Here is a 230,686-nt window from a genome sequence, read left to right as displayed (position 1 = left end):
GAAGGCCCTCAGGAGGGCGAAGGGGCTGGTGCCGAGGTCCGCGGCGAGCCGCTCCAGGCTGGGCGGGTCGGCCATCCGCTCCTGGAGCACCGCACGCGCGCGTGCCGCTGCCGAGGCACCGGCGGCTTTGGCGGTACGGCGGAGCAGCGGGCCTCCGTTGAGGCGCAGCAGCCGGGTCACGGCGACACGGAGCAGGGTGTCGGCGGCGAGCGCGTTGCCCTCGTCGGCCGCCCTCAGCACCTGGTGGACCAGGCCGACGGCGTAGGGATCGAAGAGCACGGGGCTCGTGAAGCCGGGGGTGCCGCGGATCATGGTGGTCTCGGCGGCTATCTCGGCCACGACGTCGGGCGACGGGTAGACCGCGCCGTACCGCCAGCCCTCGGGGCCGCCGGCGCGGCCCGTGTGCGGGGTGTCGGGGTTGACCAGGGCCAGCGTGCCCGGGCCCGCGTACTGGTCGACACCGCCGTGGTGGAAGACCTCGACGCCGTCGGCGATGGCGGCGATCACGAAGTTCTCGTGGGTGTGCCGGACGAACCTCTTCCGCACGTACCTGGCCCGCAGCAGGTCGACACCGGGCAGTTCCTCGTACTGCCAGTGCCGTGCCCGCTCCGTCGAACCCGCCATGCCCCCATTCTGCGTCCTGCGACGACCGCCCCCGTCGGCATGTGCAGGTCAGATGGCACATGGCCGGCCGGGGGCCCGGCCGGCACGGATCCGCCCGTCCCTCCCGGGCTCCCTCGCCCGCTCTCCCCCGCCCCGGCCGACACCGCTGGCCCGGCCCCGCCGGGGCGTCGTCTCCGCAGGTCACGGCCGTTGTCAGTGGGCGGGTGCAGGATGGGTGCATGGTCAGCTCCGCAGATCGAGCCCTCGACGGCTTCTCCCCCGCGACCCGCGGCTGGTTCACGGGGGCCTTCTCCGCGCCCACCGCGGCCCAGACCGGGGCGTGGCGGGCGATCGGCGAGGGCTCGGACGTGCTGGTGGTGGCCCCGACCGGCTCCGGCAAGACCCTGGCCGCGTTCCTCGCCGCGCTGGACCAGCTGACGTCGACCCCGCCCCCGGCGGACCCGAGGAAGCGCTGCCGGGTGCTGTACGTGTCACCGCTGAAGGCCCTCGCGGTGGACGTGGAGCGGAACCTGCGCAGTCCGCTGACCGGAATCCGCCAGGAGTCCGTCCGCCTGGGCCTGCCCGAGCCCGAGGTGAGGGTGGGCATCCGCTCCGGTGACACCCCGGCCGCCGAGCGCCGTGCCCTGGCCACACGGCCGCCCGACATCCTCATCACCACCCCGGAGTCGCTGTTCCTGATGCTGACGTCGGCCACGCGTGACGCGCTGACGGGCGTGGAGACCGTGATCCTCGACGAGGTGCACGCGGTCGCGGGCACCAAGCGTGGCGCGCATCTCGCGCTCTCCCTGGAGCGCCTCGACGAGCTGCTGCCGAAGCCCGCCCGCCGCATCGGCCTGTCCGCCACCGTGCGTCCCGTCGACGAGGTGGCGCGCTATCTCTCCCCGCGCCGCAGGGTGGAGATCGTCCAGCCCTCGTCGGGCAAGGAGTTCGACCTCTCCGTGGTCGTCCCGGTGGAGGATCTGGGCGAGCTGGGCGGCTCCCCGGTCGCCGACGGCGACGAGGGAGCGGAGCGCCCGTCCATCTGGCCCCATGTCGAGGAGCGGATCGCCGACCTCGTCCAGGCGCACCGCTCCACGATCGTGTTCGCCAACTCCCGCCGCCTCGCGGAGCGCTTGTGCAACCGGCTGAACGAGATCGCGTACGAGCGGGCCACCGGCGAGCCCTTGGACGAACACCACTCGCCAGCCGAGTTGATGGGCGGCTCGGGCCCGGCGCAGGGAGCGCCCCCGGTCCTCGCCCGCGCCCACCACGGCTCGGTCTCCAAGGAGCAGCGTGCCCTGGTCGAGGAGGACCTCAAGGCGGGCCGGCTGCCCGCCGTGGTGGCCACGTCCAGTCTCGAACTGGGCATCGACATGGGGGCCGTGGACCTCGTGGTCCAGGTGGAGTCGCCGCCGTCGGTCGCCTCGGGGCTGCAGCGCGTGGGGCGCGCGGGTCACCAGGTGGGAGCGGTCTCCACCGGCGTGGTCTTCCCGAAGTACCGCGGTGACCTGGTACAGGCGGCCGTGGTCACGGAGCGGATGCGCACCGGCTCCATCGAGTCCCTGAGGATTCCCGGCAATCCCCTGGACGTGCTGGCCCAGCAGCTCGTCGCCATGACGTCGATGGACACCTGGCAGGTCGACGACCTGCTCGCCATGGTCCGGCGGGCCGCGCCCTTCGCCTCGCTCCCGGAATCGGCGTTCACGGCGGTCCTCGACATGCTCGCCGGTCGCTATCCGTCCGACGCCTTCGCGGAGCTGCGCCCGCGTGTGGTGTGGGACCGGGTCACCGGTACCGTCACCGGCCGCCCCGGCGCGCAGCGCCTCGCGGTCACCTCGGGGGGCACCATCCCGGACCGCGGCCTCTTCGGGGTCTTCCTCGCGGGCTCCGACCCCAAGAAGGGCGGCGGCCGGGTCGGGGAGCTGGACGAGGAGATGGTGTACGAGTCGCGCGTCGGGGACGTGTTCACGCTGGGCACCAGCTCGTGGCGTATCGAGGACATCACGCGCGACCGGGTCCTGGTCTCCCCCGCGCCGGGCGTTCCGGGACGCCTGCCGTTCTGGAAGGGCGACCAGCTCGGCCGCCCGCTCGAACTGGGCCGCGCGGTGGGGGCGTTCCTGCGCGAGGTGGGCTCCCTGTCCCAGGAGGACGCCCGCCTGCGCATGCTGGCCGCGGGCCTCGACGCCTGGGCCGCGGACAACGTCCTGTCCTACCTCGCCGAACAGCGCGAGGCCTGCGGCCACGTCCCGGACGACCGCACGATCGTCGTCGAGCGCTTCCGGGACGAGCTGGGCGACTGGCGGGTCGTCGTCCACTCGCCCTTCGGAGCCCAGGTCCACGCCCCGTGGGCGCTCGCCCTCGGGGCCCGCCTGTCCGAGCGGTACGGCATGGACGCACAGGTCATGCACGCCGACGACGGCATCGTGCTGCGACTGCCGGACGCCGACCTCATGAGCCTGGACCTCCTCGACATGGAGCCGACGAAGGCCGGCACGGAGTACGACGCGGAGCAGGCGCCGGTCGGCGCGGCGGACGTCGCCTTCGACAAGGGCGAGGTCGACCAGATCGTCACCGACCAGGTGGGCGGCTCGGCGCTGTTCGCGTCCCGCTTCCGCGAGTGCGCCGCCCGCGCGCTCCTGCTGCCCCGCCGCAACCCCGGCAGGCGCACCCCGCTGTGGCAGCAGCGGCAGCGGGCGGCCCAGCTGCTTCAGGTGGCGAGCGAGTTCGGGTCGTTCCCGATCGTCCTGGAAGCGGTGCGCGAATGCCTCCAGGACGTCTTCGACGTACCCGGCCTCGCCGAGCTGATGGGCGACATCGAGTCCCGCAAGGTCCGCCTCGTCGAGGTCACCACCCCGGAGCCGTCGCCGTTCGCCCGCTCGCTCCTCTTCGGCTACGTCGCCCAGTTCCTCTACGAGGGCGACTCACCGCTCGCCGAACGCCGCGCCGCGGCCCTGTCGCTGGACTCGCGTCTCCTGGCGGAGCTGCTGGGCCAGGCGGAGCTCCGCGAACTGCTCGACGCCGAGGTGCTGGCCGAGCTGGAGCAGGAGCTGCAGTGGCTCACGGAGGATCGGCGGGTCAAGGACGCCGAGGGCGTCGCGGACCTGCTCCGCCTGCTCGGGCCGCTCCAGGACGCCGAGTTGACGGAGCGGGGCGCCGAGCCGCAGTGGGCGCGCGAGCTGGCCGGGGCCCGGCGCGCCATCCGGGTCCGTATCGCGGGCACCGACCACTGGGCGGCGATCGAGGACGCCGGCCGCCTGCGGGACGCCCTCGGCACGGCTCTGCCCGTCGGGGTGCCGGAGGCGTTCACCGAACCGGTCAAGGACCCGCTCGGCGACCTCCTCGCCCGCTACGCGCGCACCCACGGCCCGTTCACATCGGCCACGGCGGCCGCCCGTTTCGGGCTCGGTGTCGCCGTCACCGAGGGTGCCCTGCACCGGCTCGCCGCGAACGGCCGGGTCGTGCAGGGCGAGTTCCACCCGGCGGGCATCGGCCAGGAGTGGTGCGACGCGGCCGTGCTGCGCCGACTGCGCCGCCGTTCCCTCGCCGCGCTGCGGCACGAACTGGAGCCGGTGCCGCCCGCGGCGCTCGCCCAGTTCCTGCCCCAGTGGCAGCACGTGGGCGGCGGTCACGGACTGCGCGGCATCGACGGTCTGGTGAGGGCGGTCGAGCAGCTGCAGGGGGCCTCCGTGCCCGCGTCCGCCTTGGAGAAGCTGGTCCTGCCGTCCCGCGTCGCCCACTACGCCCCCGCGATGCTCGACGAGCTGACGGCCGCCGGAGAAGTCGTGTGGGCGGGCGCCGGTGCCCTCCCCGGCAAGGACGGCTGGGTGTCGCTGTACCTGGCGGACAGCGCCCCGCTGCTCCTCCCGTCCCCGCACCCGCTGGAGCTGACGGCACTCCACCAGTCCGTCCTGGACGCCCTGTCCGGCGGCTACGGCCTGTTCTTCCGTCAGATCGCCGATCAGGTCCGCGCCACGACCCATCCCGACGCCACCGATCCCCAACTGGCCGACGCGATCTGGGACCTGGCCTGGTCGGGCCGCCTCACCAACGACACGCTCGCCCCCCTGCGCTCCCTGCTCGGCTCGGGCCGCACGGCGGGATCCACGGCCCACCGCGCCAAGCGCACCGTCCCGCGCGGCCGTTACGGCTCCCTGACCGCCGCGGCACGCGCCCAGTCCCGTTCGGGGCCGCCGACGGTCGCGGGCCGCTGGTCCCTGCTCCCCGCCCACGAACCCGATGCCACCGTCCGCGCGCACGCCGTCGCCCGCACCCTGCTCGACCGGCACGGCGTGGTGACCCGGGGTGCCGTCTCCGCCGAGGGCGTCGAGGGCGGCTTCTCGGCGGCGTACCGCGTCCTGTCCGTGTTCGAGGAGAGTGGCCAGGCCCGCCGCGGCTATGTGGTCGAAGGGCTCGGCGCGGCCCAGTTCGCCATGGACGGCGCGGTGGACCGCCTGCGCGCGGTGGCCAACGCCCGCGAGAGGGGCGAGTCCGTCCCGGGCCCAGGCCCGAACGGCCGCGGCCCTGACTGGTCCCCTGCCCCGACGCCCGGCTCCCCCAGCGCCGCGGGCGACCTGGACCTCCCCGACTGGCTCACCGACGACACCTTCCCGACCACGGACGACGCGCTCGGGGGGACCGCGACGCGCCCCACCGGGACGGCTCCCCCCGAGTCCGCCCCGCGCCCGCACGCGGCCCCCGGTCTCCCGTGGTCCGGCGGTGATGACGGCTACGCCGGCGGGAGAGGCTACGGCGGCTACGCCGTCCCAGGACGTCCGGGCACCCCGGGCACCCCGGGCCGGAACGGCCCACCGAACCGCACCCGCACCGCGGCCCCCTCTAACCGTGCCGTCGTCCTGGCCGCCGCCGACCCCGCCAACGCCTACGGAGCCGCCCTCTCCTGGCCCGACCCGCCCACCGACGCGGGGCACAAACCGGGCCGCAAGGCGGGCTCACTGGTCGTCCTCGTCGACGGCGAGCTCACCCTCTACATGGAACGCGGCGGCAAGACCCTCCTGGCCTGGCCCGCCGACCCGGACGCCAGACCCCAGGACGACCCCCGCCTGCGCCCGGCAGCCGAGGCCCTGGCCGCCACCGCCCGCGCCGGCTCCCTCGGCACGGTCACCGTGGAACGCGTGAACGGCGTCTCCGCCCTCACCTCCCCCCACGGCACGCTCCTGGAAGCAGCAGGCTTCATCGCGACCCCCCGCGGCCTACGCATCCGCGCCTGAACCGCCCCACCCCCGCAACCGCCCGCCCTCCGGAACCGACGCCCACTCCCCCTCACACCCACACCCCCCACCTCTCCCCATGCCACCCTTGACCCATGCCCGAAGGTGACACCGTCTGGCAGACGGCGAAACGGCTGCACACCGCCCTCGCCGGCAAGGTGCTGCACCGCTCCGACCTGCGCGTGCCGAAGTACGCGACGGCCGACCTCACCGGCCGCACCGTCCTCGACGTCACCCCACGGGGCAAGCATCTGCTGACCCGTATCGAGGGCGGCCTCACGCTGCACTCGCACCTGCGGATGGACGGCTCCTGGAAGGTGTACCGAAACGCCGAACGCTGGACGGGAGGCCCGGCGCACCAGATCCGCGCGATCCTCGGCACCCTCGACCGCACAGCCGTCGGCTACCGCCTCCCCGTCCTGGAACTCCTGCGCACCGCGGACGAACACCGAGCCGTCGGCCACCTGGGCCCCGATCTGCTCGGCCCCGACTGGGACCCGGACCTGGCCCTCGCCAACCTCCGGAGCGACCCCGCGCGGCCCCTCGGCGAGGCCCTCCTCGACCAGCGCAACCTCGCCGGCATCGGCAACGTGTACAAGAGCGAGCTCTGCTTCCTGCTCCGCGTCACCCCGTGGCTGCCCGTCGGCGCACTCCCGCAGGACCGCGCCGCCCTGCTTCCGGCTCTCGCCCAGAAGCTCCTCGAAGCCAACCGTGACCGTCCGGTCCGCAACACCACGGGCCTGCGCCCCCACGACCTGTTCGTGTACGGCCGCGCCCCGCGCCCCTGCCTGCGCTGCACCACCCCCGTCCGGGCCGGTGACCAGGGCGACGGCTCCCGCGAACGCCCCACCTACTGGTGCCCCACCTGCCAGCAGGGCCCGGCCCCGGACCCGGGCACCCCCCGGGCGACCCGCCCGCGCCCCCGGCGCCGTACCTCCGACTGACCACGCGTCCTCTCCCGCTCTCCGGCTCCGACACCGACACCGACACCGACACCGACACCGACACCAACTAATTGACGGCCTGTCAGAAACGCTCGTACGGTCACTGCATGCCCATCAAGGCGTACGACCTCACCGGCCGCACCGCGTTCGTCACGGGCGCCGCCGGCGGCATCGGCCGCGCTTCCGCCCTCCTGCTCGCCCAGGCAGGAGCGGCCGTGCACTGCGCGGACCTCGACGCGCAGGGCCTGCACGAGACGGCCACGTTGATCAAGGAGGCGGGCGGCACCGCCCACAGCCACCCCGTCGACGTCACCGACCGGGCCCGGCTCAAGCAGGCGGTGGCCGCCTGCGACAGCCTCCACGTGATGGCGGCGATCGCCGGAATCATGCACAGCAGCCCCGTACTGGAGACACGGGACGAAGACCTCGACCGGGTGTGGAACGTCAACTTCAAGGGCGTGCTGTACGCCTGCCAGGAGGCGGCCCGCCACATGGTCGCGAGCGGGACGCGGGGCAGCATCGTCACGATGGCCTCCGGAGCGGTGGACACCGGCGGCCCGGGGCTTCTCTGCTACGGCGTGACCAAGGCCGCCGTGGTGCAGCTGACGAAGACGCTGGCCACCGAGGTCGGGCCGCACGGCATCCGTGTCAACGCGGTGGCGCCCGGGTGGACCCGCACCCCCATGACCGACCGCCACGACAGCGAGGCACAGACGCGGACCGAGTCCTTCATGGCCCGTCTGTCACCGCTGGGCCGGGTCGGCGAGCCCGACGACATCGCGCACGCCGTCCTGCACCTCGCCTCCGACGCCTCGTCCTTCACCACGGGTCAGATCATCCGCCCGAACGGCGGCGTCGCCATGCCGTGGTGACCCCGAGCAGCAGGCCGCCACCCCGCTTCTCACCCCGTCCGCCCCGCCGCTCTCCTCTCCTCCCGTACCCCTTCGGCACGCAATGCACGGGCAGGAGACTCAACCCCCACCCCCCGGCCACGACAGCCCCCTCCACCGCGCCGGCGTCCGGCGCGACAGCCAGTCGCAGCACTCCCCACCACCACAGCGCACCGAGCCCCAGAGACGCCCCCCAGCGCACTATCCGCATAGCCGCCACCTCCAGGCCTTCGGGCCTCACCAGAACGACGCTAGACGCCCTGGACGCGGCCGGGGAGGGCGCACCACCGGCACAGGGACGCACGACTCACTCACGGGGACGCCATCCACAGCGCGCCCGACGCGCCCCGCAGCCCCGCACCGCTCCGGAACACGCACCCGGCGCACCCACCTACCGCGCCGGAGCGCACCGCCCCGCCACGAGCGCCCGACCCAGCCACGGCCGCAGCCATGACGACGGCCACAGCCACAGCCACAGCCACAGCCACAGCCACAGCCACAGCCACAGCCACAGCCACAGCCACAGCCACAGCCACAGCCACAGCCACAGCCAGGTGCTATCCGTTCTCCGCCTGGAACATCCAGTGGTGCTTCTCGAGATCCGCCGTGATCTCGATGAAGATGTCCTGACTCACCGGATCCGCCTCCGCGGTGCTCTCCACCCGCGCCCGCATCCTGGTGATCACCGCACCGAGCGCGTCCACCAGCGTCCCCACGGCGTCGGTGTCCTTGACCCAGCCGTCGGGCACCTTGCCGATGCCGCTGCTGCCGGCCACCGTCGCGGCCCGCCCGTCCGGCGACACACCCAGCGTGGCCGCTCGCTCGGCGACCGTGTCGGAGTGCAGTCGCGCGGTGTCCACGACCTCGTCGAGCTGCAGATGGACGGTACGGAAGCGGGGTCCCACCACGTTCCAGTGGATCTGCTTGGCCACGAGGGACAGGTCCACGAGGTCGACCAGGGCGCCTTGCAGCGCCTCGGAGACGGTCTTGAGGTCGGCGTCGGACAGGGGACTCTTCACGACGTACATCGGCGCGCTCCGGTTCTCGATGGGACGTGACGGGCGTACGGCCTGGCCGGCCCCACGCCCCTGACGACGGTGTGCGGGCGCGCGACCTTCTCGCGCGCACGCCCCCGAGCCCGCCCCTCCACCATGACCGCACACCCCCACCCCGGCAAACGGGGACCCCCACCGCCCCTTCCCGTCCGCCCCGCGCTCACCTTGCTGCCGCCCACCCCACGAGAAACGCTCACCCCACGCGAAAGCCCCGGACGGAGCCCCAGGTTTCCCTGGAGGCCCCGCCCGGGGCTGTGCTTGCACTTCTCTTTCAGCGGCGCGCGCCGAACCTCACGCGTACACGTGCGGCTGTCACGCCGCCACGACGTCCACCGCTTCGGTGGGCGCCTTGATCGTGACCCGCTCCGGTGGCACACCGGCCACCGACACGGAGTTGAGCATGGGTCGACGCACTGGTGCTGGCACCGGCTCGGTGGCCGCTGCGGACTGGGCCAGCTCGGCAAGGGCGAGCTCGTCACTCACTTCCCGCATGAGCTCGGACATCCGTACGTCCAGCGCGTCGCAAATGGCGGAGAGCAGCTCGGAGGAAGCCTCCTTCTGCCCCCGCTCCACCTCGGAGAGATAGCCGAGTGAGACTCGGGCGGACGAGGAGACTTCGCGCAGAGTACGGCCCTGGCGCTGGCGCTGCCGACGCAGCACGTCACCCAGCAGGCGACGGAGCAGAATCATCGGTGGCTCCCTCCTCGGACCGTGTAGCCGCATCCTTCACGCCCCACCGTACCGCCTTGCGCTGCGGCCGTGCGGGGAGCGCTGTTGTGTTCACTCAGGGCTGCAAACATCAAGTCCCCCCGTTCTGTTCCGTATCCTGTGCCCGCTCGTTCCCGGTCTGTTCGCCCGCGAGCTCCTCCAGGAGGAGTGCGAGTACGCTCCGTACACTCTCCATACGAATTTCCGCCCGGCCGCCGTTCAACCTCAACGACGCCACTTTCCCGCCACTCGATGCGCCCGAGTCCGTGCCGGAGGGGCCGGCGACGGCCACGTGGACCGTGCCGACGGGCTGCCCGTCCTGGGGTGCGGGGCCCGCGACCCCGGTGGTCGAAATTCCCCAGTCCGCGCCGAGCGCTCTGCGGACCCCGTCCGCCATCTGGGCCGCGACCTGCGGATCCACCGCTCCGCGCCGGTCCAGCAGGGTGGCGTCGACGCCCAGCAACCGGTGTTTCACCTCGGTCGCGTACGCGGTGACCGAGCCCCGGAACGCCTGGGAGGCGCCGGGTACGTCCGTGAGCGCGGCCGCGACCAGACCGCCGGTGAGCGACTCGGCGACGGCGAGCGTCTCGCCTCTCACCCTCAGTAGTCGCAGCACGTCAGCGGCCGTGGACGTCACCGTTCCGCTCCCTCCGTCGCGGCCTGGCGCGCGGCGATTCCGTGCCGACGCAGCACAATGGCCTGTCTCACGTAGTCGAGTCCGGTGACGACGGTGAGAACGACCGCCACGGCCATCACCCAGAACCTCAGGGTGGCCAGGGGTCCCTCCAGGACCAGGACGTACATCCCGACGGCGGTGCCCTGGGCCAGGGTCTTCAGCTTGCCGCCGCGGCTCGCCGGGATCACTCCGTACCGGATGACGACGAAACGCAGCAGGGTGATGCCGAGCTCCCTGCCGAGGATGACGGCCGTCACCCACCAGGGCAGATCACCGAGGTACGACAGGCAGATCAGCGCCGCGCCCATGATCGCCTTGTCGGCGATGGGATCGGCGATCTTCCCGAAGTCGGTGACGAGGTTGTAGGTGCGGGCCAGATGGCCGTCGAAGATGTCGGTGATCATGGCGACGGCGAAGGCGGCCCAGGCCCAGGCACGCCACGCGGGGTCGTACCCGCCGTCCATGAGCATCAGCACCACGAAGCCCGGTACGAGGACCAGGCGGACCATCGTCAGGATGTTCGCGATGTTCCAGAGGCTGGCCTGGTTGACCGCGGCAGCGCCGAGCTTCCCGCCACGCACGGGCCTGGCGTCTCCGGGAGCGCTCGGGGCACCGGGGGTGCCCTGGGCACTCGTGGCGCTCTTGGCGCCGGGGGAGCCGCCCGCCGCGGATGCCGGGACACCCGTCATCTGGCCGCCTCCTCAGCACGCGCGAGGGAGCCCGGAAGCACCTCGGCCACCAGGTCGACGCCTTCGGTGCCGACCACCTTCGCGTCGACCATAAGGCCGACCGTCACGTTCTCGCCGTTCGTGAACAGCACCTGGCCGTCCGTCTCGGGCGCCTGGTGCGCGGCGCGGCCGTAGGCGCCCTCGTCGCCGTCGACCGACTCGACGAGGACGCGGACCGTCTGCCCGACGCGCTCCTCGGCGCGCTGCGAGACCAGTTCCTCGGCCAGCCGGGAGACGCGCGCGAGGCGCTCGGCGACCACGTCCTCGTCGAGCTTGTTGTCGTAGGTGGCCGCCTCGGTGCCTTCCTCGTCGGAGTAGCCGAAGACACCGATGGCGTCCAGGCGCGCGCCGTTCAGGAAGCGCTCCAGCTCCGCGAGGTCGGCCTCGGTCTCGCCGGGGAAGCCGACGATGAAGTTGGACCGGACCCCGGCCTCGGGGGCCTTGCCGCGGATGGTGTCGAGCAGTTCCAGGAAGCGGTCGGTGTCACCGAAACGGCGCATCGAGCGCAGCACGGCGGGCGCGGAGTGCTGGAAGGAGAGGTCGAAGTAGGGCGCGACCTTGGGGGTGGAGGTGAGCACGTCGATGAGGCCGGGCCGCATCTCGGCGGGCTGGAGGTAGCTCACGCGCACCCGCTCGATGCCGGCGACGTCGGCGAGCTCGGGCAGCAGCGACTCCAGCAGGCGGATGTCGCCGAGGTCCTTGCCGTACGAGGTGTTGTTCTCGGAGACCAGCATGATCTCCTTGACGCCCTGCTCGGCGAGCCAGCGGGTCTCGTTGAGGACGTCCGAGGGGCGGCGGGAGATGAAGGAGCCGCGGAAGGACGGGATGGCGCAGAAGGAGCAGCGGCGGTCGCAGCCGGAGGCGAGCTTCACGGAGGCCACGGGCGAGCCGTCGAGCCGGCGGCGCAGCGGTGCGCGCGGGCCGGAGGCCGGGGCGAGGCCCTCCGGAAGGTCGGCGGGGGCGTGCCCGGGGAGCGCGACCTCGGTTGCCGAATCCTGGCGCTCGGCCGGGCTGATCGGCAGCAGCTTGCGGCGGTCGCGCGGGGTGTGCGAGGCGTGGACGCCGCCGCTCAGGATGGTCTGGAGGCGGTCGGAGATGTTCGCGTAGTCGTCGAAGCCGAGCACGCCGTCGGCCTCGGGCAGCGCCTCCGCCAGCTCCTTGCCGTAGCGCTCGGCCATGCAGCCCACCGCCACGACGGCCTGGGTTCTGCCGTGACCCTTGAGGTCGTTGGCCTCCAGGAGCGCGTCGACGGAGTCCTTCTTGGCGGCCTCGACGAAGCCGCAGGTGTTGACGACCGCGACGTCCGCGTCCTCGGCGTCCTCGACGAGCTCCCAGCCGTCCGCCTCCAAACGGCCTGCGAGCTCCTCCGAGTCCACCTCGTTGCGGGCGCAGCCAAGAGTGACGAGTGCGACGGTACGGCGTTCAGGCATGGGCTCAAGACTACTTCGTCCCACTGACGGCCCACGTCGACGGGGTTGGCCGATCGCGGCCAACCCCGTTCGTGCGTTTCCCTGTGCGCCGTCTGTGCGGACCGGCCGGTCTCCTGCCGGGGGCCTCACGGGTTCCGCGTGCCGCTCGGCCCCGTGCGGCGGGCCCTTCCGGTCAGCCGACCTCCGGGTCGCCCTTGGTATAGGTCAGGCGTTCGACCTGGCCGGGACGGAACTCGTCCTTGATCTTCTTGCCGTTGACGTAGAGCTGGACGGCCCCGGCGTCACCGAGGACGAGATCGATCTTGGAGCTGTCCTGGAAGGTCTTCGACTGGCCCTGCTGGAGGAGGCCGTCCCACAGCAGCTGGCCGTTGTGGTCCTTGGCGGAGATCCAGCTGCGGCCGTTGGAGGCCGTGACCCGGACGGTGACCTTGTCGCGGGGCGCGGCCGCGATGGCGCTGTCGGACGGCTCCGGCTTGGGGTCGGCCTCGGGCTTGTCGGCCTTGGGCGTGGGCGAGGGGGACGTGCCGGCGGTCGGCGTGGAGCCCTCGACGGCCTGGCTGGGGGCGTCGTCGTCCTGCCCGCTGTCGAACGCGGTGAAGCCGACGAAGCCGATCACCGCGACGATCGCGGCGACCATGGCGGCGGTCCAGTTGGGGCCGCGGCGCTCGGGGCGGATGCGTTCCGCCTCGAACAGGGGGGCCGCCGGGGTCGGCGCGGGACGCCCGCCGTGCGCCTCGTCGTACTGGGCGAGCAGCGGGGCGGGGTCGATGCGCACCGCGCGCGCGACGGAGCGGATGTGACCGCGCGCGTAGACATCGCCGCCGCAGGGGGCGAAGTCGTCCCGCTCGATCGCGTGCACGATGGCGATGCGGACCCGGGTGGCGTTACTGACGTCGTCGACGGTCAGCCCGGCGTCGATGCGCGCCTGCCGCAGGGCATGGCCGATCGAGGGGCGTTCCGCCACGCGTTCGTCTCGGTCGTCTTCGAACGGACGCTCGTCTTCGGGGAAGTTGCCGTCAGGGGAGTTGCCGATGGACACGGGGCGCCTTTCGAGCGTGTAGCCACCTGTGCTGGAAGTTCAGTCTAGGGGGGGTGAGAAAGGGTGGGGCAACCGGGCGGTGGGTCTTTGTACGCCATCAGAAGGGCCGGTCATCCTGCTGGTGGTGAGGATGGGGCACGGGGCTTTCCCTTCCTCCAACTTGACGTACGCCGAAGGGAAACGGTTGCTCACCATTTCCTTACGGATGGGTCACGTTCGAATACCCGGATGCCGTGGGTCCACCCGTACTCCCGACGTGTTCCACCCGCTCGGCGGCTTTCCCGTGCGTCCCTCTACTCCCCGGTTTCCCCCCTGATCACGGCCAGCACTCCGTCCAGCTCGTCCGGTTTCACGAGGACGTCGCGCGCCTTGGAGCCCTCGCTCGGTCCGACGACACCCCGCGACTCCATGAGGTCCATCAGCCGCCCGGCCTTGGCGAAGCCGACGCGCAGCTTGCGCTGGAGCATGGACGTCGAGCCGAACTGCGTGGAGACGACGAGTTCGGCCGCCTGGCACAGCAGGTCCAGGTCGTCGCCGATCTCCTCGTCGATCTCCTTCTTCTGCTTGGTGCCCACGGTGACGTCGTCGCGGAAGACGGGCGCCATCTGGTCCTTGCAGTGCTGGACGACCGCCGCGACCTCGTCCTCGGTCACGAACGCGCCCTGCATGCGGGTGGGTTTGTTCGCCCCCATCGGGAGGAACAACCCGTCACCCTTGCCGATGAGCTTCTCGGCGCCCGGCTGGTCGAGGATGACGCGCGAGTCGGCGAGCGAGGAGGTGGCGAAGGCGAGCCGCGAGGGCACGTTGGCCTTGATGAGACCGGTGACCACATCGACCGACGGCCGCTGAGTGGCGAGCACCAGATGGATGCCGGCCGCGCGGGCCAGCTGGGTGATGCGGACGATCGCGTCCTCGACGTCCCGGGGCGCGACCATCATCAGGTCGGCCAGCTCGTCGACGATGACCAGCAGGTACGGGTACGGCTGGAGCTCGCGCTCACTGCCCTCCGGCAGCTTGACCTTGCCGTTCCTGATGGCCTCGTTGAAGTCGTCGATGTGCCGGTAGCCGAACGCCGCCAGGTCGTCGTAGCGCAGGTCCATCTCGCGCACGACCCACTGGAGGGCCTCGGCGGCCCGCTTGGGATTGGTGATGATCGGCGTGATGAGGTGCGGGATGCCCTCGTACGCGGTCAGCTCGACGCGCTTGGGGTCGACGAGGACCATGCGCACGTCCTCGGGGGTCGCGCGGACCATGATCGACGTGATCAGGCAGTTGATGCACGACGACTTGCCCGAGCCGGTCGCGCCCGCGACGAGCACGTGCGGCATCTTCGCCAGGTTGGCCATCACATAGCCGCCCTCGACGTCCTTGCCGAGCGCCACCAGCATCGGGTGGTCGTCCTCGGCCGCGTCCGCGAGGCGCAGGACGTCGCCGAGGTTGACCATCTCGCGGTCGGTGTTGGGGATCTCGATGCCGACCGCCGACTTTCCGGGGATCGGGCTGATGATCCGTACGTCCGGGCTGGCGACGGCGTAGGCGATGTTCTTCGTCAGCGCGGTGATCCGCTCGACCTTCACGGCGGGGCCCAGCTCGACCTCGTAGCGCGTGACCGTGGGGCCGCGGGTGAACCCGGTGACGGAGGCGTCCACCTTGAACTCGGTGAAGACGTTGGTGAGCGAGGCGACGACGGCGTCGTTGGCGGCGCTGCGGGTCTTGCCGGGGCCGCCTCGCTCCAGCAGGTCGAGTGAGGGCAGCGCGTAGGTGATGTCGCCGGAGAGCTGGAGCTGCTCGGCGCGGGCCGGCAGGTCACGCGGCTCGTCGGGGGCCTTCTTGGTGAGGTCCGGCACCAGGGTTCCCTGCTGCGGGGCCTTGGGCGTACGGCCGGCCGGGGCGTCCTGCTGGGGCGTCCTGGTGCGTGCGGCGGGCACGGGCGTGGTGTCCTCACGGTCACCGGCGCTCACACCGTGGGTGAGGTCGGCGACCAGTGGCGAGGGCGGCATCCCGTGGAGCACGGCCCCGTCGAGGGCGGCGGCTGCCGCGGCGGCGACGTCCACGGCGTCCAGCGGCCGGTCGGGGTCGGGCTGGCGCACGGCGGAACGCCGGGGGCGGCGCCTGGAGAGGGCCTCCTGCTCGGCGCCGTCCGGGTCGTACTCCTGAGGGGCGGATCCCCCGCGGCGGGGGCGCGCGGGGAGCGCGTCACGCCACTGCTCGTCATAGCGCGTGTCGTCGTCGCCGTACGCCTCCTCCACGTCGGCCGCGACGATGCCCAGCTTCTGCCCGAGGAGCCGCAGCCGCTGCGGGATCGCGTTGACCGGTGTGGCGGTGACGACGAGGAGCCCGAAGACGGTGAGCAGCACGAGCATGGCCACGGCGAGCGCCTCGCCCATGGTGTACGTCAGCGGGGTGGCCGTGCCCCAGCCGATGAGCCCGCCGGCGTCCCTTATCGGCTGCATGCCGGCGCTGCGGGCGGGCGACCCGCAGGCGATGTGGACCTGTCCGAGCACACCGATGACGAGCGCGGACAGGCCGATGACGATGCGGCCGTTGGCATCGGGCTTCTCGGGGTGTCGGATGAACCGTACGGCGATGATCGTGAGCAGTATCGGCACGAGCAGGTCGAGCCGGCCGAAGGCCCCGGTGACGAGCATCTCGACGAGGTCACCGACGGGGCCGCGCAGATGGGACCAGGTGCCGGCGGCGACGATCAGGGCGAGGGCGAGCAGCAGCAGCGCGACGCCGTCCTTGCGGTGCGCCGGATCGAGGTTCTTCGCGCCCTGCCCTATGCCGCGGAAGACGGCGCCGACGGCGTGCGCGGCACCGAGCCAGACGGCGCGTACGAGCTTGTACACGCCCCCGGTGGGACTGGGCGCCGGCTTCGGAGGGGCCGTCTTCTTCGCCGCCGCCTTCTTGGCGGGTGCCTTCCTGGCGGCGGCTTTCTTCGCGGGGGCCTTCTTCGCCGGAGCCTTCGTCGGAGCGGCCGCCTTCTTCGCGGGCGACTTCTTCGCAGCGGACTGACGTGAGGCCATGGGTGTGAGGTTACCGGTGGAGACCACAGCGGACACGTGTGCCTCCTGCTTCACCCGTTCGTGTCGCATGTCCCGTACCCCGAAGCTGACGGTCCCTGACGGCCTCTCAGCAGCGGCCCCGCAGGGCCATGGAGGGCACGGCTGCCGCAGCCGTCAGAGGAACGCCGTCGCTGTCGTCGGACACGGCTCTGACGCCGTCAGGTCACAACTCGAGCCGGGCCCCGGCCACTTACGCGCCATGGACCCGTGCACCGCGCCGACGGGGCTCCGCTCAGTTCTGCGAGGGCAGCGAGGCGGGCCCGCCCGCGCCCGGCTCCAGCGCGTCGAGCGCCCTGCGCAGCCCGGTGAGCTTGCGTTCGAGGTGGGCGGCGGTGGCCACCGCCGCCGCGTCCGCCGAGTCGTCGTCGAGCTGTTTGGACAGGGCCTCCGCCTGCTCCTCCACGGCCGCCAGGCGCGCGGAGAGTTCGGCGAGGATGCCGCCGGAGGGCTCCTTCGAGCCGCCCGACGCGCCCTTGCCGCCGCCCTCCAACTGGATTCGCAGCAGCGCCGCCTGCTCCCTGAGCTGGCAGTTCTTCATGTACAGCTCGACGAAGACGGACACCTTCGCACGCAGCACCCACGGGTCGAACGGCTTGGAGATGTAGTCGACCGCGCCCGCCGCGTACCCCCGGAAAGTGTGGTGCGGGCCGTGGTTGATGGCGGTGAGGAAGATGATCGGGATGTCCCGCGTCCGCTCACGCCGCTTGATGTGCGCGGCCGTCTCGAATCCGTCCATGCCCGGCATCTGGACGTCCAGCAGAATGACCGCGAAGTCGTCCGTCAGCAGCGCCTTGAGCGCTTCCTCCCCGGACGATGCCCGCACCAGCGTCTGATCGAGCGCGGAGAGGATGGCCTCCAGCGCCAACAGATTCTCCGGCCGGTCATCGACCAGGAGGATCTTGGCCTTCTGCACCATGGCCCGCCCTCCTCGCCCCGGCTTGGGGCCTCCCCTGTCCTCAGGATCCGGGGTGACACCGCCGGGCGTCACCCCAGAGGACGACTCCCTTGCGCCGCCCGTCCTTGTGCCGGTCATCGTAGCCGCACCCCACCCGTCGCCACACCCTGTCACCGTTATGTCACTGTGCTCATAGCAGGAACGCGGCAGGGGACCAGAAGGTTCCCCGAATCCCGCGTTTCTACACGGCCTCGGCCACACTCAGTCAGCAACGGGGCCTCCCGCACGCCCGGTTGTGACCGCGCGTCATCCGTCCCGTCACTCGCTCCGCATCCACTGCTCCATCACCGCCAGCAGGTGATCCGGGTCCACCGGCTTGGTCACGTAGTCGGATGCTCCCGAGTCGATCGCCTTCTCGCGGTCGCCCTTCATCGCCTTGGCCGTCAGCGCGATGATCGGCAGCCCGGCGAACTGGGGCATCCGGCGGATCGCCGTGGTCGTCGCGTACCCGTCCATCTCGGGCATCATGATGTCCATCAGGACGACGGTCACGTCGTCGTGCTGCTCCAGGACCTCGATGCCCTCACGGCCGTTCTCCGCGTACAGCACGGACAGACCGTGCTGCTCCAGCACGCTGGTCAGCGCGAAGACGTTGCGGATGTCGTCGTCGACGATCAGGACCTTCTCGCCGTCGAACCGGGCCGTCCGGCGCAGCTGCGGCGCCGCCTCCTGCGCCCAGTGCTCCTGCACCTGCCCGTTGCCCTCGCCGGGCGCCCCCGACCCGGACGACGGGGCGGCCGGCACGGCCCTGCGGCGGCGCCGGAACAGCGCGGCGGCCCCGTTCTGCGTCTCCTGGTACGACTTCACCTCGGCCGGCGTCTCCGCGGGCTCGCCCAGTTCCGCCTCGGAGGCCAGCAGCTCCCCGGCCTCCAGCGAGGACGGGCTGTTGCCCGCGTACCCCTGCGGAGGCAGCTCGCTCGGGTGCAACGGCAGGTAGAGGGTGAAGGTGGAGCCCCGTCCGGGCTCGCTCTGGGCGTAGATCTCACCGCCCAGGAGCCGGGCGATCTCCCGCGAGATCGACAGCCCCAGACCCGTACCTCCGTACTTGCGGCTCGTGGTGCCGTCGGCCTGCTTGAACGCCTCGAAGATCACCCTCATCTTGCTGGCCGCGATACCGATCCCGGTGTCGGTCACCGAGAACGCGATCATGTCGGCGTCCGGGTCGCTGAGCGAGCCGGCCTCCAGCAGCTGCTCCCTGATCGCGACCGGCACATCCGCCCCGGCCGGCCGGATGACCAGTTCCACGGCCCCGGAGTCGGTGAACTTCACCGCGTTCGACAGCAGGTTCCGCAGCACCTGCAGCAGCCGCTGTTCGTCCGTGTGCAGCGTGGCCGGCAGCTCCGGCGAGACGCGTACGGAGAAGTCCAGGCCCTTCTCGGCGGTCAGCGGCCGGAACGTGGCCTCCACGTAGTCGACGAGCTGGACGAGCGCGATCCGGGTCGGCGAGACGTCCATCTTGCCCGCCTCGACCTTCGACAGGTCCAGGATGTCGTTGATCAGCTGGAGCAGGTCGGAGCCAGCCCCGTGGATCGTCTCGGCGAACTCGACCTGCTTGGGCGTCAGGTTCGACTCGGCGTTGTCGGCGAGCAGCTTGGCCAGGATCAGCAGCGAGTTGAGCGGAGTGCGCAGCTCGTGCGACATGTTCGCCAGGAACTCGCTCTTGTAGCGCATCGAGACGGCGAGTTGCTCGGCGCGCTCCTCCAGGACCTGCCGCGCCTCCTCGATCTCGGTGTTCTTGACCTCGATGTCACGGTTCTGCCGGGCCAGCAGCTCGGCCTTCTCCTCCAGTTCGGCGTTGGACGCCTGGAGGGCCTTCTGCCGGTTCTCCAACTCGTCGGAACGCTCCCGCAGTTGCTCGGTCAGCTCCTGCGACTGCTTCAGCAGCACCTCCGTCTTGGTGTTGACGGAGATGGTGTTGACGCTCGTCGCGATCATCTCGGCGATCTGGTTGAGGAAGTCCTTCTGGATCTGCGTGAACGGCGTGAACGACGCCAGCTCGATCACCCCGAGCACAGTCCCCTCGAAGAGCACCGGAAGCACGATGACCTGGGCCGGGGGCGCCTCACCGAGCCCGGAAGAGATCTTGAGATAGCCGCTCGGCGCGTTCTCCACCAAGATGGTGCGCTTCTCCTGCGCGGCCGTCCCGACCAACGCCTCCCCCGGCCGGAACGACGTCGGCATGGAGCCCATCGAGTAGCCGTACGAGCCGAGCATCCGCAGCTCGTACTGGTCCTCGTTGTCCGGCCCCAGGTCCTTGCCGTCCACCAGCGGCATCGCCAGGAAGAACGCGCCGTGCTGCGCCGAGACCACCGGGGTCAGCTCGCTCATGATCAGCGACGCCACGTCGGCCAGGTCCCGGCGGCCCTGCATCAGGGCGGAGATGCGGGCCAGGTTGCCCTTGAGCCAGTCCTGCTCCTGGTTGGCGATCGTGGTGTCGCGCAGGTTGGCGATCATCTTGTTGATGTAGTCCTGCAGTTCCTTGATCTCGCCCGACGCGTCCACGTCGATCTTGAGATTCAGGTCGCCGCGGGTCACCGCGGTGGCCACGCGCGCGATGGCGCGCACCTGCCGGGTGAGGTTCCCGGCCATCTCGTTCACCGACTCGGTGAGGTCACGCCAGGTGCCGTCGACGTCCCGCACCCGCGCCAGACCGCCCAGCTGTCCCTCGGTGCCCACCTCGCGGGCCACCCGGGTGACCTCCTCGGCGAAGGACGACAGCTGGTCGACCATCGTGTTGATGGTGGTCTTCAGCTCCAGGATCTCGCCGCGCGCGTCGATGTCGATCTTCTTGGTGAGATCGCCCTTGGCGATGGCGGTCGTGACCATCGCGATGTTGCGGACCTGCCCGGTCAGGTTGGACGCCATCGAGTTCACCGACTCGGTGAGGTCCTTCCACGTACCCGCCACACCCGGCACGTGCGCCTGGCCGCCCAGGATGCCGTCCGTGCCCACCTCGCGGGCCACCTTGGTGACCTGGTCCGCGAAGGAGCTCAGTGTCTTGACCATGCTGTTGAAGGTGTCGGCGAGCTGCGCGACCTCGCCGCGCGCCTCGATGGTAACCGTGCGGGTGAGGTCGCCGTTGGCGACGGCCGCGGCCACCTGGGAGATGTTCCGCACCTGCATGGTCAGGTTCTTGGCCATCAGGTTCACATTGCCGCTGAGGTCCTTCCAGATGCCGGTGACGCCCGGTACGTGCGCCTGGCCGCCGAGGATGCCCTCGGTGCCCACCTCTCGGGCCACCCGGGTCACCTGCTCGGCGAAGGACGACAGCTGGTCCACCATCGTGTTCACCGTGGTGACCAGTTCGAGGATCTCGCCCTTGGCGTCCACGGTGATCTTCTTCGACAGGTCGCCCTTGGCGACCGCGGTCGTGACCTCGGCGATCTGGCGTACCTGGATGGTCAGGTTGTTCGCCATGAAGTTCACCGACTGGGTGAGGTCCTTCCAGGTGCCGGAGACGCCCTGCACCTCGGCCTGACCGCCGAGCTGGCCCTCCGTGCCCACCTCGCGGGCGACCCTGGTGACCTCCTCCGCGAACGACGACAGCTGGTCCACCATCGTGTTCAGCGTGTTCTTCAGCTCCAGGATCTCGCCGCGCGCGTCCACGGTGATCTTCTGGGAGAGGTCACCGCGGGCGACCGCCGTGGCGACCTGCGCGATGTTGCGGACCTGTCCGGTCAGGTTGCCGGCCATGCCGTTCACGGACTCGGTGAGGTCGCGCCACACACCGGCGACACCGGGCACGTGCGCCTGACCCCCGAGGCGGCCCTCGGTGCCCACGTCACGGGCCACCCGGGTCACCTGGTCCGCGAAGGACGACAGCTGGTCGACCATCGTGTTGATGGTGTTCTTCAGCTCCAGGATCTCGCCGCGCGCGTCGACGTCGATCTTCTGCGAGAGGTCACCGCGGGCGACGGCCGTGGTCACCTGCGCGATGTTGCGCACCTGGGAGGTGAGGTTGCCGGCCATCGAGTTGACGGAGTCGGTGAGCTCCTTCCAGGTGCCCGACACCCCGTCCACGCGCGCCTGGCCGCCGAGGCGTCCCTCCGTGCCCACGTCACGCGCCATGCGGGTCACCTGGTCCGCGAACGACGACAGCTGGTCCACCATCGTGTTCACGGTGTTCTTCAGTTCGAGCATCTCGCCCGCGACATCGACGGTGACCTTCTGTGACAGGTCGCCGTTGGCCACGGCCGTGGTGACCGCCGCGATGTTCCTCACCTGTCCGGTGAGATTCCGGAACGCCGTGTTGACGGAGTCCGTGAGGTCCTTCCAGGTACCGGCCGCGCCCGGCACCTTCGCCTGGCCGCCCAGACGCCCCTCGGCCCCCACCTCGTTGGCCACGCGGGTGACCTCGGCACCGAAGTAGGAGAGCTGGTCGACCATCCCGTTGACGGTGTTCTTCAGCTCCAGCATCTCGCCGGCCACGTCGACGGTGACCTTCTGCGAGAGGTCGCCGTTGGCCACGGCGGTCGTGACGGCCGCGATGTCCCGCACCTGGATCGTCAGGTTCCGGAAGACCGTGTTCACCGAATCGGTGAGGTCCTTCCACGTGCCCGCCGCACCCGGCACCTGCGCCTGGCCGCCCAGACGCCCCTCGGCCCCCACCTCGTTCGCCACCCGGGTGACCTCGTCGGCGAAGATCCGCAGCGTCTCGGTCATCTGGTTGATCGTCTCGGCGAGCTTGGCGACCTCGCCGCGCGCCGGGACCGTCACCTTCTGCGACAGGTCGCCGTTGGCGACGGCGGTGGTGACCTGGGCGATGCCCCGCACCTGCGCCGTCAGGTTGCCGGCCATGGTGTTCACCGAATCGGTGAGCTCCTTCCACACCCCGGCCACCCCCGGCACCTCGGCCTGGCCGCCGAGCTGCCCCTCGGTGCCCACCTCACGGGCGACCCGCGTCACCTCGGAGGAGAACGCGGAGAGCTGGTCGACCATCGTGTTGACGGTCTCCTTCAGCTCCAGCATCTCGCCGGCGACGTGGACGGTGACCTTCCGGGAGAGATCACCCTTGGCGACCGCGGTCGTCACCAGCGCGATGTCCCTCACCTGTGCGGTGAGCCGGTACGCCATGGTGTTGACGGACTCGGTCAGGTCCTTCCACGAACCGGACATACCGCGCACCCGGGCCTGCCCGCCCAGCTTGCCCTCGGTGCCCACCTCGCTGGCCACACGCGTGACCTCGTCGGTGAACGTCGACAACTGGTCGACCAGGTTGTTGACGGTCCGCCCGACCTTCAGGAACTCCCCGCGCAGCGGATGCCCGCTCCCGTCCGGGGCGTGCGTGCGCAGCTCCATCCGCGGCGACAGGTCACCCTCGGCGACGGCCGACAGCACCCGGCTGACCTCGGAGACCGGCCGTACGAGCTCGTCGACCAGGGCGTTCGACGCGTCGATCGCGGCCGCCCAGGACCCCTCGGTCGCGCCCGTCTCCAGCCGCTCGGTGAGTTTCCCCTCGCGCCCCACCATCCGCCGCACCCGGGACAGCTCGCCGGTGAGATGCAGATTACGGTCCGCCACCTCGTTGAACACGGCGGCGATCTCGGCCATGACACCGTCACCCGAGACGGTGAGCCGCTTGCGGAAGTTGCCGTCCCGCATGGCCTCCAGCGCCGTCAACAGCCGATCCAGGGCAGCCGTGTCCACAGTGGTGGTCCCGCCTCGCGGTTTGCGCTGCTTGTTCAGGGGCCGTCCGCCTTTCGCGCGCGCCTCAGTGCCTCGCGTCGCTCCGCCAGACTCCACTGTGTCCCTCCCGCAAGGGTCGACCGTTCCTGCTGGACGTACTGCGCCCCACCGGGCCGCATCGCACTGCTCGTACCACCCGTACTATTTCGTACGCGGATACGTCTGCTCGGTGGGCCGGACACCACTCTCCGGTACAGCTGGCGGAACGCGGTCCGACCCGGCCTTCTCCTGGATTCCTGCCCAGTGTTTCACCCTGGCCGAACCAGGCCATAACAGTTCGGCAGCTTCGCACACGGTCCGCACACCTCCGGGCGGAAACACAGACGACCGGCATCCGCATGGACGGCGAAGGTAAGTAACCTTGCATGCGGCTGTCCAGCCATGCCGGTCCTGTCCGGCCTGGGCGGTGGCGCACGAGCACGAGCGGGCAGGCATCGGAGGGGCGGCCGCACCATGACCACCGGACTGCATCCTGGGGAGGCCCCCCAGGACCCCGGGCCGAAGGATGATCAGCCTCTGCCTCGGCAGGAGGTCGGTCGTGGGTCCTCGCACGACGAGAACCGGACAAGGAGTTCTGTGATCACCGCGCGCGCGGCCGCCAGTTTCGAGCCCGTCTCGCGATCCGTCGCGACGGCCCGCTCGTTCGTCCGCGACACCCTCCAGGGCTGGGGCTTCGCCGACATCGTCGACGACGCCGTGGTCCTCACCAGCGAACTGGTCACCAACGCGGTGGTCCACGCGGGCACCTCGGCCGACGTGCTGTGTCTGCGCGCGGAGGACGGGGTACGCATCGAGGTCGCCGACAGGTACCCCGAGCGCGAGATCCCCCTCCAGTCCAGCCCCGTCAACATGGGCAGCCCGGACCGCGAGGGGGGTCGCGGTCTCCAGTTGTGCGCGGCGATGGCCGGCCGGTGGGGCGTCGAGTACACCCCCACCCACAAGCAGGTCTGGTTCCAACTCGACCTACCCGACCGCCCCGTGGGCACCCGCACCGCAGGCCCGTCGCTCCCTGCCGACCTGCTCCCCCTCGCCGACGGCCGGGTCCGCGTCGCCGTCGTCCAGATCGACCGCGCGGGCGCGATCAACGCGTGGAACGAGGACGCGGAGGAACTCTTCGGCTACGCCGCGGACCAGGTCATCGGCAAGCCGCTCACCGACCTCGCCGCCTGGCCGCACACCCCCGGCACCAGCACGGGGGTCGCGGAGGCCCTCCAACTCTCCCGCTGGGAGGGCAGTTACGGCATCCGCGGCGCCAACGGCCGGGTGACCCCGGTGTACGCCTCCCACCTCCGGGTGCGTGACGCCGCGGGCGAACCGTCCACGGTCTGCCTTCTCGTACGGGACCACGAGCGGGCCGTCCTGCAGACCCCGAACCGCGTCCCGACCGGCGATTCGGGCGGCTCCGGCGAGGGCGGCCAGGCCACGGACCCGTTCGAGGTCTTCATCGGTTCCCCCGCCCCGGACGACCTGGACGGCCTCCTCCAGCGCACGGTGGAGCGCGCCCGCGACATGCTCGACGGCGACTCCGCGTTCCTGCTGCTCGCGACCGACGACGAGACCGAGCTGGAGGTACGTGCCTCCACCGGTCTTCCCTCGGCCCGTCAGCGCTTCGCACGCGTCCCCGTGGAGGCCGGCCCCGGCCGCTACGGCTCGGCCCGCATGCCGGCCGTCCATGACGATCTCGCGGCCGTCCCCGGCGCGGTCCCCCTGCTCAACGGCACGGGCATGCGGTCGGTCGTCACGGTCCCGCTGAAGGTCGAGGGCCGCCTCACCGGTTCCCTCGGCGTCGCCGCGGAGGCCGCGAGCCGCTATTCCAACGAGGAGGCCCTGCGCCTGCAGTTCGCCGCCGACCGTATCGCTCTCGCCGTCGAGTCGGCCCGCCTGGGTGAGCTGGAGCGTCTGCGCCGCGGTTCCCTGTCGTTCCTCGTCGAGGCCTCCGACCTTCTCGCGGGCACCCTGGACCGCGACCAGACACTGGCCCTGATGGCCCAGATGACGATTCCGACGCTCGCGACCTGGTGCGCGGTGTACACGATCGCCGACCAGGCGTCCGACCCGTACCTCTCGTACGTGCTCCACGAGGACGAGGACCTCATCGACGGTCTCAAGGCCCTCCTGTCGAAGATCCCGCCGCCCGAGCCGATCCCGACGCCGGGTGCCCGTGTGTGGACGGCCCCCGCGGAGGCGGGCCACCGTGCGGCTCTGCACACCTCGATGCGCAGCCTGGGTCTGGGCGAGCCGGCCACGGTCAGCTCGGGCATCGGCACGACCCTGGCGACGGCCTCGGCGGTGGGCGGGGAGACGGTCGTCCTGCCTCTGGTGGCCCGCAACCGCGTCATCGGCATGCTCACGCTCGGCAAGCCGACGGACGAGCACTTCCGCCAGGAGATCCTGGAGCTCGCTGAGGACCTGTCCCGCAGGGCCGCCCTGGCTCTGGACAACGCCCGCCTGTACTCGGAGCGCGTGGCCATCAGCCAGTCCCTCCAGCGGAGTCTGCTCCCGCCGGAGCTTCCGGACATCGACGGTGTCGAGGTCGAGGTCATCTACCGCGCGGCCGGCGAGGGCAACGAGGTGGGCGGCGACTTCTACGACCTCTTCCCGATCCGTGACGGTGCGTACGGCTTCGCCATCGGCGACGTCTGCGGTACGGGCCCGGAGGCCGCCGCGGTCACCGGCCTGGCCCGTCATGCCCTGCGCCTGCTGGCCCGCGAGGGGTACGGCGGCCCGGCCGTCCTGGAGCGCCTGAATTCCGCCATCATCGACGAGGGTGCCCGCAGCCGCTTCCTGACCCTGCTGTACGGCGAGTTGTGGCCTCAGGAGGACGGCAGTGCCGTCCTGAAGGTCGTCTGCGCCGGGCATCCGCTGCCGCTCCGTCTCCGCCAGGACGGCACGGTGGAGCCCGCCGCCGAACCGCAGCCCCTCCTCGGTGTCATGGAGGACCTGGAGCTGTACGAGCAGACGGTCACCCTGGATCCCGGTGACGTCCTGCTCTGTGTCACGGACGGCGTCACCGAACGCCGTGAGGGCACCCGCATGTTGGGCGACGACGGCCTCACGGAGGTCCTCACGACCTGTACGGGTCTGACGGCCGGTGCTGTCGCGGCCCGGGTGATGCGCGCGGTCGAACGCTTCGCTTCGGACGCCCCGTCGGACGACATGGCGATCCTGGCGATGCGTGTTCCGGGCCTGCAGCGGGACTGAGCGGGCGGGGACCGGAAACCGGCATGAGAAAGGCCCCGCCCGGATGGGCGGGGCCTCTTGGCTGAGCCCCCAAACGGAATCGAACCGTTGACCTTCTCCTTACCATGGAGACGCTCTGCCGACTGAGCTATAGGGGCTTGTCGCTTTTCGAGGTTTCCCCCGCGGCAACGGAATAGATCATACCCCGAACAGAGCTGTGCTCCCAAACCAAGCCGGTGCGCCGGGCGACCGCTCTCAGAACGCCGGCTGCAGCAGTCCGCCGAGCGCGTTGCAGGCGGACACCAGCCGGTGCAGCTCACGCCGCGACATGTTCCCGCCGATGGACAGCGCGAGCGTCTCGTCGGCGGCCCGCTCGGTCTCGGGCAGGCGTATGTCGCGCCGGAACTCCGGCATGCGGTGCACGGGGGTCTTCACCGGCACGCTGCACTCAACTCCTTTGGCCTTGACGGCCCGTGCGAACGCGTCCCGGTCCGGCCGCCCGTTGCCCGGCACTCGGACGACGTACTGCTGGAAGGTGTGCCCGTCGCATCCGATCGGGGTCCGCACGCCTTTCAGCTTCGTACTGAGGTACGCGGCGCGCTCCCGGCGCACCCCGACCTCGCTGTACGGAGCCTCGGACTCGCCTTGTTCCAGCACCAACAGGCTGTGTCGCTGGCCCACTTGGTGCAGTGCGACGATGTCCGCCGACCGGCCGAAGCGGTGCACGGCAACGACTGCCACGGTCCGCGAGGTCACCGCGGCCTCGACGGCCGCCGCGTCCAGGCAGTACGACAGCGGATCTATGTCCGCGAAGACCGGCACTGCCCCTGTCAGGCTCACTGCCTGGGCGACCTCGGGGTTCCCGAACGCCGGCACGACCACCTCGTCACCGGCGCCGACACCTGCGGCCTTGAGCATTCCAACGGTACCCATGGCGCGGATCCTCGTCGCGCAACGTGAACGCCAAGTGACGCACAACAAAAAAGAGCTGGTCCCCGAACCGAAATTCGGGGACCAGCTCTATCAACAATTGTTCGGCGGCGTCCTACTCTCCCACAGGGTCCCCCCTGCAGTACCATCGGCGCTGTGAGGCTTAGCTTCCGGGTTCGGAATGTAACCGGGCGTTTCCCTCACGCTATGACCACCGAAACACTATGAAACAATCAACCGCACCACGCTCTGTGACAAACGCGGGGTTGTTCGTGGTTTCAGAACCAACACAGTGGACGCGAGCAACTGAGGACAAGCCCTCGGCCTATTAGTACCGGTCACCTCCACACGTTACCGTGCTTCCAGATCCGGCCTATCAACCCAGTCGTCTACTGGGAGCCTTACCCCATCAAGTGGGTGGGAGTCCTCATCTCGAAGCAGGCTTCCCGCTTAGATGCTTTCAGCGGTTATCCCTCCCGAACGTAGCCAACCAGCCATGCCCTTGGCAGAACAACTGGCACACCAGAGGTTCGTCCGTCCCGGTCCTCTCGTACTAGGGACAGCCCTTCTCAAGACTCCTACGCGCACAGCGGATAGGGACCGAACTGTCTCACGACGTTCTAAACCCAGCTCGCGTACCGCTTTAATGGGCGAACAGCCCAACCCTTGGGACCGACTCCAGCCCCAGGATGCGACGAGCCGACATCGAGGTGCCAAACCATCCCGTCGATATGGACTCTTGGGGAAGATCAGCCTGTTATCCCCGGGGTACCTTTTATCCGTTGAGCGACGGCGCTTCCACAAGCCACCGCCGGATCACTAGTCCCGACTTTCGTCCCTGCTCGACCCGTCGGTCTCACAGTCAAGCTCCCTTGTGCACTTACACTCACCACCTGATTGCCAACCAGGCTGAGGGAACCTTTGGGCGCCTCCGTTACCCTTTAGGAGGCAACCGCCCCAGTTAAACTACCCATCAGACACTGTCCCCGATCCGGATCACGGACCCGGGTTAGACATCCAGCACGACCAGACTGGTATTTCAACGACGACTCCCCCTGAACTGGCGTCCAGAGTTCACAGTCTCCCAGCTATCCTACACAAGCCGAACCGAACACCAATATCAAACTGTAGTAAAGGTCCCGGGGTCTTTCCGTCCTGCTGCGCGAAACGAGCATCTTTACTCGTAGTGCAATTTCACCGGGCCTATGGTTGAGACAGTCGAGAAGTCGTTACGCCATTCGTGCAGGTCGGAACTTACCCGACAAGGAATTTCGCTACCTTAGGATGGTTATAGTTACCACCGCCGTTTACTGGCGCTTAAGTTCTCAGCTTCGCCCACCCGAAAGTGAGCTAACCGGTCCCCTTAACGTTCCAGCACCGGGCAGGCGTCAGTCCGTATACATCGCCTTACGGCTTCGCACGGACCTGTGTTTTTAGTAAACAGTCGCTTCTCGCTGGTCTCTGCGGCCACCCCCAGCTCAAGCAGCACGTGCTCTCACCAGGCGTGGCCCCCCTTCTCCCGAAGTTACGGGGGCATTTTGCCGAGTTCCTTAACCATAGTTCACCCGAACGCCTCGGTATTCTCTACCAGACCACCTGAGTCGGTTTAGGGTACGGGCCGCCATGAAACTCGCTAGAGGCTTTTCTCGACAGCATAGGATCATCCACTTCACCACAATCGGCTCGGCATCAGGTCTCAGACTGCATGCCAGGCGGATTTACCTACCCGACGTCCTACACCCTTACCCCGGGACAACCACCGCCCGGGATGGACTACCTTCCTGCGTCACCCCATCACTCACCTACTACAAGTCTGGTTCGTCGGCTCCACCACTCCCCTTCACCCGAAGGCTCCGGGGCGGCTTCACGGACTTAGCATCGCCTGGTTCGATGTTTGACGCTTCACAGCGGGTACCGGAATATCAACCGGTTATCCATCGACTACGCCTGTCGGCCTCGCCTTAGGTCCCGACTTACCCTGGGCAGATCAGCTTGACCCAGGAACCCTTGGTCAATCGGCGCAAACGTTTCTCACGTTTGTATCGCTACTCATGCCTGCATTCTCACTCGTCAACCGTCCACAACTCGCTTACACGGCTGCTTCACCCGGCAGACGACGCTCCCCTACCCATCACGATCCCCGTTGGGGGTACATATCGCAATGACACGACTTCGGCGGTACGCTTGAGCCCCGCTACATTGTCGGCGCGGAATCACTAGACCAGTGAGCTATTACGCACTCTTTCAAGGGTGGCTGCTTCTAAGCCAACCTCCTGGTTGTCTCTGCGACTCCACATCCTTTCCCACTTAGCGTACGCTTAGGGGCCTTAGTCGATGCTCTGGGCTGTTTCCCTCTCGACCATGGAGCTTATCCCCCACAGTCTCACTGCCGCGCTCTCACTTACCGGCATTCGGAGTTTGGCTAAGGTCAGTAACCCGGTAGGGCCCATCGCCTATCCAGTGCTCTACCTCCGGCAAGAAACACACGACGCTGCACCTAAATGCATTTCGGGGAGAACCAGCTATCACGGAGTTTGATTGGCCTTTCACCCCTAACCACAGGTCATCCCCCAGGTTTTCAACCCTGGTGGGTTCGGTCCTCCACGAAGTCTTACCTCCGCTTCAACCTGCCCATGGCTAGATCACTCCGCTTCGGGTCTTGAGCGTGCTACTCAAACGCCCTGTTCGGACTCGCTTTCGCTACGGCTACCCCACCCGGGTTAACCTCGCAACACACCGCAAACTCGCAGGCTCATTCTTCAAAAGGCACGCAGTCACGACGTTGAGTGCAAGCACTCAACGCGACGCTCCCACGGCTTGTAGGCACACGGTTTCAGGTACTATTTCACTCCCCTCCCGGGGTACTTTTCACCATTCCCTCACGGTACTATCCGCTATCGGTCACCAGGGAATATTTAGGCTTAGCGGGTGGTCCCGCCAGATTCACACGGGATTTCTCGGGCCCCGTGCTACTTGGGTGTCTCTCAAACGAGCCGCTGATGTTTCAGCTACGGGGGTCTTACCCTCTACGCCGGACCTTTCGCATGTCCTTCGCCTACATCAACGGTTTCTGACTCGCCTCACAGCCGGCAGACTGTGAAAGAGAGATCCCACAACCCCGTATACGCAACCCCTGCCGGGTCTCACACGCATACGGTTTGGCCTCATCCAGTTTCGCTCGCCACTACTCCCGGAATCACGGTTGTTTTCTCTTCCTGCGGGTACTGAGATGTTTCACTTCCCCGCGTTCCCTCCACTTGCCCTATGTGTTCAGGCAAGGGTGACAGCCCATGACGACTGCCGGGTTTCCCCATTCGGACACCCCCGGATCAAAGCCTGGTTGACGACTCCCCGGGGCCTATCGTGGCCTCCCACGTCCTTCATCGGTTCCTGGTGCCAAGGCATCCACCGTGCGCCCTTAAAAACTTGGCCACAGATGCTCGCGTCCACTGTGCAGTTCTCAAACAACGACCAACCACCCACCACCCCGAACCACCCGGTTCGAGTTCACTGGGGCCGGCACCGAAGGACGAGCAACGCTCGCACCCTCAGACACCCAACAGCGTGCCCGACACGATCAACCGATGAGCTTCGCGTTCCACGCCGAAGCAGTACTAGCGCTCTCATCCATCCCGACCGTGCCGAATAATCAACGTTCCACCCATGAGCGACCAGCATCAGACATTCGCTGATGTTCTGGCGTCTGGACCCCCCGAAAGAGGCCAGGTGCTCCTTAGAAAGGAGGTGATCCAGCCGCACCTTCCGGTACGGCTACCTTGTTACGACTTCGTCCCAATCGCCAGTCCCACCTTCGACAGCTCCCTCCCACAAGGGGTTGGGCCACCGGCTTCGGGTGTTACCGACTTTCGTGACGTGACGGGCGGTGTGTACAAGGCCCGGGAACGTATTCACCGCAGCACTGCTGATCTGCGATTACTAGCAACTCCGACTTCATGGGGTCGAGTTGCAGACCCCAATCCGAACTGAGACAGGCTTTTTGAGATTCGCTCCGCCTCACGGCTTCGCAGCTCATTGTACCTGCCATTGTAGCACGTGTGCAGCCCAAGACATAAGGGGCATGATGACTTGACGTCGTCCCCACCTTCCTCCGAGTTGACCCCGGCAGTCTCCTGTGAGTCCCCATCACCCCGAAAGGCATGCTGGCAACACAGAACAAGGGTTGCGCTCGTTGCGGGACTTAACCCAACATCTCACGACACGAGCTGACGACAGCCATGCACCACCTGTACACCGACCACAAGGGGGCACCCATCTCTGGATGTTTCCGGTGTATGTCAAGCCTTGGTAAGGTTCTTCGCGTTGCGTCGAATTAAGCCACATGCTCCGCTGCTTGTGCGGGCCCCCGTCAATTCCTTTGAGTTTTAGCCTTGCGGCCGTACTCCCCAGGCGGGGAACTTAATGCGTTAGCTGCGGCACCGACGACGTGGAATGTCGCCAACACCTAGTTCCCACCGTTTACGGCGTGGACTACCAGGGTATCTAATCCTGTTCGCTCCCCACGCTTTCGCTCCTCAGCGTCAGTAATGGCCCAGAGATCCGCCTTCGCCACCGGTGTTCCTCCTGATATCTGCGCATTTCACCGCTACACCAGGAATTCCGATCTCCCCTACCACACTCTAGTCTGCCCGTATCGAATGCAGACCCGGGGTTAAGCCCCGGGCTTTCACATCCGACGCGACAGACCGCCTACGAGCTCTTTACGCCCAATAATTCCGGACAACGCTCGCGCCCTACGTATTACCGCGGCTGCTGGCACGTAGTTAGCCGGCGCTTCTTCTGCAGGTACCGTCACTCTCGCTTCTTCCCTGCTGAAAGAGGTTTACAACCCGAAGGCCGTCATCCCTCACGCGGCGTCGCTGCATCAGGCTTTCGCCCATTGTGCAATATTCCCCACTGCTGCCTCCCGTAGGAGTCTGGGCCGTGTCTCAGTCCCAGTGTGGCCGGTCGCCCTCTCAGGCCGGCTACCCGTCGTCGCCTTGGTGAGCCGTTACCTCACCAACAAGCTGATAGGCCGCGGGCTCATCCTTCACCGCCGGAGCTTTCCACGCACATCGGATGCCCGAGCGCGTCGTATCCGGTATTAGACCCCGTTTCCAGGGCTTGTCCCAGAGTGAAGGGCAGATTGCCCACGTGTTACTCACCCGTTCGCCACTAATCCACCCCGAAGGGCTTCATCGTTCGACTTGCATGTGTTAAGCACGCCGCCAGCGTTCGTCCTGAGCCAGGATCAAACTCTCCGTGAATGTTTACCGGTCATCCGGTGCACACACACGAGAGCGGAACCACCGGAGGAATGATCCGATGGTTCACAGCGTCCTCGCTGTGTTTATTTCAAAGGAACCTCGCCTCGACCAACCGGCCGGAGACGGGGTATCAACATATCTGGCGTTGATTTTTGGCACGCTGTTGAGTTCTCAAGGAACGGACGCTTCCTTTGTACTCACCCGAGCAACTTCTCGGGCTTTCCTCCGGGCGCTTCCCTTCGGTCTTGCGTTTCCGACTCTATCAGATCCTTTTCCGATCCGATTTCCTCGGTGCTTTCCAGGTTCCCACTTTCGCGTTTCCCTTTCCGGCGATTCCGACTTTATCAGAGGTTCTGAGTCGGAATTCCCGCCCGGTCCGGGTGGCTCCTGACGCACAGTTGCGTCGGGTCCCCCCCTGGGCGGAGCCGTAAACCTACTGGAGCGGGGCGCCCCGATGCAAATCGAGGGGCCCCGCTCCCGGTCAGACGCTGACGGAGGGTCAGACCTCAACCACCACAGGCAGGATCATCGGCCTGCGTCGGTACGTGTCCGAGACCCACTTGCCCAGGGTCCGTCGGATGAGTTGCTGCAGCTGGTGGGGCTCGACGACCCCGTCCTGCGCCGAACGCTCCAGGACCTCGGTGATCCTCGGGATGACGTCACCGAAGGCGGAGTCCTCGATACCGGAGCCGCGGGCCTGGATGTGCGGGCCGCCGGTGATCTTGCCGGTGGAGGCGTCCACCACCACGAAGACGGAGATGATGCCCTCGTCGCCGAGGATCTTGCGGTCCTTCAGGGCCGGCTCCCCGACATCGCCGACCGAGAGGCCGTCGACGTAGACGTAACCCGCCTGGACCTTGCCGGAGATCCTGGCCTTGCCCTCGATGAGGTCGACGGCGACGCCGTCCTCGGCGATGACGATGCGGTCGTGCGGGACGCCGGTCATGGCGCCCAGTTCGGCGTTGGCCCGCAGATGGCGCCATTCGCCGTGGACCGGCATCAGGTTCTTCGGGCGGCAGATGTTGTAGAAGTACAGCAGCTCTCCGGCCGAGGCGTGTCCGGAGACATGGACCTTGGCGTTGCCCTTGTGGACGACGTTCGCGCCCCAGCGGGTCAGCCCGTTGATGACGCGGTAGACCGCGTTCTCGTTGCCCGGGATCAGGGACGAGGCCAGGATCACCGTGTCGCCCTGGACGATGCGGATCTGGTGGTCCCGGTTGGCCATGCGGGACAGGGCCGCCATCGGCTCACCCTGGGAACCCGTGCAGACCAGGACGACCTCGTGGTCGGGCAGGTCGTCGAGCGTCTTCACGTCCACGACAAGACCCGGCGGGACCCTCAGATAGCCCAGGTCCCTCGCGATGCCCATGTTGCGGACCATCGACCGGCCCACGAAGGCGACCCGGCGGCCGTACTCGTGGGCCGCGTCCAGGATCTGCTGGATGCGGTGGATGTGGCTGGCGAAGCTGGCCACGATGATGCGCTTGCGGGCGCCCGCGAAGACCTGGCGCAGGACGTTGGAGATGTCCCGCTCGTGCGCGGTGAACCCCGGGACCTCGGCGTTGGTCGAGTCGGAGAGCAGGAGGTCGATGCCCTCCTCGCTCAGCCGGGCGAACGCGTGGAGGTCGGTCAGACGGTTGTCCAGCGGCAGCTGGTCCATCTTGAAGTCGCCGGTGTGGACGACCATGCCCGCGGGAGTGCGGATCGCCACGGCCAGGGCGTCGGGGATGGAGTGGTTGACCGCGACGAACTCGCAGTCGAAGGGACCGATGCGCTCGCGGTTCCCCTCCGCCACCTCAAGGGTGTACGGGCGGATGCGGTGCTCCTGGAGCTTGGCCTCGATGAGGGCGAGGGTCAGCTTGGAGCCGATCAGCGGGATGTCGGGCTTCTCGCGCAGCAGATACGGGACACCACCGATGTGGTCCTCGTGGCCGTGCGTGAGGACGATGCCCTCGATGTCGTCGAGACGGTCCCGGATGGACGAGAAGTCCGGCAGGATGAGATCGATTCCGGGCTGCTCCTCCTCGGGGAAGAGCACTCCGCAGTCGACGATCAGCAGTCGGCCGCCGTACTCGAAGACGGTCATGTTCCGGCCGATTTCGCCGAGGCCGCCGAGCGGGGTGACCCGCAGGCCACCCTCGGGAAGGGGCGGGGGCGAGCCCAGTTCAGGATGCGGATGACTCAAAAGACTCTCCTCACCACGCGCGCCACGTGCCTCCGTGGCACGTGGCGCGCGTGACGTTCGTGCATGAGCAGTTGTGTAGGGGGATGCAGGCACTCGCGTCCTGCGTATTCAGTTGTGAAGTCGTGTGCCGCGCTGTGCGATGTCGGGCTCGCGTCGCGCGAAGTCCGGTGTCAGAGCTGTACCCCGCCGGCAGCAAGATCGATCTTGAGCTGGGCGGTCTCCTCGGGCGAGAGCTCGACCATGGGGGCGCGCAGCGGTCCGGCGGGCAGTCCCTGGAGGGCGAGCGCCGCCTTGGTGGTCATCACACCCTGGGTGCGGAACATGCCCGTGAAGACCGGGAGCAGCTTCTGGTGGATCTCGGTGGCCTTCTGGACGTCGCCGGAGACGTACGCCTCGACGAGGGTGCGCAGCTCCGGGGTGACGACGTGGCCCACGACGGAGACGAAGCCGACAGCGCCCACGGAGAGCAGCGGCAGGTTCAGCATGTCGTCACCGGAGTACCAGGCGAGGCCCGAGCGGGCGATGGCCCAGCTGGCGCGGCCGAGGTCGCCCTTGGCGTCCTTGTTGGCGACGATCCGCGGGTGCTCGGCGAGGCGGACGATCGTCTCGGTGTCGATGGGGACACCGCTGCGGCCCGGGATGTCGTAGAGCATCACCGGGAGGTCGGCGGCGTCGGCGATGGCCCGGAAGTGGCGGTACAGGCCCTCCTGCGGGGGCTTGTTGTAGTACGGCGTGACGACGAGGAGGCCGTGCGCGCCGATCCCCTCGGCGGCGCGGGCCAGCTCGATGCTGTGGTGGGTGTCGTTCGTGCCGACGCCGGCGATGATGTGGGCGCGGTCGCCGACGGCCTCCAGGACGGCGCGTACCAGGTCCGATTTCTCCGCGTCGCTGGTGGTGGGGGACTCGCCGGTGGTCCCGTTGATCACCAGGCCGTCGTTGCCTGCGTCCACCAGGTGGGTGGCGAGCCGCTGCGCGCCGTCGAGGTCGAGTGCGCCGTCCGCCGTGAAGGGCGTGACCATGGCGGTGAGGACCCGCCCGAAGGGGGTCTGCGGAGTCGAGGTCGGAGCCATGGGTAACACGCTACTCGTTGCTCAGGGCGCGGTCTGCCCTCGGGGGACGGGAAAAGTCAGGACAAATGCGGAGCCCGGCACTGCCTGCTCGGGGGTTCAAGCAGTGCCGGGTCCGTTTGATCAGGCTAGATGAACTTCGCGAAATGCCGCAATACGGACACTTCGCTCGGCTGACCCGCACATCTGTGCCTGGCCGAAACCCGTCTGTCGATCAGGGAGCCACGCGACCGTTGGCATTGAACGCGGCATGGGTCAGCGGCATGAGCTCGGCCCACGCGGCCTCCATCTTCTCGCCGACCATCTCGATCTCCCGCTGCGGGAAGGACGGCACCTTCGCCAGCTCGTGCTGGGTGCGCAGGCCGAGGAAGTGCATCAGTGAGCGGGCGTTGCACGTGGCGTACATCGAGGAGTAGAGACCGACCGGGAGGACCGTACGGGCGACCTCGCGGGCCACGCCGGCGCCGAGCATCTCCTGGTACGCCTCGTAGGCGTGGACGTACGCGTCCTCCGTGATCCGGCCCACCAGCTCGTGCTGGGCCTGCGTGCCCTCGACGAAGACGTACTTGCCGGGGCGGCCCTCCTGGACGAGCTTGCGGGACTCGTCGGGGACGTAGAAAACGGGCTGGAGCTCCCTGTAGCGGCCGCTCTCCTCGTTGTAACTCCAGCCCACCCGGTGGCGCATGAACTCGCGGAAGACGAAGATCGGGGCGCTGATGAAGAAGGTCATCGAGTTGTGCTCGAACGGGCTGCCGTGCCGGTCCCGCATGAGGTAGTTGATGAGGCCCTTGGAGCGTTCCGGGTCCTTCTCCAGCTCGTCCAGCGACTGCTCGCCGGCGGTGGAGACGCGGGCGGCCCACAGCACGTCGGAGTCGGACGCGCTGTGCTTGACCAGCTCGACGGTGACATCGCTGCGGAAGCTGGGCTTGAGATCGTCGGCGGGGGTGTCGGTCACGGCTCGGAAGGTCCTTCCCATGGCTGCTCTCGGGCGGCGCCCACTCTACGGGCCGCCACCGACGGGAGGCCGTATGGCCTGAGTCGTCCCGCCTTGTGCCCACCGTCGGCCCCCGAGAGTGGTGGGCCCCGGTCCGGCTCGGTAGCCTCACCCGGCACAACCTGTGCGTGGATTGAGTGAGGATCAGCCGTGCCCCTGCCCTTCCTGACCGCCGACCGCGCCTTCGACCAGGCGGTGGACGAGGCGCTGCCGTTCGACGACCGCGACCGCTGGCGGCGGCCCTACCGTCCCGGCCCGTGGCGGGTCGGCACGGCCGCGCTCCTGCTGCTGCTCGCCTCGTACGTGCTGGTCGCGGCGGTCGTCATCGCGGCGGCCGAGACGCCGCAGGCGGGCGCGCTGTGCTTCGGGGCGGCGCTGCTGATCATCGCCTGCACCCTGCGGCTGCTGCGGGTCGGCGTCTGGGTGAGCGCGCGGGGCGTGCGTCAGGTGAGCTTCTTCCGGACGCGGACGGCGTCCTGGGACCCGGCCGTCTCGGTGCGCACGGTGCAGCAGCCGGTGCGATGGCTCGGGCTGCCGCGGTCCGTGCAGGGGCAGGCGCTGCTCCTCGTCCGCAGGGACCGTGTCCAGGAGTATGTGACGCCGCTGATGACCAGCCACAACGCCGACTTCCTGGCGCGTACGGAGGCCTTCGACCGGGCGGCCGACACGATCGAGGCGTGGGCGGCCGAGTACGGGCGGGCCGTGTAGTCGACCGAACGGGTGAGGGGCCGGTCCGCGTGCGGGGCGGCCCCTCACCCGTGTGCGGGATGTCAGGCGGTCGGGAGCGGCTTGCCGTCGTGGAGCGCGATCGCGCGCTGCATCGCCTTGCGTGCCCGCGGGGTGTCGCGGGCGTCGTGGTAGGCGACGGCGAGTACGGGCGGGCCGTGTAGTCGACCGAACGGGTGAGGGGCCGGTCCGCGTGCGGGGCGGCCCCTCACCCGTGTGCGGGATGTCAGGCGGTCGGGAGCGGCTTGCCGTCGTGGAGCGCGATCGCGCGCTGCATCGCCTTGCGTGCCCGCGGGGTGTCGCGGGCGTCGTGGTAGGCGACGGCGAGGCGGAACCAGGTGCGCCAGTCGTCCGGGGCGTCCTCGGTCTCCGCCTTGCGCCGCGCGAAGACCTCGTCGGCCGAGGCGCGGTCGATGCGGCCGCTCGGGGTGCGCTTCAACTCGTCGACGGGCAGGCCGCCTTCGGCGTCGAGCTCGGCGGCGAGCTGGTTGGCCCTGCGGACGAACTGGGTGTTCTTCCACAGGAACCAGATGCCGATCGCGGGCAGGACGAGGACGGCGACGCCGAAGGCGATCGTGACCGGGGTGCCGGTCTCGATGAGCATGACCCCGCGGCTGCCGACCAGGACGAAGTAGACGACCAGGACGGCCGCCGTGACGGCGTAGGTGATCTTCGCGCGCATGATGGGTGCCGGCCGTTCAGCCCAGGTCGAGGAAGTGTTCGAGGCCGAGGGTGAGGCCCGGGGTCCGCACCACACGGCGGGCGCCGAGCAGGATGCCCGGCATGAAGCTGCTGTGGTGCAGGGAGTCATGACGGATCGTCAGGGTCTCGCCCTCGCCGCCGAGCAGGACCTCCTGGTGGGCGAGGAGGCCACGCAGGCGCACGGCGTGGACGGGGACGCCGTCGACGTCGGCGCCCCGCGCGCCGTCCAGGGCCGTGGCCGTGGCGTCCGGCGCCGGGGCCGTGCCGGCGGCGCGGCGGGCCTCGGCGATGAGCTGGGCGGTGCGGGTGGCGGTGCCGCTGGGGGCGTCGACCTTGTTCGGGTGGTGCAGCTCGACGACCTCGACGGACTCGAAGTAGGGCGCGGCGATCTGCGCGAACTTCATGGTGAGGACGGCTCCGATGGAGAAGTTGGGCGCGATGAGCACGCCGGTCTCCGGGGAGCCGTCCAGCCAGGTGGTCAGCTGCGCGAGGCGCTCGTCGGTCCAGCCCGTGGTCCCGACGACCGCGTGGATGCCGTGGCGGACGCAGAAGTCGAGGTTGTCCATGACCGAGGCGGGCGTGGTCAGTTCGACGGCGACCTGGGCGCCCTGCTCGGTGAGGGTCTCCAGCTTGTCGCCCCGGCTCAGGGCGGCGACCAGTTCCATGTCCTCGGCGGCCTCGACGGCCCTGACCGCCTCGGAGCCGATGCGGCCCTGGGCACCGAGGACCGCCACGCGCAGCTTGCTCATCTGTCTTGCTTCCTTCTGGGCCTTGTGGGAGGGGTCAGGCGACGGTGTCGTGGAGTCGGGACGCCTGTTTGTCCTTGAGCGGGCCGATCACCGACAGCGAGGGGCGCCGGCCCAGGACGTCGCGGGCCACGGCACGGACGTCGTCCGGGGTCACCATCCCGATCCGGGTCAGCATCTCGTCGACGGACATCTGCTCGCCCCAGCACAGCTCGCTCTTGCCGATGCGGTTCATGAGGGCGCCGGTGTCCTCCAGGCCGAGGACGGTGGAGCCCTTCAGCTGGCCGATGGCCCGGTCGATCTCCTCGTCGGGCAGTCCGTGCTCGGCGACCTGGTCCAGTTCGTCGCGGCAGATCTTGAGCACGTCGTGGACCTGGGAGGGGCGGCAGCCCGCGTAGACGCCGAAGAGGCCGCAGTCGGCGAAGCCGGAGGTGTACGAGTACACGCTGTAGGCGAGGCCGCGCTTCTCCCGGACCTCCTGGAAGAGGCGGGAGGACATGCCGCCGCCGAGCGCGGTGTTGAGGACGCCGAGGGCCCAGCGACGCTCGTCGGTGCGGGCGAGGCCGGGCATGCCGAGGACGACGTGGGCCTGCTCGGTCCTGCGGCCGATCAGCTCGACGCGGCCGGCCGTGCGGAGGCTGCGGTGGCCCTCGCGCGGGGCGATCGGGGTGGCGTCGGTGCGGGTGAGGGCGCCCGCCTTCTCGAAGGCGGCGCGGACCAGGCGTACGACCTTGTTGTGGTCGACGTTGCCGGCGCAGGCGACCACGAGGTGGGTGGGGTCGTAGTGCTTCTTGTAGAAGCGGCGGATGCGGTCGGCGGTGAGGGCGTTGACCGTGTCGACCGTGCCGAGGACGGGGCGGCCGAGCGGGGTGTCGCCGAACATGGTGTGCGCGAACAGGTCGTGCACGCAGTCGCCCGGGTCGTCCTCGGTCATCGCGATCTCTTCGAGGATGGCGCCGCGTTCGACGTCGACGTCCTCCTCACGGATCAGCGAACCGGTGAGCATGTCGCAGACGACGTCGATGGCGAGGGGCAGGTCGGAGTCGAGCACGCGCGCGTAGTAGCACGTGTACTCCTTCGCGGTGAACGCGTTCATCTCGCCGCCGACCGCGTCGATCGCGGACGATATGTCGAGCGCGCTCCGGCGGGTGGTGCCCTTGAAGAGCAGGTGCTCCAGGTAGTGCGTGGCGCCGTTCAGCGCGGGTGTCTCGTCGCGGGAGCCGACGTGGGCCCAGATGCCGAAGGTGGCGGAGCGCACGGACGGCAGGGTCTCGGTGACGATGCGCAGGCCGCCCGGGAGGGTGGTCCTGCGGACCGTGCCGATGCCGCCGGCGCCCTTGATCAGGGTTTGGGTACGGGCGACGGCCCGCGCCTCCGTGGAGGTGCGGGCCGTCGCCTTGGAGCTACGGGACGTCACTTGTCGCCGTCGTCCTTCTTCTCGTCCGAGCCTTCCTCGCCCTCGATCACGGGGATGAGGGAGAGCTTGCCGCGGGAGTCGATCTCGGCGATCTCGACCTGGACCTTCTGGCCCACACCGAGGACGTCCTCGACGTTCTCCACGCGCTTGCCGCCGGCGAGCTTGCGGATCTGCGAGATGTGCAGCAGACCGTCCTTGCCCGGGAGCAGCGACACGAACGCGCCGAAGGTCGTCGTCTTCACGACGGTGCCCAGGTAACGCTCGCCGACCTCCGGCATGGTCGGGTTGGCGATGCCGTTGATCGTGGCGCGGGCGGCCTCGGCGGCCGGGCCGTCGGCGGCACCGATGTAGATGGTGCCGTCGTCCTCGATCGTGATCTCGGCGCCGGTGTCCTCCTGGATCTGGTTGATCATCTTGCCCTTGGGGCCGATGACCTCGCCGATCTTGTCCACGGGGATCTTGACGGTGATGATCCGCGGGGCGTTGGGGGACATCTCGTCCGGGGTGTCGATCGCTTCCATCATCACGTCGAGGATGTGGAGGCGGGCGTCACGGGCCTGCTTGAGGGCGGCGGCCAGGACGGAGGCCGGGATGCCGTCCAGCTTGGTGTCGAGCTGGAGGGCGGTGACGAACTCCTTGGTGCCGGCGACCTTGAAGTCCATGTCGCCGAAGGCGTCCTCCGCACCGAGGATGTCGGTGAGGGTGACGTAGTGCGTCTCGCCGTCGATCTCCTGGGAGATCAGGCCCATGGCGATGCCGGCGACGGGGGCCTTCAGCGGCACACCGGCGTTCAGCAGCGACATGGTGGAGGCGCAGACCGAGCCCATGGACGTCGAGCCGTTGGAGCCGAGGGCCTCGGACACCTGGCGGATCGCGTAGGGGAACTCCTCGCGGGTCGGCAGGACCGGGATCAGGGCGCGCTCGGCGAGGGCGCCGTGGCCGATCTCGCGGCGCTTCGGGGAGCCGACGCGGCCGGTCTCGCCGGTGGAGTACGGCGGGAAGTTGTAGTTGTGCATGTAGCGCTTGCGCGTCACCGGGGAGAGGGTGTCGAGCTGCTGCTCCATGCGGAGCATGTTGAGGGTGGTGACGCCCAGGATCTGGGTCTCGCCACGCTCGAACAGCGCGGAGCCGTGCACGCGCGGGATGGCCTCGACCTCGGCGGCGAGCGTACGGATGTCCGTGACGCCGCGGCCGTCGATGCGCTTCTTCTCCTTGATGACGCGCTCACGGACCAGGGACTTGGTCAGCGAGCGGTACGCGGCGGAGATCTCCTTCTCGCGGCCCTCGAACTGCGGGAGCAGCTTCTCGGCGGCGAGCGCCTTGACGCGGTCCAGCTCGGTCTCGCGCTCCTGCTTGCCGGCGATGGTGAGCGCCTGGGCGAGCTCGTCCTTGACGGCGGCCGTGAGGGCCTCCAGGACGTCGTCCTGGTAGTCGAGGAAGATCGGGAACTCGCCGGTCGGCTTGGCGGCCTTGGCGGCGAGGTCGGACTGGGCCTTGCAGAGGACCTTGATGAAGGGCTTCGCGGCGTCCAGACCGGCGGCGACGACCTCCTCGGTCGGCGCCTCGGCACCGCCCTGGACCAGCTTGATGGTCTCCTCGGTGGCCTCGGCCTCGACCATCATGATCGCGACGTCGCCGTCCTCCAGGACACGGCCGGCGACGACCATGTCGAAGACCGCGGACTCCAGCTCGGTGTGGGTCGGGAAGGCGACCCACTGGCCGTTGATCAGCGCGACGCGGACGCCGCCGATCGGGCCGGAGAAGGGCAGGCCGGCCAGCTGCGTGGACGCGGACGCGGCGTTGATCGCGACGACGTCGTACAGGTGGTCGGGGTTGAGGGCCATGATCGTGGCGACGACCTGGATCTCGTTGCGCAGGCCCTTCTTGAAGGACGGGCGCAGCGGGCGGTCGATCAGGCGGCAGGTGAGGATGGCGTCCTCGGAGGGGCGGCCCTCGCGGCGGAAGAAGCTGCCGGGGATCTTGCCGGCGGCGTACATCCGCTCCTCGACGTCCACCGTGAGGGGGAAGAAGTCGAGCTGGTCCTTGGGGTTCTTGGAGGCGGTGGTGGCCGACAGCACCATGGTGTCGTCGTCCAGGTAGGCCACGGCGGAGCCGGCGGCCTGGCGGGCCAGGCGGCCCGTCTCGAAGCGGATGGTGCGGGTGCCGAAGGAGCCGTTGTCGATGACGGCCTCGGCGTAGTGGGTCTCGTTCTCCACTAGCGATCTCTCCGTTACTTTGTCGTCTTTTGTCCCGCGCTGTCCGTGTGACAGGGGGACGGTGGCGGAGAAGCGCTCCGTGCGGTGCGGGCCGGTCTTCGATCGAAGCACCCGGGGTTCGCTGCCCCGGGGGCCACTACCGAGGACCGGCGGCGGCTTGGCGCGCTTCTCCTCGTTCGGTCACGTGCGGTCACCCGTCGCGGGTGTCCTCACGCTGTGTCGTCCATATGGCGTTGTGCTACCACACTACAAAGGGGTGGTGACACTCCGCACGTTTCCGCACGTACGGCAAGGTCCCGTATGTACGGCAAAGGGAGCGGCCCCCGATCGTTTCGGGAACCGCTCCCTTCACGGCGTCCTACTTGGCGCCGGCCGCACCGCGGCGGATGCCGAGGCGGTCGACCAGCGTACGGAAGCGCTGGATGTCCTTCTTGGCCAGGTACTGCAGCAGACGGCGGCGCTGACCGACCAGGATCAGCAGACCACGACGGGAGTGGTGGTCGTGCTTGTGGGTCTTGAGGTGCTCGGTCAGGTCCGAGATGCGGCGCGAGAGCATCGCGACCTGGACCTCGGGGGAGCCGGTGTCGCCCTCCTTGGTACCGAACTCGGCGATGATCTGCTTCTTCGTAGCGGCGTCGAGCGACACGCGATACTCCTTCTGAGTCTCTTCGATGCCACCGAGCGCCCCTGGTCTTCGTCTCAGGGGGACTTCTGTGACTCGGGTGGCGGGATCCGTCGGCGCTGCCTCGCGGGGTCCCTGGAGGGAGTCCGCGGGATGCGTACACAGACGGCCGTCACACAGCGTACCAGTACGGAAGGACGGTCCTCCCCGGGGTCCGGCCCGCCCCCCGGGGAGCCGCGCCGGACGCCCCGTGGCGGGCGGCGCCGGTGCCGTCGGCGTGGTCGCGGTCAGCCCGTCATGGCGCGGGCGGCCGTGTAGACGTCGAAGACGGCCAGGGCCAGCGGGACGAGGGTGAGCAGGACGAAACCCTCGAAGATCTCCAGGAAGCGGCCCCAGAAGGGGGTGAGGCCGCTGCGGGGCACGATCAGGCCGATCGCGGTGATCAGCGCGGACAGCGCGGCGATGACGACGACGAGCCAGACGGTGCGGATCTCCAGGGCCGTGCGGTCCCCGGACAGGGCCTCGCGGATCACCGGGTGCGGAGGGTCGAGGGCCAGCCCGAGGCCCAGCAGGACGAGGCTGCCGAGCCCCGCGGCGAGGCAGGCGCCCACCTGGGCGGTGTAGCGGAAGAGCTGCGCGCGCATCAGGAGGGCGGCGCCGGTCGCGAACGCCAGCAGCTGCGCCCAGACGTCGCCGGAGAAACCGAGGACGGCGGCGGAGGCGACGGCGAGCAGGGCGCAGCCGCCGACGAGCCCGACCAGCAGTTCGTGGCCGCGCCGTGCCCGCGCCTCGATCCGGGCCAGGTCCACCGGTTCCTGCGGGGCGGGGTCGGCGCCGTACGCGGCGCGGCCGGTGCTCGGGGGGTCGTAGCCGATGGGGAGGCGGGCGAAGCGCATGGACATGCCGGGCAGGAAGGCCAAGGTCATGACGGCGAGGGGGGCGCACAGGGCGGCGATCTCGGTGGGTGTCCAGCTCAGCAGGATCGCGACGAACACCGTGACCATGGCGACGGCCGAGGCAAGGACGCAGGCGACGAACGGGCCGTCGCCGCGCGGGGAGCAGACGGTCAGGACGACGGAGGCCACCAGTACCGCCGCGCAGCCGAGCAGGAACTGCAGTCTGCCGACGCCCTGACCGTCCGCGAGCGGGAGGAGCCCGGAGCCACCGACGCCCGCGTTGGCCAGGGCGCCGAGCCCGAGGGCGACGGCGGAGGCACGGTCGTCGTAGACGCGGGCACGGACGGCGGCGAGAGCGAGGAGGACGACACCGGCCACGGCCGCGAGGACGCCGATCCGGCTGTGCATGTCGTGCCGCGGGTCGGCGGTCCAGACGACGAAGGCGAGCAGGACGGGCAGGACGCCGCCGCCGACGAGGCCGGCGACGCGCGTCAGATCGCCGCTCCACAGCCGGTGGTCGCGGGTCACGGCGGAGGCCACCGCTTCGGAGACGTCGTCGAAGACGGCCGGGGGCAGCGAGTCGGCGAACGGCCGCAGGGTGAGAAGTTCGCCGTCGAGAATGCGCTGTGCGGCGAAGGAGCGCGCGCTGTCGAGGACCGTGCCGTCGCGGCGCACGAGGTGGTAGCCGACCGGGGCGCCCTCGGCGGAGCTCTGCCGGGACAGCCGGAGGATCTCCGGGCAGAGGTCGGCGACCGGCACGTCGTCCGGCAGGGCCACGTCGATCCGGCTGTCGGGCGCGACGATCGTGACCCGGCAGAAGCCCAGTCCCGCGCCCGCCCCGGCCGGGGCTGACCGGCCGGGCCCGCCCGCTCCGGCTGCCGTCGCGGAGGCCGTCATGCTCACCTGCTGCTCCCCCTCGGTGTTGGTTCCGCGTCCGCGGTGTGAAGGTCCTGCGCCCCTTCCTCCGGGTCGTCCCGCGGGTGGTCCGGCGGGGCGTGGGGCAGGGGTCCGTGCGGTCGGCCGCCGGTGTCCGGGCGGTCGCGCATCGCGCGGATTGCCCTGTTTCGCCGACCGGATTCGCGTGTGCTCACGCGAATCCACCGGCACCCTACCGCCCGTCGGCGGGCGCCCGGGTCAGTAGGATCACGCGGCGGCCCGCGTCCGCCCGACACGGGGCGGCGGACGGAACTCCGGGTCCGGCAAGGGAATTGGTGAGCGGTGAGCCAGATCGTTGTGAAGCGTCCACCGAGGGCGCTGCCGTCCGAGGTGCCGACGCACGAGGTCGTCCTGCAGCCTCCGCCGGAGTTGCCGCGCGGCCAACAGGAGAGCGTGCTGCTGCAGTTGCTGCCGACGCTCGGCATGGGCGGCTCGGTGGTCTTCTTCTTCACGAGCGGCCATCCGTTCATGAAGGTGATGGGCATGGTGATGATCGCGTCGACGATCGCCATGTCCGTCGCGATGGTGGTCCGCTACCGCCGCGGTTCCCAGACGCAGTTGGCGGACATCCGCCGCGACTACCTGCTGTACCTGTCGCAGGCCCGGCGCTCCGCCGTCGAGACCGCCGCCAGGCAGCGCGACGCGCAGTACTACCTGCACCCCTCCCCCGACCAGTTGTGGGCGCTGGTCGCCGAGGGCAGCCGGCTGTGGGAACGGCGGCCGGGTGACGAGGACTTCGCGCAGGTGCGCATCGGCCTCGGCCCGCAGGCCCTCGCCACCCCGCTGATCGCCCCGGAGACCGCGCCGGTGGAGCAGCTGGAGCCGCTGGCCGCGGGCGCCATGCAGCGTTTCCTCGCCACCCACGACACCCTCGACGACCTGCCGATGGCGGTGTCGCTGCGTGCCTTCTCCCGTGTCACCGTGGGCGGCGAGGAGGAGTCCGTGCGGGCGTCGGTGCGTGCCCTGACCGGCTCGCTGGCCGCGCTGCACTCACCGGCGGACCTGGTGATCGCGGTCATGGCGGGGCGGGAGGCGCTGGCGCACTGGGAGTGGGCCAAGTGGCTGCCGCACGTGCAGGCGCCCGGTGCCGCGGACGGCGCCGGCAGCCGCCGTCTCATCGGCGGCGACCCCCGCGACCTGGAGGACCTGCTGGCCCACCGCCTCACCGGCCGCCCCCGCTTCCACCCCGGCGCGGCGCCGCTCCCCGACGAGCCGCACGTCGTGGTCGTGCTCGACGGGGTGTCGCTGCCGCCGGACTCCGTCCTCGCCTCCGCAGAGGGCCTCCAGGGCGTGACCGTCGTCGAGATCGTGCCCGGTGAGCCGGGCGGTTCCCGCGGCGACCTCTCCGTGCTCGTGCACCCCGGGTCGCTGCGCCTGGAGTCGGGGCACGGGCTGGTCTACGAGGGGGTGCCGGACGCGTTGTCGTACCCGGCGGCGGAGGCGCTGGCGCGGCAGTTGGCGCCGCTGCGCATGGCGTCGGGCGGGGACGACGACGAACCGCTGCTCGCCAACCTGGAGTTCACGGATCTGCTGGGCCTCGGGGACGCGGCGTCGGTGGACCCGAACCGGACCTGGCGGCCGCGTGCGCTCGCCGAGCGGCTGCGGGTGCCGATCGGTGTGGGCGAGGACGGGCGGCCCGTGATGCTCGACCTGAAGGAGGCAGCGCAGGAGGGCATGGGGCCGCACGGTCTGTGCGTGGGCGCCACGGGCTCCGGCAAGTCGGAGCTGCTGCGCACGCTCGTGCTCGGCCTAGCGGTCACGCACTCCTCGGAGACCCTGAACTTCGTCCTCGCGGACTTCAAGGGCGGCGCGACCTTCGCCGGTATGGCGCGGATGCCGCACGTCGCCGCCGTGATCACCAACCTGGCCGACGACCTCACCCTGGTCGACCGCATGGGCGACTCGATCCGGGGCGAACTCAACCGCCGCCAGGAGTTGCTGCGCGACGCGGGCAACTACGCCAACATCCACGACTACGAGAAGGCGCGCGCGGCGGGCGCCCCGCTCCAGCCGATCCCCTCGCTGGTGCTGGTGATCGACGAGTTCAGCGAACTGCTCACCGCGAAGCCGGACTTCATCGAGATGTTCGTGCAGATCGGCCGGATCGGGCGGTCGCTGGGCGTGCATCTGCTGCTCGCGTCGCAGCGCCTGGAGGAGGGGCGGCTGCGCGGGCTGGAGACGTACCTGTCGTACCGCGTCGGTCTGCGGACCTTCTCGGCCGCCGAGTCGCGGGCCGCGCTGGGTGTGCCGGACGCGTACGAGCTGCCGAACGTGCCGGGTTCCGGGTTCCTGAAGTTCGGCACGGACGAGATGGTGCGCTTCAAGGCGGCGTACGTGTCCGGGGTGTACCGCTCGGGCGCCGCGGACGCGGGCGCGGCCGGCGGGCCCCGGCCGGTGGACCGGCGGCCGGTGCTGTTCACGGCGACGGAGGTGCCGGTGCGGTACGCGGCGGTGCCCCCGCCCCGTACGGAGCCCGGGTCCGACACGGACGACGCGCTCGCCGACACGGTGCTGGACGTGATCGTGCGGCGGTTGGAGGCGCAGGGCCCGGCGGCGCACCAGGTGTGGCTGCCGCCGCTGGACAGCCCGCCGTCGCTGGACGGGCTGCTGCCCGGTCTGACGGCGGTGGAGGGCCGGGGGCTGACCCGGCCTGGGTACGAGGGCGCGGGACGGCTGGTCGTCCCGGTCGGCATCGTCGACAAGCCGTTCGAGCAGCGGCGTGATCCGCTGTGGGTGGACTTCTCCGGGGCGGCGGGCCACATGCAGATCATCGGCGGCCCGCAGTCCGGCAAGTCGACACTGCTGCGCACGCTGATCTCGTCGTTCGCGCTCACGCACACACCGCACGAGGTGCAGTTCTACGGGCTGGACTTCGGCGGTGGCGGCATGTCGGCAGTGGCCGGGCTGCCGCATGTCGGCGGGGTGGCGTCGCGGCTGGACCCGGAGAAGGTGCGGCGCACGGTGGCGGAGGTGTACGGCGTGATGACGCGCCGGGAGGAGTACTTCCGGGCGGAGGGCATCTCGTCGATCGCGGAGTTCCGGGCGCGGCGCGCCCGCGGCGACATCGCGGTCGCGGACCAGCCGTGGGGGGACGTCTTCCTCGTCATCGACGGGTGGGGGTCCTTCCGCACGGACTACGAGGGGCTGGACTCGGTGGTCCTCGACATGGCGGCGCGGGGTCTCGGGTACGGCATCCATCTGGTGCTGGCCGTGTCCCGTTCGATGGAGGTCCGTTCGAACCTCAAGGACCACATCATGAACCGCCTGGAGCTGCGGCTCGGCGACCCGATGGACTCCGAGATCGACCGCAAGGTCGCGGTGAACGTGCCGACGGGGGTGCCGGGGCGGGGTCTGTCGCCGCAGAAGCTGCACTTCATGGCGGCGGTGCCGCGGATCGACGGGCTGACCTCCGACACGGATCTGGCGGACGCGACGACCGCGCTGGCCGGCGAGGTCGCGCGGCACTGGGAGGGGCCGGGCGCCCCTCAGGTGCGGTTGCTGCCGCGGCGGGTACCGGTGGAGCAGTTGCCGCCGGGTGATCGCCTCCCGCGGCAGGGTGTCGCGTTCGGGCTCGACGAGGACCACCTGGAGCCGGTCTTCGTGGACTTCGAGCAGGACCCGTTCTTCCTGGTCTTCGGGGAGAGCGAGTCGGGGAAGTCGAATCTGCTGCGGCTGCTGGTCAAGCAGCTCACCGCGCGCTACTCGGGTGACGTCTGCAAGCTGTTCGTGGTGGACAACCGCCGGTCCCTGCTGGATGTCACACCGGCGTCCCACCTGGCCGAGTACATCCCGATGTCCAACGCCATGGACCACCACATGACGGCCCTCGCGGACCTGATGAAGCGGCGCACGCCCACCGCCGACGTGACCGCGCAGCAGTTGCGGGACCGCAGTTGGTGGCGCGGGCCGACGGTGTACGTGGTCATCGACGACTACGACCTGGTGTCCACGTCGAGCGGGAACCCGTTGAGTGGTCTCACCGAGCTGCTGCCGTTCGCCCGTGACGTCGGGGTGCGGTTCATCATCGCCCGTTCCACGGCGGGCGCGGGGCGGGCGTCGTACGAGCCGTTCATGCAGCGGATGAAGGAACTCGGCGCACAGGGTGTCGTCCTTGCGGGTGATCCCGGCGAGGGCGATCTCCTCGGGGGTGTGCGGCCCCGTCCGATGCCCGCGGGCCGGGGGATCTTCGTGTCGCGGCGGCGCGGCAAGCCGCTGGTGCAGACGGGCCTGGTCCCGGAGGAGACCCTGTGACGGGGTGTCGGCGGCGTCCTGAGCCGTGCCCGGGTCCGGTGCAACGGCCCGGCGTCCACCGGCGGGACGAGGCGGGTGGAACCGGTCGGGAAGGGCTCGGGCGTGGCGTGGGACGAGGGGGGCGGCTGAGGTCGCGGGCGGCGGCGCGGCCGGGAACGCCGCCGTCTTCGCTCATCCGAAGGCCCGCTGCGACAGCGGGGCAGTAGGGTGACTCGCACGGTTCGTTCGCACGTCAGGAAGGTTTTCATCAGGATGACCGACGCACCGGACACCGAGGTCGGCACTCAGGCCGAGGACGTGAAGGCACGCAAGGAGCGGGAGAAGAACGAGCTGTACGCCCTCGACATCTCCGGGGTGGAGTGGCACTCCGCGCCCGGTACGGAGGAGCACGAGGAGCGGGTGGAGATCGCGTATCTGCCGGGCGGCGCCGTCGCGATGCGTTCCTCGCTCGATCCCGGGACGGTGCTGCGGTACACCGAGGCCGAGTGGCGGGCGTTCGTGCTCGGGGCGCGGGACGGGGAGTTCGACCTGGAGCCGGCACCGCACAACGGCGGGCTCGCCGTGGACTCGGCCGAGTAGGGCCGCGTGGGCTGCTGACGGGCCACCGTGGCGGACCACAGCAGCGGGTGGACGTGCTGGACGTGCCCACCCGCTCGCTGGGTCAGGTCACAGGAAGTAGCTCGCGCCCTTGAGGTCGCCGCCGCGGTAGTCACCGCCGGCGTCGCCGATCCGGTGGCCGATGGCCATGAGGGCGTCGCGGATGCCGTTGGCATGGGTGTCCCAGTCCTTGTGCTGGGTCTTGAAGGCCTCGTGGGCCTCACCGCCCCAGCCTTCGGCGATCTTCTCGACGTCGGCCTTCAGGGCCTGGATCTGGTTCTCGAAGTCGCGTGCCAGGTTGCCGAGTTCGGTGGTGAGGGCGTCGAGCGTGCCGTACCTGACGGCAAGGTCCTGGTAGTCGCCGTTGACGTTCGTCATGACTGCCTTGTCTCCTTGGTGGTGGCTGCCGCCGGGAACTAGTAGCTGCTGAGGGCCGAGGACTTGCCGCCGAGGTCCTGGACGTCGATCTGGGTGATCCGCTGGTGGAGTTCTTCCTCCAGCTTGTCCTTGTCCTTGCGGTTGAGGTTGACGCCTTCGAGTACCTTCTCCAGCATGCGGCCGAGGGCCACCACGTGGTCGTTGATCTCGGTCTGCTTCTTGTCGAAGGCCATCGCGCCCTGACCCGTCCAGTTCTTCTCGATCATGTCGATCGTTCCCTGGAGGCGGCCGAGGAGCTTCTTGATGTCGTCGTAGCGGTCGATGATCCCCTTCTCCAGCAGCCAGACGCTCTCACTGTTGAGCTTCCGCCCGTCCGTCATGTCTCGCACTCCCTTTCCCGAACTGTGGTCGTGGCCTTCACACCGGTGCATTCCCCATTCGGTGGACCACTGTAGTCACTGTGCAAATCGCATCCAACTGGAGTTTTTGAGCGGTCAGTTGCCAATGGGGCACGGTGCCGGCAGGTGGCCGCGCGGACCCTTTGCTACTCGAATGCGGAGCCTTTGCTCCGGGCGGCGCGACGGCGTGCGTCGCGCACCACCACGGCGGTCCCGGCGATGAGCGCGGCCAGGACTGCCGTCGCGCCGAGGGCGTAGGTGGCGTACCGCTCGTTGCGTTCCTGCGGCGTCTCGCCCAGGTGGAGTTCGGCGGCGGTCGGCGCCTCCGCCTCGCTGAGGCCCTCCCTCGGGTCGGGGGACCGGATCCGCCGGTCGTCGTCCGTGAGGGCGCGGACCGGGTCGACGACGCCCCAGCCGACCCGCTGGTCGTGGCCCGCGAAGGAGCGTTCGGCGGTCTGCTCGATCTGAGCGACGATCTCGGGGCCGGTCCATTCGGGGTGCTTGGCCTTGATGAGGGCGGCGACCCCGGCGACGTACGGCGCGGAGAAGCTGGTGCCGTTGTCGGAGCAGTGTCCGCCCTGGGGGACCGTGGAGACGATGTCGACGCCGGGCGCGGCGACGTCGACGAAGTCGCCGGACTGGGAGAAGGAGGCCCGTTCGTTGTTGCGGTCCGAGGCGGCGACCGCGAGGACGCCCTCGTACGACGCGGGGTAGGTCTTCTTGTCGTCGCCGCCGAGGCCGTCGTTGCCCGCCGACGCCACGACCACGATGTCCTGCCGCAGGGCACTGTCGATCGCCCGTTTCAGCGACTCGTCGGGCTCGACGGCGTTCGCGGTGTCCTGGGAGATGTTGATGACGTCCGCCTTCTGCGCCACGGCGTGGTCGATGGCCCGGACCAGTGTCTTCGTGGTGCCGTGGCCCTCCGCGTCGTTCTGCTTGACGGGGATGACGGTCGCCTCGGGCGCCAGGCCGACGAATCCCGTGCCCTTCGCGGGGCGGGCCGCGATGATCCCGGCGACCTTGGTGCCGTGGCCGACCGTGTCCGTGGTGCCGTCGTCCTTGCCGCGGTCGAGGGGCCGGCCCTCGTCGTCCTTGGCGGGAAGGTAGTTGGCGCCGCTGGAGACGTCGACGGCGTCCTCGAGCTGCTCGTGGCGGACGTCGACGCCGGTGTCGATCACCGCGACCCTTACGTCTCGGCCCTTCGACTGGCTCCACAGTTCGTCGAGGAGGACACGCTGGAGGGACCAGGGGCGGCCCTCGTACGTCGTCCTGCCGAAGACGCACTCGTCCGGGGAGGCCGCCGCCGCGGGCGTCACCGTGGCGGTGCCGGTGACGACGAACGCGGCGGCCGTCGCGGCGGCCACGCGGGCGGGTCGGCGGCGTGCACCTCGGCGGCGCGCGGAGGAGAAGGGCGGCGCCGGAGGGAACGGCGACGCGGGGGGCATGGGCGGCACGGGGCGGCTTTCCTGTCGCATCAACGGGTCCCCTGTCACGATCCCTGCGGCTGGCGCGCGTCCGCCGTCGACAGGCGGGGGCCCGTCGGCAGGAAGGCGGACCACTCGGCGGGGATCACGGCCGGGTCCAGGTCTCCGTAGCCGAGGCGGATCTGGGCGAGCCGCGCCTCGTTCCGGAGCCGCTCGCGTTCCTCCTTCGTGATGCCGATGCCCGCGTCGTCCCCGGCGCCGTCCGCGTTGGACTGCAGGGCGTAGCGCAGGCCGGTGTCGGTCACCAGGAAGACGGCGCCCGCCTTCGTCTCCTCGCCCTTGAACTGGCGGTAGAGCTGACCGGAGCCGGGGGTGACGTAGGCGCTGGAGGAGCCGGTGGCCAGCGGCGCGGGGAAGTCAGCGCCCGCCCAGGTGCTCAGGGTGGTGGTGCCGTTCCTCCCGTCGACGTCCCGCAGGACGGCGCAGACCGTGTCACGGTCCCGGCCGCCCTTGGACGCGCCGTTGACGGCCTCCGGCTCCAGGGTGGGCCAGTCCCGGTCCTCCCCGAACGGCTCACCGGGAACGATCTGACCGGGGCTGACTCGGCGTTCCTCGGCCCTCTGCCCGACGGGCACCAGTTCCCTGCTGATCAGGAGCAGCTCGGCGACGAACGCGGAGACGGGCGCGACCCGGTCGGGCAGCACCACGTAGTGCTGCTCCTCGGTCCCGTCCTTGGCCTTCAGGACCATGCCGACCTTCTTGTCCTCGTCCTTCAGCGGGCCGGGAACGTCCGCCGGGGCGCCCGGCCTGCCCTCGATCTTCGGGAACGTGATCGGGTCACCCTCGTGGAGGGTGTCGAGCCACTGCCGGCTCACCCGATGCGGTGTGCTGGCGGACCCGACGACGGCCCGCACCAGCAACTCGTCGTCGCCGACCAGCTCGTACGCGGTGCCGCCCGCGTCCACGACGTATCGGGTGCCGTCCGGGTCGATGACGTCGAGGAGTTGACCGCCGCGCAGCTTGTTCCGGCCCTCGGTGCGGTTCGTGTCGCGGGAGGCGAGGACGAACGCCGCCTTCTGGATGGCCCTGCCGCCGGGGCCCTGCCGTTCGCAGACCGCCCAGCGCTTCTTCGCCCCCGCCTCCTCGGCCGAGGGCAGCCGGTCGGGGGCGTACGGGATGCCGATCGTCACGCCGTGCGGGATGTCGCCCTTGTCGAGGACGGACTCGTCGACGGTGACGACCTCGCCCTTGCCGGTGGCGAGCAGCAGCTTGGCGGAGGCCATGTTGAGGACGGGGTGGAGCTGGGTCTTGCTGCCGGTCCCGCTCTCCGTCTCCAGGACGACGTACCGGGTCGTGGACTCGCTGGCGACGATCACCTTCTCGCCTGGCTTGTCCCAGTCCTTCGGTGCCGTCGGCTTGAACATCCCCCACGCCCCGAAGGCCGCGACGATGACGACTCCCACGATCGTGCCCGGCAGGACGGCCCGCAGCGGGCGCGGCGCCCCTTCGTCGGAACCGTCGGGGGACGACTGGAGGAAGGACGCGAGCATGCGGCGCTTCGCGAAGGTGTAGGCGTTGAGCTGGTCCCGCCGAGATGCCATGTGTGCGTGAATCTCCCCGTGTCTCGCCCTGATCGGCGCTCGGGGGTCACCGTCCCCCGCCCTCCGTCGTCAGACCGGCCCCCTACTATGCCCGGTACGGGGACGGCTCTGTGGAGCGGGTAGGGTACCTGGATCTTCCGGGGGCCCGTGGGCCTGGGAAATTCCGGCGAGTTGTGGACAGAACGGGGGGACGGAGTGAGGGTTTCCGGAGCGTTGACCCGGTCGCGCGAGCGGTCGCGGACACCAGGCTCCCCGGCCCCCGCGCCGCATCCTGCGGGACGGCCGTCCGCTCCCGGTGCGGCGCCCGCCGCTGCGGGTGCGGTGCAACCGCGGTCCCGGCCGGGGCGTTCCGGTTCGTTCCGGTTGCAACGGATCGTTCTGCTGGAGATCGCCGTGGCGGTCCTGCTCGTCGGCTGGGCGGTGGGCCCGCTGGCGCTGATCCCCGCGGCCGTCGTCGCCGTCCTGCTGGTCCTCCTCGCCCTCGTACGGCGCCGGGGCCGCTCGCTGCCCGAATGGCTGGCCACGGCACGGGCGTTGAAGGTGCGGCAGAAGAGGGCGGCGGCCTCCGCGATCCGCCCGGGGACCGAGCCGGGTCTCGCGCCGGCCGTCGAGTGCGACCCGAGTCTGCGGACGTACGCGTACGGCGGCCGGGAGCGCCGGCCCGTCGGCATCATCGGGGACGGCACCTTCGTGACGGCCGTCCTCCAGGTCGAGGCGGACGTGACGGCACTGCGCGCCGAACGGAGCCGACGGCCGCTGCCGTTGGGGCTGGTGCGGGACGCGCTGGAGGTCGACGGCATCCGGCTGGAGGCGGCGCAGGTCGTGCTGCACACCCAGCCGGCGCCCGCGATCCACCTGCCGCAGCAGTCGGTGGCCGTCAGCAACTACGCCCCGCTGCAGGCCCGGACGGGCGCGCCCGCGGTCCGTATCACCTGGATCGCCCTCAAGCTCGACCCGGAACTGTGCCTGGAGGCCGTCGCCATGCGCGGAGGCGGGCTCGTGGGCGCCCAGAAGTGCGTCGTCCGGGTCGCCGACCACCTGGCCAGCCGGCTGACCGGCGCCGGGTTCCGGGCGACCGTGCTCGACGAGGAGGAGTTGATCGCCGCCATCGCCACGTCCTCCTGCGCCAATCCGCTGGTGACGGCGGAGGCCGGGCGTACGGACACACCGCAGCGGCGGACCGAGGAGTCCGGGCGGAGCTGGCGCTGCGACAACCGGCGGCACACCACCTACTGGGTGCGGCGCTGGCCGCAGCTGGGCGGGCCGGGGTCCTCGCTCCCCCGGCTCGTGGGCGCGCTGACGGCCGTGCCCGCTCTCGCCACCACCTTCAGCCTGACCCTGGCCCGCGGGGAGCGGCAGGACGTGACACTCACCGGGCACCTTCGGGTGACCGGACGCAGCGACGACGAACTCGTCGCGGCCCGCCGCGCCTTGGAGCACACCGCCCGCGGGACGGGCACCGGACTCGCCCGCCTCGACCGCGAGCAACTGCCGGGTGTGCTCGCCACGCTGCCCCTCGGGGGTGCCCGATGACGATGACGACCGGGGCGGGTTCGCAGCCGCAGGGGACACAACCGCCGGGCGGGTACGTGTCGGGTTCGCCGGGCGGTTCCGCGGCGGGCGGGGCCTCGACCGGGGCGTCCGTCGGGGAGCGGGTGCGTGAGCGGGTGCGCTCCGGGCTCGGGCTCATCGGACCCCGGCACGGGCGGCACGCGCTCTCCGCCGAGCAACTCGACGCACTGGCGCTGCCCATCGGCGACGACGGGGTCGTCATAGGGGTGGACGCCGAGGGCCAGCCCGCCGTGCTGGGCGTCAACCGGCCCACTCCGTACGACGTCGTCCTCATCGGTGGTCTGTGGACGGCCCAGGTCCTCGCCCTGCGCGCGGCGGCGACGGGGGCGCGGGTCGCCGTGGAGACCGGGCGGGCCCAGTTGTGGATGCAGATGGTGCACGCCATGGGCGGCGGGCAGAACGGCATGACCGTGTACGACGTGGGCCGCGTGCCGCCGCAGGGCGCGTCGGCGGGCAACCCGGTGCTGGTGGTGCGTGACTGCGGTATGCGTCCGCCGCGCGGCCGGGTGGTCTCCGGGCCCTGGCAGTCGGTGCTGACGCTGCTGCCGTATCTCAGCCCGGTGGCGCCGCGGCTCATCCGTCAGGCGCGGCTCGTCGGCGTGCAACGGGTCTCGCCGGACGAGGCGGCCGAGTTGGGGCGCACGATGGCGCTGCCGCGGGCGGACGTGGAGTCGCTGCCGACGCTCGCCGACGGCGTCACGCTGTGGTGCGCCGACCGCGACCGGCAGTACGTGATGACCCAGCCGACCGACGCGGAGACGGGGTTGCTGGGGACGCCCCGACGGATGGACTGAGGGTGCGCGCACCGTCAGGGGCGCGCCCTCGCGAGCATCCGCCGGGCGGCGTGCGCCTGCGCGTGAGCGGCCTTCGCATCGCCTGTCCCGACCACCGCTCCGCGGTTTCCCCTCTCGGGGCCTCTCCCCACCGTCCGTCTCCGGGTGTCTCGTTCTGCTTGCATCGCGGTAAGGACCGGATGGGGCAGTCCCGTTGAGGATGCGGGCCCCGCCTCCGGGCAGGGTGTGACGGAACGGGCGGGCGCGGAGGGGCGGGCGGGCCTGCCGTCGTCACGCGCGTGGTGATTAGGCTGGGTGCGGGGGCGCACACCACGACGTTCAGGACGACACGGCTCGAACGACGAGAACGGTCGGCCCCGGTACGACTTTGAGGGTGCTCGACCACACCAGGAGGAACTGTGAACAGCGATCGGGACGGGATGCGCGGGGGCTGGGCCACGCCCGGCGATGACCAGTCCGACGCGGAGTCCGCCATCGAGACGACGGGCGAGTTCACCATCGACTACGCACCGCCTGCCTGGTACACCCAGAACGCCTCGCCGCAAGGGGCGGGTTCGCATCCGGAGTCGGGGACGGGGCCGAGCGGGGACGCCGGTTCGAGTGCCGCTGCGGGTGCTGGTGCTGGTGCGAGCGCGGGAGGTGCCGCTCCGGCGGCCGGGCCCGTGCCACCTCCGCAGGCCCCGCCGGGCGCCACCCCTCCCCCGCCGTGGCCCCCGGTGGCCGCCGCTCCCACACCGGGACCTGCCCCCGCCCAGGCGCCCACTGCTGTTCCGGCGCCCGCTCCCGCCCCGGCCGACGTCGGCAGCGGTGACATCGAGAGCGGCGCGACCATGCGGATCTCCGCCGCCGCGCTGAAGCGTGACATCGCGCAGGTGGCCGCGCCCGGCGCGCAGGCTGACACGAACGCGGACGTCGACGGGGCTGCGGGCGCCGGTGGTGAGGCGTCGGCCGGGGACGCGGGTACGGGTGCGGGTGCCGAGGCACCGGAGGCCGGGCCTGAGGCGGAGGGCGTGACGGTCGTCGGCGAGGACGGTGACCGTGCCGCCGAGGGGATCGCGGAGAACGGCACGGCGACCGGCGGATCCGTCGAGAGCCCGGTTCAGGGCCACGGCCGGAGCCACGAGGGCGCGCCCGAGGAAGCCGCGGCCGGCGCCGAACCGACCGACGCCGTGGAGGGCCGGTCCGAGCAGGGCGATGTGACCGCCGAGGGCTCGGCGGGTGCCGACACGTCCGGCGAGGCCGACCCGGCCGGGGTGAACGGCGGGAGCGCGACGGCCGCTGAGGTGTCCGGCGACGCCGGGGGCGCGGAGGGCGAGCAGCCCGATGGCGCCGTCACCCCGGACGCCGCCTCCGGAGAAGCCCAGCCGACGGATGCCGCCGCATCTCAGAACGCCGCACCTCAGGACACCGCACCTCAGGACCCCGCTCCCCGGGAAGCCGTCCCGCAGGTACCGGGCGCGGGCGCCGACGTGCCCGCCGCCACCACCCCCGCCACCCTGAACGCCGAGGGCGAGGCTCCGCAGGACGCACCGCCCGTGCCCGTCTCGCCGGACGCCTCCGGTGCCGTACCGCAGACTCCTCCCGCGTGGACTCCCCCACCGGCCCCGCAGGGCGGGCTGCCGCCGCTGCCGCCCGCGTACCAGCCCGCCGCGCCCGCACCGGCCGCGCAGTGGCCGGCGTCCGCGCCGCCGGCCCCGGCCGCGCAGGCGTCCCCCACGGCCCCGGACCCCGCACACCCGGCGGCCCCACAGCAGCCGGTCCACCCGCAGGCCCCGCCGGAGGCGCCCGCCGGCCCCGGTACTCCGGGCGCTCCCGCTCCCGACGCCCAGGGCACCCCCAGCGCTCCGGGCACCCCTGGCACACCACCACCCCCGCTGTCCCCGAACGACGTGCCGCCCCCGGCGGGCTACGGCTTCCCGCACCCCCCGGCGCAGCCCGCCACCCCGAACGCCCCCGGTGCCCCCGGCGCTTCGGGCCACCCCGGTCACCCCGGCCACCCCGGCCACCCCGGTCACCCGGCCCACCCCGGACAACCCGGCACCCCCGCACCCACCGCACCCCCGTTGCAGCCCACCCCCGGCTACGGCTTCCCGCCCGCCGCCTCCGTGCCCCCGCAGGCGGGCTACGGCTTCCCCCAGCCGCCGCAGGCCCAGCCCGGCACTCCCCACACCCCCGACGGTGCCGGCGCGCCGGACACCCCGGCGGCCGCACCGACCCCCACCACCCCGCAGCCCCCGGCCCCGCCCTCGGGCTACGGCTTCCCTCACCCCGGTGCGCCCCAGGCTCCGGGCACCCCTGGCGGCCTCCACAGCGGGTACGGGTTCCCCCAGCCCGGCGGGCCCGCCCAGCCGCACGCTCCGATCCCCGGCCAGCCCGGCCCGACGGGCTACGGCTTCCCCCAACCCCCGGCACAGCCCGGCACCCCGAACGCCCCCGGCACTCCGGGCCACCCCGCTCACCCGCCCCAGCCCGGACAGTTCGGCGCTCCCGTAGCCCCCGCCCAGCCCGCACCCCCTCCCCACCCCGGCGCCCCCGCCCACCCCCAGGCCCCCGCGGGCAGCCCCGTCGACCCGGCCGACGCGGCCGCGTCCCACACCCCCCTCACCCCCACCGCCCCCGTCGACCCCCGTACCGGTGCCGCCTGGCCGCAGGCGGTGCAGCACGATCAGCGGCAGCCGACCCACCCCGGTGTGGCGCCGCTCGGTTACACGGCGGCCGTGGAGCTGTCCTCCGACCGACTGCTCAACAGCAAGAAGCAGAAGGCGAAGAGCAGCCGGCCGACGTCCGGCGGCGGACGGTTCAAGCTCGGCGGCAAGAAGGAGGAGGCCGAGCGGCAGCGGAAGCTGCAGCTGATCAGGACCCCCGTCCTGTCCTGCTACCGCATCGCGGTCATCAGCCTCAAGGGCGGCGTCGGCAAGACCACGACGACCACCGCCCTCGGCTCCACGCTGGCCAGCGAACGGCAGGACAAGATCCTGGCGATCGACGCCAACCCGGACGCGGGCACGCTCGGCCGCCGGGTCCGCCGCGAGACCGGTGCCACCATCCGCGACCTGGTCCAGGCGATCCCGTACCTCAACTCGTACATGGACATCCGGCGGTTCACCTCACAGGCCCCGTCGGGTCTGGAGATCATCGCCAACGACGTCGACCCGGCCGTCTCCACCACGTTCAACGACGAGGACTACCGGCGTGCGATCGACGTGCTCGGCAAGCAGTACCCGATCATCCTGACCGACTCGGGTACCGGACTCCTCTACAGCGCGATGCGCGGGGTGCTGGACCTCGCCGACCAGCTGATCATCATCTCGACGCCGTCCGTGGACGGCGCGAGCAGCGCCAGTACGACCCTGGACTGGCTCTCCGCGCACGGGTACCAGGACCTGGTGGCGCGGTCCATCACGGTCATCTCGGGGGTGCGCGAGACAGGCAAAATGATCAAGGTGGAGGACATCGTCCACCACTTCGAGACCCGCTGCCGCGGCGTCGTGGTCGTGCCGTTCGACGAACACCTCGCGGCCGGCGCCGAGTTGGACCTCGACATGATGCGGCCGAAGGTGCGGGAGGCGTACTTCACGCTCGCCGCGATGGTCGCCGAGGACATCGCACGGCACCAGCAGTCGCACGGCCTGTGGACGTCTGACGGCAACCCGCCCCCGGTGGCCGCCCCGCCGCTGCCCGGCCAGCCCCTGCCGGGCCGGCAGCCGTACCCGCCCCAGCAGGGCCAGCCGTACCCCGGCCGGCCCTATCCGGGTCAGCCGTATCCGGGTCAGCCCGCCCAGCCCGGCCAAGCCCCTCAGCCGTACCCCGGCCACCCGGCTCCGGGCGGGCCGTACCCGCCCCCGCAGGGCCAGACCCCGCCGCCCGCGGCGCCCCCGCAGCAGTAGCGGGAGCAGTCCGGCCCTGCATACGGAAGGGCCCGTACCGTCGACAACGCGGTACGGGCCCTTCCGTACTGTTCGCCGGGTCCGGCGCCCGAGGGGATCGGGGAGCGGGTCACTCCCCCTCGTACGCCGCGATCAGCTCACGGCACGTCTTCACGTCCTCCGCCATCGCCACGAGCAGCGCCTCCAGCGAGTCGAACTTCGCCTGCCCCCGCACGAACGCGAGGAAGTCGACCGCCACATGGAGCCCGTACAGATCGAGGCCGACACGGTCGATCGCGTACGCCTCGACCGTGCGCTCGGTTCCGTCGAACTGCGGGTTCGTGCCGACGGAGATCGCGGCCGGCATGGCCTCGCCCTCGACGTGCAGCCAGCCGGCGTAGACGCCGTCGGCGGGGATCGCGGTGTGCGGGAGGGTCTCGACGTTGGCCGTGGGGAAGCCGAGCTCTCGGCCGCGCTGCGCACCGCGTACGACGACGCCCTCGACACGGTGGGGGCGCCCGAGGATCTCGCGGGCGCCCTGGACGTCGCCCTCGGCGATCAGCCGCCGGGTCAGCGTGGAGGAGAAGGGCTCGCCGCCGCCCGCGTCACCGGTGACGTACAGGTCGACGACCTCGACGTCGAAGTCGTACGTCTTGCCCTGCTCGGTGAGGAACAGCACGTCCCCGGCGGCCTTGTGGCCGAAGCGGAAGTTGGGGCCCTCGACGACGGCCTTGGCGTGCAACTTGTCGACCAGGACCTTCACCACGAAGTCGGCCGGCGAGAGCCGCGAGAACTCCGTCGTGAAGGGGAGGACCAGGACCGCGTCCACACCCAGCTCGGCCATCAGCTCGGCACGGCGGTGGTGCGGGGCGAGCAGCGGCGGATGCGTGCCGGGGCGCACCACCTCGCTGGGGTGCGGGTCGAAGGTGACCACGACGGAGGGGACACCCAGCTCGCGGGCGCGCTCCACGGCGTGCCGGAGGATCAGCTGGTGCCCGCGGTGCACCCCGTCGTAGGAACCGATGGTGACGACGCTGCGCCCCCAGTCCTCGGGGATGTCCTCCAAGCCACGCCAGCGCTGCACTGTGACCGCTCCTAGTCGAACCCGTGTCCGTGGTTGCCTCTACGCAGGTCTAAGGGTGCCATGCCCGGGGGCGTCGACCCGCATCGGCGTCCGGCCTGTGACCGGGAGCACGGTGGAGGCCCTCTCTCAGGCGGGTACCCGGACACCCTGTCGCCCCGCCAGGTTCTCGATCATCCGGCGGGTGCTCGGCGCCACCGTCGCGGCCCATTCCTGCGGTGTGCCGCCGAGCCAGCCCGCCGCCAGCTCCGCGAAGCCGGGGACGTGGCGGGCGAGGTCGACGAGCGCCCAGTCGAAACGGGTGGCCCCTTCGGGCGTACGGACGAGGAGCAGGCCGACCCGGTGCACCAGCTCCCTGGTGTCGGCGGCGTCCGCCGCGGTGGCACGGCCGGTGGGGACGCGGGAGGCGGCCACGGCCCGCAGCAGCGTGTCCAGGACGGACGGGTCCCGCTCGGTCGCCATCAGCAGGTCGAGGAACTCGCGGCGCAGCGGCCCGCAGGCGGCGGTGCCCGGCTCGGCGAACACGGCCGCGAGGGCCGCCCGCAGCTGCACGGGCCCGTCGACGATGAGCCCGCCGATCAGCGGGAACAGTGCGGCACGCGTCCCCGGACCCTGCTGCAGCCGCCGCTCGACGTACGCGGCGGCGTGCCCGGCCGTCTCCGGGCGCAGCTCCACGATCTCCCGGACGAGGCCGCTGACCCGCCGGGCGAGCGCGGGAGTGGTGATCTCGGCCAGGGTGCGCAGGGCCCCGCCGTCGGCGCCGGGGGTCCGCAGCCGGGTGCGGAAGGCGTCCAGCACGAGGTCGGGGTGGCTGGGCAGGGCGGCGAGCAGGGCGTCGGCGGGCAGCTGGGAGTCGCCCGCCGCGAACCGTTCCAGCGCCTGCGGGAGGTGGCGGGCCCTGGTCACCGGGTCGCGGACGAGCAGCGCGAGCGCCCCGCCGTGCAGGGTGGGGTCGGCGGGACGGGCCAGCAGGCTGAGGGCGGCGTGGCGGAGCAGCGCGCGGTCGGCGTCCGTGCGGGTGTGGGGCGCCGTCCGCAGCGCGTACACCAGGGCCGCGCCCCGGCGCGCGGGGCGCTCGTCGTGCGCCCAGCGGTCCACGGCCCGGCAGACCGCCGACGGCTCCTCCTCGGCCAGTACGGCGAGCAGTTCGTCCGCGCGCCGGTGCGCGCTGTCGGCGAGCGCCTCCGTCAGCTCGTCGAGGGCGCTCCGCCGGTGGGTGTGCAGCAGCGCCTGCGCGGCTGTGGCCACGGTCGCGTCGGGTGTGGCGACCAGCGGGGTGTCGTCGTGGAACCAGCGGGTCAGCTGCGGGGGCACGCCGACGGGGTCGGCGGCGAGGAGGCGGGAGACCGCGTCCAGGTAGCGCGGGCCCTCACCGGTGGGCGGGTCGGCGACGACGAGGTGGCGCAGCAGGTCGAACCGTTCCGGTTCGGGCAGCGGCAGCGCCTCCCAGAAGCCGGGCCCGAACTCCGCCGGTACGCCGCGGCCCTGGATCCGCCAGGCCCCGATCCGCTCGGCGAGGAACCGCAGGACCCTGGTGTACGGCGTCGCGTCGGGCACCCTCAGCAGGACGTCGGCGAGGAGGTGGGTGGCCCACCAGGTCGCCTCGTCGGGTGCCGTGCGGCCCGGCAGCAGCGCGTCCAGGGCGTCCAGCAACTCCTCCAGCCGACCCGACAGTTCGGCCGGCCCCTGCTGGCGGCCGAGCAGCAGCAGGGCGTGCACGACGGGGCCGATGCGGTGGCGGGGCACCGGGAGGTTGCGGGTGGCCCGGCGTGCCTCACGCCGGACGCGTGCCTCGGACGGCCTGGTGCCCCGGCCGCGGCGGGGCCCGGCCTGCGCGGTCCAGCCCCGGTGCACCAGGGCGTGCAGGGCGGCGTCGACGTCGAGATGGGCGCCCTGGATCCAGTCGGCCAGCTCCTCGTGGGCGAAACGGTAGCCCTCGCCCGCCGGAACGAGCAGCCCCTCGGTGAGCACGGCCGACGCCCAGCCGGTGGTGCCGCCGAGCCGCTGTCCCGGCACCGGACCCCAGGGGAACAGTTCCTCGAAGGACGCCCGGTCCAGCTCGCCCTGCCCGGGCCCGAGACACCGCCGTGCCGCCTCGTGCACCTGCCCGGAGACCTGCGCCGCGAGCCGCCGCACGGCCGTCCCCCGCATCCCGTTCACCGCGGCGAGCCGTACCGCGATGCGCAGGCACACCAGGTCGAGATGGGCGCCGAGCACCTCGTCCCGGTCCGGCACCCGCGCCCGCCCCGGCACGCCCGCGCCCCCGCCGGCGCCTCCGCGCCCGTACGCACCCGCGTCCGCGCCCGCCGACGCGCCCCCGCTCGCGCCGGCGGGCCCGTCGGCGCCGGACGTTCCGGCCGGGGCGCCATCCCCGCCGTGCCGCCCGGCGCGCCGCTCCGCCGGCGCCGCCCGTACCTCCGACAGGAGCCGAAGGGTGAGCGGGTGCCGGGCGTCGGCCCCCGCGAGCGCCCCGTCCGGGATCCCGTACCGCCGCCGTGCCCGGCGCGCCTCGTCCTCGGTCAGCTCCCCCAGCCGTACGCACGGCGGCAGCGGCCTCCCCCCGCTCTCGGGTCCGCTGCCGTGCAGCGTCTCCGGCGGGAACCGCGCCCCCGCCTGCTCCCAGTACTCGTCCCGGCACGCCACCACGAGCCGCGCCCCGTGCGCCCGCAGCCACGCGACCGTGCCGTCGGTCCACTCCGCCAGCCGGTGCGCGAGGGTGGGCGGCATCTCCTCAGGGCCGTCGAGCAGCAGCAACAGCGGCCGCCCCTCCTGCGCCGCGACCCGGGCGAGCCGCTCCGGCCGGATGTCCCCCAGCGCACCGCCCGCCCGCCCGCCCCCGGCCGCCGGGCCACGCGGACGAACGGGTCGGCCACAGCACCGAACGGGTCGGCAGGCGCGGGGGAAGCGGAGGAAGGTGCCGTACCGGTGGACGCGGCCACGATCCGCCCCGCCCGTTCCAGTGACCGTCGTGCCGCGTCGGCCACCGACGCGTCGTCGGCGAGGAGGTCGGCACCCCGGAGCCAGAGCGTGGGCGTGGGCTCGGGCCCACGGGCACGCCGGGCGGCGAGGGCCGCCAGTGCCGTCGTACGACCGCTGCCGGGCGCGCCGACGAGCCCGAGGACGGTGGCCGGTCCGTCGGTGAAGTCGGCGAACTCCCGCGCGCACGCCTCGCGTTCGACGGGCTCGGCGGCTGCCGCCGACACGGTGGACCCGGCCGGCGGCCGGGGCCCGTCGCATCCCACCGTGGTGGCCGTCAGCTCCAGGACGCCGGCCAGGTTCAGACCGGTCCCGTAGGCCGGGACGGTCGCCGCGTTGCGCGCGAGGAGGTCGGCCAGCGGCCGTACGGCCCGCCATCCCCGCAGGGACACGGCGAAGCCGTTGGACCGGTGGGGCGCCTCCAGCGCGGTGCCGAGGACGCCCACCACGGTCCCGGTGGTCATGTCGAGCACGGGCCCGCCGGCCGCTCCCCCGCCCGGCCGCAGGGCCTCGCTGCCCGCCGTCCCGATCGCCAACTCCAGCGCGTCGGGCAGGAGATGGCGGCCGTCCGGCGCGGTGTAGGTGACGTCCGCCGTGCCCAGCACGCGGGCCTCGCGCCAGCCGCCGGCGGCGATGCGGACATAGGCGCCGACCTCGGTCTCCTGGCGCAGCGCGAAGGGCAGCGGATCGACGCGGAGGCCCTCGGCGCGGATCAGCGCGAGATCGAGGGCGGGCAGCGGGGTCACCGCGTCGGAGGTCACCACACAGGTGCGGTCCCCGGCGGTGTGCAGCACGATCCGGGCCAGCCCGTCCACCGCCTCGTGGCTGGTGACGACCGTGCCGTTGTGATCGGCCACGAAACCCGTGCCGCGCGCCCGCCCCGCAGGATCGGCGACCCGCACCAGGACCTCGTCCCGCGCGGCCCGGCCGTCGCCCGTCGCCCGACGGCCCCGTACCGTCATCCCTGACCTCCCCGTCGTACCTCTGTCCCGACGGTAGGCAAGCGAAGATCAGCAGGACAGACCGCTCCGCGAACGCGCCCCCTTCCGCTCCCTGGGTTCACTCCGAGCGCCTGCACGAAGGGGTGAAGAGACGGGGGCGGATGGATAGACCTCTGGGTGGGGGAACCGAGGGGGGACCGTGGAGCGGCGGGAACAGCACGCCCCGTGACCGTCGCTCCACGCTCGCTCCGCCGGACCCGGCCCTCAGGCCGCCCGGCCCTCGGCCCCCGGCCCTCGGTCCGCCTGGCCGTCTCCGGCCCTCAGCCGAAGACGGCCAGGCTCTTGGCCTTGCCCTTCACATGCTCCACCAGGGCCAGGAAGCGGCCGTCGGCGTCGAAGACCGCGACGGCGCCGGCGCCCGCGTACTCCTCGGGCATCTCCAGGCGCACACCGTTCAGCAGGAGCCGGGCCCGCTTGGTGTCCACGTCCCAGCGGGGGAACGCGGCGGCGGCCGCCTCGGCGATCGGCATCACGGTCAGCTCCTCCTGGAGCTGGTCGAGGGTCCGGGCCGAGTCCAGCTTGTACGGCCCGACGCGGGTCCGGCGCAGCGCGGTGAGGTGACCGCCGACCCCGAGGCCGGCGCCCAGGTCACGGGCGAGGGCCCTGATGTACGTCCCGGAGGAGCACACCACCGACACCACCAGGTCGAGGACGGGGGTGCCGTCCTCGGCGACCGCGTCACGGATGTCGTACACGGCGAAGGAGGAGACGGTGACGGGCCGGGCGGGGATGTCGAAGTCCTCGCCGTCCCGGGCCCGCTTGTACGAGCGCACCCCGTTGATCTTGATGGCGCTGACCTTGGACGGCACCTGCATGATGTCGCCGGTCAGCCGGGCGACCCCGGCGTCGACGGCGTCGCGGGTGACCTTCGACGCGTCGACCGACGCCGTGATCTCGCCCTCGGCGTCGTCGGTGACGGTGGTCTGGCCGAGCCGGACGGTACCCAGGTACTCCTTCTCGGTGAGCGCGAGATGGCCGAGGAGCTTGGTGGCCTTCTCGACACCGAGGACGAGCACACCGGTGGCCATGGGGTCCAGGGTTCCCGCGTGCCCGACCCGGCGGGTGCGTGCGATGCCGCGCATCTTGGCGACGACGTCGTGCGAAGTGAAGCCCGACGGCTTGTCGACGATGACAAGTCCGTCGGGCGTGGTGGTCTGCTGGCGCTGCTGGGTCATTCGGCGGCGTCGTCCTCGTCGTCGCCCGGCTTGCGGTACGGGTCGGCGTCACCGGCGTACGTCGCCCCCGAGGCGCTCTCGCGCACCTTGGCGTCGGAGGTACGCGCCTTGTCGAGGAGGTCCTCGATGGTGCGGGCGGTGTCCGGGAGGGCGTCGGCCACGAAGGTGAGGGTCGGCGTGAACTTCACGCCCGCGGCCCGGCCGACCTCGGATCGGAGGATGCCCTTGGCACTCTCCAGTCCGGCGGCGGCCGCCGCCCGCTCCTCGTCGTCCCCGTACACCGTGTAGAAGACGGTCGCCTCCCGCAGATCCCCGGTGACCCGGGTGTCCGTGATGGTGACGTGTGAGCCGAGCCGCGGGTCCTTGATCCCGCGCAGCAGCTTCTGGGCCACCACCTCTCGGATGAGGTCCGCCAGCCTCTTGGCGCGCGCGTTGTCGGCCACTGGTCCGTCTCCTAGCTCGTTCTGCGTTACCGCTGCTTCTTGAATTGTCCCTGCGCTCCGGCTCAGCGACCGGTCTAGTCGTCGTCGCCGTGCAGGCGCCGTCTGACCGAGAGCAGTTCCACCTCGGGACGACCGGCGACCAGCCGCTCGCACCGGTCCAGTACGTCGGTCAGGTGCCCCGTGTCACCGGAGACGACCGCCAGGCCGATGACGGTCCGGCGGTACAGATCCATATGGTCGACCTCCGCCACGCTCACCGCGAACTTCCGCTGGAGCTCGGCCACGATCGGGCGGACGACGGAGCGCTTCTCCTTCAGCGACCGTACGTCGCCGAGCAGGAGGTCGAAGGACAGAGTCCCCACGTACATGTGTGTAGCCGGTTCACCCGCCGGGCCGGGGTAGATGGCCTGCGCCGTGTCCGGGCAGGAACATCTGAACCGTACCCCGAACCCGCGGTGCGGCTCGACGGGATATCGAGCGCCCAGTGACTCGGGGGTACGGGTTCGTTGGCGACCGCGGGGGGGATCGTGGTTCCTCGCGCGGTTACCCGCGCCCCGGAAAAGCGACCGGGGCCGCGCCCCGTGCTTTTCGGGATGAAGGGCGGGCCGCGGGCCCGATCCCCTCAGGGGCGCGGGGAACCGCGCGACAAGCCACATCCGACCGGCAGTCTCACGACGACCGATCCACCCCCTCTTCTCGAAGGGGGGCCCGGGGACGGCAGCCCCCGGAAAACGGCCACACCGGCCGGCGGTGCACACGCACCCCCGGCCGGCATGAACCTGGGCTTACGCCCGCGGCTTCTCCCGCATCTCGTACGTCGCGATGACGTCGTCCACCTTGATGTCGTTGAAGTTTCCGAGGTTGATACCACCCTCGAAGCCCTCGCGGATCTCGGTGACGTCGTCCTTGAAGCGACGCAGACCCTCGATGTTGAGGTTCTCCGCGACGACCTTGCCGTCGCGGATGAGGCGGGCCTTGGTGTTCCGCTTGACCTCGCCGGAGCGGATGAGAACACCCGCGATGTTGCCCAGCTTGGACGACTTGAAGACCTCGCGGATCTCCGCCGTACCGAGCTCGACCTCTTCGTACTCCGGCTTGAGCATGCCCTTGAGGGCCGCCTCGATCTCCTCGATCGCCTGGTAGATGACCGAGTAGTAGCGGACGTCCACGCCCTCGCGCTCGGCCATCTGCTGCGCACGCCCGGCGGCGCGCACGTTGAAGCCGATCACGATGGCGTCGGAGCCCATCGCCAGGTCGATGTCCGACTCCGTGACCGCACCGACGCCGCGGTGCAGGACGCGGATGTCGACCTCTTCGCCGACGTCCAGCTGGAGCAGGGAGGACTCCAGGGCCTCGACGGAACCAGAAGCGTCACCCTTGATGATGAGGTTGAGCTGCTGGACCTCGCCGGCCTTGAGCACCTTGTCCAGGTCCTCGAGGGAGACGCGGCGCGTGCGCTTGGCGAACGCGGCGTTGCGCTCACGGGCGGCACGCTTCTCGGCGATCTGACGGGCCGTACGGTCCTCGTCCACGACGATGAAGTTGTCGCCCGCACCCGGGACGTTGGTGAGACCGAGGACCTGCACCGGCGTCGCCGGGCCCGCCTCGAGCACGTTGTTGCCGTTGTCGTCGTGCATGGCACGGACACGGCCGTACGCGTCGCCGACCACCATCGTGTCGCCGACCCGCAGCGTGCCTCGCTGGACGAGGACCGTCGCCACGGCACCGCGGCCGCGGTCGAGGCGGGACTCGATCGAGATGCCCTGCGCGTCCTGCTTCGGGTTGGCCCGCAGGTCGAGCGAGGCGTCGGCGGTCAGGATGACCGCTTCCAGCAGCGAGTCGATGTGCAGACCCTGCTTGGCGGAGATGTCGACGAACATCGTGTCGCCGCCGTACTCCTCGGCCACCAGGCCGTACTCGGTCAGCTGACCGCGCACCTTGGTCGGGTCCGCGCCCTCGACGTCGATCTTGTTGACCGCGACGACGATCGGGACGTCGGCCGCCTTGGCGTGGTTGAGCGCCTCGACCGTCTGCGGCATGACGCCGTCGTTGGCCGCGACGACCAGGATCGCGATGTCGGTCGACTTGGCACCACGGGCACGCATGGCGGTGAACGCCTCGTGACCCGGGGTGTCGATGAAGGTGATCTTGCGATCCTCTTCGTTGACCTCGGTCGTGACCTGGTAGGCACCGATGTGCTGGGTGATGCCGCCGGCCTCGCCCGCGATGACGTTCGTCTTGCGGATGGCGTCGAGCAGTCGGGTCTTACCGTGGTCGACGTGACCCATGACGGTGACGACCGGCGGGCGGACCACCAGGTCCTCCTCGTCGCCCTCGTCCTCGCCGAACTCCAGGTCGAAGGACTCGAGCAGCTCGCGGTCCTCCTCCTCCGGGCTGACGATCTGAACCGTGTAGTTCATCTCGTCGGCGAGGAGCTGGAGCGTCTCGTCGGAGACGGACTGGGTCGCGGTGACCATCTCGCCGAGGTTCATCATGACCGCGACGAGCGACGCCGGGTTGGCGTTGATCTTCTCCGCGAAGTCGGTGAGCGACGCACCGCGCGACAGGCGAATGGACTCGCCGTTGCCGCGAGGCAGCATCACGCCGCCGACCGACGGGGCCTGCATGGCCTCGTACTCCTGGCGCCTCTGCCGCTTCGACTTGCGGCCACGACGCGCCGGGCCGCCGGGACGGCCGAAGGCGCCCTGCGTGCCGCCACGGGCACCCGGACCACCGGGACGGCCACCGAAGCCGGGACGACCGCCGCCGCCCGCCCCCGGACCACCGGGACGACCGGCGAAACCGCCGCCACCACCGGGCGCACCGGGACGACCGGCGAAACCGCCACCGCCGCCACCGGGACGACCGGCGAAACCGCCGCCCGGACGACCGGCGCCGCCACCAGGACGACCGCCGCCACCGGGGCCACGACCGCCGGGACCGCCACCACCGGGACGCGGGCCGGCAGCGGGACGCTGCGGCATCATGCCGGGGTTCGGACGCGGGCCGCCGGGGCCGCCGCCGGGACGGGGACCGCCCTGCGGACGGGGCATCCCACCGGGCGTCGGACGGGGACCGCCCGGAGCCTGGGGACGCGGACCGCCACCGGCCGCACCCTGCGGACGGGGGGCCTGGCCGGGAGCCTGCGGACGCGGGCCGGGGGCACCGGGGCCACCGGGACGCGGCGCACCGCCGGGACGGGGCGCCTGCGGGCGGCCCATGCCGGTGGAGCCACCGGAGGTGAAGGGGTTGTTACCCGGACGCGGACCCGCCGGACGGGCGCCGCCGGGCTTGGGCGCACCGGCACCGCCGGGACGCTGGCCGCCGGGGCGGGGCGCCTGGCGCTCGCCGCGCTCCTGGCCGGGACCGGACGGACGCTGCTGGCCACCGGGGCGCGGGGCGCCGGGGCCGGGACGGGCGCCCGGACGCGGGGACGGGGCGGCGGGAGCCGACGGGGGCGCCTGGAACTCGGGCACGCTCGGGGCCGGGGAGGCCGGAGCGGGCTTAGGCGTCGGCGGCTTCGGGCCGGGCACGGGGCGCGGCCCCGGAGTCGGCGCCGCGGGCCGCTCCGCGGCGGGCGGCTTCGGAGCCGCCGGACCCGGACGCGGGGCGGCCGGACGGGCGGCCTGCGCCGGGGAGGGGGCCGCCGGACGGGCCGGGGCGGCCTTGCGGGGGGCGGACTTGCCGCCACCGTTGCCCTGCTGGAGGGCGTCAGTCAGCTTGCGTACAACAGGCGCCTCGATCGTCGAGGACGCCGAACGGACGAATTCACCGAGTTCTTGGAGCTTGGCCATGACGACCTTGCTCTCAACCCCGAACTCCTTGGCGAGTTCGTATACCCGGACCTTAGCCACTTCGCTCCTTTTAGGTCCGGGTTGACGCCGGACCGTCGCTACTTCATGGGCGTACTCATCGCGTGCTCATCGAGTGCTCATCGCAATCTCGACCTACTTCCAACTCGCGGGGTACCAGGGCCGCACGGAGGTTCCATGCGACGCGTCTTACTGTGTTGCCTGCTCGACGGTGCGGCGCAACGCCGCCGTGTCGAGCGGTCCCGGGGCACGGAGCGCCCGCGGGAACGCCCGGCGGCGAACCGCCAGGTCGAGACAGACCAGGGCGGGGTGGATGTACGCACCCCGGCCGGGCAGCGTACCGCGATGATCGGGGACGCATTCGTCCTCGGTCGCCACGACGCGCAGCAGGTCGGTCCTGGCCGCTCGCTGCCTGCACCCCACACAGGTGCGTTCAGGGCATACACGGGCACGCGTCCGGCCAGACACCGCTAAGTCTACCTCCCCGCACCGACCTCACCCCTTTGGGGCAAGAATCGAACAGTTGCCGCGCATATAACTGACGTGATCTGAGCGACCTGCGGCTTGGATCTATTCCCGATCATGCGCCCGCCGGCCGCCCCCGGCTATTCGGACGGCTGCTCGGTGTCCGGCCGGATGTCGATGCGCCAGCCGGTCAGGCGGGCGGCGAGGCGGGCGTTCTGGCCCTCCTTGCCGATCGCCAGCGACAGTTGGTAGTCGGGGACCGTGACCCGCGCGGAGCGGGCCGCGAGGTCCACCACCTCGACCTTGGAGACCCGGGCCGGGGAGAGCGCGTTGGCGACCATCTCGGCCGGGTCGTCGGACCAGTCGACGATGTCGATCTTCTCGCCGTTCAGCTCGCCCATGACATTGCGCACACGGCCGCCCATCGGGCCGATGCAGGCGCCCTTGGCGTTCAGGCCCGAACGGGTGGACCTGACGGCGATCTTCGTGCGGTGACCGGCCTCACGTGCGATGGCGGCGATCTCGACGGACCCGTCGGCGATCTCCGGCACCTCCAGGGCGAAGAGCTTCTTCACCAGATTGGGGTGCGTGCGCGAAAGGGTGACGGACGGACCGCGCACGCCCTTCGCCACCCGAACGACGTACGACCTGAGCCGCATGCCGTGCGGGTAGGTCTCCCCGGGGACCTGTTCCTGCACGGGCAGGATGGCCTCCAGCTTGCCGATGTCGACGAGCACGTTCTTCGGGTCGCGGCCCTGCTGGACCACACCGGTGACGATGTCGCCCTCGCGGCCGGCGTACTCGCCGAGCGTCGCGTCGTCCTCCGCGTCCCGCAGACGCTGCAGGATCACCTGCTTGGCGGTGGTGGCGGCGATGCGCCCGAAGTCCGACGGGGTGTCGTCGAACGCGCGTGCCTCCTGCCCCTCCTCCAGGTCCTCGGGGTCCTCCTTCGCCCACACGGTCACATGGCCGGTCTCCCGGTTGAGCTCCACGCGCGCGTGGCGGCGGCTTCCCTCGGTGCGGTGGTAGGCGATGAGGAGGGCCGCCTCGATCGCCTCGACGAGCAGGTCGAAGGAGATCTCCTTCTCCCGCACCAAGCCCCTCAGGGCACTCATGTCGATGTCCACGGCTACGCCTCCTCCTCTTCCTTCATGTCCTTCTTGTCCTTGCGGTTGAACTCGACCTGGACGCGGGCCTTGTCGATCTCGTCGAAGGCGAGCCTGCGGGTGGTGGCCCTGCGGCCCTTCACTCCGGGCACCTCGAGGTCGAGGCCGTCCTCGTCCACGGTCAGGATCCTGGCGATCAGTTCCCCGCCCTCGCGGAGCTGGAACCTCACCAGTCGGTCCACGGCCCGCCGGTAGTGGCGGTGCTCGGTGAGGGCGCGCTCGGCGCCCGGCGTGCCGACTTCCAGGGTGTACTCCGCCTGCCCCATCGCGTCCGTCTCGTCCAGCTTGGCCGAGAGCGCGCGGCTGACATCGGCGACCGTGTCCAGATCGGCGCCCTCGTCGGAGTCGACGGTCACGCGCAGCACCCGCTTGCGGCCGACCGCGTCCACGGCGATCTCTTCGAGGTCCAGACCCTGGGAGCGTACGAGGGGTTCCAGCAGCTCTCGCAGCCTCTCGCTCTGGGTGGTGCTCATCCGGGTGACTCCTCGGCCGCGTGTGCTGTTGTGGGTAGGGCGCGTGTCAGGTCAAAGGGTAGCCGCTCCGCAGGGGTGTTGCCGTCCGCCCGCGTGCTCGGGGGGCATGGCCCGTTGGCGCGACCGGGTTGTCCGCGGCCGGTCGCGCGGTTCCCCGGGCCCCGCGCGGGGCCCGGCCGGGTAACGTGATCACACCGCTCCTTTGTTCGTACGAACCCCCCTAGGACGTCTGCTGTGTCGTTCAGCCTGCCGTCGCGTACCCCGTCGGGGCCGCGCAGAAGGACTTTGCTCGCCGGGGCCGCGGGTCTGGGCCTCCTCGTGGGGTGCTCGTCCGGGGGTGAGGGGCCGGATGCCGCCGGGGGGAGTCCGTCGGTGGCCGAGAAGGCGCGGGCGGGGGCGGCGCGGGACAGCGAGGCGCTCGTGCAGCGGTACGACGCCGTGCTCGCCGCCCATCCCGACCTGGCCGGGCTGCTGACGCCGCTGCGGGCGGAGGCTCTCCGCCATGCGGAGGCGTTCGGGGGCGGGAAGCGCGCGGCCGAGCCGTCCGCGCCCCCCTCGTCGTCGCAGTCCCCCACGCCGTCGCCGTCGCCTTCGGTGTCGGCCTCGGCGTCCGGCGGGCCCGGCCCCGTGCCCGCCGAGCCGAAGGCCGCGCTCGCCGAACTGGCCGCGGCGGAGCGGAAGCTCGCCGACCGGCGGGGCAGGGCGTTGCTGGAGGTGCCGGGCGAGCTGGCCCGGCTGATGGCGTCGGTGGCCGCGGCGGGGGCCGGGCACGCGTACATGTTGACGGAGGGTGCGAAGTGAGCGGCGCGGAGCTGAGGGCGATGCAGGCGGCGCTGGGCGCCGAGCACGCCGCCGTGTACGGGTACGGGATCGTCGGCGGGAAGATCGGTGACGCGCGGCGGAGCGAGGCGCGGGAGGCGTACGACGCCCATCGGGCCCGGCGGGACATCCTGACACGGGCGGTGCGGGACCTCGACGGCCGGCCCGAGGCATCGGCGGCTGCGTACGCGCTTCCCTTCCCGGTCACGGACGCGGACGCCGCCGTACGGCTGGCCGTGGAGCTGGAGGAGCGGGTGGCCGGGGTGTACTCCGACCTCGTGCGGGCGGCGACCGGTGACCGGCGCGCCTCGGCCGCCGAGGCGCTGCGGGAGGCGGCGGTGCGGGCGGTCAGGTGGCGGGGCGGAAGCGTAGCCTTCCCTGGTCTAGCCGAGCGGGCGGCCGGAGCCACCGCGTCGGCGGCACCGCGCACCTGATCACGGTCTGGAAGGGAACGACTCGCACATGACGCGCAGGGCTTTCGAGGACTTCGAACCGCCGCAGCGGCTTGTGCGGGCGCTCGACGAGACCCGGCGAAGCGGCGGCGACGGCGCCCGGGAGTGGCTGGCACAGCTGCCCGGTCTCCTTCGACAGGCGATTGATCTACGCGAGTTGACCGTCGAGCGGGTGCAGGCGCCCGGTGGCCGCAGCAGTCTGGTGGTGCTCGTACGGCAGATCGACGGCACCCCGGCCGCGCTGAAGCTGGCGCCCGAGCGGGCGCGGCCGGAGAGCGAGCGGGCGGCGCTCGCCCACTGGGACGGGCGCGGCGCGGTGGAGTTGCTGAACCCGGGGGACAGCCAGGGCGTGCTGCTCCTGGAGCGGCTGCGCCCGGACCTGTCCGTGCGGTCGCTGCCCGAGGCGAAGGCGCTGCTGGAGGCGGCGGCCACACTGCGGCGGCTGTGGGTCGAGCCGCCCGAGGCGCATGTGTTCGAGACCGTGGCCGAGCGGACGGGGCGGCAGGCCGAGGCGATGCGTGCGGGCGCCGACGCCGACGGTGAGGTCCGGGGACTGGTCGAGGCGGCTCTCGCCGCCCGGGAGGAGTTGCTCGCGGCCGCTCCCGAGGAGCGGTTGCTGCACGGGACGTTCCGGCAGAGCAAGGTGCTGGCCGGGGAGCGGTTGCCGTGGCTGGCGGTGGGGCCCGATCCGGTGGTCGGGGAGTGCGCGTTCGATCTGGCGCGGCTGGTGCGGGACCGGGTGGAGGACCTGATCGCCTCCCCGTCGGGGGCGGCGACGACTCGGCGACGGGTGCGCAGGCTCGCCGAGTCGCTGGACGTGGACCAGGAACGGCTGCGGGGGTGGACGCTGTTCCGGGCCGTGGAGTCGGGGGTGCGGGCCCGTCGCGTGGGGCGGCCGCGCGACGCGGAGCTGCTCCTGGAGTTCGCCGGCTGGCTCTGAGGCCGCCCGGACGGGCCGGGATCCTTCGGCGACCACGGGTGGACAGGTGTCTCCGTCGGCGACCGCGGGTGGACGGGGGTCTCCGTCGGCGACTGCGGGTGGACAGGTGTCTCCGTCGGCGGCCGCGGGTGGGTGAGGGCTTCTCGCGTGGTTGCCCGCGCTCCTGACGCCTCCGGTAGGCGGGGGCCGCGCCCCGTGCTGCTCAGGAGGCCCGCCGGGCCGTTCCGGGGGCGTGGGGAACCGCGCGAAAAGCCCCCACGCCCCCGTCCGTCCGTACGGGGCCCGGCTCAGGCGGCCGTCAGGCGGGCGATCGCCTCGTCGACGGTCAGCTCCTCGCGCTCGCCGGTGCGGCGGTCCTTCAGCTCCAGGACGCCCTCGGCCGAGCGGCGGCCCGCGACCAGGATCTGCGGCACGCCGATCAGCTCGGAGTCGGTGAACTTCACGCCCGGCGAGACCCCGGCGCGGTCGTCGACGAGCACGCGCAGGCCGGCGGCCCGCAGCTTCTCCGAGACCTCCAGCGCGAGTTCGGTCTGGAGAGCCTTGCCCGCGGCGACCACGTGCACGTCGGCCGGGGCGACCTCGGCGGGCCAGCACAGGCCCTTGTCGTCGGCGGTCTGCTCGGCGAGGGCCGCGACCGCGCGCGAGACACCGATGCCGTACGAGCCCATGGTGACGCGGACGGGCTTGCCGTTCTGGCCGAGGACGTCGAGCTTGAGGGCATCGGCGTACTTGCGGCCGAGCTGGAAGATGTGGCCGATCTCGATGGCGCGGTCCAGCCTCAGCCCGGTGCCGCACTTCGGGCACGGGTCGCCCTCCTGGACGACCACGACGTCCACGTAGGCGCCGACCTCGAAGTCACGGCCCGCGACGACGTTCTTCGCGTGCGTGCCGTCCTTGTTGGCGCCGGTGATCCAGGAGGTGCCGGGGGCCACCCGCGGGTCGGCGAGGTAGGTGACCTTCTCGCCGAGTCCCTGCGGGCCGACGTAGCCGCGGACCAGCCCGGGGTTGGCGGCGAAGTCGTCCTCGGTGACCATCTCGACGACCGCCGGGGCGAAGTGCGCCTCGACCTTGCCCAGGTCGACCTCGCGGTCACCGGGGACGCCGATGGCGACGATCTCGCCGTCGACCTTGACGAGGAGGTTCTTCAGGGTGGCGGAGGCCGGGACGCCGAGGTGGGCGGCGAGGGTCTCGATGGTGGGGGTGTCGGGCGTGGGGATCTCTTCGAGGGCGGGCACGTCGCCCGCGTCCACCGGCTTCAACTCGTAGGTGATCGCCTCGGTGTTGGCGGCGAAGTCGCAGTTCGGGCAGTCCGCGAAGGTGTCCTCGCCGGCACCGGCCGGGGCCAGGAACTCCTCCGACTTGGAGCCGCCCATGGCGCCCGCGGTGGCGGCGCAGATGCGGTAGTCGAGGCCCAGGCGCTCGAACACCTTCTGGTACGCCTGGCGGTGCAGGGCGTACGACCGGGCGAGGCCCTCGTCCTCCAGGTCGAAGGAGTAGGAGTCCTTCATCAGGAACTCACGGCCGCGCAGGATGCCGGCGCGGGGGCGGGCCTCGTCGCGGAACTTCGTCTGGATCTGGTAGAGGATCACCGGCAGGTCCTTGTAGGAGGACGCCTGGTCCTTCACGATCAGCGTGAAGATCTCCTCGTGGGTGGGGCCGAGGAGGTAGTCGCCGCCCTTGCGGTCCTGGAGGCGGAACAGCTCCGGGCCGTACTCGTCCCAGCGGCCGGTCGCCTCGTAGGGCTCCTTCGGCAGCAGGGCGGGCAGCAGCACCTCCTGGGCGCCGATCGCGTCCATCTCCTCGCGCACGATCCGCTCCACGTTGGCGAGGACGCGCTTGCCGAGGGGCAGCCAGGTCCACACACCGGCGGCGGTGCGGCGGACGTAGCCGGCGCGGACCAGCAGCTTGTGGCTGAGTACCTCGGCGTCCGCCGGGTCGTCGCGCAGCGTCTTCGCCATCAACTGGGACATGCGCTGGACCGGTGCGTTCGCCATGGTTCTCGTACTCCTGCTGCGGGTCGGTTGATGGCAGGAGGTTAGCCGGGGGGCGGGGGACCGTGGAAATCCGGCGGTGGCGGGCGGGACGGGAGGGCGGCTACCCGCGGCGCAGGGGCAGGGGGGCGCCCATGACGGCGTAGGGCCTGGGGGCGCTGGGGAAGAGGACGTGGCGGGCGAGGTCCTCGTAGCCGAGGGAGCGGTACAGGCCCCGGGCGGGGCTCTCGATGTCGATCGCGGAGAGGATCGAACGGGGCTCGGTCGCGCTGTCGGTGATGGTGGTGATCAGGGAGCGGCCGACCCCACGGTTCTGGTAGGCGGGGTGGACGTGCAGTTCGGTGATCACGAACGAGTCGTCCAGCCAGTCCTCGTGGCCGCGGGCGCGCAGGTAGGGCTCCACGACGGTGGACCACCAGTGGGTGCGGTCGTTGGGCATGCCGTAGACGAACCCGACGAGCCGGCCGCCGGCCATGGCGCCGAATGCCCTTGCTCCGGGGTAGGTCATGTGGCGCAGGACGATCTGGCGGCGTACGGCCACCTCGTCGGGGCCGAGACCGAACGCCACGGCTTGGACGGCCAGGGCCTCGTCCACGTGGGCGGAGAGGTCGAGGGGGCCGATGACGAGGCTCATGTTGCGGATGCTACAGGGGGGTTCGGGGGGTGCGCGGGGTGCCGGTCGGATGTGGTCGGGGTACGGTTCCCGGCGCCCGCGACGCGGGTGCGTCGGCCTTCGTCAGAAGAGGACGCTCATGAACTCCCCGACCTCCTGGAAGCCCACCCGGCGGTAGGTGCGCCGCGCCGCCGTGTTGAAGTCGTTGACGTAGAGGCTGACCAGGGGGGCCACGTCGGCGAGGGCGTAGCGCAGGACCGCCGCCATGCCGGGCGCGGCCAGGCCCCGGCCCCGGTACTCGGGGGCCACCCAGACGCCCTGGATCTGGCATGCATGGGGGGTGGCGGCGCCGATCTCGGCCTTGAAGACCACGCGGCCGTCGGCGTCGAGGCGGGCGAAGGAGCGGCCGGAGCCGACGAGTTCGGCGACGCGGGCCTGGTAGAGGAGGCCGCCGTCCCCGGCCATCGGGGAGACGCCGACCTCCTCGGTGAACATCGCCACGCACGCCGGCATGATCGTTTCCATCTCGTCCTTGCGGATCCGGCGGACGTACGGGTCGGGGGTGACCTCGGCGGGGTCGGGCAGCCGGTCGGTGACCATCAGCGGCTGGTGCGCGCGGACCTCGCGGGCGGGGCCCCAGCTGGGCTCCAGCAGGCGCCAGAGCTGGGCGGTGGGTTCGGCGGGGCCGACGAGGGAGGAGCAGCGGCGGCCGGCCCGGCGGGCGCGGTCGGCGAAGGCGCGGACGGCGCGCGGGGTGGCGCAGATGGGGACGAGGTTGGCGCCGGCGTAGCAGAGGGAGGTGAGGGCGCCGTCCTCGTACCAGCCCCACATCTCGCCGCCGAGCCGCCAGGGGTCCAGGCCGGCGACCTGGACGCGGGACGCCACGAAGGCGTTCGCGACGGGCTCGCGGTCGAGGACGGCGAGTGCGGCGTCCAGGTCACTCGGTTCGAGGACCCGGGTGGTGGTCTGGGTCAACACGTGCGGGGGCCTCACCCTTGGTCTGCGCTGATTTCCGCACGATACCCTGCGGGGCTGTGGCCGGTCGCCCTGCGGCTGCGCCACGGGCCGGGCGCCCAGCGGCCTCGGGGTGCCTGTGCTCCGGCGGGTGCGGGTCCGTCGTGGCTCGTCGCGCTGTTCCCCCCGTCCCTGGAGGGGCCTGCGGCCCTGGAAGCAGGCCTGCGCCCCCGAGACGAACTCTGCGGTCCTTGCGGCGTGACCGGGCGCCCCGAGCCCTCGTGGGGCGCCCCCGGCGTTCTCAGCCCGCCACCGCCACCGACGGTTCGCCCGAGGCGACGCCGTCCTTCTCCATCTGCTCGGCGATCTTCATCGCCTCTTCGATGAGGGTCTCGACGATCTTGGACTCGGGGACGGTCTTGATGACCTCGCCCTTGACGAAGATCTGGCCCTTGCCGTTGCCGGAGGCGACACCGAGGTCGGCCTCGCGGGCCTCGCCGGGGCCGTTGACGACGCAGCCCATGACCGCGACGCGGAGGGGGACCTCCATGCCGGTGAGACCGGCGGTGACCTCTTCGGCGAGCTTGTAGACGTCGACCTGGGCGCGTCCGCAGGAGGGGCAGGAGACGATCTCCAGGCCGCGCTGGCGGAGGTTCAGGGACTCCAGGATCTGGATGCCGACCTTGATCTCCTCGACCGGGGGCGCGCTCAGGGAGACGCGGATCGTGTCGCCGATGCCCTCGGACAGCAGCGCGCCGAAGGCGACGGCGGACTTGATGGTGCCCTGGAAGGCGGGGCCCGCCTCGGTGACGCCGAGGTGGAGGGGGTAGTCGCACTGGGCGGCGAGCTGCCGGTAGGCGTTGACCATGACGACGGGGTCGTTGTGCTTGACCGAGATCTTGATGTCCCGGAAGCCGTGCTCCTCGAAGAGGGAGGCCTCCCAGAGGGCGGACTCGACGAGGGCCTCGGGGGTGGCCTTGCCGTACTTCTGCAGGAGGCGGCGGTCGAGGGAGCCGGCGTTGACGCCGATCCGGATCGGGGTGCCGTGGTCGTTCGCCGCCTGGGCGATCTCCTTGACCTTGTCGTCGAACTGCTTGATGTTGCCGGGGTTGACGCGGACGGCGGCGCAGCCGGCCTCGATCGCGGCGAACACGTACTTCGGCTGGAAGTGGATGTCCGCGATCACCGGGATCTGCGACTTCTTCGCGATGACGGGCAGGGCGTCGGCGTCGTCCTGCGTCGGGCAGGCGACCCGGACGATCTGGCAGCCGGATGCCGTCAGTTCGGCGATCTGCTGGAGCGTGGCGCCGATGTCGGACGTACGCGTCGTCGTCATGGACTGGACCGACACCGGTGCGTCCCCGCCGACCGCCACGGACCCGACCTGGATCTGCCGGCTCTTGCGGCGCTCGGCGAGCTTGGTCGGAACGGACGGCATGCCGAGAGAAATCGCAGTCATCTGCTGTGCAACCCCAAGTTGTGGATCAGGATCGGGTCCCGGAACAGGCGGGCTCCAGGCTTCGAGATTACGGCACGGCCCCGGACCCCAGCACATCACGGGCCGTAAACCCACCCGTAAGGGAAGGCCGGGGCGGGACAGCGGAACGGCCGGGCACCCCAGGGTGCCCGGCCGCCGTGAACGCGGGGTGGCCAGGGCGTGTTCCGAAAGTCCCGTCTGCCCGGCGGCGTCCGGCCTGCCCTTCGGGCAGACGACGCTCCTTTCGCAACACGCCCCTAGGAGATGCGCACCGGGTTCACGAGGTCCGCGATGAGGACGAGGAGCGTGAAGCAGATGAAGACGCCGGCCACCACGTACGCGACGGGCATCAGCTTCGCCACGTCGAAGGGGCCGGGGTCGGGCCGGCGGAGCACCTTGGCCGTGTTCCGGCGCAGCGACTCCCACAGGGCGCCCGCGATGTGCCCGCCGTCGAGCGGGAGGAGCGGGAGCATGTTGAACAGGAACAGGGACAGGTTGAAGCCGGCCAGGAGGATGAGGAAGCTGGCGAGCTGCTGGGTGGCGGGGATGTCCATGGTGAAGATCTCGCCGCCGACGCGGGCGGCGCCGACCACGCCCATGGGCGAGTCCGCGGCGCGCTCGCCGTCGCCGAAGGTGGCGTCCCACAGCGCGGGGATCTTGGCGGGCAGGGAGATCAGGGACTCGACGCCGTTCTCCATCATGTCGCCCATGCGGTCCACGGACTGCCCGAAGGAGAGCGGGACGACCGCGCTGGCCGGGGTGAAGCCGAGCCAGCCGGCGGAGACGAACTCGTTCTCGACGTAGCCGCCCTGGCCGTCGGTCCGGGCGACCTTGTTCTTGATGAGGGTGGGCGTGATGTCGACCTGCTTGCCGTCGCGCTCGACGGTGAGGACGACCTTCTTGCCGGGGTTGTCGCGGATGTCGGTCTGCAGGGCCGACCAGTCCGTGACGGGGGCGCCGTCGAACGCGACGATCTTGTCGCCGGGCTGGAGGCCGGCGGCCTTGGCGGGGGCCTCCTGGTCACCCTCCTTGCACTTGGTGCGGTTCTCGCTGGCGGAGATGACGCAGTCGGAGACCTTGCTGACCGTGGTCGTCTGGGTCTTGGCGCCGAAGGTCATCATCACGCCGACGAAGATCACCACGGCGAGGACCAGGTTCATGAAGGGGCCGGCGAACATCACGATGACGCGCTTCCACGGCTTGCGCGTGTAGAAGAGGCGCTGCTCGTCGCCGGGCTGGAGCTCCTCGAAGGACGCCTCGCGGGCGTCCTCGATCATCCCGCGCCACGGGGAGGTGGAGCGGCTCTCCAGGCGGCCGTCTGCACCGGGCGGGATCATGCCGATCATGCGGATGTAGCCGCCGAGCGGGATCGCCTTGACGCCGTACTCCGTCTCACCCTTGCGGCGGGAGAAGATGGTCGGGCCGAAGCCCACCATGAACTGCGGCACGCGGATGCCGAACATCTTGGCCGTCGAGAAGTGGCCCAGTTCGTGCCAGGCGATCGAGAAGGCCAGGCCGATCACGAAGACCACTATGCCGAGGATGAACATCAGGGTCGTCATGCACGGGCCTCCGCGGTCGTCCGCTCGGTGGGTTTGCCTGGGGAACCGGTCAGTTCACGGGCGCGGGCGCGCGCCCAGGTCTCCGCTTCGAGGACGTCCGCCACGGTCAGGGAGGTTCCCGTGGCGGGGGTGCCGTGCTCCTCGACGACCCGGGTCACCGTCTCCATGATCGCGTCGAACCGGAGGCCGCCGTGCAGGAACGCGTCCACGCACTCCTCGTTGGCCGCGTTGAACACCGCCGGGGCCGTGCCCGCGAGCCGGCCCACGTGCCGGGCGAGGCCGACCGAGGGGAACGCGTCGTCGTCGAGGGGGAAGAACTCCCAGGTGGACGCCTTGGTCCAGTCGAAGGCGGGCGCGGCGTCGGGGACGCGCTGCGGCCAGCCGAGGCCGATGGCGATCGGGCCGCGCATGTCCGGGGGCGTGGCCTGCGCCATTGTCGATCCGTCCGTGAACTCAACCATCGAGTGGACATACGACTGAGGGTGTACGACGACCTCAATGCGATCGAAGGGAATGTCGTAGAGGAGGTGCGCCTCGATGACTTCCAGGCCCTTGTTGACGAGGGTCGCGGAGTTGACCGTGATGACCGGGCCCATGGCCCAGGTGGGGTGCGCGAGTGCGTCGGCGGGGGTGACGTCCGCGAGTTCCGCCTTGGTGCGGCCCCGGAACGGGCCGCCGGAGGCGGTGACGACCAGCTTGCGCACATCGGCGCGGGTGCCGCAGGCGAGGGCCTGGAAGAGGGCGGCGTGCTCGGAGTCGACCGGGATGATCTGGCCGGGCTTGGCCACGGCCTTCACCAGCGGGCCGCCCACGATGAGCGACTCCTTGTTGGCGAGCGCGAGGGTGCGGCCCGCCTCCAGGGCGGCGAGGGTGGGTGCGAGGCCGATGGAGCCGGTGATGCCGTTGAGCACGGTGTGACAGTCGGAGGCGGCGAGTTCGGCGGCGGCGCCGGGGCCCGCGAGGATCTCGGGGAGCGGCTCGCCGGTGCCGTACGCGGCGGTCAGGGCCGCGCGCAGCGCGGGGACGGTGTCCTCGCGGGCGACGGCGACGGTCCGCACCCGCAGCCGGTGCGCCTGCTCGGCCAGCAGCTCCACCCTCCCCCCGGCGGCGGAGAGCCCGGTGACGCGGAAGCGGTCCGGGTTGCGCAGGACGAGGTCGATGGCCTGGGTGCCGATCGAGCCGGTCGATCCGAGGATCACCACGTCCCGGACCCCGTCGACGGGATCGAAGACGAGATGGGGATCGGCGAGAGGGGCGGGACTGTCACTCATCCCCCCATTGTTGCCGCATCCGGTGTCCGGCAGGACCGCGCGGCCCCCCGTTGACCCACTTCGGGTGGTGTGCCGTGGACGATGCACTTTCTCCGTTTGTGAAGCAGGCGTGAAGACGGGGTGATATGAATTTTTCCCGGCTGATCCGACAGTCGTATCAGCCGATCGTCGCGGGATGACGGCGATCGTGAACAAGGACCCTGGGGGGAAACCATGCGCAAGCGCATTCGCGCTGCCCTGCCCGCGCTCGCCGGAGCCGTGGCGCTGACCGGCACGGTGCTGAGCGGCCCGGCGGAGGCGGCGGGGGGCGTCACCATCCACCGTGTGTACTTCGACAGCCCCGGCAAGGACACCCGGACCAACACGAGCCTCAACGGCGAGTGGGTGCAGATCCGGAACACCGGCGCGTCGGCGGTCTCTCTGAAGGGCTGGGTGCTGAAGGACCCCGACAACCACAAGTACACCTTCCCGGACATCAAGATCGGGGCGGGCAAGTACATCAAGGTCCGCACCGGTTCGGGCACCGACACCAGCGCGACCAAGTACCAGAACCGCAGGGCCTACGTGTGGAACAACACCAGCGACACGGCGACCCTGCTGCGGGCGGGCGGGACCAAGGTCGACTCGTGCTCGTGGACGACGCGCGACGCCAGCGACACGTACTGCTGAGGGGCCGCCGGCCCTTCCGGGCGCCCTCCACCACGCCTGTTGCCGTATCCACGGCCGGGGCCGTGAGGTGGAGGGCGTCCTCGTCGCGGGTGGGGGCGAGGGCGACGGCGGAGGTGCCGGGGTGGAAGACGCGGGCCACGGACTCCTGTCGCCCCGTCCGTCGTCCCTGCGATCGCCGGCTCCCGCGGTGAGCGCGGCGAGCAGCGGGACGGCGGAGCGGGGCGACGGAGCGTTCCGTGCGCCGGTCAGCGGATGGGGCGGTGCACGTTGTCCTTCTCGCTCGCTCCCGGTGTCGTGTCCGCGATCCACGGGCCGTCGCCGGAGGGGTCGATCACGCCCTGCTCCAGCCACTCGTAGGCGCCGCCGAGCACGCCCTTGACCACCTTGCGGTCGACGTCGTCGGTGTTGCTCCACAGCCGTCCGAAGAGTTCCTCGACGCGGAGGCGGGACTGCCGGCAGAAGACGTCGGCGAGCTGGTACGCCTCGCGGCCGTGCTCCTCCGTGCCGCGCAGCAGTTCGGCGCGTACGCAGGCCGCGCTCATCGCGAACAGTTCGGCGCCGATGTCCACGATCCGGCCCAGGAAACACTGCTTGGTCTCCATCCGGCCCTGCCAGCGGGACATGGCGTAGAAGGTGGAGCGGGCCAGCTTGCGGGCGGAGCGCTCGACGTAGCGCAGGTGGGCCGAGAGGTCGGGGTGGCCCGCCGGGTGGAACTCGGCGTACGCGCGCGGGAGCTGACCGGTGCCCGCGACCAGCTTGGGCAGCCACTTGGCGTAGAAGACGCCCGCGTTCGCCCCGGCCCTGGCCTTGTCGGAGAGGGACTTCTCGGGGTCGATGAGGTCTCCGGCCACGGACAGGTGGGCGTCGACGGCCTCGCGGGCGATCAGCAGGTGCATGATCTCCGTGGAGCCCTCGAAGATGCGGTTGATCCGCAGGTCGCGGAGCATCTGCTCGGCGGGCACGGCCCGTTCGCCGCGCGCCCGCAGGGAGTCCGCGGTCTCGAAGCCCCGGCCGCCGCGGATCTGGACCAGTTCGTCGGCGAGGCGCCAGCCCATCTCGGAGGCGAAGAGCTTGGCGAGGGCGCCCTCGATCCGGATGTCGTTGCGGTCCTCGTCGGCCATCTGCGAGGAGAGGTCGAGCACCGCCTCCAGGGCGAAGGTGGTGGCCGCGATGAAGCTGATCTTGGAGCCGACGGCCTCGTGGTGGGCGATCGGCTTGCCCCACTGCTCACGGGCCGCCGACCATTCGCGGGCGATCTTCAGACACCACTTGCCGGCGGCCGCACAGGACGCGGGCAGCGAGAGCCGGCCGGTGTTGAGGGTGGTCAGCGCGATCTTCAGCCCCGCGCCCTCCGGGCCGACGCGGTTCGCCGCCGGGACCCGGACCTGGTGGAAGCGGGTGACGCCGTTCTCGATGCCGCGCAGGCCCATGAACGCGTTGCGGTTCTCCACGGTGACGCCGGGCGAGTCCGCCTCCACGACGAAGGCGGTGATGCCGCCCTTGTGGCCCTCGCTGCTGGGCACCCGGGCCATCACGACGAGGAGGTCCGCGACGACGCCGTTGGTGGTCCACAGCTTCACCCCGTCGAGGACGTAGTCGTCCCCGTCGGGCACCGCGGTCGTCGCCAGCCGGGCCGGGTCCGAGCCGACGTCGGGCTCGGTGAGGAGGAAGGCGCTGATGTCGGTACGGGCGCAGCGCGGCAGGAACTTCTGCTTCTGCTCGGGGGTGCCGAACAGTTTCAGCGGCTGCGGTACGCCGATCGACTGATGCGCGGAGAGCAGCACGCCGATCGCCGGGCTGGCCGAGCCGACCAGGGCCAGCGCCTTGTTGTAGTACACCTGGGTGAGGCCGAGGCCGCCGTACTTGGGGTCGATCTTCATGCCGAGGGCGCCGAGTTCCTTGAGGCCGTTGATCACCTCGTCGGGGATCCGGGCCTCGCGCTCGATGCGGGCGCCGTCGACCTGCGTCTCGCAGAACGCGCGGAGCTTGGTCAGGAACTGCTCACCGCGCCGTACGGCCTCGTCGGTGGGCAGCGGGTGGGGGTGGATGAGGTCGAGACGGAACCGGCCCAGGAACAGTTCCTTGGCGAAGCTGGGCTTGCGCCAGTCCCGCTCGCGGGCGGCCTCCGCCACCTGGCGGGCCTCACGTTCGGTGACGACGGGCTTCTTGAGGGGTGGTGCGGACATGAGGCTCACCTCGCCGCGAATCGGGATCTTGTACCGGATGAGTACCTGATTGGTCACTTAGCGGTGCTACTCGATCGTTGGTACCCGATCCGGACGCCCCCCGCCACCCCTCGCGTCCGCGTTCGGCCGCCGGTGACCGCCCACACCTTGGCCGCCCGACCGGCCACTGCCCGCCCGCCACGGCCGTAGGCCGTCCCCCCGGCCCTAAGCTGGGACGTACGGCACCTCCGGCCGCCGAGGGCGCCCGAACGGGGTGCGGAGAACCACGCGACGAGCCCTCGCGAACCCCGCACCCGCCGCACGACACCCTTCCCCCACACTTCTGGGCGCCCAGCGGGTATCGAAGCGCTTCGACAACCTATGGACACGCACTCACCACCGAGCTACTGTCGAGCCACCCTCACATCACCCCGTACGGAACCCATGCGCAGTCGAAGCGCTTAAACACGCTTGGAGAGCTGGATGGTCACCCTCGCCGAGGTCGCCCAGCACGCCGGAGTCTCGGCGAGCACGGTGAGCTATGTCCTCAGCGGCAAGCGGTCCATCTCCGCCGGCACCCGCCAGCGGGTCGAACAGAGCATCCAGGAGCTGGGCTACCACCCGAACGCCGGGGCGCGCGCCCTGGCGAGCAGCAGGTCCAACATCATCGCGCTGATGGTCCCGCTGCGGACGGACATGTACGTCCCCGTGATGATGGAGATCGCCATCGCGGTGGCGACCACGGCCCGGACCCACGGCTACGACGTGCTGCTGCTCACCGGCGAGGAGGGCCCCGACGCGGTCCGCCGGGTCACCGGCAGCGGGCTCGCCGACGCGATGATCCTGATGGACGTCGAGCTCGACGACGAGCGCCTGCCGCTGCTGCGCGACACCGACCAGCCGTCGGTGCTCATCGGGCTGCCCGCCGACACCAGCGGCCTGACCTGCGTCGACCTCGACTTCAGGGCGACCGGCGCGCTGTGCGTGGAGCACCTGGCGACGCTCGGCCATCGCGAGATCGCCGTCATCGGCGAGGCGCCCGCGGTGTACGAGCGGCACACCGGTTTCGCCGAGCGCACCCTCGACGGGCTGCGGTCCCGGGCACGCGAGCTGGAGCTGCGGGTGCTGCACCGGCCCTGCGAGGGCGGCTACGACGCGATGGCCGCGACGCTGGCCCGGATCTTCGACGAACGGCCGGGCACCTCGGGGTTCGTCGTGCAGAACGAGTCCGCGGTCGAGCCGCTGCTCGCGCTGCTGCGTCAGCAGGGCCGGGCGGTCCCCGAGGACGTCTCGGTGATCGCCGTCTGCCCGGAGCAGGTCGCCATGCAGGCGTCGGTGCGGCTGACCTCGGTCGCCATCCCCGCCCCGGAGATGGGGCGGCGGGCCGTGGAGCAGCTCGTCGCCAAGCTCGACGGGCGGGAGACGGAGGAAGTGGTCCTGCTCGCCCCCGAGCTGACGGTCCGCGCGAGCACCGGACCGCTGAGCGGCGGCTGACCCGACGGGGGGCCGGGCGGGGCATCGCCCACCGGCCGGCGACCGTCTCTTCTCCCCCGTACCGACGCTCCCTGTGAACCCACGCTTCCTGTCACTCCTTCCTTCCAGGAGCCGTCCCGTGAATCAGTCTGCCGAGAACGACAACCAGACCCCGACGGGCGCGGTCAGCCTCGCCCAGTCCTCCCCCACCGTCGGCACGTTCCGTGAGCGGGACGGCGCCCTGGAGTGGAGCGGACGCCAGGAGACCCTGCGGATCGAGCCGTGGGGTCCCGACGCGGTCCGGGTCCGCGCCCGCCTGGGCGGCCCCCTCCTCGACGGGCTGCCGGGCGCCCTGCTCGACGAGGTGGAGAGCACCGAGAGCAGTGTCAAGATCGAGCAGGGGCAGGGGCGGCTGACGGTCGGCGCGCTCACCGCCGAGGTCAGCGCCGAGGGCCTCATCCGGTTCACGCGCACCGCCGACGGCCACGAACTGCTGTCGGAGGAGCGCGCCCACTTCTGGTGGCCGGGCTCGCGCCTCTACACGGCGGTCGGCAACGGCCACCACCGGCTGGAGCAGCGGTTCGCCGCGTACGACGACGAGAAGCTGTACGGACTGGGCCAGCACCAGCACGGGCGGCTGGACCAGAAGGGACTGGTCCTCGACCTGGTGCAGCGCAACGCCGAGGTGGGCATCCCGGTGCTGACCTCCAGCCGCGGCTACACCCTGCTGTGGAACAACCCGGCGATCGGCCGGGTGGAGCTCGCGGGCAACGGGACGCGCTGGGTGGCGGACTCGGCCCGGCAGATCGACTACTGGATCACGGCGGGTGAACCGGCCGACGCGCAGCGCCGCTACAGCGCGGTGACGGGCCGTACGCCGATGCTCCCGGAGTGGGCGGCGGGGTTCTGGCAGTGCAAGCTGCGCTACCGCACCCAGGACGAACTCCTCGCCGTGGCACGGGAGTACAAGCGCCGGGGCCTGCCGATCGATGTGATCGTGTGCGACTTCTTCCACTGGACGCACCTCGGGGAGTGGAAGTTCGACCCGCGCGAGTGGCCCGACCCGGCGGCCCTGGTGGCGGAACTGGCCGGGATGGGCATCAAGCTCGTGGTGTCGGTGTGGCCGTCGGTGTCACCGCTGTCGGAGAACCACCCGGTGATGGACCAGCGCGGCTTGTTCATCGGCACGCAGTACGGTCCGACGGCCCACGCCGACTGGCCCGACAAGGAGGTCGCCTCCACCGTCCAGGTCGCCTTCTACGACGCGACGAACCCCGAGGCCCGGGAGTTCGTGTGGGCGCGGGTGCGGGAGAACTACCTGGAGCCGTACGGGATCACGGCGTTCTGGCTGGACGCCTGCGAGCCGGAGCTGAAGCCGGGCTTCCAGGAGAACCTGCGGTACTGGGCGGGCCCCGGGCTGGAGGTCGGCAACCTCTACCCGGCGGAGAACGCCCGCACCTTCTACGAGGGCCTGAAGGCGGCCGGCGAGGACGAGATCGTCTCCCTCAACCGCTCGGCCTGGGCGGGCAGCCAGCGGTACGGGGCCGCCCTGTGGTCCGGTGACATCGGCACCGACTTCCCGACCCTGCGCCGGCAGATCGCGGCGGGCCTCAACACGGCGCTGTCGGGCATCCCCTGGTGGAACACCGACATCGGCGGCTTCCACGGGGGCGACCCGGACGACCCGGCGTACCGGGAGGTGATGGTCCGCTGGTTCCAGTTCGGCGCGTTCTCCCCGCTGATGCGGCTGCACGGCTTCCGCGAGCCCGGCATGCCGCTGGGCCCGGAGATGACCGGCGGCCCCAACGAGGTCTGGTCGTACGGCGAGGAGGCCGGCGCAATCCTGGAGCGGTACCTGCGGCTGCGCGAGCGCATCAAGCCGTACGTCCTGCGTGTCATGCGGGAGGCCCATGAGGACGGTCTGCCCGTCATGCGCCCGCTGTTCCTGGAGTTCCCCGGGGACGAGCGGGCCTGGTCGGTCGACGACGCGTACCTGTTCGGCCGGGACGTGCTGGTCGCGCCGGTGCTGGAGGCGGGTGCGACGACCTGGACGACGTACCTCCCGGCGGGCGCCCGCTGGACCGACGCGTGGACCGGGCAGACCTACGACGGGGGCACGTCCGTCACCGTGGACGCGCCGCTGGAGCGCATCCCGGTGTTCCTGCGGGACGGGGCGGTGCTGCCGGTCGCCGAGTAGGCGGGCGGCGGCCGTTCGAACGCCGGGTCTACGCTAGGGCGCCACGGCCATCCCGTGATCTTCAGGGGGTGCGCGCGACCCTGAACGAGCGGAGACGACAGGACATGAACAGCCGTACGGGAGACCCCCGCCGGGTGCGCGGGGGACGGCCGGGCCGCAGGGGCGGGCCCCCGCGCGGACCGTTGCACCGGACGCGGACGACGATACGGACCACCGGCGGCGCCCCTGTGGAGGTGCCGCCGGCGGTCGCCCCGCCGGCGCCGGTGGCGTCCGGGGGCTTCCTGCCGGGGCCCGCGCGGCACGTCGCGGTGTGGAGCACGCTGACGCTGCTCGTCACCGGTGTCGTCGCGGTGGGGGTGTGGATCTGCGTGACGTTCCAGACGGCGGTCACGCCGGTGCTGCTCGCGCTGCTCGGCACGGCGCTGCTCGGGCCGTTCTACCGGCGGCTGGTGGCGATGCGGTTCAACAAGTCCCTCGCAGCCGGGCTGACGTGCGCGGCCGTGGTCGTGGTGATGGGCGGCGCCGCCTACATCGTGGTGGCGGCGCTCATCGACACCGGTGACCAGATCATCGCCTCGCTGCGGGACGCGGCGCAGTCGCTGAGCGACGAGTTCGGGCTGGCCGGGACGTCGCTGGACGACCTCGCGAAGAACGCCAAGGAGCTGCTGTCGAAGTTCGGCGGGACGGCGGCCTCCGGGGTGCTCACCGGGGTCAGCGCGGTCAGCTCGTTCGTCGCGATGGCGATCCTGGCGCTGCTGCTGATGTTCTTTTTCCTGCGCGACTCGGACAAGGCGGTCGCCTCGCTGCACTCCCTCGCGCCGCGCGGCAGTGGGGAGACGCTGGAGGTGATGGCCCGGCGCGCCTTCCAGGCGATCGAGGGCTTCATGCGGGGCACGACGATCATCGCCTTCATCGACGGCGTCTGCATCGCCGTCGGTCTGCTGATCCTCCAGGTGCCCGGCGCTGTCGGTCTGGGCGCGCTGGTGTTCGTCGGCGCGTACATCCCCTACCTCGGCGCGTTCCTGTCGGGCGCGGTGGCCATCCTGGTGGCGTTCGCCGACCGGGGCCTGGTGACGGCGCTGTGGGCGGTCGGTGTGGTGTTCGCGGTGCAGATCCTGGAGGGCAACGTGCTCCAGCCGATGATCCACAGCCGGACCGTGCAGATGCACCCGGCGGCGATCCTGCTGGCGCTCACCGCGGGCGCCTCCATCGCCGGCGTCCTCGGCATGCTGCTGTCGGTGCCGCTGACGGCGGCGGCGTTCGGCGTGCTGTCGGAGCTGCGGTCCCGGTACGCGGAGGGGGGGTGACCGCGCCGTACCCCCGCAGCCGAGGGGGATCGCCGGAACGGCAGGATGACCACCGGCGCCCGTGCCACCGCGGGCGGGCGCCGATCCCGTCCTCACCCGGAAGGAACACGCCGTGTCCGCCACTCCCCTCCCCCTGACCCTGGCCAACCTGTTACTCCGGCCGGCGCTCGGTTCCCGGCGCGACCCGGACCGGGTCCTCGACCGGATCCTCACCGGGGCCGGGCAGGCGGAGGGTGACGAGGGGTTCGTCGACGGGTTCCGGCTCCTGCTGCGGGAGTGGGCGCGGGACGAGGGACTCTCCCCCGTCGGCTGGCAGTCCGCGCAGGCGCACGTGCGCCGGCACCTCACCAACCGGGCCCGGATCCGGCGGCTGATCACCGAGCACCCGGCGATCGAGGAGGAGCCCGTCGAGCGGCCGGTGTTCGTCGTGGGCCTGCCGCGCACCGCCACCACCCTCACCCACGGTGTGCTCTCCCTCTCGGGCGACCACCGCTGTCCCCGGCTCTGGGAGCTGCTCGCCCCGGGTCTCGAACCGTCGCCCGAGCAGCGGCGGAAGGCGGTCACGTCGGCGCGCCGGATGCTCGCCGGCACCCATCTGCTCGCCCCGCGCTTCCGTGAGATCCACCCCATGACCGCCGAGGGCCCGGAGGAGTGCACGTTCCTCCTGCCGCACGCCCTGGTGCCGCTGTCCCAGGCCCATCTGCCGGAGTACCACTCCTGGAACTTCGAGCGGGACTTCGTCCCCGACTACCGCCACCTGAAGCAGGCCCTCCAGGTGCTCCAGTACGGCCGTCCGCGCCGCCGCTGGATCCTGAAGTCGCCCTTCCACACCGGCAACCTCGACGCGCTGCACTCGGTGTTCCCGGACGCCACGCTCGTGTGGACGCACCGCGACCCGGCGACCGCCGTCGCCTCGTTCTGCAGCCTGGTCGAGGTGGGCATGGTCCTCTCCCGCCGCACCGTGGACCTGCACCGTCTGGGCGCCACCTGGCTCGACCTGCTGAGCCGCTCGGTACGGCGCGGTCTCGCGGCCCGCGCCGCCCTGCCGCGCGAGGCGGTGGTGGACGTGCCGTACTCCTGGCTGGGCTCCGACCCGGCGTCGGGCGCCCCGAGGCTGTACGACGCGGTCGGCGCCCGCTGGACCGACGCCGACGCCGCCCGACTCCCCGAGGTCGCCACGGGCCTCAAGGGCCACCGCCCCCACCGGTACGACCTGGCCCGCTACGGGCTGACCCGCGAGGACGTGGCGGCGGTGTTCACCGAGTACGACGCACTGCGGGCGGAGGTCGACCGGGCCTGAGGCCGGTGTGCTCCGGTCCCCTGCCCGGACGGGAAGGGCCCCTGCCCACCGGCGGTCGCCGGTGGGCAGGGGCCCTCGGGGGTCCCGGGTGCGTGCGGCCGGTGCCAGTGCCCCGTCAGGCAACGTTCGCCCCGTCGCGACGCCCGGCACGCACTCCCGCCGCACCGGGCACGAGCCCAAGTACATCCAGCCCGGCACGCCGAGAGCACGCACCGAACGCCGCTCCTCGACGGGCAGCCGTCACCTGCCGCGGCACTAACCGACGACGCGGCCCAGTTCGACGCGGTCGATGTTCGGGGCCCAGGCGCCCGCGTTGCCGAGGGTCACCTTGTTGGCGCCCTTCCTGAGGTCGACGGGGACGCCGACGGTCCAGTAGTCGTCCCAGCTCCAGGTGTTCTTGAACGTCACCTTCTTCGCCGCTCCGGTCCCCACGGTGATGTCGGCCGTGCGGGACATGATGTCGGTGTTGTAGGCGTGGCCGTTGTCGCGGCGGTCGTTGTGGGCGTAGTGGACGACCAGCACGTAGCGGCCGGCGGTGGGCGCGTCCACGGTGAACTCGGCGGTGCTGCCGGCGCCGTTGCCGAGCCAGCCGATGTAGGAGCCGGCGGAGGCGTGCGCCGAGTCGACCAGCCTGGCCCCGCCGGCGAGGGTCGCCGCGGCGCCGTCGTAGGAGAGGGTGCCGTCGGTCGAGCCGTCGCCGGACACGTCGAGCGAGCGCACGGCGGAGTGCCGGGCGGTCGTCTCGATCCGGTTGTTGCCCGCGACGAGGTACAGCTTCAGCGGACGGCCGGGCACCGCCGCCACCGTCTGCCCGTGCAGGGCGAGCCGTACCGGCGCCGACGCCCGGGGCACCACCCGGTAGTAGCCGTCGCGCGGGGCGTACACGTCGAAGACCGCCCTGTCGCCGGGGCGGAGGACGAGGGCGCCGGTGCCGACGCCGGCCGACGAGGAGTAGTCGTACGACGGCCTGCCGCTGATGTCGGCGAGGGTGGCCTCGTAGGAGGCGGCGGGCGGCGCGGTGCGGGCGGTGAGGTCGATCCGGTCGAGGGTGACCTCGGCGGCTCCCTTGGCGAGGGTCAGGGTGTGGGTGCCGGCCGACAGCTCCACGCGGACGTCCTTCTTGGCGCGGTAGGTCCAGTTCTCGGTGGAGGGGTAGGTGACCGTGACCGGGTCGCCGCCGTCGACGGACAGCTTCTGGGTGGCGGGGCCGCCGGACTGGTTGCCGTAGAGGATCGCCAGGTCGTACGTGCCGTCCTCGGGGACGGTCACCGTGAAGTCGATCTTGCTGCCCGCCTGGTTGAGGGAGCCGACGTCCTTGGTGCCGGAGGCGGCGTAGCCGTTGGCATTGCTCACGGTGCCCTGGGTGTAGACCCTGCCGTCGGTGATGGCGGCGTCCTCGGCCTCGTGGGACGAGGTCCAGGGCACGGTGGGGGCGGTCGGGGTGCCGGTGCCGCCGGGGGTGAGGACGATCCGGTAGGCGGACATCTTGTGCAGCCCGCGCAGCGGGACGGTCACCGTGCCGTCGGCGGCGACCCGGACCTTCGTGCGGCTCAGGACGCGGGGGGCGGCGTGCTGCCCCTCGTAGCCGGACCATGCGGCCTCGGCCACGGTCGCGGTGACCGTACGGCCGAAGAGGGACCGGGGAACCTCGCGGACGACGACGTCCGTGTCGCCGTCCGAGCCGCCCAGCAGCACCTGGGCCTGGCGGCGGGAGGGGTCGAGGGAGGCGAGGCCCTGGAGGGTGTCGATGGTGTTCGCCTGCGGCGGGGTGACCTTCACGGTGTCGCCGGTGAGGCCCGCGTACCAGCGGAAGAACCACCAGCCACCGTTGGGGATGTTGGAGCGGACGACGTTGCCGTCCATGTTCCCGGCGGCGTCCCAGTACGCCTGGTTGGCGTACACCTTGTTCCTCTCGAACATCGAGACCCACTGCACGAGCTGGCCGGGGACGGACAGGTCGCGCCGGTTGGCGTACTCATCGATGTTGATCTTCAGTGGGGCGATACCCAACTCCCGCTCCAGGGAACGGTAGTCGTCGTAGTGGCCCTGGAAGTCGCGGAGCGAGCCGGAGCCCAGTTCGTGCCAGGTCATGATCTGGGGCAGGACGTCCTCGCGCTGGGCGAAGGCGAGGAAGTCCCTCAGCAGCCGCGTGTGGTACGCGGCCTCGTTGGGGCCGGCGATCCGCGCGTCGGGGTCGATGGCGCGGATGCGCCGGTACACGGTCTTCCAGTCCTGGAAGAACCGGTCACGGTTCTTCTCGTACTGGGCCTGGTCGGCGACGTCGAGCTTGTACCAGATCTGGTCCGGCTCGTTGAAGGGGATGTAGACGAAGCGGTCGCTGTTCGGGGCGGCCGCGATCTCCGTGGCGATCCGGTCGACCTTGGGGAGGTAGTCGTCGATGCCGAGGTCCTCGTAGGGCCACTTGGCGTAGATGTCCTGCATCATCACGTTGATCTCGCCGCCGCCGTTGCGGAAGAACGACTTCGAGACGGTCAGCGCGTCGCCGTTGGGGTGCTGGGCGCCGCCCTCGGGCTTCTGCGAGATGCTGGTGATCTTCAGGGGGGCGAGGGCGGCGTCGCTGGGCACCCCGTCGTCGCTGAGGCCGTACAGCGCGCCGTTGGCGCCCAGCATGACGGGTCCCTCGGAGGCGGAGAGGTCGACGGTGAGGCGCTGCGGGTCCGCGGCGGCGGCCGCGGGGGCCCCGGTCGCGGGAAGGGTGCCTGCCATGGCGGTGACTCCAAGTACTGCGGTGACCAGGGCTGTTCGCGCCCGGGACCTGATGCGGGATCTTTCACGGGCTGGCGTGCGGGTGGGGGTGATCACGCGGTCGGACCTCCGGTCATTTGACGGCTCCACTGGTGATTCCGGACACGATCTTTCGTTGGCCGACGAGGAACACGGCGACCATCGGCAGGCTCATCACCACGACGTACGCGAAGACGAGATGCCAGTTGTTGAGGTAGAGCTGGGCGCTCGCCACCTTGTAGAGGTTCAGCGGGAGGGTCGCCCGGTCGCCGCCGCCGAGGACGAAGAAGGCGTAGAAGACGTCGCTCCAGGCGTAGAGCGTCACCATGATCGTCGCGGTGGCGATGACGGGCCGCAGGAGCGGCAGGGCGATCCGGCCGAAGATCCGGGCCGGGCCGGCCCCGTCGATCCGGGCGGCCTCCTCCAGTTCCGTCGGGATGGCGCGGATGAACCCGGTCATGAAGAAGATCGACGTGGACAGGTACATCCCGGTGTACACGGCGATCATTCCGGGCCGGGTGCCCGCGAGCCCGAGCTGGCGCAGCTCCATCACGACGGTGATCACGGCGGGCGGCAGCAGCAGTCCGCTGACGCACAGCGCGTACGCCGCCGAGACCAGCCGGGACGCGCGGCGCGCGAACACCCAGGCGGCACCCGCGCCGAGGACGAGCACGAGCACCACCGAAGGGACCACGACCAGCAAGGAGTTGAGGAGGCCGCGCAGCATCTCGCCCTGGCCGACCGCGTCCGCGTAGTTGGCGCCCGGCTGCCATCGCGCGGGTGGGCCAGGGCGGGGAGAGCTCTTCTGTGCATGAACGTGCCTTTCGAGAAGGGGTGGTTCAGGGCAGAGAGGGATCACGGGGACGGGACGGCTGGACGCGAACGGGACGCTGGGCGCGAACGGGCGGACGGGCGGACGGGCGCGGGCGGACGGGGCCGCGGTGGAGGTGCGGACCGCCGGGCGGGTACGGCTCGGGCCGCGGCGGGGCTTCGGCGCCGGGGTGAACGGTCAGGTGTGTGCGGGCGGCGCCCCCGTGCTCTCCCGGACCACCAGCTCCGGTACGGAGACACGGTGCGGGGCGATCGGGGCGGACTGCTCCAGGACGCCGTGCAGCAGGGCGAACGCGGCCCGGCCGAGGCCGGTGAAGTCCAGGCGCACGGTCGTCAGGGACGGGGTCAGATAGGCGGAGTGCGGGGCGTCGTCGAAGCCGGCCACGCTGACATCGCCGGGTACGGACCGGCCGTTCTCGTGCAGGGCGCGGAGCACGCCGAGCGCCAGGTCGTCGTTGCCGCAGAGGATCGCCGTCACCGACGGGTCCTCCGCCAGCTTCCGGCCGGCGCGGTGACCGCCCGCCGGGCCCCAGTTCCCCTGCACCGGGCGCGGTTCGGGCGCGCCCGCCTCCCGGAGCGCCTGCCGCCAGCCGGTGGTGCGGGCGCTGGTGCGGCGGGTGCTGGACGGGATGGCGACGTAGTGCACGGTCTCGTGGCCGAGGGAGAGCAGATGGCGGGTGACCGCGTGGGCGGCCTCGCGGTCGTCGGTCCACACCCAGGGGCGGTCGCCTCCGGGCGCGGTGGCCGGGGTCTCGACGACGCCGACGACGGGCAGGTCGGCGGGCACGGCGGCCAGGGCGCCGACCCCGGCCGGGTCGTAGGCGATCACGATCAGCCCGCCGCCCGCGTCCGCCGCCCGCTGCACCTCGGCGGCGACGGCCGTCTCCTCCGCCGACTCAAGGACGCCGATCCCCACCGCGTACGACGCCGCGCGGGCGGCCTCCTCGATGCCCTGGAGGATCGAGGCGTAGCCGTAGTGGGTGGTGTTGGAGGTCAGCACGGTCACCGCGCGACTGCGGCCGCTGGCCAGGGCCAGGGCGGTCGCGTTGCGGCGGAAGCCCAGCTCGTCGATGGCCGCCAGCACCCGCTCCCGGGTGGACTGCTTGACGCTGGGGTGGCCGTTGATCACCCGGGAGACGGTCTGGTACGAGACCCCGGCGGCGGTCGCCACGTCCCGGATGCTCGCGGGGCGCCTTGTGTGACCGGTCACATTCATGCCAGGATTGTGACCGGTCACACTGGGGGCGTCAAGAGAACGCACCGAGGGACGCACACGAGCGGCCGTCTCCGGCGAGGTGCCGGGACGGCGTGTGCGAGCGGGGCGGCTCAGAAGGGGCAGCGACTTGACCGGTACGACGGGCCACACGGCGGGCGGCTCCAACTCTGCTTCTCCGGCCTTCAGTTGGGGGCATCCGGCGCTGGGTGCGCAGTTCGCCGCGGCGGCGGACGGCACCCTGCGTCTGGTCCGGCTGGGCCCGGCCGGGGCCGCCGTCGACCCCGAGGTCGCCCTCCCCCTCGTGGAGGTGACGGCGGTCGGGCACGGCAGCGGGTGGTCGGGCCCCCGGTTCACCGGTACCGCCCTCGGGGCGCGGCTCGGGTACCGGGGGCACCGGGACACCGGCGCTTCCGGGTGGGCGCGGCTGACCATCGAACTCCACGACCCGGAAACGGCGTTGACCGCCTTCGTCGAGCTGGCCTCCCCGACCGGGCTGCCGGTGCTCCGCTCCCGGGTGCGGCTGCGCAACGACGGCTCGCGGCCCCTGGTCGTGCAGTCCGTCAGCAGCCTCCTCCTCGGCGGGCTGCCCGCCCCCGACGTCCTCGACGTGCACCGGGCCCGCAACGACTGGCTGGCCGAGTGCCGTTGGTACACCGAGCCGCTGCGCGACACCGTCGCCGACATCAGCGTCGACGCCCACCAGCACGACAGCCGGGCCGCGCTCACCCTCACCGGGCGCGGCAGCTGGCCCACCGACGGCCATCTGCCGATGGGGGCGCTGACGGAGCGGGGCGGCGACCGGGCCTGGGTGTGGCAGGTCGAGTCACCGGCCGGCTGGCGCTGGGACCTGGGCGAACGCGCGCACGGCACGTACCTCGCGGTGAACGGCCCCACGGACGCCGCGCACCAGTGGCGGGTGCGGCTGGCGCCGGGCGAGGAGTTCACCACGGTGTGGGCGGCGGTGGCGACGGGGTCGGCGGGCACGGCGCAGGGTGCTGCCGGCCGGGCGCCCGGCACGGCACCTGTGGCCGGCCCCGGCGCGAGGGGCCGCGCGACGGAGGGCGGCGCCGGGCACGGCTCGCCGGGCGGCGCGCCCGAAGCCGGCCTCGGCACCGGCACCGGCTCCGGTGCCGGCTCGACGGCGGCCCCGGCAGTCCGTCCGGCCGGCGGCCCGGCGGAGGCTTCGGCAGCCCGGTCGGGAGGTGGCTCGGCGCTCGACGCGGCGTGGGCGGCCATGACCGCGTACCGGCGGGCCGTGCGACGGCCGCATCCGGACCACGGCGCGCTGCCCGTCGTCTTCAACGACTACATGAACACGCTGATGGGCGACCCGACCACCGGGAAGCTGCTGCCGCTGATCGACGCCGCGGCGCGCGCCGGCGCGGAGTACTTCTGCATCGACTCCGGCTGGTACGACGACACCGTGGACGGCGGCTGGTGGGACGGCGTCGGCGCGTGGCTGCCCTCGGCGCGCCGCTTCCCCGACGGCGGCATCGAGGCCGTGCTGGACCGCATCCGGGAGCACGGCATGGTGCCGGGGCTGTGGCTGGAGCCGGAGGTCGTCGGCGTGCACAGCCCGGTCGCCTCGGCGCTCCCCCCGGACGCCTTCTTCCAGCGGGACGGCGTCCGGATCACCGAGCAGGGCCGCCACCAGCTCGACCTGCGCCACCCCGCCGCCCGCGCGCACCTCGACGGCACGGTGGACCGGATCGTCGGCGACTGGGGCGTGGGCTATCTGAAGCTGGACTACAACATCGTCGTCGACCCGGGCACGTGCGCCCCCGGCGACCTCTCCCCCGGCGCCGGGCTCCTCGGCCACGCCCACGCCTACCTGGAGTGGCTGTCCGGCGTCCTGGACCGCCACCCCGGGCTCGTCGTCGAGAACTGCGCCTCCGGGGGCATGCGGATGGACGGTGCCACCCTGGCCGTGGCCCAGCTCCAGTCCGTCAGCGACCAGCAGGACCCGCTGCGCTTCCCGGCGATCGCCGCCGCCGCGCCGACGGCGGTCCCGCCGGAGCAGGGCGCCGTCTGGGCGTACCCGCAGCCCGGGTTCGACGACGACCTGATCGGGTTCACCCTCGGCGGCGCGCTCCTCGGCCGCATCCACCTCTCGGGCCATCTGAACCGCATGTCGGAGCGACAGCTCGGTCTCGTCCGGGACGCCGTGGACACCTACAAGGCGATCCGCGGGGACCTGGCGCGGGCCGTGCCCTTCTGGCCACTCGGTCTGCCGGGGTGGACGGACGCGTGGCTGGCGCTGGGGCTGCGGGTGCCGGACGGGCCGTCGTACGTGTCGGTGTGGCGGCGCGGCGGGGAGGCGGAACGGGCGCTGCCGGTCGGGCACCTGGCGGGCCGTGACGTGCGTGCGCAGATCCTGCATCCGTCGGCGGAATGCGGCGGCTCGGCGGTCTGGGACCGGGACGGGCACGTGCTGCGGGTGTCGCTGCCGCGCACACCGGCCGCCGTGCTGGTCCGCCTCCGTGCCGGGACCGGCTGAACGGCCGTCGCCCGTCGGACCCGTGCGAGGGCGGACGGGCCCGGGCCGGGGCCGTGTGGGGGTCCGGCACCGGCTCGGGCGGACGGCTCAGCTGCTGCTGACGGTCAGGTTGTTGGTCTGGAAGTTCAGGCCGCCGGACGACGAGGTGATCTCGAAGCCGAACTGCACGTCACCGATGGTCTCGTTGCCCATCCAGCCCTTGGTGTCCTTGAGCCACTTCAGGACGGGCAGGATCTGGACCGAGCCGGACGTGGAGTCCGCGGTCCGCAGGAAGGAGAAGACGTCCCAGTACGTGCCGTCGTTCCGGTACACCCGGCCCTTGTAGACGTTCCAGTTGTGGCCGCCGAGCGTGACGTTGCCCTGGTAGTCGCCGAGCGCGCCGACCGCGCCGTTGTAGTTGACCCAGAGCATGATCTCGTAGTCGTAGTCGGTGTCCCAGACGTCGTACGAGGTGTTGTACGCGCCCGAGGACGGGACCGTGACGTTGTAGTTGCTGTTGAGCGAACCGAGCGAGGTGATCGTCTTGTTGATCACCTTCTTGGAGTTGGGGTACGACTTGATGCCGCCGGTGTTGGGGTGGTCGGCCCAGACACCCCAGTTGGTACCGGAGTTGGCCCAGATGCACTGGCTGCCGGCGCCGCCGCCCCAGATGTTGTTGTAGAGCGTGTAGCCGCCCAGGCTGGTGTTGCCCCACTGGTCACAGCTGTTCCAGACGGCGGCGGAGGCGGGGGCGGCGGCGAGACCGACGGTGGCGCCGAGCGCGAGCGTGGGGGCGAGCAGGGCCTTGCCGATCCTGCTCAGGGTGCGGGTGCGTAGTGCCATGGCTTTCCTTCCATGGGTGGGGGGATGTGCGGGGAGTTCCACCACGTCCCTGTGGGGGGCGTGGGCTTCCCCGGCGAGCGGTCGCAGCGGTGCGCGCCGGGGGAAGTCTCGGAGCCGGTCATGGCTTGAGCACCGCCGCCCCGTACCGACCGAGGGACAGCGAGCCGGTGACCGTCGTGCCCGTGAGGAGGTCGCGGTGGGTGCCCGGCACGTCGACGGTGACCTCGTCGCGGCCGTGGTTGAGCAGGAAGAGGACCTCTCCCCTGCGCACCGCCTCGACCCCGTCGGGCAGCCCGTCGAGCACCGGCCGCACCCCGGCGCCGTCGGCGATCCGGGTCAGCAGCGCGCGCAGCCAGGCCGGTTCGGGCAGCGTGGAGAGGTACCAGGCGCGCCCCTTGCGCAGCACCGCCGGAAGCCCGTCGAGTTCACCGCCCCGGTAGGCGATCACCTCGTCCGCGTCGGCCGCCTCCAGTTCCTCGGACCACAGCGTGCCCCGGAAGCCGTCGCAGCGGACGTCCTCCCCGGCGTCCAGCGGCCACCACTCGTGCAGGGTGCGGATGCCGAGGAGGTCGCGGAGCCGGGCGTCCATGCCGCCGGGCCGGACCCGGTCGTCCTCGTCGGCGACCCCGGTCAGGAAGCCGCAGACGAGGGTGCCGCCGCCGCGGACATGGGCGACGAGGTTGTCGACGGCCGTGTCCGTGAGGAGGTAGAGCTGGGGGACGACGACGAGCCGGTACGCCGACAGGTCGTGCTCGGGGTGGGCGAAGGCGGTGGTGAGGTGGGCCTCCCACAGGGCGCGGTGCCAGTCCCGGACGACCTGGGGGAGGTCCACCTCGGACGACAGGCGGCCGTCCTGCGCGCCGGCCCACCAGGAGTTCCAGTCGAACAGCACGGCGACGTCGGCGGTGAGGGGACGGCCGGACACCTCGGCGCCGATCGCGGCGAGGTCGGCGCCGAGCCGCTTGACCTCCTGGAAGGTGCGGCCCTGCTCGCCCGCGTGGCCGACCATCCCGGAGTGGAACTTCTCCGCGCCCTGCCGGGACTGCCGCCACTGGAAGTAGCAGACGGCGTCGGCGCCGCGGGCGACCGCCTGGAGGGACCAGAGGCGGTTCAGGCCCCGGGGCTTGGGGTGGTTCACGCCCCGCCAGTTGACGGGTCCGGCGGCCTGCTCCATGAGCATCCAGGGACCGCCGCCCGCCTGCGAGCGGGTCATGTCCTGGACGAGCGCGCCGTGCTGGGCGCCCAGCGGGTCACGCGGGTCCGGGTAGAGGTCGACCGAGACGACGTCCTCCTCCTCGGCCCAGCGCCACGTGTCCTGGCCCGCCCACAGCGGCATGAAGTTGGTGGTGACCGGGATGTGGGGAGTGTGCCGGCGGACGATGTCCCGCTCCATCACGTAGCACTCCAGGAGCATGTCGCTCGTGAAGCGCTTGAAGTCCAGCACCTGGGTGGGGTTCCGCAGGTAGTGGGCGCGGCGCGGCGGGAGGATCTCGTGCCAGCCGTCGTAGCCCTGGCTCCAGAAGGCGGTTCCCCATGCCTCGTTGAGCGCGTCGAGGGTGCCGTACTTCCGGCGCAGCCAGTCGCGGAAGGTGGTCGCGGCCTCGTCGCCCCAGTCGTAGGTGCAGTACTCGTTGTTGATGTGCCACAGGGTGAGGGCGGGGTGGGAGCCGTAGCGGGCGGCGAGGTCCTCGGTGATGGCGGCGGCGTAGCGGCGGTAGACGGGGCTGGAGTGCGAGAAGTGCTGGCGGGAGCCCCACCACTCGATCTGCCCGTTCTCGTCGCGCGGAAGGGTCTCGGGGTGCAGGCGGCCCATCCACGGCGGCGGGGAGGAGGTGGGGGTGGCGAGGACGACCCCGACGCCGTGCTCGTGCATCAGGTCCATCAGGGTGTCCAGCCAGCCGAACTCGCGTGCCCCCGGCCGGGGTTCGAGCTTCGCCCAGGAGAAGACGCCGAGGGTGACGGAGTTGACGCCCGCATCCTTCATGAGGCGGACGTCCTCGTGCCAGACCTCCTCGGGCCACTGCTCGGGGTTGTAGTCGCCGCCGAAGAGGAGCCGGCCGCGGGTGGCGTCGGCGAGCGTGGGTCCGGTGGGCCGCCGCGTCATCGGACCGGGTCCCCGTACTGGATGCCGCGGCCGTTGGTCGCCACGTAGACGCGGCCGTACAGCCGGGGGTCGCCGGCGATGGCCTCGCCGGTCCAGCCCCACTGGTGGGCGTCGTCGTTGACGCGGGTCCACGTGCGCGCGCCGTCGTCGGAGCGCAGGACGGCGGTGAGGCTGTCGACGGCCCCGATCTGGTAGATCGCCGGGTAGGCGGCGCCGGGGGCGGCCTTGCCGAAGCCGAGGACGTGCGAGGCGCGGCAGCCGGCGACCTTGGTGAAGGAGGCCCCGCCGTCGGTGGACCGGTACAGGCCGTTCGTCTTGGTGCTCAGCCACAGGTCACCGGTGCGTCCCGGCGCGGCGGCCAGCTTGTACTGGCTGTCGCCCGAGGGCAGTCCGGTCGCGCCCGCGGTGAAGGAGCGGCCGCCGTCGGTGCTGGCGTACAGCGTTCCGGTGCCGGTGTCGTAGGCGTAGAAGCGCGTCGCGTCCGCCGGGTCGGCGACCGGGGTGGCGCCCTTGGGGAAGGAGGGCACCTCGGTCCAGGTCGCACCGCCGTCGGTGGAGCGGTGGGCCGGGTGTCTCGTGCCGTCCCAGTGGACGAAGGACCAGATCAGCACGGTGGCGTCGGCGCTGACGGCGATCGGCCCCGGCGCGTCCTTGGCCAGGGCCGGCTGGCTCCCGAAGGGCTTCCAGGTCCGGCCGCCGTCGGTCGAGGAGGCGCCGTTGCCGTGGTCGCCCCACCCGGTGCGGACCACGTACGACGGCTTCCCCGCGGCCAGCGCGAGGCCCGTCGCCGACCCGAACACGGGGTTGGTCGCCATGCCGCGCGACGGGGACGCCGTGAGCCGCTCGTGGTACATCGTGCCGATGTCCCCGAGCCCGCTGATCAGGTGCGCCCGCCCGGTGGGCGGCGAGATCAGCTGGCGCACGGACGTCTCCTCCAGCCCTCGGACCCGGGGCGCCCAGTGCCTGAGGTCGCGGGTGCCGTAGAGGGTCGCGCCGGTGCCGTACACGACGTGCTGCGAGTCGTACGGGTCGAGCGCCCGGGCCTGGATCCACCAGCCGAACTTCGGCTGGTCCTCGCCCCACGTGAGGTAGGGGGTCTCGGACACGTCGAGGACGGCGGAGTCCTTGAGGGAGGTCCAGCCGTGGCCGCCGTCGGTGGAGCGGAACACCGTGTCGACGTCCGCCCAGCGGTTGTTGGTGGAGACGACGACGGTGCCGGGGCGGCGGGCGTCCACGGCGACCCCGCCGTAGCCGAAGGCGTCCGCGGAGCCGTCGGCCGTGGTGCCGCCGGGCTTCACCGGGGTGACGTCGGTCCATGTGCCGCTGGTGGTGCGCAGCTTGTGCACGCTGCCGTCGGACTGGCCGTTGGGGCCGGGGGCGTTGGCGTACGTCACGTACAGCTCGCGCGTGTGCCGGTCGTACGCGGCGCGGATCGGGACCTTGGCGAAGGCGCCGGCCGGCTGTCCGGGGACGGCCTCCCAGGTGGTGCCGTCGGTCGTGCGGTACAGGTTGGCGGTGGCGGAGGTGCCGTCGCCGTCGCCCCAGCCGGCGTAGAGGACGCGGCCGGCGGCGACGAGCAGGGTGACGCCCTGCCCGGTCGCGTTCGGCGTGGCCGGGAAGCCGGGGGCCTTCGCCCAGGTGGCGCCCCGGTCCGTCGACCTGAGGAGGCCGTCGTGCCGGGTGCCCAGCCACAGGGTGTCGCTGTCCCGGGGGTCGACGAGCAGGCGCTCGCCCGTGCCCCGGCCGTCCTCGTTGGCGCCGAGCTTGACGGTGAGGTCGCTGCGGGTCCAGGTGGCGCCGCGGTCGTCGGAGCGGAGGATCGCGCCGTTGCCGGCCCAGGGCTGGGTGTAGGTGCCGAGGGCGAGGTAGAGGCGGTTCGGGTGGGCGGGGTCGACGGCGATCGCCTCGACGCCGAGGAGGTTCCAGTCGTCCCAGCCGAGGTGGTCGGTCAGCGGGGTCCAGCGGGCCCTCCGGTCGTCCCAGCGGTAGGCGCCGCCGATGTCGGTGCGGGCATAGGCGAGGCCGCGCACGGAGGGGTGGAAGAGGACGCCGGTGATGAAGCCGGTGCCGCCGATCACGGCGGTGCGCCAGCGGTAGCCCTCGGCGGTGGGGCCCCTCCGGGCCTCGGTGGCGTGGGCCGGGGTGGTGAGTGCCGGGAGGGTGGTGAGGGCTGCTGCGGCTGTGGTCGCGGTGAGCAGGGTGCGGCGGCTCGGGTGGTGCGTGCGCATGACATACCTCGGTGGGGTGCGGGGAGGGGGTGTCCGTGGGGGGGGAGGGCGCCTGGGAGGCTCGGGCCGGTGGGCTGTGCCGGCGGCTGCGGGTCGTGTTCGGCCGGTCGCGCGGTTCCCCGCGCCCCTTGACGGGCTGCGCCCTTCGGCGGGCCGGGACCGCGCCGAGCCGGGCACCCGGCTGCTGGACCCGCCGTGCTCGGCCGGGTGACAGGCACGGCCGAACACGGCGGGGGTCTCTCGGGCGGCTCGGGTCAGCCTTTGATCGCGCCCGTGAGCATGCCCTTCTTGAAGTGCTTCTGAACGAAGGGCGACAGAACGGCGACCGGGAGCAGGGCCATCACCATGACGGCCATCTGGACGGCGAGCGGGGAGAGTTGGCCCGTGTTGATCTGGGCGGCGAGGCCGACGGGCCGTTCCTGCTTCTGGACGAGCTGGATCATGACGTTCTGCAGCGGCATCATGTCCTGGTCGGTGAGGTAGATGGACGCGTTGAACCAGGCGCTCCAGTAACCCACCGCGTAGAAGAGGGCGATGACCGCGAGGACCGCCCTCGACAGGGGCATCACGATCTTCCACAGGATGCGCCAGTCGCCGGCGCCGTCGATGCGGGCGCTGTCGATGAGTTCCGGGGAGATGCCCATGAAGAACGACCGCAGGACGAGGATGTTGAAGACGCTCACCGCGCTCGGGAGGATCAGCGCGAGATAGGTGTCCGTGAGGCCGAGGGCCTGGACCAGCAGATAGGTCGGGATCAGGCCCGCGCCGAAGAACATCGTCGCGAGCAGGGTCATCAGGATCCAGCGGTGGCCGAGGGAGCCCGTGCGGGAGAGCCCGTAGGCGCACAGCACCGAGACGGTCATGCTGAACAGGGTGCCGACGACGGTGACGCCGACGCTGACCAGCGCGGCCCGCTGCACCTGGCCGCCGCCGAGGAGTTCCTGGTAGGCGACGAAGGTGATGCCCCGGGGGACGACGACCAGGCCGCCCGCCTCGTCGATGGTCTTCTTCGTCTGGAGGCTGGTGACGACGACGATCCACAGGGGGAAGAGGATCGCGAAGCAGGCGAAGCCCAGGGCGATGCCCTTGCCCGCGAGTCCCGCCCTGGCGGGTTCCTCCTCCCAGACCGGGCGGGGCGGGGCGGCCCAGCGGCTCGGCCGGCCGGACGGCGCCCGCCGGCCGGCGGTCCCGGTCTCCTCATCCGCTGTGCCGAGGAGCGCGCTCATTTCTTGTACACCCCCTGCTCGCCCATGAGATGGGCGACCTTGTTGGCGGTCAGGACCAGTGCGAGGCCCACCACCCCCTTGATGAGTCCTGCCGCGGCGGCGTAGCTGAAGTCCTGGTTGCGGATGCCGTTCCACCACACATAGGTGTCGAGGACGTCGGATGCCTCCACCCCCACCGCCTGCCGTTGGAGGAGCAGTTGCTCGAAGCCGACGGTCAGGGCGTCGCCGACGCGCAGCACCAGCAGGAGGGCGATCACCGGGCGCAGGGCGGGCAGGGTGATGTGCCACATGCGCCGCCAGCGGCCCGCGCCGTCCATGGCGGCGGCCTCGTAGAGGTCGTGGGAGACGGAGGAGAGCGCGGCGAGGAAGACGATGATGCCCCAGCCGGCGTCCTTCCAGATCATCTCGACCGTGACCAGGTACTTGAAGGTCTCCGGGTTGGTCATCAGGTCGAAGCCGTCGACGCCGTGCTGGCGCAACGTCTGCGCGATGACGCCCGCCCCGCCGAAGATCTGCATGAAGACGGTGACGACGAGGACCCAGGAGAAGAAGTGCGGGAGGTACATGACCGCCTGGGCGACCGCCCGGACCCGTGGCCTGACGATGCTGTTGATGAGCAGCGCGAGCAGGATCGGGACGGGGAAGAACAGCACGAGCTGGAGGAAGAACAGCACGAACGTGTTCTGGACCGCGTGCCAGAAGTCCGAGTCGGCGAAGATCCGTTCGAACTGCTCGACGCCGACCCAGGGGCTCTGGAAGATGGCGACGAAGCCGTTGTCACTGAGGTAGGGGTCGTAGTCCTGGAAGGCGACCACGTTGCCGAGGATCGGTATGTAGTTGAAGACCAGGATCAGCAGGACCGCCGGCAGCGTCATCAGGAGCAGGGCGCGGTCACGCCGGAATCTCAGGCGGAGGCTGAGTCCGCCCGTACGCCGGTCGTCCTTGCGCGGGGGCCCGGTGGTGTCGTCGGACACCACCGGAGCCGTCCCTGACGTCTTCGCCTCGGCCCTCGGCCGGGGCACCGTGCTGTGGGACACGGCCTTCTCCTAGTCTCGGCCCCGGGTCAGTTCGCCGAACCGGTGTCGTCGAGCAGCTTCTTGTACCAGTCGCGCAGGTCGTCGCCGCCCTTGCTCTTCCAGTCGGACACCGCCTGCTGTACGTCACTGATCTTCTTGCGCCCGCGCACGACGTCGTCCTCCAACTGCTCGAAGTTGTCGGCGAGGTTGGCCCAGCGGTTGGGTTCGGTGACGGTCAGCCCGAAGAAGGAGGTCTTCTCGGTGAAGGCGCCCATGCGCTGCTGCCACTCGACGATGCCCCTGGTGACCTCGGGGAAGTCGGGGTAGGCGACGTACGGGGCGGGGTTGCCGGTGTAGTCGTAGGCGCCGTTGACCTCGTTGACGCCGGTGGTGGACTTCACCGGCATGCCCTTCTTCATGTCGTAGTCCGTGCCCTCGACGCCGTAGGCGGTGAGCATGAACTCCTTGGTGCCGTAGGGCGCGGCGCAGTAGTTGCAGAGGGCGAGGAAGTCCTTGATCTGCTGCTCGGTCGCCTTCTTGCTGACGAAGGTGAAGATGTTGGCGGGCTGCACCGCCCACAGGGTGGGGTCACCGCCGTCGGCGCCGAAGATGTCGAACGCGGCCATGTCGAAGTCGGACTTCTGGGTGGCCTGTTCGGAGACCGAGCCCCACCATGCGGAGATGTTGTCGTTGAAGACCAGGGACTGGCCTGCGGTGAACCGGTTGCGGGCGTTGCCGCCCGCCTTGCCGGAGACGGCGTCCGGGTGGACCACGCGGGCCGCGTAGAGCTTGCGGGTCCACTCCAGGGCTTCGAGGTACTCGTCGGTCTCGACGCGGTTGACCAGTTTGCCGTCGACCATGTTCCACCACAGCGCCTTGTCGCTGCCGGGGAAGACGCCGTAGAAGTTGAACGCCGACCACTTCATGTCGTCGCAGGCCCAGATCTTCGACTTGGCGTCGGTGGCCTCCTTCGCCCAGGACAGGAACTCCTCGGGGCTGGTCGGGACGGTGTAGCCCTTCTTGTCGAAGAGGTCCCGGCGGTACATGGGCGCGATGTCCGTGACGTACGAGGCGGGCATCGGGACCGCGCGCAGCCGGCCGCCGAAGATGCCGCGCTGCCAGGCCTCGCTGGGCACGGCCGCGAGGTTCGGGTACGCCTTGACCTTGTCGCCGGAGATGTACGGGCCGAGGTCGGCGAACTTCGCGTTGACGGCGCTGGGTATCTTGCCCATCAGGTTCCAGCCGGGCACGACGACCACGTCGGGGATGTCGGTGGAGGCGAGGACCGCGCCGAGCTTCTGGTCGTAGGTGACGCCGTCCTGGTTCTGCCAGGTCACCTCGACCCCCACGGCCTCGTTCATCGCCGCGTAGTACGGGTTGTCGCCCTTCGGCGGTGTCCCCCAGAACGGGGCCATGACCTTCAGTCCGCCGCCGCTGCCCAGCTTCTTCGGGACCGAGGTCTTCAGCTCGGCCGTGGGGATCGCCTTGGTGAAACCGGCTGCCGAGCCGTTCTTCGCAGGGATGTCGGGCGCCACGACGTTCGACGCGACGAACGTCGGGAGGATCTTCTTGGCGTCCTTGCCCGACGTCGTGCCCTCCTTGCGGCCTTCCTGCGAGCCGCCGCAGGCGGACAGCAGGGGAACGCCTCCCGCCACGACGGCGGTGGCGACCGCCGTGGAGGCGAGGAAGCTTCTCCGGCTCGGGGCGGAGGGGGCGGCGGAGTTCGGCGTCATTGCGTCAACCCTTCATGGCGCACACCAGGACACCCGGCGGTGGCCGTCGGCTGCGGTGTCTCGAGCGGGACCGGCTGTGCTGAAGCGATGGAACCCATGACCGGCGAAGGGAGAGGGAGGCGAACGAAGCGGTCCCTTCGCAGTCGAAGCGCTTCGATGTTGCTGCGAGGTTAAGTGAACGACCGGGGGTGCACAAGGGTCGATTCCCAGATTCCCGGAGGTACGGACCACTGACGTGCTTCTCGAACCCGCCCTGTATGACGGCGAGGAAACGGATCTGTTGCACCTTGGTCTCTTGACACCCACCCCACCGTCGAATCAGCATCGAAGCGCTTCGAAAGGCCCGTGCCGCTCCATCGCAAAGGGATCCCCACGTGACCGCTCAGACGCCGCCCGTGCCGCCGTTCCGTGATCCGCAGCTGCCGGTCGCGAAGCGCATCGACGACCTGCTCCAGCGGCTCACGCCGGACGAGAGGATCGCGTTCCTGCACCAGTTCGCGCCCGCCGTCGACCGCCTCGGGGTGGCCGCGTTCCGCACCGGCCAGGAGGCCCTGCACGGCGTCGCCTGGATGGGCCCGGCGACGGTGTTCCCGCAGGCCGTCGGTCTCGGCGCCACCTGGAACGAGGACCTCGTCCGCCGGGTCGGCGAGGCGGTCTCCACGGAGGTCCGCGCCATGCGGGCGCGCGACGACCGCGTCGGCCTCAACGTCTGGTCGCCGACGGTGAACCTCCTGCGCCACCCCCTGTGGGGCCGCAACGAGGAGGGCTACTCCGAGGACCCGGCGCTGACCTCCGCGATCGCGACCGCGTACACCCGGGGCCTGCGCGGCGACCACCCCACGTACTGGCGCACCGCGCCCGTCCTGAAGCACTGGCTGGCCCACAACAACGAGACCGACCGCTCCGAGACGTCCTCCTCGGTGCGCCCGCGCGTCCTGCACGAGTACGACCTGCGGGCCTTCCGCCCGACCATCGAGGCGGGCGCGGTCGCCGGCGTGATGCCCGCGTACAACCTGGTCAACGGCCGCCCCAACCACGTCTCCCCCTACCTGGCGGAGCAGCTGCGCACCTGGACCGACGAGCCGCTGCTGGTCTGCTCCGACGCGGGCGCCCCGTCCAACCTGGTCGACTCCGAGCACTACTTCGACACCCACGAGGAGGCGACCGCCGCCTCGCTGCGCGCCGGCGTCGACAGCTTCACCGACCACGGCACCGACAACTCGACGATGATCGGCAGGATCCGGGGAGCCCTCGACCGGGGCCTGCTGACCGAGGACGACATCGACGAGGCGGTCCGCCGCCAGCTCTCCGTCCGCTTCCGGCTCGGCGAGTTCGACCCCGGCGCCGACCCCTACGCCGACGTGAAGGACTTCGACACCCCGGCCCACCGGGCCCTGGCCCGGGAGGCCGCCGAGCAGGCGATCGTCCTGCTGAAGAACGACGGCGGTCTGCTGCCGCTCGCCGAGGACGCCCGGATCGCCGTCGTCGGCCTGCTCGCAGACGAGTGCAAGCTCGACTGGTACAGCGGCACCCTCATCCACCGCTCGACCCCACTGGAGGGCCTCCACGACCGGTTCGGCGCCGAGCGCGTGACGTTCGCGGAGGGCGTGGACCGGGTGAGGCTGCGCACGGCGGACGGCGCGTACCTGGCCGTCCCGGAGTCCGGCGGCACCGCCGACGAGTCGCGCGGCGCGGAGGGCGCCCTGGACCCGGCGCTCCTCGCGGGCCGCACGGACCTGCCCCCGCTCACCACCGACCCGACCGGCACCGAGCTGGCCCTGGTCGACTGGGGCGGGGGTGTCCTCACCCTCCGCGCCCCGGACGGCCGTTACCTCTCGGTCGCCGAGGACGGCCGGGTCCGCGCCGCGGCCGACCAGCCGGGCGGCTGGGTGGTCCAGGAGACGTTCCGGCTGGAACCGCACGAGAACGGTCACCTCCTCAGGCACACGGGGACGGGCCGGTACGTCACTGTCGCCGCCGACGGCGTGCAGGTTGCCGACGGGAATCCGGAGGTCTTCGACCTCGTCGTGGTGCGGCCCGGCGAGGAGGAGGTGGCGGAGGCCGCAGCCGGGGCCGACGTGGTGGTCGTGGTCGCGGGCAACGACCCGCACATCAACGGCCGCGAGACCGAGGACCGCACCACCCTCGCCCTGCCCGCCCACCAGGAGCGCCTGCTGCGGGCGGCCCGCGCCGCCAACCCGAACACGGTCCTGGTCCTGGTCTCGGCCTATCCGTACGCCGTCGACCCGGCCGATCTGCCGGCCGTCCTGTGGACCGCGCACGGCGGCCAGGCCGCAGGCACCGCCCTGGCCCGCGTCCTCGCCGGTGACGTCTCCCCCGCCGGCCGCCTCCCGCAGACCTGGTACGCCTCCGACGCGGACCTGCCCGACCTCCTCGACTACGACGTGATCGGCGGCCGCCAGACGTACCTCTACTTCGAGGGCGAACCGCTGTTCCCGTTCGGCCACGGCCTGTCGTACGCGGACTTCGCGTACGGGAACCTCGACGCCCGCGTGGGGCCGGGACCGGGCGGCGGGGGCGAGCTGACGGTGTCCTTCACGGTCACCAACACCGGCACGGTGACCGCCGACGAGGTCGCCCAGCTCTACGTCCGCGCCGTGCGGCCCTCCGTCCCGCGCCCGCGCCGCGAGCTGGTCGGCCACCGCCGCGTCACCCTCGCCCCCGGCGCCGCGACCGAGCTGGCCTTCCGGCTGCCGCTGTCCGTCCTGGAGTTCTGGGACGTGGCGCACGGCACCCCGCGGCTGGAGCCGGGCGCCTACGAGGTGCTGGCCGGCGCGTCCAGCGAGGACGTCCGCCTCCGGACGACCGTCGAGGTCGAGGGCGAGCCGTCCATGCCGCGCCCGGTGCGCGAACGCGGCCTGAACGCGGCGGACTTCGACGAGCAGCGCGGCACGGAGATCGTCGACCGTACGAAGGTGTCGGGCGACGCGGTGACCCCGCTGGGCGGCGCCTCGGGCGAACTGGTCTTCAACGGCTGCGACTTCGGGCCGGGCGTCACCGGGGTGTCGGTCGAGGTGGCGGGCCGGGGAAGCGTGGAGTTCTCCCTCGTCGGCGGCCCGGTGCTGGCGACCCTGGCGCTGGACACCCCCACCGCGGACCCGTACACGTACACGACCCTCCGGGCCGCCGTCGCCGCCGGCGGCGTGCACGACGTCCGCCTCACACTGCGCGGCCCGCTGCGGCTCGCGCGTGTCGGCTTCTCCGGTTGAGGGTCCGGAAGCAGGCCGACACAGAAGGGGCCCGGCACCGGAAGGCATCGGTGCCGGGCCCCTTCGTCCCGGGATCTGACCCCAGACTACATGAAAACGATTGTCAGAAGCTAGGGGGCGGGCGCCGGCATCGCCGGATCCCCGGTCCCGGGGCCCGCCCGGAGACTCAGAGCTGGAGACCGGTCAGCACCAGCACCCGCTCGTAGGTGTAGTCGTCCATCGCGTAGCGCACGCCCTCGCGGCCGACGCCGGACTGCTTGGCGCCGCCGTACGGCATCTGGTCGGCGCGGTAGGACGGGACGTCGCCGATGACCACGCCACCGACCTCCAGGGCGCGGTGGGCGCGGAAGGCGGTCTGCAGGTCGTGGGTGAAGACGCCCGCCTGGAGGCCGTACTTGGAGTCGTTGACGGCGGCGAAGGCCGCGGCCTCCCCGTCCACCTTCTGGAGGGTGAGGACGGGGCCGAAGACCTCCTCGCAGGAGATCGTGACGTCGGCGGGCACGTCCGCGAGGACGGTCGGCGCGTACGAGGCGCCGTCGCGCTTGCCCCCGGTCAGCAGCGTGGCGCCCGCGTCGACGGCCTCCTGGACCCACGCCTCGACCCGCTTGGCGGCGTCCTCGCTGACCAGCGGGCCGACGTCGGTGGCGGCGTCCGACGGGTCGCCGGTGACCTGGGCCTCCACGGCGGCCACGACGCGCGGCAGCAGCCGGTCGTAGACCGACGCGTCCGCGATCACCCGCTGCACCGAGATGCAGGACTGACCGCCCTGGTAGTTGGAGAACGTCGCGATCCGGTTCGCCGCCCAGTCGAGGTCCTCGTCGGAGGCGTAGTCGGCGAGTACGACCGCCGCGCCGTTGCCGCCCAGCTCCAGGGTGCAGTGCTTGCGCGGCACCGAGTCCATGATCGCGTAGCCGACCTTCTCGGAACCGGTGAAGGAGATGACCGGCAGCCGCTCGTCCTGTACCAGGGCCGGCATGCGGTCGTTGGCGACGGGGAGGATGCTCCACGACCCGGCGGGCAGCTCGCTCTCGGCCAGCAGCTCACCGATGACGAGACCGGAGAGCGGGGTGGCCGGGGCGGGCTTCAGGATGATCGGCACACCGGCCGCGATCGCCGGGGCGATCTTGTGGGCGCACAGGTTCAGCGGGAAGTTGAACGGCGCGATGCCGAGGACGACGCCCTTCGGGAAGCGGCGCGTGACCGCGAGCCGTCCCTGACCGCCCAGGTCGGTGTCGAGACGCTGCGCCTCACCACCGTTGAACCGGCGGGCCTCCTCCGCCGCGAACCGGAACACGGACACGGCACGGCCGACCTCGCCGCGGGCCCACTTGATCGGCTTGCCGTTCTCGGCGGAGATCAGCTGCGCGACCTCCTCGGTCCGCTCGGCCAGCCGCCGGCTGACGTGGTCCAGCGCGGCGGCCCGTACGTGCGCCGGGGTGGCCGCGAACTCGTCCCGCACGGCGTACGCGGCGGCGACCGCCTCCTCGACCTGCGCGTCCGTGGGCACGCTCACCCTGCCGACGAGCCGGTCGTCCCAGGGTGACGTGACGTCGAACGTGGTCTCACCGGTGGCCTCGCGGCCGGCGAGCCAGAAGGCGTGCGTGGCGGTCATAGTCGTTCCCGGCCCTTCGGTGCGTCAGTACAACCTCTTCTCGGCTCCACGGTAGGGCCGGCAGGCCGGGGGGTCGTTTGTCCGGCGCGTATGAGTGGGGCGGGGGGTTGCTCCGCTTTGGTGCGGTGGTGGCGGGACCGGGCGCCTGAGGGGGTGGGGGTGGGGGCGCCGCGGGCGGGCGCGGGCGCCGCGGGCGGGCGCGGGCGCCGCGGGCGGGCGCGGGCGCCGCGGGCGGGCGCGGGCGCCGCGGGCGGGCGCGGGCGCCTCGTGGCTGGTCGCGCAGTTCCCCGCGCCCCTGAGGAAGGCCTACGGCTCCTCCGTCAGGCTAGGGGGCGCAGGCCCTCGCTTTCTGCGGGACGCGGGGAACTGCGCGACCAGCCCTCACCCACCCGCACATGCCCACCCCCTGGCGGGCCTGAGGGGCGCACCCCCCCGGGGATGGGACGGTGAGGGGCTGCGGGGGCGAGGAACCCCGGTCACTCCCCCGCCGCGGACGTCGCCTTCAACGCCAGCCACAGCTCCATCCGCACATCTGGATCGTCCAGCGACCGCCCGAGGATCTCCTCCACCCGCCGCATCCGGTACCGCAGCGTGTGCCGGTGCACCCCGAGATCCGCCGCCGCCGCGTCCCACTGCCCGTGCCTAGACAGCCACGCCCGCAACGAGGCGACCAGATCCCCCCGCCCGGTCGCGTCGTGCTCCCGCAGCGCGCGCAGCAGCCCGTCCGCGAAGGCCCGTACGGCGTCGTCCGCGAGCAGCGGCAGCACGGACCCGGCCGCCAGTTCCTCGTGCTCGACCAGGCACCGACCCCGGCGCCGCGCCACCGACAGCGCCTGCTCGGCCTGCTTGTACGCGGCCGAGACCGCTATGGGCCCGGCGGGCGCGGAGAGACCGACGACGAGTTCCTCCTCGGTGAACGCGGAGGCCGCGGCAGCGCCCGCGGCGGAGGCGGACAGGGGAGCCGGGCCCGAGCCGGGGCCGGAAGCCGCGGGACCGGGCGCGGCCGAGGCGGCACCCGAAGCACCCGAAGCCCCAGCCGACGTCCCGCCCGCCCCGCCGCCGCGCGCGGTCGCCGCCCGTGCAGCTTCCAGCGCCGCCGCGAACTCCGCGCACGCGGCCACCGCGGCGCCCCCGTCGACGGCGAGCACGACGAGCCGCTCGCCCTCGGGCACGACGAGCACCGCCTCCCCGCCCCGCGCGGCCGCGGCCTCGACGACCTCGGCGAGCTGCCCGAGCGGATCGCCGTTCGCGGTCGCGGCGGCCCACGCGGCGGCCCGGTACCGCCCGCTGTCCCCGCCGCTCCCGGCGGCGCCGCTCGGGGTGCCGCCGGCCGTCGCACCGCCGCCGGCGACGGCGCCGGGACCGCCGACCGTGCCCTCCGCGCGGGCCCGGGCCGCCGACGCGGAGCCCGATTCCGCGAGGATCAGCCGGAACGGCGCGTCCAGCAGTTCCCCGTACAGGTCCCCGGCGACGGCCCGCGCGTGGTCCGGCTCCCCGGCCAGCAGCATCCGCAGCACCGCCGCCCCGATCCGCTGCTCGGCGGCGTACAACGAGCGTGAACGCTCCGTCGTCAGCGTCAGCAGCGCGATCGCGGAGTGGACGGCGTACCGCTCGGCGGTGCCCAGCGCGGCGGCCGTGCCGACGGCGAGCGCGGCACGGGCCCGGCGCCCGGTGCCGAGGGAGTGCAGCTCGACGCGGTCCTCGCCGCCGACGACCGCGCTGGCCGGGGCCGGCCGGTCGCGCAGCCGTTCGACGTCGGCGGTGAGCCGCCCGGCCCGCCGCTCCGCCCACTCGGGCGCCACGGCCACCACGGCACCGGAGGCGTCGTACAGCGCGGCCCACCCGTCGACCTGCGCGGCGAGCGCGGCGAGCACCCCCTCGGGACCGGCGCCCAGCGCCTGCTTGGTGAGTTCGCGCTGCGCGGCGAAGCCCGCCGTCACCGCCCGGTACTGGTCGGCGGCGATGGCGGCCGACACCGCCTTGCTGATGGCGAGGAACGGCGTGCGCCGGGGCACCTCCAACAGGGGCAGGCCCTCGGCGTCCGCCGCCTCGACGAGCGCCTCGGGGACCTCCTCGTAGTTCACCCCGACGGCGAAGCCGAGCCCGACGACTCCGGCTCCCACCAGCCGCCGTACATAGCGCCGCATCTCCTGCGGATCCTCCGCGTCCAGCTTGAGCGCGGTGATCAGCAGCAGTTCACCGCCCTCCATGTACGGAACGGGGTCGGCCAGCTCGCTGACGTGGGCCCAGCGGACGGGCACGTCCAGGCGGTCCCCGCCCGCCCGCACGGTCAGCTTGAGCGCGGAGTGGTGGACGAGCGAGGCGAGCGTCGGGGGCATCAGGCCTTCAGAACGGTTCGGGAACTACTCGGAGCGGCGCCAGGCACCGGGATCCCTGCCGGGTCGGCGCTCACCGGTGGAGGTTTTGGCCGCCGCGTATGAACGGCCTGTACCGATTCTGCCTCACCGTACGGTCACCGCGCGCCCCTCCGACTGATCCCGCACGCCCTTGCGCTACCGACGGCCCCGCGTCGTTCAGCCCCTCAGGTTCACCAGGAGCGGCGGGGCGTGCTCGCCCCGGACGTCCGTCAGGGACAGCACCGCGTGGCCGGGCGGCACGGCGTGCGCCAGCTCGGACGCGGACCAGCGCTCCCGCTCGACCTGGCGCACGGTCACGGCGCGGGCGGTCGGCGCGGACCCGGTGATCACCCGGCGCAGCGCGTGCCACGCCTTGCCCGCCGGGGAGTCCGCGATGATCTGCCGGTCGGTGACGTCCCGCGCCTCGGTCCACTCCTTGCCCCAGACCTCGGCGAAGTCCTGGCCGTCCCACGGGGTGATCCCGGACAGCGCCATACGGCAGCCGGTCGCGCCGAGCAGCGGCCCGCGCAGCGGCCGGGGCACGTCGTCGAGGGTGCGCAGGGTGAGGACCGTGCCCGCGTTGGCGGAGCGCAGCCGCTGGATGCCGCGTACGGCCTCGGGGGTGACGACGCCCGTCGCGTCGTCCAGCACCAGGCACGCGAACAGCGAGCGGTCCTCCCGTACCGCCACGCTCGCCGTGAACTGCGCGAGCACCAGGCGGGCCAGGATGCGGGAGGCGTCGGCGTGGCCGCGCTCGGGGAGGTCGATGCGGACCCGTACGGGATGGTCGAGCGCCCGGAGCGAGAACGGCCGGGACTGCCCGGAGGTGTCGAAGAACCCCGCGAAGGCGGGCCGGTCGAGCAGGGCGACCCGGTCGGCGAGGACGGAGCCCACGTCACCGGGGCGCCCGAGCTGCCGCTCCCGCGCGTCCAGCTCCCGCAGCAGCGACTCCTGGCCCGCCTCCTGGAGCGCCTGGCGCAGCCCGGCCAGCGGGCCGGGGGCGCCGTCCAGCAGCTGCCGCAGCTGCGGCACCGACGGGAACCGCCCGTGCACCGCCCGGAACGGCCCGAGCAGCTGGGCGAGCACGGTCGTCGAACGCCGGCTGTCGGCGCCGGGGTGCGGGTCGGCGAGGTCGCCGACGAGGGCCTCGGCGAGGACGGCGGCCGCCTCGTCGGGGTCGGTGGTGCCGCCGTAGAGGTCGAGGTCGTACACGGACTCCGGGTTGCCGATGCGGACGACGACGTCGTACGCGTCGGCCGGGCCGAGGCCCGCGCCCGCCGCGCCCACGACCACCACGGCGGCGCGTCCGGCCAGCGCGTGCAGGCACAGCGACTCGGCGACGGGCCACACGACGCCCCCGGTCTTGCCCGACCCGGCGGGCCCGACGGCCAGCAGGGACGTGCCCAGCAGTTCCGGGCCGAGGGCGAGACCGGTGCCGCGGTAGGCGTACGGGTTGCGGGGGTCGTCGGCGGTCGTACCGAGCCGGACCTGCCCGGTCACCATGTCGTGCTGCGCGAGCCGGCCCGGGAGGTCCCGCTCCCCCGACGGATGCAGGCAGGCCGCCGCGCCGTCCTTCAGCACCGCGCCGGTGAACGTCGCCATGCTGTGCCGCCCGCTGCGCACGCCCTGCCAGGCCCGCATGATCCGAGCGTGATCCACGTCCCGCATGAGCCCGTCCCGCGCCTCGGCGACGAGCCGGTCGGCGACCTCGGCGGCACCGGCCTCCCTGAGCTGCGGCCACTCGGCGGGGTCCCGCTCGGGCGGCGGGACGACGACCTGGCGTTCCTGGGACCGTGTGAAGCGCGGCGCGCCGTACCGGCGCCAGACCTCGCCCCAGCGGCCGAGCCGCCCGACGCCGATCATGATCGCCAGGGCGACGACGACGTACCAGACGTAGCTGAGGACGACCGCGGAGTACGAGTGGGCGGGGGCCCAGGAGTCCGGGATCATCGCGTAGAGCGGTACCAGCCACCAGCCGCCGAGGTAGCCGTTCCAGAGCAGGGACCAGATGAGCCAGCCGACGAGGAAGGCGATGACCGCGCCGCCGAGCAGCTGGCGGCCGGGGACGATCTCGGGCTCCTCCTCGGGCCGCGGCCGGTGGCCGAACCGCCATACGCCGGGCGCCGCGTCCGGCCGGGGGGTTCGCAGCCAGGTCAGGAACGCGTTCCCGTCGGGCCTGGGCGGCGCTCCGGGCACGCCCGCGGGCAGGGGAGGCAGCGGGGGCACCGCGGGCATCTCCGGCGACCCCGCCGGGCGCGGCACAGGATTCGCATGCGTGCCCCGCGCGTCCCGCGTCCCGTCGCTGTTCATCGCCTTGCCCCCTGACCAGCCGTTCCGTCCACCATCAGCGAGCCAATCTAACGCTCCCGGAAAGGGAGTTCACCGTTTACGCGGCCGGGTGCTCATCCGGGCTCACCGTTTTACGCGGTGGGACGCACACCCGTACCCACGGTCCCTCCATGTCCAAGGCGGACAAGACGAATCCCCGACAACGCCCACATGGAGCATGCCCAGCCTCCGGTCCCCGCCCTAGCCTGCGAGAAAAGAAGGCAAGCGTCCGAGAACGCCCGCGCCCGCCGGCCGCCACGAGCGCCGACCCCGCCCCGTACGCCCGATGTCGTACACACGCACGATCACCAGGGAGCTCCCATGACCGCCCTTCCGCCGCTTCCGCAGGAGCGCCGCGTAGTCACCGCCATCCCCGGCCCGAAGTCGCAGGAGCTTCAGGCACGTCGTACCGCCGCGGTCGCGCAGGGCGTGGGCTCCGTGCTGCCCGTGTTCACGGCGCGCGCGGGCGGCGGGATCATCGAGGACGTGGACGGCAACCGGCTGATCGACTTCGGCTCGGGCATCGCCGTGACGAGCGTCGGCGCCTCCGCCGAGGCCGTGGTCCGCCGGGCCTCCGCCCAGCTCCAGGACTTCACGCACACCTGTTTCATGGTCACCCCGTACGAGGGCTACGTGGCGGTCGCCGAGGCCCTCGCCGAGCTGACCCCCGGCGACCACGCCAAGAAGTCCGCCCTGTTCAACTCGGGCGCCGAGGCCGTCGAGAACGCCGTGAAGATCGCGCGTGCGTACACCAGGCGGCAGGCCGTCGTCGTGTTCGACCACGGGTACCACGGCCGCACCAACCTGACCATGGCGCTCACCGCCAAGAACATGCCGTACAAGCACGGCTTCGGCCCGTTCGCCCCCGAGGTGTACCGGGTGCCCGTCGCCTACGGCTACCGCTGGCCGACCGGCCCGGAGAACGCGGGCCCGGAGGCCGCCGCCCAGGCCATCGACCAGATCGCCAAGCAGGTCGGCGCGGAGAACGTCGCCGCGATCATCATCGAGCCGGTCCTCGGCGAGGGCGGCTTCATCGAGCCCGCCAAGGGCTTCCTGCCGGCCGTGCGGAAGTTCGCCTCCGACCACGGCATCGTCTTCGTCGCCGACGAGATCCAGTCGGGCTTCTGCCGCACCGGCCAGTGGTTCGCGTGCGAGGACGAGGGCATCGTCCCCGACCTGATCACCACGGCCAAGGGCATCGCCGGCGGTCTCCCGCTCGCCGCGGTGACCGGCCGCGCCGAGATCATGGACGCCGCCCACGCGGGCGGCCTGGGCGGCACCTACGGCGGCAACCCGGTCGCCTGCGCGGGCGCCCTCGGCTCCATCGAGACGATGAAGGAGCTCGACCTCAACACCAAGGCCAAGCACATCGAGGCGATCATGAAGTCCCGCCTCACCGCCATGGCCGAGAAGTTCGACGTCATCGGCGACGTCCGGGGCCGCGGCGCCATGATCGCCATCGAGCTGGTCAAGGACCGGACGACGAAGGAGCCGAACCCGGAGGCGACCGCCGCGCTGGCGAAGGCCTGCCACCAGGAGGGGCTGCTGGTCCTGACCTGTGGCACCTACGGCAACGTCCTGCGCTTCCTGCCGCCGCTGGTCATCGGCGACGACCTCCTGAACGAGGGCCTCGACATCATCGAGCAGGCGTTCACCCGCGTCTGAGCCCGGTGCGCGCGCCTCTCCCCGAGCCTCTTCACCGAGCCTCTGCCGAGAGCCCCTCGCGAGCCGCTCTCGAACCTCTCGCCCGTCTTCGCGAGCCCTCCGCGCGCCCCTTGCCGGCCCCCGCTTCGCACGGGGCGCGCATACGGAACCCGTCATCCGCCTCCGACGTCCCACGCCTGTCGGCACCGGAATCCGACCCCGGGTTCCGGTGCCTGTGGACAAGCGTCGGAGGGCGTGAAGAAGGTGTGCAAGGTGCATGTCGGGTCGCGCTTTCGCCTGTCGTCACCGCACCGCCTGCCGTAGGTTCATGAGCAGATGAGAGATACACCCCGCCCACAGGGGACTGTGGGCGACACCTGGTCGGGGCCTCCCCAGCTTCGCCCTGGTCGTGCCCTCGCGCACACACCCGGAGCTTCCGGCTCCGGATCTCCTCACCGATCGGATGGCCGCTCGCCCCAAACCCCCCGGGGCGCGCGGCACACCGATCCGGACGGCCGCTCTCGAACCACCCCCCCTGTTCGAGGGCGGCCGACCATGTCGTCCGGCCGCCGCCCCGGACTCCGCGCGCTCCTCCTTCCCGGCCCGCCGGTCCTCCTCTTCGCGCTGATCACCTGGCAGGTCGTCGCGCACGGACCGCTGGCCCGCGCGGACGAACGCCTCAGCGACTCCCTCGTGCGGCGCGGGCCCGCCGCGCAGTTCCTCGCCGACCTCGGCAACGTCACGGTCGCCGTGCCCGTGCTCGCGCTCGTCCTCGCGTACGTCGCGTGGCGCGCGCGTGCCACCGGTGCGGACCACTGGTGGCGGCCCGCCGCCGGCGCCGCCGCGCTCATGGCGGCCGTACCGCTGTGGGTGGTCCCCCTGAAGGAACTGGTCGCCCGCACCGGCCCTCCGATCATGGGACCGGGCACGGGTTTCTACCCGTCCGGCCACACCGCGACCGCCGCCGTCGCCTACGGGGCCGCCGCCCTGCTGCTCCTGCCCTGGCTGCGCGGCGCCCCGGCGCGCGGCGCGGCCGTCGCCGGCGCGCTCGTGGTCAACCTGGGCGTCGGTGCCGGCCTGGTGCGCCAGGGGTACCACTGGCCGCTCGACGTCGTGGCGAGCTGGTGCGTGTGCGCGACGCTCCTCGTCGCCCTGGGCCGCTGGTCGCGCCATCGCTCCCGCACCCCCTAGCGGTCCCGGTCTCGGGGGAGGCCCGCCGCCGCCTCGTGCATCGCCAGCTCCAGCAGGGCCGGGTCGGTGAGGGTGCCGGTGCCGTCCGGGGGGACCAGCCAGCGGACACCGCCGGACGTCCGGCCGGGGTAGGGCACCACGATCCAGGTGCCGCGGCCCGCGCTGCGCACACCGGTGCCGAGCCAGCGGGAGGCGGTGCCCGGGGGCACGAAGAAGCCCATGCGGTCGTCGCCGAAGTCGACGAGCACGGGCCCGGGCTGGTCGATGATGCGGGTCAGGACGTCCAGCGTGGGGTAGCCGAGCTGCCCCGGCAGAATCAGCACGTCCCAGGCCCGGCCCGCCGGGAGCAGGGTGACTCCGAGGGGGTTGCGTTCCCATTCCCAGCGGCAGGCGTCGGGATCCGGTGCCACCGCTGCCAGCCACTCGATCGCCGTCTTGGCCCCAGTCATGACGGGACCTTCCTCTCTGTAGAGCTCCGTCGGACGCGGTGTCGCGTCAGGAGCACAGACAGCGGTGCGGGGCGGGCATTACGCGGGTTTCCCCCATGTCTTGGTGGTGAATCCGATGACGACACGCAAGCAGGGCGTACGCCTGTCCGTTCGCGGCGTACGCCCCTGGCTCGCGAGGGCTGCGGTGCGCCCCCTCCATCCTGCTCGGTGTCAGCTGTCGAAGCCCAGCCCCAGGCGGTCCATGGCCTTCAGCCAGAGGTTGCGCCGGCCGCCGTGGGCGTCGGCGCGGGCGAGGGACCACTTGGTGAGGGTGATACCGGTCCAGGCGAACGGTTCCGGCGGGAACGGAAGGGGCTTCTTGCGGACCATCTCCAGCTCGGTGCGCTCGGTGCGCTCCCCCGCGAGCAGGTCGAGCATGACCTCCGCGCCGAACCGCGTGGCGCCCACGCCCAGTCCGGTGTACCCGGCCGCGTACGCGACCCGGCCCTGGTGGGCGGTGCCGAAGAACGCCGAGAAGCGGGAGCAGGTGTCGATGGCGCCGCCCCAGGCATGGGTGAAGCGGACGCCCTCCAGCTGCGGGAAGCAGGTGAAGAAGTGTCCGGCGAGCTTGGCGTACGTCTCCGGCCGGTCGTCGTACTCGGCGCGCACCCGGCCGCCGTACGGGTAGATGGCGTCGTACCCGCCCCACAGGACGCGGTTGTCGGCGGAGAGCCGGAAGTAGTGGAACTGGTTGGCGGAGTCCCCGAGCCCCTGCCTGTTCTTCCAGCCGATCGACGCCAGCTGGTCGGCGGTGAGCGGCTCGCTCATGAGGGCGTAGTCGTAGACCGGGACGGTGTACGCGCGCACGCGCCTGACCAGGCTGGGGAAGATGTTGGTGCCGAGGGCGACCTGACGGGCGCGGACCTGGCCGTACGGGGTACGGACGGCCATGCCGGCGCCGTACGCCTTCAGGCTGAGCGCGGGGGTGTGCTCGTGGACGCGGACGCCGAGCCTGAGGCAGGCGCGCTTGAGGCCCCAGGCGAGCTTCGCGGGGTGGAGCATGGCGACACCCCGGCGGTCGTGCAGTCCGGCCTGGAAGGTCGGTGAGGCGACCTGCTCGCGCACGGCGTCCGCGTCGAGGAACTCGATGCCGTCGGCGAGGCCCCTGCGGCTGATCTCGTCGTACCAGTCGCGCAGTTCCCGGGCCTGGTAGGTCTCGGTGGCGACGTCGATCTCACCGGTGCGCTCGAAGTCGCAGTCGAGGTCGTGCCGGGCGACCGCCGCCTCGATCTCGTCGAGGTTGCGGGCGCCCAGCTCCTCCAGCTTGTGGATCTCGCCGGGCCAGCGGCTGAGGCCGTTGGCCAGACCGTGGGTGAGGGAGGCGGCGCAGAAGCCGCCGTTGCGTCCGGAGGCGGCCCAGCCCACCTCACGGCCTTCCAGCAGGACGACATCCCGTCCGGGGTCGCGCTCCTTGGCGATGAGCGCGGTCCACAGTCCGCTGTAGCCGCCGCCGACGACCAGCAGGTCGCAGGTCTCGGCACCGGTGAGGGCGGGCTCGGGGCGGGGCTTGCCGGGATCTTCGAGCCAGTACGGGACCGGCTGCGCGTCGGAGAGGGACTTTGTCCAGCCAGGGGGTCCGGGGGTGTTGCCCCGGGAATGGAAGGGCATGGCGCTTGGGGCCATGATGTCAACTCCCAACAGAGAATTCCGGCGGACGGCGTTATGCCTTCTGCCGCTTTCTGCGATTCGTGACGACCATTCCGGCCACCACGAACAGTACGGCGATGAGGAACATGGCCGTACCGACGACATTGATCTGGACGGGCGTTCCGCGCTGCGCCGAACCCCAGACGAACATGGGGAAGGTGACGGTCGAACCGGCGTTGAAATTGGTGATGATGAAATCGTCGAAGGAGAGCGCGAACGCGAGGAGCGCGCCCGCCGCGATACCGGGCGCGGCGATCGGCAGGGTGACGCGCAGGAAGGTCTGTACGGGGCCGGCGTACAGGTCCCGCGCGGCCTCCTCCAGTCGGGGGTCCATCGACATCACGCGCGCCTTGACGGCGACGACGACGAAGCTGAGGCAGAACATGATGTGGGCGATGAGGATCGTCCAGAAGCCCAGCTGGGCACCCAGGTTGAGGAACAGGGTGAGCAGCGAGGCGGCCATCACGACCTCGGGCATCGCCATCGGCAGGAAGATCAGCGAGTTGACGGCGCCCCGCGCGCGGAACCGGTAGCGGACGAGCGCGAAGGCGATCAGGGTGCCGAGGACGGTCGCCCCGAGGGTCGCCCAGGCGGCGAGCTGGAGGCTGAGCGAGAGCGAGCCGCACAGGTCGGCGACGCCGCACGGGTCGGTCCAGGCAGCCGTGGAGAATTCCTGCCACTCGTAGTTGAAGCGGCCCTTCGGCTGGTTGAAGGAGAAGACCGTGACCACGACATTGGGCAGGAGCAGATATCCGAGGGTGAGCAGTCCCGCGATGACGACGAGATGCCGCTTGAGCCAGTTCAGGAAGGCCATTTAAACCAGATCCTCCGTCCCGGACCTGCGGATGTAGACCGTGACCATGATGAGGATCGCGGCCATGAGGATGAACGAGAGGGCCGCCGCCGTCGGATAGTCGAGAATCCTCAGGAACTGGCTCTGGATCACGTTGCCGATCATCTGGGTGTTGGTGGAGCCGAGCAGTTCGGCGTTCACGTAGTCGCCGCTGGCGGGGATGAACGTCAGCAGGGTGCCGGAGACGACACCGGGCATGGACAGCGGGAAGGTGACCTTGCGGAAGGTGGTGAGCGGGGTCGCGTAGAGGTCGCCCGCCGCCTCGTGCAGCCGCCCGTCGATGCGCTCCAGCGAGGTGTAGAGCGGCAGGATCATGAACGGCAGGAAGTTGTACGTGAGGCCGCAGACCACCGCGAGCGGCGTGGCCAGCACGCGGTCGCCCGCCGTGAGGCCGAGCCAGCTGGTGACGTCGAGGACGTGCAGCGAGTTGAGGGCGCCGACCACCGGGCCGCCGTCCGCGAGGATCGTCTTCCAGGCGAGGGTGCGGATCAGGAAGCTGGTGAAGAACGGCGCGATCACCAGGATCAGGATCAGGTTGCGCCAGCGCCCGGCGCGGAACGCGATCAGGTACGCCAGCGGATAGCCCAGCAGCAGGCACAGGAACGTCGCCGTGCCGGCGTAGAGCACCGAGCGCAGGAACTGCGGGTAGTACTCGCTGAGCGCGTCCCAGTAGGTCGCGACGTGCCAGGTGACCCGGTATCCCTCCTCCAGGGAGCCCGTCTGCACGGACGTGGAGGCCTGGTAGACCATCGGCATCGCGAAGAACACGACCAGCCAGATCAGACCGGGCGCGAGGAGCAGGTACGGCGTCCAGCGGCCCCGTCTGCGGGCTGGCTTCGCCGTGGGTACGGGCGCCGTGGGCGGTGGCGCCTCGGCTTCGGTGAGGGTCGACATCACAGCGCCGCCCCTTCTTCGACACCCGCGTCGATGTCCTGCGCGGCGTCCAGGCCGAAGGTGTGGGCCGGGCTCCAGTGCAGGACGACGTCGGCACCGGGGACGAGGCGGGCGTCGCGCTCGACGTTCTGCACGTACACCTCGAACTCGGGGCAGACCGAGCTGTCGATGACGTACTGCGTGGACACGCCGATGAAGCTGGTCGCGGCGATCTTGCCGGTGATGCGGTTGCGGCCGACCGGGATCTGGCCCGCGTCGTCCGCGTGCGTCAGGGTGATCTTCTCGGGGCGGATGCCGACGAGGACCCTGCCGCCGGCCGCGGCGGGCGCCGCGCATCGCGCCTCGGGCAGGACGAGCTTGCCGTCGCCCGCCTTCAGCACGATCTCCTCGCCGCTCCTGGAGTCGACCTCCGCCTCGATGAGGTTGGAGGTGCCGAGGAAGTTGGCGACGAAGGTGGTCTTCGGGTTCTCGTACAGGTCGGCCGGGGAGCCGAGCTGCTCGACCCGGCCACCGTTCATCACGGCGACCGTGTCGGCCATGGTCATGGCCTCCTCCTGGTCGTGCGTGACATGGATGAACGTGATCCCGACCTCGGTCTGGATGCGCTTGAGCTCCAGCTGCATCTGGCGGCGCAGCTTGAGGTCGAGGGCGCCGAGCGGCTCGTCGAGGAGGAGCACCTTGGGGTGGTTGATCAGGGCGCGGGCCACGGCGACGCGCTGCTGCTGGCCGCCCGAGAGCTGGTGCGGCTTCTTGCGCGCCTGCTCGCCGAGCTGGACCAGGTCGAGCATCTCGTCGACCTGCTTCTTGACGCTCTTGAGGCCGCGGCGGCGCAGTCCGAAGGCGACGTTCTCGAAGATGTCGAGGTGCGGGAAGAGGGCGTAGGACTGGAAGACGGTGTTCACCGGCCGCTTGTACGGCGGGAGGTGCGTCACGTCCTGGTCGCCCAGCGACACGGTCCCCTGGGACGGTTCCTCCAGGCCCGCGATCATGCGCAGGGTGGTGGTCTTGCCGCAGCCGGAGGCGCCGAGGAGGGCGAAGAAGGAACCTTCCGGCACGGTCAGGTCGAGCGGGTGCACGGCGGTGAAGGAGCCGTAGGTCTTGCCGATGCCGGTGAGGCGGACGTCACCGCTGCTGTTCTGTGTGGTCTTCATGGTCCTCGTCACGCCCCCGTCAGCTTCGCGAACTTCTCTTCGTACGCCGTCTCTTCCTTCTGGGTGAGGGAGCGGAAGGCGTGGGACTTGGCCGCCATGGCGGCGTCGGGGATGATCAGCGGGTTGTTCGCCGCGTCCTCGTCGATCTTGGCCAGCTCCGCCCTCACACCGTCGACGGGGCACACGTAGTTGATGTACGCGGCGAGTTCCGCGGCGGGTTTCGGCTCGTAGTAGTAGTCGATCAGCCGTTCGGCGTTGGTCTTGTGGCGGGCCTTGTTCGGGATCAGCAGGTTGTCCGTCGAGGTCATGTAGCCACTGTCCGGGATGACGAAGTCGACGTCGGGGCTGTCCGCCTTGAGCTGGACGACGTCACCGGCCCAGGCGACGCAGGCGGCGAGGTCGCCCTTGGTGAGGTCGGAGGTGTAGTCGTTGCCGGTGAAGCGGCGGATCTGGCCCTTGTCGACGGCCTTCTGGAGACGGGCGATCGCGGCGTCGTAGTCGTCGTCGGAGAACGTCGCCGGGTCCTTGCCCATGTCGAGCAGGGTCATCCCGATGCTGTCGCGCATCTCGGAGAGGAAGCCTATGCGGCCCTTCAGCTTCGGGTTGTCGAGCAGGTCGGAGACCGACTTCACCTCCTCGCCGTCGAGGGCCTTGCGGTTGAAGGCGATGACGGTCGAGATGCCCTGCCAGGGGTAGGAGTGGGCCCGCCCCGGGTCCCAGTCGGGGCTGCGGAACTGCTGCGAGAGGTTCGTGAAGGCGTGCGGCAGGTTGGACTGGTCGAGCTTCTGGACCCACCCGAAGCGTATGAGCCGGGCCGCCAGCCAGTCGGTGACGCAGATGAGGTCGCGGCCGGTGGCCTGACCGGCGGCGAGCTGCGGCTTGATCTTGCCGAAGAACTCGACGTTGTCGTTGATGTCCTCGGTGTACTTGACCTTGATGCCGGTGCGCCGGGTGAACGCGTCCAGACTCGGGTGGCGCTTGCCGCTGTCGTCGACGTCCATGTACTCGGTCCAGTTGGAGAAGGCGATCTCCTTCTCCTTGGCCGAGCGGTCCTCGGACGAGACGCCCGCGGTGTTCTTAGCCGCGGGGATGCCGCAGGCGCTCAGCGTGCCGAGCGCGCCGACGGCGAGCGCGCCGCCCGTTCCGGCGCGCAGCAGCGAACGGCGGCTCAGTGCGGCCCTGCCGTTCCTGAGACTGCGCCGCATGGCGGCCACCTGGGCCGGGGACAGGCGGTCGGGCTCGTACTGCTCCATGCGCGTGATGCCCTTTCGGGAGGTGCCCTTTCGGGAGGGTGGCGAGGGCCGGCCGACGGTCGGGCGGCCGGGTCCCCGGTCTGACTAGCGGTCCCCGAAGATCGTGCGGTGCCAGTCCTTCCTGGCGACCGCCGTATTGTCGAACATGACGTGTTTGATCTGCGTGTACTCCTCGAACGAGTACGCCGACATGTCCTTGCCGAAGCCGGACGCCTTGATGCCGCCGTGCGGCATCTCACTGATGATCGGAATGTGGTCGTTGACCCATACGCACCCGGCCCTGATCTCCCGGGTGGCGCGGCCCGCCCGGTACACGTCGCGGCTCCAGGCGGAGGCGGCGAGCCCGTACGGGGTGTCGTTGGCGAGCCGGATGCCCTCGTCGTCGGTGTCGAACGGCAGGACGACGAGGACGGGGCCGAAGATCTCCGACTGGACGATCTCGCTGTCCTGGGCGGCGTCGGCGACGAGCGTCGGACGATAGTACGCGCCCTTCGCCAGCTCCCCCTGCGGCGCCTCGCCACCGGCGACCACGCGCGCGTACCCGCGGGCCCGGTCGACGAAGCCGGCGACCCGGTCGCGCTGGACGTGCGAGATCAGCGGCCCGAGGTCGGTGCCGGGCGCGAACGGGTCACCGAGCCGGACGGTCTCCATGAGGGCGGCCGTGCGCTCGACGAACGCCTCGTAGAGGGGACGCTGCACGTACGCGCGCGTGGCGGCCGTGCAGTCCTGCCCGGTGTTGATGAGGGCGCCCGCGACGGCGCCGTGCACGGCGGCTTCCAGGTCCGCGTCGTCGAAGACGACGAAGGGGGCCTTGCCGCCGAGTTCCAGGTGCAGCCGCTTGACGGTGGCCGTGGCGATCTCGGCGACCCGCTTGCCGACGGCGGTGGAGCCCGTGAAGGACGTCATGGCCACGTCGGGGTGGCCCACGAGGTGCTCGCCGGCCACCCTCCCGGTGCCGGTGACGATGTTGATCACACCGTCCGGGATTCCGGCGTCGGTGGCGGCCTGCGCGAACAGCAGCGAGGTGAGCGGGGTCAGCTCGGCGGGCTTCAGGACGATCGTGTTGCCCGCGGCGACCGCCGGGAGGATCTTCCAGGCGGCCATCTGGAGGGGGTAGTTCCAGGGCGCGATGGAGCCGACGACACCGATGGGCTCACGCCGTACGTAGGAGGTGTGGTCCCCGGAGTACTCACCGGCCGCCTGGCCCTGGAGATGCCGTGCCGCGCCCGCGAAGAAAGCGGTGTTGTCGATGGTGCCGGGGACGTCGAACTCACGGGTGAGCTTCAGCGGCTTCCCGCACTGGAGCGACTCCGCGCGGGCGAGTTCCTCGGCCCGGTCGGCGAGCACGCCGGCGAACCGGTGCAGCGCGTCCGACCGCTCGCCGGGCGTGGCTCCCGCCCAGCCGGAGAACGCCCGGCGGGCGGCGGCGACGGCCGCGTCCACGTCGTCGGTGCCGGCCAGCTCGTAGGTGATGACCTCGTCGCCGGTGGCGGGGTCCACGACCGCGTGCGTCTGACCCGACGTGCCCTTGGTGAAGCGGCCGGCGATGTACTGTGCGCCGGCCGTGAAGCGTTCCTGCGCGGGGAATCGGTCCGGGGTGGCGGTGCCCGGGTTCTGCATGTCGCTCTCCTCCGCCTTGTCCCCCTGTGTCCCAGGGGACGGGTGGCGTAGCTCCAGCTCGATTTGAGTGCCGATCCTGACAGAGGGATGGGGCATCAACAAGTGATTCCGTTGTTGCCATTTGGTTACGCGACGGAATCTGTCGACCAGGTGTCCAGTTGCAAGCGAAAATCGAGGACGGAGTGTCAGTGGCGGGTGCCACACTCGGCGGCATGCTGAAGATCGATTCTTGGGACGCGCTGATCAGCGAGGTCCAGGCGGGGGCGAGGGTCAGGTACCTGCATTTCTGGGGGCACCGTCCGCGGCCCGACGGCCGGGTGGGGCCGAGCTGTCTGAGCCAGTGGTGGCCGTCGCCGTTCACGGTGGACGGCGTGGAGTACGCGACGGCGGAGCACTGGATGATGGCGTCCAAGGCCCGGCTGTTCGGTGACGAGGAGGCGGAGCGCGAGGCCGTCGCGGCGTCGAGCCCGGCGACGGCCAAGAAGGTGGGGCGCCTCGTACGCGGCTTCGACGAGGCCCGGTGGGAGCGGGAGCGCTTCGGCATCGTCGTCGAGGGCAGCGTCCACAAGTTCGCCGCGCACGACGATCTGCGGGCCTACCTCCTGGGCACCCGGGGCCGCGTCCTCGTCGAGGCCAGCCCTCTCGACCGGGTCTGGGGCATCGGCCTGGCGGCGGACGACGAACGCGCGGCGGACCCCGCGCAGTGGCGGGGCCCGAACCTGCTGGGCTTCGCCCTGATGGAGGCGCGGGAGCGGCTGCTGCGGGGGCGGGCAGGGTAGCCGCTACCGGCGGGGCGCGGCGGGGGCGGCGAGAGGCGGCGGGGCGTTCTCGGCGGACAGGACCAGCGACAGGGAGGTGTCGTAGCCGTCGTCGAAGACGTCGGTGTCCGACTCGTCCGTGCCGTCCGGAGCGACGACGATCAGGACGAAGAAGCCGATGCCCATGAGGAAGCCGGCGATGCCGCAGATGATCCCGGCCAGCGCGTGCCCGGGGTTGGTCGCCTCGCCCCGGCTCGCCTTGGCGCGGCCGACGACGCCGAAGATCACCGCCATCACGCCCAGCAGGATCGCGAGCGGCCACATGAAGAACAACGTCGCCGCGCAGATCCCGAGCACCATCGAGGCGATGCCCGTCCCGTTGCTCGGCGGGGGCGGCAGGAGGGGCCAGCCGTAGCCGGGGGCATACGGGTGCCCTGCCGGGCCGGGGCCGCCCCCCGGGTACGGCGCGTAGCCGTAGCCGTACGGGAACTGCCCGGGTCCGTCGGGGCTGATCGGCGGGGGCGGTACGGGGGCGCCGTCCGTCGCGCCGGGCAGGGGCGACGGGTAGGCGTGGGCGGCCGGGTCCAGCGGGGCGAAGGGGGCGCCGGGGCCGGGCGTCGGTGTCGGCGTCGGCGGGTACGTCGGCAAGGGGAGGGCGGCGTGGGGCGCGGGCGCCGGGAAGTTCGTCGTCCCGGCCGGGGGCGGGGCGAAGGGGTGGGCCGGGGCGGGGCCCTGGGCGGCGGGGGGTGGAGTCGCCGCGGGGGGAGCGAAGGGGTGGGCTGCCTGCGGCACCGGCGCCGGTGAGGCGGTTCCGGCCGGGGGCGGGGCGAAGGGGTGGGCCGGGTGGGGCGCGGGCGCCGGGAACGCCGTCCCGCCCCCCGGTGCCGCGAAGGGCTCGCGCGCCCCGGACGCGGTGGCGAACGGCGGGGTCCACGCGGCAGGGGCAGCTGGCTCCTGCACGGCGGGGGCCGCGGGCATTGCGGAGTCCGTCGCTCCGGCAGCCGCGGCGGTAGCGGCAGGCTTGTCGAGCGACACCCGACCGGTGTCCGCCGCGTCGGCACGCTCGGGCTTGTCGAGCACGACCTTCGGCGTGGGAGTGGCGCCCAAGGGCTGTGGAGAGACATCGGCGGGCCCCGGAGAAGAGCTCACCGGCTGCGGTACGGGGTCCTCAGGGGCGGGCGGCGTCTCCACGGACGCGGCCTCTCCCTCCGCTCCCGCGGAGGTGGACGCGGCTCCCGCCCCGGCGGCACCCGCATCGGTCCCCGCCCCGGATATCGCGCCCTCCCCCGGCGCCTCCCAACCGCCCCGGTGTGGCGGCGGGGCGGCGGGATGGCCGGCTGTCGCCGGAGTGGTGGCCTCGTCGGACGGCATACGCGGGTCCCCCTCTGTTCCGTTCCGCGTCGTGACGTTGCGGCTCGTCGACCCCGTCGTACCGCTGATCCGGAGTGCCGTACCGGCCGGCCGGACGGCCACATGGCCGGGCGGCCACATGGCCGGGCGGCCCGACGCCCGGACAACCTGACGACCTGACGGTCGGATCTGCGGATGACGGCGCACCATCAGCCGTACGTTCGGTCATGCTAAAGCCCGGGGCCCCCGACGAGGATCTCGCCGCCTACGATGACCCCCGAGTCATCGATCAGCCGATCATCCGCGTCCCCCGGCGAAGACCACCGGTCCGGGCCGGACGCCGTTCCCGGGAGGAACCTTGACCGACCACCGCACCGCGCCCGCCGGCACCGCCGCCCGCGACCTGCACGCCTTCATCGCCGGCCTGCCCAAGGCCGAACTGCACGTGCACCACGTCGGCTCCGCCTCCCCCCGGATCGTCTCCGAACTCGCCGCCCGCCACCCCGACTCCCAGGTGCCGACCGACCCCGAGGCGCTCGCGGACTACTTCACGTTCACGGACTTCGCGCACTTCATCCAGGTGTACCTGTCCGTCGTGGACCTGATCCGCACCCCGGAGGACGTCCGGTTGCTGACGTTCGAGGTGGCCAGGGACCTGGCCCGGCAGCAGGTGCGGTACGCCGAGCTGACCATCACGCCGTACTCCTCGACGCGTCGCGGCATCGACGAGCGGGCGTTCATGGACGCGATCGAGGACGCCCGCAAGGCGGCCGAGGCCGAGTTCGGGACCGTACTGCGCTGGTGCTTCGACATCCCCGGCGAGGCGGGACTCGTGTCGGCCGACGAGACCATCCGGCTCGCCACCGACGACCGGCTGCGCCCGGAGGGCCTGGTGTCGTTCGGGCTCGGCGGGCCCGAGGTGGGCGTGCCGCGGCCGCAGTTCAAGCCGTACTTCGACCAGGCCATCGCGGCCGGGCTGCACTCCGTGCCGCACGCCGGCGAGACCACCGGGCCGGAGACGGTCTGGGACGCGATCAACGACCTGCGCGCGGAGCGCATCGGACACGGCACGAGTTCCGCCCGGGACCCGGAGCTGCTCGCGTACCTCGCCGAGCACCGGATCGCCCTGGAGGTCTGCCCCACGTCGAACATAGCGACGCGCGCGGTCCGCACTCTCGACGAGCACCCGATCAAGGAGTTCGTGGCGGCCGGGGTCCTGGTGACCGTCAACTCCGACGACCCGCCGATGTTCGGCACCGACCTCAACAGCGAGTACGCGGTCGCCGCCCGGCTGCTCGGCCTCGACGAGCAGGGGCTGGCCGCGCTCGCGAAGAACGCGGTGGAGGCGGCCTTCCTCGACGAGCCCGGCAAGGCCCGGCTGACCGCCGAGATCGACACCTACACCTCGGCCTGGCTCGCCCCCTGACCCGCACCGGAAACATCATGAACCCCCTGCGCACCGTGACCGCCGTCGCCCATCGCGGCGCCCCGTACCACCACCGCGAGAACACCCTGGACTCGCTGCGGGCGGGACTCGCGCTGGGCGCGGACGTCGTCGAGTTCGACGTACGGACGACCCGCGACGGCGTGCCGGTCCTGCTCCACGACGCCACGCTCAAGCGGCTGTGGGAGCTGGACCGGCCGCTCGCGGCGCTGTCCGCCGCCGAGGTGCGGGGGCTCACGGCGGACGGTGTGCCGACGCTGGCCGAGGCGCTGGCCGCCACCGGGGAGGGCAGGGTCATGATCGACCTGCCGGGTGCGGCGGACCCCCGGGCGCTGCGACAGGTCGTGGGCGTCGTACGGGAGTGCGGGGCACGGGAGCGGGTGTACTACAGCGCGGGGGCCGACACCATGCTCGCGCTGCGGGCCGCCGCCCCCGACGCGGAGATCGCCCTCACCTGGAAGACCCTGGCCCCGCCCCGCCCGGCCCTCCTCGACGCCGTGCGCCCCCGCTGGCTCAACTACCGCTTCGGCCTGGTGGACCGGGCCCTCGCGGACCGGGTCCACCGCGACGGCTACCTGCTGTCCGTGTGGACGCCGGACACCCGTCGCTCCATGCGGCGGCTGGCGGAGTTCGGGGTCGACTCCATCACTACGAACCGCGTCGACACCCTGTGCGCGCTGCGGAACGGGACCTGACGGCCGCGCGCCCGGGGCGCGCCGCCGTCACAGCCGTCACAGCCGTCACAGCAGTCACAGCCGTCACAGCTCGGACCGCTGGGCCACCGTCGCCGTGCCCTGTTCACTCGGTTCACCCGGCTGCCTGCCGTACCTGGTCGGCCGTTCCCGTGGCAGGGGACCCCTGAGGCGGAGAGCACACGGGCCGTGCGGGGCGCTCCCTCCGCGCGGGGAGACAGGCGTCGGCGTGGAGACGGGACGTGGGGGCCGCCGATGACAGTTCTCCGGGCCCGCGACGCGGCGCGGCCCCCTCAGGCCGTGGCCGCCACCGGCGTCGCGGCCGGCGACAGCGCCTCCAGCCGCTTGATCCGTTTCCACACCACGTACAGCGGGATCACGCCGAACACCCCGAACGACATGTCGATCAGCGACCACCAGAAGGAGATGCCCCGGACGGGCCCGCAGATCAGGGCCAGCGGGATGATGCCCGCGCAGGCGATCATCCCGACCTCGACGACCCAGATGTTGCGCACCGGGTCGCGGTAGGGCCCGTAGAAGGCGACCGCGATCACGAGGTGCGCGAAGGCCAGCCAGTCGGTGCCGTACAGCAGGAACGGGTACTCGGCGTCGGCCTCGTCCAGTCCGGCACGCACCCGCCCGATCCACTCCATGAGCCCCGGCAGGTGGTCCCCGACGGACAGCGACCGCATCAACTCCTCGGTCCAGCGCAGCTCGTGGACGAGCGGGAAGGCCGTGGCGCCGCTCAGCACCAGGCAGACGACGAAGAAGACCAGCCACGCACGGATGCCCTTCAGCAGGGCGGCTCTGTCGCTCATGTCAGGAGCGTACGCCCATACTTGAACACGTTCAAAAGTGCCCCCCGGTCATGCGCGGAGCCTCGGCCCGCCGCCGTCGGCGTCCCGCACGGCATCCCGCTCGGCGCGCCGCGCACTTCCGGACGCCATAAGGCGATTCTTCCCGCTTTTCGCGACCCGCCCGCCGTCCGACGGATTACGGGGAAAGGCAGGAGAATGCGACGGGCAATTCGTGGCGACCGTGTGCGCGGCTCTTGAAGAAGGCTTGCGGCCCTTTCCCGACTGCCGTAGTTACGTGAATCATGAACCTGTTCAACCGCGCTGCGTCCCTGCGCCGCCCGGCTCCCCCCACTGCCCGACAACTCCCCCACGAATCAACGGCGTTCGCCGCAACCGGCATGCTGGATCCCGCCCTGGCGGGGCTGACCGGAGAATGGATCATCGACCGGGCGCACAGCCGTATCGGTTTCTCCGTCCGCCACGCCCTGGTGACGACCGTGCGCGGAGCTTTCACGCAGTACGAGAGCCGGCTCTATTTCGACGGCCGTGATCCGTCCCGCTCGCAGGCCGAGATCCTGCTGTCCACCGCGTCCGTCGACACGGGCGTGGAACAACGCGACGCCCATCTGGTCGGCCGGGACTTCCTCGACGCCGCGACCTACCCCCGGATGCGCTTCGCCAGTACGGCGGTGCAGCTCGTCGGCAACGATGTCTACCGCATGACCGGCGACCTCACGATCAAGAACGTCACCCGCCCCGTCGACCTCGAACTCACCTACATCGGCCATGTCGTCGACCCGTTCGGATACGAGCGGGTCGGCTTCGACGGCACGACCACCATCAACCGCTCCGAGTGGGGCCTGACCTACAACCAGCGGCTCGCCGAGGGCGGCGCCATGGTCAGCGAGAAGGTCCGCCTGCAGTTCGACCTCGCCGCGATCCGCCAGTTCCCCGGCGCCTGACGAGGACGGGCACCTGAGGAGCGCACGACGGGGGACCGCCCGGGGCCACGCGCCCCGGGCGGTCCGGCGGCGAGGGCGCGCCGGGCGGTCGCCGCGCCCCAGGACGTCCGCGTCGCCGCCCCCGTCCCGTCAGCCCGCGGCGGCCTCCCGCGCGATCCGCTCGAACTGGGCGCCCATGGCCTCGGAGAGCGCCTGGGCAGCCGAGAGCGGCCGCACCATCACCGTCAACTCGTCGATCCTGCCGTGCTCGTCGACGTGCAGGAAGTCGCAGCCCTGCAGCTGCCTGCCGGCGACGGTGGCGGTGAACACCAGGGCGTGGTCACGGCCGTCCGGGTTGGCGATCTCACGGACGTAGGCGAAGTCCTCGAAGACCCGTGAGACGGCCCGCAGGATCGCGGCGGTGATCGGCTTGCCCGCGTACGGCTTGAAGGCGACGGGGCTGGTGAAGACCACGTCGTCGGCCAGCAGGGCGACGACGGCGTCCATGTCGCCGCTCTCGACAGCCTTCCGGAAGGGATGCACGAGCCCACCTCGTTCATATTGAACAAATTGACTAGGGTAGAGGCAGGCTAGAGGGCGGCTTCCCCCTTGTCCACAGGCGAGGAGCGGTGATCGGTCACCTCGTTGACCAGTCGCTCGCGCTGCTAGCGTGGACGCCATGGCGCTGCGGAACGCGGTGATGGCCGCGCTGTTGGAGGGCGAGGCGTCCGGATACGACCTCGCGAAGGCGTTCGACGCGTCCGTCGCCAACTTCTGGATGTCGACCCCTCAGCAGCTCTACCGGGAACTGGAGCGCATGGAGGCCGAAGGGCTGGTCGCGGCGCGTGTCATCGAGCAGCGCCGCCGCCCGAACAAGCGGCTGTTCTCCCTGACGGACGCCGGGCGCGCGGCCGTGCACGCCTACACCGTCGAGCCTCTCGGCAAACCGTCCGCGATCCGGGACGAGTTGATGGTCAAGGTGCAGTGCGTGGACGCGGGCGACATCGAGGCCGTACGCAAGGCCGTCACCGAGCGCATGGAGTGGGCCACGGCCAAGCTGGCCCGCTACGAGCGGCTCCGCCGGCGCCTGCTCGACGGGCGCTCGGAGGAGGCGTACTTCGCCGAGGCCGAACGCGTCGGCCCCTACCTCACCCTGCTGCGCGGCATGTCCTTCGAGCGGGAGAACCTCCAGTGGGGCGACATGGCGCTCCGCCGCCTCGACCAGCGCGCGGCCGCGCTCCACGCCGAGGACTGACCCCGGGCCCGCTCCGGTACCCGCCGAGGACCGTCCCCACGCCCCGCCCCGGTCCGCGCAGAGGGCTGCCCCCCTGGCCGCCGCGACCCATACCGGGGACCGAGCACACAGCCCGCCGCGCGCCGCGTCGGCGCTCAGCCGAGTGCGTGGTCAGGGAGTCGCCGCGAGGACCGGCAGCAGGTCGGGGCGCTTGGGCCCGCGGCCGTCGCCGGAGGACTGCCCGCGCAGCCGGCGGACGAGCCAGGGGCCCAGGAAGCCCCCGGCCCAGCGCAGTTCGGCGCCCACGGCCCGCAGGCCCGAGGCCCGCGCCGCGTCGGCGGGCAGGGGCAGCGTCCAGCGGTCGTCGCTGCCGGGCAGGCCGAGCGCGTACGCCGCGGCGTCCGCGATGCGGTCGTGGCCGAGGGGCCCCGCGTGCAGCCGGTCGGCGCTCCACAGCCTCGGGTCGGTCGCCACCGGGTGCGCGGCCGTCTCCGCCACCACCACACCGTGCCGTGCGGCGGCCTCGCGGATGCGCTCGTTGAGCGCGAGGACCCGAGGAACGAGCGGGCGGGCCATCGGCGAGATCCGGCCGACGTCGGGGAACATGAGCGTCACGACGGTGGCGCCCTGCGCGGTGAGCGCGGCGAACATCGCCTCCAGGTGACCGGCCACCTCGCCCAGGTCGCAACTCGGGCGGAGCACGTCGTTGACGCCGGCCACCACGGTGGCGAGGTCGGGCCGCAGCGCGAGCGCCGGGGCGAGCTGCTCGGCACGCACCTCGCCCGCCTTGCGTCCGCGCACGGCGAGGTTCGCGTACAGCAAGCCCGGACTGTGCCGGGCGACCCGCTCGGCCAGCCGGTCAGCCCACCCCCGCAGCCCGGTCACGTCGTCGCCGTCCCCGACCCCCTCGGTCTGGCTGTCCCCCAGGGCGACGTACCGCTGATACCCACCGTTCGACACCGGCCGAACGCCTCCTCGACACCGCCGCCCCGAAGGACGGACCCACCACCTATAAGCAACTGCCCACCTAGGTGCATTGTTGAGTATCAAGGTAGCGCCGCACGCGAAGCCCCCACAACACCGGCCCCGACGACAGACGACACCCGCCCCGCCGGCACGGCCCCTCACAACCCCACGATCCCGTTCCACCGCTTCGCGAACGCGGGCCGCTCCTGCGGGGTGATGTCGCGGGCGATCGCGAGGCGGGACCGCATGGTGTCGTCGGGGAAGATCAACGGGTCGTCGGCGAGCGCGGCGGTCTCCTCGTCCGGGGCGGAGGCGAGGACGTCGCGGGCGGCGGGGACGGGGCAGACGTAGGTGACCCAGGCGGCCAGTTCGGCGGCGACCTCGGGATCGTAGTAGTGGTCGACGAGGCGTTCCGCGTTGGTCTTGTGCCGGGCCAGGTCGGGGATCATCAGGGACTCGGACCACAGCTCGGCGCCCTCCTCGGGGACGACGAACGCGATGTCCGGGTCGTCGGCCCGGAGTTGGATCACATCGCCGGAGTAGGCCTGGCAGGCGAGGACGTCCCCGGACGCGAGGTCCTTGATGTAGTCGTTGCCGGTGAAGCGGCGGATGTGGCCGGAGCGGACGCGGGCCTCCACCTGGTCGCAGATCCGGTGGAAGTCGTCGGCGGTCCAGCGCGTGACGTCGACGCCGTTGCCCTGCATCAGCAGCGCGAACGCCTCGTCCAGCCCGGAGAGCAGGGTGACGCGCCCCTTGAGGTCGTCCGCCCACAGGTCGGACAGGCGGCGCAGCTCGCGGCCCACCTTCCGCCGGTTGTAGGCGATCCCGGTGATCCCGGACTGCCACGGCACGGTGAACGCGCGTCCCGGATCGAAGGCGGGGGACCGCAGTTGCGGATCGAGATGCGCGGTGACGTTGGGCTGCGCCGCCCGGTCCATCTCCTGCACCCAGCCCAGCCGTACGAACCGGGCGCACATCCAGTCGCTGAGCACGATCAGATCGCGCCCGGTGTCCTGGTGGTTCATCAGCGCCGGGCCCACCTTGCCGAGGAACTCGTCGTTGTCGTTGATCTCCTCGACGTAGTCGACCGTGATGCCGGTGCGCCTCTCGAAGGCGTCCAGGGTCGGCCGCCGTGACGCGTCCGCGTCGTCCGTGTCGATGTACAGCGGCCAGTTCGCCCAGCTGACCCGTTTCTCCCGCGCCGACCGGTCCACCGCGGCCCGTTCCCCGGGCGCGACATACGCGGCGGGCACCCCGCAGCCGGCGAGAGCACCGGCCAACGCCCCGGAGCCGAGGGCGCGCAGAACTGAACGACGGGACGGGGGGCTGCCGTTGCCCCGTGCTGCGAACATCACCGCAGCATGCCGCGCCCGCGGCGCGCCGGGCAACGACACCGCCCCCGCCCCCCCGACGGGTCACAGTCCCGCCGGGGACGCGGGGGCGTCGTCACCCTGCTCGCGTCACCGCGCGTGCGTCAGTCCAGGGACGTCATGACGTGCTTGATCCGCGTGTAGTCGTCGAACCCGTAGCCCGAGAGGTCCTTGCCGTAGCCGGACTTCTTGAACCCGCCGTGCGGCATCTCCGCGACCAGCGGGATGTGGGTGTTGATCCACACGCATCCGAAGTCCAGCGCCTTGGACATCCGCATCGCCCGGCCGTGGTCCTTGGTCCACACCGACGAGGCGAGGGCGTACTCCACGCCGTTCGCCCACTCGACGGCCTGGGCCTCGTCGGTGAACGACTGCACCGTGATGACCGGCCCGAAGACCTCCTTCTGGATGATCTCGTCGTCCTGCTTCAGCCCGGAGACGACGGTCGGCGCGAAGAAGTAGCCCTTGTCGCCGACCTGTTTGCCGCCGGCCTCCACGCGCGCGTGCGCCGGCAGCCGCTCGATGAACCCGGAGACCTGCTTGAGCTGGTTGGGGTTGTTCAGCGGACCGAACAGCACGTCCTCGTCGTCCGGCTGCCCGGTCTTGGTGTCGGCGGCGGCCTTGGCCAGCGCCGTCACGAACTCGTCGTGGATCGACTCCTGCACCAGCACCCGGGTGGCCGCCGTGCAGTCCTGCCCGGCGTTGAAGAAGCCGGCCACGGAGATGTCCTCGACGGCCTTGGCGATGTCGGTGTCCTCGAAGACGACGACCGGCGCCTTGCCGCCCAGCTCCAGGTGGACCCGCTTGAGGTCCTTCGACGCGGACTCGGCGACCTGCATGCCCGCCCGTACGGAACCGGTGATGGACGCCATCGCGGGCACCGGGTGCTCGACCATCAGGCGGCCCGTGTCACGGTCACCGGTGATGACGTTGAAGACGCCCTTCGGGAGGATCGCTCCCATGATCTCGGCCATCAGGACCGTCGACGCCGGCGTGGTGTCGGACGGCTTCAGGACGACCGTGTTGCCCGCGGCGATCGCCGGGGCGAACTTCCACACGGCCATCATCATCGGGTAGTTCCAGGGCGCGACCTGGGCGCAGACGCCGACCGGCTCACGGCGGACGATCGAGGTCATGCCCTCCATGTACTCGCCGGCCGAGCGGCCCTCCAGCATCCGGGCCGCACCCGCGAAGAAGCGGATCTGGTCGACCATCGGCGGGATCTCCTCGGACCGGGTCAGCCCGATCGGCTTGCCGGTGTTCTCCACCTCGGCCGCGATGAGCTCCTCGGCCCGCTCCTCGAACGCGTCCGCGATCTTGAGCAGGGCCTTCTGGCGCTCGGCGGGAGTGGTGTCACGCCAGCCGGGGAACGCGGCCGCGGCGGCCGCCATGGCCGCGTCGACGTCGGCCTCGCCGGACAGGGGCGCGGTCGCGTAGGCCTCGCCGGTCGCGGGGTTGACCACCTCGGTGGTCCGTCCGTCGACCGCGTCGCGGAACTCCCCGTCGATGTAGTTACGCAGACGACGCAGCTCGGTGCTCACTGCCGTGCCCTCCAGATGTGGGTTACAGATGGGGGTGTCCATCCTTTGAGACACCACCCTAATCCGGCGCCCGACGTTTTCAACACCCCCGACACCAGACTTGCTGCGAAATCCGCAAGCTACAGAGCTGTAAACAACGAATTTCATCGATCCGACCTTGCGGAACTGTCGATGTCTCGTGCACAGTGACCCCGTGGCCAGTCGAAGCGCAGAGCACAGAGACTCCCGCGAGCCCCGAAAGGACTCCAAGGAGCCCCGGAACGGCACTCCCCAGTTGGACGCCGTCTCCCTCGCCATCGTCCAGCAGTTGCAGGAGGACGGCCGCCGGCCGTACGCCGCGATCGGCAAGGCCGTCGGCCTGTCCGAGGCGGCCGTGCGCCAGCGCGTGCAGAAGCTGCTGGACCAGGGCGTGATGCAGATCGTCGCCGTCACCGACCCGCTCACCGTCGGTTTCCGGCGCCAGGCGATGCTCGGCATCAACGTCGACGGCGATCTCGACCCGGTCGCGGACGCGCTGACGGCCATGTCGGAAGTCGAGTACATCGTGATCACCGCGGGCTCGTTCGACCTGATGGTGGAAGTCGTCTGCGAGGACGACGACCACCTCCTCGAAGTGATCAACAAACGCATCCGGACCCTGCCCGGCGTGCGCTCCACCGAGAGCTTCGTCTATCTCAAGCTCAAGAAGCAGACCTACATGTGGGGAACCCGATAACCGTGAGGACGCGATAACCGTGAGCCCCAAGGACCTCAGCAAGACCGCGTACGACCACCTGTGGATGCACTTCACCCGCATGTCGTCGTACGAGAACTCCCCGGTCCCCACCATCGTCCGGGGCGAGGGCACGTACATCTACGACGACAAGGGCAAGCGGTACCTCGACGGTCTCGCCGGTCTCTTCGTGGTCCAGGCGGGCCACGGCCGCACCGAGCTGGCGGAGACCGCGCTCAAGCAGGCGCAGGAACTGGCCTTCTTCCCCGTCTGGTCCTACGCCCACCCGAAGGCCGTCGAGCTGGCCGAACGCCTCGCCCACCACGCGCCCGGCGACCTGAACAAGGTCTTCTTCACCACCGGCGGCGGCGAGGCGGTCGAGACCGCCTGGAAGCTCGCCAAGCAGTACTTCAAGCTCGTCGGCAAGCCGACCAAGTACAAGGTCATCTCCCGCGCGGTCGCCTACCACGGCACCCCGCAGGGCGCCCTGTCCATCACCGGCCTGCCCGCCCTGAAGGCCCCCTTCGAGCCGCTGGTCCCCGGCGCGCACAAGGTCCCGAACACCAACATCTACCGCGCGCCGCTGTTCGGCGACGACCCCGAGGCCTTCGGCCGCTGGGCCGCCGACCAGATCGAGCAGCAGATCCTCTTCGAGGGCCCCGAGACCGTCGCGGCCGTCTTCCTGGAGCCGGTGCAGAACGCCGGCGGCTGCTTCCCTCCGCCGCCCGGCTACTTCCAGCGGGTCCGCGAGATCTGCGACCAGTACGACGTGCTGCTCGTCTCCGACGAGGTGATCTGCGCCTTCGGCCGCCTCGGCACGACGTTCGCCTGCGACAAGTTCGGCTACGTCCCGGACATGATCACCTGCGCCAAGGGCATGACCTCGGGCTACTCCCCGATCGGCGCCTGCGTGATCTCCGACCGCATAGCCGAACCCTTCTACAAGGGCGACAACACCTTCCTGCACGGCTACACCTTCGGCGGCCACCCGGTCTCCGCGGCGGTCGGCCTCGCCAATCTCGACCTGTTCGAGCGCGAGGGCCTCAACCAGCACGTCCTCGACAACGAGGGGGCGTTCCGCTCGACGCTGGAGAAGCTCCACGACCTGCCGATCGTCGGCGACGTCCGCGGCAACGGCTACTTCTACGGAATCGAGCTGGTCAAGGACAAGACGACGAAGGAGTCCTTCGACGACGACGAGACCGAGCGGATCCTCTACGGCTTCCTGTCCAAGAAGCTGTTCGAGAACGGTCTGTACTGCCGAGCCGACGACCGCGGCGACCCGGTCATCCAGCTCGCCCCGCCGCTGATCTCCGACCAGTCGACCTTCGACGAGATCGAGCAGATCCTGCGCGCCACGCTGACGGAGGCCTGGACCCTGCTGTAAACCGCCCTCCGGCGCCGCGAACGGCCCGGGATGCCCCCGTACGAGTGAGATGGGGGCGTCCCGGGCCGCGTGACGTCCGGCCCCGCCACCCCTCGTGCCTAGCGTGCCTGGTAACCGATCAGCCCTGCTTTCGTTCCCCCGGACGGGGGACTCCCCACGGCAATCCCTGATCCGAACCGAGGTGTACGCCCATGGTGGCCCCGCCGGACAACGACGTGCTCTGGGCACGTGGTCTGACCCACGCGCACGACGGCTCGCCCGCGCTGCAAGGCGTGTCGATGGGCGTGCGGGAGGGCGAGATCCTCGCCGTGACCGGTCCGCGCGGCAGCGGCAAGACCACCCTCCTGCGCTGTCTGTCCGGGCAACTGCGGCCCCAGCAGGGCGAGGTGTGGTTCAACAGCATCCCCGTGCACACCATGGGGGCGGTCTCGCGCGAGCGGCTGCGCCGGGACCGCTTCGGCTGGATCGACCCGGAACCCACGCTCGTCCCCGAGCTGAACGTCTGGGAGAACACCGCCCTCCCGCTGATGCTGCGCGGCACGGGCCGCCGGGCCGCCAAGGCCGCCGCCCTGGAGTGGCTGGAGCGCCTCGACATCCGCGACACCGCCCGCAAACGGCCGCACACCCTGCTGCAGTCCGAGCGCCAGCGGGTGGTCGTCGCCCGCGCCCTGGTCGCCGCGCCCACCGTGCTCTTCGCCGACGAGCCGACCGCCCCGCTGCACCGCGCCGAGCGCTCCCACGTCCTGCGCACGCTCACCACGGCCGCCCGCTCCCACGCGATCACGGTCGTCCTCGCCACCCACGAGGCGGAGACCGCCGCCCTCGCCGACCGCACGGTGACCCTGCTCGACGGCCGATGCGTGAGGACGCTCCACCTCCCGTCCGCCGCCGACGGCGAGACCCGGCCAGCCGCGCGCGGGGACGCCGAGTCCGCCGCGCACGAGGAGGGCCGGACCCCAGGGCGGGAGGAGGGCCGCACCGCCGCGCGCGGGGACGCCCGGCACACCGCCGAGGGCGAGCGCCTCGCCCCCACCGTGGGCAAGGCCCGGCACGCCGCCGGGGACGGCGGCCGGCCCGCCACCGAGGCCGATCAGCCGACAGCCGCCCGCTCCGGCCCGGCGGCCGGTGCCCGAACCGACCGGCCGACCACCGCCGCGGCCCCCGAGGGCGACGGACGGACGGCCGCCGCACGGGACGGGGACCCCGGCAAAGGGGGCCGCGCGTCCGCCGCCGAGGGAGGAGGCCGGGCCGCGTGCTCGCTCTCCGTCTAGCCCGCCGCGCCCACCCCGTCGTCCAACTCCGCAGGCTGCTCGTCGCCGCGGCCTCCGGCGGCACGGGGTTCCTGCTGCTGTGCGCCCTCGGGTACGCCCTGTCCCACCCGCACGCCTCCTCCGGCTCCCTCCTCCGGCTGCTCTGGTGCCTGGCCCCCGCCGCCGCAACGGTCCACTTCGCGGTGACGGTCGCCCGCACCGACCCCGGCACCCGGCCGCGCCCCGGCCTGTCCGCCATCGGCCTCGGCCCGGTCCGCCTCATGGCCGTCTCCGCCATGACGACGGCCCTGTCCACCACCCTGGGCTCCCTGCTCGCCCTGCTCGTCTTCCTCCACCTGCGCGGCGACCTCACCGGCATGCCCTTCGACGGTGCCGCCGCCGACGTCCTGGCCGCCGACCGCCCCCTGCCGCTGCCGGCCGCCCTCACCCTCCTCGCCCTGGTACCGGTCGCGGCGTCCGTGACGACGGCCCTGGTCCTGCGCCCCCGCGGCCCCCGGGCCAGGGCCGCGGGCCCCAGGACGCGCTTCATGGCGTACGACACCTTCGACATCGGCCGCCCGGTGCGGGAACCGGCGGGCGCGACCAGGTTCGAGGAGGAGCAGGAGCCCGACGAGGGGACCTCCGCGACCGCCGGACCCGACCAGCCGCAGGCCGACCAGCCTGAGGCCCCGCGCCCCGCGCCCGGCGGCCTCCCCTGGGGCGTCGCCGTGCTCGCCGTCGGCCTCGCCGTCGAGACCTACGCCGGGCAGTCCGACACCGGCTCCCTCCTCGCCCTCCCCGGAGGCTTCGCCGACAGCCCCGCCGGAGTGCTCGGCGGCTGGCTGCTGACCGCGCTGGGGCTGGCCCTCACCGGCCCCGGGCTCACCCACCTCACCGGGCGGCTGCTCCAGTCCGTACGGCCGGGGGCGCTCAGACTGCTGTCGGGACGGGTGCTGCAGGCGGAGGCCCGGCGGATCGGGCGGCCACTCGGGGTGGTGTGCGCGGTGGCCTCCGGGGCGTACGCCATGGCGACGCTGTCCTCCGGCGCGCGTCCCACGATCGGTCCGCTGACCCTGCTGGGCGTGCTCGTCGTGGCCGGCTGCACCGTCCTCACCCTCGCCACGGCCGCCGTCGAGGCCCGCCGGGCGCACGCCGACACCACGGCCGCGCTGCTGCGGATGGGGGCGCCCGCCGCCCTGCCCCGCCAGGCGGCCCTGCTCCGCGCGGGCGCCCTGCTCGCCGTCTTCGGCCCGCTGACCTGGACGGTCGCGGAGCTGGCGGCACTCCCGCTGACCTCCTGAAGCAGCGGCCGTCCGCGGCCACGAGGGGGTCGGAGAACCCGTACGAAGAAACTCCGCGACCGGCGATGAGTTTCGCGGACGGCCCCGGTCTACCCCCTCGAACCGACCGAGAACCACGACGGACCGCGACCCACGACGGACCGACCGACGCTACGGGAGAGACCCCCATGTACCAGCAGATGATCTTCGTGAACCTGCCCGTGAACGACCTCGACGCCTCCAAGAAGTTCTTCACGGAGCTGGGTTACTCGATCAACCCGCAGTTCAGCGACGAGAACGCCGCCTCCGTCGTGATCAGCGACACCATCGTGGCGATGCTGCTCACGAAGCCGTTCTACGCGACCTTCACCAAGAAGGAGATCGCGGACGCGACCCGGACCAGCGAGGTGCTGCTGTGTCTGAGCGCCGAGAGCCGCGAGAAGGTGGACGAACTGGTGGAGAAGGCGGTCGCCGCCGGCGGCACGGCCTCCGAGAAGGTCCAGGACATGGACTTCATGTACGGCCGCGCCTTCGACGACCTCGACGGCCACACCTGGGAGGTCGTGTGGATGAACCCCGACGTCATCCAGGGCTGAACCCGACGTCGTCCAGGACTGAGCCCCGAGGTGTGCGAAGGCCGAGTCCCGGCGGTACGGCCGCACCCAGTGCCGCGACGGGCAACGTTTGCCCCGTCGCGACGCCCGGCACGCACTCTCGCCGCACCGGGCACAAGCCCGAGTACATCCAGGTACGAGGACGTGCGCCCGGCACGCCGAGAGCACGCGCAGGACGCCGCTCCTCGACGGGCGAACGTTGCCTGCCGCGGCACTAGCATGGGCGGGTGCAGACGATGCCCGCCCATGCGGCCCACCACGACGACCGCGAGATCGAGTCGATCGAGGAGTTCGACGCAACCGTCTCGGCGCGTGGCACCCTCGCCGGATACCGCGTCCAGGCCGTCGACCTGACGGACCGTACGCGCGAACTGCTCGCCACCGACACGGCGGGCGCCGTCTTCCTCGGCTGCCCGATGCGCGAGAACGCCGCGGCGAAGGTCCGCGCCGACGGCGCACTGGTCTTCCCGCCCGTACCGGATCTGCCGTTCGACCCCTACCGGGGCCTGCTCTACTCCCCCGACGAACTGTTCGCGTCCCTGGCGGACGGCGGTTACGAGGCGACGCCGGACGCCCGCTCGTACGCCTGGTTCCAGCGGACCAGGGCCGACCGGGACATCTTCGCCTCCACGCTGCGCGCCGTCCACGACGACTCCGTCTCCGACGCGCTCGACGAACTCCTCGTGGGCGCACGGGTGGTGGGGGTGATGGGCGGTCACGCGATGGCCCGCGGCACCGAGGCGTACGACGACGCGGCCCGCCTCGGCCGTAGCCTCGCCCGCTCCGGACTCACGGTCGCCACCGGCGGCGGCCCGGGCGCGATGGAGGCCGCCAACCTCGGTGCCTACGCCGCCCCGCACGACGGCGAGATGCTCACCGAAGCGCTGCGACTGCTGGCGAAGGCACCGACGTTCACGCCGTCGATCACCGCATGGGCGAGCGCCGCCTTCGAGGTGCGCACCCGCTGGCCCGAGGGCGGCACCTCCGTGGGCATCCCCACCTGGTTCTACGGCCACGAGCCGCCGAACCCGTTCGCCTCCCACATAGCCAAGTACTTCGCCAACGCCACCCGCGAGGACGGCCTCCTCGCCCGCTGCGACCACGGCGTCGTCTTCCTGCCCGGCGCCGCCGGCACCGTCCAGGAGATCTTCGACAACGCCACCCCCAACTACTACGAGTCCCGCGGCGAACCGACCCCCATGGTCCTGGTCGACCGCGTCCACTGGACGGAGCGGCTGCCCACCTGGCCCCTGCTCCGCTCCCTGGCCCGTGACCGCTCCATGGAGTCCCGGATCGCGCTGGTCGACCGGATCGAGGACGCCCCCGAGGCGCTGGAGCGACTGCGCGGATGAGGCCGGACGGCGCGGCCGACCGGGAGTGGACGCGTGGGCTGTTCATCACTGGGCAAAGCCAACGGCTCGGACACTTCTTCGGATTGACAGTACTTATGCCGCGCTTATAAACCTGTGAGGCACATGGGGAAGCCGCCGCGCCGGCGGCGCCTCCGTCACCCCCACCCCCCTGTGCTTCCCGTGAAGGGCAAACGTGTCCACATCTCCCCGATTCGCGCGAGCAGCGCGTCGTCTCGGTGTCGCCTCCGCCTCCGCCGCGCTCGTGGTCGGCCTCGCGGGCAATGCCATGGCCTGCAGCATCAAGGACTTCTCCGCCGTGGCGGAGTGCGACGGCGGCCAGGGCGTCATCCGCGTGACCGACGTGGACCCGCTGGGCGTCCCGGCCGAGGTCACCGTCTACCTGGAGCTCAACGGGGCCGACCTGCGCAAGGTCGGCACCCAGGTCATCGAGGGCTCCACCGCCAAGGGTGTGACCATCACCTTCGACGAGGACTGGAAGCCGAAGGCCGAGTACCGCATCCACATCACGGCGGACAAGTACGTCGACGAGGACCTGCCGATCCTGGTCGCGCCCGACACGTCGTGCGGGAAGTCGGACGACACCCCGTCCGCCTCCTCCGGGAAGCCCGAGAAGCCAGGAAAGCCCGAGAAGCCGGGGAAGTCGGGGAAGTCGGGGAAGTCGGTCGAGCAGGAGCCCGCCGAGAAGGAACCGGCCGAGGAAGGGAAGGTCCCCGCGTCGTCCGCCTCGGAGAGCGACACACCGGCAGGTACGAACGGCACCGACAACCTGCCCTCCCCCGAGGGTGACTCCCACCTCGCGGAGACCGGCGCCGACTCCACCACCGGCCCCATAGCCGGTGTCGCGGCGGTCCTGGTCGCCCTCGGCGTGAGTGCGGTGCTCTACAGCATGCGGCGCCGCGGGTCCTCCCTGCGCTGACCGTCGCCGTACGGCCGTGCGACCCTGCGCTGACCGTCGCCGTACGGCCGTGCGACCCTGCGCTGACCGTCGCCGTACGGCCGTGCGGCCCGTGCTCCGGCGGTCGTGACGGGCCCGGCGGGCACGGGTACACGGGGCAGGGGAGCACGGGTACGCGTCATCGTGGTGGGGGTGCTGGGCGCTGTGCCGCCGGATCACCCCCCAGCACGAGGATCTCGGCGGCGTCGAAGGCCACGCCCACCCGGTCGCCGGGGTCCGGGGCGTCCCGCAGCGCGCACGCCGCCTCCAGCCGTGGCGCGCCCTCGGGTTGGAGGTGCACGGCGACATGGGTACCCCGGAAGGTGCGCGCGGCCACGGTGCAGGGCAGCCCGTCGGCGGCGTCGACCAGTCGTACCCCGGCGGGCCGCACCAGCAGCGCGCCCGGCCCCTGCGGCGAGCCCTCGGGGACCGGGACCTTGCCCCAGGGGGTGTCGGCGGCCTGGCCGGTCACCGTCGCGTCGACCACGTTGTCGAAGCCGAGGAAGCGGGCCACGAACTCGTCCGCCGGACGCTGCCACACCTCCAGGGGCGTGCCGGACTGGGCGATCCGTCCGTCGCGCATCACCACGACCCGGTCGGCCAGCGCGAACGCCTCCCCCTGGTCGTGCGTGACCGCCAGCACGGTCGTACCCAACTCGTTGAACAGTTGCCGGAGTTCGACGACGAGTCGTTCCCGCAGTGAGCGGTCCAGCTGGCCGAGGGGTTCGTCGAGCATGAGCAGCCGGGGGCGTGGCGCGAGGGCCCGCGCCAGGGCGACCCGCTGCTGCTCACCGCCGGACAGCTCCCCGACCCGGCGGCGCGCGGCGCCGGGCAGCCCGACCAGCTCCAGCAACTCCCTCACCCGGGCGGCGCGTTCGTCCTTACCCGCGCCGTGCATCCGGGGCCCGAAGGCGACGTTGCCCGCGACGTCCCGCTGGGGGAACAGCTGGTGGTCCTGGAACATCAGGCCGACCCCGCGCCTGTGCGCCGGGACACCCGACTGGTCGCGCCCGTCGAGCGACACCCGTCCGGCGTCGAGGGGCTGGAGCCCGGCGACCGCCCGCAGCAGGGTCGACTTCCCGCTGCCGCTCGGCCCCAGCACGCATACGATCTCGTGCTCGGCGACGCCCAGTCGGACGTCGTCGAGCACGGGCCGCCCGTCGAAGCGCACGGTCGCGCCCTCGATCCTCAGCAACATCACAGCTCCCCCGTGCGATCGGTGCGCAGGCGCTCCAGCACCAGCAGGGCCACCGCGCACACCACCATCAGAATCGTCGAAAGGGCCATGGCCTGCCCGTAGTTGAGGTCGCCCGGCCTGCCGAGCAGCCGGGCCACGGCCACCGGCAGGGTCGGGTTGTCGGCGCGCGCGATGAACACGGTCGCCCCGAACTCACCGAGCGAGACGGCGAAGGCGAACCCGGCCGCGACCAGCAGCGCCCGCCGGACGAGCGGCAGGTCGACCTCGCGCCAGACCCGCCACGGCGACGCCCCGAGGACGGCCGCCGCCTCCCGCAGCCGTTGGTCCACCGCCCGCAGCACGGGCAGCATGGTCCGTACGACGAAGGGGACGCCGACCAGGGCCTGGGCGAGGGGCACCAGGATCCACGAACTGCGCAGGTCGAGCGGCGGTTCGTCGAGCGCGATCAGGAAACCGAATCCGACGGTCACGGCGGAGACCCCGAGCGGCAGCATGAGCAGCGCGTCGAAGCCCCGGACGAGACGGTCCGTGACGGGGGTCGCACCGTTGCCGCGGGGGCGGGTGCGCACGGTGAGGGCGGCCGCCGCGAGCCCGCCCACGAGGACGGCGATGGCGGTCGCGGCGCAGGCGTAGGCGAGTGAGTTGCCGATCGCCTCGATCGGGGCCACCAGGAAGATCCCGCTGTCGTCGCGGGTGAGCGCCTCGTAGTAGCCGAGTCCCGGTGCGTCGAACGACCGCTGGACCAGGACGCCCAGCGGCAGCAGGATCAGCGCGAGCACCGTGGCGAGGACGCCGGCCAGCAGCGCCCACTGCCCGGCGCCTCGCGGTCGCCGTGCCGTGAGCGAGGCGTCGACCAGCCGCAGCGCGGTCTCCCGCCGCCGCACGGTCCAGGCGTGCACGGCGAGGATCATCCCGACCGCGACGAACTGCACGAGCGTCAGGACGGCGGCCGTCGCGAGGTCGAAGATCTCCGAGGTCTGCCGGTAGATCTCCACTTCGAGCGTGGAGAAGGTCGGCCCGCCGAGGATCTGCACCACCCCGAACGAGGTGAAGGTGAACAGGAAGACCATCAGGGCGGCGGCGGCCACGGCGGGACCGAGCGCCGGCAGGGTGACCTTCCGCCAGGCGCCCAGCGGGGACGCCCCGAGCATCCGCGCGGCCTCCTCCTGCCGCGGGTCGAGCTGTGCCCACAGCCCGCCGACGGTCCGGACGACGACCGCATAGTTGAAGAACACGTGTGCGAGCAGGATCGCCCACACGGTGGTGTCCAGCCGTACGCCCCACAGTTCGTCGAGCAGTCCGCCGCGCCCGACCAGCGCCAGGAAGGCGGTGCCGACGACCACGGTCGGCAGCACGAACGGCACGGTGACGACCGCCCGCAGGACGTCCTTGCCCCGGAAGTCGAAGCGTGCGAACACATATGCGCCGGGGAGGGCGATCAGCAGGGTGAGCGCGGTCGAGACGAGCGCCTGCCAGGTGGTGAACCACAGCACGTGCCGGATCCCGGAGTCCCCCAGCACCTCGGCGATCCGCCCGAACTGCCAGCCCGCGCCGCGCCCGTCGGTCCTGAGCCCCCGGACGACGATCGCGGCGACCGGGTAGGCGAAGAACACCCCGAAGAACGCGACGGGCAGGGCCATCAGCCCCAGCCGCGCCGCGCCGCCCCGGCGCGGTCCCCGCCGGGGCTCGGCCCCCGCCGCCCCGGGGGGCTCCTCGGCTACTTCAGTACGAGCGAGGTCCATGACTTGACCCACTCGTCACGCTTCTCGGCGATCTTCGCCGGCGCCATGGTCTCCGGGTCCTTCGCGGCCGGTCCGTATTCGGCGAACTCGGCGGGGACGGACGCGCCGTCGACCACCGGGTACACGAACATGTTCAGCGGCATGTCCTCCTGGAACCTCTTGGAGATCAGGAAGTCGATGAGGGCCTTGCCACCCTCGGCGTTGCGCGCGTTGCTCAGCAGCCCGGCGAACTCGATCTGCCGGAAGCAGGTGCCGGTGGCGACGCCGGTGGGCGCGGTCTTCGGGCGCGGCTCGGCGTAGACGACCTCGGCGGGCGGCGAGGAGGCGTAGGACACGACGAGCGGGCGGTCGCCGCCGGCCTTCCTGCCGTCGGTGGAGCCGGAGAACTCCTGGTAGTAGGCCTGCTCCCAGCCGTCGACGACCTTGACGCCGTTGGCCTTGAGCTTCTTCCAGTAGCCCTCCCAGCCCTCGTCGCCGTACTTCGCGGCCGTGCCGAGCACGAAGCCGAGGCCGGGCGAGGAGGTGGAGGCGTTCTCGGTGACGAGGAGGTCCTTGTACTCGGGCTTGACCAGATCGTCGAAGGTCCGCGGCGGCTCGATCTTCTTCTCGCTGAAGTACGCCTTGTCGTAGTTGACGCAGATGTCACCGGAGTCGATGGGCGTGACCCGGTGCTTCTCCTTGTCGAGCTGGTACGCGGCGCCGACCTTGTCGAGGCCCTTCGCCTCGTACGGCTGGAAGAGGCCGTTGTCGAGCGCGCGGGACAGCAGGGTGTTGTCGACGCCGAAGAAGACGTCGCCCTGCGGGTTGTCCTTGGTCAGGATCGCCTGGTTGACGGCCTGGCCGGCGTCGCCGCTCTTGAGGACCTTGACGTTGTAGCCGGATTCCTTCTCGAACGCCTTCAGCACGTCCTTGGAGTAGCTGAAGGAGCCGTGGCTGACGAGGGTGACGGTCCTGGAGCCGCCCGACCCGGTGTCATCGGACGACGACGAACCGCACGCGGACAGCGTGACGAGGCCGAGGCCGACGGCCGCGGCGACGAACGTTCTGATGTGCACTGATGTCCTCCTGGGGGTGGCCAGGAAGAGACGCGGCCCTGCCCGGGACCCTCGGCGGGTTCCCGGGCAGGGCGCAACAGCTCGAGTGAAGACCGAACTTCCTACCCAGAATGACCTGGGCGAGGTTCAGAGGGTCTGCGGCCTGGATGCCGCACTCTCAGCGCTGTGGCGCTCCCCTGTCGGAATATGAAGATGTGTACGAAGGTCACACTACCCCGTGGCCGGAATCCGACTCCTCGGTGGTGACCGCGAGTCGGCGCATGCCGAGCGGAGCCGTGCCCCGGACGGCTGTCGTCTGCGCCCGGAGCGGTGACCTGGACGGCTGCCGCCCGCGCCCGGAGCCGTGCCCCGACCCCGACGGGCCGTACAGCGGGGTATGCCGGTGGGCGGTTCGGGCGGCTACCGCTCGGTGGCCGCGAGCTGCCCGCAGGCCCCGTCGATCTCCTGGCCCCTGGTGTCCCGCACGGTCACCGGCACCCCGTGGGCGGCGATGGCCTCCACGAACGCCTTCTCGTCCTCGGGACGCGACGCGGTCCACTTGGAGCCGGGCGTGGGGTTCAGCGGGATGAGGTTGACGTGCACCGGTCGGCCCTTGAGCAGCCGGCCCAGCCGGTCACCACGCCACGCCTGGTCGTTGATGTCCCGGATCAGCGCGTACTCGATGGACAGGCGCCGCCCGGACTTCGCGGTGTACTCCCATCCGGCGTCGAGGACCTCGCGCACCTTCCACCGGGTGTTGACCGGTACGAGGGTGTCGCGCAGCTCGTCGTCGGGGGCGTGCAGCGAGATGGCGAGCCGGCACTTGAAGCCCTCGTCGGCGAACCGGTGGATGGCGGGCACCAGACCGACCGTCGACACGGTGATCCCGCGCTGCGAGAGCCCGAGCCCGTCCGGCTCCGGGTCGGTGAGGCGGCGGATGGCGCCGACGACCCGGTTGTAGTTGGCGAGCGGCTCGCCCATCCCCATGAAGACGATGTTGGAGAGCCGGGCGGGACCGCCGGGGATCTCCCCGTCGCGCAGGGCCCGCATCCCGTCCACGATCTGGTGGACGATCTCGGCGGTGGACAGGTTCCGGTCGAGCCCGGCCTGCCCGGTGGCGCAGAACGGGCAGTTCATGCCGCACCCGGCCTGCGAGCTGATGCACATGGTGACCCGGTCCGGGTACCGCATCAGCACCGACTCGACGAGCGTCCCGTCGAACAGCCGCCACAGCGTCTTGCGGGTGGTGTCCTGGTCCGTCGACAGATGCCGGACGACCGTCATCAGCTCGGGAAGCAGCGCTTCCTGGAGCTTGGTGCGCGCAGACGCGGGGATGTCGGTCCACTGCTCCGGGGCGTGCGCGTACCGCGCGAAGTAGTGCTGCGAGAGCTGCTTGGCACGAAACGGCTTCTCCCCGATCGCCGCCACCGCGTCCTTGCGCTCGGCGGGCGTGAGATCGGCAAGGTGCCGCGGCGGCTTCTTGGCTCCGCGGGGGGCGACGAAAGTGAGTTCTCCGGGCTTCGGCATAACCCTCCCAGTGTCGCAGATCGAATCCGCTGCCCCGGCGGCCGAAGGTCCGGCCCCGCGCCCCGCTCCCCCGGCCCGCCTCCGGCTCACCACTCCCCTCGTCGCACCGGCGCCCGGGCCACACCTCCATCGCACGGACGTGCGCCCACCGAGAACCGAACACCTGTGGTGCGCGTGATACCGGAGGACGCACACGGGAACGGGGGGCGCGAGTGGGATCCGTTGGACGCGTGAGGACGGTGGCGCTGGCCGGCGTGCTGGCCGGGGCCATGGGCACGGGGGCGGTGCCGGCGCCGGGAGCGGAGCGGGCGCCGGCCGTCGGCGGCCCCGCTCGGGACGGGGCCGGGACCGCGGCAGTGGACCGCCCTACGGCGACTGTCACGTTGATCAGGCGACTCGGGGGTGCGGCGGCCCGGTGGCGAGCGGGGTGATCACCCCGCTCGCCACCGGGCGCGGGCGTACGGGCCCTCGGCTCGCCGCTGCCCCACGGCGCACGGCGACGGGCCCCCGCCCTGTCCTCCAGGGCGGGGGCCCGCGCGACACCGCGTACCCGTGGGGTGTTCCGGTCAGCCGGAGCCCACGAACAGCACCAGCAGCATCCAGACCACCGGGGCCGTCGGCAGCAGCGAGTCCAGCCGGTCCATGATCCCGCCGTGACCGGGCAGCAGCGTGCCCATGTCCTTGATGCCCAGGTCCCGCTTGATCATCGACTCGCCGAGGTCACCGAGGGTGGCGCTGGCGGCTACCGCGAGGCCCAGGAGCAGGCCCTGCCACCACGCGCCGCCGTCGATGACGAACTGCATGAGCAGCGCGCCCGCGACCATGGCGAAGGCGACCGCGCCGAGCAGTCCCTCCCGGGTCTTGCCGGGGCTGATGCGGGGGGCGAGCTTGTGCTTGCCGAAGCGCCAGCCGACGGCGTACGCGCCCGTGTCGCTGACCACGGTCAGCACCAGGAACGTGAGGACCCGCAGCGGTCCGTCGTCCGCGGTGAGCATGAGCGCGACGAACGTGGCGAGGAACGGCACGTAGAACGCGGCGAAGACGCCCGCCGTGACGTCCTTCAGGTAGTTCTCCGGCGGTTCCGTCATCCGCCACACGAGGACGGCGAGCGCGGTCAGCGCCGTGGCCACCCACGCGCCCTCCGGCCCGCGCACGTACCCGGCGACCACCATGGCGGCGCCGCCGACCGCGAGCGGCACGAGCGGCGCCCTGATGCCCCTGCGTTCCTGCAGGCGCGAGGTGAGCTCCCACAGGCCGACGACGACGGCGACCGCTATGACGCCGACGAAGACGGCCTTGACGATGAACAGCGACGCGACGATGACCACGCCGAGCCCGACGCCGACCCCTATGGCGGCGCTCAGGTCGCGGCCCGCGCTCTTCTTCTGCGGGGCGGTCCGAGGGGCGTCGGGCATGGGCTCCGGCTTCTGCGGCGCCTCCCCGTGGGGGTGCGCCTGCGGCGTCTCGTCACGGAACAGGGGACCGGCCTGCCGACCGGCCCCCCGGTCGTCGTCCTGGTCTCCGCCATGCGCGGGTACGTCGGGCACGATGGGCATGGGCTGAGTCTGCATCGGATGATGGGCCCCAGTCGCATCGTACGGGGGACCCGGCGGGGCGTGCCCGTGGACAGGTCCCCGGTCGGTCGGCGCCCAGTACCCGGCTTGTGGCGGCGCCCCCCAGGAAGAGTCGTTCATCAGACCTCGAGGAGCTCGGCTTCCTTGTGCTTGAGCAGCTCGTCCACCTGGGCGACGTACTTCGCGGTGGTGTCGTCGAGCTCCTTCTCCGCACGGCGGCCCTCGTCCTCGCCGACCTCGCCGTCCTTGACGAGCTTGTCGATGGCGTCCTTGGCCTTGCGACGCACGGAACGGATGGAGACCTTGGCGTCCTCACCCTTGGTCTTGGCGACCTTGATGAACTCGCGGCGGCGCTCCTCGGTGAGCTCGGGGAACACCACACGGATGATGTTGCCGTCGTTGCTGGGGTTGACGCCCAGGTCCGAGTCGCGGATCGCCTGCTCGATGTTGCGCAGCGCGCTCTTGTCGAACGGGGTCACCACGGCCATGCGCGGCTCCGGCACGGAGAACGAAGCCAGCTGGTTGATCGGCGTCAGCGCGCCGTAGTAGTCGGCCACGATCTTGTTGAACATCGCCGGGTGCGCACGACCGGTGCGGATCGCGGCGAAGTCGTCCTTGGCGACCACGACGGCCTTCTCCATCTTCTCCTCGGCCTCGAGGAGGGTCTCTTCGATCACCACTTGCTCCTGCGTGTCTTGAGTAGGCCCGGCTGCTGTACTTGGTCACGTCGGCGGCCGGCTGCGTCGCGTCTTGCTCCTGCACGGTTCCCGACCGGCAGGACATTGTCCATCCCCCGGTCAGGCTCCGTCCCCCGGGCAGGGGAAGGACCCGGTCAGGCCCGGCTTCCCTGATCACCGACGAGAGTGCCGATCTTCTCACCCTTGACGGCCCGCGCGATATTGCCCTCCTTGAGAAGCTCGAACACGAGGATCGGGAGCTTGTTGTCTCGGCAGAGCGTGATGGCGGTGGCGTCCGCGACCTTGAGTTCGCGGGTGATGACCTCGCCGTAGCCGAGGGAGTCGAACTTGACCGCGTCCGGGTTGGCCTTGGGGTCGGAGTCGTAGACCCCGTCCACGCCGTTCTTGCCCATCAGCAGTGCCTGGGCGTCGATCTCCAGGGCGCGCTGGGCGGCGGTGGTGTCCGTGGAGAAGTACGGCATGCCCATACCGGCGCCGAAGATGACCACGCGGCCCTTCTCCAGGTGGCGCACGGCGCGCAGCGGGATGTACGGCTCGGCGACCTGGCCCATGGTGATGGCGGTCTGGACCCGGCTGTCGATCCCTTCCTTCTCCAGGAAGTCCTGGAGGGCGAGGCAGTTCATGACCGTGCCGAGCATGCCCATGTAGTCGGAGCGGGCGCGGTCCATGCCGCGCTGCTGGAGTTCGGCGCCGCGGAAGAAGTTGCCGCCGCCGATGACGACCGCGATCTCCGCGCCGTCACGGACGACCGCCGCGATCTCCCGGGCGATGGCGTGCACCACGTCCGGGTCGACGCCGAGGCCACCGCCCCCGGAGAACGCCTCTCCGGACAGCTTCAGCAGAAACCGGCCGTGTACTTTGCCGTCGTCGCTCTTCTCGGGCTTGGTGGTCATGGAGATCTCGCCTCTTTACGTGTCGCACATACGAAGAAGGCCATTGCCGGTGGGGTGGTGTTCGCATCCCATGCGCGGCAATGGCCTCCTCGTCAGATCTGCTGTCGTCCGTCACACGCGCGCGTGCGACGGCGTACGCGAACGACTGCTTCCGACCCTATCGGGACCGGACGTCCGTCGCGGTACGGACTCAGATGCCGACCTTGATGCGCGTGAAGCGCTTCAGGGTGACACCGGCCTCGTCCAGAACCTTCTGGACGGACTTCTTGTTGTCGAGCGCGTACGGCTGGCCGAGCAGCGTGGCGTCCTTGAAGAAGCCGTTGAGGCGACCCTCGACGATCTTCGGCAGGGCGGCCTCGGGCTTGCCCTCGGCGCGGGTGGTCTCCTCGGCGACGCGGCGCTCGGACTCGACGACCTCGGCCGGCACGTCCTCCTTGGAGAGGTACTTCGGCGCGAAGGCGGCGATGTGCTGGGCGACACCCTTGGCCAGGTCGGCGTCGGCCTTGTCCAGCTCGACCAGGACACCGATCTGCGGGGGCAGGTCGGGCATGGTGCGGTGCATGTAGGCGTAGACGAAACCGTCGGCGAACTGCGCGAAGCGGTCCAGGACGATCTTCTCGCCGAGGTTGGCGTTGGCCTCGTCCACGTACGCCTGGACGGTCTTGCCGGCCTCGATCTCGGAAGCGAGGAGCGCCTCGATGTCGGCGGGGGAGGTCGCGGCGACGTGCGCGGCGATCGCGTTCGCCACGGCCTGGAACTTGTCACCCTTGGCGACGAAGTCCGTCTCGCACTTCAGCTCGACCAGGACACCGGAGGTGTTGTCGTCGGCGATGAGGGAGACCACGGCGCCGTTCTCGGCGGAGCGGCCCTCGCGCTTGGCGACGCCCTTCTGGCCCTTGATGCGGAGCGCCTCGACGGCCTTGTCGACGTTGCCCTCGGCCTCGTCCAGCGCCTTCTTGCAGTCCATCATGCCGGCGCCGGTGAGCTCGCGGAGCTTCTTGACGTCGGCGGCGGTGTAGTTCGCCATGAGTCTGTGAGTCTTTCTCGAAGTCTGGGAGATCGGAGATCCGCGCGGTCCGTGATCCGCATCGGGATGTCGGTACCCATCCGGATGCAGGTCCCCGACTCGGCGCTGACCTACGGGTGAACGGCGGGAGCGGAGTTCATGTCACCGCTCCCGCCGTCAACACGACGGACGCTGACGGGGTCAGGCCTGCTCGGCCTCGGGGGCCGGGGTCTCGGCAGCAGCCTCGGCGGGGGCCTCGGCCGGAGCCTCGGCGGCGGCCGGGGCCTCCTCCGCCTTCTTCTCGCCCTCGAGCAGGTCGCGCTCCCACTCGGCCAGCGGCTCGCCCGCGGCCTTCTCGCCCTTGTCGCCGGTGGCGACGCCGGAACGGGCGATGAGGCCCTCGGCGACGGCGTCGGCGATCACACGGGTGAGCAGGGTGACGGAGCGGATCGCGTCGTCGTTGCCCGGGATCTTGTAGTCGACCTCGTCGGGGTCGCAGTTGGTGTCGAGGATGGCGACGACCGGGATGTTGAGCTTCCGGGCCTCGCCGACCGCGATGTGCTCCTTCTTGGTGTCCACGATCCAGACGGCGCTGGGCACCTTCTGCATCTCGCGGATACCGCCGAGGGTCTTCTCCAGCTTGGCCTTCTCACGCGAGAGGACCAGGAGCTCCTTCTTGGTCAGACCCGACGACGCGACGTCCTCGAAGTCGATCTGCTCGAGCTCCTTGAGGCGCTGCAGACGCTTGTAGACGGTCGAGAAGTTGGTGAGCATGCCGCCCAGCCAGCGCTGGTTGACGTAGGGCATGCCGACGCGGGTGGCCTGCTCGGCGATGGCCTCCTGCGCCTGCTTCTTCGTGCCGACGAACATGACCGTGCCGCCGTGGGCGACGGTCTCCTTGACGAACTCGTAGGCGCGGTCGATGTACGACAGCGACTGGAGCAGGTCGATGATGTAGATGCCGTTGCGCTCGGTGAAGATGAAGCGCTTCATCTTCGGGTTCCAGCGACGGGTCTGGTGACCGAAGTGGACGCCGCTCTCCAGCAGCTCCCGCATCGTGACGACGGCCATGGCCGTTCTCCTTGGTTTTTCTCGGTTGTGCCGCGAACACCGGACGGCGTTCGCGCCTGACGCCCGCGATGCGCCGTTGCCGCTGAGGACCGAGGGGCGCTGATACGGACCGCTGAGGGCCACGTACCGGGGCGTGCGAAGTCGACCCGGTGACCCGGATCGCCTTCAGAAGTGTACGGGACCCGCGAGGCGCCGGGTGACGCCGATGTCCACAACCGGCCGGTACTCCACAGTTCCCGGCCATGATCGCTGCACTCGGGCGAGGCTTCGGGCATGTCCGACGAACGAATCGACCGAGAAACCCGCCCGGAATGTCCGCGCCGGGAGGGGTGGCGCAAGCGGCTGAGGCGGCCGGGACCACCGCGACGGCTTGCGGGGCCGGGCTGGGGTGTGTCGCTGGAAGGGCCGGGGTGGCGTGTGTGGCACGGGTGGAGTGGAGGGCTCGCGCCGCCGGGATGGCTGGAGCGGCTCCCGGGGCCTGGCCGTCCGGGGTGGTGTGGGTGGGTGCGGCCTCAGGGGTCGAGCCGGTCGGCGGTGTCGGCGGGGCTGCCGGCCCTGCTGATGGCACTGCTCATGACCATGGCGTGGACGACGGCACCGCACGCCGCTCCCGGTGACCCGGCCCCGTCCGGTGGGGCGAGCGGGACGGACACGGTCCCGGCGATCGGCCGGGCATGGCCCGTGGGGCTGCGCCCCCTGGTGGTGCGGGCGTGGGTGCCTCCGCCGACCACCTACGCCCGCGGCCACCGAGGCGTCGACCTGGCGGCCCCCGCCGGCTCCCCGGTACGGGCCGTCGCCCCGGGCGTGGTGTCCTTCGCGGGCCGGGTGGCAGGCCGAGGAGTCGTCTCGGTCGAGCTGGAGAACACGGGCGATCCGCCGCTCCGGACGACCTACCAGCCGGTGCGGGCTTCCGTGCGAAAGGGCGACGAGGTGGCCCCGGGAGACGTCGTGGGCATCCTGGAAGCCTCCCCCTCCCACTGCCCCGCGGCCTGCCTCCACTGGGGCCTGCGCAGAGCCGACACCTACCTGAACCCCTTGTCCCTGCTCCCACCCCGGCTGCTCCGCAGGGGCCCGTCCCGCCTGCTCCCGGTACCGGCGTAGGGCCGGGGAGGGCGGGCCCCGCAACGCCGGGCGGCACCCGCACGGAAGAGGGTCGGTGCGGTCGGGCAAGCCGCGCGCAGAGGGTCGGCGCGGTCGGGCAATCCGCGCGCAAGAGGGTCGGCGCGGTCAGGCAAAACGGGGAAGAGGTCGGCGGGGTCAGCCCCGGACGCCCCGCAGGGCCATCGCGACGGCCGCGTCGGTGATGGTGGCCGGCTCCTCCGCCGCCCCCAGCTCGATCCGCCGCACCGCCGCGTCCACGACACCCTGGAGCAGCATCGCGGCCAGCCTGGGCTCCGACTGCCCCAACGCCGCCAGCGCCTCGACGATCATCGCGATCAGCCCGCCGTGCGCGGCGCGGATCTTCTCGCGGGCGCCCGCGTCCAGCTCGCTCGCGGAGATCGCCACCACGGCCCGGTGGCGCCGGTCCCCGACCAGCTCCAGCTGCTTGCGGACGTACGCCTCGACCTTCTCCTCGGGCCGGTCGACGGCCGCCATCGCCGCCTCGACCTCCGCGGACCAGAGAGGAAAGTCGACTTCGCACAGCTCCTCGACCACGGCCGCCCGCGACCGGAAGTACTCGTAGACGGACGACCGCGCCAGCCCTGTGCTCTCGGCGAGCGCCGGGAACGTCAACGCCTCGGTGCCGCCTTCGGACAGCAGGGACCGCGCCGCGTCCAGCAGGGCGGCTCGCTGCATCGACCGGTGCTCGGCCACGGAGGCCGCTCGAATCCTTGGCACGTAAACCACTGTACGGACGGACCGCCACCCACGGGAGTGCCTTCCCCCGACCGGCCGCCCCTCCAGCCCTCCACGAGCCCTCCCCCGCTGTCACGCTCCCCCGGCACCCCCGGTGGCTCAACGGCCGAAACTCGCCAGCTTGGCCCGCAGCTGCAGCACCGACTTCGTGTGGATCTGGCTCACCCGGCTCTCGGTCACACCGAGCACGTTGCCGATCTCGGCGAGGGTGAGCCCTTCGTAGTAGTACAGCGTGACGACGGTCTTCTCCCGCTCGGGCAGCGTGTTGATGGCCCGCGCCAGGAACCTCCGCAGCTCGCGGTCCTCCGCCACCTCGACCGGGTTGTCCGCGGCGGTGTCCTCCAGCGTGTCCATCAGGCTCAGCCGGTCGCCGCCCTCGCCCCCGACGTGCAGCAGCTCCTCCAGCGCCACCACGTTGGCCAGCGACAACTGACTGAAGACAGAGTGGAGTTCATCGACCGCGATACCCATCTCGGCGGCGACCTCCGTCTCGGACGGGGTGCGTCTGAGGCGGGACTCCAGGGTGGTGTAGGCCCGCTCCACGTTGCGGGCCTTCTGCCGCACGGAGCGCGGGATCCAGTCCAGCGCGCGCAGTTCGTCGATCATCGCGCCCCGGATCCGGGTGATCGCGTACGTCTCGAACTTGATCTCCCGATCGATGTCGAACTTCTCGATCGCGTCGATGAGTCCGAAGACCCCGGAGGAGACGAAGTCCGCCTGCTCGACGTTGGCCGGCAGGCCGACACTCACCCGGCCCGCGACGTACTTCACCAGGGGTGAGTAGTGGAGGATCAGCTGCTCGCGCAGTCGTTCGTCGTTCGTCGTCTTGTACGTCCGCCACAGCTCGTCGAGCGTCGAGGGGGCGGGCGGGCGCACGGTGCCGCGAGCGGCGGACGGTACCGCCGCCCGGTCAGACCCGGAGGTGTGCTGGGGCATTCGTCGCCTTGTGCCGTTCTGCAGTGAACTGGGGATGCCTGGGTGAGCTGTCGGTCTGATGTCGAGATGCCTGTCTGAGTCGGAATCCTCGTGAGCGTAGCGTGACTGGAGAGTCGCAGTGCGCGAAGGCCGAGGGATCGCCCGCGCGCAGATACGTTCCGCTGGGAGGCACCCGAGGTCGCGCCGATCACACCGCGCGAAGGAGGCTCCCGGCCCAACTACCGGAAACGGCAAGGCTGTCGACGTTCCCCCGGACGGCCGAACACGCACGGTCAGCTTGGCCTCCGGTCCGAAGAAACGGAGATCATCGCCTGGCGTGTCAACTTCCAGCTGTCGCCGTGTCGTTCGACGTAACCAAGTGCGCGGAGTTCGTACAGTCTCCCGACCGCGTCGTCCAAGGTCGTCCCGGCCTCCCTGGCCACCGCGTCGACATCCGCGGCACCCCGTCCCGGCAGCGCGGCGAGCACCTGTCGAGCGCCGGGTTCGAGCAGGTCACGTGGGAGGACCGGGCCCCGTCTGGCGGGCGCCAGCTCGCCCATGTCACCGACCAGCTCGACGACCTCCGCGGCGTCCGACACGAGCACCGCGTCACCCCGCAGCAGTTCGTGGACGCCCGCCGACAGGGCCGAGGTCGCCGGTCCGGGCACGCCCATCGTGAAGCGGCCCAGCCGCCCCGCGGCCCGCGCGGTGACGAGGGCGCCGCTGCGGTGGGCCGCCTCGACGACCACGGTGCCCCGGGTGAGCGCGGCGATGACCCTGTTCCGCAGGATGAACCGGCTCTGGGTGGGGTGCTCCCCCGGTGGCAACTCGCCCACCACGAGACCCTGTTCGGCGATCCTGTTGATCAACTGGGCATGGCCTCGTGGATAGGGCCGGTCCACCCCGCAGGCCAGCACGGCGACCGTGGCCCCGCCGGCCCCGAGCACGCCCCGGTGAGCGGCGCCGTCGACGCCGTAGGCTCCACCGGACACCACGACCCAGCCGCGCTCGGCCAGGCCGGCCCCCAGCTCGGCCGCCATGTGCGCCCCGTACTCGGTGCAGGCCCTCGCCCCGACGACGGCCACGGACCGCAGGGCCCACATCCGGGCGTTGGCTGTGCCCCGCACCCAGAGTCCGACCGGCCTCGCATCCCCCAGATCGTCCAGCTGGCCTGGCCACTCGATGTCCCCGGGCACCAGAAACCTGACGCCGGCCGCTCGGGCCCGGGCGAGGTCCTCCTCCGGGTCGGCGCGCGCGGCGCGGGACCGCAGCCCCGCCCACCGCTTCTCCGAGGCCCCCGGCAGCGGCCCGCGCCCCTCGGAGAGCCGGCGCGTCGTCTCCTCGGCTCCCAGTTGCCGCAGCCACCGCCCGGCGAGCTCGTCCCCGGGTTCGATGACACGGGCGAGGAAGGCCCGGTGGACCCGCTCGGCGTCCGAGGCACCGCCCCTGCTCATGACCCGCTCACCCACGCGTCGCGGTGCTCCGGCCTCATGCCAGGGCTCCGATCGCCATGGGCACCCCACGCGGAACGCCGGTGCGCAGTTGCAGAGCCAGGTTGACGTCCGCCACATCGGGACGCTCGTGGCCCATGAGATCCGAGATCGTCCAGGCGACCCGCAGAACCCGGTCCAGTCCACGGGCGGTGAGGATGCCCCTCTCCAGGCTCCGCTCGGCCTCGTCCATGGCGCCCGGCGCCGCATGCCACCTGCTGCGCAGCTCACGCCCGGGGATCTCGCTGTTCGTACGCCACGGCGTGCCGGCCAGCCGAAGGGCGGCTCGTTCCCGCGCGGCGCGCACCCGGTCCGCCACCGTCGCCGTGGACTCGCCGCGGGCGCCTCGCCGGGTGAGCTCGGACCGGGTGACCCGATCGACCTCGACACGCAGATCGACCCGGTCCAGCAGCGGTCCGGACAGCCGCGCCTGATAGCGGCGGATCGAGGCGGGCGGACATTCACACAGGTCGTCGGTCCGGGAGAAACGCCCGCACGGGCATGGATTGGCGGCGAGCACCATGAGGAACTTGGCCGGGAACCGTACGACCCCGGCGCTGCGCGCGATCACGACGTGCCCCGCCTCCAGCGGCTGGCGCAGGGCGTCCAGCACCTGACTGCTGAACTCGGGGGTCTCGTCGAGGAAGAGCACCCCGCGATGGGCCAAGGACACCGCGCCGGGCCGTGCGACGCCCTGGCCTCCTCCAACGAGCGCCTGCATCGTCGCGGAGTGGTGCGGCGCGCAGTAGGGCGCCGTGTCGACCAGCGGCTTCCCCGCCGGCAGCAGACCGGCGATCGAGTGGACGGCCGTGACCTCCAAGGACTCTTCCCGACCGAGTTCCGGCAGGATGGCCGGAAGCCGCTCCGCGAGCATCGTCTTCCCCGCGCCCGGTGGGCCTTCCAGGAAGAGGTGGTGTCCCCCCGCTGCCGCCACCTCGACCGCGGTTCGCGCCGCGACCTGTCCGACGACGTCGGCCAGGTCGTGCCCGTGGTCCTGCTGGGTGGCGCCCGTGGTGTGCATACCGGTGGCGGCACCCGTACCCGGCATGCGCAGCCCCGCCAGCAGGGGGTCCGGGCGCCCCTCGTCGGGCTCCTCGTCCGGCACGGGCTCGTCGGCGAGGACGGCGATCAGCTGACGCAGGGTGCGAACGCCCAGTACGGAAACCCCGGGCACCAGGGACGCCTCCGCGGCGGAGCACTCCGGCACGACCACTTGTTCGTATCCGGCCCCGGCGGCAGCCAGCACGGCGGGCAGGATGCCCCGCACCGGGCGGACCCTCCCGTCGAGTCCCAGCTCCCCGATCATCACGATGTCGGAGAGCACGCGCGGATCGATCCGCTCGGAGGCACCGAGGACGGCACAGGCAACCGCCATGTCGAAGCCGCTGCCCGCCTTGGGCACCGACGCGGGGCTGAGGCCCACCGTCAGCTTCTTCTGGGGCCACTCGGCGCCGGAGTTCACCACCGCCGCCCTGACCCGGTCCTTGCTCTCCGTCAGGCTCTTGTCCGGCAGGCCCACCAGCGTGAACGCGGCCACGCCCGGTTCGAGGTCCGCCTGGACCTCGACGACGACGCCCTCCACGCCCACGAGGGCCACCGAGCAGGTGCGGGCGAACCCCATCAGGCCACCCCCCTCGCGTGTTCCACGACGGGTGCGCCGCGGTGGGGCAGGAGGACTCCCACGACGTCGATGCGGACACCGCCCGGTGGAGCTCCGCCGTGTTCCTGGAGCCAGCGTTCGGCGAGGCCGCGCAGGCGTTGCGCCTTGGTGGCCGTGACGGCCGCCATCGGGTGCTCGAAGGGACCGGCCCTTCGGGTCTTGACCTCGCAGACGACCAGTGCGTCGCCGTCCCTGGCCACGATGTCGATCTCGCCGGTCCTGCCGTCGCGCCAGTTGCGCTCCAGGACCGTCATACCGGCCTCGGCCAGCCGCCGCGCGGCCAGTTCCTCGCCGTACCTGCCGAGTGCTCCTCGTGCGTTGCCCATGTCGGCACCACCTCCGGCGCCAACACTGAGGGCATTCCCGTCCGCTATGGGATCTTGGTGGAAAAGCCGATGATTGTGGACAACTTCGTCAGCCACACGAAGGACGACACCACTCGCCGGCTGGCCCCACCCCGCCCCGGCCTCAGCTGCCGGGCAGCTCCAGATCGCTCTTGTTGAGCTCCTCGATGTTCACGTCCTTGAACGTGAGGACTCGCACCTGCTTCACGAACCGGGCCGGGCGGTACATGTCCCACACCCAGGCATCGGCCATGGACACCTCGAAGAACACCTCGCCCTGCACCGAGTGCACCTGCATCTCGTAGTCATTGGTGAGGTAGAAGCGCCGCTCGGTCTCGATCACGTATTTGAACAGACCGACGACATCGCGGTACTCCCGGTAGAGCTTCAGCTCCATCTCGGTCTCGTACTTCTCGAGGTCCTCGGCGCTCATGGCATGTTCCCCTTCAGCCGTGCGATCCCACCATTGTGCGCCAGGCCCGCACGCCTCTAGACAATTTCGGTCTCGAGGACCACGGGCTGGGACGGGGGACCCTCGTCGAGCAGCGTGCGCAGCAGCTCGGCGAGTCTGGTCGGGTACACAGTCTCATGCGTGCGGGTGAGTTCCCCGCACGTCCACCAGCGTGCTCCCGCGACACTGCGCCGTTCCAGCTCGGTCAGGCCCGCCGCGCCGGGCAGCGGCTGGTGCGCGACGGCCGTACGGGCCAGGAAGTACCACTCGTCCTGGTCCCAGCGGCGCCCGGCGAACGGGAAGGAGCACCTGCGCCGCCAGAGGACCCGGCCCAGCTCGGCGTCCGTGATCCCGGTCTCCTCGGCGAGCTCGCGCAGCGCGGCCTCCTCCAGGGTCTCCGTGCCCTCGACTCCGCCGCCGGGGGTGAACCACCAGTCGTCCGACGGATCGTCCGGTTCATGCCCGTGCAGCAGGAGGATCCGGTCCAGCGGATCGAGCAGGATCACCCGGGCCACCGTGCGCAGCCCGCCCTCGTAGGTGTCCTCGGCCGCGCTCCCGGCATCCCGGTCGTCACCGCCGTAGGCGTCGTAGGGCGCCCCGGACGGCGACACCGACGGCTGCGCGGGCGACGGCTGCGGCGGCTCACCGCGCGAGGGCTCTCCCAACGGCTCACGCGACCGCTCAGCCGACACGGGCGGGCTCCGTCGGCGTGCGGTCGCGGCCGCCGAGCCGCTTGGCCACGGGGCCGTAGGCCGCGCCGAGCAGGACGAGCAGCATGCCCGTGACCAGCGCGGCGGTGATCAGTCGCAGCGGGCCGGGAGAGGACAGCGCCCCCAGTTTCTCGAAGCCGGTGGGGCGGGCCAGCATGCCGTCCATGGGCCAGACGACGGCGTCCACCCGCGCGTCGACGTTGCCCCGCGGCACCGTGCCCTGGCCGGCCTCGGTGAGGTGGGCGGTGGAGTCCAGGGAGCCGCTGCGTTCGTCGCCGAGGAGGAAGAGGCGGCCCTTGGGGACGGTGATCTCGGGGATGCCGGTCAGCTCGGCGTCCTGGCCCTTCGGCAGATACGCCTCGTCGATCTTCTTGCCGTTGACGGTCAGCTTGCCGTCGGTGCAGCAGGCGACCGTGTCCCCGCCGACCGCGACGACCCGCTTGACCATGGGCGAGTTGCCCCAGGCCTCCTCCCGGAAGACCACGACGTCACCGCGCTGGATGTCGGCGCCGTCGACCCGCTGGGCCAGGATGCGGTCGCCGGAGGTGATGGTGGGGGACATGGAGTCGGTCGGCACCGTGTAGGGCTGGTAGACGACGGCGCCCCACAGGAAGCCGCCGAGGAAGAGCACACAGCCGAGGGCCACGGCCAGCCCCGACAGCTTGCTGCCGAGCCGTCCGCGGCCCTCGTCCGTACGGCCTGTCGTCCCGCTCATCCCAGTGCTCCCCCAGGTCGGAGATTCGATCGCCCGGGCGCCGTACGGAGCCACGGATGATCGGCGATCTGGGACGGCACCCTACCGGGCGGTACCCGTGCCAGAAACCCTCGGGCTCTCGGCCGCGAGGAGACGGCGCCGACGCCACAGCACCAGCGGAACCGCGCCCGCGAGACCGAGCGCGCCGGGGGCGGCGGCGCTCAGGTTCTGGTCGAAGGTGTCGGGAATCGGCAGCGTGGACCAGCGGGTGGGCGGCCAGGCGACCACGATGGCGCGGCCGACGACGTGGTCCACGGGGACCATGCCGTCGTTCTTGTCGTTCTGGTGGTAGCGGGAGTCCAGCGAGTTCTGCCGGTGGTCACCCATGACCCAGATTTTGCCCTCGGGTACCTTCACCTTGAACTGGCCGCCGGTGTCGTCGACGGTGCAGGGGGTGTTGCCCGGGTACACGTACGGCTCGTTCAGCGCCTTGCCGTTGACCTTCAGGGGGCCCGTGCCCTTGCACTCCACGGTGTCACCGCCGACGCCGATGACCCGCTTGATCAGGTCCTTCTCCTCCGCGGACGGCATCAGGCCGATCCAGCCGAGGACCCGCTGCACGGGGTTGGGCTCCAGAGTGGGCTCGCCCTGGAGCCAGCCGGCCGGGTCGTGGAAGACGACGACCTCGCCGCGCTCCGGCTCGGAGCCGAACCAGGGGGTGAGCTTGTCCACCAGGACCCGGTCGCCCTCCTGGAGGGTGTTCTGCATCGAGTCCGACGGGATGGAGAACGCCTGGACCAGGAAGGTCTTGATCAACAGCGCGAGGACCAGCGCGATCCCGACGAGGATCGGCAGTTCCTTCCAGAAGGAGCGCTGTTTCTTCTTGGGAGTCCGGTTCTGCTCGCCGTCGTCCGTCGAGGTCCGGGCGCCTTCCCCGCCGTCCGTCCCGTCCGGGTGGTCACTCCCGTCGGATACGGAACCCTCGGGACCCACGGCGTTCTCCGCGGCCGGGGAAGCCGCCTCGTCGGACTGCTCGGGCCGCTCCTCGGAACCACCGTGCCCGGACCGTGCGCCGACCGCCAAATCCCCCACATCCACTCCTCACGCCGTACCGCCGCCCGCGCCACATCCGGTGCAGGCCCACCACTCCCATAACGAGCGGGAGTTCCGCAGGGGTCGGGAGGGGGATCAATCCGTTTCGATCCGCGGGGGCCACCCTATGCGAAGCGCCGAGGACGGTGGTCGACCCGCTGGGCACGGCGGAGAACGTGTCAGGCTCCTCCAACTGCCCCCAGTGGCCGACCGGCCAGGCGATGACCACGGCTCTGCCGACGACGGAGTCCATGGGGACCGTACCGCTGAACTGGGCCGTCTTGGAGTCGTCCGACTGGTGGGCGCGAGAATCGGCCGAATTCTCGCGGTGGTCGCCCATGACCCAGAGCCGTCCCTGGGGGACGGTGACCTGGAACTCCTGGGTGGAGGGTCTGTTGCCCGGGTGCACATAGGCCGTCTCGTCCAGCGGCATGCCGTTGACGGTGACGCGGCCCTGGAGGTCGCAGCACTTGACGGTGTCGCCGCCGACCGCGACGACCCGTTTGATCAGGTCCTTCTCGTCGTCGGACGGGAGCAGTCCGATGAACTGCAGACCCTCCTTGATCTGCTTGATGACGATGGGGTCCTCGGTCGTGGCCGTGGTCTGCTCGTCCTCCAGCCAGCCGCCCGGGTCCTTGAAGACGACGACGTCCCCCCGGGTCGGTTTCGAGCCGAACCACGGGGTGAGCTTGTCGACCAGGACGCGGTCGCCGATCTGGATCGTCTGCTCCATGGAGCCCGACGGGATCACGAACGCCTGGACGAGGAAGGTCTTCAGGACCAGCGCTATCAGGACGGCGACGCCGACGAGGAGCGGGATCTCCTTGACCGCCGAGCGGCGCCTGCGCCGTTTGATCTTGCGGGCGAGCTTGCGCCGCTCGACCCGGCTCGGCCGCGCGGCACCGCCGGCTCGCCGGCTGCCGGTGGGCAGCAGATTGTCGGACGGGGCGCCGACGGCACCGCGGGGCCTGCCACGGTTACCCATGCGCACCGCCGGCGGCGGGCACGCGCCCGTAGGCGTCGGGGCGGTGCAGACGCGTCCAGTGGTCCGCGGGCCAGGCGATCCAGTCGGCCCGGCCGATCACGGCGTCGAGGGGGATCATGCCGCCGCCCGGGGAGCCCAGGTGGTCGCGGGAGTCGCTGGAGTCGCCGCGGTGGTCGCCGAGGAGGAACAGGCGCCCCTCGGGTACGACCACGTCGAAGGGCACGCTCGACGGGCTGTCCCCCGGGTACAGAAACGACGACTCGTCGACCGACCGGCCGTTCACCTCAAGCCTCCCCTCCTGGTCGCAGCAGACCACCCGATCTCCCCCCACGCCGACAACGCGCTTGATGTAGTCGGCGTTCCCGAAGTAGCCGGTGCCGTCGAAGACGACGACGTCACCTCGCCGCGGCTCAGAACCGAAACGGTACGCCAACTTATTTACGAGAACGCGGTCCCCGATCCTCAATGAACGCTCCATGGAGCTGCTCGGAATCTGGAACGGCTGCATCACGAAGTTGCTGAAGAGCGTCAGGAAAAGCAGGCAGATCAGTACGGCCAGGGTGTATCGCCCACCCGGAACGGACTCGGCGGCGCGGCCCACCCATGCGAAACGCGACCGCCCCTCCGGCCGCTCCGTGTCCGAGTTCTGCTCGGAACCGGCCGGGACGGATGACGTCCCGGCTTCGGAAGGGCGGGGGGAGCGGTCGCGCTCCATGTGCTGCTGTGCCTCGGTGTCCATCGGGGCCAGATCGTATCCGGCCCCTCCGTGACACGTGAGCGCGCGCTCAGTTCTCGCGCTTCTCCTTGATCTTCGCAGCCTTGCCGCGCAGCTCGCGCAGGTAGTACAGCTTGGCGCGACGGACGTCACCGCGGGTGACGAGCTCGATCTTCTCGACGATCGGGGTGTGCACCGGGAAGGTGCGCTCGACGCCGACGGAGAACGAGACCTTGCGGACCGTGAAGGTCTCGCGGACACCGGCGCCCTGGCGACGGATCACCACGCCCTTGAACTGCTGCACACGGGAGCGGTTGCCCTCGATGACGCGGACGTGGACGTTGACGGTGTCACCCGGACGGAAGGCCGGGATGTCGCTGCGCAGCGACGCGGAGTCGACGGAGTCGAGCAGGTGAGACATTGCGTCTGCTTTCTTCGCCCATGCCACAGGTCATAGGCGGGAGCTAGGTTTTCCAGGAGGAGCTGTCCGTGTCGGGGCGGGCGTCGTGTCCCCCTGTGGCAGGGGCGCACGCCGGACGACGCACAACAGCGGCCTATTGTTCCACGCCCTCCAGCCGACGCCAAAATCGGCCGTGGGGCTCACCCTCGGGGTCGGGGGCCCAGCCCAGGATGGAGAGCATCTCCCGGTCCTTCTTGTCGAAGGCCTTGGGGTCGCAGCGCTCGATGAGGTCGGGCCGGTTGGCCGTGGTGCGCCTCAGTGCCTCGTCCCGGCGCCAGCGCGCGATCCTGCCGTGGTGGCCGCTGAGCAGCACGTCGGGGATGTCCCGGCCGCGCCACTCCGGCGGCTTGGTGTAGACCGGGCCCTCCAGGAGGTTGGCCATGGCGCCGGGCGCGAAGGAGTCGTCCTGGTGGGAGGCGGCGTTGCCGAGGACGCCGGGCAGCAGACGGGCGACGGCCTCCGTGATGACGAGGACGGCCGCCTCGCCGCCGGCGAGCACGTAGTCGCCGATGGACACCTCGTACACGGGCATCCGGGTGGCGTACTCGTCGATGACGCGGCGGTCGATGCCCTCGTAGCGGGCCGGGGTGAAGACCAGCCATGGGCGCTCGGAGAGTTCGACGGCGAGGGTCTGGGTGAAGGGGTGGCCGCTCGGGGTGGGGACGATGAGGGCGGGCCGGCGGGCGCCGGTCTCGTAGCCGTCGGCCAGGACGGAGTCCAGCGCGTCGCCCCAGGGTTCGGTCTTCATGACCATGCCGGGGCCGCCGCCGTACGGCGTGTCGTCGACGGTGTTGTGCCGGTCGTACGTCCAGGAGCGCAGATCGTGCACGTGAACGTCCAGCTGTCCACGCGTGCGTGCCTTGCCGACGAGGGAGACGTTCAGGGGGTCGAGGTACTCGGGGAAGATCGTGACGACGTCGAGTCGCATCAGGCCTCGTCCCGCGACGACGCGATCTCCGCGCGGTCGTCGATCAGTCCGGCCGGCGGGTCGATGACCGCGCGCTGTTCCCGGAGGTCGATCTCGGTGACGATCTCCTCGACGAAGGGGATCATCACCTCGCTGCCGTCGGGCCGTTCGACGATGAAGAGGTCCTGGGAGGGCAGGTGCGAGATCTCGGTGATCCGGCCGACCTCGGCCCCGTCCTTGGTGACCACGTCGAGGTCGATCAACTGGTGGTCGTAGTACTCGTCCTCTTCCTCGGGGAGTTCCTCCGGGTCCACCTCGGCGATCAGCAGGGTGTTGCGCAGCGCCTCCGCCGCGTTGCGGTCGGTGACGCCCTCGAAGCGCAGCAGGAGGCGGCCGCTGTGCACCCGGCCGGTCTCGATGGTGAGGGGCCCCGTCTCGGCGGGGTCGGTGGCCAGTACGGCGCCGGGCGCGAGCCTCAGCTCCGGCTCGTCGGTACGTACCTCGACGGTGACCTCGCCCTTGATGCCGTGGGCGCGGCCGATCCGTGCGACTACCAGCTGCACTGTGCTTGATCTCCTGTGATCGGACGGTCCGGACGACCGTACGACGTCGGGCCGGGGACGGCTCGATGGCCTTCCCCGGCCCGAGCCGGTGCTGCGAACTGCGTCAGCGGACGTGGTCCACGTCGACGAGGTCGACACGGACGCCGCGGCCGCCGATGGCACCCACGACGGTGCGCAGGGCGCGGGCGGTACGGCCGTTGCGGCCGATCACCTTGCCGAGGTCGTCGGGGTGGACCCGGACCTCGAGGACGCGCCCGCGACGGAGGTTGCGCGAGGCGACCTGTACGTCGTCGGGGTAGTCGACGATGCCCTTGACGAGGTGCTCGAGAGCCTCCTCGAGCATGCTCAGGCCTCGGTCGACTCAGTCGAAGAGGACTCGGCCGCGGCCTCGTCCTTCTTCTCAGCCTTCTTCTTCTGGGTGATCGCCTCACCCTTGCCCTCGTCGTCGCCGCCGAGGGACTCGAACGACGGGCGCGTGGACTTCGGCTCGGCCACGAGGAGCGGCGCCGGAGCGGGCTCGCCCTTGAACTTCTGCCAGTCGCCGGTCTTCTTCAGGATGGCGAGCACGGGCTCGGTCGGCTGCGCGCCGACACCCAGCCAGTAGGCGACACGGTCCGCGTCGACCTCGATGACCGAGGGGTTGTACGTCGGGTGGTACTTGCCGATCTCCTCGATCGCACGACCGTCACGACGGGTACGGGAGTCGGCGACGACGATGCGGTAGTGAGGCGAACGGATCTTGCCCAGACGCTTCAGCTTGATCTTGACTGCCACGGGAGTGGGTTCTCCTGGATTTGACGTGGTTGGGCACGGCGAGAGAGCCGCGTGGGGTTGCGGTACCCGAGTGCCCGATGGACGCGTCAGCCGGAGGAGAGAGGGGTCCTGTGCGGCTGTCGAGTACAGCTGTCCATTCTGCCACACCCCGCGGGCGGCGCTTGCCGCGAGGGGGCGCGTGCGGCCGTGCGCGTGCGGCCGTGCCGGAGCGGCACACCGCCCCAGGGGCGCGTCGCACTCACCGGCGCGTGGAGGGTGCCGCCGGGACGGCACCCTCCACGCGCGACTCGATGTGGGGCCCCAGGTACGGCTCGACGTACGACTCACTGGTACGGCCGCCACGAGCAGCCGTCCGTTCAGTTCGTCGTCGCGTCACGCCGCGCCCACGACCTCCGGGATCCGGAAGGGCTTTCCGCAGCCGCCGCAGACGATGGGGGCCTGGGCGAGTACGGAGGGGACGACCCGGACGTTGCGTCCGCAGTCGCAGACCGCCTTGACCCTCACGCCTCCGCCGGAGGAGCCGTGGCGGGCGGCGGGGCCCCGGAAGCTGCGGGCCGTGTCGGCGGAGGTGGCCGCCGTGTGGGCCTTGAGGGCGCGCTGCAGTTTCTCGATGGTCGGGCGGTAGCGACGCTTCGCCTCGGGGTTGAGGGTGACCAGCGAGAAGCCGCTGCTGGGATGCGGTTCGTCGGGGTGGTCGAGACCCAGTTCCTCGGCGATCGCGAGGAACCTCCGGTTGTGGTAGCGGCCGGCGCGGGAGGTGTCGCGGACTCCGCGGGCGGCGGCGATGCCATGGACTGCCTCATGGAGCAGTCGCTCGAAGGAGAGTTCGTGTCCGCATGCGGACGACGACTCCCCGATCAGGGACTCGGGGGCGGCAAGATCCGGCAGTTCGGGGTGGTACCGCTGAATGTCGGCCCACGCCTGCGCCAGTTCTGCGGCGAGAACGGGTGGTGTCTGTGTCGTGCTCACGTAATGACAACGAGCCTGAGTGCCCCTGTGTTCCGATTCCGGGGCATCCCAAATAATTTGCACGTACCCGTCAGTTGCCGCTAGTGCGTCCCGACGAGGGCGGGTGCGCTGATCTGCGGAGAAGCCTCGCAGCTCCACGCAAGGCGGTACGTAGTGACACGTAGTCCCGGCGCGTAGACGAAGTCCGCACGCCGGGACACCTGAGGTCGCCGGATGCGCAAGGGGCGTTTCGGTCGCTCTCGCGACGGAACGGATCGCTCTAGTAAGCGCGCGCCACGACCGCGACGTTACCGGGTGCGTCGTAGGAGTCGGGCACCGACCCGTCGTCGGCGACCAGACACCGTACGCCCGCGGCGTGCTCCGCGAGCTCCGCCTCGCCCTCCTCGCCGAGGGTGGACCAGGGGATGCGCGCCCAGCCGCCGGCACCGGCGACCTCGACGGCCTCGCCGATCGTCGACACCTCGGTCGTACGGGACTCCCGGCGCTCGCGCGACTGCCTCAGCAGCAGCGCCTGGTCCTCCTCCAGGATCGCGGGCAGCAGACCGGCGAGGGAGTCGAGGGCGACCGCCTCCTTGCCGCCGGGGATGCGGCGGGCGAGCATAGCGGTGCCGTTCTCCAGGTCGCGGGGGCCGACCTCGACGCGGACGGGGACGCCCTTGAGCTCCCAGTCGACGGCGCGGCGGCCGAACGGGACGTCCGTGCGGTCGTCCACGTGGACGCGCACGCCCGCGGCCCGCAGCCGGTCGCCGATCTCGCGCACCTTGGCCAGAACCGCGTCGTCGCCCTTGATCGCGAGGACGACGGCCTGGATGTGGGCGAGGCGCGGCGGGACCCGCAGACCGTTGTCGTCGCCGTGCATCATCACCAGCGCGCCGATCATGCGGGTGGTGGAGCCCCAGGAGGTCTGCCAGACGAGCTCCTGCCTGCCCTCTTTCGACAGGTACTGGGTGGTGAAGGCCTTGGCGAAGTTCTGGCCCAGCTCATGGCTGGTGGCCATCTGGAGGGCCTTGCCGTCGCCCATCATGCCTTCGAGCGTGAGGGTGTTGACGGCGCCCGCGAACCGCTCCTTGACGGTCTTGCGTCCGGGGACGACGTCCATCGCGAGGACGTTCACCATGAAGTCCTCGTAGACGTGCCGGTGGATGTGCGCGGCGAAGTCGCGTGCCTCCTCGTACGTCGCGTGCGCCGTGTGGCCCTCCTGCCAGAGGAATTCGGTGGTGCGCAGGAACAGTCGGGGCCGCAGCTCCCAGCGGACCACGTTGGCCCACTGGTTGATCAGCAGGGGGAGGTCGCGGTAGCTCTGCACCCACTTCGAGAAGTACTCGTTGATGATCATCTCGGAGGTGGGGCGGACCACCGCGGGCTCCTCCAGGTCCTTGCCGCCGCCGTGCGTCACGACCGCCAGTTCGGGAGCGAAGCCCTCGACGTGCTCGGCCTCCCTGGTCAGGTAGGACTGCGGGATCAGGAGGGGGAAGTACGCGTTCTGCGTGCCCGTCTCCTTGATGCGGGTGTCCATCTCCTGCTGCATCCGCTCCCAGAGCCCGTACCCGTACGGTCGGATGACCATGGTGCCGCGCACCGGACCGTTGTCGGCCAGTTCCGCCTTGGCGATCAGGTCCTGGTACCAGCGCGGGAAGTCGTCGGCCCGGGGGGTGAGAACGGGTGCTTTTGCCATGGCGCGATCGTACGGGGGCACTTTGCGGGGACGTGAATTCTTTTATCCACGCCCGGACAGTCCGCAAGCCGGTGTCCACGCCCCCTGGACGGCGCGCCGGGTGCGGAGTTATCTGGCATACGGGGAGAGTGCGAGCGCACTGTCACGGGGGCCCTGAAAACGGGCACGGAGACGACTCTCGGCGGATTGGGGCGCTTTCGATATGACACCTACGCTCGTGCGGCAGCAACTGCCACGCGCGGGGGCCGCACCCCGTGTGGACCGGTGTGCACGCGCGCGTGACTGGGCCGAGATCCAGGAACGGATGCTGGTCCCGCTGTACGAGGCGGTCTACCGCCGGCTCGACGTGGGCACCGGCACCCGGCTGCTGGGCCTCGGCTGCGGGTCGGGGCTGGCACTGCTGATGGCGGCGTCGCGGGGCGCCGCGGTCACCGGTGTCGACGGGTCGTCGCCCGAGAGGACGGCTCTCGCGCGGGAGCGGCTGCTGCCGCGGGGACGGGGCGCGCACGCGCGTGCCGACGCCCGCGTCGTGGAGGGCGCCCCCGAGGACGCGGCCGGGATCACCGGCACTCCCCCGTACGACGTGGTGACCGCCTTCGAGCCCGTCGGCTGTCGGGCCGGGGACACCGAGGGTCTGGGTGAGCTGCTGGCCCGCGCGACCCCGCTCACCGGGCGCGGCACCCCGGTGGTCCTCGCGGGATGGGGTCCTCCCGAGCGCTGCGCGACCTCCACGGTGCTCAGCGTCGCCGCCAAGCTGGCAGAGCCCCTGCGCGGCGGCGGAGGCCGGCGCCTCGCGCTGCGGGACGACCTGGAGGAAGTCGCCCGGCGGGCCGGCCTCAGGCCGGACGGCTCCGGGCGCGTGGCCTGCCCCTTCGGCTACGCGAACATGGACAACGCGGTGCGGGGGCTGCTGTCGACGGGACTGTTCGACGCGGCGATCACGGCCACGGACCAGGTCCAGGTGAACAAGGAACTGACCGAGGCCCTGCACCCGTACCGCCGCCAGGACGGCACGGTGTGGATGCCGAACGTGTTCCGGTACCTGATCGCGCGGACGCCCTGAGGCGCGGGGACGGTCCCGGCACTGGTGCGCGGAGAGGTTCTCGGCCGTGGCGTTCTCGGCCGAGAAGGGCATTCGCCGGTCAGGGCTTCGCCGGGAAGGGCTTGCGGCCGAGAAGCGCCCGCACTGAGAAGGTCTTCGACACTTTCGGCCGATGCACGTGTGAATGGTGTGGAGAAAGCGGGACAGGGCATCTCTCGCTGCGCCGAGTGAAGGACCATCCTCATAGCCCGACGCACCGTCCGGCCGAAACACGCACTCGGTTCGGATACCGACCACCACGAATGTGCCGTCCACGCACGGCACGGGCGCCGCGCGCCCGGCCACACCCCCCGGCCGACCGCGCGGCGCCCGCCGCCACTCCTGACATGCCACTGGGGGCGTCCTCCGAGCGGAGGACGCCCCCAGTGGCATGGGTGCGACCCGGACCGTGCACGGCCGCGAACGCGGGCTGACCGGTCGACCGCGGACGACCGGTCAGCCCATGAACTTCTTGAACTCGTCCGGCAGTTCGAAGTCCTGCCCGGCCTGCTGGCCCGGCAGCCCGAAGGCACCGCCCGGACCGCCACCCTGGGCGGCGGCCGCCCGGCGGGCGGCCTCCTCCTGCTCCTGCTGCTTGCGCTTCATCGGGTTGCCGGAGCGCTGCTTGCCCTTGGCCCTCTTGGGCTGCTTCTTGGACCGGCCGGGGCCGCCGCCCATGCCGGGGATGCCCGGCATCCCCGGCATGCCGCCGCCCTGGGCCATGCGGGACATCATCTTGCGGGCTTCGAAGAACCTCTCGACCAGGTTCTTCACCGCGCTGACCTCGACACCGGAGCCCTTGGCGATACGGGCCCTGCGGGAGCCGTTGATGATCGTCGGGTCCTGGCGCTCGCCTGGGGTCATCGACTTGATGATCGCGGCGGTGCGGTCGACGTCGCGCTCGTCGATGCTGTTGATCTGGTCCTTGATCTGACCCATGCCGGGCAGCATGCCGAGCAGCTTGCTGATGCTGCCCATCTTCCTGACCTGCTCCATCTGGGCCAGGAAGTCGTCGAGGGTGAAGTCCTGGCCCTTCTTGGACGCCAGCTTGGAGGCCATCTTGGCGGCCTCTTCCTGGCTGAAGGTCTTCTCCGCCTGCTCGATCAGGGTGAGCAGGTCACCCATGTCGAGGATGCGGGAGGCCATCCGGTCCGGGTGGAACTGGTCGAAGTCGTCGAGCTTCTCACCGTTCGACGCGAACATGATCGGCTTGCCGGTGACCTGGCGGATCGACAGGGCGGCACCACCGCGGGCGTCACCGTCGAGCTTGGAGAGCACCACGCCGTCGAAGCCGACGCCGTCGCGGAAGGCCTCGGCGGTGTTGACCGCGTCCTGACCGATCATCGCGTCGACGACGAAGAGGATCTCGTCCGGGGAGACGGCGTCCCTGATGTCCGCCGCCTGCTGCATCATCTCCTGGTCGATGCCCAGGCGACCGGCGGTGTCGACGACCACGATGTCGTGGACCTTCGACTTCGCGAACTCGATGGAGTCCTTGGCGACCTTGACCGGGTCACCGACGCCGTTGCCCGGCTCGGGGGCGTAGACCGCCACGCCCGCGCGCTCGGCGACCACGCTCAGCTGGTTCACCGCGTTCGGCCGCTGGAGGTCACAGGCGACCAGCAGCGGGGAGTGCCCCTGCTCCTTCAGCCACCGGCCGAGCTTGCCCGCGAGGGTGGTCTTACCGGCGCCCTGGAGACCCGCGAGCATGATCACGGTCGGCGGGTTCTTGGCGAAGCGCAGGCGGCGGGTCTCGCCGCCGAGGATCCCGACCAGCTCCTCGTTGACGATCTTGAGGACCTGCTGGGCGGGGTTCAGCGCCTTGGAGACCTCGGCGCCGAGCGCCCGCTCCTTGACGTTCTTGATGAAACCCCGGACGACCGGCAGCGCCACGTCCGCCTCGAGGAGGGCGATGCGGATCTCGCGTGCCGTGGCGTCGATGTCCGCCTCGGAGAGGCGCCCCTTGCCACGCAGGTTCTTGAAAGTCGCTGAGAGGCGATCGGAGAGCGTATCGAACACGGCGGTGTCGGTCCTCGGAGTCGGGGGCAGTCTGACGTGCCCTCCAGGGTATCTGTCTGGGTGTGGTCGGGTCTCCACCCCTGTGGACAACGGTCCCCCGCCCGGGGTCACGGAGCAGGTCGCGGCCCCGTGACCCCGTGGTTCAGCCGCGCAGCGTCTCCTCCAGTTTCCGCGCCACGGAGGCCGCCTCGTCGCCCGGAAGGGGGGCGCCGTCACGGCCGGTGACGTAGAAGGCGTCCACCGCGTTCGCGCCGAGGGTGCTGACGTGCGCGCTGCGCACCCGCACGCGCGCGTCCTCCAGCGCCCGCCCGATGCGGTGCAGCAGACCGGGCGCGTCCTGGGCGCGGACCTCGATGACGGTGGCGTGCCGGGAGGCGGCCGCGGCCACCGTGACGCGCGGCGGGGGCGCGACCACGCCCCGCCGCCGCGGGTAGGCGGCGTCGCGTTCGGCGAGCCGTCCCGCGATGTCCAGCGAGCCCTCCAGGGCTCGTACGAGGTCGGCGCGGAGCCGGGCCGCCTGGGGCAGCGAGCCGTACTCGGCGGCGACCCGCCAGTCCAGCAGCAGGGCGGAGCCCTCGACGTCGTCCGGCAGGTCGAGCGCCCGCAGCTCCGCCGTGCGCACCGTGAGCCGGTGCATGGCGAGGACACCGGCGACGGCGGGCAGGACGCCCGGCTGGTCGGGCACGGCGATCAGGAGCTCCACGCCGAGCGGCTCCGGGTCGGCCTTCTCGTTCCTGTCGTGCTTGTCGCCCTTGTTGTCCTCGTCGACCTTGTCGTCCGCCGGCGTCTCCGTCTGCGCGCGCAGCGACAGCACGGGCCCGCCGGTGCGGAACGCCTCGATGGCGAGCCGCTCCTGCTCCGCGGTGGGCGCGGCGGGCTCCGGCTCCTCCGGGACCTCCCCCGCGAACAGCGCGGCGACCCGCTGGACCAGGTCGGACACGAGCGAGGCCCGCCACGACGACCAGGCGGCCGGCCCGGTCGCCAGCGCGTCGGACTCGGTGAGGGCGTGCAGGAGTTCGAGGGTGCCCGGCGACCCGACGGCCTCGGCCACGGACCGCACGGTGGCCGGGTCCTCCAGGTCGCGCCGGGTGGCGGTGTCGACGAGCAGCAGGTGGTGCCGGACGAGGGTGGAGAGCACGGCCACGTCCTCGTGGTCGAAGCCGATCCTGGCCGCCACGTCCTTGGCGATGATCTCCCCGGCCACGGAGTGGTCGCCGGGCCAGCCCTTGCCGATGTCGTGCAGCAGCGCGGCGACGAGGAGGAGGTCGGGCCGGTGGACCCGGCGGGTCAGCGCGGAGGCGCGCACGGCGGTCTCGATGAGGTGCCGGTCGACGGTCCAGATGTGGACGGCGTTGCGCTGCGGGCGGCAGCGGACGCGCTCCCAGTCGGGCAGCAGGCGCGTGATGAGGCCCTCGGCCTCCAGGGCCTCCCAGACGTCGACGGTCGGCCGCCCGGACCCCAGCAGGGTGACCAGCTGCTCCCTGGCCTCGGCGGGCCAGGGCGTGGGCAGCGGGCGGGCGGTGGCCGCGAGCCGCCGTACGGCGTGCAGGGACAGCGGCAGTCCGGCCTGGGCCGCCGCGGCGGCGGCGCGCAGCGGCAGCACCGGGTCGCGTTCGGGCCGGGCGGCGCGCGCGAGCACGACCTCGCCGTCCTGTTCGACCACACCCTCGGCCAGCGGGGACCGCTCGGCGACCGGCTTCCCGCCGCCCAACATGGCGCGCAGCCGTGGCCGCACGGCGCGCGAACGCAGCACGCGCCCCACTTCACGCCAGGTGACATCGCTGGCGTACGAGATCACCCGCGCGGCCTCGTACACCTGGCGCAGCAGGGTGTCGGCGTCCAGCAGCCCCAGGTCGGCCGCGACCTGGTCCTGCTCCTGGAGCGCGAGCCGGTCGGTGGCGCGCCCGGTGGTGAGGTGCAGCGCGTCCCGTACGTCGAGGAGGCGGCGCCGGGCGTCGGCGAGCCCTTCGCGCGGGGCGTCGGCGAGCCAGGAGGCGGCGACCGCGCGCAGGGCGGTGGCGTCCCGCAACCCGCCGCGTGCCTCCTTCAGGTCGGGTTCGAGGAGGTACTGCAGCTCCCCCTGCCGCTCGGCCCGCTCTGCGCACAGCTCCTGCAGCTCGGGGAGGCGTTTGGGCGCCTGGTTGCGCCAGTCGGCGAGGACGGCGGTGCGCAGTCCCGCGGTGAGCCCGAGGTCACCGGCGAGGTGCCGGGCGTCCAGCAGCCCCAGCTGCACCTTGAGGTCGTCGGCGGCGGTCCTGCGGGCCTCGGCGGGGGTGCGGACCGAGTGGTCGAGGGCGAGCCCCAGGTCCCAGACCGGGTACCAGACGCGGTCGGCGAGAGCGGCCACGGCCTTCTCGTCGGACCCGTCGTGCAGGAGCAGCAGATCGAGGTCGCTGCGGGGGGACAGCTCGCCGCGCCCGTAGCCTCCGACGGCGACGAGGGAGACCCCGCGCAGTTCGCCGGCGCCCGCCCCGAAGAGTCCGGCGAGCCAGTCGTCGGTCAGCTCGGCGAGGGCGGCACGGCGCGGCGGCCCGGACCGCGCCTCCTGCTGGAGGAGGCGCAGCCGGGCCGCCGCGTAGCCGCTGGGTCCCGAGTCCTCTGCATCCGTGCGTACGTTCGTACTCGTCACCCAGCGACTCCTGTTCTTCCGTGCGGTCAGAGCGCGTCCGGGCCGCGCTCGCCCGTCCGGACCCGTACAGCCGTCTCGACCGGGAGGGACCAGACCTTGCCGTCACCGATCTTGCCGGTGCGGGCTGCCTTGACGATGACGTCGATCAGCTGCTCGGCGTCGTCGTCCTCGGCCAGCACCTCGATCCGGATCTTGGGAACCAGGTCCACCGTGTACTCGGCGCCGCGGTACACCTCGGTGTGTCCCCGCTGCCGACCGTACCCACTGGCCTCGGTGACCGTGAGTCCGTGCACCCCGAAGGCCTGCAGCGCTTCCTTGATCTCGTCGAGCCGGTGCGGCTTGACGACGGCGGTGATCAGCTTCATGCCTCGACCTTCTTGCTCTGGGTGGCGGCGGCGACGGTGCTCGTGGCGCCGGTGGAGATGTGCGAGCCGGCGGCCGAGCTGAAGTCGTACGCGGTCTCGGCGTGCTGGGTCTGGTCGACGCCGGTGATCTCGTCCTCCTCGGAGGCGCGGAAGCCGATCGTCTTCTGGATGACGAGGGCGATGACGAACGTCACCACGAAGGTGTAGCCCATGACGGAGAAGGCTCCGGTGGCCTGCTTGCCGAACTGGTCGAGGCCGCCCACGCCGTCGGTGGCGAGGAAGCCGACCAGCAGGGTGCCGATGACACCGCCGACCAGGTGGACGCCGACGACGTCGAGGGAGTCGTCGTAGCCGAGCTTGTACTTGAGGCTGACGGCCCAGGAGCAGACGGCACCGGCGACGACACCGATGAGGATGGCGCCGAAGGCGTTGACGTGACCGCCGGACGGGGTGATCGCGACGAGGCCGGCGACGGCGCCGGAGCAGGCACCGAGGGTGGTGAACGCGCCGTGGCGGATGCGCTCGTAGATCAGCCAGCCGATGATGGCCGCGGCGGTCGCGATCTGCGTGTTGACGGCCATGCGGGCGGTGGTGCCGTCGACGCCGAGCCACGAACCGGCGTTGAAGCCGAACCAGCCGAACCACAGCAGGGCGGTGCCGATCAGGACCAGCGGCAGGCTGTGCGGCCGCATCGGGTCCTTCCTGAAGCCGATCCGCTTGCCCACGACGAGGACCGCGGCGAGCGCGCCGATACCGGCGTTGATGTGGACCGCGGTACCGCCGGCGAAGTCGATGACGCCCATGTCGAAGAGCCAGCCGCCGGGCGCCCAGACCCAGTGCGCGACCGGGAAGTACACCAGGGTGACCCAGAACGTCACGAAGACCATCCAGGCGCTGAACTTGACGCGGTCGGCGAGGGCGCCGCTCATCAGGGCCGGGGTGATCACCGCGAAGAGCATCTGGAAGAGGATGAACGAGAACGCGGCGATCTTGTGCGGTTCGCCCTTGGCGTTGGTGACGAAGCTGTCGACGGTGCTCGTGACGTCGATGCCCTTGAGGCCGATGGCGTCGAGGTTGCCGATGAAGTGCCCGACGTCACCGCTGAAGGCGAGCGAGTAGCCGAACAACACCCACAGGATGCTGACGATGCCCAGCGAGATGAAGGACATCATCAGCATGTTCAGCACGCTCTTGGCCCGGACCATGCCGCCGTAGAAGAGCGCGAGGCCCGGCGTCATCACCATGACGAGTGCCGCGCTGATCAATACGAATCCGGTATCTGTGCCGTTCAATGCCGGTATCTCCTCATGGTCGGAACGGCCCGTGCGGATGCTGAAGCCTGGGGGAGCTATCGGGGAGGGCCGACTGTGCTGAGGAGACTGACGCAGCACCGTTTCACGGGGAGATGGGAATTGTTTCCCGCGCGTGACGAACCCGCATGTCGCGTTACGGGCGGGTGAAACGTGGGTCACGGCGGATTGGGGCCGCGCGGGGCCCGGCCCCTGCGGGTGACCCGGCGGGGGCCGCTTCGTATCCGATGGAACTCCGGCGGTGGGCCGTGCGGGGGACGACGCACCGGTCGCGGCGGGGAGCCGGCGGCGCATCGGCTTCGCGTGTGCCGTTTGGAGGACCGGCCGCGGCGGCCATCCGATGACCTGGCATGGGGGAGCCGAGTCGGGCAGTAGGGATGGCCGGCCGCGGCCGGAGTCGGGGGCCCTCGCGGTGGGCGGGGCGGGCCGGGTCAGACCGCTTCCGCGGTCTCCGGGAGGTGCACGGCGAGCTGGTCGGTGAGCTCGATGACCTCGGCGAGGTCGCCGAAATCGCGTACGGCCGTGTCGACGGTCTTCCGGATGCGGGTGTTGAGGCGCTCCGAGCGGACCTTCCTGGCGACGGTCATGGCCTGCTGCGCCAGGTCTGCGCCCTGTTCGGGTTCACGTTGCAGCAGATGGACCGTGGCCATGCCGATCAGGTTGAGCGCGTACGACCGCTGGTGGTCGGTGTCCGCCGCGAAGAGTTCGACCGCGCGGCGCATCACGGGCTCGGCCAGGGAGGCGTACGTGGGGCTGCGGCCGGCGACGTAGGCGAGGTCGCGGTAGGAGTGGCTGTTCTCGCCGTGCAGCTCGGCCTCGTTGAAGAAGTGGATCCAGTCGGGGTCCGGGTCGTCCCATTCCTCGGCGTCGGCGAAGGTGTCCTCGGCCATCCGGACGGCCCTCTTGCACTTGCCGGGCTGCCCCATGTTGGCGTAGGCGCGGGCCTCCATCGCATACAGCATCGCCTGGGTGCGCGGGCTGGCGCAGTCGCGGCTGCCGTACTGGGCGAGGTGGATCAGTTCGAGCGCGTCGTCGGGCCGGCCGAGGTGGATCATCTGGCGGCTCATGCTGGAGAGGATGTACGAGCCGAGGGGCTTGTCGCCCGCTTCCTTCGCCGCGTGCAGGGCGAGGACGAAGTACTTCTGGGCGGTGGGCTGGAGGCCGATGTCGTAGCTCATCCAGCCGGCCAGTTCGGCCAGTTCGGCGGCGACCTTGAACAGGCGACGGGTGGTGGCCTCGGGCTGGGGTTCCTGGAGGAGGTCGGTCACCTCGTGCAGCTGGCCGACGACCGCCTTGCGGCGCAGGCCGCCGCCGCACTGGGCGTCCCACTGCCGGAACATCACCGTGGTGGACTCCAGGAGGTCCAGCTCGGGTTTGGACAGGCGGCCGCCGCGGCGCGCGGCGGAGGGTTCCGGCTCGGTGCGGGGGGCGGGCAGCGTGGGGACGAGCCAGCGCTGCATCGGCTCGATGAGGGCCGGGCCCGCGGCCAGGGACAGGGAGTTCCCGAGGAAGCCGCGTCGCGCCAGCATCAGGTCGCTGCGCGAGAACTCACTGATCTGCGCCACGGTCTGCGGTCCCGTCCAGGGCAGGTCGACGCCGGAGACGGAGGGCGCCTGGTGCGCGACGCGCAGCCCCAGGTCCTCGACGGCGACGACACAGCCGAAGCGCTCGGAGAACAGCTCGGACAGGATCCGCGGGATCGGCTCGCGCGGGTTCTCCCCGTCGAGCCAGCGCCGGACGCGGGAGGTGTCGGTGGAGATGTGGTTGGCCCCGAGCTGGCGGGCGCGTCGGTTCACCTGACGAGCCAGCTCGCCCTTGGACCAGCCGCTGCGGACGAACCACGAACCCAGCAGTTCGTTCGGGCGCTTCTCAGCGTTCGTACCGCTTCCGCCGTTGCCGCCCACTGGAACGCCCCCATCCCTGAAACCACTTGTGCGCTGTGTGCGCCAAGCCCTACCAGAATGCCGGTTACCGCGCCGTACGTCCGTCCGTTGTCACCCCTCGAACGGAAAGACGACTTGCCTCCGGCATACCCGCGAGTGCGTGCATCCCCAGGATCCGTGCACTCAAAGTAATCCCACGATCACGCGTCCGGCCACGGCGATTCCAGAAACGCCACCATTCGCCACCCCTTCGAATGAACTAACGGTCCCGCGGACGCGATTCACTTGACACATGACGGCCGGGGGTCGGCGGAGCGATGCATTCAAGGGCGCGCGCTCCGGCCGCACCACCCGGGGGTGCCGCAGTGCGCCACCCCGGGCGGGGACGGAGCGTCACGACTCGCCTCCGCCACGTAACCACCGGCGCGCCGGACCCGTTGGAGGGGGCATGGGCTTCACGATCGGCGGCATTCGCGAGTTGCGATCTGGGCGGCGCGGCCGTTCCTCGGACTGCACGGCGGTGGCCGAGTTCACCGGCCTCTGGGGATGGGACGTCGTCCCCGGCGCGCGGGCGGTCTCGGGCGCCTGTTCCTGCGGCAGGACGACGTGTCGCGCGCCCGGCGCGCACCCCCTCGACTTCGCTCCCCCGGTCCGCGCGGGCGCCACCCTCGACGAGGTGAGCGAGGCCTGGGCCGGGCATCCCGGCGCCTCGATCATGCTGCCGGTCGGCCGCTCGTTCGACGTGATCGAGGTCGCCGAGTCCGCCGGGCGGCACGCGCTGGCCCGGCTGGAACGTATGGGCCTGCCGCTCGGGCCGGTGATCGCCACCCCTGAGGGCCGCGCCCACTTCCTGGTCGCCCCCGGTGCCGCCGCCGAGCTGCCGGAGCTGCTCTACCGCCTGGGCTGGGACGACCCGTCCGCCCTCGACCTGCGCGGTCTCGGGCCGGGCGCCCACATCACGGCCCCGCCCTCCGACCGCGGCGGGCTCGGCCCCGCCCGCTGGCTCCGCTCCCCCGCCCTCGACGCGGCGACGAGACCGCCGGCCGCGCGACTGCTGCTGGGCACCCTGGCGTACGTGGCACACCGGTCGCGGGTGTAGCCCCGTCGACCACCGGTCCGCCGCCCCCGCGGACACGAGAGGCGCCGGGCTCCCCGTGGAACGGCGAAGCGCCCGTCCCCCAATGCACCTGGGGGCGGGCGCTTTCGTCAGGACGGCCGACGGACGTCCGTGTCCGGTGAGGGTCAGTCGCCGATCAGGGCGTCGACGAACGCCTCCGGCTCGAACGGCGCCAGATCGTCCGCGCCCTCTCCGAGGCCGACGAGCTTGACGGGGACGCCCAGCTCCCGCTGGACCGCGATGACGATGCCGCCCTTTGCGGTGCCGTCCAGCTTGGTGAGGACGATGCCGGTGATGTCGACGACCTCGGCGAAGACGCGGGCCTGGACCAGACCGTTCTGGCCGGTGGTGGCGTCGAGGACGAGCAGTACCTCGTCGAGCGGGGCGTGCTTCTCGACGACCCGCTTGACCTTGCCGAGCTCGTCCATGAGGCCGGTCTTGGTGTGCAGCCGGCCGGCGGTGTCGATCAGGACGACGTCGGCGCCCTCCTCGATGCCCTCCTTGACGGCGTCGAAGGCGATGGAGGCCGGGTCGCCGCCCTCCGGACCGCGCACCGTCCGGGCGCCGACGCGCTCGCCCCAGGTCTGGAGCTGGTCGGCGGCGGCGGCGCGGAAGGTGTCGGCGGCGCCCAGGACGACGTTCTTGCCGTCGGCGACGAGGACGCGGGCCAGCTTGCCGGTGGTGGTGGTCTTGCCGGTGCCGTTGACGCCGACGACCATCACGATGCCCGGCGTGTCGAGCGGCGAGTCGGTGTTGACCGCGCGGTCGAACTCGGGGACGAGGATCTTGAGCAGCTCCTCGCGCAGCAGGGAGCGCAGCTCGGCCGGGGTGCGGGTGCCGAGCACCCTGACACGCTCACGCAGCCGCTCGACCAGCTCCTGGGTGGGCTGGACGCCGACGTCGGCGGTGAGAAGGGTGTCCTCGATCTCCTCCCAGGTCTCGTCGTCGAGGTGCTCGCGCGACAGCAGGGTCAGCAGCCCCTTGCCGAGCGCGTTCTGCGAGCGGGAGAGCCGGGCGCGCAGCCGGACCAGCCGGCCGGCGGTCGGCTCCGGGACCTCGATCGCGGGAACCTCCACGACCGGGGGTTCCTCGACGGCGACGGGCGCCGTCGCCGTGGCGTCCGGGAGGTCCACCTCCTCGATCGTTCGGCGCGGTTCGTCGCGCGGGGTCTCGGCCTCGTCGCCGACGTGCGGCTCGGCCGGGGGCGCGGTGATGTCGGGTGCCGTGGGGGGCGCCGGGGGCAGCGGCTTCTTCCTGCGACTGCCGACGACGAGCCCGCCCAGCACGCCGAGCACGACCACGGCGATGACTACAGCAAGGATGACGATTTCCATAACGGGACCAGTATGCGCGACCACCCCCCGCCGCGTTCGGTCGCCGTACGGGGCCGCACCGGCCCGCCACACCCCTGGCTCCCTGACGATGCGTCAGCTAACGTCCGCCTCCACATCCGTCCGAAGGGGGTCGCCATGCCCGTCACGGTCGTCCGTTTCAACCTGGTCGAGCCCGGCGCCACGCGCGCCGCGCTGAGGGCCCGCTACCGGGCCGCCGTGGAGATGGCGGCGTACGCCGACGAGCAGGGCGTCAGCACCGTGCAGACGGAGGAGCACCACGGCGTCGAGAACAACTGGCTGCCGGCGCCGTTCGTGTTCGCGGGCGCGGTGTTCGGGGCGACGCGACGGATCACGGTGACCGTGTCGGCGGTGATCGGCCCGCTCCACGACCCGCTGCGGCTGGCCGAGGAGATCGCCGTCCTGGACCTGGTCAGCGGCGGGCGGCTGGTGACGGTGGCGGGCATCGGGTACCGGCCGGAGGAGTACGCCCAGTTCGACGTGGACTGGAAGAGCAGGGGGAGACTCCAGGACGAGGTGCTGGAGACCCTGCTGCGGGCATGGACCGGTGAGCCCTTCACCTACCGGGGGCGCACGGTCCGCGTCACTCCCCGGCCGGCCACCGAGCCGCATCCGCTGCTGCTGGTCGGCGGCTCGTCGAAGGCCGCGGCCCGGCGGGCGGCCCGGCTCGGGCTGCCCTTCTTCCCCAGCGCGCGCCTGCCGGAGCTGGAGGCGTACTACAAGGAGCGGCTCGTGGAGTACGGCACCGAGGGCTGGACGATGATGCCCGCGGCCGAGACTCCGCTGCTGCACGTGGCGGAGGACCCGGACCGGGCGTGGGCCGAGTACGGCGGGCACTTCCTGCACGAGGCGCGGACGTACGCCTCGTGGCAGTCGGCCGGGATCCGGTCGGCCGTGCGGTCGGGGGCGACGACGGTGGACGAGCTGCGCGCCGAGGGCGTGTACCGGATCGTCACGCCGGACGAGTGCGTGGCGCTGGGCCTCGACAGCTACGTCCTGCATCCGCTCGCGGGCGGGATGCCGGTGGAGGAGGGGTGGCGGGGGCTGCGGCTGTTCGCCGAGCGGGTGCTGCCCCGGCTGGGCGGCTGACCGTCGCAGCGGTGCGGGCACACCGGCGAGCGGCTGGCCGTCCGCCCGGTGCGGGTACAGCGCCTGGACGGCTGACCGTCGCAGCAGTGCGGGCACACCGTCTGGACCGCTGACCGTCCGCCGAGCACGGGCACACCGCCGCCCCGGTCCGCTCAGTGGTCGGGCCGGGGCGGCGGCGGGGTACGAGGAGCGGGGGCAGCGGGGACTTGGCCCTGCTCCTCGGGTTCGGGGGCCGGCGTCTCAGCCCATCTCCTCCAGCGACTTGCCCTTCGTCTCCTTGACGAACTTCAGGACGAAGGGGATGGAGAGCGCGGCGAACACCGTGTAGATCACGTAGGTCACGGAGAGGTTCCAGTCGGCCAGGGACGGGAAGCTCGCGGTGATGGCCCAGTTGGCGATCCACTGCGCGGAGGCGGCCACGCCCAGGGCGGCGGCGCGGATCCTGTTCGGGAACATCTCGCCGAGCATGACCCAGACGACCACGCCCCACGACAGGGCGAAGAACAGGACGAAGACATGGGCGGCGATCAGGGCGACCCAGCCCTGGGTCGCCGGGAGCCTGCCGTCGACGAGGTCGTAGGAGAAGGCCCAGGCCTCCAGGGCGAGGCCGAGGACCATGCCGACGGAGCCGATGAGGGCGAGCGGCTTGCGGCCGACGCGGTCCACGAAGATCATCGCGATGACCGTGCCGACGATGTTGATGATCGACGTCGTGAAGGAGTAGAAGAACGACTCGGTCGGGTCGACACCCACGGACTGCCACAGCGTCGCGGAGTAGTAGAAGGCGACGTTGATGCCGACGAACTGCTGGAACACCGACAGGCCGATACCGATCCACACGATCGGCTTGAACAGCAGGCTGCCGCCGAGCAGGTCCTTGAAGGACGACTTGTGCTCGCGCCGCATGGCCGACTCGATCTCGGCGACCCGCGCGTCCAGGTCGACGCCGTCGCCCTCGACCTCGGCGAGCACCTGACGGGCGCGCACGTGCTTCCCGACGGAGATCAGGAAGCGGGGGGACTCGGGGATGGCGAAGGAGAGCAGGCCGTAGAGGACGGCCGGGACGACCATGACGCCGAGCATGACCTGCCAGGCCTCCAGGCCCAGCAGCTCACCGCGCTGATCGCCGTCGGCCGCGTTGAGGATCCCCCAGTTGACCAGCTGGGACACGGCGATGCCGACGACGATCGCGGCCTGCTGGAAGGAGCCGAGCCGGCCACGGTAGGCGGGCGGGGCGACCTCGGCGATGTAGGCGGGGCCGATCACCGAGGCCATGCCGATGGCGAAGCCGCCGACGACGCGCCAGAAGGCGAGGTCCCACAGCGCGAAGGGCAGCGCGGAGCCGACGGCGCTGACCGTGAAGAGGGCCGCCGCGATCTGCATGCAGCGGATGCGGCCGATGCGGTCGGCTATGCGGCCGGCGGTGGCCGCGCCGACGGCACAGCCGATCAGCGCGATGGCGATCACCTGGGCCAGGGCCGTGGAGCCGACGTCGTAGCGGTCCCTGACGGCTTCGACGGCACCGTTGATCACGGCGCTGTCGTAGCCGAAGAGGAAACCGCCCATGGCGGCCGCCGCCGCGATGAAGATCACGTGCGAGAGGTGCTCGGGATGGGTTGCCCGGGCTCCTGTCGTGGATGCCTGCGCTGTGCTGGTCACGTGGGGGGACCTTCCGCTCTGAAGGTAAGAACAACGTTGCAGAGACTATGCCTTCAAGTTTCGAAGTCAAGACGGGGTCGAAGGACGAAAACTATCCACAGGAAGGCAGTCGACCCGAAGATCGAGTTCAAGTATTGAAGAAATGGCAACCGTGGCAGCAGAGTTAGGGGCCCGAGGCAACCACGCGCTCGGACCCCGTCTACCCCGACTCGAAAACGGTTAACGCAGCCGCTGGCTGATGACTTTCGACACACCGTCGCCCTGCATCGACACGCCGTACAGCGCGTCGGCGACCTCCATCGTCCGCTTCTGGTGCGTGATCACGATGAGCTGGGACGCCTCCTGCAGCTCCTGCATGATGCGGATCAGCCGCTGGAGGTTGGTGTCGTCGAGCGCCGCCTCGACCTCGTCCATCACATAGAACGGGCTGGGCCGCGCCTTGAAGATCGACACCAGCATGGCGACGGCGGTCAGCGAGCGTTCGCCGCCGGAGAGCAGCGACAGCCGCTTGACCTTTTTGCCCGGCGGGCGGGCCTCGACGTCGACGCCGGTGGTGAGCATGTTGTCGGGATCGGTGAGGACCAGCCGCCCCTCGCCACCCGGGAAGAGCCGGCTGAAGACCCCTTCGAACTCCCGCGCGGTGTCCCAGTAGGCCTCGGTGAAGACCTGCTCGACCCGCTCGTCGACCTCCTTCACCACCTGGAGCAGGTCGGCGCGGGTCTTCTTCAGGTCGTCCAGTTGCTCGCTGAGGAACTGGTGCCGTTCCTCCAGGGCCGCGAACTCCTCCAGCGCCAGCGGATTGACCTTGCCGAGTTGCTGGTACGCCCGCTCGGCCGCCCTGAGCCGCTTCTCCTGCTCGGCGCGGTGGAACGTCCTGGGCTGGTTGCGGGGGTGCTCCGGGTCCTCGGGCAGCACCTCGCCCTCGGCGGGCGGTGACGGGGGTACGGGCTGGTCGGGGCCGTACTCCGCGACCAGGCCCTCCGGTTCGACGCCCAGCTCCTCCAGCGCCTTGGCCTCCAGCTGCTCTATCCGCAGCCGCTTCTCCGCGCCGAGCACCTCGCCCCGGTGCACCGAGTCCGTCAGCTTGTCCAGCTCTGCCTTGAGATCGCGCCCCTCGGTGCGCGCCCGCGCCAGCTCCTGCTCCCGGCGTGCCTTGGCGGCGTCGGCGGCGGCACGTTCCTGCCCGGCGCGGACCAGGGAGACCTCGACGTGAGCGAGCAGCTGCCGGGCGCCGGAGGCGACGGCCTCGGCGACGGCCGCCTCGTGCCGCAGCCGCGCCCTGCGCTCCTCGGCCCTGGCCCGCGCCTCCCGTTCGGCGCGCGCGGCCCGGTCCAGCGAGTCGGCCCGCCCGGCCAGCCCCTTGACCCGCTCCTCGTGCGTGCGCACCTGGAGCCGGGCCTCCATCTCGGTCTGCCGCGCGTTGGCCCCGTCCGCCGCGAGCCGGTCCCGTACGGAGGTGTCGGGCTCCTCCTCGACCGGCATCTCCTCGGCCACGGCCAGCCGCTCGGCCAGCTCCTCGGCCTCCTCGACGGCCCTGTCGAGCGCCTCCTGGGCCCGCGCCGCCGCGGCGGTGGACCGCTCGGCCTCTCCCGCGGCGCCCCGCGCCTGCCCGGCGAGCCGGCCGAGCCGCTGGGCCACCGCGGACTTCTCCCGCTCGGCCGCCCGGCGCCGCTCCCCCAGCTCTTCCACGAGCGCGGCCCGCTCCCGGCGTGTGGCGACCGCCGCCTGCTGCGCCTCGGCCAGCTCCTCGCACCGTACGGCCAGCTCCTCCAGCTCCGCAGCCGCCTCGTCGACTGAGGCCTGCACCTCCAGGAGGCTGGGTGCGCCCGCGGAACCGCCGTGCGCGAAGTGGGCGCCGAGCAGGTCGCCCTCGGCGGTGACGGCGGTGAGGTCGGGGCGGGCGTAGACCAGGTCCTCGGCGTCCTCCAGGGTGCCGACCACCACGATGCCGTGGAGCAGGCGGCGCACGGCGGGCATGAGGTCGCCGGGGCCCCGGACCAGGTCGGTGGCGAAGTGGCCGCAGGGGGGTGCCGCGAGTGCGCCGGGGCCGTGGTCCGCGGGTGCGGTGCGACCGTGCGGGCCGGTCTCCTCTCTCCGGGGGGCTCCGGGGTCCTCCGGCGCTCCCGCCAGCAGCAGGGAGGCCCGGCCGGCGTCCTGTTTGCGGAGCAGCCGGATGGCCTCGGCGGCGGACGCGGGGCTGGTCACGGCGATCGCGTCGGCCGCCGCGCCGAACGCGGCCGCCAGGGCGACCTCGTGGCCGGGCGTGACCGTCAGCAGTTCCGCGGCCGGGCCCAGCAGGCCGCCGAGCCGGTCCTTCGCGGCCAGCAGGGCGCCCGTGCCGTCCTTGCGGCGCAGGCCCAGGGCGAGGGCCTCGTGGCGGGCCTGGGTGGCGGCGCGGCGGCGCTCGGCGGTGGTGGTCGCCTCGCGGGCGGCGGTGAGGGCGGACTCCGCGTCGGCGAGGGCGCGCTTGGCGGCCTCGTGCCGTTCGGCCAGCTCGCTGTCGTCGGCGTCGAGGCCGTCGACCTCGGCCTTCAGCGCCTCGTACTCCTCCTGCGCGGCGACGGCACGGTCCTGGGCCTCGTCGCGGGCGGCGGCGAGCCGGTCGATCTCGGCGCGTGCGGAGGCGGCGCGGGAGCGGGCGGCGTTGACCTGGCCGCCGAGGCGGGCGAGGCTCTCCCGGCGGTCGGCGATGGAGCGGGCGACGTCCTTCAGGCGCCGCTCCTCCAGGGCCAGCTCACGCTCCAGGTCGGCCCGGTGGGCGACCGTGTCCTCCAGGGCCCGTTCGGCGGCTTCGAGGGCCGCTTCGAGCTCGGCCTCCTGCTCCCGGATCCGGGCGGCCTCGCGTTCCATGTCCTCGGGGTCGCGGCCGCGCCGCTCCTCGGGCGGGGCGGAGGTGGCGCTCTTGACGCGGGCGTCGGCGAGGGAGATCGTGCCGCGCACCCGCTCGGCGAGCTGCGACAGCTCGTACCAGGTCTCCTGCGCCCGCTGGAGGCGCGGGGTGAGCCGGCGCACCTCGTCCTCCAGGACCGCCTCGCGCTGGAGCGCCTTCTTCAGCTCCGTCTCGGCGGCCTCCTTGCGCTGCTTGAGCGCGGCCTCGTCGGCGATCTCGTTGCTGAGCGCCTGGCGCAGCCGGACGAGGTCGTCGGCGAGGAGGCGCAGGCGGGCGTCGCGGAGGTCGGCCTGGATGACGGCGGCGCGACGGGCGACCGCGGCCTGGCGGCCGAGGGGCTTGAGCTGGCGGCGGAGTTCGTCGGTGAGGTCCTGGACGCGGGCCAGGTTGGCCTGCATGGCGTCCAGCTTCCGCAGCGCCTTCTCCTTGCGCTTGCGGTGCTTGAGGACGCCGGCGGCCTCCTCGATGAAGGCACGGCGGCCCATGGGGTCGGCGTGCAGCACGGAGTCGAGCTGGCCCTGGCCGACGATGACGTGCATCTCGCGGCCGATGCCGGAGTCGGACAGGAGTTCCTGGATGTCGAGGAGGCGGCACGTGTCGCCGTTGATCTGGTACTCGCTGCCGCCGTTGCGGAACATGATCCGCGTGATGGTGACCTCGGAGTACTCGATGGGGAGGGCGCCGTCGGAGTTGTCGATGGTCAGGGACACCTCGGCGCGGCCGAGCGGGGGACGGCCGGTGGTGCCGGCGAAGATGACGTCCTCCATCTTGCCGCCGCGCAGCGACTTCGCGCCCTGCTCGCCCATGACCCAGCTGAGCGCGTCCACGACGTTGGACTTGCCCGAACCGTTCGGCCCGACGACGCAGGTGATGCCCGGCTCGAACCGGAGCGTGGTGGCCGAGGCGAACGACTTGAACCCGCGGAGGGTCAGGGCCTTGAGGTGCACGGCGCTGGACTTTACCTCTCGGCCTTGTCTCACTCCATGAGCGCGCGGTTTCGCCCATGAACACGCAGGGCACATCAGACGTTAAGAGGGTGGGATGACGGTGAAGCGCCGGGGAAGAAAGAAGGGACGCCTCAGGAAGGCGTCCCTTGCGGATCTGACAACTCGGTGGTGGACACAGGCGGTCCGACCACTGCTGTCGTAGTGGTGCGATGATGCGATGCGTGATCAGGTGAGCGCAGGCTCCGCCTGGTGTGCGTCGATGCTCTCCATAAGCGAGTCGTGAGAAGCGGCAGCCGTCAGTGCGTCGTTCTCGGCCTGGATCCGTACGAGCTCGGATTCCAGGTCCTGGACACGCTGCTGGAGCCGTCGCATCTCGGCGAGGAGTCGCGGGTCGGAGCCGCCGACGTAACCGAGAAGCGCCTTTGCCATGATGGATGGTCCTCCACAATGAGTGACCGACCGAAGCGGTGTGGGTCGTGAGGGATTCGCACCCGTGGTGCTTGGCACTGTTGAGTTTTTGCTGCCGTTCTCCATGCCAAACAGCTAAGGTGCGCGCGGCTTTCAGCGTCTCACCAAAAAGTTTGACGGTCAACACGATCACGCCCCGTATTGGCGGCCACCCCGGTGGCGCGCGGCCCCTGAACGGGCGGCGCTGCAGCGTTTCCGGGGCCCCTCCTGACCGTACGGGCCGAAGGATCAGGGCTGTCGCGGAGCTTGCCATGACGGCTCCGTGTTGGCAACCACCTGCACATTTCTGTTCTGTACATGCACCTGGCATATGCCCCTGGCGCACCTGATCCCTCAGGATCCGCTCTGCTCGCGGTCGGCGTCAGCGAACGGTGAAGCCGTCGTAGCCACCGCGGGGTGTGTCCCAGATCTCGGTGACACCGTCCACGCGCCCGGGCGTGTCGTCACTCTGGAGCCACTCCAGCAGCCCTTGACACGCCCCCCGGGGGCCCTCGGCGACCACCTGCACCCGGCCGTCGGCCAAATTGAGAGCAAAACCACTCAGGCCCCCGATCTCCAGGGCCCTGGCCCGGGTGAACCAGCGGAAACCCACACCTTGCACCCGTCCACGCACCCAGGCGACCAGTCGCACATCCTCGCTCATGGGTGCACGCTAACGGGCCAATGTCTCCCGGGTCTCTCCCTCCCCTGGCGCCATGCTGTACCGTCCCCACCCAATGAATCTCATATGAAACTCACTCCTTCGTGTGGGATTCGTGAAGACGGCGATCACAACGTTGACGGCACCCCCCAACGTTGACGCAGGGACACCGCAAGGACGAGGAAGGCCAGAACATGGGACGCCACCGACGCTCCGCCGCCGGCCGCGCCGCCAGGGGCCGCGCCACCGGGGTCACGAACTCGCGCTTCACCACCGAGGAGCCGCACTACGGGCCCGAGAACCTCTACGGGTTCGCCGAGTTCCTGGAGGCCGACGCGCAGGCCGCGTCGCGCGGGGGCGGTTCGCGTCGTCGTAAGAAGAAGGCCGCGACGCCCGTGAAGACGGGCCTGCTCGGCGTCTCCGCGGCCGTCGCGATCGGTACCGCCGCGGTGGCCACCGGGGTCCTGCCGGGCGGCGACAAGTACACCGTCAGCGGTGGCAGCACCCCCGACGCCGTGGTGCCCGCCGGCTCGCCCACGGGCGCACCCGCCCAGCAGGGCGGCACGGACGGTGCCGCGCAGCAGCAGCGCGAGGACCAGTCCACGAGCCGCGACGCCCAGCGCGAGGCCTCCCCGTCGGCGACTCCGGCCCCGTCGAAGACACCGTCCGAGAAGCCGGAGAAGAAGCCGGAGAAGGAGACGGGCTCCAATAAGACGAAGGAGCCGTCCGCCAAGCCGCCGAAGCAGAAGGAGGAGAAGACCACTCCTCCGGGGCAGATCTCTGCGGAGGCGCAGGCCGAGGCGGCCGTCCTCCAGCTGGTCAACGAGGAGCGGGCGAAGGCCGGCTGCAACCCGGTCGCGGCGGACAGCTCGCTGGCGAAGCTGGCCGAGGTGTTCAGCGAGGACATGGCCCTGCGCAGCTTCTTCGACCACACCGACCCCGACGGCAAGGACCCCTGGGACCGGGCCGCCGCCCTCGGGATCACCGGTCTCGGCGGCGAGAACATAGCCCGCGGCCAGGCCACCGCCGAGGCGGTCATGGAGGCCTGGATGAACAGCCCCGGCCACCGCGCGAACATCCTGAACTGCGACTTCAAGACCCTGGGCGTGGGAGTGCACCTGGGCGACGGCGGCCCTTGGTGGACGCAGGACTTCGGCTACTGAGACAGCCGCAGGTCAGACGGCCAAGCACCCTCCTGGGCCGTGCCGGGGCCGTCGGTCGCCGGTTCGTCGTCCGCGAAGACGCGATCCACGGCGGCCCGGGTCCGGGTCCCGCTCGACGGCATCAGGTGTGTGCACGTCCACAGCGTGAAGCCGGGGTCATGGTGGCCCAGGTATTCAGTGAGAGCCTTGATGCTCTCCCCCGCGTCCAGCAGCACCGAAGCGTAGAAGTGCCGCAGCGCGTGCATGCCGTTGTCCCGCCCGGTCTCGACACCCGCTGCCCGAAGCGCTGGCCGCCATACGCGGTCGTTGAAGCGCTTCCGGTCCAGCGGCAGCCCCGTGGGACTGGTGAAGACCAGGGATGCCGTCACCGGAGGACCGTCCAAGGTCTTCCAGGGCAGCGTGACCTTAACGGCCGGGTGGCGCTGAAGGTGACCGGCCAGCGCGAGCTCGACGGACTCGGGCAGAGGAACGTCACGCTCCTTGCCACCCTTCGGCGGAGCGAACACCGGCCGGGACAGTCGCAGCAGCTTGACCTGCCGCAGGACGTGCACCACTCCCCCGAGAAAATCCACGTCTTCCACCGCCAGGCCGAACGCCTCACCTTGACGCAGACCGCACCCGGCCGCGAGGTTGACCAGGGCCTGGTAGCGGTCGGGCAGCGCCGAGTGCACCGCCTTGATGCGTTCGGCAGGCCACGGCTTCACCTTGCACGGCTCCAGACGCGGAGCGCGAACGGACCGCCCGCTGCACGGGTTGGTCCGGATGATCCGGTCTTCCACGGCGGCGGTGAAGACCGTGGAGACGTGCGTGAAGATGCCACGCCGGCAACCGGCGGAGAGTCCTCGGTCCTCCAGCGTCCGCAGCCAGAGCCGCAGGTGCGACGGGGTGAACGACGCCAGAGGACGCGCCCCCAGGCGCGGAATCACGTGCAGCCGCAGACGGCTTTCCACGGACTCCCGGTTCAGCGGGTCCGTGATCTGCGTGGCCATCCACTACGTGGCGTACTTCTCGGACGTGACGTTGCCCGCGTCGGGATCCAGGTATTCACCACGCGACATGTCGGCCTCGATGTTGGCCAGCCAGTGTTCCGCCTTGCGCTCGCGCGGGGAGCTCCCATCCCGTCCACCGCCGCCCCAGGCACAGCCGAGCAGACGCGGCCCATGGCTTCCAGGTCGTTCGTACAGTGGCGCGCTCCACCTGGACGCCATGGACCGCGCCCGCTCCACGGTGTGTGGGTCGACGGCGGACGGGATGGGAGCTGGGGTGAGTGGTGGGCTGAGGGGATCGCCCCAGCGATTACCTCTGAAGTCATTGAGGCGTACGAAGCTCCTGGCTAGGTTCGCGTTCTGCCACCGGAACGAACGAAAGGGGCCGACGTGCCCGCATATGGGTTCGCGCACCTACGTGACCGTCGCCACCACCCGGACGTCCTTGAGTACCTCAAAAGGATCCAGGGCACCCTGGACCCCTTCCATGGCCGCTTTCTGATCCACGGCCCGCCGACTGCGGTGGTAGAAGGTAGCTGGCCGGGCAGCATGGTGCTGATTGAGTTCCCTGGCATGGCCGAGGCCCGCGCTTGGTACGAGTCCGCCGAGTATCAGAAGATCCTTCGGCTGCGGGCCGACCACATCAGCGGAGACCTCGTATTGGTCGAGGGAGTCGGTCCCGGGTACGACCCGCGTGAACGTGCGGAGAAGCTCCAGGCAGAGACGCCCCGACAACGCGCCTAATACGCTGCACGAGCGCTGTCAACCGCGCCCGCCTCTGCTGACACCAACGTCTGCCACCAACGAGCACGACACTGGCGGTCAGCTCTGAACTTCAACGAACCATTGGCCGAGGCGTAGCGCGGAGGGGCCGACGTAGACGTCACCCCGCGATCGACCTCGCAAGGATGAGGCCACATCTCAAAGCCTCTGTGCGGTACCGCAGAGAAGTACAGCAACCGCGCCAACCGCACTCAGCCGTCTCAAACCGTTGACAGCCGAGTGGCCAGGCCGGATGACCTCAGCGACCGCCCCGCCCGTAGTTCGCATCGAGGGGCAGTCAGACACAGGGCCTGACGGGGCGCCGCTCTCACCCGGGACGGCGCCCCGCTGGCTTGACTCGGCACTGAGACTGCGCCGACCTTGACGGGCCCAGCGCCTATCGAACGGATAACCGAAAACGATCTCGATGATTCCCTCTGCCTGCCTGGTGCGACACGATCTTGGCATGGATGAGGGAACTGCGGCATTGATGGCCGGACTTGCGGGGACTGTCGGCGCGGTAGCCGGCGCCATAGTGGGTGGCATAGCAGCCGTACGAGGCGCCCGCATCGGAGCAGAAAAGGCCGCCGAGACCGCCCGTCAGCAGGTTCAGGATCAGGCTTCGATCGACCATGAGCACTGGTTGAGACAGCAGCGCATTGAGGCGTACGGCGCGTTCCTCACGGCGTACGACGATTCAGCGTTGGTAGCCAGCCGCACAAGTACAAAGATCAGAGACATGGAGCCGGGCGACCCCAGGCCCGAGGACGACCTCAACGAACTGACGGCGGCTGCCCTCAGGCTTCGCCAAGTCCGGCAGCGCGTGAAGCTCGTGGGGCCCGAGCTCATCCATGCTCGCGCTACAGCACTAGAAGATGCCACACGCGACTACTACCTCGACCTCGACTGGGCGGCAGAGGCAAGGGAGTCCAGCGAACCCGATGCCGATTCGGCATTGGAGCAGGTGTATGCACAAATGCGAGCCATGGCAGACGCCCATGACATGTTCGTGCGGGCAATCGGCGCGCTCGTTGAGGGCGGGCATGCACTGCGGCAGTGACCAGAGACGCTTCCCCAACGGATCGGTCCGTCCCGGGGCCGTCCGAGGGCGCCCGACGACGACCAACGCCGACAACCACCGACAGCTAAGTCGCAGGTCGCAGCATTGTTCGTCAACAAGCCCGCAGGTCAGAAACCCGGCCCACCACTTCTTCGGCTACCGAGCCGGTCCCGCGGGGCCCGTCCGGGCCCCGTCTCCGCGCCTCGGCGTGCCTCACCACCCACCGCACGAGCGCTAACCATGGGTTAGTGCAACCTTATGGTTAGCGCTGTTGGGGAGTACTCTCGGGGTATGGAATCAGCCGCGCAGACCGCCGTGACGCCCGCGCAGGCCACCGCGGAGGCGGACGACCAGGCCTTCGACGACCTGGCTTTCGACGTCTTCGCCAGGAACTGTCCCTCCCGGGGCACCCTGGAGCACGTCACCGGCCGCTGGGGCGCGCTCACGCTGGGCGCGCTGCACGAGGGCTCGCTGCGCTTCAACGAGCTGCGGCGGCGCGTGGACGGGGTCAGCGAGAAGATGCTCTCCCAGACCCTGCACGCGCTGGAGCGCGACGGTCTGGTCCACCGTGAGGCCCAGCCCACGAACCCGCCGCGCGTCGACTACACGCTCACCCCGCTCGGCCGCGAGGTCTCCGAGCGGCTGCTCTCCCTCATCGTCTGCGTGGAGGAGCGCATGGAGGACGTGCTGCGGGCGCGGGCGCGCTACGACGAGGCACGCGGGGCCCGCTGACACGTCGGGCAGAAGTAGCTGGAGCGGTTCATCCAGGGGCGCCGCCGCATGGGGGTGCCACAGCGGCGGCAGGGCAGCCCCTCACGCCCGTACGCGTCCAGGGAGCGGTCGAAGTACCCCGACTCGCCGTTGACGTTGACGTAGAGGCTGTCGAAGCTCGTGCCGCCCACCGACAGGGCCGCGTTCATCACGTCCCGGATGTGGCCCAGGAGTTCGGTCGTGCGGGGGCGGGTGAGGCCGGCGGTCGGGCGTTCGTAGTGGATGCGCGCGCGCCACAGTGCCTCGTCGGCATAGATGTTGCCGACCCCGCTGATCAACGACTGGTCGAGCAGGGCCCGTTTGATGGTGGTGCGCTTGCGGCGCAGCGCCTGGTGGAACGCCTCGTCGTCGAACAGCGGGTCCAGCGGGTCGCGGGCGATGTGCGCGATGACGTCCGGCAGGCCGTCAGGGGTGGTGTCGTGCAACGACAGGCCGCCGAAGGTGCGTTGGTCGACGAAGCGGAGTTCGGTGCCCAGGTCGTCGGCGAAGCGGATCCTGATCCTGAGGTGCTTCTCGTCGGGGGCGTCGTGCGGTTGCACGAGCAGCTGGCCGCTCATCCCGAGGTGGGCGAGGACGGCGGTCCCGGTGTCCGCCACCGGCAGCCACAGGTACTTGCCCCGCCGGCTCGGGTCGCCGATGCGGTGACCCTTGAGCCGGTGCGCGAAGTCCTCGGGGCCGGCCAGGTGCCGCCGGATCGCCCGCGGGTGCAACACCTCGACGTCGGCGACGGTGCGTTGGGCGACCCACCGCTGCAGCCCCCGACGGACGACCTCGACCTCGGGCAGTTCTGGCACGGGGTCCTCCGGAGGTTCGCCGAGGGGGTGGGGGGTGGTGGATGTCGAGGGGCGGCTGCGCGTGCTTCGCGGCGACCAGCCCGACGCAGGGCGGCGCAGGGCGGCGGGCGACGGCGTACGGAAGCCGCCCCCTCACCCCGGCGGGGGTACGGGGGCGGCAGCCCCCGAGGAGGGGGCACCGAACAGTCAGGCCGTCGCGGCGTCCGAGGGCGCGCCCTCGGACTCGGCGGCCCGTGCGGCGTTCTCCGCTGCCTCCGCGGCTTCTGCGGCCTGCGCGGCTTCCGCAGCCGCCTTCGCCCGTTCGTCCGCCGCGGCGCGGATCGCACGCCAGGCGGACTCGGCCGCCTGCTGCTCCGCTTCCTTCTTGCTGCGGCCGGTGCCGGTGCCGTACGAGACGCCTCCGACGCGGGCGGCAGCGGTGAAGGTCTTCTCGTGGTCGGGGCCGGTCTCCGTGACCAGGTACTCGGGTACACCGAGCCCCTCGGTCGCGGTGAGTTCCTGGAGACTGGTCTTCCAGTCCAGGCCGGCACCGAGGTTCGAGGACTTCTCGATCAGCGGGTCGAACAGGCGGTGCACCAGCTCCGCCGCCGAGTCCAGGCCCTGGTCGAGATAGACCGCACCGATCACCGCTTCGAGGGTGTCGGCGAGGATGGACGCCTTGTCCCGGCCGCCTGTGCCCTCTTCACCGCGGCCGAGCCGGATGAAGGAGCCGAGGTCGAGCCCGCGGCCCACCTCCGCCAGCGCACGCGAGTTGACCACCGCGGCCCGCAGCTTGGCCAGTTGGCCTTCGGGCAGGTCGGGGTGGGTGCGGTACAGCGTGTCCGTGACCACGAGGCCGAGGACGGAGTCACCGAGGAACTCCAGCCGCTCGTTGGTGGGCAGACCGCCGTTCTCGTACGCGTACGAACGGTGGGTGAGTGCGCGGACCAGAAGGGCGGACTCGAGCTTGTAGCCGAGCCGCCCTTCCAGAAGCGTGTGGGACGAGGCTGTGGTGTCCGCCTTTTTCTTGGCGTTGGTCTCCGCCTTGGCGTCAGACATGGAGCCTCTCACCAGCCGCTCAGACCTCGAGGACCTGGCGCTTGTTGTAGGTGCCGCAAGACGGGCACGCGATGTGCTGCTGCTTGGGCTCGTGGCAGCGCTCGCACGCAACCAGGGTGGGGACCGCAGCCTTCCACTGCGACCGGCGGTGGCGCGTGTTGCTGCGCGACATCTTCCGCTTCGGAACAGCCACGGCTACTTCTCCTGCTTCTCGTCGGCGCGTGCTGACTGAGGCGCGCCGCCGCTCATCTCGTCCTTCTCGCCATCTTCGAGTGAACCGGCGAGTCCCTGCAGTGCCGCCCAACGGATGTCGACGGCGTCATGGTGGTGGTCCGGGTCGTCCGCGAGCCGGGCTCCGCATTCGGAGCACAGGCCCGGGCAGTCGTCCTGGCACACCGGCTGCATCGGCAGTGCGAGCACCACCGCGTCCCGCAGCACGGGCTCGAGGTCGAACAGGCCGTCCTCGAGGAAGAGCCTGTCCTCGTCGTCCTCGGCGTCGGTGTCGGGCTCCGCGATCACGCGGCCCCGCTCGTCGGCGTCGGGGTACGAGAACATCTCCTGGAAGTCCGCTTCGAGCTCGAGCTCCAGCGGCTCCAGACACCTTACGCACTCCCCCTGGGCCTTGGCACGGGCGGTGCCTGTGACGAGCACCCCTTCCATGACCGACTCCAGGCGGAGTTCGAGTTCCACCGGGGCGCCTTCCGGCACTCCGATGACACTCTTGATCCCCAGGTCCTTGGGAGCCTCGACCGAACGCGTCAGGCGCTGCATCGCACCCGGCCGCCGACCCAGCTCGTGCGTGTCGAACACGAGGGGGTTGCGGTGGTCGAGACGGGCGTTCAGAGCCATGTCAACTTTCGGTCTTCGGATCCGGGGGAGGGCACCGCCCCGGTGTTCCGGGCAGCGCACGATCGCGGGCGTCCACTGCGGACAGCATGAACGCACGCGCGACCGAACAGTCAGGATACTGGACCTTTCGCTTTCGGCCCAATCCGCTGTCAGCGGCCCTGCTCGTAGCGGCGCAACTGCTCAGCGGTGATCATCGTCGTGTCGAAGAGACTTGTCTCGTCGAGCGCGTTCGCCGAGGGCTGCGCGTACCCCTGGTGACCCTGCTGGTCCTGGTGCTGCTGATCGAGCTGCTGCTGGTCCAGGTGCTGCTGGTTCGGGTCGTAGGAGGGCTGCTGCGGGTAGCCGACGGCGTACGGGTCGGCCTGCTGGTACCCGTAGGGGTCCGCAGCCTGCTGGGGCTGGCCGTACTGCTGCTGGTAGCCGCCGTACTGGTCCTGGTGGTAGGCGGTCGCCCCGTACGCGTCCTGCTGCGGGGCGTACGGCGACTGCTCGGGGACCGCGCGGGACCGGTCGGCGGGGTTCTGGGAGAGGGCGGCCAGCTCGGCCAGGTAGTCGGCGTCGCTGGTGGGCCTCGGGGAGGTGCCGTCGTCGTGCAGGGCGAGGGCGCCGAGGTCGTCGGTGGCGATCCGGCCGTGGAGCTTCTGACGGCCCCGGCCGACGGCCTCCAGGGTCTTGGCGAGGACGGCCTCGAAGGCGCCGAGCTTGGCGTCCACGTAGGCGTCCGCGTCGCGGCGCAGGGTCTCGGGGTCGTGGCTGCGCTCGGGGGCGTCGTCCTCCGCGGGATCCACGTAGCCCTGCTCGTCCGGGCCGGGACCGGTGCCGAGGAGCTTCTCGCGGCCGCGGCCGACCGAGCCGAGGGTCTTGGTGAGGACGACCTCGAAGTTGGCGAGCTTGGAGTCGACGTAGTCGTCGGCCTCGGCGCGGATGTCCTCGGCCTCCTGGCGGGCCTCGGCGAGGATGCGGTCGGCCTCGTTCCGGGAGCGGCGGGCGACCTCTGTGTCGGAGATCAGGGAGCCGCGCTCGGCGTGGGCCGACTCGATGATCCGCTCGGCCTCCTGGCGGGCCCGCTCGACCATGTGGTCGCGGTCCCCGATCAACTCCTGTGCCTGGGCGAGGGAGTCGGGCAGGGCCGCGCGCAGCTCGTCGAGCAGCGAGAGCAGTTCGGCGCGGTTGACCACGCACGAGGCCGACATGGGCATGGCCCGGGCGCCGGAGACCACCGAGACGATCTCGTCGAGCTTCTTCTGCACGTCCACCGTGTGGTCCACCGTGTGCTCGCCACTCTCTACAGCTGTGTTGGAGACGGTCGGATCGACTGTACGGCCAGTGGCGGACCACCGGACACCGGGTGGCGCGACCGGGCGGCGGGGGCGGGCTGGCCCAAGGGCTGTCCCGTGATCCGCGGTGGATCAGCGCACGGCGTCGGATGCGGTGCATCGCAGGGCGGAGGGACGTCCGCGTACTGGATGTATGCGGGCGTTCCGACAACGCGGCGAGGTGCCGTAGCCGGCGTCGTGCGCCCGCCGGGGATCACGGGACAGCCCTTAGGCGCGGCGCAGGCGGTCGGTGAGGGCGTCGAGGACGACGGGCGGCACCAGGTGGGAGACGTCGCCGCCCCAGGTGGCGACCTCCTTGACCAGCGAGGACGACAGGAAGCTGTAGGTGGGGTTGGTGGGGACGAAGAGGGTCTCCACACCGGAGAGGCCGATGTTCATCTGGGCCATCTGCAGCTCGTAGTCGAAGTCGCTGACGGCTCGCAGGCCCTTGACGATGGCGGGGATGTCGCGCTGTTTGCAGAAGTCGACGAGCAGGCCGTGGAAGGCCTCGACGCGTACGTTGGCGTACTCGGCGGTGACCTCGCGGATCAGGTCGATCCGCTCCTCCACCTCGAACAGGCCCTTCTTCGACTTGTTGATCATCACCGCGACATAGACCTCGTCGTACAGCTTGGAGGCGCGGCCAATGATGTCGAGGTGTCCATTGGTGATGGGGTCGAACGACCCGGGACAGACGGCGCGGCGCACTTGGGATCCCTCGCTCTCCGGTCCGGTCATCGTGCGTCTTCGCACGTAGAGGCGGCGCGACCGTACCAAAACGTTCCCTCGCCGTATCGGCGGGCCCGGAGCGCTTCGAAACCGGTCGGCCAGGCGAATTCACCGCCTCTGGTGCTGCGCTCCACGGTGACGATGGCTTCCTCGGCGAGCCAGCCTCCCGTACGGAGTGTGAGCAGGATCTCCCGAAGATCGCCGTCCGGGACGGCGTACGGGGGGTCGAGGAAGACGATGTCGTACGGCTCCTCGGGGGCCGGACCCTGGATGATCTGTTCCGCTTTGCCCGACCTGACCTCGGCGCCGGGGAGGCCGAGCGTCCGGACGTTGTCGCGGACCGTCCGGGCGGCGCGGGCGTCCGCCTCGACGAGGAGGGTGTGGGCGGCGCCGCGGGAGAGGGCTTCCAGGCCCACGGCTCCGGAGCCCGCGTAGAGGTCGAGGACGCGTTCGCCGTCGAGGGGGCCGCCGAGGAGTGCCTGCCAGGTGGAGAAGAGGCCCTCGCGTGCGCGATCGGAGGTGGGGCGGGTGCCGTTCCCTGGCGGGACGGCCAGGCGGCGTCCGCCGGCTCGGCCGGCGATCACGCGGGTCATCTTGGGTCCTTGGAGGAGGGGGCGGCTACGCCTCCAGTCTGTCAGGCGAAAAGGGACGGGTGCCTGCCGCAGGCACGCGGAGGGGGATCGACGGTCGGGGAGGGAGCGGCTCGCCTCGTGCGGGAGCCCGCACGGCACACGGCCGGGCTCTCGCAGGCCCGCGCGCGGCACCGCGCCCCCGGCCGTGCGGGGCTCTCCTCAGCCCTTCTCCAGGTACTGCTCCCTCTCCTCGTCCAGCAGGGCGTCCAGGGCGGTTCTCAGGCCCGGGAAGGACTCGAGTTCCGGGTCGGCGGCCACCACCGACGCCGCCTCCTGCCGCGCCTCCGCGATGATCTCCTCGTCGTCGATGACGGTGAGCACGCGCAGGCTGGTGCGGGCACCGGACTGGGCCTGGCCGAGGACGTCGCCCTCGCGACGCTGTTCGAGGTCGATGCGGGAGAGTTCGAAGCCGTCGAGAGTGGAGGCGACGGCGCCCAGGCGCTGGCGGGCGGCGCTGGCCTCGGGCATCTCCGTGACCAGGAGGCAGAGGCCGGGGGCGGAACCCCGGCCGACCCGGCCGCGGAGCTGGTGGAGCTGGGAGACGCCGAAGCGGTCGGCGTCCATGATGACCATCGCCGTCGCGTTCGGGACGTTGACGCCGACCTCGATGACCGTGGTCGCCACCAGGACCTTGGTCTCGCCGGCGGCGAAACGGCGCATGACCGCGTCCTTGTCGTCCGGGTGCATGCGGCCGTGCAGGACCTCGACCGGGAGGCCGCGCAGAGGGCCCTGGGTGAGCTGGTCGGCGATGTCGAGGACGGCGAGGGGCGGGCGCTTCTCGGCCTCGTCCTCCGGGGACTTCCTGCTCTTCCCGGGGCCGGTCTGCTCGTCGGCGTCGTCGCCGATGCGGGGGCAGACCACATACGCCTGGTGGCCGTTCTCCACCTCCTCGCGGACCCGCTCCCAGGCGCGGGCGAGGAAGTGCGGCTTGTCGGCGGCGGGGACGACATGGCTGGCGATCGGCGAACGGCCCGCCGGGAGTTGGTCGAGGACCGAGGTCTCCAGGTCGCCGAAGACGGTCATGGCGACGGTGCGAGGGATGGGGGTGGCCGTCATGACGAGGAGGTGCGGCGGCTGCTTGCCCTTGCCACGCAAGGCGTCGCGCTGCTCCACGCCGAAGCGGTGCTGTTCGTCGACGACGACCAGGCCCAGGTCGTGGAACTGCACCTTGTCCTCGATCAGCGCGTGGGTGCCGATGACGATGCCGGCCTCGCCGGTGACGAGGTCGAGGAGGGCCTGACGGCGGGCCGCCGCGCCCATCGAGCCGGTGAGCAGGACCACCTTGGTGGCGTGCTCGGCGCCGCCCAGCATGCCGCCCTCGGCCAGCTCGCCCATCATCTCCGTGACCGACCGGTGGTGCTGCTGGGCGAGCACCTCGGTCGGCGCGAGCATGGCCGCCTGTCCGCCGGCGTCCACCACGGCCAGCATGGCGCGCAGGGCCACCATCGTGTTGTGGGTGACAGTGAAGTGGTCCGTGATGTACGCGTGGCTCGGATGGGCGACGCTGATGCACTGGACGGGCTTGCGTCCCACGTACGCGACTTCGCGGATGCCCCGCCGGAACGTGTGGTACTTCGGCCGGGGGCGGGTTCGTTCGGCTTTTCGGGTCAGCCGGAACGGAGGGAACTCGTCGGGAAGGGCCACCGATACGTTGAAGGCGGCCTTCTTCGGAAGCACTCGGGCACGGCCGCCGAGCGACCGTACGATCCACGCGACGTCCTCCGCGAGTCTGGAAGAGGTCGAACAGAGCGAGACGCTCAGCCCGTTCAGATCCACAGTGCCGTCGGTGTCCAGGAGTCCCTGCAGCAATGCGAGGCGGTTCTTGATCGACGAGTTCTTGAACACGTCGGGGACGAATGTGCCGTGAGACGTCACGCCCCACAGGCCCAGGTCCCGCAGGGTCCGGATCACGGGGTTGCGTGATCCGCCCAGGCGCCGGGTCAGCTGAATCGTGTAGTCGCAGCGGGAACCCGGAACAGGCACGAGTCGGCACTCCGGTGCCACCGACGTCGCCACGGCTTCGTGGATCTCCGGGTCGACGGTGGACAGGCGCAGATCGTGGCGGAAGGAGCCGCCAGCCAGAAGGAGACCGAACAGGTAGGGATCGAGAGGCAGCGCGGAGTCGTCTCCGAGGTCGACCGGGGTCGCCGAAGGGATGTACCACTTCGACGAACCATTGGCCGTGTGGAGGTCGTGGCGGATTTCCCTTGTGGTCATCACCTTGGGTGCTTGCCCGCGACGCCATCCGCAACTGGTGCCGACGATCCACAGGTGCTCGTCATCGCATTCCACCGAGCTTCCGTCGGAGAGGACGACGCGCCACACATCACGCTCCCCCTGGGGAAAGACACCGCTCACGAGGGCGATCTCGCCGGTGGGCACGATCACCTCGTCCCCGCGCGACATGTCGCCCATTCGCCGGAATCCCGAAGGGGTCAGAACCAGGGAATCGAGGGGCTGTGCCTTCCCGGACCCCACTTCTCCCTGGAGCAGCCGGTGCATCGGGTGTTCGGTGGCGAGGTCGTCGAAGATCTCCCCGGAGACCTTCCGCTGGCCCTCGGTGAGAGTGAACGGCAGGCGGGCGTCGAAGGCGGCGAGCAGGCCGTCCGGGGTGGGGCGGCGGGCCACGGCGGGGAGTTGGGCGTCGGCGTGCCGGCGTCGGGCGAGGGCCACCTGGAGGACGAAGGCCTCGTCCCACTTGAGGCGGTCCCGGGCGCCCTCGATGTCGGCCCTGGTGTGGGGGCGGTGGATCTTCAGGAGGGCCTCGGGGAGGGAGACCAGGCCCCGGCCCGCACGCAGGGCCTCGGGGAGGGGGTCCACGGCCTCCTGGGCGCTCGGCAGGACCGTCTGCACCGCCTTGGCGATCTTCCAGGACTCCAGCTTCGCGGTGGCCGGGTAGATCGGGATGAGGGCGCCGGCCCAGCTGTCGACCGTCTCCGACACGTCGTCGCCGCGCAGCAGTTCGTACGCCGGGTGGGCCAGCTGGAGACGGCGGTTGAAGACGGAGACCTTGCCGGCGAAGAGGGCGCGGGTGCCGGGGAGGAGCTCCTTGTGGGGCTTGTGCACGCCGTTGCCGAAGAAGACCAGCTGGAGGCGGCCGCTGCCGTCGGTGATGGTGACCTCCAGGCGCTGGCCCTTGCCTCGGGGGGCCTTGGCGGAGGCGAAGGTGTGCAGACGGGCGTCCGCGACCTGGGCGACCACCGTGACGTGCTCGTCCATGGGCAGGTCGGCGAGGTGGGTGAGCTGCCCGCGCTCCTCGTACCTGCGGGGATAGTGGTGCAGCAGGTCTCCGACGGTGTGCAGGCCGAGGTGCTCGGCCATCACCTTCGCGGTGGCGGCGCCGAGCGTGTTCTTGAGCGGTTCTTCGAGCGCGGGCACGGGATCCATTGCACACCACGGCACTGACAATCCCGTATACGTGCTTGAAATCCGCTGGTCAGGCGGGTCGTTCGCGCCTAGGATGGCGCACTCCCGGGCCTGTAGCGAAGGCCCGTGCCGCCTCCCGTCCGCGGTCACCGTCTCGCGGGACCGCCCTACCCCGCGCCGTCGCCCGACCCCACCCCACCGGCGCTGCGACGATGGACTCAATGACCTCACAGTCATCCCAGGCATCCCAGACTCCACAGTCACCTCACACGTTCCAGGTCGATCTGCGTGGCCTGGTGGATCTGCTCTCGCACCACCTCTATTCCAGTCCGAAGGTCTACCTGCGCGAGCTGCTGCAGAACGCGGTGGACGCGATCACCGCGCGGCGGGCCGAGGAGCCCGACGCGCCCGCCCGCGTGCGGCTGTCCGCCGAGGGCGACGCGCTGCGGGTGGAGGACTCCGGCGTGGGGCTCACCGAGTCCGACGTGCACAGCCTCCTCGCCACGATCGGCCGCAGCTCCAAGCGGGCCGACGGGCTGCAGGAGGTCCGCTCGGACTTCCTCGGGCAGTTCGGCATCGGGTTGCTGGCGTGCTTCGTGGTCGCCGAGCGCATCCGGGTCGTCAGCCGCAGCGCCCGTACGCCCGGCGCGGCCCCCGTGGAGTGGACGGCGACCGACGACGGGTCGTACACGGTGCGGACGCTGCCCGACGAGGCGCGCCCCGAGCCGGGGACGACCGTGCACCTGGTCGCGCGTCCGGGCGCGGCGGAGTGGCTCTCGCACGCGCGCGTGCTGTCGCTGGCGCGGGACTTCGGCGCGCTGCTGCCCTACGACGTCCGGGTGGGCGAGGAGGCGGTCACGGATCTGCCGGCGCCCTGGGACCGGCCGTACCCCTCCCCCGCGACCCGGCGGGTGGCCCTCGCGCGGCACTGCCACGACCTGTTCGGGTTCACCCCGCTCGACGCGATCGAGCTGGACGTGCCGCTGGCCGGGGTGCGGGGTGTGGCGTATGTGCTGCCGTCCGCGGTCAGCCCGGCGCAGCGGGCGGGCCACCGGGTCCACCTGAAGGGCATGCTGCTCACGGAGCGGGCCGAACAGCTGCTGCCGGAGTGGGCGTTCTTCGTGCGCTGTGTGCTCGACACGGACAGCCTGCGGCCCACCGCGTCCCGGGAGTCGCTGTACGAGGACGAGACCCTCGCGGCGGTCCGGGAGGCGCTGGGCGACCGGATCCGCGGCTGGCTGACCGGTCTCGCCGCAGGGGATCCGGAGCGGCTCGCGGCCTTCCTCTCGGTGCACTACCTGGGCGTGAAGTCCCTGGCGCGGCACGACGAGGAGATGCTGCGCACGATGCTGCCGTGGCTGCCCTTCGAGACGACCGACGGACGTCTGTCCCTGGAGGAGTTCGCGCAGCGGCACCCGGTGGTGCACTTCACCCGGACGGTCGAGGAGTACCGCCAGGTCGCGCCGATCGCGTCCGCGCAGGGCGTCGGGGTGGTCAACGGCGGTTACACGTACGACAGCGAGCTGGTCGAGGCGCTGCCGTCGGTGCGGCCGGGCACGATGGTCGCGGAGTTGGACGCGGACACGGTGACCGCGCATCTGGACGCGCCCGATCCGGACGAGGAGCTGGCGCTGGCGGGTTTCCTGTCGGCCGCGCGGGCGAAGCTCGACCCCCTGGGCTGCGACGTGGTGCTGCGGGCGTTCCATCCGCTGTCGGTGCCCGCGCTGCACCTGGACGACCGTTCCTCCCGGCACGAGCAGGCCCGCGCGGAGGCCGAGGAGCAGGCCGACGACCTGTGGGCGGGCATCCTCGGCTCGCTGCGCGGCAGTGCCCCGCGCGCGCGGCTGGTGCTGAACCACCTCAACCCGCTGATCCGGCGGATCGGTGCCCTGCACGACCCCGAGCTGATCGGCACCGCCACCGAGTCCCTGTACGGGCAGGCCCTGCTGATGGCGCAGCGCCCGCTCAGGCCGGCGGACTCGGCGCTCCTGAACCGCGCGTTCCTGGGCCTCCTGGAGTGGGCCACGCACAGCGACAGCGGGCAGGAGGGCGGCCGACCGTGAGGGACGTCATGGACTTCGACGAACTGCGCCGGGCCATGGCGGAGAACTACGAGCAGCCGGAGGGCCCCGCCCGCAACGCGCGCGCGGAGCGGCTGCTCGCCGAGGCCGAGCGGCTGAACATCCCGCTCGCCGTGATCGAGGCGCTCGGGCACCAGCTGAAGGTCTACAACTACAGCTCCGAGAAGGACAAGATGTTCGTCCCCTTCGCGCGGCTGCTGCGCATGTGGGACGAGCGCCCCGAGGACTTCGACGAGTACGAGGTCCACTCGCTGCACTGGGTGTTCAAGTGGGTTTCGGCCGGGATGCTCAACCAGCCGCACGTGCCGCTCGCCTCGATCGAGAAGTGGCTCGGCGAGATGGAGCACCGCTACCGGCTGGCCGGGCACTCGGAACGGGCGGTGCGCAGCGCCGAGTTCAGTGTGGCCGCGCACGTCGGTGACCTGGCGCGGGCCGAGCGGGCGTACGAGGCGTGGCTGGCGGCAGACCGGGACAGCATGGCGGACTGCCACGCGTGCGAGCTGCACGGCCAGGGCTGGTGGCAGGCGCGGCAGCGCCGCGACGACGAGGCGCTGCGGCTGTGGGCGCCGGTCCTGGAGGGCGAGTACACGTGCGCCCACGAGCCGCACACCGTGCTGGCGTCCTCCCTGCTGCCGCTGCTGCGGCTGGGCCGCCTGGACGAGGCGCGCGCCCACCATCTGCGGGGTTTCCGGCTGGTGCGGGCCATGGAGAGCATGCGGGGCGCGTACGCGGACCACGTGGAGTTCTGCGCGCTGACGGGCAACGAGGCGCGTGGTCTGGAGCTGCTGGCCGAGCGTCCGGCGTACTTCACGGACTCCGGGGACCCGCGCAGCAAGGTCGACTTCACGGCGGTGGTGGCGCTCCTCATGGACCGCCTGGTCAGCCGTGGTTTCGCCGAGCAGACCGTCCCCGGTCCCGCCGGCCGTGCCTGGACCGCCGCCGAACTGGCCGCGCACGCGCGCGTGGAGGCGCTCTCCCTGGCCGCCCGGTTCGACGAGCGCAACGGCACGGCGTACGTCAGCGCCCAGGTCCGGGAGCGGATGGACCGGCCGCCGCTGGTGGACCGGCTGCCGCTGGGCGTGCGGTCGACGCGTACGGTGCCGGTCCCGGCGCCCCGGCGGCCCCCGGCCACGGAGCGCGTCGAGGCGGCACCGGCGCCGGACGACCTGCCCGCGCTCCTCGCCGAGGCGCGGCGGCTGTCGGAGTCCCTGCACCCGGAGTCCGTGGGGGCGTGGGCGGCGGTGGCGCGTGCCGCCGAGGCGGACGGCGCGGAGCTGGGCGCCCATGACCGGGCGGAGATCGTCGACCACCGGGCGATCGGACTCGGGCCGGAGGGACGGGCCCTGTTCGAGCACGCGGCCGAGTTGTACGAGGAGGCCGGTGACCCGGGCGAGGCGCTGGCGGCACGCGCGCGCGGGGCGACGGTCCACGCCCTGAACGGGCACACCGAGGAGGCTATGGACCTGCTCGGTGAGCCGTACGAGAAGGTCCTCGCGCTCCACGCGGCAGGCGCCACCGGTCTGCGGCAGACGGCGTCGGTGCTGGTGGGGCGGGCCCGGATACTCATGCGGCGGCTGGAGGAGGCGGACCGGGACGAGAGCGCGGCGGGCGCCGCCGAGGCCGCCGTGCGGGAGCTGGCGGAGTTCGTCGAACCCCACCGCGCACGGGACGTGCGGCTGGCCTCGCGGGCCGCGGAGGCGCGGGCCATGCTCGGGGAGCTGGCCGAACACGGCGGGGACGCGGAGCGCGCGGCCGCGCTGTTCGAGGAGGCCGCGGAGCGGTACGTGACGGCCGGGGCGCCCTGGTTCGCGGTGCAGTACGAGGCCAGGCTCGCGGGGCTCGCGCAGCAGCTCGGGGACCTGGAGCGGGCCGAGCGGGCGGCCCGTGCGGCGCTGGAGCACGGCGGTACGGAGCTGGAGCCGATGGGGCACGCCCAGCTCCACGTCCAGCTGGCCGAACTCCTCGGCGCCGCCGACCGGGTCGAACAGGGCGCCGCGCACGCGCTGGAGGCGGCGCACTGGGCCGACGAGGCCGGTGAGAGCCGGACGCTCGGTTCCTGGGCCCGGCATCTGCTCGGCGGGTTCCTGCTGCGGCAGGGGCGCTGGGCGGAGGCGGCCGAGGTACTGGAGTCGGCCCTGGTGGAGCTGACCGCCGAGGTCCACGGGGACGGCGCCGTCGCCCAGACCCTGTGGTGGCTCGGCGACTGCCACACCGAGATGGGCGAGCACCGTGAGGCGGCCGACCGGTGGCTGCGGGCCGCCGACATCACCCGGCACTGGCCGGAGCAGCGCGACCACGCGGTGCTCGCGCACCTCGCCGCGGAGGCCCTCGCCCGCGCGGGGCTGCCCGCCGAGGCGGACCGGGCGTACGAACGCGCGGGCGCCCTCTGGGGAGAGCTGGGCAACGTCCACGGGTATTTGCGGGCGCTGCGGGCGCGGGCCTGGTACGCCGCGCAGGAGGGTGCGGGCCTCGACGCCGCCCGCGCGTTGATGGGTGACGCGGTGGCCGGGTGCGAGGCGGCCCTGTCGGACGTCACCGGCGAGGAGAACCGGCTGCGGATCCACGCGGAACTCGGCGAGACCTACCGGCAGTTCGGCGACCTGCTCGCCCGGTCCGTCGCCGAGGACGCCGAACTCGACTCCTACCGGCCGGTGTTCGAGGAGGCGCTCGGGCTCGTCGAGCGGGCGGTGACGGTGTACGGCTCCCTGGGGGCCGACTTCCTCGACGCGCGGACCGGCGCGGAACTCGCGGCCGGGTGGCTGGAGGCGGACCTCCGGCGGGCGGCCGACGCGGCGGGGCGGGCACGGAGCGTGCTGGCCGCGTACGCCGACGGCGAGGGCGGTGACGCCGGCGCCGACGGCCGTGCGGGCGAGACGGCGGTGGCGCGTCGTGCGGAGGCGGAGCGGATGCTGGGGCTGGTGACGGGCCCGAACGACGGCTGAGGTCGGCAGGACGGGGGCGGGCCCCGCACGGGCTCGCCCTTCGCCCGTCGCCCGCACCCTGACGGCTCCCGCCGCCCCGGACCGCGCCCCGTCGGGGCTATTCGACGCCGATCAGCAGGAGCGCGCCCTGGCGGCCGCCCCGGTAGACCACCGTGTCCACGCCCAGGTGGGACTCGCGGAGGCTGGTCTCCACGTGGTCGGCGATGTCGGTGGGGGCCGCGTCGCCGAGGACCAGGGTGACCATCTCGCCGCCGGCGGCGAGCATGCGGTCGACGACCCTGGTGGCGGTCGCCGTGACGTCGTCGCCGATGACGGCCACGTCCCCGTCGATGAGACCGAGGACGTCGCCCGCCTGGCAGATGCCGGCCATGGTCCAGGACTGGCGCTCGGCGATGACGACCTCGGCGTACCGCGTGGCGCCCGCCGCGGAGGTCATGGAGACGACGTCCTCGTCGAAGCGCCGGCCCGGCTCGTGGACCGCGAGGGCGGCGATGCCCTGGACGGCGGACCGGGTCGGGATCAGCGCCACCCGTACGCCCTCGGCGCGGGCCTGTTCCGCCGCCGCGGCCGCCGTGTGGCGCAGCTCCGCGTCGTTGGGCAGGAGCACCACCTCGCGCGCGTGGGCCCGCCGTACGGCCTCCACCAGCTCCCCGCTGGCGGGCGGCTCCCCGGGGCGGGCCAGCACCGTGGTCGCGCCCGCCTCCGCGTACAGCCCCGCCAGGCCCTCCCCCGGGACGACGGCCACGACGGCGCGCTGGGCCCGCTCACGCGGCTGCCGCCCGGTCCGGCCGGCCATGTGCGCGTCCTCGGCCCCGAAGTGCGTGATCCGGATCCGGTACGGCCGCCCGGCCTCGACCCCCGCCTCCACAGCCGCGCCCGCGTCGTCGACGTGCACATGGACGTTCCACAGGCCGTCCCCGCCGACCACGACGAGCGAGTCGCCCAGCCCGTCCAGCCTGGCGCGCAGCCGGGCCACCGCCTCGTCGTCCGCCTCCAGCAGGTAGATCACCTCGAAGGCGGGCCCACCGGCGCCGGGCCGGTCGTCGGCGCACACCTCCGGCCCGACGTGCCCCGCGTCGCGCGCGACGTCGCCGCCGTCGGGGCCCTCGTCGGCGGGGCCGGTCCATGCCACGGTCACGCGCGCGTACGGGGTCGGCAGCTCCGCCGAGGCGACGGCGGCGGCGTGGACGTGCGCCTTCGGGACCTCCCCCGTGAACGTCTCCACCAGTGCGGCCAGCACCGCCACCAGGCCGCGCCCGCCCGCGTCCACGACACCCGCGCGCGCCAGCACCGCCAGTTGCCCGGGGGTCGCCAGCAGCGCCGTACCGGCGCCCTCGTAGGCGGCGCGGGCCACCGTGCCGCAGTCGCCCTCCGCGTCCACCACCGCGTCGGCGGCCGCGGAGGCGACCGTGAGGACGGTGCCCTCCACGGGGTGGGCGACGGCCTCCCGTGCGGAGTCGGCGGCACGGCGGAGAGCGAGACGGAGCCCCTGGCCGTCGGTGTGAGCGGCCTCACCGTCGTCCGCGAGCACCTGGGCCATACCGCGCAGGAGCTGCGCGAGGATCGTCCCGGAGTTCCCCCGGGCGCCTATGAGCGCGCCGTGCGCCATGGCCCGCGCGGCCTCGGCGAGCGTCGGCTGCCCGGCGGCGGGCGAGCCGGGCACCGCGCCCGTCTCGTGGCCCGCGAACACCGCCTCCACGGCCGCCGCCGCGGACTCCATCGTCAGGTAGAGGTTCGTCCCGGTGTCGCCGTCGGCCACCGGATAGACGTTGATCGCGTCGATCTCCTCACGGGCCCGCCCCAGGGCGGCCAGCGCGAGGCCGCACCAGGTGCGCACCGCGAGAGCATCGAAGAATGTCTGCGGCACCTGCGGCACCTGCGCCTCCTTGAGCTGCCTGGCTGCTGGACGGGCGCCGGCGGAACGCCGCACGCCGCACGCAGCGTAGACCCGCGGCCGTGACCGCCGGTAAGAGGGCCGGGGCGAGGCCCCGACCAGCCATGGTAGTTTCGTTGTACGGACGCAGCCGTTGTATGCTGCTCCGGTTGCCCGATCCGGATCACCGATCCAGACCGGGCCTTCCCCCTGGCAACGCCACTCAGATCCCGGTATCGGGATCGTGATCCCGGCATGCCGGGATCAACCGTAAGTGCATCTGAAGTCTTTGGAGTGACCCGTGGCTGCCAACTGCGACGTCTGCGGCAAGGGGCCGGGCTTCGGCAACAACATCTCGCACTCGCACCGCCGTACGTCCCGCCGCTGGAACCCGAACATCCAGCGTGTGCGTACCGTGGTGGGCGGGACGCCGAAGCGCGTGAACGCTTGCACCTCGTGCATCAAGGCCGGCAAGGTCTCGCGCTGACGCTCAGCTAGCGCGCGGCCACCTGCTGGTTCGCTGCACAGAGCCGGTCCACCCATGGTGGGCCGGCTTTTTGCCGTGCCCGCACACTCGCAGCTGACCGCCCCCGCGGGCGCCGCCGCGCCTCGACGCGGACGGCCCGCACGGTCCCCGTCGAGCGCCGGACCGGCAGCCCGCCCTGCACCGGACCGACAGTCCGTACGGGCAGGGCCGCGCCCCGGTCCGGCGTCGGACCGCCGGCGTCAGGCCGCCGGACCACCCCGTGCGAGCGCCCACCCGTGATCCACGGGCCCGATGCCTCCGCCGAGGGGGAACCCGGCGGCGATCGCCCCGGTGACGTACTCCTTGGCCGCCGCGACGGCCTCCGGCACGGTCAGCCCCCGCGCGAGCTGCGCGGCGATCGCCGAGGCCAGCGTGCAGCCCGTGCCGTGCGTGTGCCGGTTGTCGTACCGCGGCGCCCGCAGCCAGTGCTCCTCGGAGCCGTCGGTGAGCAGGTCGACGGCGTCCCCGGCCAGGTGCCCGCCCTTGATCACCACCCACCGGGGCCCGTACGCCAGCACCGCCCGCGCGGCCTCGCGCATCCCCGCCTCCGACGCGACCCGCACCCCGGTGAGTTGGGCGACCTCGTCGAGGTTGGGGGTGGCGACGGTCGCCGTGGGCAGCAGCCGCTCACGGACGGAGTCCAGGGCCGACGCGGCGAGCAGCGGGTCGCCGTGCTTGGAGACACCGACCGGGTCGACGACCACGGGGGCGTCCGTGGCGGCGAGCAACTCGGCGACTGTCTCGACGAGTTCGGCGGAGGCGAGCATGCCGGTCTTGACGGCCTCGACGCCGATGTCGTCGACGACACTGCGGTACTGGGCGCGGACGGCCTCCACCGGAAGCTCCCAAGCGCCCCGCACCCCGAGGGAGTTCTGCGCGGTGACCGCCGTGACGACGCTCATGCCGTGCACGCCGAGCGCCAGCATGGTCTTGAGGTCGGCCTGGATGCCGGCGCCGCCCCCGGAGTCGGAACCGGCGACCGTGAGCACCCTGGGCGGCGCGCCCGGCGCCCCGGTCACGACTCTATGTCCGCGAAGTGGTCCCAGCCGCCCTTGTTGGTCCAGGGCGCCCCGTCCACGGTGACCTGCGGCAGCGCCGACGGGTTGAGGACCTCGCCGATCACCTTCCAGCGGGCCGGCAGCTTCACGTCCGGCGGGAACGTCGCCACGATCGCGTGGTCCTCGCCCCCGGTGAGCACCCACTGGATGGGGTCGACGCCGACGGCCTGACCGATGTCGTTCATCTGGGACGGGATGTCGATCGCGCCGGAGCGGATGTCGATGCGGCAGTTGCTGGCCTCCGCGATGTGCCCGAGGTCGGCGATCAGCCCGTCGCTCACGTCGCACATCGCGGTCGCGCCCAGGCCGGCGGCGGCCGGACCCGCGTGGTACGGCGGCTCGGGACGGCGGTGGGCCTCCACGAAGGCGCGCGGCGAGCGGAAACCGCGGGAGAGGACCGCGTGCCCGGCGGCGGACCAGCCGAGCCAGCCGGTGACGGCCACGACGTCGCCGGGCTGCGCCCCGGCCCTGGTCACGGGCTCGTGGTTGCGCAGATCACCGAGCGCGGTGATGGAGATCATGATGGTGTCGCCGCGGACGACGTCACCGCCCACGACGGCCGCCCCGGCGACCTGGCACTCGTCGCGCAGGCCGTCCATCAGCTCGGTCGCCCAGGTCACCGGGAGGTCGACCGGAGCGACCAGACCGAGGAGGAGCGCGGTGGGCACGGCACCCATGGCGGCGATGTCCGCCAGGTTCTGGGCGGCCGCCTTGCGCCCGACGTCGTACGCCGTGGACCAGTCGCGGCGGAAGTGCCGCCCCTCCAGCAGGAGGTCGGTGCTCGCCACGACCCGGCGGTCCGGCGCGGCCACCACAGCGGCGTCGTCGCCGGGGCCGACCCGGACCGCCGGGGTGGTGGTGAGCCGGGAGGTGAGCTCCCTGATGAGCCCGAACTCCCCCAGCTCTCCCACGGTGCCCTTCATCGTCGTATCGCCCCTTCTTGTGCCGCTTCCAGTGTCGCCCGCGCCCGGTCGCGAGCGGTCCTCGCCCTCGGTACGGTCGAGTCGACCGTCAACTTCCGCACTCCCCACGCCCCGGTCCGCGCGGCGCGGCATGTGCGGGTCTCCCCGCGACGCACGACTACGCGATACCGTGGCGTTCCTTTTCCCCACATGATCCTCGTGGCCGCCCTGGAGGTTCCGTGGTACAGGCGTACATCCTGATCCAGACGGAGGTCGGCAAGGCGTCGACCGTCGCCGACACGATCAGCAAGATCCCTGGAGTCGTCCAGGCCGAGGACGTGACGGGTCCCTACGACGTCATCGTCCGCGCCCAGGCCGACACCGTGGATGATCTCGGCCGGCTGGTGGTCGCCAAGATCCAGCAAGTGGACGGCATCACCCGCACGCTGACCTGCCCGGTCGTGCACCTGTAGCCCCCGTCTGCCCTCGGCCGGTGCGCTCCTCGCGGCACCGGCGCTGCGTTGTCCCCGGCTGCCCGTCCCGGTGGTCTCGTTGATCGCCGTCGCGGGCTGCTCCTCAGCAGACGACGGCGGATCAGCGGCGGTTCCCGGACCGGACGCGACCGTCACGAAGCTGTGCCGGAACCCGGACGGGGCGTCGCCGCGGCAGGTGGACGGTCTCGGCCGCCGGGACCCGGAGCCGGCCTCGCCGCTGACGGCGGGCCGGGGCAGCCCGGCGATCATACTGCGCTGCCGTGTGCCCCGGCCGCCGAGGACGACGGACCCGGCGGCGGCCGGGAGACGGCACCGCCGACGCGGTCGACGGTGAACGGCCTGCTGACGGAGTGGTACCCGCGATCGAGGGGGCGACCCCCAGGGGGATCGCCCCCTCGGGGGTGCCGCCTGCGTCAGCGAAGGCCCGTCGGCCTGCGCAGTGCCGCCTGGATCAGGCGGTCCACCAGCTCCGGGTAGGCGATGCCGCTCGCCTGCCACATCGCCGGGTACATCGAGATCGGCGTGAAACCGGGCAGCGTGTTGATCTCGTTGATGACGAAGTGGCCGTCCTCCGTGAGGAAGAAGTCCGCGCGGACCAGGCCCTCGCAAGAGGCGGCCTCGAAGGCGTCGACGGCGAGGCGCCGCACCTCGGCGGTCTCCTCCTGCGTCAGCGGCGCCGGGACGATGCCCGGCGTCGAGTCGATGTACTTGGCCTCGAAGTCGTAGTACGCGTGGGTCTCGGGCGGCGGGATCTCGGCGGGCACGGAGGCACGGGGGCCGTCCTCGAACTCCAGCACGCCGCACTCGATCTCGCGGCCCCGCAGCGCGGCCTCGACCAGGATCTTCGGGTCGTGGCTCTGGGCCTCCGCGATCGCCTCGTCCAGGCCGGACAGGTCGTCGACCTTGGTGATGCCGATGGAGGAGCCCGCGCGGGCCGGCTTCACGAAGAGCGGCCAGCCGTGCTCGCCGGCGAAGTCGATGATCTTCTTGCGGGCGGCGGACTCGTCGAGCTGCCATTCGCGCGGCCGGATCACCAGGTACGGGCCGACCCGCAGCCCGAAGGAGGTGAACACCCGCTTCATGTACTCCTTGTCCTGGCCGACGGCCGAGGCGAGGACACCCGAGCCGACGTAAGGGACACCGGACAGCTCCAGCAGACCCTGGAGGGTGCCGTCCTCGCCGTACGGGCCGTGCAGCACGGGGAAGACGACGTCGACCTCGCCGAGCGCCTTGGGCACCGAACCGGGCTCGCTGTAGACGACCTCGCGGTTGGCCGGGTCGACGGGGAGCACCACGCCGCCCTCCTGGGACTCGGCGAGTTCCTCGACGGTCGGTGTGCGGCGGTCGCTGATCGCCATGCGCTCCGGCTCGTCGGCGGTGAGCGCCCACCGGCCGTCCCGGGTGATGCCGATCGGCAGGACGTCGTACTTCGTCCGGTCGATGGCGCGCAGGACGGCGCCGGCCGTGACCACGGAGATCCCGTGTTCCGAGCTGCGGCCGCCGAAGACGACGGCCACGCGCGGCTTGCGGGACGGCTGCTCAGGGCTCTGGGGGAGGTTCTCGGTGCTCATATCGCGATGAGAGTACCCGTTGGTAGTGCGGCCGTCAGCGCCCGCACGGCCGGTATAGCTCAGCGTCGCTCGGACTTGGCGGAGCGCGACATCAGCTCCTTGAGGGCGACCACGGGCGGCTTGCCCTCGTGCACGATGTCGACGACCGTCTCCGTGATGGGCATGTCGACGCCGTGCCTCCGCGCCAAGTCCGCAACCGACTCACAGGACTTGACGCCCTCGGCGGTCTGCTTGGTGACGGCGATGGTCTCCTGGAGGGTCATGCCCTTGCCGAGGTTGGTGCCGAAGGTGTGGTTGCGGGAGAGCGGCGAGGAGCACGTCGCGACCAGGTCGCCGAGGCCCGCGAGCCCGGAGAAGGTCAGCGGATCGGCCCCCATGGCCAGGCCCAGTCGGGTGGTCTCGGCGAGGCCGCGCGTGATGAGCGACCCCTTGGCGTTGTCGCCGAGGCCCATGCCGTCCGCGATGCCGACGGCGAGGCCGATGACGTTCTTGACGGCACCGCCCAGTTCGCAGCCGACGACGTCGGTGTTGGTGTACGGGCGGAAGTACGGTGTGTGGCAGGCGGCCTGGAGCCGCTGGGCGACCGCCTCGTCGGTGCAGGCGACCACGGAGGCGGCCGGCATGCGGGAAGCGATCTCACGTGCCAGATTGGGTCCGGTGACGACGGCGATCCGGTCCTGCCCGACCTTGGCGACGTCCTCGATGACCTCGCTCATCCGCATGGCGGAGCCGAGTTCGACGCCCTTCATGAGGGAGACGAGGACGGTGTCGGGGGCCAGCAACGGCGCCCATTCGGCGAGGTTGGCGCGCATCGTCTGGGAAGGGACGGAGAGCACGGTGAAGTCGGCGCCGGCGGCGGCCTCGGCCGGGTCCGTGGTGGCGCGGACGTTCTGCGGGAGCTCCAGGCCCGGCAGATAGTCCACGTTGGTCCGGGTGGAGTTGATGGCGTCCGCGACCTCCGGACGGCGCGCCCACAGCGTGACCTCGCACCCCGCGTCGGCGAGCACCATGCCGAAGGCCGTGCCCCATGAACCGGCGCTGAACACGGCCGCCTTGACCGGCTTGCTCACTTGCCCTGCCCCTCTTCCTGTGGTTCCTGTTCCCGCAGGGCTCCATTGTGCTGACCGGGACGCCTGGGCTCGACCGCCGCCGTGGTCCGGCGCCGCTGCTCGATGCGCTCCCGCTTCGGGTCGTAGGGCGTCTCGGGCGCCTTCTCGCCGCGGATCTCCTCCAGCTGCCGGGTGATGGCCGCCATGATGACCTCCGTGGCGTCCTTCAGCAGGTCGGGGGTCATCTCCTTGTCGTAGAAGCGGGAGAGGTCCAGGGGCGGGCCCGCGAGCACGTGGTGCGTCTTGCGCGGCAGGAGGTGGGGCTTCTTGGCGTACGGCGGCAGCAGCTCGTTGGCGCCCCACTGGGCCACCGGGATCACGGGGCACCGGGTCTGGAGGGCGACCCGCGCCGCACCGGTCTTGCCGGTCATGGGCCACTGACCGGGGTCCCGGGTGATGGTGCCCTCCGGGTAGAAGGCGACGCACTCGCCGCGCTCCACGGCGTCGATCGCGGCGCGGAAGGCGCTCAGCGCGTCCGTGGTCTCGCGGTAGACGGGGATCTGCCCGGTGCCGCGCATCGCGGCGCCCACGAATCCCTTCTTGAAAAGACCGCTCTTCGCGAGGAATCGCGGAACGCGGCCGCTGTTGTACTGAAAGTGCGCGTACGCGACGGGGTCGAGGTGCGAATTGTGGTTCACCACGGTGATAAATCCGCCGTCGGCAGGAATGTTCTCCATTCCACGCCAATCCCGCTTGATCAGAATCACCAGCGGCGGTTTGCACAGGACCGCTGCGAAGCGGTACCAGAAGCCGATTCTGCGGCGGGACACTCGGACACCTTCCTCTAGGGGGCCAGGGGGCTCCTCGCCCGGGGAGCCGCACAAGTGTCGCCCCGGACCGCCGGTCTGTCGAGAACACCGTACGCCCCACCCTGCGGGCTTCCCTTGCCCCCAGGTGACAATGGCGGCGACGAGAGAGGGACGGAACACCCGTGCAGTGGACCCTGGCCGTACCCCTGAAACCCTTGGCGCGGGCCAAGAGCAGGCTCGCGGACACCGCCGACGACGGCGTGCGCCCCGGTCTGGCCCTCGCCTTCGCGCAGGACACGGTGGCCGCGGCGCTGGTCTGCACGGCGGTGCACGATGTGGTGGTCGTCACGGACGACCCGCTGGCCGGACGTGAGCTGGCGGCGCTCGGCGCCCGGATCGTCCCCGACGCGCCAGCGGCCGACCCGGCGGACGGGCTGAACGCCGCGCTGCGGCACGCGGCGGCCCTCGCGCGCGCCGCCCGGCCGTACGCCCCGGTGGCCACACTGAACGCCGATCTGCCGGCGCTGCGCCCGGACGAACTCGCCCGCGTCCTGGACTCCGCCGCCGGGTTCCGACGGGCGTTCCTCGCGGACGCCGCCGGCGCCGGGACCACGCTGCTCTCCGCCGCCCCCGGCCAGGAACTGCGCCCGGCGTTCGGCCCCGGATCCCGGCTCGCCCACCGGCGCTCCGGCGCCGTGGAGCTGGAGCTCGACGACGTCGACTCGGTACGTCAGGACGTCGACACCGGCGACGACCTGCGCGCCGCCCTCTGTCTCGGCGTGGGCCCCCGTACGGCCGCCGCGGCCGCGCGCCTGCTGATCCCCGGCCAGTAGGCTGCGTCCATGCAGGCCACCGCGTACACCTACGACGCCGCCACCCGCTCGGGCCAGGTCCTCCTGGACGACGGCACCCCCGTGCCCTTCGACGCCCCGGCCTTCGACGCGGGGGGCCTGCGCCTGCTGCGCCCCGGCCAGCGCGTCCGCATCGAGACGGAGGGCACGGGCGACGCCCTCCGCGTCACGTTGATCACATTGCAGACCTTCTGAGACGGGGCCGGTCCGGCGCTCCGCCGAAAAGGTGCGGGGAACCGGGAATTCTCAACGAACCCTTACCCCGAGAACGCCGCGGGCCGGGCTCCGACAAGGAGCCCGGCCCGGCGCGTGTGAGTATCCAGCGCCTCCCTGCTAACGGGCGGCAGTCTTCTTCGCCGTGGTCTTTCGGGCCGACGACTTCTTGGCCGGGGCCTTCTTCGCGGTGGCCTTCTTGGCCGGGGCCTTCGCCGCCGTGGTCTTCTTCGCCGCGGTCGACTTGGCGGCCGTGGTCTTCTTCGCCGCGGTCGACTTGGCGGCCGTCGTCTTCTTCGCGGTGGTCTTCTTCGCCGTCGTCTTCTTGGCGGCCGCCGTGGTCTTCTTGGCGGGCGCGGCCTTGCGGGCCGTGGTCGCCTTCTTGGCGGTCGTCTTCTTCGCGGCGGCCTTCTTCACCGTCGCCGAGGCGCCGCCGCTCAGGCTGCCCTTGGGGGCCTTCTTGACGGCGACCTCGCCACCACGGGGCAGCTTCTTGGAGCCGCTCACCAGGTCCTTGAAGCCCTGACCTGCACGGAAGCGAGGGACCGAGGTCTTCTTCACCCGAACCCGCTCACCCGTCTGCGGGTTGCGGGCGTAGCGGGCGGGACGCTCGACCTTCTCGAACGAACCGAAGCCGGTGACCGAGACCCTCTCACCCGCGACCGTCGCCCGGACGATGGCGTCCAGGACGGCGTCGACCGCGTCGGCGGCCTGCTGACGGCCACCGAGCTTGTCCGCAATCGCTTCTACGAGCTGCGCCTTGTTCACGTCTTCCCCTTCGGAGACATCGCCAGAACGAAAGTGTTCAAGCTTTTCGCACGTTAGGCAGATATATACCGCAAATCAAACACGAAACGGGCTTATCACCCTTGTGCCGCAACGAACTCGGCTGTCACGGAGTTGCTTCAGCGTTCCCCGGCGGGCATTCGCCCCTCGTCGAGGTCCACCGTGAAGCTCTCCAGACGCCGTGCCGCGTCGGCGAGATCGTGCTTGGCCACGGCCGTAATGACCAGCAGCTTCCGGGTCAGCGCCATCCGTACGCCCTCCGGGACTTGCAGTGCGCGCACCCTTGCGTGCGCTTCCTTGAGTTGGCCCGCGACCGCCGCATAGAGCTCGAGTTGGCCGTCGTGTTCCATGCACAGATTGTGCCATCTGGGGCGAGTTGTCGCCTGCCCAGGGGGCAACTGCCGTCTCCCGGGGGCCCGTCGAGCACCCCCATCCAATGCCGCACGATGATGCGCGTACCCCGGCAATCACCTTTGTAACTAGGGGAGTTGAAACCTTTCTGCACCCCACTTCCAAGGTGCGTTACGCCAAACATGGCTGTACCCCCAACCGTGCACGATTGGGGGTACAGAGGGGTGTGGCGGTGGCTGGAATCCGTCGTGCGCGAGCCGCCCCGGGGGTCGGTCCGCGCGGCGGATCAGACCGGCAGCGTCCGCGGCTTGTACGACGGCCGCTTGGCCTCGTACGCGGCGATGTCGGCCTCGTTCTGGAGCGTGATGGAGATGTCGTCCAGCCCGTTCAGCAGCCGCCAGCGGGAGTTCTCGTCCAGCTCGAAGGAGGCGGTGATGCCCTCGGCACGCACCTGTCGGGTCTCCAGGTCGACCGTCACCTCGGCCTGGGGGTCCTTCTCGGTGAGCTCCCACAGCGAGTCCACGATCTTCTGCTCCAGCACGACCGTGAGCAGGCCGTTCTTGAGCGAGTTGCCGCGGAAGATATCGGCGAACCGGGAGGAGATCACGGCCTTGAAGCCGTAGTTCTGCAGCGCCCAGACCGCGTGCTCACGGGACGAGCCGGTGCCGAAGTCGGGGCCGGCGACCAGGACCGTGGCGCCCTCGCGCTCCGGCTGGTTGAGGACGAAGGTCCCGTCCTTGCGCCAGGCCTCGAACAGCCCGTCCTCGAAGCCGTCCCTGGTCACCTTCTTGAGCCAGTGGGCGGGGATGATCTGGTCGGTGTCGACGTTGCTGCGGCGCAGCGGGACGGCCCGGCCGGTGTGCGTGGTGAATGCTTCCATGACTCTCAGACTCCAGCGGGCGCGGGGGCGTCGGACAGGTCGGCGGGCGAGGCCAGGTGGCCCAGCACGGCGGTCGCGGCGGCGACCTGCGGCGAGACCAGGTGCGTACGGCCGCCCTTGCCCTGCCGGCCCTCGAAGTTGCGGTTGGAGGTGGACGCGGAGCGCTCACCAGGGGCCAGCTGGTCCGGGTTCATGCCCAGGCACATGGAGCAGCCCGCGTGCCGCCATTCGGCGCCGGCCTCCTTGAAGACGACGTCCAGACCCTCGGAGACGGCCTGGAGACCGACCCGAGCCGAGCCGGGAACGACCAGCATCCGTACGCCGTCGGCGACTTTGCGGCCCTTGAGCAGGTCGGCGGCGGCGCGCAGGTCCTCGATGCGGCCGTTGGTGCAGGAACCTACGAAGACGGTGTCCACCTTGATGGAACGCAGCGGCTGTCCGGCCTCCAACCCCATGTACTCCAGGGCCTTTTCGGCGGCCAGGCGCTCCGATGCGTCTTCGTACGAAGCCGGATCGGGGACGTCCGCCGAAAGAGGCGCACCCTGGCCGGGGTTGGTGCCCCAGGTGACGAAGGGCGACAGCTCGGCGGCCTCGATCACGACCTCGGCGTCGAACTCGGCGTCGTCGTCCGTCCTGAGGGTCTTCCAGTACGCGACGGCCGCGTCCCAGTCCTCGCCCTTGGGGGCGTGCGGACGGCCCTCCAGGTAGTCGAACGTGGTCTGGTCGGGGGCGATCATGCCCGCGCGGGCGCCGGCCTCGATCGACATGTTGCAGATGGTCATGCGGGCCTCCATCGAGAGCTTCTCGATGGCGGGGCCGCGGTACTCCAGGACGTAGCCCTGGCCGCCGCCCGTGCCGATCCTGGCGATGATCGCGAGGATCAGGTCCTTGGCGGTGACGCCGTCCGGCAGCTCACCGTTGACCGTGATGGCCATGGTCTTCGGGCGGGCCATGGGCAGCGTCTGGGTGGCCAGCACGTGCTCCACCTGGGAGGTGCCGATGCCGAACGCCAGACCGCCGAAGGCGCCGTGCGTGGAGGTGTGGGAGTCGCCGCAGACGACCGTCATGCCGGGCTGGGTCAGTCCCAGCTGCGGGCCCACCACGTGGACGACGCCCTGCTCGACGTCGCCCAGCGGGTGCAGCCGCACGCCGAACTCGGCGGCGTTCTTCCGCAGGGTCTCCAGCTGGACGCGGGAGACGGGGTCCGCGATGGGCTTGTCGATGTCGAGGGTGGGGGTGTTGTGGTCCTCGGTCGCGATGGTCAGGTCGAGCCGGCGGACCTTCCGCCCGCTCTTGCGGAGACCGTCGAAGGCCTGGGGGCTGGTCACCTCGTGCAGCAGGTGCAAGTCGATGAAGAGGAGGTCGGGCTCGCCCTCGGCGCGCCGGACGACGTGGTCGTCCCAGACCTTCTCCGCGAGTGTCCTACCCATCGCTTTCCCTCCGGCCGACGCCTCAGCGCGTCGGCCCAACTAGAGATCTCGGAGGTGGCGGGCGCTGCGCATCCCCTACGTCGCGCGCGCCGGCCGCCGGGCTCGTCGGTCCGCGAGCCGCTGTCGTGCTGCTTCCAGAGTGGCAAGGTCCACGTGAAATTGAACTTGCGTTTCACAGAGTGAGACGCGAGTATCGTTGCATGGACAACAGTAGCGGCGTCGGCGTTCTGGACAAGGCGGCCCTGGTCCTGAGCGCTCTGGAGTCCGGTCCGGCCACCCTCGCGGGTCTGGTCGGGGCCACCGGACTCGCACGGCCCACGGCCCACCGCCTGGCCGTGGCTCTGGAACACCACCGCATGGTGGCACGGGACATGCAGGGCCGGTTCATCCTCGGCCCGAGGCTGGCCGAGTTGGCCGCGGCCGCCGGCGAGGACCGCCTCCTCGCCACGGCCGGCCCGGTGCTCACCCACCTCAGGGACGTGACGGGCGAGAGCGCCCAGCTCTACCGCCGCCAGGGCGACATGCGCATCTGCGTCGCCGCGGCGGAGCGGCTGTCCGGCCTGCGGGACACGGTGCCGGTCGGTTCGACGCTCACGATGAAGGCCGGCTCCTCCGCCCAGATCCTCATGGCCTGGGAGGAGCCCGAGCGCCTCCACCGCGGCCTGCAGGGCGCCCGCTTCACCGCGACCGCCCTCTCCGGGGTGCGCCGCCGCGGCTGGGCCCAGTCGATCGGCGAGCGCGAGCCGGGCGTGGCCTCGGTCTCGGCCCCGGTCCGCGGCCCCTCCAACCGCGTGGTCGCCGCGGTCTCGGTCTCCGGGCCGATCGAGCGGCTGACCCGCCACCCCGGCCGTATGCACGCCCAAGCGGTGATCGACGCCGCGGCCCGCCTCTCCGAGGCCCTGCGCCGCTCGGGCTGACCCCTCCTCCCGCCGCACAACTTCCGCACAACCACGAGAGAAGGCCTGCCTCAACGCCGCGGCAGGCCTTTTCCCGTGCGGTCGACCGGTCCTCGCGGGCGGTCCACCGCGGTGCGCCCGCGTCAGCCGTCCACCCGCCGGTGGGCGAACCTCTCCTTCGCGGACCGGCCGCGCTTCTCGACCGGCAGCACCCCCGTGGCCGCCGCGAGACCGAAGGCCGGCATGTTCGCGTAGATCGACTCGTACGACCCCTCCGGCACCACGTACGTCTCGTGCCAGAGCCCCACGTGTGCGCGCCCCCCGCCCTTGCGCTCCCTGCGGTTCATCGCCGCCCACGCCACCCGGTGGAACGCGTCGGGCGCGTGCGCGTAGCTATAGAGCTTCTCCTTGGACTCCCAGTACTGGACGACGTAGTACGTCCGCGGCGAGGCCGTGAGCAGGACGGCGTTGAGCAGTCCCCGGCCCGGGTCCGCGCGCAGCTCGCGCAGCATCCGCGGCATCGCGGCCAGCACCGGCACCCAGTGGTGGACGGCCCAGAAGTGGTTGATGCGCAGGCCGATGAGCAGGACCACCACGTCGCCCTCGGCGGCGGCAGTGGTCCGTCCGGCGACGACCGTCTTTCCCGGCATGACACCCCCTCGTTGGTGAGCGACACTATCCGATCGCTCATGCTTGGATAGTGACACTTTCCAAGGAAGGGCGCAAGCGAGATGCGGTTGGCGGAGTTGAGCGCACGCAGCGGGGTGTCCACCGCGACGATCAAGTACTACCTGCGTGAGGGGCTGTTGGCGCCGGGTCGCCAGCTGAACGCGACGACGGCGGAGTACGACGAGGGGCATCTGCGCCGACTGCGGCTGGTGCGGGCGTTGATCCAGGTGGGGCGGGTGCCGGTGGCGAGCGCCAGGGAGGTGCTCAAGCATGTCGACGACGAGTCGCTGGGGCGCACCATCCGCCTGGGCGCGGCGCTGTGGGCACTCCCCCAGGCGCCCGAGCCGGACGAGGAGGACCCGGCCACGGCCGCCGCGACGACGGAGGTGGACCGGTTGCTGCGGACGCTGGGCTGGGAGACGGCGCGGGAGATCGGCGCGCTCTCCCCGGTGCACCGCTCCCTGGTGGCGCTGGTGGCCACGCAGATCCGGCTGGGGTATCCGTGCGACGCCGAAACCATGGCCCCCTACGCCGAGTTGATGCACCAGGCGGCGGCGCGGGACCTGGACCGCATGGAGACGTACGAGTCGGACACGGAGATGGTCGAGTCGGCGGTGTCGTCGGCGGTGCTGTTCGAGCCGGTCCTGCGGGCCCTGCACCGGCTGGCGCAGGAGGAGGAGTCGGCGCGGCGGTACGGCCTCGAATGAGCGGGGGCCCGGAGGTGCGCGTGATCCCGGGCACCCACCGCCGACTCCCGGGCGCCTCGGGCCCCTCCCCCTGCACGACAAAGACCCTCCGCCGAAGCGGAGGGCCTTCTGTGACGTACCCCCGACCGGATTCGAACCGGCGCTACCGCCTTGAGAGGGCGGCGTGCTAGGCCGCTACACAACGGGGGCCTGGAGCCTGCAGGCGTTCAGTACTGCACCGCCGCAGGTCCGAGCTGGTCTACCTGGACTCGAACCAAGACTAACTGAACCAGAATCAGTCGTGCTGCCAATTACACCATAGACCAATGTGGTTTAGACCAGTCAGTACCCCCGACCGGATTCGAACCGGCGCTACCGCCTTGAGAGGGCGGCGTGCTAGGCCGCTACACAACGGGGGCCCTAGCGATCCTGCATCGAGGTGAGAGGGTGCGACCCGAACTCTCCCCGCGGGAAGGATCTGTACCCCCGACCGGATTCGAACCGGCGCTACTGCCTTGAGAGGGCAGCGTGCTAGGCCGCTACACAACGGGGGCTTGCGGATGTGATCCGCTGGCGCAGATGAGCTCTGCGAGCTGGCCTACCTGGACTCGAACCAAGACTAACTGAACCAGAATCAGTCGTGCTGCCAATTACACCATAGGCCACTGGAACGCAAGCCCCTGGGGGGATCTTGTTCTAGTTCGCGCTTCCGGTTCCGGCCTTTCGGCCCGCTCCCCGGCGGCGCAGAAAGAACATTACCCGAAGGTGGACGGCGCTCCAAAACGAGTATCGGAGCCGAGGATCGCGGGGAGTTCGGCGAGGGTGGCGATGCGGTGCGGTCCGGCCGGCGGGTCGACGGTCGCGAAGCGGCCGCCGCGATCGATCCACACCGACAGCAGCCCCGCCTCGGCGGCGCCCTGTCCGTCGATCTCCGGGTGGTCGCCGACGTACGCGACCTCGGCCGGGGGCAGGTCAAGGGACTCGCACGCGGCGTGGAAGGCCTCGGCGGCCGGCTTGTGGACGCCCAGCTGCTCGGCGCACAGCACCGTCTCGAAGCGGTCCCACACCCCGAGGGCGCGCAGCTTGCGTTCCTGCACCGGGAGGCTGGAGTTGGACAGCACCGCGTGCCGGTGGGACGCGGCGAGCGCGTCCAGGACGGGCAGGACGTCGGGGAAGAGAGCCCAGGCCCGCTCGTAGTGGACGATGTAGCGCTCGAACCAGGCGTCGGCCTCGGCGTCGGTCAGCGGTCGCCCGTGGAAGTCGCGCACCCGGTCGCGCCGGGTGGCCTCCCAGTCGCCCTGCCCCGCCGCGTACCGCCGCCAGTGCAGGCTCGTCAGTTCGCGCCAGCGGTCGAGGGCCTCCTCGACGGAGCCGTACCGGCGCAGTCCCTCGGCCGCCAGGTGCGCCCGCATCCCGGTGCGGTCGGCCGTGGTGTAGTCGAAGAGAGTGTCGTCCACGTCCCAGACCACAGCCTTGATGTTCATGGTCCGACGGTAGCCCGAGACCGGCCGTCCTGTCCGGCGGATGACGAAGGGGCGGCACCCGGAACCCCGGGTGCCGCCCCTGCCGTACGGGGCTTACGCGGTCAGCTTGGCCAGGGCCGCGTCGATGCGGGCCAGGGTCTTCTCCTTGCCCAGGATCTCCAGGGACTCGAAGAGGGGCAGGCCGACCGTGCGGCCGGTGACGGCCACACGGACGGGGGCCTGGGCCTTGCCGAGCTTGAGGCCGTGGGCCTCGCCGGCGGCCAGGACGGCCTCCTTGAGGGACTCGGCCGAGGTCCAGTCGGCGGCCTCCAGCTTCTCCTTGGCGGTGCGCAGCAGCGCGTCGGAGCCCTCCTTCATCGCCTTCGCCCAGGACGCCTCGTCCTCGACCGGCTCCGGCAGGAACAGGAAGTCGACGTTGTCGGTGATCTCCGAGAGGACCTTCAGACGGGTCTGCGCGTGCGGGGCGACGGCCTGCCACTTGGCCTCGTCGAAGTCCTCCGGGGCCCAGGGGGCGAAGGGCGCCTTCAGCCAGGGGGCGCAGCGCTCGGTGAAGTCGCTCACGCTCAGCATGCGGATGTGGTCCGCGTTGATCGCCTCGGCCTTCTTCAGGTCGAAGCGGGCCGGGTTGGGGTTCACGTCGGCAACGTCGAAGGCGGCGACCATCTCCTCGATCGTGAAGATGTCCTTGTCCGCGGAGAGCGACCAGCCGAGGAGCGAGAGGTAGTTCAGCAGGCCCTCGGGGAGGAAGCCGCGCTCCCGGTAGAGGTTCAGGCTGGACTGCGGGTCGCGCTTGGAGAGCTTCTTGTTGCCCTCGCCCATCACGTACGGCAGGTGGCCGAAGGACGGGATCTCCTTGGCGACCCCCAGCTCGATCAGTGCCTTGTAGAGCGCGATCTGACGCGGCGTCGAGGAGAGCAGGTCCTCGCCGCGCAGGACGTGGGTGATCTCCATGAGGGCGTCGTCGACCGGGTTGACCAGCGTGTACAGCGGGGCGCCGTTCGCGCGGACGATGCCGTAGTCCGGGACGTTCTCCGGGGTGAAGGTCAGCTCGCCGCGGACCAGGTCGGTGAATGTGATCGTCTCGTCGGGCATCCGGAAGCGGACGATGGGCTCGCGGCCCTCCGCCTCGTACTGCGCCTTCTGCTCGGGCGTGACCTCGCGGCACTTGCCGTCGTAGCCGGAGGGCCGGCCCGCGGCGCGGGCGGCGTCACGGCGCTCCTCCAGCTCGGAGGCGGTGCAGTAGCAGAAGTAGGCGTGGCCGGCGTCCTGGAGCTTCCGGGCGATCTCCGCGTACGTCTCCATGCGCTGGGACTGGCGGTACGGCGCGTGCGGGCCGCCGATCTCGGGGCCCTCGTCCCAGGTGAAGCCCAGCCAGCGCAGCGAGTCCAGGAGCTGCTCGTAGGACTCCTCGGAGTCGCGGGCCGCGTCGGTGTCCTCGATGCGGAAGACGAACGTGCCGCCGGTGTGGCGGGCGTACGCCCAGTTGAAGAGGGCCGTGCGGACCAGACCCACATGGGGGTTGCCGGTCGGGGACGGACAGAAACGTACGCGGACGGAGCCGTTAGCCACGCTTGATCACCTTGTTGGTGAGAGTGCCGATGCCTTCGATGGTGACGGCGACCTCGTCGCCGACGTTGAGGGGGCCGACCCCTGCCGGGGTGCCCGTGAGGATGACGTCGCCCGGGAGCAGCGTCATGGCCTCGGTGATGTTCACGATCAGGTCCTCGATGGAGTGGATCATCTCGCTCGTGCGGCCGAGCTGGCGCTGACCGCCGTTGACCGTGAGCTGGATGGTCAGGTCCGAGGGGTCCAGATCGGTCTCGACCCAGGGGCCGAGCGGGCAGGACGTGTCGAAGCCCTTGGCCCGGGCCCACTGCTTCTCGCGCCGCTGGACGTCACGGGCGGTGATGTCGTTGGCGCAGGTGTAGCCGAAGATCACGTCCTTGACGCGTTCACGCGGGACCTCGCGGCACATCCGGCCGATGACCACGGCGAGCTCGGCCTCGTGGTGGAGTTCCTGCGAGAAGGACGGGTACTGGATCTCGTCGCCGGGGCCGATCACCGAGGTGGCCGGCTTGAAGAAGGCGAAGGGGGCGTCGGGGACCTCGTTGCCGAGTTCCCGGGCGTGCTCGGCGTAGTTGCGGCCGAAGGCCACGACCTTGTTGGGGAGCACCGGCGGCAGCAGCCTGACCCGTGTCCGTGCGTCACGGGAGGCCAGCGGGACCTTCGTGCCGGAGAGTTCGAAGTCCGCGAACGGGATGCCCTTGATGATGTCGAGGACGAGCTCGTCCGGCTTGTCGCCCTCGACAGCTCCGAAGGCTACGTTCCCGTCGATGG

The 230,686-nt window shown here is 71.5% G+C and carries 173 protein-coding genes, 6 tRNA genes, 3 rRNA genes and 4 pseudogenes (2 of these 186 cut by a window edge); 51 read left to right on the top strand and 135 right to left on the bottom strand.

The window, feature by feature from the left end; translation table 11 throughout:
* Positions 1–624: the 5' portion of an AraC family transcriptional regulator gene (locus tag GSY65_RS27510; protein WP_159773672.1), read on the bottom strand. The gene continues 318 nt to the left of window position 1, outside the view; only the first 624 of its 942 coding nucleotides appear in the window; it begins with the start codon at positions 622–624; its stop codon lies beyond the left edge, outside the window.
* Between the two features lie 218 nt (positions 625–842).
* On the opposite strand from GSY65_RS27510, the gene GSY65_RS27505 reads away from it, so the two are divergent.
* The 3 genes from GSY65_RS27505 to GSY65_RS27495 all read left to right on the top strand — a co-directional run bounded on the left by GSY65_RS27505 (position 843) and on the right by GSY65_RS27495 (position 7,647).
* Entirely contained in the window at positions 843–5,831 is a 4,989-nt protein-coding gene (locus GSY65_RS27505) for an ATP-dependent helicase (RefSeq protein ID WP_159773670.1), read from the top strand.
* Between the two features lie 95 nt (positions 5,832–5,926).
* The gene (locus GSY65_RS27500; protein ID WP_159773668.1) at positions 5,927–6,775 is read left to right on the top strand and encodes an Fpg/Nei family DNA glycosylase; all 849 of its coding nucleotides are present in this window, start codon (positions 5,927–5,929) and stop codon (positions 6,773–6,775) included.
* A gap of 107 nt (positions 6,776–6,882) precedes the next feature.
* Positions 6,883–7,647 (top strand): SDR family NAD(P)-dependent oxidoreductase, encoded by a 765-nt coding sequence (locus tag GSY65_RS27495; RefSeq protein WP_159773667.1) that lies wholly within the window; start codon positions 6,883–6,885, stop codon positions 7,645–7,647.
* Here the strand turns inward: GSY65_RS27495 and GSY65_RS34080 are convergent.
* From GSY65_RS34080 to GSY65_RS27450, 10 genes are all read right to left on the bottom strand, one after another.
* Positions 7,610–7,876, bottom strand: a complete 267-nt coding sequence (locus GSY65_RS34080) for a hypothetical protein (RefSeq protein WP_236580086.1) — start codon at positions 7,874–7,876, stop codon at positions 7,610–7,612. The genes GSY65_RS27495 and GSY65_RS34080 overlap by 38 nt on opposite strands.
* 346 nt (positions 7,877–8,222) lie before the next feature.
* The gene (locus GSY65_RS27490) at positions 8,223–8,693 is read right to left on the bottom strand and encodes a Dps family protein (RefSeq protein ID WP_159773665.1); all 471 of its coding nucleotides are present in this window, start codon (positions 8,691–8,693) and stop codon (positions 8,223–8,225) included.
* Positions 8,694–9,032: 339 nt separating this feature from the next.
* A complete protein-coding gene (locus tag GSY65_RS27485) occupies positions 9,033–9,410 on the bottom strand; it encodes a helix-turn-helix domain-containing protein (RefSeq protein WP_055511872.1) in 378 nt (125 codons plus the stop codon).
* A gap of 109 nt (positions 9,411–9,519) precedes the next feature.
* On the bottom strand, positions 9,520–10,065 hold the full coding sequence (locus tag GSY65_RS27480) for a CinA family protein (protein WP_159773663.1): 546 nt from the start codon (positions 10,063–10,065) through the stop codon (positions 9,520–9,522).
* Positions 10,062–10,793 carry a CDP-diacylglycerol--glycerol-3-phosphate 3-phosphatidyltransferase gene (gene pgsA / locus GSY65_RS27475; protein WP_159773661.1) on the bottom strand — a complete coding sequence of 244 codons (732 nt, stop codon included), beginning with the start codon at positions 10,791–10,793 and terminating at the stop codon, positions 10,062–10,064. Before pgsA ends, GSY65_RS27480 begins: the two co-directional genes overlap by 4 nt.
* The gene (gene rimO, locus GSY65_RS27470) at positions 10,790–12,262 is read right to left on the bottom strand and encodes a 30S ribosomal protein S12 methylthiotransferase RimO (RefSeq protein ID WP_159773659.1); all 1,473 of its coding nucleotides are present in this window, start codon (positions 12,260–12,262) and stop codon (positions 10,790–10,792) included. Before rimO ends, pgsA begins: the two co-directional genes overlap by 4 nt.
* Positions 12,263–12,434: 172 nt before the next feature.
* Positions 12,435–13,301, bottom strand: a complete 867-nt coding sequence (locus GSY65_RS27465) for a helix-turn-helix domain-containing protein (RefSeq protein WP_159773657.1) — start codon at positions 13,299–13,301, stop codon at positions 12,435–12,437.
* A gap of 293 nt (positions 13,302–13,594) precedes the next feature.
* A complete protein-coding gene (locus GSY65_RS27460) occupies positions 13,595–16,327 on the bottom strand; it encodes an FtsK/SpoIIIE family DNA translocase (RefSeq protein WP_159773655.1) in 2,733 nt (910 codons plus the stop codon).
* Positions 16,328–16,598: 271 nt separating this feature from the next.
* The gene (locus tag GSY65_RS27455; RefSeq protein WP_159773653.1) at positions 16,599–17,282 is read right to left on the bottom strand and encodes a response regulator; all 684 of its coding nucleotides are present in this window, start codon (positions 17,280–17,282) and stop codon (positions 16,599–16,601) included.
* Positions 17,283–17,579: 297 nt separating this feature from the next.
* A complete protein-coding gene (locus tag GSY65_RS27450; protein WP_443043255.1) occupies positions 17,580–22,967 on the bottom strand; it encodes a HAMP domain-containing protein in 5,388 nt (1,795 codons plus the stop codon).
* 492 nt (positions 22,968–23,459) lie between these two features.
* Here GSY65_RS27450 and GSY65_RS27445 point away from each other — a divergent pair, with 492 nt between their 5' ends.
* On the top strand, positions 23,460–26,207 hold the full coding sequence (locus GSY65_RS27445; RefSeq protein ID WP_159773649.1) for a SpoIIE family protein phosphatase: 2,748 nt from the start codon (positions 23,460–23,462) through the stop codon (positions 26,205–26,207).
* 64 nt (positions 26,208–26,271) lie between these two features.
* Here GSY65_RS27445 and GSY65_RS27440 read toward each other — a convergent pair.
* The 8 genes from GSY65_RS27440 to thyX form a co-directional block, all read right to left on the bottom strand.
* Positions 26,272–26,344 (bottom strand) — tRNA-Thr (locus GSY65_RS27440).
* A 97-nt stretch (positions 26,345–26,441) separates the two neighbouring features.
* Entirely contained in the window at positions 26,442–27,104 is a 663-nt protein-coding gene (locus tag GSY65_RS27435; RefSeq protein ID WP_159776440.1) for a DegT/DnrJ/EryC1/StrS family aminotransferase, read from the bottom strand.
* Positions 27,105–27,218: 114 nt separating this feature from the next.
* Positions 27,219–27,335 (bottom strand): 5S ribosomal RNA (gene rrf, locus GSY65_RS27430).
* Positions 27,336–27,424: 89 nt separating this feature from the next.
* A 23S ribosomal RNA gene (locus tag GSY65_RS27425) occupies positions 27,425–30,548 on the bottom strand.
* 305 nt (positions 30,549–30,853) lie between these two features.
* Positions 30,854–32,380, bottom strand: a 16S ribosomal RNA gene (locus GSY65_RS27420).
* The 16S, 23S and 5S rRNA genes sit together here, the layout of an rRNA operon.
* Before the next feature lie 499 nt (positions 32,381–32,879).
* Complete coding sequence (locus tag GSY65_RS27415; RefSeq protein WP_159773647.1) at positions 32,880–34,565, bottom strand: ribonuclease J; 1,686 nt, start codon at positions 34,563–34,565, stop codon at positions 32,880–32,882.
* A 170-nt stretch (positions 34,566–34,735) separates the two neighbouring features.
* Positions 34,736–35,635, bottom strand: coding sequence for a 4-hydroxy-tetrahydrodipicolinate synthase (gene dapA, locus GSY65_RS27410; RefSeq protein ID WP_159773622.1), 900 nt, complete (start codon positions 35,633–35,635; stop codon positions 34,736–34,738).
* A 211-nt stretch (positions 35,636–35,846) separates the two neighbouring features.
* Positions 35,847–36,587 (bottom strand): FAD-dependent thymidylate synthase, encoded by a 741-nt coding sequence (thyX, locus tag GSY65_RS27405; protein ID WP_159773620.1) that lies wholly within the window; start codon positions 36,585–36,587, stop codon positions 35,847–35,849.
* Between the two features lie 189 nt (positions 36,588–36,776).
* Here thyX and GSY65_RS27400 point away from each other — a divergent pair, with 189 nt between their 5' ends.
* Positions 36,777–37,334, top strand: a complete 558-nt coding sequence (locus GSY65_RS27400) for a hypothetical protein (protein WP_159773618.1) — start codon at positions 36,777–36,779, stop codon at positions 37,332–37,334.
* 244 nt (positions 37,335–37,578) lie between these two features.
* On the opposite strand, the gene GSY65_RS27390 is transcribed toward GSY65_RS27400, so the two are convergent.
* The 6 genes from GSY65_RS27390 to eccD form a co-directional block, all read right to left on the bottom strand.
* Positions 37,579–38,034, bottom strand: a complete 456-nt coding sequence (locus tag GSY65_RS27390; RefSeq protein ID WP_159773614.1) for a hypothetical protein — start codon at positions 38,032–38,034, stop codon at positions 37,579–37,581.
* A 16-nt stretch (positions 38,035–38,050) separates the two neighbouring features.
* A complete protein-coding gene (gene dapB / locus GSY65_RS27385; protein WP_159773612.1) occupies positions 38,051–38,803 on the bottom strand; it encodes a 4-hydroxy-tetrahydrodipicolinate reductase in 753 nt (250 codons plus the stop codon).
* Between the two features lie 34 nt (positions 38,804–38,837).
* A complete protein-coding gene (locus GSY65_RS27380) occupies positions 38,838–40,217 on the bottom strand; it encodes a M16 family metallopeptidase (RefSeq protein ID WP_159773610.1) in 1,380 nt (459 codons plus the stop codon).
* Positions 40,214–42,433, bottom strand: coding sequence for a polyribonucleotide nucleotidyltransferase (locus GSY65_RS27375; protein ID WP_159773608.1), 2,220 nt, complete (start codon positions 42,431–42,433; stop codon positions 40,214–40,216). Before GSY65_RS27375 ends, GSY65_RS27380 begins: the two co-directional genes overlap by 4 nt.
* 358 nt (positions 42,434–42,791) lie before the next feature.
* Positions 42,792–43,079 carry a 30S ribosomal protein S15 gene (gene rpsO, locus GSY65_RS27370; protein ID WP_030583699.1) on the bottom strand — a complete coding sequence of 96 codons (288 nt, stop codon included), beginning with the start codon at positions 43,077–43,079 and terminating at the stop codon, positions 42,792–42,794.
* 263 nt (positions 43,080–43,342) lie between these two features.
* A complete protein-coding gene (gene eccD, locus GSY65_RS27365) occupies positions 43,343–44,854 on the bottom strand; it encodes a type VII secretion integral membrane protein EccD (protein WP_201452686.1) in 1,512 nt (503 codons plus the stop codon).
* Positions 44,855–45,169: 315 nt separating this feature from the next.
* Here eccD and eccCa point away from each other — a divergent pair, with 315 nt between their 5' ends.
* Both eccCa and GSY65_RS27355 read left to right on the top strand, forming a co-directional pair.
* Entirely contained in the window at positions 45,170–49,138 is a 3,969-nt protein-coding gene (eccCa, locus tag GSY65_RS27360; RefSeq protein ID WP_159773606.1) for a type VII secretion protein EccCa, read from the top strand.
* Positions 49,139–49,390: 252 nt separating this feature from the next.
* On the top strand, positions 49,391–49,717 hold the full coding sequence (locus GSY65_RS27355) for a DUF397 domain-containing protein (RefSeq protein WP_159773604.1): 327 nt from the start codon (positions 49,391–49,393) through the stop codon (positions 49,715–49,717).
* A gap of 87 nt (positions 49,718–49,804) precedes the next feature.
* On the opposite strand, the gene GSY65_RS27350 is transcribed toward GSY65_RS27355, so the two are convergent.
* From GSY65_RS27350 to eccB, 4 genes are all read right to left on the bottom strand, one after another.
* The gene (locus tag GSY65_RS27350) at positions 49,805–50,113 is read right to left on the bottom strand and encodes a WXG100 family type VII secretion target (protein WP_159773602.1); all 309 of its coding nucleotides are present in this window, start codon (positions 50,111–50,113) and stop codon (positions 49,805–49,807) included.
* Between the two features lie 38 nt (positions 50,114–50,151).
* Complete coding sequence (locus tag GSY65_RS27345; RefSeq protein ID WP_159773600.1) at positions 50,152–50,493, bottom strand: WXG100 family type VII secretion target; 342 nt, start codon at positions 50,491–50,493, stop codon at positions 50,152–50,154.
* Between the two features lie 164 nt (positions 50,494–50,657).
* Complete coding sequence (gene mycP, locus GSY65_RS27340) at positions 50,658–51,875, bottom strand: type VII secretion-associated serine protease mycosin (RefSeq protein ID WP_236580085.1); 1,218 nt, start codon at positions 51,873–51,875, stop codon at positions 50,658–50,660.
* A 125-nt stretch (positions 51,876–52,000) separates the two neighbouring features.
* Entirely contained in the window at positions 52,001–53,536 is a 1,536-nt protein-coding gene (gene eccB / locus GSY65_RS27335) for a type VII secretion protein EccB (protein WP_159773598.1), read from the bottom strand.
* 363 nt (positions 53,537–53,899) lie between these two features.
* On the opposite strand from eccB, the gene eccE reads away from it, so the two are divergent.
* From eccE to GSY65_RS27320, 3 genes are all read left to right on the top strand, one after another.
* The gene (eccE, locus tag GSY65_RS27330; protein ID WP_159773596.1) at positions 53,900–55,069 is read left to right on the top strand and encodes a type VII secretion protein EccE; all 1,170 of its coding nucleotides are present in this window, start codon (positions 53,900–53,902) and stop codon (positions 55,067–55,069) included.
* A 2-nt stretch (positions 55,070–55,071) separates the two neighbouring features.
* Positions 55,072–55,902: a hypothetical protein gene (locus GSY65_RS27325; RefSeq protein ID WP_443043306.1), complete on the top strand. Its 831-nt coding sequence runs from the start codon at positions 55,072–55,074 to the stop codon at positions 55,900–55,902.
* A gap of 398 nt (positions 55,903–56,300) precedes the next feature.
* A complete protein-coding gene (locus tag GSY65_RS27320) occupies positions 56,301–59,789 on the top strand; it encodes an SCO5717 family growth-regulating ATPase (protein WP_236580083.1) in 3,489 nt (1,162 codons plus the stop codon).
* Between the two features lie 109 nt (positions 59,790–59,898).
* Here the strand turns inward: GSY65_RS27320 and GSY65_RS27315 are convergent, their stop codons facing one another.
* The 9 genes and pseudogenes from GSY65_RS27315 to rimP all read right to left on the bottom strand — a co-directional run bounded on the left by GSY65_RS27315 (position 59,899) and on the right by rimP (position 72,360).
* A complete protein-coding gene (locus GSY65_RS27315) occupies positions 59,899–60,852 on the bottom strand; it encodes a bifunctional riboflavin kinase/FAD synthetase (protein WP_159773592.1) in 954 nt (317 codons plus the stop codon).
* 126 nt (positions 60,853–60,978) lie between these two features.
* Positions 60,979–64,727, bottom strand: a pseudogene (locus GSY65_RS27310) (hypothetical protein); the annotation flags it as partial.
* Between the two features lie 359 nt (positions 64,728–65,086).
* Positions 65,087–66,001 (bottom strand): tRNA pseudouridine(55) synthase TruB, encoded by a 915-nt coding sequence (truB, locus tag GSY65_RS27305; protein ID WP_159773590.1) that lies wholly within the window; start codon positions 65,999–66,001, stop codon positions 65,087–65,089.
* Positions 65,998–66,444, bottom strand: a complete 447-nt coding sequence (gene rbfA / locus GSY65_RS27300) for a 30S ribosome-binding factor RbfA (protein WP_159773588.1) — start codon at positions 66,442–66,444, stop codon at positions 65,998–66,000. Before rbfA ends, truB begins: the two co-directional genes overlap by 4 nt.
* Positions 66,445–66,518: 74 nt before the next feature.
* A complete protein-coding gene (locus GSY65_RS27295; RefSeq protein WP_159773586.1) occupies positions 66,519–66,812 on the bottom strand; it encodes a DUF503 domain-containing protein in 294 nt (97 codons plus the stop codon).
* 417 nt (positions 66,813–67,229) lie between these two features.
* On the bottom strand, positions 67,230–70,298 hold the full coding sequence (gene infB / locus GSY65_RS27290) for a translation initiation factor IF-2 (RefSeq protein ID WP_159773584.1): 3,069 nt from the start codon (positions 70,296–70,298) through the stop codon (positions 67,230–67,232).
* A 147-nt stretch (positions 70,299–70,445) separates the two neighbouring features.
* A complete protein-coding gene (locus GSY65_RS27285) occupies positions 70,446–70,724 on the bottom strand; it encodes a YlxR family protein (protein WP_159773582.1) in 279 nt (92 codons plus the stop codon).
* A gap of 137 nt (positions 70,725–70,861) precedes the next feature.
* A complete protein-coding gene (gene nusA / locus GSY65_RS27280) occupies positions 70,862–71,848 on the bottom strand; it encodes a transcription termination factor NusA (protein WP_055523732.1) in 987 nt (328 codons plus the stop codon).
* A gap of 2 nt (positions 71,849–71,850) precedes the next feature.
* Positions 71,851–72,360 (bottom strand): ribosome maturation factor RimP, encoded by a 510-nt coding sequence (gene rimP / locus GSY65_RS27275; protein WP_159773580.1) that lies wholly within the window; start codon positions 72,358–72,360, stop codon positions 71,851–71,853.
* 234 nt (positions 72,361–72,594) lie between these two features.
* Here rimP and GSY65_RS27270 point away from each other — a divergent pair, with 234 nt between their 5' ends.
* Genes GSY65_RS27270 through GSY65_RS27260 form a run of 3 tightly spaced genes read left to right on the top strand, consistent with a single transcriptional unit; the run spans position 72,595 to position 74,571 of the window.
* A complete protein-coding gene (locus tag GSY65_RS27270) occupies positions 72,595–73,161 on the top strand; it encodes a hypothetical protein (RefSeq protein ID WP_201452685.1) in 567 nt (188 codons plus the stop codon).
* Positions 73,158–73,613, top strand: coding sequence for a ferritin-like domain-containing protein (locus GSY65_RS27265; RefSeq protein ID WP_159773577.1), 456 nt, complete (start codon positions 73,158–73,160; stop codon positions 73,611–73,613). Before GSY65_RS27270 ends, GSY65_RS27265 begins: the two co-directional genes overlap by 4 nt.
* Before the next feature lie 28 nt (positions 73,614–73,641).
* On the top strand, positions 73,642–74,571 hold the full coding sequence (locus GSY65_RS27260; RefSeq protein WP_159773576.1) for an aminoglycoside phosphotransferase family protein: 930 nt from the start codon (positions 73,642–73,644) through the stop codon (positions 74,569–74,571).
* 287 nt (positions 74,572–74,858) lie between these two features.
* Here the strand turns inward: GSY65_RS27260 and GSY65_RS27255 are convergent, their stop codons facing one another.
* The 6 genes from GSY65_RS27255 to dxr all read right to left on the bottom strand — a co-directional run bounded on the left by GSY65_RS27255 (position 74,859) and on the right by dxr (position 82,439).
* Positions 74,859–76,565 (bottom strand): proline--tRNA ligase, encoded by a 1,707-nt coding sequence (locus GSY65_RS27255; RefSeq protein ID WP_159773575.1) that lies wholly within the window; start codon positions 76,563–76,565, stop codon positions 74,859–74,861.
* A gap of 100 nt (positions 76,566–76,665) precedes the next feature.
* Positions 76,666–77,196 carry a GNAT family N-acetyltransferase gene (locus GSY65_RS27250; RefSeq protein ID WP_159773574.1) on the bottom strand — a complete coding sequence of 177 codons (531 nt, stop codon included), beginning with the start codon at positions 77,194–77,196 and terminating at the stop codon, positions 76,666–76,668.
* A 102-nt stretch (positions 77,197–77,298) separates the two neighbouring features.
* Positions 77,299–78,153, bottom strand: a complete 855-nt coding sequence (locus GSY65_RS27245) for a GNAT family N-acetyltransferase (RefSeq protein ID WP_159773573.1) — start codon at positions 78,151–78,153, stop codon at positions 77,299–77,301.
* Between the two features lie 277 nt (positions 78,154–78,430).
* Positions 78,431–79,588: a flavodoxin-dependent (E)-4-hydroxy-3-methylbut-2-enyl-diphosphate synthase gene (ispG, locus tag GSY65_RS27240; RefSeq protein WP_159773572.1), complete on the bottom strand. Its 1,158-nt coding sequence runs from the start codon at positions 79,586–79,588 to the stop codon at positions 78,431–78,433.
* Positions 79,589–79,863: 275 nt separating this feature from the next.
* Entirely contained in the window at positions 79,864–81,168 is a 1,305-nt protein-coding gene (locus GSY65_RS27235; protein WP_159773571.1) for a M50 family metallopeptidase, read from the bottom strand.
* Complete coding sequence (gene dxr, locus GSY65_RS27230; protein WP_159773570.1) at positions 81,165–82,439, bottom strand: 1-deoxy-D-xylulose-5-phosphate reductoisomerase; 1,275 nt, start codon at positions 82,437–82,439, stop codon at positions 81,165–81,167. The genes GSY65_RS27235 and dxr overlap by 4 nt, the downstream gene beginning before the upstream one ends.
* A 213-nt stretch (positions 82,440–82,652) precedes the next feature.
* Between dxr and GSY65_RS27225 the strand changes: the two genes are divergently transcribed.
* The gene (locus GSY65_RS27225; protein WP_159773569.1) at positions 82,653–83,108 is read left to right on the top strand and encodes a lamin tail domain-containing protein; all 456 of its coding nucleotides are present in this window, start codon (positions 82,653–82,655) and stop codon (positions 83,106–83,108) included.
* A gap of 245 nt (positions 83,109–83,353) precedes the next feature.
* Here the strand turns inward: GSY65_RS27225 and GSY65_RS27220 are convergent, their stop codons facing one another.
* Positions 83,354–85,294, bottom strand: coding sequence for an acyl-CoA dehydrogenase family protein (locus GSY65_RS27220; RefSeq protein WP_159773568.1), 1,941 nt, complete (start codon positions 85,292–85,294; stop codon positions 83,354–83,356).
* A 462-nt stretch (positions 85,295–85,756) separates the two neighbouring features.
* Between GSY65_RS27220 and GSY65_RS27215 the strand changes: the two genes are divergently transcribed.
* From GSY65_RS27215 to GSY65_RS27200, 4 genes are all read left to right on the top strand, one after another.
* The gene (locus GSY65_RS27215; RefSeq protein WP_159773567.1) at positions 85,757–86,767 is read left to right on the top strand and encodes a LacI family DNA-binding transcriptional regulator; all 1,011 of its coding nucleotides are present in this window, start codon (positions 85,757–85,759) and stop codon (positions 86,765–86,767) included.
* Between the two features lie 118 nt (positions 86,768–86,885).
* Positions 86,886–88,943: a glycoside hydrolase family 31 protein gene (locus GSY65_RS27210; protein ID WP_159773566.1), complete on the top strand. Its 2,058-nt coding sequence runs from the start codon at positions 86,886–86,888 to the stop codon at positions 88,941–88,943.
* Between the two features lie 104 nt (positions 88,944–89,047).
* Positions 89,048–90,250: an AI-2E family transporter gene (locus GSY65_RS27205; protein WP_236580082.1), complete on the top strand. Its 1,203-nt coding sequence runs from the start codon at positions 89,048–89,050 to the stop codon at positions 90,248–90,250.
* A 112-nt stretch (positions 90,251–90,362) separates the two neighbouring features.
* Entirely contained in the window at positions 90,363–91,550 is a 1,188-nt protein-coding gene (locus tag GSY65_RS27200; RefSeq protein WP_159773565.1) for a sulfotransferase family protein, read from the top strand.
* A gap of 255 nt (positions 91,551–91,805) precedes the next feature.
* Here the strand turns inward: GSY65_RS27200 and GSY65_RS27195 are convergent, their stop codons facing one another.
* The 3 genes and pseudogenes from GSY65_RS27195 to GSY65_RS27185 form a co-directional block, all read right to left on the bottom strand.
* On the bottom strand, positions 91,806–94,277 hold the full coding sequence (locus GSY65_RS27195) for a CBM35 domain-containing protein (protein ID WP_159773564.1): 2,472 nt from the start codon (positions 94,275–94,277) through the stop codon (positions 91,806–91,808).
* Positions 94,278–94,389: 112 nt separating this feature from the next.
* Positions 94,390–95,076 (bottom strand): annotated as a pseudogene (locus GSY65_RS27190) (carbohydrate ABC transporter permease); the annotation flags it as partial.
* Between the two features lie 228 nt (positions 95,077–95,304).
* Positions 95,305–96,342 carry a LacI family DNA-binding transcriptional regulator gene (locus GSY65_RS27185; protein WP_201452684.1) on the bottom strand — a complete coding sequence of 346 codons (1,038 nt, stop codon included), beginning with the start codon at positions 96,340–96,342 and terminating at the stop codon, positions 95,305–95,307.
* Positions 96,343–96,469: 127 nt separating this feature from the next.
* On the opposite strand from GSY65_RS27185, the gene GSY65_RS34075 reads away from it, so the two are divergent.
* Positions 96,470–98,839: an alpha-galactosidase gene (locus GSY65_RS34075; RefSeq protein ID WP_236580078.1), complete on the top strand. Its 2,370-nt coding sequence runs from the start codon at positions 96,470–96,472 to the stop codon at positions 98,837–98,839.
* Positions 98,840–98,926: 87 nt separating this feature from the next.
* Here GSY65_RS34075 and GSY65_RS27170 read toward each other — a convergent pair whose 3' ends face one another.
* The 6 genes from GSY65_RS27170 to GSY65_RS27145 all read right to left on the bottom strand — a co-directional run bounded on the left by GSY65_RS27170 (position 98,927) and on the right by GSY65_RS27145 (position 107,968).
* Positions 98,927–99,661 (bottom strand): glycoside hydrolase family 12 protein, encoded by a 735-nt coding sequence (locus GSY65_RS27170; protein WP_159773562.1) that lies wholly within the window; start codon positions 99,659–99,661, stop codon positions 98,927–98,929.
* Positions 99,662–99,779: 118 nt separating this feature from the next.
* Positions 99,780–101,765 (bottom strand): beta-galactosidase, encoded by a 1,986-nt coding sequence (locus tag GSY65_RS27165; RefSeq protein WP_159773561.1) that lies wholly within the window; start codon positions 101,763–101,765, stop codon positions 99,780–99,782.
* Positions 101,762–103,993 (bottom strand): sialidase family protein, encoded by a 2,232-nt coding sequence (locus GSY65_RS27160; protein WP_159773559.1) that lies wholly within the window; start codon positions 103,991–103,993, stop codon positions 101,762–101,764. The genes GSY65_RS27165 and GSY65_RS27160 overlap by 4 nt, the downstream gene beginning before the upstream one ends.
* Positions 103,994–104,247: 254 nt before the next feature.
* On the bottom strand, positions 104,248–105,219 hold the full coding sequence (locus GSY65_RS27155; protein WP_159773557.1) for a carbohydrate ABC transporter permease: 972 nt from the start codon (positions 105,217–105,219) through the stop codon (positions 104,248–104,250).
* Entirely contained in the window at positions 105,216–106,256 is a 1,041-nt protein-coding gene (locus GSY65_RS27150; RefSeq protein WP_159773555.1) for an ABC transporter permease, read from the bottom strand. Before GSY65_RS27150 ends, GSY65_RS27155 begins: the two co-directional genes overlap by 4 nt.
* Positions 106,257–106,282: 26 nt before the next feature.
* A complete protein-coding gene (locus tag GSY65_RS27145) occupies positions 106,283–107,968 on the bottom strand; it encodes an extracellular solute-binding protein (protein WP_159773553.1) in 1,686 nt (561 codons plus the stop codon).
* 374 nt (positions 107,969–108,342) lie between these two features.
* Between GSY65_RS27145 and GSY65_RS27140 the strand changes: the two genes are divergently transcribed.
* The gene (locus tag GSY65_RS27140) at positions 108,343–111,198 is read left to right on the top strand and encodes a glycoside hydrolase family 3 C-terminal domain-containing protein (protein WP_159773551.1); all 2,856 of its coding nucleotides are present in this window, start codon (positions 108,343–108,345) and stop codon (positions 111,196–111,198) included.
* Positions 111,199–111,364: 166 nt separating this feature from the next.
* Here the strand turns inward: GSY65_RS27140 and GSY65_RS27135 are convergent, their stop codons facing one another.
* From GSY65_RS27135 to GSY65_RS27125, 3 genes are all read right to left on the bottom strand, one after another.
* Positions 111,365–112,810 (bottom strand): aldehyde dehydrogenase family protein, encoded by a 1,446-nt coding sequence (locus tag GSY65_RS27135; protein WP_159773549.1) that lies wholly within the window; start codon positions 112,808–112,810, stop codon positions 111,365–111,367.
* A gap of 476 nt (positions 112,811–113,286) precedes the next feature.
* The gene (locus GSY65_RS27130; RefSeq protein WP_159773547.1) at positions 113,287–115,149 is read right to left on the bottom strand and encodes a PucR family transcriptional regulator; all 1,863 of its coding nucleotides are present in this window, start codon (positions 115,147–115,149) and stop codon (positions 113,287–113,289) included.
* A gap of 195 nt (positions 115,150–115,344) precedes the next feature.
* Positions 115,345–117,477: an ATP-binding protein gene (locus tag GSY65_RS27125; protein ID WP_159773545.1), complete on the bottom strand. Its 2,133-nt coding sequence runs from the start codon at positions 117,475–117,477 to the stop codon at positions 115,345–115,347.
* Positions 117,478–117,816: 339 nt separating this feature from the next.
* Here GSY65_RS27125 and gabT point away from each other — a divergent pair, with 339 nt between their 5' ends.
* Positions 117,817–119,160, top strand: a complete 1,344-nt coding sequence (gabT, locus tag GSY65_RS27120) for a 4-aminobutyrate--2-oxoglutarate transaminase (protein WP_159773543.1) — start codon at positions 117,817–117,819, stop codon at positions 119,158–119,160.
* Positions 119,161–119,505: 345 nt separating this feature from the next.
* Complete coding sequence (locus GSY65_RS27115) at positions 119,506–120,330, top strand: phosphatase PAP2 family protein (protein WP_236580258.1); 825 nt, start codon at positions 119,506–119,508, stop codon at positions 120,328–120,330.
* On the opposite strand, the gene GSY65_RS27110 is transcribed toward GSY65_RS27115, so the two are convergent.
* From GSY65_RS27110 to GSY65_RS27080, 7 genes are all read right to left on the bottom strand, one after another.
* The gene (locus GSY65_RS27110; protein ID WP_159773539.1) at positions 120,327–120,779 is read right to left on the bottom strand and encodes a hypothetical protein; all 453 of its coding nucleotides are present in this window, start codon (positions 120,777–120,779) and stop codon (positions 120,327–120,329) included. The two genes, GSY65_RS27115 and GSY65_RS27110, sit on opposite strands and share 4 nt — an antisense overlap.
* A 210-nt stretch (positions 120,780–120,989) precedes the next feature.
* A complete protein-coding gene (locus tag GSY65_RS27105) occupies positions 120,990–122,441 on the bottom strand; it encodes an NAD(P)/FAD-dependent oxidoreductase (RefSeq protein ID WP_159773537.1) in 1,452 nt (483 codons plus the stop codon).
* 37 nt (positions 122,442–122,478) lie between these two features.
* The gene (locus tag GSY65_RS27100; RefSeq protein ID WP_159773535.1) at positions 122,479–123,279 is read right to left on the bottom strand and encodes an ABC transporter permease; all 801 of its coding nucleotides are present in this window, start codon (positions 123,277–123,279) and stop codon (positions 122,479–122,481) included.
* On the bottom strand, positions 123,280–124,212 hold the full coding sequence (locus tag GSY65_RS27095) for an ABC transporter permease (RefSeq protein WP_159773533.1): 933 nt from the start codon (positions 124,210–124,212) through the stop codon (positions 123,280–123,282).
* Positions 124,212–125,363 carry an ABC transporter ATP-binding protein gene (locus tag GSY65_RS27090; RefSeq protein WP_159773531.1) on the bottom strand — a complete coding sequence of 384 codons (1,152 nt, stop codon included), beginning with the start codon at positions 125,361–125,363 and terminating at the stop codon, positions 124,212–124,214. Before GSY65_RS27090 ends, GSY65_RS27095 begins: the two co-directional genes overlap by 1 nt.
* A gap of 8 nt (positions 125,364–125,371) precedes the next feature.
* Positions 125,372–126,616, bottom strand: coding sequence for an ABC transporter substrate-binding protein (locus GSY65_RS27085; RefSeq protein WP_159773529.1), 1,245 nt, complete (start codon positions 126,614–126,616; stop codon positions 125,372–125,374).
* 84 nt (positions 126,617–126,700) lie between these two features.
* A complete protein-coding gene (locus GSY65_RS27080; protein ID WP_159773527.1) occupies positions 126,701–128,236 on the bottom strand; it encodes a gamma-aminobutyraldehyde dehydrogenase in 1,536 nt (511 codons plus the stop codon).
* 212 nt (positions 128,237–128,448) lie between these two features.
* Here GSY65_RS27080 and GSY65_RS27075 point away from each other — a divergent pair, with 212 nt between their 5' ends.
* The gene (locus GSY65_RS27075) at positions 128,449–129,015 is read left to right on the top strand and encodes an NADAR family protein (protein ID WP_201452683.1); all 567 of its coding nucleotides are present in this window, start codon (positions 128,449–128,451) and stop codon (positions 129,013–129,015) included.
* A gap of 3 nt (positions 129,016–129,018) precedes the next feature.
* On the opposite strand, the gene GSY65_RS34070 is transcribed toward GSY65_RS27075, so the two are convergent.
* Positions 129,019–130,101, bottom strand: a complete 1,083-nt coding sequence (locus tag GSY65_RS34070; RefSeq protein ID WP_236580075.1) for a DUF4190 domain-containing protein — start codon at positions 130,099–130,101, stop codon at positions 129,019–129,021.
* A gap of 601 nt (positions 130,102–130,702) precedes the next feature.
* On the opposite strand from GSY65_RS34070, the gene GSY65_RS27065 reads away from it, so the two are divergent.
* Positions 130,703–131,770: an adenosine deaminase gene (locus GSY65_RS27065; protein WP_159773523.1), complete on the top strand. Its 1,068-nt coding sequence runs from the start codon at positions 130,703–130,705 to the stop codon at positions 131,768–131,770.
* 26 nt (positions 131,771–131,796) lie between these two features.
* Positions 131,797–132,483 (top strand): glycerophosphodiester phosphodiesterase, encoded by a 687-nt coding sequence (locus tag GSY65_RS27060; protein WP_201452839.1) that lies wholly within the window; start codon positions 131,797–131,799, stop codon positions 132,481–132,483.
* Between the two features lie 290 nt (positions 132,484–132,773).
* On the opposite strand, the gene GSY65_RS27055 is transcribed toward GSY65_RS27060, so the two are convergent.
* A complete protein-coding gene (locus GSY65_RS27055; RefSeq protein WP_159773519.1) occupies positions 132,774–133,298 on the bottom strand; it encodes a hypothetical protein in 525 nt (174 codons plus the stop codon).
* Between the two features lie 281 nt (positions 133,299–133,579).
* Between GSY65_RS27055 and GSY65_RS27050 the strand changes: the two genes are divergently transcribed.
* On the top strand, positions 133,580–134,239 hold the full coding sequence (locus GSY65_RS27050; RefSeq protein WP_159773517.1) for a YceI family protein: 660 nt from the start codon (positions 133,580–133,582) through the stop codon (positions 134,237–134,239).
* Between the two features lie 129 nt (positions 134,240–134,368).
* On the opposite strand, the gene GSY65_RS27045 is transcribed toward GSY65_RS27050, so the two are convergent.
* The gene (locus GSY65_RS27045; protein ID WP_159773515.1) at positions 134,369–134,761 is read right to left on the bottom strand and encodes a nuclear transport factor 2 family protein; all 393 of its coding nucleotides are present in this window, start codon (positions 134,759–134,761) and stop codon (positions 134,369–134,371) included.
* 136 nt (positions 134,762–134,897) lie between these two features.
* Between GSY65_RS27045 and GSY65_RS27040 the strand changes: the two genes are divergently transcribed.
* A complete protein-coding gene (locus GSY65_RS27040; RefSeq protein ID WP_159773513.1) occupies positions 134,898–135,473 on the top strand; it encodes a PadR family transcriptional regulator in 576 nt (191 codons plus the stop codon).
* A 150-nt stretch (positions 135,474–135,623) separates the two neighbouring features.
* Here GSY65_RS27040 and GSY65_RS27035 read toward each other — a convergent pair whose 3' ends face one another.
* The 3 genes from GSY65_RS27035 to GSY65_RS27025 form a co-directional block, all read right to left on the bottom strand.
* Positions 135,624–136,412 carry an SGNH/GDSL hydrolase family protein gene (locus GSY65_RS27035; protein ID WP_159773511.1) on the bottom strand — a complete coding sequence of 263 codons (789 nt, stop codon included), beginning with the start codon at positions 136,410–136,412 and terminating at the stop codon, positions 135,624–135,626.
* Positions 136,413–136,576: 164 nt separating this feature from the next.
* Positions 136,577–137,770 carry a polyamine ABC transporter substrate-binding protein gene (locus GSY65_RS27030; protein WP_159773509.1) on the bottom strand — a complete coding sequence of 398 codons (1,194 nt, stop codon included), beginning with the start codon at positions 137,768–137,770 and terminating at the stop codon, positions 136,577–136,579.
* Positions 137,771–137,892: 122 nt separating this feature from the next.
* Positions 137,893–139,329, bottom strand: a complete 1,437-nt coding sequence (locus GSY65_RS27025) for a gamma-aminobutyraldehyde dehydrogenase (RefSeq protein WP_159773507.1) — start codon at positions 139,327–139,329, stop codon at positions 137,893–137,895.
* Positions 139,330–139,507: 178 nt separating this feature from the next.
* On the opposite strand from GSY65_RS27025, the gene GSY65_RS27020 reads away from it, so the two are divergent.
* The 7 genes and pseudogenes from GSY65_RS27020 (at position 139,508) to GSY65_RS26990 (ending at position 146,861) form a co-directional block, all read left to right on the top strand.
* Positions 139,508–140,044: an Lrp/AsnC family transcriptional regulator gene (locus tag GSY65_RS27020; RefSeq protein ID WP_201452682.1), complete on the top strand. Its 537-nt coding sequence runs from the start codon at positions 139,508–139,510 to the stop codon at positions 140,042–140,044.
* 19 nt (positions 140,045–140,063) lie between these two features.
* Complete coding sequence (locus tag GSY65_RS27015; RefSeq protein WP_159773503.1) at positions 140,064–141,428, top strand: aspartate aminotransferase family protein; 1,365 nt, start codon at positions 140,064–140,066, stop codon at positions 141,426–141,428.
* A 191-nt stretch (positions 141,429–141,619) separates the two neighbouring features.
* Positions 141,620–142,339, top strand: a pseudogene (locus GSY65_RS27010) (ABC transporter ATP-binding protein); the annotation flags it as partial.
* Between the two features lie 341 nt (positions 142,340–142,680).
* Positions 142,681–143,979, top strand: a complete 1,299-nt coding sequence (locus GSY65_RS27005; RefSeq protein WP_159773501.1) for a hypothetical protein — start codon at positions 142,681–142,683, stop codon at positions 143,977–143,979.
* Between the two features lie 167 nt (positions 143,980–144,146).
* Positions 144,147–144,554: a VOC family protein gene (locus GSY65_RS27000; protein ID WP_159773499.1), complete on the top strand. Its 408-nt coding sequence runs from the start codon at positions 144,147–144,149 to the stop codon at positions 144,552–144,554.
* 245 nt (positions 144,555–144,799) lie between these two features.
* Positions 144,800–145,924 carry an LOG family protein gene (locus tag GSY65_RS26995; protein WP_159773497.1) on the top strand — a complete coding sequence of 375 codons (1,125 nt, stop codon included), beginning with the start codon at positions 144,800–144,802 and terminating at the stop codon, positions 145,922–145,924.
* A gap of 193 nt (positions 145,925–146,117) precedes the next feature.
* The gene (locus GSY65_RS26990) at positions 146,118–146,861 is read left to right on the top strand and encodes an LAETG motif-containing sortase-dependent surface protein (protein ID WP_159773495.1); all 744 of its coding nucleotides are present in this window, start codon (positions 146,118–146,120) and stop codon (positions 146,859–146,861) included.
* A 157-nt stretch (positions 146,862–147,018) separates the two neighbouring features.
* On the opposite strand, the gene GSY65_RS26985 is transcribed toward GSY65_RS26990, so the two are convergent.
* From GSY65_RS26985 to rpsB, 9 genes are all read right to left on the bottom strand, one after another.
* Complete coding sequence (locus GSY65_RS26985) at positions 147,019–148,077, bottom strand: ABC transporter ATP-binding protein (RefSeq protein ID WP_159773493.1); 1,059 nt, start codon at positions 148,075–148,077, stop codon at positions 147,019–147,021.
* Positions 148,077–149,819, bottom strand: coding sequence for an ABC transporter permease (locus GSY65_RS26980; RefSeq protein WP_443043254.1), 1,743 nt, complete (start codon positions 149,817–149,819; stop codon positions 148,077–148,079). Before GSY65_RS26980 ends, GSY65_RS26985 begins: the two co-directional genes overlap by 1 nt.
* Complete coding sequence (locus GSY65_RS26975; RefSeq protein ID WP_159773489.1) at positions 149,795–150,874, bottom strand: thiamine ABC transporter substrate-binding protein; 1,080 nt, start codon at positions 150,872–150,874, stop codon at positions 149,795–149,797. Before GSY65_RS26975 ends, GSY65_RS26980 begins: the two co-directional genes overlap by 25 nt.
* Before the next feature lie 399 nt (positions 150,875–151,273).
* Complete coding sequence (gene rlmN / locus GSY65_RS26970) at positions 151,274–152,380, bottom strand: 23S rRNA (adenine(2503)-C(2))-methyltransferase RlmN (RefSeq protein WP_159773487.1); 1,107 nt, start codon at positions 152,378–152,380, stop codon at positions 151,274–151,276.
* 566 nt (positions 152,381–152,946) lie between these two features.
* Complete coding sequence (locus GSY65_RS26965; protein WP_159773485.1) at positions 152,947–154,074, bottom strand: phosphatidate cytidylyltransferase; 1,128 nt, start codon at positions 154,072–154,074, stop codon at positions 152,947–152,949.
* Positions 154,074–154,631 (bottom strand): ribosome recycling factor, encoded by a 558-nt coding sequence (frr, locus tag GSY65_RS26960; protein ID WP_159773483.1) that lies wholly within the window; start codon positions 154,629–154,631, stop codon positions 154,074–154,076. Before frr ends, GSY65_RS26965 begins: the two co-directional genes overlap by 1 nt.
* Positions 154,632–154,786: 155 nt before the next feature.
* The gene (gene pyrH, locus GSY65_RS26955; RefSeq protein ID WP_159773481.1) at positions 154,787–155,545 is read right to left on the bottom strand and encodes a UMP kinase; all 759 of its coding nucleotides are present in this window, start codon (positions 155,543–155,545) and stop codon (positions 154,787–154,789) included.
* A gap of 190 nt (positions 155,546–155,735) precedes the next feature.
* A complete protein-coding gene (tsf, locus tag GSY65_RS26950; protein WP_159773479.1) occupies positions 155,736–156,572 on the bottom strand; it encodes a translation elongation factor Ts in 837 nt (278 codons plus the stop codon).
* Between the two features lie 180 nt (positions 156,573–156,752).
* Entirely contained in the window at positions 156,753–157,622 is an 870-nt protein-coding gene (rpsB, locus tag GSY65_RS26945; RefSeq protein ID WP_159773477.1) for a 30S ribosomal protein S2, read from the bottom strand.
* Between the two features lie 561 nt (positions 157,623–158,183).
* Between rpsB and GSY65_RS26940 the strand changes: the two genes are divergently transcribed.
* Positions 158,184–158,723 carry a M23 family metallopeptidase gene (locus GSY65_RS26940; RefSeq protein WP_159776432.1) on the top strand — a complete coding sequence of 180 codons (540 nt, stop codon included), beginning with the start codon at positions 158,184–158,186 and terminating at the stop codon, positions 158,721–158,723.
* A 156-nt stretch (positions 158,724–158,879) separates the two neighbouring features.
* On the opposite strand, the gene GSY65_RS26935 is transcribed toward GSY65_RS26940, so the two are convergent.
* The 18 genes from GSY65_RS26935 to proS form a co-directional block, all read right to left on the bottom strand.
* Entirely contained in the window at positions 158,880–159,437 is a 558-nt protein-coding gene (locus GSY65_RS26935; RefSeq protein ID WP_159776431.1) for a TetR/AcrR family transcriptional regulator, read from the bottom strand.
* 141 nt (positions 159,438–159,578) lie between these two features.
* Positions 159,579–160,415: an RNA polymerase sigma factor WhiG gene (gene whiG, locus GSY65_RS26930; RefSeq protein WP_159773475.1), complete on the bottom strand. Its 837-nt coding sequence runs from the start codon at positions 160,413–160,415 to the stop codon at positions 159,579–159,581.
* 272 nt (positions 160,416–160,687) lie between these two features.
* On the bottom strand, positions 160,688–161,848 hold the full coding sequence (gene dprA / locus GSY65_RS26925) for a DNA-processing protein DprA (RefSeq protein WP_159773473.1): 1,161 nt from the start codon (positions 161,846–161,848) through the stop codon (positions 160,688–160,690).
* A 34-nt stretch (positions 161,849–161,882) separates the two neighbouring features.
* Complete coding sequence (locus tag GSY65_RS26920) at positions 161,883–163,505, bottom strand: YifB family Mg chelatase-like AAA ATPase (protein ID WP_159773471.1); 1,623 nt, start codon at positions 163,503–163,505, stop codon at positions 161,883–161,885.
* The gene (locus tag GSY65_RS26915; RefSeq protein ID WP_159773469.1) at positions 163,505–163,870 is read right to left on the bottom strand and encodes a YraN family protein; all 366 of its coding nucleotides are present in this window, start codon (positions 163,868–163,870) and stop codon (positions 163,505–163,507) included. Before GSY65_RS26915 ends, GSY65_RS26920 begins: the two co-directional genes overlap by 1 nt.
* Before the next feature lie 142 nt (positions 163,871–164,012).
* Positions 164,013–164,321 carry a DUF2469 domain-containing protein gene (locus GSY65_RS26910; protein ID WP_005311352.1) on the bottom strand — a complete coding sequence of 103 codons (309 nt, stop codon included), beginning with the start codon at positions 164,319–164,321 and terminating at the stop codon, positions 164,013–164,015.
* Positions 164,322–164,377: 56 nt separating this feature from the next.
* Positions 164,378–164,863, bottom strand: coding sequence for an NUDIX hydrolase (locus GSY65_RS26905; RefSeq protein ID WP_236580257.1), 486 nt, complete (start codon positions 164,861–164,863; stop codon positions 164,378–164,380).
* A 157-nt stretch (positions 164,864–165,020) separates the two neighbouring features.
* Positions 165,021–165,764 carry a signal peptidase I gene (gene lepB, locus GSY65_RS26900; protein ID WP_159773467.1) on the bottom strand — a complete coding sequence of 248 codons (744 nt, stop codon included), beginning with the start codon at positions 165,762–165,764 and terminating at the stop codon, positions 165,021–165,023.
* Between the two features lie 81 nt (positions 165,765–165,845).
* Positions 165,846–166,736 (bottom strand): signal peptidase I, encoded by an 891-nt coding sequence (gene lepB, locus GSY65_RS26895; protein WP_236580074.1) that lies wholly within the window; start codon positions 166,734–166,736, stop codon positions 165,846–165,848.
* Positions 166,702–167,820 carry a signal peptidase I gene (gene lepB, locus GSY65_RS26890; protein ID WP_236580071.1) on the bottom strand — a complete coding sequence of 373 codons (1,119 nt, stop codon included), beginning with the start codon at positions 167,818–167,820 and terminating at the stop codon, positions 166,702–166,704. Before lepB (GSY65_RS26890) ends, lepB (GSY65_RS26895) begins: the two co-directional genes overlap by 35 nt.
* Positions 167,813–168,559, bottom strand: coding sequence for a signal peptidase I (gene lepB / locus GSY65_RS26885; protein WP_159773463.1), 747 nt, complete (start codon positions 168,557–168,559; stop codon positions 167,813–167,815). The genes lepB (GSY65_RS26890) and lepB (GSY65_RS26885) overlap by 8 nt, the downstream gene beginning before the upstream one ends.
* A 46-nt stretch (positions 168,560–168,605) precedes the next feature.
* A complete protein-coding gene (gene rplS, locus GSY65_RS26880; protein WP_053848457.1) occupies positions 168,606–168,956 on the bottom strand; it encodes a 50S ribosomal protein L19 in 351 nt (116 codons plus the stop codon).
* Positions 168,957–169,089: 133 nt separating this feature from the next.
* Positions 169,090–169,923, bottom strand: a complete 834-nt coding sequence (gene trmD, locus GSY65_RS26875; protein ID WP_159773461.1) for a tRNA (guanosine(37)-N1)-methyltransferase TrmD — start codon at positions 169,921–169,923, stop codon at positions 169,090–169,092.
* A complete protein-coding gene (gene rimM, locus GSY65_RS26870; RefSeq protein ID WP_159773459.1) occupies positions 169,923–170,465 on the bottom strand; it encodes a ribosome maturation factor RimM in 543 nt (180 codons plus the stop codon). Before rimM ends, trmD begins: the two co-directional genes overlap by 1 nt.
* A 103-nt stretch (positions 170,466–170,568) precedes the next feature.
* A complete protein-coding gene (locus tag GSY65_RS26865) occupies positions 170,569–170,808 on the bottom strand; it encodes an RNA-binding protein (protein ID WP_033526925.1) in 240 nt (79 codons plus the stop codon).
* Between the two features lie 2 nt (positions 170,809–170,810).
* Positions 170,811–171,239, bottom strand: a complete 429-nt coding sequence (rpsP, locus tag GSY65_RS26860) for a 30S ribosomal protein S16 (protein ID WP_159773457.1) — start codon at positions 171,237–171,239, stop codon at positions 170,811–170,813.
* A 372-nt stretch (positions 171,240–171,611) separates the two neighbouring features.
* The gene (locus GSY65_RS26855) at positions 171,612–172,208 is read right to left on the bottom strand and encodes a hypothetical protein (RefSeq protein WP_159773455.1); all 597 of its coding nucleotides are present in this window, start codon (positions 172,206–172,208) and stop codon (positions 171,612–171,614) included.
* 259 nt (positions 172,209–172,467) lie between these two features.
* Entirely contained in the window at positions 172,468–173,883 is a 1,416-nt protein-coding gene (gene proS / locus GSY65_RS26850) for a proline--tRNA ligase (protein ID WP_159773453.1), read from the bottom strand.
* Positions 173,884–174,085: 202 nt separating this feature from the next.
* On the opposite strand from proS, the gene GSY65_RS26845 reads away from it, so the two are divergent.
* Positions 174,086–174,946, top strand: coding sequence for an SAM-dependent methyltransferase (locus tag GSY65_RS26845; protein ID WP_201452681.1), 861 nt, complete (start codon positions 174,086–174,088; stop codon positions 174,944–174,946).
* Between the two features lie 474 nt (positions 174,947–175,420).
* On the opposite strand, the gene ffh is transcribed toward GSY65_RS26845, so the two are convergent.
* From ffh to nsdA, 5 genes are all read right to left on the bottom strand, one after another.
* Entirely contained in the window at positions 175,421–176,983 is a 1,563-nt protein-coding gene (ffh, locus tag GSY65_RS26840; RefSeq protein ID WP_159773449.1) for a signal recognition particle protein, read from the bottom strand.
* Positions 176,984–177,125: 142 nt separating this feature from the next.
* Positions 177,126–179,612, bottom strand: coding sequence for a [protein-PII] uridylyltransferase (locus GSY65_RS26835; protein WP_159773447.1), 2,487 nt, complete (start codon positions 179,610–179,612; stop codon positions 177,126–177,128).
* A 26-nt stretch (positions 179,613–179,638) separates the two neighbouring features.
* The gene (locus GSY65_RS26830; RefSeq protein ID WP_003997576.1) at positions 179,639–179,977 is read right to left on the bottom strand and encodes a P-II family nitrogen regulator; all 339 of its coding nucleotides are present in this window, start codon (positions 179,975–179,977) and stop codon (positions 179,639–179,641) included.
* Entirely contained in the window at positions 179,974–181,269 is a 1,296-nt protein-coding gene (locus GSY65_RS26825) for an ammonium transporter (protein WP_159773445.1), read from the bottom strand. The genes GSY65_RS26830 and GSY65_RS26825 overlap by 4 nt, the downstream gene beginning before the upstream one ends.
* 449 nt (positions 181,270–181,718) lie before the next feature.
* Complete coding sequence (gene nsdA / locus GSY65_RS26820) at positions 181,719–183,191, bottom strand: transcriptional repressor NsdA (protein WP_159773443.1); 1,473 nt, start codon at positions 183,189–183,191, stop codon at positions 181,719–181,721.
* Between the two features lie 427 nt (positions 183,192–183,618).
* On the opposite strand from nsdA, the gene GSY65_RS26815 reads away from it, so the two are divergent.
* Positions 183,619–184,269, top strand: coding sequence for a bifunctional DNA primase/polymerase (locus GSY65_RS26815; protein ID WP_159773441.1), 651 nt, complete (start codon positions 183,619–183,621; stop codon positions 184,267–184,269).
* Between the two features lie 143 nt (positions 184,270–184,412).
* On the opposite strand, the gene ftsY is transcribed toward GSY65_RS26815, so the two are convergent.
* On the bottom strand, positions 184,413–185,621 hold the full coding sequence (gene ftsY / locus GSY65_RS26810; RefSeq protein WP_159773439.1) for a signal recognition particle-docking protein FtsY: 1,209 nt from the start codon (positions 185,619–185,621) through the stop codon (positions 184,413–184,415).
* A gap of 135 nt (positions 185,622–185,756) precedes the next feature.
* Here ftsY and GSY65_RS26805 point away from each other — a divergent pair, with 135 nt between their 5' ends.
* The gene (locus GSY65_RS26805; protein ID WP_159773437.1) at positions 185,757–186,728 is read left to right on the top strand and encodes an LLM class flavin-dependent oxidoreductase; all 972 of its coding nucleotides are present in this window, start codon (positions 185,757–185,759) and stop codon (positions 186,726–186,728) included.
* A gap of 240 nt (positions 186,729–186,968) precedes the next feature.
* Here the strand turns inward: GSY65_RS26805 and GSY65_RS26800 are convergent, their stop codons facing one another.
* From GSY65_RS26800 to GSY65_RS26785, 4 genes are all read right to left on the bottom strand, one after another.
* Positions 186,969–188,387 carry a sugar porter family MFS transporter gene (locus tag GSY65_RS26800; protein ID WP_159773435.1) on the bottom strand — a complete coding sequence of 473 codons (1,419 nt, stop codon included), beginning with the start codon at positions 188,385–188,387 and terminating at the stop codon, positions 186,969–186,971.
* 219 nt (positions 188,388–188,606) lie between these two features.
* Positions 188,607–192,224, bottom strand: coding sequence for a chromosome segregation protein SMC (smc, locus tag GSY65_RS26795; RefSeq protein WP_159773433.1), 3,618 nt, complete (start codon positions 192,222–192,224; stop codon positions 188,607–188,609).
* 225 nt (positions 192,225–192,449) lie between these two features.
* Positions 192,450–192,653 carry a hypothetical protein gene (locus GSY65_RS26790; protein ID WP_009327638.1) on the bottom strand — a complete coding sequence of 68 codons (204 nt, stop codon included), beginning with the start codon at positions 192,651–192,653 and terminating at the stop codon, positions 192,450–192,452.
* A gap of 400 nt (positions 192,654–193,053) precedes the next feature.
* Entirely contained in the window at positions 193,054–193,335 is a 282-nt protein-coding gene (locus GSY65_RS26785; protein WP_159773431.1) for an acylphosphatase, read from the bottom strand.
* A gap of 191 nt (positions 193,336–193,526) precedes the next feature.
* Between GSY65_RS26785 and GSY65_RS26780 the strand changes: the two genes are divergently transcribed.
* A complete protein-coding gene (locus GSY65_RS26780; protein WP_159773429.1) occupies positions 193,527–194,495 on the top strand; it encodes a CAP domain-containing protein in 969 nt (322 codons plus the stop codon).
* On the opposite strand, the gene GSY65_RS26775 is transcribed toward GSY65_RS26780, so the two are convergent.
* Positions 194,489–195,484 carry a site-specific integrase gene (locus GSY65_RS26775; RefSeq protein ID WP_236580069.1) on the bottom strand — a complete coding sequence of 332 codons (996 nt, stop codon included), beginning with the start codon at positions 195,482–195,484 and terminating at the stop codon, positions 194,489–194,491. The two genes, GSY65_RS26780 and GSY65_RS26775, sit on opposite strands and share 7 nt — an antisense overlap.
* Before the next feature lie 387 nt (positions 195,485–195,871).
* Between GSY65_RS26775 and GSY65_RS26770 the strand changes: the two genes are divergently transcribed.
* The 3 genes from GSY65_RS26770 (at position 195,872) to GSY65_RS26760 (ending at position 198,035) form a co-directional block, all read left to right on the top strand.
* A complete protein-coding gene (locus GSY65_RS26770) occupies positions 195,872–196,225 on the top strand; it encodes a DUF1330 domain-containing protein (protein WP_159773427.1) in 354 nt (117 codons plus the stop codon).
* A gap of 484 nt (positions 196,226–196,709) precedes the next feature.
* Entirely contained in the window at positions 196,710–197,303 is a 594-nt protein-coding gene (locus tag GSY65_RS26765) for a hypothetical protein (protein WP_159773425.1), read from the top strand.
* Positions 197,304–197,594: 291 nt separating this feature from the next.
* On the top strand, positions 197,595–198,035 hold the full coding sequence (locus GSY65_RS26760; protein ID WP_159773423.1) for a winged helix-turn-helix transcriptional regulator: 441 nt from the start codon (positions 197,595–197,597) through the stop codon (positions 198,033–198,035).
* Here GSY65_RS26760 and mutM read toward each other — a convergent pair.
* From mutM to GSY65_RS26720, 8 genes are all read right to left on the bottom strand, one after another.
* Positions 198,008–198,868 carry a bifunctional DNA-formamidopyrimidine glycosylase/DNA-(apurinic or apyrimidinic site) lyase gene (mutM, locus tag GSY65_RS26755; RefSeq protein WP_159773421.1) on the bottom strand — a complete coding sequence of 287 codons (861 nt, stop codon included), beginning with the start codon at positions 198,866–198,868 and terminating at the stop codon, positions 198,008–198,010. The genes GSY65_RS26760 and mutM overlap by 28 nt on opposite strands.
* A 186-nt stretch (positions 198,869–199,054) precedes the next feature.
* Positions 199,055–199,906, bottom strand: coding sequence for a ribonuclease III (gene rnc, locus GSY65_RS26750; RefSeq protein ID WP_159773419.1), 852 nt, complete (start codon positions 199,904–199,906; stop codon positions 199,055–199,057).
* Positions 199,907–199,925: 19 nt separating this feature from the next.
* Positions 199,926–200,099 carry a 50S ribosomal protein L32 gene (rpmF, locus tag GSY65_RS26745; protein ID WP_003951102.1) on the bottom strand — a complete coding sequence of 58 codons (174 nt, stop codon included), beginning with the start codon at positions 200,097–200,099 and terminating at the stop codon, positions 199,926–199,928.
* Between the two features lie 2 nt (positions 200,100–200,101).
* Complete coding sequence (locus GSY65_RS26740; RefSeq protein WP_159773417.1) at positions 200,102–200,755, bottom strand: YceD family protein; 654 nt, start codon at positions 200,753–200,755, stop codon at positions 200,102–200,104.
* A gap of 149 nt (positions 200,756–200,904) precedes the next feature.
* Entirely contained in the window at positions 200,905–202,011 is a 1,107-nt protein-coding gene (locus GSY65_RS26735) for a DivIVA domain-containing protein (protein ID WP_201452838.1), read from the bottom strand.
* Between the two features lie 288 nt (positions 202,012–202,299).
* The gene (gene coaD / locus GSY65_RS26730; RefSeq protein ID WP_201452680.1) at positions 202,300–202,779 is read right to left on the bottom strand and encodes a pantetheine-phosphate adenylyltransferase; all 480 of its coding nucleotides are present in this window, start codon (positions 202,777–202,779) and stop codon (positions 202,300–202,302) included.
* A gap of 26 nt (positions 202,780–202,805) precedes the next feature.
* The gene (gene rsmD, locus GSY65_RS26725; RefSeq protein WP_268978264.1) at positions 202,806–203,438 is read right to left on the bottom strand and encodes a 16S rRNA (guanine(966)-N(2))-methyltransferase RsmD; all 633 of its coding nucleotides are present in this window, start codon (positions 203,436–203,438) and stop codon (positions 202,806–202,808) included.
* Positions 203,439–203,591: 153 nt separating this feature from the next.
* Positions 203,592–206,819, bottom strand: a complete 3,228-nt coding sequence (locus GSY65_RS26720) for a helicase-related protein (protein ID WP_159773409.1) — start codon at positions 206,817–206,819, stop codon at positions 203,592–203,594.
* A gap of 200 nt (positions 206,820–207,019) precedes the next feature.
* On the opposite strand from GSY65_RS26720, the gene GSY65_RS26715 reads away from it, so the two are divergent.
* Positions 207,020–208,861, top strand: a complete 1,842-nt coding sequence (locus tag GSY65_RS26715; protein WP_159773407.1) for an HSP90 family protein — start codon at positions 207,020–207,022, stop codon at positions 208,859–208,861.
* An 8-nt stretch (positions 208,862–208,869) separates the two neighbouring features.
* Positions 208,870–211,821 (top strand): tetratricopeptide repeat protein, encoded by a 2,952-nt coding sequence (locus GSY65_RS26710; protein WP_159776429.1) that lies wholly within the window; start codon positions 208,870–208,872, stop codon positions 211,819–211,821.
* Between the two features lie 97 nt (positions 211,822–211,918).
* Here the strand turns inward: GSY65_RS26710 and GSY65_RS26705 are convergent, their stop codons facing one another.
* Complete coding sequence (locus GSY65_RS26705) at positions 211,919–213,697, bottom strand: DAK2 domain-containing protein (protein WP_159776428.1); 1,779 nt, start codon at positions 213,695–213,697, stop codon at positions 211,919–211,921.
* Positions 213,698–213,995: 298 nt separating this feature from the next.
* Between GSY65_RS26705 and rpmB the strand changes: the two genes are divergently transcribed.
* Positions 213,996–214,181, top strand: coding sequence for a 50S ribosomal protein L28 (rpmB, locus tag GSY65_RS26700; protein ID WP_003993230.1), 186 nt, complete (start codon positions 213,996–213,998; stop codon positions 214,179–214,181).
* 239 nt (positions 214,182–214,420) lie between these two features.
* On the opposite strand, the gene thiD is transcribed toward rpmB, so the two are convergent.
* Both thiD and GSY65_RS26690 read right to left on the bottom strand, forming a co-directional pair.
* Positions 214,421–215,239: a bifunctional hydroxymethylpyrimidine kinase/phosphomethylpyrimidine kinase gene (gene thiD / locus GSY65_RS26695; RefSeq protein ID WP_159773405.1), complete on the bottom strand. Its 819-nt coding sequence runs from the start codon at positions 215,237–215,239 to the stop codon at positions 214,421–214,423.
* Complete coding sequence (locus tag GSY65_RS26690) at positions 215,236–216,201, bottom strand: thiamine-phosphate kinase (protein WP_159773403.1); 966 nt, start codon at positions 216,199–216,201, stop codon at positions 215,236–215,238. Before GSY65_RS26690 ends, thiD begins: the two co-directional genes overlap by 4 nt.
* Before the next feature lie 218 nt (positions 216,202–216,419).
* On the opposite strand from GSY65_RS26690, the gene GSY65_RS26685 reads away from it, so the two are divergent.
* Together GSY65_RS26685 and GSY65_RS26680 are read left to right on the top strand one after the other, a co-directional pair.
* Positions 216,420–216,653 (top strand): Lrp/AsnC family transcriptional regulator, encoded by a 234-nt coding sequence (locus GSY65_RS26685; RefSeq protein WP_159773401.1) that lies wholly within the window; start codon positions 216,420–216,422, stop codon positions 216,651–216,653.
* Between the two features lie 43 nt (positions 216,654–216,696).
* Positions 216,697–216,975: pseudogene (locus GSY65_RS26680) on the top strand (DUF3515 family protein); the annotation flags it as partial.
* 112 nt (positions 216,976–217,087) lie between these two features.
* Here the strand turns inward: GSY65_RS26680 and GSY65_RS26675 are convergent.
* The 3 genes from GSY65_RS26675 to GSY65_RS26665 are packed head-to-tail and all read right to left on the bottom strand — an operon-like array spanning position 217,088 to position 220,124.
* Positions 217,088–218,245: a D-alanine--D-alanine ligase family protein gene (locus tag GSY65_RS26675; protein ID WP_159773399.1), complete on the bottom strand. Its 1,158-nt coding sequence runs from the start codon at positions 218,243–218,245 to the stop codon at positions 217,088–217,090.
* A 59-nt stretch (positions 218,246–218,304) separates the two neighbouring features.
* The gene (locus GSY65_RS26670) at positions 218,305–219,315 is read right to left on the bottom strand and encodes an NAD(P)H-dependent glycerol-3-phosphate dehydrogenase (RefSeq protein WP_159773397.1); all 1,011 of its coding nucleotides are present in this window, start codon (positions 219,313–219,315) and stop codon (positions 218,305–218,307) included.
* The gene (locus GSY65_RS26665) at positions 219,312–220,124 is read right to left on the bottom strand and encodes a lysophospholipid acyltransferase family protein (protein WP_159773395.1); all 813 of its coding nucleotides are present in this window, start codon (positions 220,122–220,124) and stop codon (positions 219,312–219,314) included. Before GSY65_RS26665 ends, GSY65_RS26670 begins: the two co-directional genes overlap by 4 nt.
* Positions 220,125–220,285: 161 nt before the next feature.
* Between GSY65_RS26665 and cofC the strand changes: the two genes are divergently transcribed.
* Together cofC and GSY65_RS26655 are read left to right on the top strand one after the other, a co-directional pair.
* Positions 220,286–220,936 (top strand): 2-phospho-L-lactate guanylyltransferase, encoded by a 651-nt coding sequence (cofC, locus tag GSY65_RS26660; RefSeq protein WP_159773393.1) that lies wholly within the window; start codon positions 220,286–220,288, stop codon positions 220,934–220,936.
* Positions 220,937–220,945: 9 nt separating this feature from the next.
* Positions 220,946–221,149, top strand: coding sequence for a hypothetical protein (locus GSY65_RS26655; RefSeq protein WP_055512549.1), 204 nt, complete (start codon positions 220,946–220,948; stop codon positions 221,147–221,149).
* A 138-nt stretch (positions 221,150–221,287) separates the two neighbouring features.
* Here the strand turns inward: GSY65_RS26655 and GSY65_RS26650 are convergent, their stop codons facing one another.
* The 4 genes from GSY65_RS26650 to leuC form a co-directional block, all read right to left on the bottom strand.
* Positions 221,288–221,935, bottom strand: a complete 648-nt coding sequence (locus GSY65_RS26650) for an HU family DNA-binding protein (RefSeq protein ID WP_159773391.1) — start codon at positions 221,933–221,935, stop codon at positions 221,288–221,290.
* Positions 221,936–222,072: 137 nt separating this feature from the next.
* Complete coding sequence (locus tag GSY65_RS26645) at positions 222,073–222,303, bottom strand: hypothetical protein (protein WP_159773389.1); 231 nt, start codon at positions 222,301–222,303, stop codon at positions 222,073–222,075.
* Between the two features lie 287 nt (positions 222,304–222,590).
* Positions 222,591–223,184: a 3-isopropylmalate dehydratase small subunit gene (gene leuD / locus GSY65_RS26640; RefSeq protein ID WP_159773387.1), complete on the bottom strand. Its 594-nt coding sequence runs from the start codon at positions 223,182–223,184 to the stop codon at positions 222,591–222,593.
* A 5-nt stretch (positions 223,185–223,189) separates the two neighbouring features.
* Positions 223,190–224,614 (bottom strand): 3-isopropylmalate dehydratase large subunit, encoded by a 1,425-nt coding sequence (leuC, locus tag GSY65_RS26635; protein ID WP_159773385.1) that lies wholly within the window; start codon positions 224,612–224,614, stop codon positions 223,190–223,192.
* A gap of 200 nt (positions 224,615–224,814) precedes the next feature.
* Here leuC and ndgR point away from each other — a divergent pair, with 200 nt between their 5' ends.
* Positions 224,815–225,531 carry an IclR family transcriptional regulator NdgR gene (gene ndgR / locus GSY65_RS26630; protein WP_009320373.1) on the top strand — a complete coding sequence of 239 codons (717 nt, stop codon included), beginning with the start codon at positions 224,815–224,817 and terminating at the stop codon, positions 225,529–225,531.
* 122 nt (positions 225,532–225,653) lie between these two features.
* On the opposite strand, the gene GSY65_RS26625 is transcribed toward ndgR, so the two are convergent.
* The gene (locus tag GSY65_RS26625) at positions 225,654–226,160 is read right to left on the bottom strand and encodes a DUF4188 domain-containing protein (protein ID WP_159773383.1); all 507 of its coding nucleotides are present in this window, start codon (positions 226,158–226,160) and stop codon (positions 225,654–225,656) included.
* Between the two features lie 81 nt (positions 226,161–226,241).
* Here GSY65_RS26625 and GSY65_RS26620 point away from each other — a divergent pair, with 81 nt between their 5' ends.
* Complete coding sequence (locus GSY65_RS26620) at positions 226,242–226,886, top strand: MerR family transcriptional regulator (RefSeq protein WP_159773381.1); 645 nt, start codon at positions 226,242–226,244, stop codon at positions 226,884–226,886.
* A gap of 116 nt (positions 226,887–227,002) precedes the next feature.
* Here the strand turns inward: GSY65_RS26620 and GSY65_RS26615 are convergent.
* From GSY65_RS26615 to GSY65_RS26580, 8 genes are all read right to left on the bottom strand, one after another.
* A tRNA-Glu gene (locus tag GSY65_RS26615) sits at positions 227,003–227,075 on the bottom strand.
* A 44-nt stretch (positions 227,076–227,119) separates the two neighbouring features.
* A tRNA-Gln gene (locus tag GSY65_RS26610) sits at positions 227,120–227,191 on the bottom strand.
* Between the two features lie 20 nt (positions 227,192–227,211).
* Positions 227,212–227,284, bottom strand: a tRNA-Glu gene (locus GSY65_RS26605).
* A gap of 62 nt (positions 227,285–227,346) precedes the next feature.
* A tRNA-Glu gene (locus GSY65_RS26600) sits at positions 227,347–227,419 on the bottom strand.
* Between the two features lie 39 nt (positions 227,420–227,458).
* Positions 227,459–227,530 (bottom strand) — tRNA-Gln (locus GSY65_RS26595).
* A 90-nt stretch (positions 227,531–227,620) separates the two neighbouring features.
* The gene (locus GSY65_RS26590) at positions 227,621–228,349 is read right to left on the bottom strand and encodes an HAD family hydrolase (protein ID WP_159773379.1); all 729 of its coding nucleotides are present in this window, start codon (positions 228,347–228,349) and stop codon (positions 227,621–227,623) included.
* A gap of 93 nt (positions 228,350–228,442) precedes the next feature.
* Positions 228,443–229,918 carry a glutamate--tRNA ligase gene (gene gltX, locus GSY65_RS26585; protein ID WP_159773377.1) on the bottom strand — a complete coding sequence of 492 codons (1,476 nt, stop codon included), beginning with the start codon at positions 229,916–229,918 and terminating at the stop codon, positions 228,443–228,445.
* On the bottom strand, positions 229,911–230,686 hold the 3' portion of the coding sequence (locus GSY65_RS26580; protein ID WP_159773375.1) for a fumarylacetoacetate hydrolase family protein. The gene runs 19 nt beyond the window's last position; 776 of the gene's 795 nt are visible here — the last part of the coding sequence; its start codon lies beyond the right edge, outside the window — the gene reads right to left on this strand; its stop codon occupies positions 229,911–229,913. The genes gltX and GSY65_RS26580 overlap by 8 nt, the downstream gene beginning before the upstream one ends.

The sequence above is a fragment of the Streptomyces sp. HM190 genome (genome assembly GCF_009857135.1).
Lineage (GTDB): Bacteria > Actinomycetota > Actinomycetes > Streptomycetales > Streptomycetaceae > Streptomyces > Streptomyces heilongjiangensis.
Note: the sequence above shows the minus strand (reverse complement) of the source record. Positions and strands in the feature narration are given on the sequence as shown.

Excerpts from the sequence above, each read along its gene's own strand:
- GSY65_RS27505 (WP_159773670.1), top strand. The coding sequence starts at position 843 with ATGGTCAGCTCCGCAGATCGAGCCCTCGACGGCTTCTCCCCCGCGACC.
- GSY65_RS27500 (WP_159773668.1), top strand. The coding sequence starts at position 5,927 with ATGCCCGAAGGTGACACCGTCTGGCAGACGGCGAAACGGCTGCACACC.
- GSY65_RS27495 (WP_159773667.1), top strand. The coding sequence starts at position 6,883 with ATGCCCATCAAGGCGTACGACCTCACCGGCCGCACCGCGTTCGTCACG.
- GSY65_RS34080 (WP_236580086.1), bottom strand. The coding sequence starts at position 7,876 with ATGCGGATAGTGCGCTGGGGGGCGTCTCTGGGGCTCGGTGCGCTGTGG.
- GSY65_RS27490 (WP_159773665.1), bottom strand. The coding sequence starts at position 8,693 with ATGTACGTCGTGAAGAGTCCCCTGTCCGACGCCGACCTCAAGACCGTC.
- GSY65_RS27485 (WP_055511872.1), bottom strand. The coding sequence starts at position 9,410 with ATGATTCTGCTCCGTCGCCTGCTGGGTGACGTGCTGCGTCGGCAGCGC.
- pgsA (WP_159773661.1), bottom strand. The coding sequence starts at position 10,793 with ATGACGGGTGTCCCGGCATCCGCGGCGGGCGGCTCCCCCGGCGCCAAG.
- rimO (WP_159773659.1), bottom strand. The coding sequence starts at position 12,262 with ATGCCTGAACGCCGTACCGTCGCACTCGTCACTCTTGGCTGCGCCCGC.
- GSY65_RS27460 (WP_159773655.1), bottom strand. The coding sequence starts at position 16,327 with ATGGCCTCACGTCAGTCCGCTGCGAAGAAGTCGCCCGCGAAGAAGGCG.
- GSY65_RS27455 (WP_159773653.1), bottom strand. The coding sequence starts at position 17,282 with ATGGTGCAGAAGGCCAAGATCCTCCTGGTCGATGACCGGCCGGAGAAT.
- GSY65_RS27445 (WP_159773649.1), top strand. The coding sequence starts at position 23,460 with ATGACCACCGGACTGCATCCTGGGGAGGCCCCCCAGGACCCCGGGCCG.
- GSY65_RS27435 (WP_159776440.1), bottom strand. The coding sequence starts at position 27,104 with ATGCTCAAGGCCGCAGGTGTCGGCGCCGGTGACGAGGTGGTCGTGCCG.
- dapA (WP_159773622.1), bottom strand. The coding sequence starts at position 35,635 with ATGGCTCCGACCTCGACTCCGCAGACCCCCTTCGGGCGGGTCCTCACC.
- GSY65_RS27390 (WP_159773614.1), bottom strand. The coding sequence starts at position 38,034 with ATGCGCGCGAAGATCACCTACGCCGTCACGGCGGCCGTCCTGGTCGTC.
- dapB (WP_159773612.1), bottom strand. The coding sequence starts at position 38,803 with ATGAGCAAGCTGCGCGTGGCGGTCCTCGGTGCCCAGGGCCGCATCGGC.
- GSY65_RS27355 (WP_159773604.1), top strand. The coding sequence starts at position 49,391 with ATGACCGACGCACCGGACACCGAGGTCGGCACTCAGGCCGAGGACGTG.
- GSY65_RS27350 (WP_159773602.1), bottom strand. The coding sequence starts at position 50,113 with ATGACGAACGTCAACGGCGACTACCAGGACCTTGCCGTCAGGTACGGC.
- GSY65_RS27345 (WP_159773600.1), bottom strand. The coding sequence starts at position 50,493 with ATGACGGACGGGCGGAAGCTCAACAGTGAGAGCGTCTGGCTGCTGGAG.
- eccB (WP_159773598.1), bottom strand. The coding sequence starts at position 53,536 with ATGGCATCTCGGCGGGACCAGCTCAACGCCTACACCTTCGCGAAGCGC.
- GSY65_RS27325 (WP_443043306.1), top strand. The coding sequence starts at position 55,072 with ATGACGACCGGGGCGGGTTCGCAGCCGCAGGGGACACAACCGCCGGGC.
- truB (WP_159773590.1), bottom strand. The coding sequence starts at position 66,001 with ATGACCCAGCAGCGCCAGCAGACCACCACGCCCGACGGACTTGTCATC.
- GSY65_RS27295 (WP_159773586.1), bottom strand. The coding sequence starts at position 66,812 with ATGTACGTGGGGACTCTGTCCTTCGACCTCCTGCTCGGCGACGTACGG.
- rimP (WP_159773580.1), bottom strand. The coding sequence starts at position 72,360 with ATGAGCACCACCCAGAGCGAGAGGCTGCGAGAGCTGCTGGAACCCCTC.
- GSY65_RS27260 (WP_159773576.1), top strand. The coding sequence starts at position 73,642 with ATGACGCGCAGGGCTTTCGAGGACTTCGAACCGCCGCAGCGGCTTGTG.
- GSY65_RS27255 (WP_159773575.1), bottom strand. The coding sequence starts at position 76,565 with ATGGCGAACGCACCGGTCCAGCGCATGTCCCAGTTGATGGCGAAGACG.
- GSY65_RS27250 (WP_159773574.1), bottom strand. The coding sequence starts at position 77,196 with ATGAGCCTCGTCATCGGCCCCCTCGACCTCTCCGCCCACGTGGACGAG.
- ispG (WP_159773572.1), bottom strand. The coding sequence starts at position 79,588 with ATGACTGCGATTTCTCTCGGCATGCCGTCCGTTCCGACCAAGCTCGCC.
- GSY65_RS27235 (WP_159773571.1), bottom strand. The coding sequence starts at position 81,168 with ATGACGACCCTGATGTTCATCCTCGGCATAGTGGTCTTCGTGATCGGC.
- dxr (WP_159773570.1), bottom strand. The coding sequence starts at position 82,439 with ATGAGTGACAGTCCCGCCCCTCTCGCCGATCCCCATCTCGTCTTCGAT.
- GSY65_RS27225 (WP_159773569.1), top strand. The coding sequence starts at position 82,653 with ATGCGCAAGCGCATTCGCGCTGCCCTGCCCGCGCTCGCCGGAGCCGTG.
- GSY65_RS27220 (WP_159773568.1), bottom strand. The coding sequence starts at position 85,294 with ATGTCCGCACCACCCCTCAAGAAGCCCGTCGTCACCGAACGTGAGGCC.
- GSY65_RS27215 (WP_159773567.1), top strand. The coding sequence starts at position 85,757 with ATGGTCACCCTCGCCGAGGTCGCCCAGCACGCCGGAGTCTCGGCGAGC.
- GSY65_RS27205 (WP_236580082.1), top strand. The coding sequence starts at position 89,048 with ATGAACAGCCGTACGGGAGACCCCCGCCGGGTGCGCGGGGGACGGCCG.
- GSY65_RS27195 (WP_159773564.1), bottom strand. The coding sequence starts at position 94,277 with ATGGCAGGCACCCTTCCCGCGACCGGGGCCCCCGCGGCCGCCGCCGCG.
- GSY65_RS27185 (WP_201452684.1), bottom strand. The coding sequence starts at position 96,342 with ATGAATGTGACCGGTCACACAAGGCGCCCCGCGAGCATCCGGGACGTG.
- GSY65_RS27170 (WP_159773562.1), bottom strand. The coding sequence starts at position 99,661 with ATGGCACTACGCACCCGCACCCTGAGCAGGATCGGCAAGGCCCTGCTC.
- GSY65_RS27165 (WP_159773561.1), bottom strand. The coding sequence starts at position 101,765 with ATGACGCGGCGGCCCACCGGACCCACGCTCGCCGACGCCACCCGCGGC.
- GSY65_RS27160 (WP_159773559.1), bottom strand. The coding sequence starts at position 103,993 with ATGCGCACGCACCACCCGAGCCGCCGCACCCTGCTCACCGCGACCACA.
- GSY65_RS27155 (WP_159773557.1), bottom strand. The coding sequence starts at position 105,219 with ATGAGCGCGCTCCTCGGCACAGCGGATGAGGAGACCGGGACCGCCGGC.
- GSY65_RS27145 (WP_159773553.1), bottom strand. The coding sequence starts at position 107,968 with ATGACGCCGAACTCCGCCGCCCCCTCCGCCCCGAGCCGGAGAAGCTTC.
- GSY65_RS27135 (WP_159773549.1), bottom strand. The coding sequence starts at position 112,810 with ATGACCGCCACGCACGCCTTCTGGCTCGCCGGCCGCGAGGCCACCGGT.
- GSY65_RS27130 (WP_159773547.1), bottom strand. The coding sequence starts at position 115,149 with ATGCCCCCGACGCTCGCCTCGCTCGTCCACCACTCCGCGCTCAAGCTG.
- GSY65_RS27125 (WP_159773545.1), bottom strand. The coding sequence starts at position 117,477 with ATGAACAGCGACGGGACGCGGGACGCGCGGGGCACGCATGCGAATCCT.
- gabT (WP_159773543.1), top strand. The coding sequence starts at position 117,817 with ATGACCGCCCTTCCGCCGCTTCCGCAGGAGCGCCGCGTAGTCACCGCC.
- GSY65_RS27110 (WP_159773539.1), bottom strand. The coding sequence starts at position 120,779 with ATGACTGGGGCCAAGACGGCGATCGAGTGGCTGGCAGCGGTGGCACCG.
- GSY65_RS27105 (WP_159773537.1), bottom strand. The coding sequence starts at position 122,441 with ATGGCCCCAAGCGCCATGCCCTTCCATTCCCGGGGCAACACCCCCGGA.
- GSY65_RS27100 (WP_159773535.1), bottom strand. The coding sequence starts at position 123,279 with ATGGCCTTCCTGAACTGGCTCAAGCGGCATCTCGTCGTCATCGCGGGA.
- GSY65_RS27095 (WP_159773533.1), bottom strand. The coding sequence starts at position 124,212 with ATGTCGACCCTCACCGAAGCCGAGGCGCCACCGCCCACGGCGCCCGTA.
- GSY65_RS27090 (WP_159773531.1), bottom strand. The coding sequence starts at position 125,363 with ATGAAGACCACACAGAACAGCAGCGGTGACGTCCGCCTCACCGGCATC.
- GSY65_RS27085 (WP_159773529.1), bottom strand. The coding sequence starts at position 126,616 with ATGGAGCAGTACGAGCCCGACCGCCTGTCCCCGGCCCAGGTGGCCGCC.
- GSY65_RS27080 (WP_159773527.1), bottom strand. The coding sequence starts at position 128,236 with ATGCAGAACCCGGGCACCGCCACCCCGGACCGATTCCCCGCGCAGGAA.
- GSY65_RS27075 (WP_201452683.1), top strand. The coding sequence starts at position 128,449 with ATGCTGAAGATCGATTCTTGGGACGCGCTGATCAGCGAGGTCCAGGCG.
- GSY65_RS27055 (WP_159773519.1), bottom strand. The coding sequence starts at position 133,298 with ATGAGCGACAGAGCCGCCCTGCTGAAGGGCATCCGTGCGTGGCTGGTC.
- GSY65_RS27050 (WP_159773517.1), top strand. The coding sequence starts at position 133,580 with ATGAACCTGTTCAACCGCGCTGCGTCCCTGCGCCGCCCGGCTCCCCCC.
- GSY65_RS27040 (WP_159773513.1), top strand. The coding sequence starts at position 134,898 with ATGGCGCTGCGGAACGCGGTGATGGCCGCGCTGTTGGAGGGCGAGGCG.
- GSY65_RS27030 (WP_159773509.1), bottom strand. The coding sequence starts at position 137,770 with ATGTTCGCAGCACGGGGCAACGGCAGCCCCCCGTCCCGTCGTTCAGTT.
- GSY65_RS27000 (WP_159773499.1), top strand. The coding sequence starts at position 144,147 with ATGTACCAGCAGATGATCTTCGTGAACCTGCCCGTGAACGACCTCGAC.
- GSY65_RS26985 (WP_159773493.1), bottom strand. The coding sequence starts at position 148,077 with ATGTTGCTGAGGATCGAGGGCGCGACCGTGCGCTTCGACGGGCGGCCC.
- GSY65_RS26980 (WP_443043254.1), bottom strand. The coding sequence starts at position 149,819 with ATGGACCTCGCTCGTACTGAAGTAGCCGAGGAGCCCCCCGGGGCGGCG.
- rlmN (WP_159773487.1), bottom strand. The coding sequence starts at position 152,380 with ATGCCGAAGCCCGGAGAACTCACTTTCGTCGCCCCCCGCGGAGCCAAG.
- GSY65_RS26965 (WP_159773485.1), bottom strand. The coding sequence starts at position 154,074 with ATGAACGACTCTTCCTGGGGGGCGCCGCCACAAGCCGGGTACTGGGCG.
- pyrH (WP_159773481.1), bottom strand. The coding sequence starts at position 155,545 with ATGACCACCAAGCCCGAGAAGAGCGACGACGGCAAAGTACACGGCCGG.
- tsf (WP_159773479.1), bottom strand. The coding sequence starts at position 156,572 with ATGGCGAACTACACCGCCGCCGACGTCAAGAAGCTCCGCGAGCTCACC.
- rpsB (WP_159773477.1), bottom strand. The coding sequence starts at position 157,622 with ATGGCCGTCGTCACGATGCGGGAGCTGCTGGAGAGCGGCGTCCACTTC.
- GSY65_RS26940 (WP_159776432.1), top strand. The coding sequence starts at position 158,184 with ATGGCACTGCTCATGACCATGGCGTGGACGACGGCACCGCACGCCGCT.
- whiG (WP_159773475.1), bottom strand. The coding sequence starts at position 160,415 with ATGCCCCAGCACACCTCCGGGTCTGACCGGGCGGCGGTACCGTCCGCC.
- dprA (WP_159773473.1), bottom strand. The coding sequence starts at position 161,848 with ATGAGCAGGGGCGGTGCCTCGGACGCCGAGCGGGTCCACCGGGCCTTC.
- GSY65_RS26920 (WP_159773471.1), bottom strand. The coding sequence starts at position 163,505 with ATGGGGTTCGCCCGCACCTGCTCGGTGGCCCTCGTGGGCGTGGAGGGC.
- GSY65_RS26915 (WP_159773469.1), bottom strand. The coding sequence starts at position 163,870 with ATGGGCAACGCACGAGGAGCACTCGGCAGGTACGGCGAGGAACTGGCC.
- GSY65_RS26910 (WP_005311352.1), bottom strand. The coding sequence starts at position 164,321 with ATGAGCGCCGAGGACCTCGAGAAGTACGAGACCGAGATGGAGCTGAAG.
- lepB (WP_159773467.1), bottom strand. The coding sequence starts at position 165,764 with ATGAGCGGGACGACAGGCCGTACGGACGAGGGCCGCGGACGGCTCGGC.
- lepB (WP_236580071.1), bottom strand. The coding sequence starts at position 167,820 with ATGGGTAACCGTGGCAGGCCCCGCGGTGCCGTCGGCGCCCCGTCCGAC.
- lepB (WP_159773463.1), bottom strand. The coding sequence starts at position 168,559 with ATGGACACCGAGGCACAGCAGCACATGGAGCGCGACCGCTCCCCCCGC.
- rplS (WP_053848457.1), bottom strand. The coding sequence starts at position 168,956 with ATGTCTCACCTGCTCGACTCCGTCGACTCCGCGTCGCTGCGCAGCGAC.
- trmD (WP_159773461.1), bottom strand. The coding sequence starts at position 169,923 with ATGCGACTCGACGTCGTCACGATCTTCCCCGAGTACCTCGACCCCCTG.
- GSY65_RS26865 (WP_033526925.1), bottom strand. The coding sequence starts at position 170,808 with ATGCTCGAGGAGGCTCTCGAGCACCTCGTCAAGGGCATCGTCGACTAC.
- proS (WP_159773453.1), bottom strand. The coding sequence starts at position 173,883 with ATGGCAAAAGCACCCGTTCTCACCCCCCGGGCCGACGACTTCCCGCGC.
- GSY65_RS26845 (WP_201452681.1), top strand. The coding sequence starts at position 174,086 with ATGACACCTACGCTCGTGCGGCAGCAACTGCCACGCGCGGGGGCCGCA.
- GSY65_RS26830 (WP_003997576.1), bottom strand. The coding sequence starts at position 179,977 with ATGAAGCTGATCACCGCCGTCGTCAAGCCGCACCGGCTCGACGAGATC.
- GSY65_RS26815 (WP_159773441.1), top strand. The coding sequence starts at position 183,619 with ATGGGCTTCACGATCGGCGGCATTCGCGAGTTGCGATCTGGGCGGCGC.
- ftsY (WP_159773439.1), bottom strand. The coding sequence starts at position 185,621 with ATGGAAATCGTCATCCTTGCTGTAGTCATCGCCGTGGTCGTGCTCGGC.
- GSY65_RS26805 (WP_159773437.1), top strand. The coding sequence starts at position 185,757 with ATGCCCGTCACGGTCGTCCGTTTCAACCTGGTCGAGCCCGGCGCCACG.
- GSY65_RS26790 (WP_009327638.1), bottom strand. The coding sequence starts at position 192,653 with ATGGCAAAGGCGCTTCTCGGTTACGTCGGCGGCTCCGACCCGCGACTC.
- GSY65_RS26785 (WP_159773431.1), bottom strand. The coding sequence starts at position 193,335 with ATGAGCGAGGATGTGCGACTGGTCGCCTGGGTGCGTGGACGGGTGCAA.
- GSY65_RS26780 (WP_159773429.1), top strand. The coding sequence starts at position 193,527 with ATGGGACGCCACCGACGCTCCGCCGCCGGCCGCGCCGCCAGGGGCCGC.
- GSY65_RS26775 (WP_236580069.1), bottom strand. The coding sequence starts at position 195,484 with ATGGCCACGCAGATCACGGACCCGCTGAACCGGGAGTCCGTGGAAAGC.
- GSY65_RS26765 (WP_159773425.1), top strand. The coding sequence starts at position 196,710 with ATGGATGAGGGAACTGCGGCATTGATGGCCGGACTTGCGGGGACTGTC.
- GSY65_RS26760 (WP_159773423.1), top strand. The coding sequence starts at position 197,595 with ATGGAATCAGCCGCGCAGACCGCCGTGACGCCCGCGCAGGCCACCGCG.
- rnc (WP_159773419.1), bottom strand. The coding sequence starts at position 199,906 with ATGTCTGACGCCAAGGCGGAGACCAACGCCAAGAAAAAGGCGGACACC.
- GSY65_RS26740 (WP_159773417.1), bottom strand. The coding sequence starts at position 200,755 with ATGGCTCTGAACGCCCGTCTCGACCACCGCAACCCCCTCGTGTTCGAC.
- GSY65_RS26720 (WP_159773409.1), bottom strand. The coding sequence starts at position 206,819 with ATGGATCCCGTGCCCGCGCTCGAAGAACCGCTCAAGAACACGCTCGGC.
- GSY65_RS26715 (WP_159773407.1), top strand. The coding sequence starts at position 207,020 with ATGACCTCACAGTCATCCCAGGCATCCCAGACTCCACAGTCACCTCAC.
- GSY65_RS26710 (WP_159776429.1), top strand. The coding sequence starts at position 208,870 with ATGGACTTCGACGAACTGCGCCGGGCCATGGCGGAGAACTACGAGCAG.
- GSY65_RS26690 (WP_159773403.1), bottom strand. The coding sequence starts at position 216,201 with ATGAAGGGCACCGTGGGAGAGCTGGGGGAGTTCGGGCTCATCAGGGAG.
- GSY65_RS26675 (WP_159773399.1), bottom strand. The coding sequence starts at position 218,245 with ATGAGCACCGAGAACCTCCCCCAGAGCCCTGAGCAGCCGTCCCGCAAG.
- GSY65_RS26655 (WP_055512549.1), top strand. The coding sequence starts at position 220,946 with ATGCAGGCCACCGCGTACACCTACGACGCCGCCACCCGCTCGGGCCAG.
- GSY65_RS26645 (WP_159773389.1), bottom strand. The coding sequence starts at position 222,303 with ATGGAACACGACGGCCAACTCGAGCTCTATGCGGCGGTCGCGGGCCAA.
- leuD (WP_159773387.1), bottom strand. The coding sequence starts at position 223,184 with ATGGAAGCATTCACCACGCACACCGGCCGGGCCGTCCCGCTGCGCCGC.
- leuC (WP_159773385.1), bottom strand. The coding sequence starts at position 224,614 with ATGGGTAGGACACTCGCGGAGAAGGTCTGGGACGACCACGTCGTCCGG.
- ndgR (WP_009320373.1), top strand. The coding sequence starts at position 224,815 with ATGGACAACAGTAGCGGCGTCGGCGTTCTGGACAAGGCGGCCCTGGTC.
- GSY65_RS26625 (WP_159773383.1), bottom strand. The coding sequence starts at position 226,160 with ATGCCGGGAAAGACGGTCGTCGCCGGACGGACCACTGCCGCCGCCGAG.
- GSY65_RS26620 (WP_159773381.1), top strand. The coding sequence starts at position 226,242 with ATGCGGTTGGCGGAGTTGAGCGCACGCAGCGGGGTGTCCACCGCGACG.
- GSY65_RS26590 (WP_159773379.1), bottom strand. The coding sequence starts at position 228,349 with ATGAACATCAAGGCTGTGGTCTGGGACGTGGACGACACTCTCTTCGAC.